202 protein-coding genes (2 of these 202 only partly in view) are annotated in these 230686 nt (G+C 58.9%); 88 read left to right on the top strand and 114 right to left on the bottom strand.

The window, feature by feature from the left end:
• The 3 genes from HGP17_RS16710 to uxuA form a co-directional block, all read right to left on the bottom strand.
• Positions 1-59, bottom strand: partial view of a glyoxalase/bleomycin resistance/extradiol dioxygenase family protein gene (locus HGP17_RS16710; protein ID WP_168810861.1) — the 5' portion only. It extends 373 nt beyond the left edge of the window; the window shows 59 of its 432 coding nt (coding positions 1-59); it begins with the start codon at positions 57-59; its stop codon lies off the left edge, out of view.
• Between the two features lie 127 nt (positions 60-186).
• On the bottom strand, positions 187-2283 hold the full coding sequence (locus HGP17_RS16705; protein ID WP_168810859.1) for a bifunctional diguanylate cyclase/phosphodiesterase: 2097 nt from the start codon (positions 2281-2283) through the stop codon (positions 187-189).
• A 185-nt stretch (positions 2284-2468) separates the two neighbouring features.
• Positions 2469-3647, bottom strand: a complete 1179-nt coding sequence (uxuA, locus tag HGP17_RS16700) for a mannonate dehydratase (protein WP_168810857.1) — start codon at positions 3645-3647, stop codon at positions 2469-2471.
• A gap of 125 nt (positions 3648-3772) precedes the next feature.
• Here uxuA and HGP17_RS16695 point away from each other — a divergent pair, with 125 nt between their 5' ends.
• The 3 genes from HGP17_RS16695 to HGP17_RS16685 all read left to right on the top strand — a co-directional run bounded on the left by HGP17_RS16695 (position 3773) and on the right by HGP17_RS16685 (position 10418).
• Positions 3773-4471, top strand: coding sequence for a FadR/GntR family transcriptional regulator (locus tag HGP17_RS16695; protein WP_168810855.1), 699 nt, complete (start codon positions 3773-3775; stop codon positions 4469-4471).
• Between the two features lie 28 nt (positions 4472-4499).
• Positions 4500-6971: a glycoside hydrolase family 2 protein gene (locus HGP17_RS16690; protein WP_168810853.1), complete on the top strand. Its 2472-nt coding sequence runs from the start codon at positions 4500-4502 to the stop codon at positions 6969-6971.
• A 186-nt stretch (positions 6972-7157) separates the two neighbouring features.
• Complete coding sequence (locus HGP17_RS16685; RefSeq protein ID WP_168810851.1) at positions 7158-10418, top strand: cellobiose phosphorylase; 3261 nt, start codon at positions 7158-7160, stop codon at positions 10416-10418.
• 62 nt (positions 10419-10480) lie between these two features.
• Here the strand turns inward: HGP17_RS16685 and HGP17_RS16680 are convergent, their stop codons facing one another.
• Both HGP17_RS16680 and HGP17_RS16675 read right to left on the bottom strand, forming a co-directional pair.
• Positions 10481-11311 carry an aldo/keto reductase gene (locus tag HGP17_RS16680; protein ID WP_168810849.1) on the bottom strand — a complete coding sequence of 277 codons (831 nt, stop codon included), beginning with the start codon at positions 11309-11311 and terminating at the stop codon, positions 10481-10483.
• Between the two features lie 29 nt (positions 11312-11340).
• Positions 11341-12531, bottom strand: coding sequence for an MFS transporter (locus HGP17_RS16675; RefSeq protein ID WP_168810847.1), 1191 nt, complete (start codon positions 12529-12531; stop codon positions 11341-11343).
• Between the two features lie 141 nt (positions 12532-12672).
• On the opposite strand from HGP17_RS16675, the gene HGP17_RS16670 reads away from it, so the two are divergent.
• The 3 genes from HGP17_RS16670 to HGP17_RS16660 all read left to right on the top strand — a co-directional run bounded on the left by HGP17_RS16670 (position 12673) and on the right by HGP17_RS16660 (position 16018).
• The gene (locus tag HGP17_RS16670) at positions 12673-13569 is read left to right on the top strand and encodes a LysR family transcriptional regulator (protein ID WP_168810845.1); all 897 of its coding nucleotides are present in this window, start codon (positions 12673-12675) and stop codon (positions 13567-13569) included.
• A 32-nt stretch (positions 13570-13601) separates the two neighbouring features.
• Entirely contained in the window at positions 13602-14258 is a 657-nt protein-coding gene (locus HGP17_RS16665) for a DUF2161 family putative PD-(D/E)XK-type phosphodiesterase (protein WP_168810843.1), read from the top strand.
• A 260-nt stretch (positions 14259-14518) separates the two neighbouring features.
• Entirely contained in the window at positions 14519-16018 is a 1500-nt protein-coding gene (locus HGP17_RS16660) for a DegQ family serine endoprotease (RefSeq protein ID WP_168810841.1), read from the top strand.
• A gap of 61 nt (positions 16019-16079) precedes the next feature.
• Here HGP17_RS16660 and HGP17_RS16655 read toward each other — a convergent pair whose 3' ends face one another.
• Together HGP17_RS16655 and HGP17_RS16650 are read right to left on the bottom strand one after the other, a co-directional pair.
• Entirely contained in the window at positions 16080-17018 is a 939-nt protein-coding gene (locus HGP17_RS16655) for a sugar kinase (protein ID WP_168810839.1), read from the bottom strand.
• A 3-nt stretch (positions 17019-17021) separates the two neighbouring features.
• On the bottom strand, positions 17022-18041 hold the full coding sequence (locus tag HGP17_RS16650; protein WP_168810837.1) for an SPFH domain-containing protein: 1020 nt from the start codon (positions 18039-18041) through the stop codon (positions 17022-17024).
• Positions 18042-18161: 120 nt separating this feature from the next.
• Here HGP17_RS16650 and HGP17_RS16645 point away from each other — a divergent pair, with 120 nt between their 5' ends.
• The 5 genes from HGP17_RS16645 to HGP17_RS16625 all read left to right on the top strand — a co-directional run bounded on the left by HGP17_RS16645 (position 18162) and on the right by HGP17_RS16625 (position 23503).
• Positions 18162-18857: an NUDIX domain-containing protein gene (locus tag HGP17_RS16645; protein ID WP_168810937.1), complete on the top strand. Its 696-nt coding sequence runs from the start codon at positions 18162-18164 to the stop codon at positions 18855-18857.
• 195 nt (positions 18858-19052) lie between these two features.
• Positions 19053-19685, top strand: coding sequence for a DnaJ domain-containing protein (locus tag HGP17_RS16640; protein ID WP_168810835.1), 633 nt, complete (start codon positions 19053-19055; stop codon positions 19683-19685).
• 301 nt (positions 19686-19986) lie between these two features.
• A complete protein-coding gene (locus HGP17_RS16635) occupies positions 19987-21483 on the top strand; it encodes a lipopolysaccharide biosynthesis protein (protein ID WP_168810833.1) in 1497 nt (498 codons plus the stop codon).
• A gap of 91 nt (positions 21484-21574) precedes the next feature.
• Positions 21575-22390, top strand: a complete 816-nt coding sequence (locus HGP17_RS16630; RefSeq protein WP_168810832.1) for a galactosyl transferase — start codon at positions 21575-21577, stop codon at positions 22388-22390.
• Between the two features lie 36 nt (positions 22391-22426).
• Positions 22427-23503, top strand: a complete 1077-nt coding sequence (locus HGP17_RS16625) for an acyltransferase (RefSeq protein ID WP_168810830.1) — start codon at positions 22427-22429, stop codon at positions 23501-23503.
• A gap of 5 nt (positions 23504-23508) precedes the next feature.
• Here HGP17_RS16625 and HGP17_RS16620 read toward each other — a convergent pair whose 3' ends face one another.
• A complete protein-coding gene (locus tag HGP17_RS16620; protein WP_168810828.1) occupies positions 23509-24837 on the bottom strand; it encodes a PLP-dependent aminotransferase family protein in 1329 nt (442 codons plus the stop codon).
• 101 nt (positions 24838-24938) lie between these two features.
• Between HGP17_RS16620 and HGP17_RS16615 the strand changes: the two genes are divergently transcribed.
• From HGP17_RS16615 to HGP17_RS16595, 5 genes are all read left to right on the top strand, one after another.
• A complete protein-coding gene (locus HGP17_RS16615) occupies positions 24939-25922 on the top strand; it encodes a nitrate ABC transporter substrate-binding protein (protein ID WP_168810826.1) in 984 nt (327 codons plus the stop codon).
• Between the two features lie 37 nt (positions 25923-25959).
• Entirely contained in the window at positions 25960-26853 is an 894-nt protein-coding gene (locus HGP17_RS16610) for an ABC transporter substrate-binding protein (RefSeq protein WP_168810824.1), read from the top strand.
• Complete coding sequence (locus tag HGP17_RS16605; RefSeq protein WP_168810822.1) at positions 26850-27803, top strand: amino acid ABC transporter permease; 954 nt, start codon at positions 26850-26852, stop codon at positions 27801-27803. The genes HGP17_RS16610 and HGP17_RS16605 overlap by 4 nt, the downstream gene beginning before the upstream one ends.
• A complete protein-coding gene (locus tag HGP17_RS16600; protein ID WP_168810820.1) occupies positions 27800-28579 on the top strand; it encodes an amino acid ABC transporter ATP-binding protein in 780 nt (259 codons plus the stop codon). Before HGP17_RS16605 ends, HGP17_RS16600 begins: the two co-directional genes overlap by 4 nt.
• 73 nt (positions 28580-28652) lie before the next feature.
• Positions 28653-29834: a M20 aminoacylase family protein gene (locus tag HGP17_RS16595; RefSeq protein ID WP_168810818.1), complete on the top strand. Its 1182-nt coding sequence runs from the start codon at positions 28653-28655 to the stop codon at positions 29832-29834.
• Between the two features lie 251 nt (positions 29835-30085).
• Here HGP17_RS16595 and HGP17_RS16590 read toward each other — a convergent pair whose 3' ends face one another.
• Positions 30086-30262, bottom strand: coding sequence for a hypothetical protein (locus HGP17_RS16590; protein WP_168810816.1), 177 nt, complete (start codon positions 30260-30262; stop codon positions 30086-30088).
• Positions 30263-30445: 183 nt separating this feature from the next.
• Entirely contained in the window at positions 30446-31441 is a 996-nt protein-coding gene (locus tag HGP17_RS16585) for a hydrogen peroxide-inducible genes activator (protein WP_168810814.1), read from the bottom strand.
• Positions 31442-31771: 330 nt separating this feature from the next.
• Between HGP17_RS16585 and katG the strand changes: the two genes are divergently transcribed.
• On the top strand, positions 31772-33970 hold the full coding sequence (gene katG, locus HGP17_RS16580; protein WP_168810812.1) for a catalase/peroxidase HPI: 2199 nt from the start codon (positions 31772-31774) through the stop codon (positions 33968-33970).
• 158 nt (positions 33971-34128) lie between these two features.
• Here katG and HGP17_RS16575 read toward each other — a convergent pair whose 3' ends face one another.
• The 8 genes from HGP17_RS16575 to HGP17_RS16540 form a co-directional block, all read right to left on the bottom strand.
• Positions 34129-35154 (bottom strand): acyltransferase, encoded by a 1026-nt coding sequence (locus HGP17_RS16575; RefSeq protein ID WP_168810810.1) that lies wholly within the window; start codon positions 35152-35154, stop codon positions 34129-34131.
• A 176-nt stretch (positions 35155-35330) separates the two neighbouring features.
• The gene (locus HGP17_RS16570; protein ID WP_168810808.1) at positions 35331-36197 is read right to left on the bottom strand and encodes a PhnA-like protein; all 867 of its coding nucleotides are present in this window, start codon (positions 36195-36197) and stop codon (positions 35331-35333) included.
• A 133-nt stretch (positions 36198-36330) separates the two neighbouring features.
• On the bottom strand, positions 36331-36849 hold the full coding sequence (locus HGP17_RS16565; protein WP_168810806.1) for a DUF992 domain-containing protein: 519 nt from the start codon (positions 36847-36849) through the stop codon (positions 36331-36333).
• A 55-nt stretch (positions 36850-36904) separates the two neighbouring features.
• Positions 36905-37189 carry a BON domain-containing protein gene (locus HGP17_RS16560; protein WP_168810804.1) on the bottom strand — a complete coding sequence of 95 codons (285 nt, stop codon included), beginning with the start codon at positions 37187-37189 and terminating at the stop codon, positions 36905-36907.
• Positions 37190-37239: 50 nt separating this feature from the next.
• On the bottom strand, positions 37240-37419 hold the full coding sequence (locus HGP17_RS16555; protein ID WP_168810802.1) for a CsbD family protein: 180 nt from the start codon (positions 37417-37419) through the stop codon (positions 37240-37242).
• Positions 37420-37610: 191 nt separating this feature from the next.
• Positions 37611-39110 carry a helix-turn-helix transcriptional regulator gene (locus HGP17_RS16550; RefSeq protein WP_168810800.1) on the bottom strand — a complete coding sequence of 500 codons (1500 nt, stop codon included), beginning with the start codon at positions 39108-39110 and terminating at the stop codon, positions 37611-37613.
• 94 nt (positions 39111-39204) lie between these two features.
• Positions 39205-40239, bottom strand: a complete 1035-nt coding sequence (locus HGP17_RS16545; protein ID WP_168810798.1) for an aldo/keto reductase — start codon at positions 40237-40239, stop codon at positions 39205-39207.
• A 216-nt stretch (positions 40240-40455) separates the two neighbouring features.
• Positions 40456-41349: a LysR family transcriptional regulator gene (locus HGP17_RS16540; RefSeq protein ID WP_168810796.1), complete on the bottom strand. Its 894-nt coding sequence runs from the start codon at positions 41347-41349 to the stop codon at positions 40456-40458.
• Positions 41350-41523: 174 nt separating this feature from the next.
• On the opposite strand from HGP17_RS16540, the gene HGP17_RS16535 reads away from it, so the two are divergent.
• A complete protein-coding gene (locus HGP17_RS16535; RefSeq protein ID WP_168810794.1) occupies positions 41524-42222 on the top strand; it encodes a RibD family protein in 699 nt (232 codons plus the stop codon).
• A 174-nt stretch (positions 42223-42396) separates the two neighbouring features.
• Here HGP17_RS16535 and HGP17_RS16530 read toward each other — a convergent pair whose 3' ends face one another.
• Positions 42397-43386 carry an aldo/keto reductase gene (locus HGP17_RS16530; RefSeq protein ID WP_168810792.1) on the bottom strand — a complete coding sequence of 330 codons (990 nt, stop codon included), beginning with the start codon at positions 43384-43386 and terminating at the stop codon, positions 42397-42399.
• A 107-nt stretch (positions 43387-43493) separates the two neighbouring features.
• Positions 43494-44462: an alpha/beta fold hydrolase gene (locus HGP17_RS16525; RefSeq protein ID WP_168810790.1), complete on the bottom strand. Its 969-nt coding sequence runs from the start codon at positions 44460-44462 to the stop codon at positions 43494-43496.
• A 60-nt stretch (positions 44463-44522) separates the two neighbouring features.
• Between HGP17_RS16525 and HGP17_RS16520 the strand changes: the two genes are divergently transcribed.
• On the top strand, positions 44523-45143 hold the full coding sequence (locus HGP17_RS16520) for a TetR/AcrR family transcriptional regulator (protein ID WP_168810788.1): 621 nt from the start codon (positions 44523-44525) through the stop codon (positions 45141-45143).
• Here HGP17_RS16520 and HGP17_RS16515 read toward each other — a convergent pair.
• The 6 genes from HGP17_RS16515 to HGP17_RS16490 form a co-directional block, all read right to left on the bottom strand.
• Positions 45124-45702: a hypothetical protein gene (locus HGP17_RS16515; protein WP_168810786.1), complete on the bottom strand. Its 579-nt coding sequence runs from the start codon at positions 45700-45702 to the stop codon at positions 45124-45126. The genes HGP17_RS16520 and HGP17_RS16515 overlap by 20 nt on opposite strands.
• Positions 45703-45922: 220 nt before the next feature.
• Positions 45923-46273, bottom strand: coding sequence for a ribbon-helix-helix domain-containing protein (locus HGP17_RS16510; protein WP_168810784.1), 351 nt, complete (start codon positions 46271-46273; stop codon positions 45923-45925).
• Between the two features lie 20 nt (positions 46274-46293).
• Positions 46294-46890: a DJ-1/PfpI family protein gene (locus HGP17_RS16505; RefSeq protein WP_168810782.1), complete on the bottom strand. Its 597-nt coding sequence runs from the start codon at positions 46888-46890 to the stop codon at positions 46294-46296.
• An 83-nt stretch (positions 46891-46973) separates the two neighbouring features.
• Complete coding sequence (locus HGP17_RS16500; protein WP_168810780.1) at positions 46974-47369, bottom strand: DUF779 domain-containing protein; 396 nt, start codon at positions 47367-47369, stop codon at positions 46974-46976.
• 79 nt (positions 47370-47448) lie between these two features.
• Positions 47449-48957 (bottom strand): aldehyde dehydrogenase, encoded by a 1509-nt coding sequence (gene adh / locus HGP17_RS16495; RefSeq protein WP_168810778.1) that lies wholly within the window; start codon positions 48955-48957, stop codon positions 47449-47451.
• Positions 48958-49113: 156 nt separating this feature from the next.
• Entirely contained in the window at positions 49114-50067 is a 954-nt protein-coding gene (locus tag HGP17_RS16490; RefSeq protein ID WP_168810776.1) for a helix-turn-helix domain-containing protein, read from the bottom strand.
• A gap of 409 nt (positions 50068-50476) precedes the next feature.
• Here HGP17_RS16490 and HGP17_RS16485 point away from each other — a divergent pair, with 409 nt between their 5' ends.
• The 4 genes from HGP17_RS16485 (at position 50477) to HGP17_RS16470 (ending at position 54050) form a co-directional block, all read left to right on the top strand.
• Complete coding sequence (locus HGP17_RS16485) at positions 50477-51322, top strand: phosphatase PAP2 family protein (RefSeq protein ID WP_246704122.1); 846 nt, start codon at positions 50477-50479, stop codon at positions 51320-51322.
• 182 nt (positions 51323-51504) lie between these two features.
• Positions 51505-51759 carry a hypothetical protein gene (locus HGP17_RS16480; RefSeq protein WP_168810774.1) on the top strand — a complete coding sequence of 85 codons (255 nt, stop codon included), beginning with the start codon at positions 51505-51507 and terminating at the stop codon, positions 51757-51759.
• A gap of 183 nt (positions 51760-51942) precedes the next feature.
• Entirely contained in the window at positions 51943-52368 is a 426-nt protein-coding gene (locus HGP17_RS16475) for a DCC1-like thiol-disulfide oxidoreductase family protein (RefSeq protein WP_168810773.1), read from the top strand.
• A 5-nt stretch (positions 52369-52373) separates the two neighbouring features.
• The gene (locus HGP17_RS16470; protein WP_348648955.1) at positions 52374-54050 is read left to right on the top strand and encodes a DUF4166 domain-containing protein; all 1677 of its coding nucleotides are present in this window, start codon (positions 52374-52376) and stop codon (positions 54048-54050) included.
• A gap of 6 nt (positions 54051-54056) precedes the next feature.
• Here HGP17_RS16470 and leuA read toward each other — a convergent pair whose 3' ends face one another.
• On the bottom strand, positions 54057-55730 hold the full coding sequence (gene leuA / locus HGP17_RS16465) for a 2-isopropylmalate synthase (RefSeq protein WP_168810771.1): 1674 nt from the start codon (positions 55728-55730) through the stop codon (positions 54057-54059).
• Between the two features lie 319 nt (positions 55731-56049).
• On the opposite strand from leuA, the gene HGP17_RS16460 reads away from it, so the two are divergent.
• Complete coding sequence (locus tag HGP17_RS16460; RefSeq protein ID WP_168810770.1) at positions 56050-56859, top strand: helix-turn-helix transcriptional regulator; 810 nt, start codon at positions 56050-56052, stop codon at positions 56857-56859.
• Here the strand turns inward: HGP17_RS16460 and HGP17_RS16455 are convergent.
• From HGP17_RS16455 to HGP17_RS16445, 3 genes are all read right to left on the bottom strand, one after another.
• Complete coding sequence (locus tag HGP17_RS16455) at positions 56842-57393, bottom strand: GNAT family protein (protein ID WP_168810769.1); 552 nt, start codon at positions 57391-57393, stop codon at positions 56842-56844. The genes HGP17_RS16460 and HGP17_RS16455 overlap by 18 nt on opposite strands.
• Before the next feature lie 7 nt (positions 57394-57400).
• Entirely contained in the window at positions 57401-58471 is a 1071-nt protein-coding gene (locus tag HGP17_RS16450; RefSeq protein ID WP_168810768.1) for a serine hydrolase, read from the bottom strand.
• A 231-nt stretch (positions 58472-58702) separates the two neighbouring features.
• A complete protein-coding gene (locus HGP17_RS16445) occupies positions 58703-60505 on the bottom strand; it encodes a diguanylate cyclase (RefSeq protein WP_168810767.1) in 1803 nt (600 codons plus the stop codon).
• A 581-nt stretch (positions 60506-61086) separates the two neighbouring features.
• Here HGP17_RS16445 and HGP17_RS16440 point away from each other — a divergent pair.
• Genes HGP17_RS16440 through HGP17_RS16430 form a run of 3 tightly spaced genes read left to right on the top strand, consistent with a single transcriptional unit; the run spans position 61087 to position 64060 of the window.
• Positions 61087-62580, top strand: a complete 1494-nt coding sequence (locus HGP17_RS16440; RefSeq protein ID WP_168810766.1) for a CHASE3 domain-containing protein — start codon at positions 61087-61089, stop codon at positions 62578-62580.
• Positions 62577-63023 carry a response regulator gene (locus tag HGP17_RS16435; RefSeq protein WP_168810765.1) on the top strand — a complete coding sequence of 149 codons (447 nt, stop codon included), beginning with the start codon at positions 62577-62579 and terminating at the stop codon, positions 63021-63023. The genes HGP17_RS16440 and HGP17_RS16435 overlap by 4 nt, the downstream gene beginning before the upstream one ends.
• Positions 63023-64060, top strand: a complete 1038-nt coding sequence (locus HGP17_RS16430) for a histidine kinase dimerization/phosphoacceptor domain -containing protein (RefSeq protein ID WP_168810764.1) — start codon at positions 63023-63025, stop codon at positions 64058-64060. The genes HGP17_RS16435 and HGP17_RS16430 overlap by 1 nt, the downstream gene beginning before the upstream one ends.
• A gap of 99 nt (positions 64061-64159) precedes the next feature.
• Here HGP17_RS16430 and HGP17_RS16425 read toward each other — a convergent pair whose 3' ends face one another.
• Positions 64160-64615 carry a PRC-barrel domain-containing protein gene (locus tag HGP17_RS16425; RefSeq protein ID WP_168810763.1) on the bottom strand — a complete coding sequence of 152 codons (456 nt, stop codon included), beginning with the start codon at positions 64613-64615 and terminating at the stop codon, positions 64160-64162.
• Between the two features lie 404 nt (positions 64616-65019).
• Between HGP17_RS16425 and HGP17_RS16420 the strand changes: the two genes are divergently transcribed.
• From HGP17_RS16420 to HGP17_RS16410, 3 genes are read left to right on the top strand one after another with little or no spacing between them, the layout of a single operon-like run.
• Positions 65020-66516, top strand: coding sequence for a DUF4173 domain-containing protein (locus HGP17_RS16420; protein WP_168810762.1), 1497 nt, complete (start codon positions 65020-65022; stop codon positions 66514-66516).
• 46 nt (positions 66517-66562) lie between these two features.
• The gene (locus HGP17_RS16415; protein WP_168810761.1) at positions 66563-67267 is read left to right on the top strand and encodes a response regulator; all 705 of its coding nucleotides are present in this window, start codon (positions 66563-66565) and stop codon (positions 67265-67267) included.
• Entirely contained in the window at positions 67267-68280 is a 1014-nt protein-coding gene (locus HGP17_RS16410) for a HAMP domain-containing sensor histidine kinase (RefSeq protein WP_168810760.1), read from the top strand. The genes HGP17_RS16415 and HGP17_RS16410 overlap by 1 nt, the downstream gene beginning before the upstream one ends.
• A 185-nt stretch (positions 68281-68465) precedes the next feature.
• Here HGP17_RS16410 and HGP17_RS16405 read toward each other — a convergent pair whose 3' ends face one another.
• The 3 genes from HGP17_RS16405 to HGP17_RS16395 all read right to left on the bottom strand — a co-directional run bounded on the left by HGP17_RS16405 (position 68466) and on the right by HGP17_RS16395 (position 72957).
• A complete protein-coding gene (locus HGP17_RS16405) occupies positions 68466-71861 on the bottom strand; it encodes an acyl-[ACP]--phospholipid O-acyltransferase (RefSeq protein ID WP_168810759.1) in 3396 nt (1131 codons plus the stop codon).
• A gap of 90 nt (positions 71862-71951) precedes the next feature.
• Positions 71952-72233, bottom strand: coding sequence for a YiaA/YiaB family inner membrane protein (locus HGP17_RS16400; protein WP_168810757.1), 282 nt, complete (start codon positions 72231-72233; stop codon positions 71952-71954).
• Between the two features lie 34 nt (positions 72234-72267).
• Entirely contained in the window at positions 72268-72957 is a 690-nt protein-coding gene (locus HGP17_RS16395) for a PspA/IM30 family protein (protein WP_168810755.1), read from the bottom strand.
• Between the two features lie 111 nt (positions 72958-73068).
• Between HGP17_RS16395 and HGP17_RS16390 the strand changes: the two genes are divergently transcribed.
• Positions 73069-73671, top strand: coding sequence for a TetR-like C-terminal domain-containing protein (locus tag HGP17_RS16390; protein WP_168810753.1), 603 nt, complete (start codon positions 73069-73071; stop codon positions 73669-73671).
• Between the two features lie 18 nt (positions 73672-73689).
• Here the strand turns inward: HGP17_RS16390 and HGP17_RS16385 are convergent, their stop codons facing one another.
• From HGP17_RS16385 to HGP17_RS16350, 8 genes are all read right to left on the bottom strand, one after another.
• Complete coding sequence (locus HGP17_RS16385; protein ID WP_168810935.1) at positions 73690-74412, bottom strand: polysaccharide deacetylase family protein; 723 nt, start codon at positions 74410-74412, stop codon at positions 73690-73692.
• 361 nt (positions 74413-74773) lie between these two features.
• Entirely contained in the window at positions 74774-75034 is a 261-nt protein-coding gene (minE, locus tag HGP17_RS16380) for a cell division topological specificity factor MinE (RefSeq protein WP_069610364.1), read from the bottom strand.
• Entirely contained in the window at positions 75031-75846 is an 816-nt protein-coding gene (minD, locus tag HGP17_RS16375) for a septum site-determining protein MinD (protein WP_168810751.1), read from the bottom strand. The genes minE and minD overlap by 4 nt, the downstream gene beginning before the upstream one ends.
• A gap of 29 nt (positions 75847-75875) precedes the next feature.
• Positions 75876-76607, bottom strand: a complete 732-nt coding sequence (gene minC, locus HGP17_RS16370; RefSeq protein ID WP_168810749.1) for a septum site-determining protein MinC — start codon at positions 76605-76607, stop codon at positions 75876-75878.
• Between the two features lie 313 nt (positions 76608-76920).
• On the bottom strand, positions 76921-77337 hold the full coding sequence (locus HGP17_RS16365) for an organic hydroperoxide resistance protein (RefSeq protein WP_168810747.1): 417 nt from the start codon (positions 77335-77337) through the stop codon (positions 76921-76923).
• A gap of 188 nt (positions 77338-77525) precedes the next feature.
• A complete protein-coding gene (locus HGP17_RS16360) occupies positions 77526-78848 on the bottom strand; it encodes a HAMP domain-containing sensor histidine kinase (protein WP_168810745.1) in 1323 nt (440 codons plus the stop codon).
• Positions 78845-79585: a response regulator gene (locus HGP17_RS16355; RefSeq protein ID WP_168810743.1), complete on the bottom strand. Its 741-nt coding sequence runs from the start codon at positions 79583-79585 to the stop codon at positions 78845-78847. Before HGP17_RS16355 ends, HGP17_RS16360 begins: the two co-directional genes overlap by 4 nt.
• A gap of 113 nt (positions 79586-79698) precedes the next feature.
• The gene (locus HGP17_RS16350) at positions 79699-80751 is read right to left on the bottom strand and encodes an alpha/beta hydrolase (RefSeq protein ID WP_168810741.1); all 1053 of its coding nucleotides are present in this window, start codon (positions 80749-80751) and stop codon (positions 79699-79701) included.
• 359 nt (positions 80752-81110) lie between these two features.
• Here HGP17_RS16350 and HGP17_RS16345 point away from each other — a divergent pair, with 359 nt between their 5' ends.
• Both HGP17_RS16345 and HGP17_RS16340 read left to right on the top strand, forming a co-directional pair.
• Positions 81111-82883 (top strand): cytochrome c biogenesis protein DipZ, encoded by a 1773-nt coding sequence (locus HGP17_RS16345; protein WP_168810739.1) that lies wholly within the window; start codon positions 81111-81113, stop codon positions 82881-82883.
• A gap of 50 nt (positions 82884-82933) precedes the next feature.
• The gene (locus HGP17_RS16340) at positions 82934-83692 is read left to right on the top strand and encodes an alpha/beta hydrolase (RefSeq protein ID WP_168810737.1); all 759 of its coding nucleotides are present in this window, start codon (positions 82934-82936) and stop codon (positions 83690-83692) included.
• 42 nt (positions 83693-83734) lie between these two features.
• On the opposite strand, the gene HGP17_RS16335 is transcribed toward HGP17_RS16340, so the two are convergent.
• Together HGP17_RS16335 and HGP17_RS16330 are read right to left on the bottom strand one after the other, a co-directional pair.
• The gene (locus HGP17_RS16335; RefSeq protein ID WP_168810735.1) at positions 83735-84352 is read right to left on the bottom strand and encodes a class I SAM-dependent methyltransferase; all 618 of its coding nucleotides are present in this window, start codon (positions 84350-84352) and stop codon (positions 83735-83737) included.
• Between the two features lie 104 nt (positions 84353-84456).
• A complete protein-coding gene (locus HGP17_RS16330; protein ID WP_168810733.1) occupies positions 84457-85371 on the bottom strand; it encodes a LysR family transcriptional regulator in 915 nt (304 codons plus the stop codon).
• 94 nt (positions 85372-85465) lie between these two features.
• Here HGP17_RS16330 and HGP17_RS16325 point away from each other — a divergent pair, with 94 nt between their 5' ends.
• Entirely contained in the window at positions 85466-86881 is a 1416-nt protein-coding gene (locus tag HGP17_RS16325; protein ID WP_168810731.1) for an aldehyde dehydrogenase family protein, read from the top strand.
• A 181-nt stretch (positions 86882-87062) separates the two neighbouring features.
• Positions 87063-87557 carry a cytochrome b/b6 domain-containing protein gene (locus HGP17_RS16320; protein WP_168810729.1) on the top strand — a complete coding sequence of 165 codons (495 nt, stop codon included), beginning with the start codon at positions 87063-87065 and terminating at the stop codon, positions 87555-87557.
• A gap of 6 nt (positions 87558-87563) precedes the next feature.
• Here HGP17_RS16320 and solA read toward each other — a convergent pair whose 3' ends face one another.
• The 6 genes from solA to HGP17_RS16290 all read right to left on the bottom strand — a co-directional run bounded on the left by solA (position 87564) and on the right by HGP17_RS16290 (position 93396).
• Entirely contained in the window at positions 87564-88712 is a 1149-nt protein-coding gene (gene solA / locus HGP17_RS16315; protein WP_168810727.1) for an N-methyl-L-tryptophan oxidase, read from the bottom strand.
• 1 nt (position 88713) lies between these two features.
• Positions 88714-90219: a histidine ammonia-lyase gene (gene hutH, locus HGP17_RS16310; RefSeq protein ID WP_168810725.1), complete on the bottom strand. Its 1506-nt coding sequence runs from the start codon at positions 90217-90219 to the stop codon at positions 88714-88716.
• A complete protein-coding gene (locus HGP17_RS16305) occupies positions 90216-90992 on the bottom strand; it encodes an ATP-binding cassette domain-containing protein (RefSeq protein WP_168810723.1) in 777 nt (258 codons plus the stop codon). The genes hutH and HGP17_RS16305 overlap by 4 nt, the downstream gene beginning before the upstream one ends.
• Positions 90993-91014: 22 nt before the next feature.
• On the bottom strand, positions 91015-91719 hold the full coding sequence (locus HGP17_RS16300; protein ID WP_168810721.1) for an ABC transporter permease subunit: 705 nt from the start codon (positions 91717-91719) through the stop codon (positions 91015-91017).
• 10 nt (positions 91720-91729) lie between these two features.
• Positions 91730-92455, bottom strand: a complete 726-nt coding sequence (locus HGP17_RS16295) for an ABC transporter permease subunit (protein WP_168810719.1) — start codon at positions 92453-92455, stop codon at positions 91730-91732.
• 101 nt (positions 92456-92556) lie between these two features.
• Positions 92557-93396, bottom strand: a complete 840-nt coding sequence (locus tag HGP17_RS16290; RefSeq protein WP_168810717.1) for a transporter substrate-binding domain-containing protein — start codon at positions 93394-93396, stop codon at positions 92557-92559.
• A gap of 193 nt (positions 93397-93589) precedes the next feature.
• On the opposite strand from HGP17_RS16290, the gene hutC reads away from it, so the two are divergent.
• Entirely contained in the window at positions 93590-94345 is a 756-nt protein-coding gene (gene hutC, locus HGP17_RS16285; protein WP_168810715.1) for a histidine utilization repressor, read from the top strand.
• A gap of 82 nt (positions 94346-94427) precedes the next feature.
• Here hutC and HGP17_RS16280 read toward each other — a convergent pair whose 3' ends face one another.
• A complete protein-coding gene (locus tag HGP17_RS16280) occupies positions 94428-94763 on the bottom strand; it encodes a hypothetical protein (protein ID WP_168810714.1) in 336 nt (111 codons plus the stop codon).
• Positions 94764-95036: 273 nt separating this feature from the next.
• Here HGP17_RS16280 and HGP17_RS16275 point away from each other — a divergent pair, with 273 nt between their 5' ends.
• Complete coding sequence (locus HGP17_RS16275; RefSeq protein WP_168810713.1) at positions 95037-95294, top strand: hypothetical protein; 258 nt, start codon at positions 95037-95039, stop codon at positions 95292-95294.
• Between the two features lie 53 nt (positions 95295-95347).
• Here the strand turns inward: HGP17_RS16275 and HGP17_RS16270 are convergent, their stop codons facing one another.
• Positions 95348-95785: an Lrp/AsnC family transcriptional regulator gene (locus HGP17_RS16270; RefSeq protein ID WP_168810712.1), complete on the bottom strand. Its 438-nt coding sequence runs from the start codon at positions 95783-95785 to the stop codon at positions 95348-95350.
• Positions 95786-95926: 141 nt separating this feature from the next.
• On the opposite strand from HGP17_RS16270, the gene HGP17_RS16265 reads away from it, so the two are divergent.
• Complete coding sequence (locus tag HGP17_RS16265; RefSeq protein ID WP_168810711.1) at positions 95927-96976, top strand: ornithine cyclodeaminase; 1050 nt, start codon at positions 95927-95929, stop codon at positions 96974-96976.
• Between the two features lie 140 nt (positions 96977-97116).
• Here the strand turns inward: HGP17_RS16265 and HGP17_RS16260 are convergent, their stop codons facing one another.
• Positions 97117-98457: an MFS transporter gene (locus tag HGP17_RS16260; RefSeq protein WP_246704120.1), complete on the bottom strand. Its 1341-nt coding sequence runs from the start codon at positions 98455-98457 to the stop codon at positions 97117-97119.
• 214 nt (positions 98458-98671) lie between these two features.
• Between HGP17_RS16260 and HGP17_RS16255 the strand changes: the two genes are divergently transcribed.
• Positions 98672-99556 (top strand): LysR substrate-binding domain-containing protein, encoded by an 885-nt coding sequence (locus HGP17_RS16255; RefSeq protein ID WP_168810709.1) that lies wholly within the window; start codon positions 98672-98674, stop codon positions 99554-99556.
• Positions 99557-99781: 225 nt separating this feature from the next.
• Positions 99782-101593, top strand: a complete 1812-nt coding sequence (locus HGP17_RS16250) for a PAS domain S-box protein (protein ID WP_246704119.1) — start codon at positions 99782-99784, stop codon at positions 101591-101593.
• 138 nt (positions 101594-101731) lie between these two features.
• Here HGP17_RS16250 and HGP17_RS16245 read toward each other — a convergent pair whose 3' ends face one another.
• Complete coding sequence (locus tag HGP17_RS16245; RefSeq protein ID WP_168810708.1) at positions 101732-102196, bottom strand: Lrp/AsnC family transcriptional regulator; 465 nt, start codon at positions 102194-102196, stop codon at positions 101732-101734.
• Between the two features lie 125 nt (positions 102197-102321).
• Here HGP17_RS16245 and alr point away from each other — a divergent pair, with 125 nt between their 5' ends.
• From alr to HGP17_RS16210, 7 genes are all read left to right on the top strand, one after another.
• Positions 102322-103455, top strand: coding sequence for an alanine racemase (alr, locus tag HGP17_RS16240; protein ID WP_168810707.1), 1134 nt, complete (start codon positions 102322-102324; stop codon positions 103453-103455).
• Between the two features lie 31 nt (positions 103456-103486).
• Positions 103487-104737, top strand: coding sequence for a D-amino acid dehydrogenase (locus tag HGP17_RS16235; protein ID WP_168810705.1), 1251 nt, complete (start codon positions 103487-103489; stop codon positions 104735-104737).
• 127 nt (positions 104738-104864) lie between these two features.
• Complete coding sequence (gene cobF / locus HGP17_RS16230; protein ID WP_168810703.1) at positions 104865-105638, top strand: precorrin-6A synthase (deacetylating); 774 nt, start codon at positions 104865-104867, stop codon at positions 105636-105638.
• A gap of 57 nt (positions 105639-105695) precedes the next feature.
• Positions 105696-107120: a precorrin-3B synthase gene (cobG, locus tag HGP17_RS16225; RefSeq protein WP_168810701.1), complete on the top strand. Its 1425-nt coding sequence runs from the start codon at positions 105696-105698 to the stop codon at positions 107118-107120.
• A 2-nt stretch (positions 107121-107122) separates the two neighbouring features.
• Positions 107123-107755 carry a precorrin-8X methylmutase gene (locus HGP17_RS16220; protein WP_168810699.1) on the top strand — a complete coding sequence of 211 codons (633 nt, stop codon included), beginning with the start codon at positions 107123-107125 and terminating at the stop codon, positions 107753-107755.
• Positions 107752-108489 carry a precorrin-2 C(20)-methyltransferase gene (locus tag HGP17_RS16215; protein WP_168810697.1) on the top strand — a complete coding sequence of 246 codons (738 nt, stop codon included), beginning with the start codon at positions 107752-107754 and terminating at the stop codon, positions 108487-108489. Before HGP17_RS16220 ends, HGP17_RS16215 begins: the two co-directional genes overlap by 4 nt.
• Entirely contained in the window at positions 108486-109250 is a 765-nt protein-coding gene (locus tag HGP17_RS16210) for a precorrin-3B C(17)-methyltransferase (RefSeq protein WP_168810695.1), read from the top strand. The genes HGP17_RS16215 and HGP17_RS16210 overlap by 4 nt, the downstream gene beginning before the upstream one ends.
• Here the strand turns inward: HGP17_RS16210 and HGP17_RS16205 are convergent.
• Positions 109214-109984, bottom strand: a complete 771-nt coding sequence (locus HGP17_RS16205; protein WP_168810693.1) for a cobalt-precorrin-6A reductase — start codon at positions 109982-109984, stop codon at positions 109214-109216. The genes HGP17_RS16210 and HGP17_RS16205 overlap by 37 nt on opposite strands.
• On the opposite strand from HGP17_RS16205, the gene cbiE reads away from it, so the two are divergent.
• The 3 genes from cbiE to nikR all read left to right on the top strand — a co-directional run bounded on the left by cbiE (position 109968) and on the right by nikR (position 112503).
• Positions 109968-111209, top strand: a complete 1242-nt coding sequence (gene cbiE / locus HGP17_RS16200) for a precorrin-6y C5,15-methyltransferase (decarboxylating) subunit CbiE (protein WP_168810931.1) — start codon at positions 109968-109970, stop codon at positions 111207-111209. The two genes, HGP17_RS16205 and cbiE, sit on opposite strands and share 17 nt — an antisense overlap.
• Positions 111210-111228: 19 nt before the next feature.
• The gene (gene cobM, locus HGP17_RS16195; protein WP_168810691.1) at positions 111229-111987 is read left to right on the top strand and encodes a precorrin-4 C(11)-methyltransferase; all 759 of its coding nucleotides are present in this window, start codon (positions 111229-111231) and stop codon (positions 111985-111987) included.
• Between the two features lie 78 nt (positions 111988-112065).
• On the top strand, positions 112066-112503 hold the full coding sequence (gene nikR / locus HGP17_RS16190) for a nickel-responsive transcriptional regulator NikR (protein WP_168810689.1): 438 nt from the start codon (positions 112066-112068) through the stop codon (positions 112501-112503).
• Positions 112504-112554: 51 nt separating this feature from the next.
• On the opposite strand, the gene HGP17_RS16185 is transcribed toward nikR, so the two are convergent.
• Both HGP17_RS16185 and HGP17_RS16180 read right to left on the bottom strand, forming a co-directional pair.
• Positions 112555-113367, bottom strand: a complete 813-nt coding sequence (locus HGP17_RS16185; protein WP_168810687.1) for a TIM barrel protein — start codon at positions 113365-113367, stop codon at positions 112555-112557.
• Between the two features lie 159 nt (positions 113368-113526).
• Positions 113527-114555 (bottom strand): LacI family DNA-binding transcriptional regulator, encoded by a 1029-nt coding sequence (locus HGP17_RS16180; protein ID WP_168810685.1) that lies wholly within the window; start codon positions 114553-114555, stop codon positions 113527-113529.
• A gap of 150 nt (positions 114556-114705) precedes the next feature.
• Here HGP17_RS16180 and HGP17_RS16175 point away from each other — a divergent pair, with 150 nt between their 5' ends.
• The 5 genes from HGP17_RS16175 to HGP17_RS16155 all read left to right on the top strand — a co-directional run bounded on the left by HGP17_RS16175 (position 114706) and on the right by HGP17_RS16155 (position 119014).
• Positions 114706-115794, top strand: a complete 1089-nt coding sequence (locus HGP17_RS16175; protein ID WP_168810683.1) for a fatty acid desaturase family protein — start codon at positions 114706-114708, stop codon at positions 115792-115794.
• A gap of 23 nt (positions 115795-115817) precedes the next feature.
• Positions 115818-116132 carry a MocE family 2Fe-2S type ferredoxin gene (locus HGP17_RS16170; RefSeq protein ID WP_168810929.1) on the top strand — a complete coding sequence of 105 codons (315 nt, stop codon included), beginning with the start codon at positions 115818-115820 and terminating at the stop codon, positions 116130-116132.
• 10 nt (positions 116133-116142) lie between these two features.
• Positions 116143-117369: an FAD-dependent oxidoreductase gene (locus tag HGP17_RS16165; RefSeq protein ID WP_168810681.1), complete on the top strand. Its 1227-nt coding sequence runs from the start codon at positions 116143-116145 to the stop codon at positions 117367-117369.
• A 70-nt stretch (positions 117370-117439) separates the two neighbouring features.
• The gene (locus HGP17_RS16160) at positions 117440-118000 is read left to right on the top strand and encodes an NADPH-dependent FMN reductase (protein ID WP_168810679.1); all 561 of its coding nucleotides are present in this window, start codon (positions 117440-117442) and stop codon (positions 117998-118000) included.
• 126 nt (positions 118001-118126) lie between these two features.
• Positions 118127-119014: a DMT family transporter gene (locus HGP17_RS16155; RefSeq protein WP_168810677.1), complete on the top strand. Its 888-nt coding sequence runs from the start codon at positions 118127-118129 to the stop codon at positions 119012-119014.
• 5 nt (positions 119015-119019) lie between these two features.
• Here the strand turns inward: HGP17_RS16155 and HGP17_RS16150 are convergent, their stop codons facing one another.
• The 8 genes from HGP17_RS16150 to HGP17_RS16115 form a co-directional block, all read right to left on the bottom strand.
• Entirely contained in the window at positions 119020-121362 is a 2343-nt protein-coding gene (locus HGP17_RS16150) for a polysaccharide biosynthesis tyrosine autokinase (RefSeq protein WP_168810675.1), read from the bottom strand.
• A gap of 85 nt (positions 121363-121447) precedes the next feature.
• A complete protein-coding gene (locus HGP17_RS16145; protein ID WP_168810673.1) occupies positions 121448-122353 on the bottom strand; it encodes a UTP--glucose-1-phosphate uridylyltransferase in 906 nt (301 codons plus the stop codon).
• A 4-nt stretch (positions 122354-122357) separates the two neighbouring features.
• Positions 122358-123383 carry a glycosyltransferase family 2 protein gene (locus tag HGP17_RS16140; protein WP_168810671.1) on the bottom strand — a complete coding sequence of 342 codons (1026 nt, stop codon included), beginning with the start codon at positions 123381-123383 and terminating at the stop codon, positions 122358-122360.
• The gene (locus HGP17_RS16135) at positions 123380-124318 is read right to left on the bottom strand and encodes a glycosyltransferase family 2 protein (protein ID WP_168810669.1); all 939 of its coding nucleotides are present in this window, start codon (positions 124316-124318) and stop codon (positions 123380-123382) included. The genes HGP17_RS16140 and HGP17_RS16135 overlap by 4 nt, the downstream gene beginning before the upstream one ends.
• Entirely contained in the window at positions 124315-125289 is a 975-nt protein-coding gene (locus tag HGP17_RS16130) for a glycosyltransferase family 2 protein (protein ID WP_281412767.1), read from the bottom strand. The genes HGP17_RS16135 and HGP17_RS16130 overlap by 4 nt, the downstream gene beginning before the upstream one ends.
• 20 nt (positions 125290-125309) lie before the next feature.
• The gene (locus HGP17_RS16125) at positions 125310-126518 is read right to left on the bottom strand and encodes a glycosyl transferase family 1 (protein WP_168810665.1); all 1209 of its coding nucleotides are present in this window, start codon (positions 126516-126518) and stop codon (positions 125310-125312) included.
• A gap of 105 nt (positions 126519-126623) precedes the next feature.
• Positions 126624-127427 (bottom strand): glycoside hydrolase family 16 protein, encoded by an 804-nt coding sequence (locus tag HGP17_RS16120; RefSeq protein WP_168810663.1) that lies wholly within the window; start codon positions 127425-127427, stop codon positions 126624-126626.
• A gap of 4 nt (positions 127428-127431) precedes the next feature.
• The gene (locus HGP17_RS16115) at positions 127432-128502 is read right to left on the bottom strand and encodes an acyltransferase (protein WP_205926002.1); all 1071 of its coding nucleotides are present in this window, start codon (positions 128500-128502) and stop codon (positions 127432-127434) included.
• 715 nt (positions 128503-129217) lie between these two features.
• Between HGP17_RS16115 and HGP17_RS16110 the strand changes: the two genes are divergently transcribed.
• Complete coding sequence (locus tag HGP17_RS16110) at positions 129218-130177, top strand: glycosyltransferase family 2 protein (protein WP_168810661.1); 960 nt, start codon at positions 129218-129220, stop codon at positions 130175-130177.
• Positions 130178-130263: 86 nt separating this feature from the next.
• On the top strand, positions 130264-131208 hold the full coding sequence (locus HGP17_RS16105) for a polysaccharide pyruvyl transferase family protein (RefSeq protein ID WP_168810659.1): 945 nt from the start codon (positions 130264-130266) through the stop codon (positions 131206-131208).
• A 20-nt stretch (positions 131209-131228) separates the two neighbouring features.
• Here HGP17_RS16105 and HGP17_RS16100 read toward each other — a convergent pair whose 3' ends face one another.
• Positions 131229-132236, bottom strand: coding sequence for a glycosyltransferase family 2 protein (locus HGP17_RS16100; RefSeq protein WP_168810657.1), 1008 nt, complete (start codon positions 132234-132236; stop codon positions 131229-131231).
• A 90-nt stretch (positions 132237-132326) separates the two neighbouring features.
• Entirely contained in the window at positions 132327-132617 is a 291-nt protein-coding gene (locus HGP17_RS16095; protein ID WP_168810655.1) for an exopolysaccharide production repressor protein, read from the bottom strand.
• Positions 132618-133345: 728 nt separating this feature from the next.
• On the opposite strand from HGP17_RS16095, the gene HGP17_RS16090 reads away from it, so the two are divergent.
• The 4 genes from HGP17_RS16090 to HGP17_RS16075 all read left to right on the top strand — a co-directional run bounded on the left by HGP17_RS16090 (position 133346) and on the right by HGP17_RS16075 (position 137693).
• Positions 133346-134026, top strand: a complete 681-nt coding sequence (locus HGP17_RS16090; protein ID WP_168810653.1) for a sugar transferase — start codon at positions 133346-133348, stop codon at positions 134024-134026.
• 86 nt (positions 134027-134112) lie between these two features.
• Positions 134113-135387: a polysaccharide biosynthesis/export family protein gene (locus HGP17_RS16085; RefSeq protein WP_168810651.1), complete on the top strand. Its 1275-nt coding sequence runs from the start codon at positions 134113-134115 to the stop codon at positions 135385-135387.
• Positions 135388-135396: 9 nt separating this feature from the next.
• On the top strand, positions 135397-136689 hold the full coding sequence (locus HGP17_RS16080) for an O-antigen ligase (RefSeq protein ID WP_168810649.1): 1293 nt from the start codon (positions 135397-135399) through the stop codon (positions 136687-136689).
• A complete protein-coding gene (locus tag HGP17_RS16075; RefSeq protein WP_168810647.1) occupies positions 136686-137693 on the top strand; it encodes an acyltransferase in 1008 nt (335 codons plus the stop codon). The genes HGP17_RS16080 and HGP17_RS16075 overlap by 4 nt, the downstream gene beginning before the upstream one ends.
• Positions 137694-137919: 226 nt before the next feature.
• Here the strand turns inward: HGP17_RS16075 and HGP17_RS16070 are convergent, their stop codons facing one another.
• From HGP17_RS16070 to HGP17_RS16055, 4 genes are all read right to left on the bottom strand, one after another.
• Positions 137920-138891, bottom strand: coding sequence for an ABC transporter permease (locus HGP17_RS16070; RefSeq protein ID WP_168810645.1), 972 nt, complete (start codon positions 138889-138891; stop codon positions 137920-137922).
• 29 nt (positions 138892-138920) lie between these two features.
• The gene (locus HGP17_RS16065) at positions 138921-140471 is read right to left on the bottom strand and encodes a sugar ABC transporter ATP-binding protein (RefSeq protein ID WP_168810643.1); all 1551 of its coding nucleotides are present in this window, start codon (positions 140469-140471) and stop codon (positions 138921-138923) included.
• 138 nt (positions 140472-140609) lie between these two features.
• Positions 140610-141599, bottom strand: a complete 990-nt coding sequence (locus tag HGP17_RS16060; protein WP_168810641.1) for an ABC transporter substrate-binding protein — start codon at positions 141597-141599, stop codon at positions 140610-140612.
• 177 nt (positions 141600-141776) lie between these two features.
• Positions 141777-142796, bottom strand: a complete 1020-nt coding sequence (locus tag HGP17_RS16055) for an aldo/keto reductase (protein WP_168810639.1) — start codon at positions 142794-142796, stop codon at positions 141777-141779.
• 297 nt (positions 142797-143093) lie between these two features.
• Here HGP17_RS16055 and HGP17_RS16050 point away from each other — a divergent pair, with 297 nt between their 5' ends.
• Positions 143094-144005 carry a GntR family transcriptional regulator gene (locus HGP17_RS16050; protein WP_168810637.1) on the top strand — a complete coding sequence of 304 codons (912 nt, stop codon included), beginning with the start codon at positions 143094-143096 and terminating at the stop codon, positions 144003-144005.
• Between the two features lie 21 nt (positions 144006-144026).
• On the opposite strand, the gene HGP17_RS16045 is transcribed toward HGP17_RS16050, so the two are convergent.
• Both HGP17_RS16045 and HGP17_RS16040 read right to left on the bottom strand, forming a co-directional pair.
• Entirely contained in the window at positions 144027-146270 is a 2244-nt protein-coding gene (locus tag HGP17_RS16045; protein ID WP_168810635.1) for a glycoside hydrolase family 2 protein, read from the bottom strand.
• Positions 146271-146452: 182 nt separating this feature from the next.
• On the bottom strand, positions 146453-147310 hold the full coding sequence (locus tag HGP17_RS16040; protein ID WP_205926016.1) for an AraC family transcriptional regulator: 858 nt from the start codon (positions 147308-147310) through the stop codon (positions 146453-146455).
• A gap of 245 nt (positions 147311-147555) precedes the next feature.
• On the opposite strand from HGP17_RS16040, the gene HGP17_RS16035 reads away from it, so the two are divergent.
• The 7 genes from HGP17_RS16035 to HGP17_RS16005 all read left to right on the top strand — a co-directional run bounded on the left by HGP17_RS16035 (position 147556) and on the right by HGP17_RS16005 (position 157934).
• On the top strand, positions 147556-149022 hold the full coding sequence (locus HGP17_RS16035) for an alpha-glucosidase/alpha-galactosidase (protein WP_168810632.1): 1467 nt from the start codon (positions 147556-147558) through the stop codon (positions 149020-149022).
• 134 nt (positions 149023-149156) lie between these two features.
• Positions 149157-151244 carry an ABC transporter substrate-binding protein gene (locus HGP17_RS16030; protein WP_168810630.1) on the top strand — a complete coding sequence of 696 codons (2088 nt, stop codon included), beginning with the start codon at positions 149157-149159 and terminating at the stop codon, positions 151242-151244.
• Between the two features lie 157 nt (positions 151245-151401).
• A complete protein-coding gene (locus HGP17_RS16025; protein ID WP_168810628.1) occupies positions 151402-152412 on the top strand; it encodes an ABC transporter permease in 1011 nt (336 codons plus the stop codon).
• On the top strand, positions 152412-153539 hold the full coding sequence (locus HGP17_RS16020; protein WP_168810626.1) for an ABC transporter permease: 1128 nt from the start codon (positions 152412-152414) through the stop codon (positions 153537-153539). The genes HGP17_RS16025 and HGP17_RS16020 overlap by 1 nt, the downstream gene beginning before the upstream one ends.
• Before the next feature lie 13 nt (positions 153540-153552).
• Positions 153553-155223 (top strand): ABC transporter ATP-binding protein, encoded by a 1671-nt coding sequence (locus HGP17_RS16015; protein WP_168810624.1) that lies wholly within the window; start codon positions 153553-153555, stop codon positions 155221-155223.
• Positions 155224-155242: 19 nt separating this feature from the next.
• Entirely contained in the window at positions 155243-156613 is a 1371-nt protein-coding gene (locus tag HGP17_RS16010; protein ID WP_168810622.1) for an alpha-glucosidase/alpha-galactosidase, read from the top strand.
• Between the two features lie 178 nt (positions 156614-156791).
• Complete coding sequence (locus HGP17_RS16005; protein ID WP_168810620.1) at positions 156792-157934, top strand: fumarylacetoacetate hydrolase family protein; 1143 nt, start codon at positions 156792-156794, stop codon at positions 157932-157934.
• A gap of 94 nt (positions 157935-158028) precedes the next feature.
• On the opposite strand, the gene HGP17_RS16000 is transcribed toward HGP17_RS16005, so the two are convergent.
• The 11 genes from HGP17_RS16000 to HGP17_RS15950 all read right to left on the bottom strand — a co-directional run bounded on the left by HGP17_RS16000 (position 158029) and on the right by HGP17_RS15950 (position 174273).
• Positions 158029-158505: a Crp/Fnr family transcriptional regulator gene (locus HGP17_RS16000; protein ID WP_168810618.1), complete on the bottom strand. Its 477-nt coding sequence runs from the start codon at positions 158503-158505 to the stop codon at positions 158029-158031.
• 53 nt (positions 158506-158558) lie between these two features.
• Positions 158559-161273: an ABC transporter ATP-binding protein gene (locus HGP17_RS15995; protein ID WP_168810616.1), complete on the bottom strand. Its 2715-nt coding sequence runs from the start codon at positions 161271-161273 to the stop codon at positions 158559-158561.
• Positions 161274-161508: 235 nt separating this feature from the next.
• Positions 161509-162654: a glycosyltransferase gene (locus HGP17_RS15990; RefSeq protein WP_168810614.1), complete on the bottom strand. Its 1146-nt coding sequence runs from the start codon at positions 162652-162654 to the stop codon at positions 161509-161511.
• Positions 162651-163910, bottom strand: coding sequence for a glycosyltransferase family 4 protein (locus HGP17_RS15985; protein WP_168810612.1), 1260 nt, complete (start codon positions 163908-163910; stop codon positions 162651-162653). The genes HGP17_RS15990 and HGP17_RS15985 overlap by 4 nt, the downstream gene beginning before the upstream one ends.
• Positions 163911-163927: 17 nt before the next feature.
• On the bottom strand, positions 163928-165142 hold the full coding sequence (locus tag HGP17_RS15980; protein ID WP_168810610.1) for a glycosyltransferase family protein: 1215 nt from the start codon (positions 165140-165142) through the stop codon (positions 163928-163930).
• A gap of 102 nt (positions 165143-165244) precedes the next feature.
• Positions 165245-166423 (bottom strand): ABC transporter permease, encoded by a 1179-nt coding sequence (locus HGP17_RS15975; protein WP_168810608.1) that lies wholly within the window; start codon positions 166421-166423, stop codon positions 165245-165247.
• Positions 166420-167418, bottom strand: a complete 999-nt coding sequence (locus tag HGP17_RS15970; RefSeq protein WP_168810606.1) for an ABC transporter permease — start codon at positions 167416-167418, stop codon at positions 166420-166422. The genes HGP17_RS15975 and HGP17_RS15970 overlap by 4 nt, the downstream gene beginning before the upstream one ends.
• Positions 167411-169327, bottom strand: coding sequence for an ABC transporter substrate-binding protein (locus HGP17_RS15965; RefSeq protein ID WP_168810604.1), 1917 nt, complete (start codon positions 169325-169327; stop codon positions 167411-167413). Before HGP17_RS15965 ends, HGP17_RS15970 begins: the two co-directional genes overlap by 8 nt.
• On the bottom strand, positions 169324-171231 hold the full coding sequence (locus HGP17_RS15960; RefSeq protein WP_168810602.1) for an ABC transporter ATP-binding protein: 1908 nt from the start codon (positions 171229-171231) through the stop codon (positions 169324-169326). The genes HGP17_RS15965 and HGP17_RS15960 overlap by 4 nt, the downstream gene beginning before the upstream one ends.
• Before the next feature lie 160 nt (positions 171232-171391).
• On the bottom strand, positions 171392-172729 hold the full coding sequence (locus HGP17_RS15955; protein ID WP_168810600.1) for an adenylate/guanylate cyclase domain-containing protein: 1338 nt from the start codon (positions 172727-172729) through the stop codon (positions 171392-171394).
• 368 nt (positions 172730-173097) lie between these two features.
• The gene (locus HGP17_RS15950; RefSeq protein ID WP_168810599.1) at positions 173098-174273 is read right to left on the bottom strand and encodes a DUF3095 domain-containing protein; all 1176 of its coding nucleotides are present in this window, start codon (positions 174271-174273) and stop codon (positions 173098-173100) included.
• 145 nt (positions 174274-174418) lie between these two features.
• Between HGP17_RS15950 and HGP17_RS15945 the strand changes: the two genes are divergently transcribed.
• The gene (locus tag HGP17_RS15945) at positions 174419-174898 is read left to right on the top strand and encodes a class I SAM-dependent methyltransferase (protein WP_168810597.1); all 480 of its coding nucleotides are present in this window, start codon (positions 174419-174421) and stop codon (positions 174896-174898) included.
• Between the two features lie 2 nt (positions 174899-174900).
• On the opposite strand, the gene HGP17_RS15940 is transcribed toward HGP17_RS15945, so the two are convergent.
• Both HGP17_RS15940 and HGP17_RS15935 read right to left on the bottom strand, forming a co-directional pair.
• The gene (locus HGP17_RS15940) at positions 174901-175779 is read right to left on the bottom strand and encodes an FkbM family methyltransferase (protein ID WP_168810595.1); all 879 of its coding nucleotides are present in this window, start codon (positions 175777-175779) and stop codon (positions 174901-174903) included.
• 77 nt (positions 175780-175856) lie between these two features.
• Positions 175857-177581, bottom strand: coding sequence for an adenylate/guanylate cyclase domain-containing protein (locus HGP17_RS15935; protein WP_168810925.1), 1725 nt, complete (start codon positions 177579-177581; stop codon positions 175857-175859).
• Positions 177582-177781: 200 nt separating this feature from the next.
• Between HGP17_RS15935 and HGP17_RS15930 the strand changes: the two genes are divergently transcribed.
• Together HGP17_RS15930 and HGP17_RS15925 are read left to right on the top strand one after the other, a co-directional pair.
• Positions 177782-178879, top strand: a complete 1098-nt coding sequence (locus HGP17_RS15930) for a glycosyltransferase family 4 protein (RefSeq protein WP_168810593.1) — start codon at positions 177782-177784, stop codon at positions 178877-178879.
• Entirely contained in the window at positions 178869-179615 is a 747-nt protein-coding gene (locus HGP17_RS15925; RefSeq protein ID WP_168810591.1) for a polysaccharide deacetylase family protein, read from the top strand. Before HGP17_RS15930 ends, HGP17_RS15925 begins: the two co-directional genes overlap by 11 nt.
• Before the next feature lie 28 nt (positions 179616-179643).
• On the opposite strand, the gene HGP17_RS15920 is transcribed toward HGP17_RS15925, so the two are convergent.
• The 14 genes from HGP17_RS15920 to pcaD all read right to left on the bottom strand — a co-directional run bounded on the left by HGP17_RS15920 (position 179644) and on the right by pcaD (position 194049).
• Positions 179644-180474 (bottom strand): MBL fold metallo-hydrolase, encoded by an 831-nt coding sequence (locus HGP17_RS15920; protein ID WP_168810589.1) that lies wholly within the window; start codon positions 180472-180474, stop codon positions 179644-179646.
• 297 nt (positions 180475-180771) lie between these two features.
• On the bottom strand, positions 180772-181299 hold the full coding sequence (locus tag HGP17_RS15915; protein ID WP_168810586.1) for a winged helix DNA-binding protein: 528 nt from the start codon (positions 181297-181299) through the stop codon (positions 180772-180774).
• 85 nt (positions 181300-181384) lie between these two features.
• Positions 181385-185011, bottom strand: coding sequence for a hydantoinase B/oxoprolinase family protein (locus HGP17_RS15910; RefSeq protein WP_168810584.1), 3627 nt, complete (start codon positions 185009-185011; stop codon positions 181385-181387).
• A 138-nt stretch (positions 185012-185149) separates the two neighbouring features.
• Positions 185150-185542 carry a GFA family protein gene (locus tag HGP17_RS15905; RefSeq protein ID WP_168810582.1) on the bottom strand — a complete coding sequence of 131 codons (393 nt, stop codon included), beginning with the start codon at positions 185540-185542 and terminating at the stop codon, positions 185150-185152.
• Between the two features lie 134 nt (positions 185543-185676).
• On the bottom strand, positions 185677-186393 hold the full coding sequence (locus tag HGP17_RS15900) for an ABC transporter ATP-binding protein (RefSeq protein ID WP_168810580.1): 717 nt from the start codon (positions 186391-186393) through the stop codon (positions 185677-185679).
• Positions 186374-187138, bottom strand: coding sequence for an ABC transporter ATP-binding protein (locus tag HGP17_RS15895; RefSeq protein ID WP_168810578.1), 765 nt, complete (start codon positions 187136-187138; stop codon positions 186374-186376). The genes HGP17_RS15900 and HGP17_RS15895 overlap by 20 nt, the downstream gene beginning before the upstream one ends.
• Positions 187135-188136, bottom strand: a complete 1002-nt coding sequence (locus HGP17_RS15890; protein WP_168810576.1) for a branched-chain amino acid ABC transporter permease — start codon at positions 188134-188136, stop codon at positions 187135-187137. The genes HGP17_RS15895 and HGP17_RS15890 overlap by 4 nt, the downstream gene beginning before the upstream one ends.
• Before the next feature lies 1 nt (position 188137).
• Positions 188138-189001 (bottom strand): branched-chain amino acid ABC transporter permease, encoded by an 864-nt coding sequence (locus HGP17_RS15885; RefSeq protein WP_168810574.1) that lies wholly within the window; start codon positions 188999-189001, stop codon positions 188138-188140.
• Positions 189002-189091: 90 nt separating this feature from the next.
• Positions 189092-190264 (bottom strand): ABC transporter substrate-binding protein, encoded by a 1173-nt coding sequence (locus HGP17_RS15880; protein WP_168810572.1) that lies wholly within the window; start codon positions 190262-190264, stop codon positions 189092-189094.
• 142 nt (positions 190265-190406) lie between these two features.
• Positions 190407-191459, bottom strand: a complete 1053-nt coding sequence (locus HGP17_RS15875) for a 3-carboxy-cis,cis-muconate cycloisomerase (RefSeq protein WP_168810570.1) — start codon at positions 191457-191459, stop codon at positions 190407-190409.
• Positions 191460-191462: 3 nt separating this feature from the next.
• The gene (pcaG, locus tag HGP17_RS15870) at positions 191463-192077 is read right to left on the bottom strand and encodes a protocatechuate 3,4-dioxygenase subunit alpha (protein ID WP_168810568.1); all 615 of its coding nucleotides are present in this window, start codon (positions 192075-192077) and stop codon (positions 191463-191465) included.
• Positions 192077-192826 (bottom strand): protocatechuate 3,4-dioxygenase subunit beta, encoded by a 750-nt coding sequence (pcaH, locus tag HGP17_RS15865; protein WP_168810566.1) that lies wholly within the window; start codon positions 192824-192826, stop codon positions 192077-192079. Before pcaH ends, pcaG begins: the two co-directional genes overlap by 1 nt.
• Before the next feature lie 12 nt (positions 192827-192838).
• On the bottom strand, positions 192839-193243 hold the full coding sequence (pcaC, locus tag HGP17_RS15860) for a 4-carboxymuconolactone decarboxylase (RefSeq protein ID WP_168810564.1): 405 nt from the start codon (positions 193241-193243) through the stop codon (positions 192839-192841).
• A complete protein-coding gene (gene pcaD, locus HGP17_RS15855) occupies positions 193243-194049 on the bottom strand; it encodes a 3-oxoadipate enol-lactonase (protein WP_168810562.1) in 807 nt (268 codons plus the stop codon). Before pcaD ends, pcaC begins: the two co-directional genes overlap by 1 nt.
• 93 nt (positions 194050-194142) lie before the next feature.
• Here pcaD and pcaQ point away from each other — a divergent pair, with 93 nt between their 5' ends.
• Positions 194143-195069 carry a pca operon transcription factor PcaQ gene (pcaQ, locus tag HGP17_RS15850; RefSeq protein WP_168810560.1) on the top strand — a complete coding sequence of 309 codons (927 nt, stop codon included), beginning with the start codon at positions 194143-194145 and terminating at the stop codon, positions 195067-195069.
• A gap of 7 nt (positions 195070-195076) precedes the next feature.
• Here the strand turns inward: pcaQ and pobA are convergent, their stop codons facing one another.
• Entirely contained in the window at positions 195077-196249 is a 1173-nt protein-coding gene (gene pobA / locus HGP17_RS15845; RefSeq protein WP_168810558.1) for a 4-hydroxybenzoate 3-monooxygenase, read from the bottom strand.
• A gap of 113 nt (positions 196250-196362) precedes the next feature.
• Here pobA and HGP17_RS15840 point away from each other — a divergent pair, with 113 nt between their 5' ends.
• Positions 196363-197250: a helix-turn-helix domain-containing protein gene (locus HGP17_RS15840; protein WP_168810556.1), complete on the top strand. Its 888-nt coding sequence runs from the start codon at positions 196363-196365 to the stop codon at positions 197248-197250.
• 3 nt (positions 197251-197253) lie between these two features.
• Here the strand turns inward: HGP17_RS15840 and HGP17_RS15835 are convergent, their stop codons facing one another.
• Complete coding sequence (locus HGP17_RS15835; RefSeq protein WP_168810554.1) at positions 197254-198009, bottom strand: IclR family transcriptional regulator; 756 nt, start codon at positions 198007-198009, stop codon at positions 197254-197256.
• Between the two features lie 132 nt (positions 198010-198141).
• On the opposite strand from HGP17_RS15835, the gene HGP17_RS15830 reads away from it, so the two are divergent.
• The 4 genes from HGP17_RS15830 to HGP17_RS15815 all read left to right on the top strand — a co-directional run bounded on the left by HGP17_RS15830 (position 198142) and on the right by HGP17_RS15815 (position 203459).
• On the top strand, positions 198142-198990 hold the full coding sequence (locus HGP17_RS15830; protein WP_168810552.1) for a CoA transferase subunit A: 849 nt from the start codon (positions 198142-198144) through the stop codon (positions 198988-198990).
• Between the two features lie 10 nt (positions 198991-199000).
• Complete coding sequence (locus tag HGP17_RS15825) at positions 199001-199771, top strand: CoA-transferase subunit beta (protein ID WP_168810550.1); 771 nt, start codon at positions 199001-199003, stop codon at positions 199769-199771.
• Entirely contained in the window at positions 199771-200976 is a 1206-nt protein-coding gene (pcaF, locus tag HGP17_RS15820; RefSeq protein WP_168810549.1) for a 3-oxoadipyl-CoA thiolase, read from the top strand. Before HGP17_RS15825 ends, pcaF begins: the two co-directional genes overlap by 1 nt.
• Positions 200977-201131: 155 nt before the next feature.
• The gene (locus HGP17_RS15815) at positions 201132-203459 is read left to right on the top strand and encodes a cation:proton antiporter (protein WP_168810546.1); all 2328 of its coding nucleotides are present in this window, start codon (positions 201132-201134) and stop codon (positions 203457-203459) included.
• A gap of 269 nt (positions 203460-203728) precedes the next feature.
• On the opposite strand, the gene HGP17_RS15810 is transcribed toward HGP17_RS15815, so the two are convergent.
• Entirely contained in the window at positions 203729-204115 is a 387-nt protein-coding gene (locus HGP17_RS15810) for an ester cyclase (RefSeq protein WP_168810544.1), read from the bottom strand.
• Between the two features lie 38 nt (positions 204116-204153).
• The gene (locus HGP17_RS15805; protein WP_246704118.1) at positions 204154-206154 is read right to left on the bottom strand and encodes an EAL domain-containing protein; all 2001 of its coding nucleotides are present in this window, start codon (positions 206152-206154) and stop codon (positions 204154-204156) included.
• Positions 206155-206345: 191 nt separating this feature from the next.
• Here HGP17_RS15805 and HGP17_RS15800 point away from each other — a divergent pair, with 191 nt between their 5' ends.
• The gene (locus tag HGP17_RS15800; RefSeq protein ID WP_168810540.1) at positions 206346-207377 is read left to right on the top strand and encodes a class I SAM-dependent methyltransferase; all 1032 of its coding nucleotides are present in this window, start codon (positions 206346-206348) and stop codon (positions 207375-207377) included.
• Positions 207378-207822: 445 nt separating this feature from the next.
• On the opposite strand, the gene HGP17_RS15795 is transcribed toward HGP17_RS15800, so the two are convergent.
• Together HGP17_RS15795 and HGP17_RS15790 are read right to left on the bottom strand one after the other, a co-directional pair.
• Positions 207823-208065, bottom strand: a complete 243-nt coding sequence (locus HGP17_RS15795) for a DUF1127 domain-containing protein (RefSeq protein WP_168810538.1) — start codon at positions 208063-208065, stop codon at positions 207823-207825.
• A gap of 382 nt (positions 208066-208447) precedes the next feature.
• Positions 208448-210007 carry a DUF4070 domain-containing protein gene (locus HGP17_RS15790; RefSeq protein ID WP_168810536.1) on the bottom strand — a complete coding sequence of 520 codons (1560 nt, stop codon included), beginning with the start codon at positions 210005-210007 and terminating at the stop codon, positions 208448-208450.
• 338 nt (positions 210008-210345) lie between these two features.
• On the opposite strand from HGP17_RS15790, the gene HGP17_RS15785 reads away from it, so the two are divergent.
• From HGP17_RS15785 to HGP17_RS15770, 4 genes are all read left to right on the top strand, one after another.
• The gene (locus HGP17_RS15785; RefSeq protein ID WP_168810534.1) at positions 210346-211545 is read left to right on the top strand and encodes an MFS transporter; all 1200 of its coding nucleotides are present in this window, start codon (positions 210346-210348) and stop codon (positions 211543-211545) included.
• 363 nt (positions 211546-211908) lie between these two features.
• On the top strand, positions 211909-213792 hold the full coding sequence (locus HGP17_RS15780; RefSeq protein ID WP_168810532.1) for an MFS transporter: 1884 nt from the start codon (positions 211909-211911) through the stop codon (positions 213790-213792).
• Positions 213793-214116: 324 nt separating this feature from the next.
• Positions 214117-215598, top strand: coding sequence for a sugar ABC transporter ATP-binding protein (locus HGP17_RS15775; protein WP_168810530.1), 1482 nt, complete (start codon positions 214117-214119; stop codon positions 215596-215598).
• Positions 215598-216632 carry an ABC transporter permease gene (locus tag HGP17_RS15770; RefSeq protein ID WP_168810528.1) on the top strand — a complete coding sequence of 345 codons (1035 nt, stop codon included), beginning with the start codon at positions 215598-215600 and terminating at the stop codon, positions 216630-216632. Before HGP17_RS15775 ends, HGP17_RS15770 begins: the two co-directional genes overlap by 1 nt.
• Positions 216633-216647: 15 nt before the next feature.
• Here the strand turns inward: HGP17_RS15770 and HGP17_RS15765 are convergent, their stop codons facing one another.
• Complete coding sequence (locus HGP17_RS15765; RefSeq protein ID WP_348648948.1) at positions 216648-217634, bottom strand: helix-turn-helix domain-containing protein; 987 nt, start codon at positions 217632-217634, stop codon at positions 216648-216650.
• A gap of 100 nt (positions 217635-217734) precedes the next feature.
• Between HGP17_RS15765 and HGP17_RS15760 the strand changes: the two genes are divergently transcribed.
• A complete protein-coding gene (locus HGP17_RS15760; protein WP_168810526.1) occupies positions 217735-218820 on the top strand; it encodes a DJ-1/PfpI family protein in 1086 nt (361 codons plus the stop codon).
• 70 nt (positions 218821-218890) lie between these two features.
• Here HGP17_RS15760 and HGP17_RS15755 read toward each other — a convergent pair whose 3' ends face one another.
• The 5 genes from HGP17_RS15755 to HGP17_RS33760 form a co-directional block, all read right to left on the bottom strand.
• Positions 218891-221179, bottom strand: coding sequence for a xanthine dehydrogenase family protein molybdopterin-binding subunit (locus HGP17_RS15755; protein ID WP_168810523.1), 2289 nt, complete (start codon positions 221177-221179; stop codon positions 218891-218893).
• Entirely contained in the window at positions 221176-222159 is a 984-nt protein-coding gene (locus tag HGP17_RS15750; RefSeq protein ID WP_168810521.1) for a xanthine dehydrogenase family protein subunit M, read from the bottom strand. Before HGP17_RS15750 ends, HGP17_RS15755 begins: the two co-directional genes overlap by 4 nt.
• Complete coding sequence (locus tag HGP17_RS15745) at positions 222159-222632, bottom strand: (2Fe-2S)-binding protein (RefSeq protein ID WP_168810519.1); 474 nt, start codon at positions 222630-222632, stop codon at positions 222159-222161. Before HGP17_RS15745 ends, HGP17_RS15750 begins: the two co-directional genes overlap by 1 nt.
• Before the next feature lie 308 nt (positions 222633-222940).
• Positions 222941-223201, bottom strand: a complete 261-nt coding sequence (locus HGP17_RS15740) for a PsiF family protein (protein WP_168810517.1) — start codon at positions 223199-223201, stop codon at positions 222941-222943.
• A 105-nt stretch (positions 223202-223306) separates the two neighbouring features.
• The gene (locus HGP17_RS33760) at positions 223307-223720 is read right to left on the bottom strand and encodes a hypothetical protein (protein WP_246704117.1); all 414 of its coding nucleotides are present in this window, start codon (positions 223718-223720) and stop codon (positions 223307-223309) included.
• A gap of 118 nt (positions 223721-223838) precedes the next feature.
• On the opposite strand from HGP17_RS33760, the gene HGP17_RS15730 reads away from it, so the two are divergent.
• The 4 genes from HGP17_RS15730 (at position 223839) to HGP17_RS15715 (ending at position 228991) form a co-directional block, all read left to right on the top strand.
• On the top strand, positions 223839-224558 hold the full coding sequence (locus HGP17_RS15730; RefSeq protein ID WP_168810515.1) for a CDP-diacylglycerol diphosphatase: 720 nt from the start codon (positions 223839-223841) through the stop codon (positions 224556-224558).
• A 266-nt stretch (positions 224559-224824) separates the two neighbouring features.
• Complete coding sequence (locus tag HGP17_RS15725) at positions 224825-225286, top strand: (2Fe-2S)-binding protein (protein WP_168810513.1); 462 nt, start codon at positions 224825-224827, stop codon at positions 225284-225286.
• Positions 225283-227547, top strand: a complete 2265-nt coding sequence (locus HGP17_RS15720) for a xanthine dehydrogenase family protein molybdopterin-binding subunit (RefSeq protein ID WP_168810511.1) — start codon at positions 225283-225285, stop codon at positions 227545-227547. The genes HGP17_RS15725 and HGP17_RS15720 overlap by 4 nt, the downstream gene beginning before the upstream one ends.
• 94 nt (positions 227548-227641) lie before the next feature.
• Positions 227642-228991, top strand: a complete 1350-nt coding sequence (locus HGP17_RS15715) for a cytochrome c (RefSeq protein ID WP_168810509.1) — start codon at positions 227642-227644, stop codon at positions 228989-228991.
• 153 nt (positions 228992-229144) lie between these two features.
• Here the strand turns inward: HGP17_RS15715 and HGP17_RS15710 are convergent, their stop codons facing one another.
• A complete protein-coding gene (locus tag HGP17_RS15710) occupies positions 229145-230632 on the bottom strand; it encodes a HAMP domain-containing sensor histidine kinase (RefSeq protein WP_168810507.1) in 1488 nt (495 codons plus the stop codon).
• Positions 230629-230686 carry the final stretch of a response regulator gene (locus tag HGP17_RS15705; RefSeq protein ID WP_168810505.1) on the bottom strand. 668 nt of this gene lie beyond the right edge of the window, so the window shows 58 of its 726 coding nt (coding positions 669-726); the start codon falls outside the window, past its right edge; it ends in the stop codon at positions 230629-230631. Before HGP17_RS15705 ends, HGP17_RS15710 begins: the two co-directional genes overlap by 4 nt.

Raw genomic sequence — 230686 nt, 5'->3', positions numbered from 1 at the left:
CCGCCACGCACCGGGACACGCGGCTGCTGGGACTGCGTCTGATCTGCTGCATCGCTCATGTTCGTCTCCTTGAGAACGGTTTTGAAATCATGCCCTTCTCTATGGGCTATCTCAAGGACGTTGCAGTCGCGCGACTTCCGACAGCGGCGACCAAAAATTTGCGGTTATTTTTGAAAGCCGATCGGCTCAACCATTGATACGCCGGCGGTGTAACGATTTTGGAGAGGAGGCCGAGTGTCTTTCGCCAAGAATTCTCGCCATGGCGTCTTTCCGCGGCATGGGGCGCCCGAGCAGGAAACCCTGCACCTCGTGATATCCTTCTGCGCGCAACTTGGCGAGTTGTGCTTCCGTTTCGATGCCTTCGGCGAGTGTGACCGCGTTGAAACCCGAGGCGATACCGACAACGGCGCGCACGATCGCGAGATTGCCGGGATCTGAATCCATGCCGGCGACAAAACTGCGGTCGAGCTTGATCTTGTCGAAGGAAAAGGAACGCAGATAACTGAGCGACGAATAGCCGGTGCCGAAGTCATCAATGGCAATACGGATGCCAAGCTCCTTGAGACCGCGCAAAAGTGAAAGGCTTTGCTCGACCTCGGACAGGAGGATGGATTCCGTGACCTCGATTTCGAGCCGCCCCGGACAAAGCCCGGTCTCGTCCAGTGCCGAGACGACGCTTGCCAGCAGGTTCGCATGTCGGAATTGATACACCGACAGATTGATCGCGACTTTCAAATGTTCGGGCCACTCCCGGGCAGTCCGGCAAGCCTCCCGCAACACCCAATCGCCGATTGGCAGGATCATGCCCGTCTCTTCCGCAACAGGGATGAACTCGGCGGGAGAAATCAGGCCGCGATCGGGATGACGCCAACGGATCAGCGCTTCGAAGCCGGCGAGCGCGTCCTCGTTCAGTCGGATAATCGGCTGATAATGGAGCTCGAATTCGCCGTTCTGTAGCGCCTCGCGAAGTTCGAGCGTCAGCTGATGACGCCGCTCCGCCTCAAGCCTCATATCGGTTTGATAGAAGCGGTAGGTCGACCGGCCGCTGCCCTTGGCCGCATAAAGGGCAAGGTCCGCATCCCGCATGAGGACATCCGCATCGTCGCCATGCTGCGGAGCCACGGCAATGCCGATGCTGCAGGTGACATGCTCGCGCACGCCATCGAGATCGAAAGGTGCGGAAAGAGAGAGCAGCAGCAGATCGGCAAAGCGCTGCGCCCGGCCTGTATCCGTCATCTTCAGGACCAGCGCAAACTCATCGCCACCCAGGCGAGCGACGAGATCATCCTTTTCTGCCAGCCGCTGGAGGCGCTCGGCCACCTGCCGCAAGAGCATATCGCCAGCAGCATGACCCTTGCTGTCGTTGATGTTCTTGAAATGATCGACATCGATGTAAAGCAGTGCAATCGGCTTCTCGGACGTTGCCGCCGCCACCTGCCTCACGATGCTTTCGGAAAAGAAGGCCCGGTTGGGCAGGCCGGTCAGGGAATCGTGCATGGCAAGATGCGCAAGCCTCGCCTCGACATTGCGCTCCTCCGTCACATCCTGGGAAATGCCGAGAACGTAGCGCGGCACCTGCCCTGTCGGTGCCGGAAGCGCACGTTTTGCGGTCTTCAAGACCCGCAACGCACCATCCACTGTGTGAATGGTTTCCTCGAAATAGACCGTTTCAGCCGTCTCGAAGGCAAGCTTGTCCTGTTCGCGGAAACTCGCTGTCTGCTCTGCGGAGAAGATGGTCTTGTCCGACTTGCCGATCACCTCGCCGGCAGACTGCCCGACGATGCTGCCGCAGGCCTCGTTGAAGAGAATGTAACGACCATCCTTCTCCATGTCCTTGACGAAGACACCGACGGGTAGATTGTCGACAATGCTGTCGAGCAGCGACTGCGTGGCATCGACCTGACGCTGTGCGGCGTTGACCTCGGTCCGGTCCTGCACAATCGCAAGGATCGCCACCTTGCCGTCAAAACGAATCTCGCGGCCGTAGGTCAAAACCTCGAATGTCTCGCCATCGGCCTTCAGATGCGTCCAACGTTGCGCCATCTCCATGTCCGTGCGGTGTTGTATAGCGGCCAGCATGCGCTTGCGCTCGTCGGATGGCCGGATATCGAGCACGGTCATCGCCGCAAAGGCGGCGTGACTGTAGCCGTAAAGATCACGCGCTGCATCGTTGACGATCAAAAACCGCAGCGTCTGCGGATCATAGACCCACATCGGCGAGGGATGCGTTTTGAACAGCGACCGAAAATCGTCGCTCGGGGTGTCGAGCCAAACGGAATCCATAACCAGGTCGACCTTGCCAACTCGAGTTTAAAAGGTTCGAATTGGAGATATTTAGACAAAAAAGCTAAATAAAATCAAAATTATAGGGAGATTAAACTTTAGGCAAAAGCCTAGCGAATATGCAACGGCAGGCTTTATCCCGGCGTCAGCGCACCATCTAAATGGGCGGACGAGGCCGGCGAGGCTCAAAGCCCCGCCTTGCCGATGGCGTGAATGACACCGTGCAACTCGCCAAGCCCTTTCAGGCGGCCGATCAGCGAGTAGCCGGGGTTGGTCGGCTTATCGATATCATCGGCGATAAGATGCCCATGATCCGGGCGCATGGGAATTTGGTGATCTTCGCGGCCCGCTCCTCGACGGCGCGCCTCCTCACCCAGAAGCAGGCTTAAAATCGCATGCATGTCGCTGCGCCCCTCCAGATGAGACGCCTCGACAAACGAGCCGTCCGCTTCTATCGCGACATCCCTCAAATGAGCAAAATTGATGCGCGCAGCAAATTCACGTGCAATGGCAAGCACATCATTGTCAGCACGAGAACCCAGCGAACCCACGCACAAGGTAAGACCGTTCGCGGGATGGTCGACGCTGCCGAGGATACGGCGCAGATCGGAAGCCTGCGAAACGACGCGAGGCAGCCCAAACAGCGATATAGGTGGATCATCCGGATGGATCGCAAGCCTTGCGCCGAGCTCGGCCGCAACCGGCACGACCTCTTTCAGGAACGCATCGAGATTGGCCTGTAGATCGCCAGCGGTCATACCGTCAAAGAGCGAGATCGCCGAGCGGATCGCATCACGACCATAGCTGTCTTCGCCGCCTGGGAGTCCTGCGATGATATTGTTTTCAAGCCGCAAAATTGCCTCGTCGTCAAGACCCTTCAACCGCTGCTCCGCACGCTGCACCAGCTCCGGTGCGTAATCCAATTCCGCGCCCTTGCGACTGAGAACGAAGACGTCATACGCAATGAATTCCACCATGTCGAAACGCAGTGCCAGGGCGGTGGTGGGCATCTCAAAGCGAAGGTCGGTGCGTGTCCAATCGACGACAGGCATGAAATTATAGCAGACGGTCTTGATGCCCGAGCGCGCAAGGTTTGCCAGACTGTCTTTCCAGACATCGATGGCCGCTCTGGCCCCGGCACCTCCGAGTTTGATGGCACTCGGCACGGGGATCGATTCACAAACGCTCCAGCGCAGACCGGAAGCTTCGACCAAAGCCTTTCGCGCCTCGATTTCAGCCGGCGTCCAGGAGCGCTTGTAGGAGATCTCATGAAGAGCCGTGACGATGCCAATTGCCCCGGCCTGTCGCGCATGTTGCAATGGCACGAGATCTTTCGGCCCAAACCAGCGCCAGCAGCTTTCCATGTCACACCCTCCATTTGTCGGTCAAAATATCGTCGAAACAACAAATGTCCATGCCGATATTGCCAGTTTGCGACGCTTGACAGATGTTATTGACCAACAATATGGTTTTGGCGGGTGGAGAGTGGATGGCAGAAAGTCCTGACAGCGAGAATAGAGGCTCGGCGGTCGATCAGGTAGTCGATGCGTTGCGGCGGCTGATGCGTGAACGCAACCTCAGCCTTGGAGACGCGCTGCCTTCAGAGGCGGATCTTGCCTCGATGTTCAATGCCAGCCGTAATACCGTGCGCGAGGCAATCCGCATCCTCAAGGCCTATGGTATCGTGGAAAGCCGACAAAAGGTCGGTGCGGTCATTACGGATCGACGCCAACAGGCGCTGATGGAGCTGTTTTCCTTCGCCATCGATATTTCGGCAGAAAGCTTTCTCGATATTCAGGGCTTTCGCCGTTTGATCGAAGTCAACCTTTCGGACCTTCTCTTTACAAGAATTGGCGAAACCGATCTCGAGGCGCTGCGCTCACTCAACGAAGCCATGAAGGCGGCGCAGGACCTGACTGATGCGGCGGCGCTCGACTACAAATTTCATGCGATGCTCATCGAGCTTTCCGGCAATCAGACATTGTCACAGGTCTATGGCATTCTGCGGCCATTGTTGCAGAAGCTTATGGAGGCCGGCAAGCGCTCGCGCGCGGCTGTCGACAGCGCCTATGAGGATCACCGCGACATCATGGAAGCATTGGAACAAAGGGATCGAATCGCTTACGCCTATCACATGAACCGCCACCTGCAGGCCGGGCTGCAATACATCGCGCCGAAGGCTGTTTGAGATATTCATTTCATCACGGATCCAAGACATGAAAAGACAGACGCTCGACACCGGCTGGACCATCTCGCGCCTTCGCGCACCCTCCACCGCACCGGCCCTGCCGAACACGATCCCTGCAACGGTTCCCGGCAACGTGCATCTCGACCTGATGGCGGCACAGCTGATCACCGATCCGTATTTGGACGTCAACGAGATTTCTCAAGACTGGATCGGCCGCTCCACCTGGCGCTATCGTCTCGCTTTCGATTGGGACAGCGACGATAACGAGCGTGTCGACCTATCCTGCCTCGGCCTTGATACCGCTGCGCGCCTGGAAATGAACGGAACCCTTCTCGGGGAAACCCGCAACATGCACCGGAGCTACCGTTTCGACATCGGTGCCCATCTCAAGGATGGCCGCAACGAGCTGATAGTCGACTTCCAGTCGGCCTACGAACATGGCGAGGAGGTGCGAAAGCAACTCGGGAGCGCCGCCGATATTCCTCAAAACTATCCCGGCCCGAGCAATCTCATCCGCAAGATGGCCTGCAATTTCGGCTGGGACTGGGGTCCAACCGTCGTCACCGCAGGCATTTGGCAACCGATCGCCATAGAGAGCTGGTCGAAGGCACGCCTTGGCGACATCCGACCCGAAATCACGCTGCAAGGCGGTCAGGGCGTGGCCCGACTGCATGTCGAAATCGAGTGGGCCGAAAAGGGCACGGACAGCATCGCATTGGTCCTTTCGATCGGCGGCAAGCGATCGGAAGTCCGCGTTGCGCAGGGCGAGACCCACGCCCAGATCGAGTGCCGTATCGACAATCCGCAGGTCTGGTGGCCGCACGGGCTTGGCGATCAACCGCTCTACGATCTCGAGCTGCAACTGCTTGGCTCTGACAGCACGGCACTGGATGGCTGGAAGCGCCGCATCGGCTTCCGATCGATCCGACTGGATACGACACCCGACGAGGTCGGTTCGGCTTTTACGCTTGTCGTCAACGACGTGCCGGTTTTCGCCCGCGGCGCGAACTGGATCCCGGACGACTGCTTCCTGCCGCGCGTAACGCGACAGCGCTATCGCGAGCGGATCAATCAGGCTCGCGATGCCAACATGAATATGCTGCGCGTCTGGGGCGGCGGCATTTACGAGACCGATACGTTCTACGAAGAGTGCGATGCGGCCGGCATCATGGTCTGGCAAGACTTTCTGTTTGCCTGTGCCAGCTATCCGGAAGAAGAGCCGGTCTATAGCGAAGTCGAGGCGGAGGCACGCGAAGCCATCACACGGCTGATGCCCTATGCCTCGCTCGTTATCTGGAATGGCAATAACGAAAACATCTGGGGCTATTTCGACTGGGGCTGGCAGGATGTCCTCGGCAACCGTCCCTGGGGAGCCGGCTATTATCTCGACCTGCTGCCGAAACTGGTGGCGGAAATCGACCCGACACGGCCCTATTGGGCGGGAAGCCCTTATTCCGGCTCGATGGAGATCGCGCCGAACGCAGACGAACACGGCTGCAAGCACATTTGGGATGTCTGGAACGAAGTCGGATATGAAACCTATCGCAACTACATCCCACGCTTCTGCTCCGAATTCGGATGGCAGGCGCCATCGACCTTCGCGACATTGACGCAGTCCGTGCGCGAGAAGGATCGCGCGCCAGCCTCCCCTGGCGTACTGCACCACCAGAAGGCAACCCTGGGCAACGATAAACTGCTACAAGGCCTGGAAGGCTGGTTCCCGCACCCGCAGAATTTTGACGACTGGCTTTTCGTCACCCAGCTCAACCAGGCACGCGCCATCAGCTTCGGCATCGACCATATGCGCTCGCATCGGCCAAATTGCATGGGCACCATCGTCTGGCAGCTCAATGATTGCTGGCCGGTGACGTCCTGGGCCGCAGTCGACGGGTCGGGACGCAAAAAGCCGCTGTGGTACGCGTTGAAACACAGCTATGCGCCGCATCTTCTGACCATCCAGCCGCGTGGCGATAACCTTGCTGCTGTCGCCGCAAACGATGCGACGCTATTCTGGCGCGTTCCATTCACCGTCGAGCGGTTCGATTTCAACGGCAAGCTGCTCGCACATCATTCCGTCTGGCGCGTTCTGTGCGACCGCTTCGAAAATACCGACATCGCGATCCCCAAAGATGTGGCGACGCCGGGCGATCCCGAGCGCGAATTCCTGCGTGCCCGCCTGGGCGACGCCGAGGCCTGGTGGTTCTTTGAGAAAGACATGAAGCTGCACTATCCGCAGCCGCGCTACGACATCGAGATCGAAGAGACGACCGGCGGGATCACGGTCACGATTACCGCACAAACCTTGCTGCGGGATCTCTGCCTGTTTGTCGATCGCATCAACCCGAATGCCGAAATCGACGACATGCTTGTCAATCTCATCCCTGGGGAAAGCAGGACATTCCGCATCAGCGGCATGTCGAAAGAAGCCTTTGAGGATGCGGATCTGTCGAGCGTCATCCGTACGGCCAATCAGGTTGCCGAGCTCCCAGCACATCGATAGGCGCATGCCGTCGACACCGAAAGAACCCGGCGATCCGCGTCGGGTTTTTCTTCGTGCTTTCACCGGCTTGCCGACCATGTGTCACAAAAGAATGCGATCGCGAATGGCAAAATGCCTCCTATGATCGGCGCCTGCCTTGTGATCTAGTGGCCCCATTCGATCCAATGAATCAGCGAGACCCAGCTTATGCCCTCGGACCTCAATCGTAGCTTTCAGACACCCCGTCGCGAAGAACTCGGTCTGATCACCCTCACCAATCCAGGCGGTCTGTCGATCGCGGCGCTGCCAAACGGGACGCTGTTTTCCATTGACTTCGCCGATGAAAAGGGCGGCGTCATGATCAACCAGGTGCTCGGATCACCTGTTTATGGCGGGATCGGCCGGCTCTATCTACGTGTCGGCGGAGCAAAGCCCGCTACCGCGGAAATCGTTGGCCCGAAAGCAGCCGTGCAGTTCGGTCATGGCACAAGCGGCTTTTCGTGGAGCGGGGAAACGGCTGGCATAAGGCATACGGTCAGCCTGCGCCTGCATCCGAGCCAAACGGCTTGGTTCTGGCAGGTGTCGCTGCAAAACACCAACAGTTCAACGGTTTCAGCCGACCTCGTCCTGCTTCAGGATGTGGGTCTCGGCGATCGCGGCTTCCTGATGAACAGCGAGGCGTATGCGTCGCAATACATCGATCATCACATTGCCGACCACGCTACCTTCGGTCCGGTTGTCCTGAACAGGCAGAATCTTAAGCAGGGCGGCGGGCGCAATCCTTGGGTGGCGCAGGGTTGCCTTGAGGGAACCGCAGCCTACGCGACCGATGCCATCCAGCTCGTCGTACCCTCTAGAAGTGGCGACGGCATCATGGTGCCGGATTTCGGCAAGGATCTGCCAAGCACCCGCCGCCAGCACGAGGTCGCCTGCCCGGCGATCCAGTCAAAGCCGCTCTCGCTCGCTGCAGGAGACGCAAGCACCACGACGTTCTTCGGACTGTTCATCGCAGATCACCCGACCGCTTCCAGCGATGCCGATCTTTCTCACCTCGATGCCCTGCCGAAGCTGCAGGGCGAGTTGGCGATGGACACTATATCGGCTGCGCAATCGGTCCGCAGCCATGTTCAGAACGCGCCTCTCGCCGAGAGCGAAGGCCTCGATCAGGCGGCGATCGATGCGCTCTACCCTAACCGCCTGCTTGAAGAACATGCTGACGGAAAGCTGCTTTCCTTCTTTGTACCGGATGGGCCGCACAACAGGCATATCGTACTTCGCGAGAAGGAACATGTGGTCGCGCGTCGTCACGGGTCCATTGTCCGCAGCGGCCAGAATATGCTGCTCGACGACAAGACGCTCGCCGCCACGTGCTGGATGCAAGGCATCTTCGCGGCCCAACTCACGATCGGCAACACCTCCTTTCACAAGCTTTTCTCCGTTTCGCGCGATCCCTACAATCTGACGCGGTCGAGCGGCCTTCGAATTCTTGTCGATCTCGGTGACGGATGGTGCCTGCTTGGCGTTCCGGCAGCCTTCGAGATGGGCCTCAGCGATATCAGATGGATCTACCGCCTGCCCGGCCGGACCATCACCGTCTCGGCGATCGCGGATGGCAAGGATCCAGCGATGCAATGGAAGGTTTCCGTCGAGGGAGAAGCCTGCCGCTTTCTCATATTCGGCCATATCGTGCTCGGTGAGCGCGACTATGAAGCCGTCGCCAACATTTCGATCGATCAGGCTGCCAAGCGCATCTCTTTCCGCCCGCAACCGTCCTGGCTTTGGGACCGCTATCCGAATGCGGCCTACCATCTCGTCACTTCGACGCCGGATGCATTTGAGGCCGTCGGCGGCGACGAGCTGCTGTATGAAGACGGCAATTCGCGAAACGGCCCGTTCATCGCGCTGAAATCTCACGCCACGCAGGAATTGCGCTTCGCCGTCACCGGGTCGATGGCGGACACCGGTGCCGGCGAGGCCTTCGCGATGCGCTATGCGGCCGGCGTGGAAAGCGGGGAAATGCTGGCGCCCGCGCGCAGCTTCTGGAGCCATGTGACGCGCGGCGCACGGGTCGAAGGCGATGGCCGTGATGTACTGGCGCAATCCGTCATGGTTCCGTGGATCGCACATGACGCAATCGTTCATTTGAGCGTGCCGCATGGGCTGGAGCAATATACGGGCGCAGCCTGGGGAACGCGTGACGTCTGCCAGGGACCGATCGAATTTCTGCTGGCCTATGAGCATGACGACGAAGTTCGCCAGATCCTCAGCACGCTCTTTTCCGAGCAATATCGGGATCGCGGCGACTGGCCGCAATGGTTCATGCTGGAGCCCTATGCCAACATCCGCGCCGGCGAGGCACACGGCGATATCGTCGTCTGGCCGCTGAAGGCGCTTTGCGATTATATCGAGGCGACGGGAGACATTACTTTCCTTGCCGAAACGGTGCCTTGGCGCGCCGACGACACGATGCAGCTGACGTCGGAACAGGCGACGATCTCAGACCACGTCGAGAAGCTGCTGGCGACCGTACGCAGCCGGTTCGTACCGGGCACAAGTCTGATCCGCTATGGTGAGGGCGACTGGAACGACAGCCTGCAACCGGCCGATCCGCATTTGCGCGACTGGATGGTCAGCAGCTGGACAGTGTCCCTGCTCTACGAACAACTGGTGCGCTACGCCAATATTCTGACGCTCGCCAGCCGCACCGAAGAAGCGCAGTCGCTTCAGGCAACGGCTGTTGCCATGCGCGCCGATTTCAACCGTCTGTTGATGCGCGATGGCATCGTTGCCGGTTATGGCGTCTTCGACCCAAGCCATGACGGCGTCGAACTGCTGCTGCATCCCGAGGACACGCGCACCGGATTGCATTACTCGCTGATCGCGATGACACAGCCGATGATCGGCGGATTGTTCACGCCCGATCAGCGTCATGCCCACATGAAGATCATCCGCGAGAACCTGCTCTTCCCCGATGGCGTTCGACTGATGGAGAAGCCGGCGACCTATTCTGGCGGCCCGGAAAAACTGTTCCGTCGCGCTGAGTCGTCATCCTTCTTCGGTCGCGAGATCGGGCTGATGTATGTGCATGCGCATCTGCGCTACTGCGAGGCACTTGCTCTTGATCATGATGCGGAGGCCGTTTGGCAGGCACTGGCGCTGGCAAACCCGATCGCCGTCAGTGGTCATGTCGAGCACGCCTCGCTGCGCCAGCGCAACACCTACTTCAGCAGCAGCGACGCGGCCTTCGATGATCGCTACCACGCCTCATCCGATTGGAGCCGCGTGAAGGCCGGCGATATTGCGGTCGATGGCGGCTGGCGCACGTATTCGAGCGGGCCCGGCCTCTATACCAAGAGCCTGATCGGCAACGTCTTCGGCTTCCAGCGCCAATTTGGCCAGCGTATCCGCCAGCCGCTGCTGCCAAGCTCAATCGGCGCCTGCGACGTTAAGCTGGACTTCAAGGCCTGAGCTGCCGAACTAAAAAGGGAGCCGCTATTGCGGCTCCCTTATTTTTGGCAATCACAACGGAATCAGGCCGCGTCGTCCCAGGCCGGCGCCAGACCATCAGGGCTGACGATACGGCCGGCCGACACCGCGAGTGCATGGATGGCAGCCATTTCGTCCGGCGAAAGCGCAAAGTCGAATATGGCAGCATTTTCCGCGGCACGGACTTCCGACACGGTCTTGGAAAGAACGATCAGACCCTGCTGCACAATCCATCGCAGGACGATCTGCGCGACCGACTTTCCATGCCGACCGGCAATGTCCTTCAACACCGCATCGGAGAGAACCTTGCCGTCGGCCATGGCGTAATAGGCCGTCACCGACATGCCGAGAGAATTTGCCGTCTCGATCACGGCGGACTGGTCCAGATATGGGTGATACTCGACCTGATTGGTGACCAGCGGCAGGTCGCTCAAGGCGACAGCCTCGCGCATCAACATCCGGTTGAAGTTGGAGACGCCGATGTGGCGCACCTTACCCGCCTTGGCAACCTCATTGAGCGCGCCGATCTGCTCTGCCAGCGGCACGGCATCGTTTGGCCAATGCAGCAGCAGGAGGTCGACATAATCGGTTTTCAGCTTTTTCAGGCTTTCATCCACGGAGGCAATAAAGGCATCGCGGCGATAGTTTTCGACCCAAACCTTCGTTGTCAGGAACAGATCGCCACGAGCTATGCCGGCCTGCTGGATGCCATCGCCGACATCGGCTTCATTGCCGTAAATCTGGGCGGTATCGATATGGCGATAGCCATTGCGGAGCACATGCGCCACCATCCGCTTGCTATCGGGACCCGGCACACGGAAAGTGCCGAAACCGAGTGCGGGAATGGATGCGCCGTTGGCATTGACGAATTGCATGGGATTATCCTTTCGTTTGCAAAATGAAATCAGACAGCGCAGACGAGCTGCGTTGCCGAAGAAGAGCGGCGATCGAGCGCACCGCTCCAGAGTGTGAGAACAAGGGCCGCAACGACGAGGATCGCGCCGACCCAAGGCGTGGCACCCAGGCCAAGCGAGGATTCGACCACCAGCCCGCCAATCCAGGCGCCGGCGGCAATACCGAGATTGAAAGCGGCAATGTTGAGCGCCGAGGCAACATCGACGGCAGCGGGCCGCACCTGCCGGGCAAGCTGAACGACATAAAGCTGCAGGCCGGGCACGTTGGCGAAGGACAGGAACCCGAGTGCCGCAAGTGTAGGGATAGCAAGCCACGGCGAGACGGCGGTAAAGCTGAACAGGACGAGCACTAGCGCCTGGGCGATAAAGAGCCATGTCAACGCACGCACGGGATTGCCGTTGGCGAGGCGGCCGCCGATGACATTGCCGATAGCAATGGCAATGCCATACAGCACGAGGATGAGGCTGACCGCAGAAGCCGCAAAGCCGGTTATCTCTTGCAGGATCGAGGCAAGGAAGGTGAAGGCGACGAAGGTGCCGCCATAGCCAAGCGCCGTCATGGCAAAGACGATCAACAGCCGGCCGCTTGCCAACACGCGGACCTGGTCACCGATACCTGCCGGCGGCGCCTTCTGAAGATTTGACGGCAGCAGCAACGCAATAGCGGCAAGAGCTACGATCCCGAGAGCGGCGACAGCGGCAAAGGTGGCGCGCCAACCGAAAGTCTGGCCGATGAAGGTGCCGAGCGGAACGCCGGTCACGATGGCAACTGTCAGGCCCATGAACATCATGGCGATGGCCGAGGCGCGGCGGTTTTCCGGCACGAGATCGGCAGCGATGGTCGAACCGACGGAAAAGAATACACCGTGGGCAAAGGCGGAAAGCACGCGAGCAACCAGCAGCGGCGTATAGTCTGGGCTCAAGGCGGCCATGCCGTTGCCGACGACAAACAGCGCCATGAGACCGAGGAGCAGCGGCTTGCGCTCGATGCGGCCAGTCAATGCCGTCAGGATCGGCGCACCAAAGGTAACACCGAGCGCATAGACGCTGACAATGAGACCGGCGAGCGGAAGATTGATGTGAAGGTCGTTTGCGACCGTCGGCAGAAGGCCGACAATGACGAATTCGGTTGTTCCGATCGCATAAGCAGCAATCGTCAACGCAAAGAGAGCGAGAGGCATGAGATCACCCGATCAAATCGCATCCGGCCCGCGCCGGCTGCATCAGTTCTTGTTCGGGTGGGAATATGGGACCAAGACATTCAATCGATAATCGGCTATATAAACGCAACACTTGTGAATTGAATTCAAAATAGGCTGACAATGGACAATCGCGCAGGCGAGATGGATGTTTTCGTGCAGGTGGCGACGCTCAAGAGCTTTTCTGCTGCCGGCAGGAAGCTGCGCCTTTCCCCCTCCGCCGTCAGCAAGCTCATCACCCGACTGGAGGAGCGGCTGAGCACACGTCTTCTGGTGCGGACGACCCGCTCCCTGCAATTGACGCCGGAGGGCGAAATCTATCTGGACAAGGCCCGGACGATCCTCGCCGATATCCAGGAGGCGGAGCGTATCGTCGCATCCGGTGGCGCCACGATCCCGCGTGGTCTCTTGCGCGTCAGCGCATCGGTCGCATTCGGCGTCCGTTGCCTGGTGCCCATCATTCCTGATTTTCTGAAGCGGTACCCCGAGATCGAGCTGGACATTTCGCTCACCGACAGCGTGATCGATATCGTCGGCGAGCGCGCAGATGTCGCGATCCGCGCGGGTGCTTTGCGCGACAGCTCGCTGAAGGCGCGAAAGCTTATGGACAGCCGACGAGTCATCGTCGCTTCGCCATCTTACCTCAGTCAACATGGCCTGCCGGCAACGCCGGACGCCCTGGATGATCACAATTGCCTGACCTTCAATTTTCGACCGACGGCCGAAGGCTGGCCGTTTCGCGACCCGCAGAGCGGCACCCATTTCGTGAAAACGGTGCAAGGCAACCTTCAGGCCAATAACGGGCCGACCGTTCGCAGCCTATGCATTGCAGGTATGGGGCTCGCCCGCATCGGGCAATTTCACGTCCAGCCAGACATTGATGCCGGCAGGCTCGTCACGGTTCTCGAAGACTTCAATCCGGAAGATATCGAGCATGTCCATGCCGTTTATGCCGGTCACGAACATCTGGCCGCACGCATCCGGGCCTTTATCGACTTCCTGGTTAACCGAATCGGATAAACTCCACCGCGATATTCTAAGCGGAGCTGGATTTGGAAACCGACCTCTATCTACCGATCAAGTCATTTCTTGAGACAGCGGGCTATCTCGTCAAGGGTGAGATCGGTGGCTGCGACCTGGTTGGGCTAAATGATGGTGAGCCGCCTCTTGTGGTCATCTGTGAGCTCAAGATGACGTTCAATCTCGAGCTGATCCTGCAGGCCGTCGATCGCGCCGCGGCAAGCGACGAGGTCTGGATCGCCGCCCGCGTCTCGGCAAAAGGCAAAGGACGAGAAAGTGACCGACGCTTCCGCGACCTGTGCCGCCGGCTTGGCTTCGGCATGCTTTCGGTGTCCGATAGCGGCAATGTCGATATCGTTGTGAGCCCGGTGGCGCCGATGCCACGCAAGAATGCGCGACGCAGATCGCGCCTCGTCGAAGAACATCGTCGACGCAAGGGCGATCCGGCACTTGGCGGCAGCACCCGAAAGCCGATCATGACCGCCTATAGACAGCAGGCCCTCGTTTGCGCGGCGGCCATAGAGAACGGCGCCCAACGCCCCAAGGATATGCGCGAAGCAGCGCCGAAAGCCCCGCAAATTCTACGCGATAACGTCTACGGCTGGTTCGAGCGCATCGACCGCGGGATCTATGCGCTGACGGAGCTTGGAACGGAGGCTCTCAAGAGGTGGCCGGCACAGCAAATCTAAATATGGAAAAATTTCGGCCAACCGACATTAAATTCATGTAATATCTAAATTTTTTGCAATATAAACATGATCGATATTTAATTTGTAAAACTGAATTGGCGGATCATATTACTCATCAGCGCCAATTCAGTTTTATACTTTGGTTCTCCGAGTAACGAGGAACAGAGGCTTCCGGAACGAATTGACGCGAATCCATTCGACGCCTGTCCCGACATGGACAAGACGCCATATCGCCAACAATCTCGTAAGGGACTTTTGCCATGTCATCTCTTCTTCGCAAGCACCGCACCGCCGCCATCGTGGGCGCAGCCATCATCGTTGGTGCCGGCGCATTGCCCTTTGCCTTCAGCACATCCGCAACCGTTGCCGCAGCCGCCGAACCTGCAGGCATCGTGGCACCCGGCGGCTCCTTCGCTCCGATCGTCGACGCAGACAAACCCGCCGTCGTTACCGTCACGACGACGATGAAGGCGACCGATGCAAGCGCCGACAGCAACTCTCCGATGGACGAACAGTTCCGTCAGTTCTTCGAAAACCAGGGCATCCCATTTCCGAAGCAGGCCCCGCACCAGCAGCAAAGCCAGCGCGCCATGGCACTGGGCTCCGGTTTCGTCATCAGCCCTGACGGCATCATCGTTACCAACAACCACGTCATCCAGAATGCCATCGACATCAAGGTGACGCTGGACGACGGGACGGAAGTTCCCGCCAAGCTCTTGGGTGCCGATGCGAAGTCCGATCTCGCCGTTCTGAAGATCAAGGCGCCGAAGCCGCTCGCCACCATTGCCTGGGGTGATTCCGACAAGCTGAAGCTCGGCGACCAGATCCTCGCGATCGGCAACCCCTTCGGCATCGGCACGACTGTCACCGCCGGCATCGTTTCGGCCCGTGGCCGTGATCTGCACAGCGGCCCGTATGACGACTTCATCCAGATCGATGCCCCGATCAATCACGGCAACTCCGGCGGCCCGCTTGTCGACCGAGAGGGTAATGTCGTCGGTATCAACACCGCCATCTACTCTCCGAACGGCGGCAGCGTCGGCGTCGGCTTTGCCATCCCATCCGACGAAGCCAAGTCCATCGTCGCCAAGCTCGAAAAGAACGGCTCGATCGACCATGGCTATCTCGGTGTCGCCATCCAGCCGGTGACACCAGACATCGCCAACGCCATGGGCCTTTCGCAGACCCAGGGTGCGCTGGTCGCAAGCGTCAACAATGATACCCCAGCCGCGCGCGCCGGCATCAAGAGCGGCGATATCGTGACCGCAGTCGGCAACGAAACCGTCAAGACGCCGAAGGATCTGTCGCGGCTCGTGGCCGATCTTTCGCCCGGCGATCACCGTTCGCTCACCGTGTGGCGCGACGGCAAGAGCATGGATGTCAATGTCACCATCGGCGGCAATGACGACAGCAAGCAGGCCGCCAACGACGATGGCGACGGCAAGGTACAGCCGTCCAACCAGCCAAGCATCGGGGTAGGCCTTGCCAACCTGACGCCGGATGTTCGCGAACAGCTGAACCTGCCGCACACTCTGCAGGGCGCCGTCGTTGCCAGTGTCAATCCGGACAAACCGGCAGCGGCTGCTGGCATTCAGACGGGCGACATTATCGTCTCCGTCAACGATCAGCCGGTAAAAAATGCTCATGACGTCCAGGCGGACGTCGCCCAGGCCGGCAAGGATGGACGCAAGTCCGTCTTGCTGCTGATCCAGCGCGATGGCGACAAGACCTTCGTGGCCGTGCCGTTCTCGGCCGCCTGAAACCTGAGCGATCGCTGAAGAGCCGGCCTGTCTCCATGTTTTGGAGGCAGGCCGATTGTTTTCAGGTCACCAGCAGCCCCTGGCGATCAGCAAGCCCGATGGTTGCCAGCGTGCCGGCATTGAACGGCAGAAAATCAATTTCTATCCCATCGCTGAAAATGACACCGTGCTCGGCCATTTCCGACATTACGATCATCGGCGTCTCCGCGTCGATCTGCCCCGAAACCAGCGAGACGCCTGTCGTATGGCTGGGAAACGGTTCCCGCACGAAATAATGCAGAGACTGTGCGTCCCAGGGAAAAGACGCGTCGGCAATCCCGGCCGGCACGTCGACGCCAAAACTCGCCGCCGCCCCTGCCCAACCCGCATAAAGGCTTTTCAGCCAACCGGTGGACCCCATTCCCGTGGAAACGATAATGCCGCTCGACGATTGTTTTTCGTGGCTTTGGCCGATGGTAAGATTGTAGCGGGCCGATACATGACTGCGGGGGCCGATGAAGAGATCGTTGACCGCATAGAGAACCTCGCCGGTATTCAGCGATGCCTTTGCCATGCTGACCCGCTTCAGGGACCTGCGCTGTGTCATCGCCTCCGGTATGATCTTGCGCACATCCCTCACTTGAAATGGCAGAAGGACGCCGTCCCAGCGCTTTGGATCGGGATTGACGCCGAGCAAATGCTGGCCATCCAGATACTTCAGGGTATTGGCGACGAGGCCGTCCTGACCGAGGACGACAACAATGTCATCGGCGGCAAAGATGAAATTGCCGAGATAGCGCCGATTGAGGGTTTGGACCCGGGCGACGGCGCGCAGGCTGGCCTCCACCTCCTGCACCGCCGCGCGGTAATGCTGTTGCTCTTCCAGATAATCGCCGAAATCCGCGCCAAGATGCTCGACATAGAACTGCGCCTGCTGAACCGTGTTGAACCGGGCGATCAGCTCATCGAGGCGTGTGTCGCGCACGATCAGGACGATCTTTCTGTCTTCAGCGCCCGCCATGGCTTAGGCCCTTGCCTGCGGCTGCAGCATTTCGCGCAATAGATCCGGGGTCACGTTCAGCTGACCAATCTTGGTGGCATTGTCGGCAAGATCGCGGAAAGCGAGTGCCATCAGCTGGCCGGGCTCCATCCCGACCGAGGCCAGTGCCTGCAGCATCTTCGGATCGGCATCGCCGAATGCCTTCATCATGGCGGCCAGGCCATAGGCCTTCGCATCCGCTTCCTCACGCGCATTACCCGACGCGAGAGCGACAAGCGCCTTGTTTTGCTCTTCCAGCGCAATCTTGCCGGTCATCTCCTCCTGACGGATCTGCAATTGCCGCTCCTGGACCGAGCGCTCGGCATCCATCTGAGCTTCGCGCACCTGGCGCTTCTTGTTTTCGACGGCAATTTCGGTCGCAAGCTCGTTTTCTTTGATCGTGCGCTCCTGCTCGACGGCGGCATTGCGGCGGGCATAAATCGCCTCGTCAGCGCTTCGCAGCAACGCCTCGCGAGCGCTCGCTTCGAGCGCCTTGGCAGTTTCGGGCTTCGGCTTCACCGCCAGGATCGACAGGCTCAATAGCTGGAGGCCCAGAGCCTGCAACGCCGGATGATCATGGAGCGTGGCCGCCACACGCCCGACCAGCAATTCGCTGGCACCTAAAACTTCCTTCAACGGCAAGGCATGCACCTCGGCGCGCATTGCCACCTGCACCTGATCGATCAAGCGCTGCGACAGTTTTTGCGGATCCTCCGAACCGTATTGGCCCCTCGCATTGAGCGAGAAGTCGAGCAGTTCGCCGGTGCGCTTTGGATCGGCGACCCGATAGGTGATCTGACCCTGGATCGTCACTTCCTGAAAGTCGGCAGTCACTTCCGGGAAGATGAACGGCTCATTGACGCTGGCTGTCGGCACGACGACAAGCGATGTCGACGGGGCATAGTACCAGAACGAAAGCCCAGCACCCTCCCGCTGCGGACGGCCGTTGCGATACTGGATCACATACTGCGTTGGCTGCGCCTTGATAAAACGAAATCCAAACATGTTTGCCTCCTGGAAGCGTGCTTCAAATCGTGATGAGGCGAATAAACACAGCTTAGTGTGTTTTGTCAACTAAGTTAGTTGAAACTTTACACTAAGGCGAAGCGGCGCTATATCTACGGTATGGAAAACTCCGAGAATTCATATCCGCGGCCGATCGTCTCGGTCGATCTCGCCATTTTTGCGTTGACCGCAGCAGGCCTTGAGGTCCTTCTGGCGCAGCGCGGCGCGCGCCCTTTTGAAGGCGACTGGGCACTGCCCGGCGGATGGATCCATGTCGACGAGGATGATGACCTCGAAGCAGCCGCACGCCGCGTCCTCAACTTAAAGACGGGCATCGTTGCCCCCTATCTCGAGCAGGTTGGCGTGTCCGGCGACGCGAAACGCGATCCTCGCGGCTGGAGCCTCAGTGTCACTTACATGGCATTGATTTCACCGGATGACGTGACGCTTAGGCACGGTGGCAACATGACGGAGGCCGCCTGGCGTCCGATCATTGCAGACGGGGTGGATGGTCCCCTCGCTTTTGACCATGCCGCCATTTTGAAGACGGCCATCACGAGACTGCGCAGCAAAGTCGAATATTCGACTTTGCCGGTCCACCTGTTGCCGCATGCGTTCACATTGAGCGAGCTGCAAATGGTTTATGAGCGTCTTCTGGGCCGTAGCCTCGACAAGTCCGCATTCCGCAAGCGGATAGCGGAGGTCGATTTTATTGAGCCGATAGAGGGCGAAATGCGGCGTGCCAGCAACCGCCCCGCTCAGCTCTATCGGCTCAAGCAGGTGCATGCGACGGTCTTTTTCGACCGTACGATCTAGCCGTTCACAGTTTCAAAAAAGAGATAGTTGGGCTTTGACACGCGGCCGTTTTTGTCCAAACTCTGCCGTTGTGATGGTGCAAAAGTGTCGCAAGACAGATAGGAAGAGCCCGAAGGTAGGCGATTTTCCGTCTGTTGAGCCACCGCCAAGGCGCCTTGGCATCTTGAACAGGAATATGCAGCCGCAGGAGCTGGAGTGACTGATCCATACGAAATTCTTGGCGTTGCGCGCGATGCGAACGATGAGCAGATCAAGGCGGCCTATCGCAAGCGGGCGAAGGCGGCACATCCGGATTCTGGCGGCGACACGGATGCCTTCGCGCGGCTGCAGAAAGCCTATGAACTGCTTCTGGATCCGACTCGCCGGAAAGTCTTCGATGACACCGGTTACGATGTCGAGCTGACCGATGCCAAGGACCTGCAGGCGCTTGTTGCCATCGAGAAGCTCATTACGGAAATGGTGCTGGACGAGCGCGAGCCGGGAACGTTCGATCCGGTCGCCAAAATGCGGGCGGCTCTTCTTGAGGACATCCGCAAGGCGAATTTCAGCAAGAGCGAACTGGAGCGGCACTCCAACCGTATTAGCCTCCATCTTGACCGGTTGGGCAAACGCCCCGGCAAGGATGTCGTCGGGCATATGCTACGCGCCCGCATCAAGGCGATCGCCACCGCGATTTCCGAAACGGAAGCGAAGATCGGCGCAAGCGAACGGGCCTGCGATATGCTGGAGGGTTATCTCTACGTCATGGACGAGACGGATGATCCGACGGAACTGGCATCCGATCTCGAATGGGACGACGCTCCAAAGGTGCGTTCGGCAGCGCAATAGCCAGTGCTGTCGATGCCCAACAGTTTCGACCGCCGGATGCTATTGCTTTACCGTGCGGAGCTGACTTCGGCCTATGTGCCGACAAATTTCGCCTCGGAATAGCCCAGCTTCGCGTTTATCTCGATCTCGAAATCTTTTTCGGCAACGTAATGTTGCAATGCAACAATCGTCCCTAGACAAATCGAGGACGTGGCCTAGATCAAGGCTCCAAGACGCCATTGGTTCCATCAAAAGATGACCAGCCGGCGACCAATCGGCGCAGACCAGGGGCTGCATCGATTTCAAATCTAAAGCGCGAGGTATGCGGTTGCTGGCTTCCGAAGCGGATGAAATCGTCTTTGAACATCTGAGCGAAAACCGATCGCGGGCCGCATTGAGAGGCGCATTCTGGTCGGCACTCGACACGTTGATCCCAACGGCGCTGAACAGTCTCGTTTTCGTGGTCACGTCGCGATATCTCCTGCCTCAGGATTTCGGTCTCGTCGCACTTGCCTTCGCTATCGTCAGTTTCGCCGCCGGCTTCGGGCCGACGGCTTTCGGCGAGGCGCTGATTCAGCAGAAGTCGATCCGCCGCAGCCATCTCGATACGGTGTTCTGGCTGTCTTTCCTTTCGGCTGCCATTCTCTATGCCGCGCTGTTTGCGCTATCGCCAATCCTTGCCCATTGGGTCGGCCATGACGAGATCGTCAGCCTTCTGATGATCATCGGCCTGAAGATCTTCTTCGACATGATGATCATCGTGCCCAATGCCTTGATCGGCAGGACGATGTCCTTCCATCTCGCGGCCGTACGCACGGCGATCGCGACCTCTGTTTCAGCCATCATCTGCCTGTCGCTGATCCTGGCTGGCTTTGGCCTCTGGGCACTTGCCATCGCACAGATTGCCGCGCCGGCCGCAGCCTGCATAGCCGCATTCTGGGGCGCGAAATGGCTGCCGGGGGTGCGGATCAAGCTTTCCAGTCTGCGCGAGCTGCTGCATTACGGTGTCTTCGCATCCGGCAATCGCTTTCTGCAGACCATGAACCTCGATCAGCTGATCATCGGCACGCTGGTGAGCCCGGCAGCGCTCGGTATTTATAATTTCGCCCGCCGGCTCTACGAGATGCTCAACAATGTGCTCGCCGGCGGTCTGACCTCTGTGAGCCATGTGCTGCTCTCCTCCCTGCAGCACGATCAGAACAAGGTGCGCGAAGCTTTCCTGATGGCAACCTTCGGCTGCTCGCTGGTCTCTTTTCCGGCCTTCATGGGCCTGGCAGCAGTTGCAGACGATGCCATTCCCCTGATTTTCGGCCAGCACTGGGTTGCAGCGATCTGGCCGGTGCGCTTCTTCTGCGTGATCGGCCTGATGGGCGGCATTGGCGTGATCCAGGCATCGCTGATTACGAGCCAGGGCAAATCTGACTGGTGGTTTTATTACCAGCTGGTGCGCAACATCGTCACGATCGTGACCGTGTTTGCCCTCTACCAGTTTGGCGTCTCGACGATCGTCTTCGCGCTGATGGCCGAGGTCCTGCTGCTCTGGCCAGCGACATTGTGGATGGTTTCCCGCCTCATCGGTCTGAGCATCGCTGAATATTTCGGGCAGTTTCTGAGACCCATCGCTGCCTATCTGGGCATGCTGGTCGTGGTGCTCGCGCTGTCGTCCGCCTTGAGCGAATGGTCGCCGGCTGCTCGCCTCGTCTGCGAGATCCTTGCCGGAGGTCTGACCTATTCGGCGCTCATTTTCCTGCTGTGCCGGGACAGAATTCTCTTCCTTGTGCGGACGACCCTGCAGGGACGCCGTGCAAAACCTCAATAACGGCGTTGCAGACGGTGGCGCGAGAAATGCAACTCTCCCCGAGCAACGTCGATCCGATGCAACAGCCAACCAAATGTCAAAAGGGCGCGACATGACACTGGTGACTTTCATTATCCCTGTTCGCCATCAGGCAAACTCCAATGACTGGCCTGCGCTCAAGAGCCGGCTGTCGCAAACGATCGCCTCGATCTGCGGGCAATCGAATGGTGACTGGCGCGGCATCATCGTGGCCAATGAGGGCGCCGATCTCCCCGCCTTGCCGCCGAAATTCTCGGTCGAGCGCGTCACCTTTCCGCCAAACCAGTTGCACGATATCAACGGCGCCGATCGCGAGAAGGTCTATGATGCCTTCCGGTTGGACAAGGGTCGTCGCGTGTTGAGTGGCATGCTTGCCGCCCGCGATTCTCGGTTCTTCATGATCGTCGACGATGATGATTTCGTCAGCGCCAACATCGTGGAGTTTGCCGCGAAGAACCAGGACGCGAACGGCTGGAAGATTGACAAGGGCTACCTCTGGAACGAGGGCGGCCGGCTGCTGATGCATCACAACGACTTCGCCAATTATTGCGGGACGTCGCTGATCATTCGATCCGATCTCTATCGGCTGCCGTCCAGCTTCGAGGACGCGGAGATCGATTACATCAAGTCGATGCTCGGCAGCCACGTGCGCATCGGCAGGACGCTTGCCGAGGCCGGCTTTCCGCTCGGATCGCTGCCTTTTCGCGGCGCGATCTATCGCGTCGGTCACAGCGGCGCCCATAGCAAGTCTTCCAATCTTATCAGAACGCACTTTCTCAATCCCTCGGTGCTGCGTCACCCCCGCCAGTTTCTCGGCAATCTCTCGCGTGTCCGCCCGCTCGACCGCAACCTGAGAAACGAATTCTTCGGCAACCGCGCGGCCGGATAGCCACGGATATCGCTTTCGCTCAACAAGGGCTCGACCATGACGGCTGATGCAGCAAGACACAGATACGCCGCTCTCGACGCCATGCGCGGCCTCGCCGCCTATGCCGTCGTCGTCTATCACCTCGACAGGCCCTACGCGCCATCAGCTTATATCGCGGTCGACTTCTTCTTCGTGCTCAGCGGCTTCGTGATCGCCAGAGCCTATGGCGACAAGCTTGCCAGCGGCATGACCACGCTGGCCTTCATGAAGGCGCGCTATGCGCGCCTCTATCCCCTGTTCATTATCGGCAGCATCTTCGGGCTCGTGCAACTGTTGCTGCATTGGCAGGCAGCGGGTGTCGGCCGGGCCGATCTTGGCGCCAGCATTCTGACGACAGCCCTCATGCTGCCCTCACCAAGCTTTCTAACCCGATCCGCCGGAGATATCTGGGCGCTTTATCCGCTGAACGGCCCAGCCTGGTCGCTATTCTGGGAACTGCTTGCCAATCTTGTCTTTGCTCTCGTCCTCTTTCGACTGAGAACGCGGAGCCTCATCATCATTGCCGGCCTGTCGCTGGCCATGCTCATCGGCTCGGTATTTTTCCACAAATCGCTTGATCTGGGCTGGGAGTGGCGCTCGGTGGATGGCGGCTTCGCCCGCGTGTTTTTCTCGTTCACGCTCGGCATGATCATTTACCGGCTGCGGAGCAATTCGACGCTCGGGCAGACGTTCAACAGCTATGCTGCAATTCTCCCCATCGCTGCCATCTGCATTCTTCTGTTCCTTCCCACCTATTCGCTGAAATATGCGTTGGTCTTTTGCGTGCTGATTTCGCCGCTGATCGTGGTTGCCGGCACGATGCTGGAACTGCCGGAGAAGCTACAGCGCGCCGGCATCTTCCTTGGCTACCTCTCCTATCCGATCTACATGTGCCATCGCGGGTTTACGGAGATCTACGGCCATGTCCTGCGTAGGATGCAGTCGTCGCAGCCGCTGGTCTATATCATCCTCTATCTCGTCCTTGTATCGGTCATTGCCTACATCGCGGCAAAGTTGGCGAGCCTGCTCGTCAAACATGCGACGCCCTTGAAACAGACTGGCCATAGCGTCCGCGCAGGTACACCCGGCGAGTAATCCGTTCAGGTGTGGACGGCAGCGAGTGCGATCGCATCGGCAACCTCCTCTCGGCGATCCGAGAGAGTCGCTGTCACGACACGCAGGTGACTGCTCGGCAAAATCGAGAACTTGGCTCCCGGGTTGACCGCGATGCCACGGGCAGCAAGCGTCACCATCGCGAATGGCTCGGAGGAAATCGGGATCCAGGCGCATAGGCCCGCGCCGTGAAGCGCCGGCACTCCACGCTCGGCAAGGGCATCGATCAGGGCCGCCCGACGGTGATCGTAGATGGTTCGCGCGTGATCAAGACAAGCCGCCGTCGCAGGATCGCACAGCAACCACGCAGCCGCCGACTGCAGGATACGGCTGGTCCAGCCAGAACTGAAACTGCGATAGGATTGGATCTGATCGATGATGGCGCGTGAGCTCGAGAGCACTGCAAGCCGAAGGTCGGGCCCATGCGTCTTTGAGAATGAGAGAATATGAATGACGCGATCCGGATAGAGCTGTCCCATCGACTGACGCGGTGCTGCAGAAATATCCGCAACCCCATCGTCCTCCACGATCAGGGTGTCCTTGCCGCGAAGGATTTCCGCCAGGCTCTGCATACGCGAGGAGCTCACGGTCTGGCCTGTGACGGAATGCATGCGGGGTTGAAAGACGAAGGCGACCGGTCGGTATTTCATGGCGTCCTCCAACGAGGATGGCAGAGGGCCGTGTTCATCACAGGTCACGGGGATGATCCGGGCTCCGCGATCTTCGAGAATGTCAAGAAGCCGCATGCCGGTGGGATCCTCGATCGCGACCGAGGCACCGGGCATGACCAGCGCATTGATCAAGGTATAGACAGCATTATAGCCGCCGTTGGTTGCGAGGAACGCTTCCGGCTCGTAGGGCCAGCTCGCTCGCACCGCCGCTTCCAGCTCCGGCAGGATACGGCTGCGCTCGTAGCTGTTCAGCTTTTCCGCCGATGCCCCATAGGCCATCGCCTGCTCGAGCTTCGGGAGCAGTTCGACATCCGGACCGGCAGAGGTGAGGTCAAGAACATGCTCGCCATAGTGGCCCGCACTGGCAAGTCGAGCCGGCTGTGCGACAAAGCGATCGCCGCTGACCCATGTGCCGTTGCGCCCTCGCCCGCTGATGATCTTTTGACGTCGAAGCTCGCTCCATGCCTCGGACAACGTGGCCGGGCTAATTCCAAGCGCAAACGCCAGATCCCTGATGGGCGGCAACTTGGTGCCAACCGGTAAAGCACCGGCGCGGATCAAGGCGCTGGTTTCAATCGCGATTCCGCGAATTGTCCGGTCGGTCAATTTTTCGGCAAACCAGCTTGCATCTCTAATATCGCTCATTTCCGCGCCAATTTTTAATGTTCAATAACGTAATAACATTTGATCGCCTCATATTGAACATTTAACCATTGAGAAAACAAGTTCTCTTGCGGGTGAATTCCATGCCTCTTACCCTTCGTCTTGCCCTTCGCGACTGGGACTACGTGACGCCACTGATTTTGGGCGATGTTTCCTCTCCCAAACTCGATATCAAAGTCGATCGCGTCGGCACGCTGGATTCGAATTTCAGCAAGGGCGATACCTATGATGCCGCTGAAACTTCCTTCAGCCGCTATACGCAGATGCGCATAGAAGGTGACGAGAGCATTGTCGGCATGCCAAACTTCATCATGCGCGGCTTTCGCCATCGTTGCGTCATCACCACCAAAAGCAGTCCGATCACCAGCTTTGCGCAACTGGCCGGCAAGCGCATCGGAGTCACCGGCTGGCGCGACTCCGGCAACACCTGGACGCGGGCAGCGCTCCGGCGCGAAGGCGTCGGTGTCGAAGATGCGATGTGGTACGCAGGTCGCCTGACAGAGGCGCATCCGATCACCGATCGCCTCGATGGCTTTGGTCGTCCCGGCCGCATCGAGGCCGCCCCTGGCGAGCGGCCCATGGTGGATTTGTTGCGAGAAGGCGAACTCGATGCAGTCTTCACGCCCTTCATGCCGGATGGCTATTTTGCCGGCAATTCCGGCTTTCGCCAGCTGCTGCCCGATTTCCGCGCCGCCGAACATCGCTATTTCGCCGATGTGGGCTATGTACCGGGTATGCATCTTATCGGGTTCAAGGCGGCATTCGTCGCCGAGCACCCCTGGGTCATGGCGGAACTGAATGCGCTGCTCGATGAATCGCAGCGTGTCTGGCTGAACAAGCGGCGCAAATATGCTGACACCACACCCTTCATGCTCGACGAGCTGCTGAAATCGGCGGCAGAGCTACCCGAAGGCTGGGACGCGAGCGGTTTTGCCGCCAACCGCAAGATGATCGCCGATTTCGCTGAAGAGTTGCACGTACAAGGGATTCTGCCGCGGTTGATGACGCCCGAGGAGCTTTTCCCGCTCGACGTCGATGGCAGCGAGACAAGCAGCTCTAAAAACTAAGTAAATTCAAAGACGCAAAGCAAAAAGGGGAATAACTATGATCTTGAAGAAACTCACCTACATCGCAGCCGCAAGCCTGATGATGTCGGCATCTGCCTTCGCGGAGGACGCAGCATTGCCGAAACTTTCGGTCAACGCCGAACTGCATGCCAAGCTACCGGAAAGCATCCGCACGTCAGGCAAGATGGTATCTGTCAACAGCGGCTCCTTTCCTCCCTATGAAATCGTCAACGGCGCTTCCGATGTCACCGGCGCGGCTGCGGAGCTGACCAAGGCGATGGGTCAGATCCTCGGCATCCAGATCAGCCATGCGACGGTCGGCGGCTTTCCGGCCTTGCTCAGCGGCATCAATTCCGGCCGCTTCCAGTTTGCAGAAGGCCCGATTGGCGACTTTGCATCGCGCGAGGATGCCAACGACTTCGTCGACTACGTTCAGGAATTCGTCGTTTTTGCCGTCGAAAAGGGAAACCCCAAGGGCATCACCACACTTGATACGGCTTGCGGTCATCGCATCGCCGTGATGGCGGGCGGATCTGCTGAAAAGGTCATCAAGACCCAGGCCGAGAAATGCACGAAGGACGGCAAGCCGGCGCTTGAAGTGCAATCCTTCACGGACCAGCCGACATCGATCCTTTCCGTTCGTTCCAAGCGCTCGGACGCATTTTTCTCCTCGCAGGCACCGCTGACCTACTACGTTTCGCAAGCGAACGGGCAGCTTGAGCTTGCCGCCGTTGGCCAGAAGAACGGTTTCGACAACCTTTTCCAGGGCATCGTGTTGCCGAAGAATTCGCCGCTCAGCCCCATCATGCGTGATGCGATCAAGGAATTGATGGATAACGGCACCTATGCCGCCATCATGAAAAAATGGGGACTTGAGAACAACATGATCAAGGAACCTGGCATCAACCTGGCTGCGCAGGCGAGCAAATGACGGACGTAAAAAGAGACGATGCACCGCCGGCCACCGGCGGTGCAGATGCCGCGCAGCGTGATGTGGCGAATGCCCATACGCCGTTCCCGAAGGGTCGTGTCGCGGCCTGGATCGTGACTCTGTTGATCGCCGCCTATTTCGCTTGGTCGATCGCACATAATGAGAATTTTGGCTGGCACGTCGTCGCGCAATATTTCTTCGACCCTGTCGTCATCGATGGCCTCTATGTCTCGCTTGGCCTGACTGTCGTCGCCATGATCCTTGGCAGCGTGCTGGGCCTCCTCCTAGCGATCGCGCGACTGTCCAAGGATACGTTATCGAGTTCGCTCGCCTCGTTGTACATCTGGTTCTTCCGCGGGACGCCGCTGCTGGTGCAGCTGATCTTCTGGTATAATCTTTCGACGCTCTTTCCGACGCTATCGATCGGCATTCCCTTCGGACCAACCTTTGCGAGCTGGGATACGAATTCGGTGATCAGCCCGATGACGGCGGCAATTGCCGGGCTGGCGCTGAACGAGGCTGCCTATATGGCCGAGATTATTCGCGGCGGCCTGCTGTCGGTCGACAGAGGACAGTTCGAAACAGCCGAAGCCTTCGGCATGACACGGATCCGTGCATTGCGGCGCATTATCATCCCTCAGGCCATGCGCTCCATCGTGCCACCGACGGGCAATCAGCTTATCAGCATGATCAAGGCCACTTCGCTGGTCAGCGTCATTGCCATGGCCGACCTGCTCTATTCCGTCCAGTCGATCTACAACCGCACCTTCGAAGTCATCCCGATGCTGCTCGTGGCGGTTATCTGGTATCTGCTGATTACCTCGGTGCTGAACGTCGGCCAGGGTTACATCGAGCGTCACTATAGTCGCGCCGAGCGCCGTTCTGGTGCAACCAAGCCTGCAAAGGACACCGAGCAAGTCCTCGTTCCGGCACAGGAGGCGGGTCAATGAACGCAAATGTAAATCTGTCGCCGCTGGTCAGGGCTCGCAACGTCCATAAATCCTTCGAGAATCTCGAGGTGCTGAAAGGCATCGATCTTGATGTGACGCCCGGCGAAGTCGTGGTCATTCTGGGGCCATCCGGTTCCGGTAAGTCGACGTTCCTGCGCTGCATCAATCATCTGGAAGCCATCAATCGCGGCTCGATCGAAGTCGATGGCGAGCAGATCGGCTACCAGCTGACCAAAGGCCGGCTCGTCAGGCTTTCCAATCATGCGATCGCCCTGCAGCGGCGCAAGATCGGGATGGTGTTTCAGCAATTCAATCTTTATCCGCATATGACGGCACTTCAGAATGTCATCGAGGCACCGATCGGTATCCACGGCGAAAGCCGCAAGCAGGCGACCGAGTATGCGCGGGCGTTGCTCGACCGCGTCGGGCTTTCCGCCAAGGCCGATAATTATCCGCGGCAACTTTCCGGCGGCCAGCAGCAGCGCGTGGCAATCGCCAGAGCGCTGGCGATCAAGCCGAAGCTGATGCTCTTCGATGAACCAACGTCAGCGCTCGATCCCGAACTGGTCGGCGAAGTCCTGGCGACCATGCGCGATCTTGCCGAGCAGGGCCTGACGATGATCGTCGTCACCCACGAGATCGGCTTTGCCCGCGAGGCCGCGGATCGCGTGGTTTTCATGGATGGCGGCAAGATCGTTGAACAGGGCAAACCGGAGGATGTGATCGGCAATCCGCAGCATCCACGCACCCGCAGCTTCCTGTCGCGCTTCATCTAGGGCGACAGTTCCACCATTACCAAGGCCAGCAACGCTCTTGCCTGCGCGGCCCAAGCGAAGCATTGGAATAGTCATGACCCAAGATAACGATTTCGCCCGTCTCTCGGACTTTGAACCGATGAAAGCCGAGCTGACCGGTATCCGCCAGCATCTTCACGCCAATCCGGAGCTGTCTTTCGAAGAGACGGAAACCGCACGTTTCGTCGCTGAAAAGCTGGAATCCTGGGGTTACGAAGTGACCCGCAATGTCGGCGGCCATGGTGTCGTTGCCCGGTTGACGACCGGAGCCGGCAAGAAGAGCATCGCGATCCGCGCCGACATGGATGCATTGCCGATCCTCGAGCAGACCGGCCGCCCTTACGCCAGCAAAGTGCCAGGCAAAATGCATGCCTGTGGTCACGATGGTCACACCACGATGTTGCTCGGAGCTGCCGAATATCTGGCCCGTACGCGACGCTTCAGCGGCACCGTCAACCTTATCTTCCAGCCGGCGGAAGAGGCTGGCGCGGTGAGTGGCGCTCAGGCCATGATCAAGGACGGCCTGTTCGAGCGCTTTCCCTTCGACGCCATTTTCGGGCTGCACAATCATCCAGGCGCACCGGAGGGCAGCTGGCTGATGCGCTCAGGCCCAATGATGGCGGCAGCCGATACGGTCGAAATCACCATCACCGGCAAGGGCGGCCACGCCTCGCGGCCGCATCTGGCCATCGATCCCGTTGTCATCGCGTGTAATCTGGTCGTGAGCTTGCAGACGATCGTTTCGCGCAGCATCGATCCGACGCAAACAGCCGTCATCACCGTCGGCTCGATCCATGCTGGCGAGGCTTCAAACGTCATTCCCGAATACGCAAAGATGGCGCTTAGTGTCCGCTCTTTCGATCCGAAGATCCGCGAGCTTCTAGAAAAGCGGATCCGCAAGCTCACTGAATCCATCGCCGAAGGCTATGACGCCAGTGTCGAGATCGACTACATTCACGGCTATCCGGTCGTCGTCAACTCGCAGAAAGAGACCGAGTTCGCGCGCGCGGTGGCAGAAGAACTCGTCGGTCCTGAAAAGGTTGGCCTTTGTAATCTCATTCCTGGCAGTGAGGATTTCTCCTACTTCCTGGAGCGCAAGCCCGGAAGCTTCCTGCGTCTCGGCAACGGTCTGAACTCCGCAATGCTGCACAACGACAAGTATGACTTTGCCGATGAGAGCCTCACCGTCGGTGCCGCCATGTGGGCCCGATTGACCGAACGTTATCTCGACGCCTAGAGCAATTCCAGGCAAAGTGCGCAGCGGTTTTCCGTCCGGAATTGCGCGAAAACAAAGAGATAGAGCGGTTCGGGGATTCCGTGAAAAGCTGAACCGCTCTAGACACGACCTCCGACTTAAACCTTCAACGGCAAACATATTGCCCTGACCGATAGTGGTCGGGGCAATGCCAGTTCCGATGCAAGGTGAAGGGTAGAAGCCGTATCTCAGGCCCTGCTGCTCATGCGAGCACAAGGCGCCTCTTTAACAGGTCATTGGTCCGAAGTGCCGAGAGCGTCCGCTGCCGTCAACGTAGCGTTTTGGGGAGCTGCCGTCTTCAGGCTTGTCTGCATCTGCGTGTCCTGCGGCTGCATCAGCCGCCATTCGCTTTCCAGACGATCAACTACATACGTAGGAATCTCATTTCTTACGTTTTCAAACTCTGGCATCACGACCTCCATTATCATGCGATACTGGCATGACATGGAAGAGTTTTCTTGTAAATCAAGGCATTAAAAATTTTAAACGATTAAAATTACTTTAATCGTTTAAAATTTCGCCGGCTGTGGACAAGTTCCTTATTTGCGATGAATTTCGCCCAACCTGATCGACATCATCGCCTTTTGAGCAACTCAATTTCCAGTCCGATCAAAACCAATTGGCGGCTTCGCGGGGTGCGATCGCAGGGCTTCAAACTCGAAATCCTGGCTTCGCCAGCTTGAATCGTGCTGCTCCCGCATGGCGTCGGCCGATTGGCGCACGACTTCGGAAATCTGCGCAAGCTGCTTGGCAAGCGGACTGGTCTTGCGCCAGATCATACCGATAGTTCTCGAAGGCTGCGGACTTTGGAAGCGAACAGCGGAGACCGAGGCCGAACGCGTTTCAACTGCAACCGCCATTTCCGGTATCAACGTCACGCCGATTCCGGCGCTCACCATCTGCACGAGTGTCGACAGGGAACTTCCGTCCATCAGTTCTCTTGGCAAGGCAGATTGTATGTTGCAAAAAGATAGCGCCTGATCACGGAAACAATGGCCCTCCTCCAGAAGCAAAAGCCGCATTTCGCGCAATGCTTCGCGATTGGGCACGGGCTTGCCCGAATCTTCGCTCGGCCGCACGAGCACGAAGTTCTCGGTAAACAAGGCCACCTCGGTCAGCGATGGCTCGGAGACGGGCAAGGCGACGATCGCGGTATCAAGGCGCCCCTCAGCCAGTTCCTCGACAAGCTTCGACGTCAACGTCTCACGCACATGGATGTCCAGACCATCATACATGCTGGTCAAATTACCGATGATGGTCGGCAGCAAATAAGGCGCAACGGTTGGAATCACGCCGATCCGTAATCGTCCGACGGGCTGATTGCGAGACGTCCGCGCGAGGTCCGCCAATTCGTCGACAGAACGTAGAATCTCACGCACACGGGTAGCGAATGCTTCTCCGAAATTGGTCAATCGAACCTGCCTTGCGCCACGCTCGAAAAGATCGGTTCCGAGCTGCTCCTCCAACTCCTTGATCTGCATCGACAATGCTGGCTGCGAAATCGCACACACGTCTGCCGCACGCCCAAAATGGCCGTGTTTTGCCAAGGCTTCAAAATAACGCAACTGCTTCAGGGTGAGATTTGCCATAACTTCACCTTATCGCATCGATCAGGAAATCCAACTTAAATTAATCGAACAGCTTAGCTATAGTGCCGCCGCGGAGATGAGATATCCTCGCCGGTCATACAAAACCCGGATCGGGAGTGTTAACTGAAGCCGTTACCTGGTGCCCTGGATCGATCGAAAACTCAGGCGCCTCGATTTGATTTTGCTTCCGGCTGATCCGCGTCGTCGGAAGTCGGAAGACCACGAGATTGCATGTGTGTGACGCGCCGTCACCGCACCAGATGAAACCGAGCATCTTCCCGGGCGGGGTACCCCCGGTTGGATGATTCAGCCGCCATAAGGGAGAAAATTATGGACAATAAAGTTGAAACCGCGGGCAAGTGTCCGTTTCCGCATGGGGGCACCACTGCCTCCGTCCGGTCGAATCGTGACTGGTGGCCAAATCAGCTGAATCTCAAGATTCTTCATCAGGGCTCCTCCTTGTCCACGCCGATGGACACGGCATTCAACTATGCCGAAGAGTTCAAGAAGCTCGACCTGAATGCGCTCAAGCAGGATCTGTTCGCCCTGATGACGGATTCGCAGGAGTGGTGGCCGGCCGACTTCGGCCATTACGGCCCGCTCTTCATCCGCATGGCCTGGCACAGCGCCGGCACTTACCGCACCGGCGATGGCCGTGGCGGCGCATCTTCCGGCACGCAGCGCTTCGCACCGCTCAACAGCTGGCCGGATAACGTCAACCTCGACAAGGCTCGCCGCCTGCTCTGGCCGATCAAGCAGAAGTACGGAAACAGCATTTCCTGGGCCGACCTGTTGATCCTGACCGGCAATTGCGCGCTGGAATCCATGGGCTTCAAGACGTTCGGCTTTGGCGGCGGTCGCGAAGACGTATGGGAACCGGAAGAGGATATCTACTGGGGTGCGGAAGACACCTGGCTTGGCGACAAGCGTTACACCGGCGAACGCAATCTCGAAAACCCGCTCGCTGCCGTTCAGATGGGTCTGATCTACGTCAATCCGGAGGGCCCTAACGGCAATCCCGATCCTCTCGCCTCCGCTCGCGACATTCGCGAGACCTTTGCTCGCATGGCGATGAACGATGAAGAAACCGTCGCGCTGATCGCCGGCGGCCACACCTTCGGCAAGACCCACGGCGCCGGCGATGCGGCCCATGTTGGTCCGGAACCGGAAGGTGCCGACATCGAAGAGCAGGGCCTTGGCTGGAAGAACAGCTTCCGCAGCGGCAAGGGTGGCGACACCATCGGCAGCGGCCTGGAAGTCACCTGGACGTCGACGCCGACGAAGTGGAGCAACAACTTCTTCTGGAACCTGTTCGGTTACGACTGGGAACTGACGAAGAGCCCGGCGGGTGCTCACCAGTGGACCCCGAAGCATGGCGCAGGCGCCAACTCCGTTCCGGACGCGCATGATGCATCCAAGCGTCACGCGCCGGCAATGCTGACGTCCGATATCGCTCTGCGTGCCGATCCGGACTATGAGAAGATTTCGCGCCGCTTCTTCGAAAACCCGGATCAGTTCGCCGACGCGTTCGCCCGCGCTTGGTTCAAGCTGACGCACCGCGACATGGGTCCGCGCGTTCGCTATCTCGGCCCGGAAGTTCCCACCGAAGAACTCATCTGGCAGGATCCGATTCCGGATGCGGATTACGCAAAGATCGATGCCAATGATATCGACGCCCTTAAGCGCGAGATCGCAGCATCAGGCCTCACGATCCCGCAGCTGGTCTCGACAGCTTGGGCATCTGCATCGACTTACCGCGGCTCGGACAAGCGCGGCGGAGCCAATGGTGCTCGCATTCGCCTCGCTCCGCAGAAGGATTGGGAAGCCAATCAGCCGGCTCAGCTTGCTTCCGTGCTGAACACGCTGGAAGGCATCCAGAAGAAGTTCAACGATGCCCAGACCGGCGGCAAGAAGGTATCGCTGGCCGATCTGATCGTCCTCGGCGGTTCCTCGGCCATCGAGCAGGCTGCAAAGAAGGCCGGCCATGATGTGGTCGTCCCCTTCGTCGCGGGTCGTACCGATGCATCGCAGGAGCAGACGGATGTCGAGGCCTTCGCGGTTCTCGAGCCGATCGCTGACGGCTTCCGCAACTATCAGAAGGGAGCGTACACCGTTTCCACGGAAGAACTGCTGGTCGACAAGGCTCAGCTGCTCACGCTGACGGCGCCTGAATTGACTGTTCTGGTGGGTGGCCTGCGTGCGCTCAACGCCAACGTCAACCAGTCGCAGCATGGCGTCTTCACCAAGCGCCCGGAAGCACTGACCAACGACTTCTTCGTAAACCTGCTCGACATGAGCACGGAATGGAAGGCCGTTTCCGACGCCAAGGATGTCTTCGAAGGCCGCGATCGCGCAACCGGCGAAGTCAAGTGGACGGCCACGCGTGCCGATCTTGTCTTCGGCTCCAACTCTCAGTTGCGCGCACTCGCTGAACTTTATGGCCAGGCGGATGCCGGACAGAAGTTCGTTCGCGACTTCGTGGCGGCCTGGACGAAGGTCATGAACGCTGATCGGTTCGATATCGCTTGATGTCGAAATAGTAGACATATACTCGGACGCGACCTGCCTCAGGTCGCGTCCGGGCATCGATGATGATGCGCTTTTCGGGCCGATCGATGTGAGTGAATTAGACAGCTGGAGACGTTGAACAGCAAAGCGGCATTACCTTCGTTTTTACATACGATCGATTAGCCATGCACCGAAATCGCGCTCTGAACCTTGTCTCTTTCGAACCAGGCATTCAATCTTTCGCGCGCGGGTTGCTCAACTAGGTAAAAGCTGATCGACGCACAGCAAATAGCAAGGGCTAATGCGATCGGTTGTGCGATAACTCCCCCAAGCGCCGCGACATGGAATGGTTGCTGCCATATGTAAAGCGAGAAGGACATCCGTCCGATCTGCCGGATAAGAGGGCCTTCAAACAACGCCTTCGAAAATCGTGTCGATTGCCCGAGCGCGCAAACAGCGACCGACATCAGCAAGGCTTTCGCACCGAAGAAAGCCCAGGCTGAATCGCCAAAAACACGTAGTATCACCCCGCCAAAGAATCCGAGAGGTACGATCCAGGTCAACCTCGGCTGATTGAGAAGCTCGCCAAACAGAAGGAAGATTGCCGCAGAGATCAATATGGGCGCTGTGGCCACATCCGTCGGCCAGAATACGACAAACGGATTCCGGCCATAGATATCGTATTGAACGATGCCATTCGCAAGCGCTGCAATACCCAATGCGAGAACGCTCAGTCCGATAACGCGGATGCTTGCTCCACGCAACAGCACGGCCATAATTACGAGCAGCACATAGCTTTGCTCTTCAACGCATAGCGACCATATATGGTCGAACGTCGGTACGAAGGTACCGCTTTCGATTATCAGATAGTTCAACGTGAAGGTCAGCGCGCCGAAGATACCGATAGCACCCGGGCTTATGGAAGTTGGTGCGAGCAAGATTCCACTGACGAAAACGAAGACAAATAAGGCGGGATAGACGCGAGTAAAGCGCCGGAAAAAGAAGCGTCGAAGCGGCATTTTCCGCAAAAAGAGTATCTCTGCCATAAGGCGACCAGAGAGAACGAAGAACAGATCAACACCCGACGAACCAAGATTGGGAAAATAGCCATCGCCGCCGAAATGGCCTATCAAGACGAGCATGACCGCGAACCCGCGCCAGCCGTCGAGTGCAGGAATATGGGAATTCTTTTCAACATTAGACATGGATGGCTGCCGGATTACTGATCTCCAGACAACATCGTAGGCTGCTTCAATTAATAGTTTCGATAAACTTGGTCGTCCAACGCTGAGATCGAGTTAAGGACGGGTGCGGCAAACTTAGGTGAAGCGGCGCTCTGCCGGGCGCCGCCGGACGTCAAATTTTCTGCCGGAAGGTCAGACTAATACTGGTTGCGATTGGCTGCCGCGGCCAGGGCCGCGCCGATCCAGGATGCCACGACGGCTAGAGCGAGAGCGATGCAGGCGGTGAATGCACCGGCCGATACGATTTTTGCTGTTGCCGAGGCCGCTTCTGCGGCGTGTGCTTTCGCCGCATCAACGGACTGGTGGTATTGCTGCTCGTATTGCGTAACCTCGTTCCTTGCCTGATCGGTCGGTATGTTCTGTGCACGTGCCAACGCATCAACGGCACGGCTACGTGCATCATCGGCCTTTGCGGGATCACCGGTGAGGACAGCTTGAACCGCAACGATTGCCGCTTGACGTAACGCCTGAGGATCGTTGCCGCTATCGCGAATTTGCTGCGTGATCGCATCCATCGGGTTGGACATATTACCGATGGCTGGCGCAGCGCTGACGATTGCAGTCTGCACCGTTTTGCCAGTCCCCGACAGGAGTTCCGCGACACCATGAAACGCTCCGCCGACAATTGCGCCGACCGATGTAGTCAGCAAATAGACGACAATCAGCATGGAAACCGCCCAAGCGGCCAATCCGTGCAAGGCAGCGATGGTGGTCGAGATCGCCCCGGAAAGACGGCTGGCGACATAACCACCGGCAAAGGATGCGACCAGACCGGAGCCGATGAACCATGCAGCTCCAGACAGCGAGGCCGTTAAGCCGCTTGCAGTTCGCACACTCCCGGGATCGATAACCGCTGCCCCGATGCCGACACCCAGCAGATTGAGCGCAATCTGCAATGCTAGGGTAATCGCGCATGCCGCAAGGATCGCGCCCCAGGAGGTTCGTCTCAGAAACGGAGTATCTGCTGATGAGAGGAAGCTGGTGTTGTAGCTGGATTCACTCACGGGACTAACCTCGCGACACGTTTCAGGGAGCCGGCCATCGACTGTTGACCTGCTGATGTTCGGGTTGGGACTGGATGCGAAAGGAATGGCAACGGCGCGCGATTGCGGATTGCGTCGCCGTTGCCGGTCGCCGTCAGCTGGCTGGACTCAGCTGCAGGCGAGAGACGCCGGCTGCGACGTTGAGGCCGGTTCCGGCCTCCGCACTCAGCGGCTGTAGGGCAAAATTCTTGGAATTCCCGCCGACCAAGGCGTTCGCACCGAGGCCGAGACCGACGGAGGCGCCGACCGAAGCACCAACATATGTGCCGGCAAGAGCACCATCGCCGACGCGCGTCGGTGCGGTATTGACGACGATCCAGCTGAGATACGACTTGCCGGTTATTCCGACATCGATACCGAGCTTACCGATCGTCCCGGTGTAGCGCTCGACTTTGCCGGATCTCTGCTTGAACGTGCAGCTGACTTTCTTGCTGGAGCCGATAATCATCCCCACACCGCCGGCAACTTCGCAGGACAGCGTGCCCAGGCGTTCCTTTGGCTCGGCTGCGACTTCCGCCGGCCGCTTCTTGGGATGGTGATGCGTGCTGGCGGCGGAAGCAGCAGACGTCAAGGCAACAGACATCATCACTGCCGCAATAAGGATCTTTTTCATGGTTTTCTCTCTCAAAAGAGCACAGTAAGGCCCTCGATCTTCTCAGACCGTGTGCTCAGGCGCCGATTTTCGATTGGCCTGACGACCCTCGATCAGCACGAATGGCAATATTGTTGACAATACGCATTCCGGCATATTCGCCGGCAATCGCGAGCGCCCGCTCACGAGCTGTGTCGGAGGATGCGACGCCCGAAAGGACGACGGCGCCGTCGATCGCAGCAACGTCGATCTCAGAGTCTTCGAGTCCATCGGCATAGGCAATCAGGCACCGAATAGCTGCACAGTTTGCGCAGCTATCAGACGATGTCGTCGGCGATGAAAGCTTGGCCAGAAAAAGCATCGTAGAGCCTCGGCGAGATCGCAGGAGCGGTTACCCTCGTGTCCGTCAATTTAACGGAGCGCGTTCTTGACGGCGTCCGTGACCTTGCCGATCTTGGTCTGGATCTTACCCTCGACCTTTTCGGCGGCACCCTCCGCCCTTAGGCGATCATTGCCGGTCAGCTTGCCCGCGACTTCCTTGATGGAGCCGCTTGCTTCCTTGACTGCGCCTTTGACACGATTCTTATCCATTGTCGTTTCTCCTTTGGTCTATTCAAAAGAAGAGGTAGCGGCATCAAACCGAAACCATGAACAAGGAAATAGGGCTGCCACGCGTGCACTTGGAGAGCAGGAACTACTATTCATATTAGTAGAAAATAGCCTTTTTAAGACCTTCGGCGCATATTTCTCGCGATAACGTCGCCACCAGTCCGCGTGGGCATTCATGGTTTTTGCGCCTTTGGCGATGCCGACACACCATTAAAACCGCGCTCTCTCGCCCATATGACGACTGAGGAGCGCCTGTTGACTCCGATTTTTGCATAGAGCGACGCAACATGGTTGCGAATGGTATTCTTGGAAAGATGCAGCGTCTCGCTCATCTCGGCATCGCTTTGACCCCGACAGATCAGTGCAAGGATTTCTCGCTCGCGATCGCTAAGGTCGAGAAGCTGCGCGGACGGCACTTTGCCGTTGGATGCCTGGCGCAAAGTCGCAAGCCGGTCGACGATCGAGCGGCTAAACCATGAGGTGTCCGCCATCACGCTTTCAATGGCTTCAACCAGCTCCGATTCACTGCGGCGGCGTTCCGTAACATCCTGCAGTGACCAGATGATGCATTGCTGATCATTGATTTCGACACGCTCGGCCGAAACGAGACACTCCGCCGTTCCGCCATCCCTCAGCTTCATCCGCATCGCTTCGTCGCGAAGCGGCATATTGTCCGCCAGTTTCTTTTCCATGGCCCGCCGTGCCGAAATGTCTTCCCACAAGCGCAGCTCGCTGGCAGTCTTCCCGATAATCTCCTCAAGCTTATAGCCCGACAGCTGCACAAAGGCGTCGTTGACCTCGGTGAACACCAGATCGTCCAGGCGGGAAATCGCCGTGGGCGCAGGAGACAGGCGGAATGATTTCGAAAATCGCTCCTCGCTCTGGCGAAGCGCATTCTGGGCCTTTCGCCGCGCATCCAGATCGGCGAATGTGAACAGCATGCAGGGCTCCTCACCCACAGCGATCGGCTCACCGGCGACGATCACGAGCCGGTCACCACCCTTCGGCAGCGGGATCAGCGCCTCTCGCTGGCGGATCAAGCGCCCGTCTGCAAGTTTGGAAAGAGCGTCCTCGCCCGTATCGCAATTGCTAAAAAGGCCGATTTCGTCGACGGTTTTCCCGATTACGTCCTCCTTGGCATAATCGGTCATCTCGACGAAGCCCTGATTGGCACGGATGAAGCGAAAGTCGTCCAGTCGACAGATCAGACCGGGCGCGGGGTTGGCATTAAAGGCGCGCTCGAAGCGCTCCTCCGCCTCGAACAATGGCGTCTCGTCTCGAATGACAAGCGCAAGCACATCCGGCCGGGCACCGGCATCAGCGATGATCAGGCTGCGCACCGTGTGAACCCAGACGAGATCCAGATCCGCAGCCGGCGATATCTCCACGGTGACTTCATCCACCGTTTCGCCGTTCAACAGCCGCTCGATCGGATACTGCCCTTCATCCAGAAGGTGATTGTTGCGGTAGCGCAGCGTGAAAGCCTGTCGATAGCCGATGGCGTCTCCGCCCAGTTCATCCACAGCGGAAATCCGATGCATCTGCAGCGCAGCGCTGTTCGCCCAGGAAATAGTCCCCTCGGGATCGAGGAGAATGATACCGTCGCTTAATCCTGCAACGAGTTCGCGCAGGACGTTCCTATTGACGTTCGGCGGCTGCAATCCGTCGCTCATGCTGTTCCCCTTCGTGGCGTCGGCCAATTACATAGGAGAAAGTGCAGTTAAGAAAAGCGACGAGGACCCGACAGTCAACGCAGACGTACGCCAATCAGGAAATCTTTCTGTTCGTCACTGGGTAATCCACACAAGCGGCCGGCACCGCATTTTGCAGGAACAGCGGCAAAGGAACTGAATGGACCGGCATTGTCAAAGCATCCAACGTTGCCGTCTGTTCCGGTGATAGCTGAACGTTGAGCGCTCCGAGGTCGTCCTGGAGCTGTTCCAGAGTATGCACGCCGATGATGGCAGACGAAATGCTGGGACGCGCCAAGACCCACGCCAAGGCGACACGGGCAGTGGTTGTCTCCAGTTCGCCCGCAATGCGGATCAGCGCATCAACGATCTCAAGATGCTGCTCCTCGGGATGCTGGGCAAACCAGGGCGCAGGCTTGGATTTCACGCTCGCGATGTTGTCGCGGGTATATTTGCCGCTGATCAAGCCGCCACTCAGCGGAGAGTGCGAGACCACACCAAGGCCCATGCCACGCGCCATCGGGATAAGCTCGGACTCAAACAGTCGTGCTGCCAGTGAGTATTCGATCTGAAGCCCGATGAACGACGCCCACTCATGGAGTTGCGCAAGCACGTGCGCGTGGGCGACCTTCCATGCCGGCGCATCCGAGATGCCGAAGTAGCGCAGTTTTCCGGATTGAATGAGGCTATTCAGTGCCGCCAATATTTCATCCAGCGGCGTTTGCATGTCCCAGTTGTCGAGCCAATAGAGATCAAGATAATCCGTTCGCAAGCGGCGCAGAGTTTGCTCGCATGCCGCGATTATGGCGTCGCGCCCGAGCCTGACACCAGGCTCGTCGACGCAAAACTTTGCAGCGATGACCAGCCGTTGTCGATCGATTGCTTTCTGCAAGAGGCAATCACCGACAACCGTCTGCGAACCCGGTTTGGCCTCTTCTCTGCCTGAGTCAAGGTAGTTGCCGCCAAGGCCAAGATAGTGTTCCAGGATCGCCGCTGGCTCGTTGACGCGCGACTGCCACTCAAACCCCTCCCCGAACGTCATGGTGCCCAAAGCAAGCGGACTGACGCGCAAGCTCGACCGGCCGAGCACGGCGTAATCATCAAGTTGCATTCACTGTCCCCCAGTGCGCCTGGAATATATATACATAAAATCTGATATATATGTAATGGTCTCCGATAAAAGGAATTAGACGTCAATTCATGATTTTACTATTCCGGATTCCGGACAATGGGTCGCACCCGACACAAGGTCGCTTGACGGCGGATCAGCGATCGTCCCGATGGCTTCCTTTATGCTTTTCAGGCAGGCAAGAGCGCAACATGTGAGTCAAGGGCGATAGCGCAACGCATCGACGAGAAGGGAAAATGCCGCCGAAGGTTGCCGCCTGCTCGGATAATAAAGATGATAGCCGGGGAATGGCGGGCACCAGTCATCGAGAACCCGGATCAGCCGGCCGCTGGCCACATCTTCTGCGACATGATCTTCCGTGACGTAACCAAGTCCCAACCCCGCTTTGGCTGCTCGCACGATCATGCCGATATTGTTTGAAACAAGCTGGCCATCCACTCGGACACGCAGCTCGCGACCTTCCTTCTCCAGCTCCCATGCATAGAGGCCACCAGCGGTCAGCAAGCGCAGATTGATGCAATTATGGTCCGCCAGATCACCCGGCGCTTTCGGCTGAGGATGCCTGGCGAGATAATCGGGAGAGCCGACAATCACCATTCGAACGTCGGGGCCGATTTTGACAGCGATCATATCCTTGGCCAGCGCCTCGCCGAGGCGCACGCCTGCATCGAACCGTTCGGCCACGATATCGCGAAATCCGGAATCAATGCTCAGTTCGATATTGATGTCGGGATATTGCGGCAAAAGGCGTTCGATCGCAGGCCAGAGAACGGTCGTGGCAGCATGTTCCGAAGTCGTGATACGGATCGTGCCGGCTGGTTTCTCACGCAATTCGCTCAAGGATGCGAGTTCCGCTCCAATGCTGTCCAGTGCCGGACGAAGCGTGCCGAGCAGTCGCTCTCCCGCCTCGGTAGGCGCAACGTTGCGGGTCGTACGCGTCAACAAGCGCACGCCAAACCGCGCCTCCAGACGCCGGATCGTGTGGCTAAGAGAGGACTGAGATGTGCCAAGTTTGGCGGCCGCCCGCGTGAAGCTCATTTCTTCGGCGACGACGGCAAACGCATTCAGATCGACAAGTTCCTCGCGCTGCATTCATGAACTCCGAATATGATTGCATGCGGTTCATATCGTATGGTTCCATCAATCCAACAAGTCTAAACTCCACCGGGAGGCAGCCTTGATTGCAATTCCCCGGAAGAAAGGCATCTCGCTTATCACGCGAGCGGATCAAGAAATGCCGGGCGGCACTATTTGGAAAGATAGACTATGAGACCTTATGTTATCTGCCACATGATCTCATCCATCGACGGTGGGCTGCATCCGAGCCGGTGGACGGAAAGTCCCGATGGACAGCGCAGCGATTGGTCAGCGCTTTATCAATCGTGCCATGAAAAGCTCGAGGGCGATGCCTGGATGGTCGGCCGCATCACGATGGCCGAAATGAGCAAGGGTAATCCACATCCGCCCCATAGCTACGACAAAGTCCACCGGCCCTCTCACTTCGCCGATCGCGAGGCTGCGCAGTATGCTGTCGCTGTCGACATGTCGGGCAAATTGCACTTCACGGGCAATGAGATCGATGGAGATCACATTGTCGTTCTGCTTGGTGCGGATGTGCCGGATAGCCACCTTGCCGAATTGGCAAGCGATGGCATTTCATACATCGTTTCGCAGCAGTCGCAGCCGGATCTTGAGATGATGTTCGACACGCTCAATCAGGAACTCGGCATTGAGCGCCTCTTGCTGGAAGGGGGTGCGGGTATCAACGGCTCCTTATTAGCCCAAGGTCTTGTGGACGAGATCAGCGTGCTTGTTGCACCCGCACTAGACGGTCGTTCTGCAAGCCAAAGCATCGTTGAATTCGGCGAGGAAGGACTGGCGGACAAAGTACAGCTTTCCCTGAAAAGCTGTGACGTCTTGGATTATGGCGTGATCTATCTTCGTTACGCGGTCTCGGTCGCCTAAAGCAGGACCGAGACCCATGTCACGATCATATGACCGGGCTGGAAGGCCGCTATTGCAGGCGACTTCCACCCTGGTTTAACGTCAAAGTGTATCGCGATCTGCAAGATTCGCGTCCAGCGCCGCCAGCTTCGACTTTACTAAAGTCCTTGTCGCCCAGCGCTTTCGCGTGACATATTAGCGGCCGGTCGTCTTCATCAAATGCTCGGGATAGCGCTCCCCTTCGACCTTGATAGCGGCGGCCGCGCCATGGATTTCATTGAGATCGGACACGCTCAGCTCGACATCTGCTGCCGCCAGGTTTTCCTCGAGGCGATGAAGCTTCGTCGTTCCTGGGATGGGGACGATAAAGGGCTTTTGCGCCAGCAACCATGCCAACGCGATCTGCGCAGGCGTCGCGTTTTTCCGGTCTGCGATCTGTTGCAACAGATCGACCAGCGCCTGGTTCTTCTCCAGGGCTTCAGGCGTGAAGCGCGGCAGGATTTTTCGGAAATCATTGTCCCCGATCTGCGTGTCCTTGCCGATCGCTCCTGTCAGGAAACCCTTGCCGAGGGGGCTATAGGCAACGAGACCAATGCCCAGTTCCTCGCAGGCCTGCAGGATTCCGTTGGTTTCGGGTCCGCGTGTCCAAAGCGAATATTCGTTCTGAAGTGCTGTGACCGGCTGCACTGCGTGGGCGCGGCGCACGGTCTGCGCACCCGGTTCGGACAGGCCAAAATGCTTCACCTTGCCCGCGGCGATCAGATCCTTGACCGTACCGGCAACATCCTCGATGGGCACCTCGGGGTCGACCCGGTGTTGATAGAGCAAATCGATAACCTCGATGCCCAGCCGCTTCAGCGACGCATCCACCACGTCGCGAATATGCGAGGGACGGCTATTGAAGCCGTTCATCTTGCCATTCTCGATATGAAAACCGAATTTCGTCGCGATCACGACCTCATCGCGGACAGGCCTCAAGGCCTCGCCGACGATTTCCTCGTTTGTGTAGGGGCCGTAGACTTCTGCCGTGTCGAAAAAAGTAACACCGCGATCAACCGCATCACGAACGAGCTTGATGCTTTCCGTTCTGCCAAGCGCATGGCCGTAGCTGAAATTAAGGCCCATGCAGCCAAAACCGAGGGCGGAAACCTCAAGGCCACTATTTCCAAGGACACGCTTCTTCATCGCATTTCTCCTGCTCCGGCGAGCATTTCAGGTTCGATGCGGATACCATATGCGAAGCGCCACTTAACGATTAGGCGACATAATCGGCATGCGGTCATATTCATCTTTCATGAATACCGAAGACCAGCACCCTTTGCGCGCATAGCGGACGATTGGACGTCCAGCACGGATTTTGGCCAGGGGTTGTTGCCCTCTCGCAGCCAGGAGAGGGTATCCATCCAGAAGCTGGTCGCATAGCTGTCGTGAAAAAGAGCGAAGTGACCGATCGAATCCCGGCCGAGATCCGACGGCTCGAGCAAGACGGCCAAACGTTCCGCGCCGCTATAATAGTTTAGGGATCGGAGAACAGCGGGCACGGTGCCGAGCTCGTCATCGGAGACGGCAACCGCCAGGATCGGAGCCGTCACCGCCGCCATCCGCCGCAACACCTCCGCCCTCTCTCCCTTCGGATGGCTGCGCTCGAAACAAGGGCCGCGAAAACTCCACTCGTTTGCGACGGCTTTTGGCAAATCCTCTAACCAGCCCAGTCTCTTCCCTGGGAAATACCCATAAAGCGCCGTCATCGCCGGCATGGCGATATGCCATTTGGCAAACAGACGAAGGCGCCGGCGAGGCGCATAGTCTCCCCACCACGCATATTGCGCCCCGACGGTCAGAATCCGGTCGACCATTGGCGCGCTCTTGGCCAGCCCGGGCAGAAAGCCGCCGATACTATGGCCGACGACCATCAGCGGCCCGCGGCGATGACGATCGGCCATCAATCGAAGCGTCGCCTCAAAATCCTGCTCACCCCACTCGCGCCAAAGATAGCGAACGCCCTGCAGACGCTGCGGGCGCGACTGGCCAATGCCACGATAATCGAAGGTCAGCACATCAAACCCGTGCCGTGCCAGAAATTGCGCGTAGCGATGATAGTAGCGGGCGAGGACGCCTGTCGCCGGATTGATAATGACGCTGCCGCTCGGAGTGTCGCTCGGCGTGCGCCAGAGATGCCCGCCAAGCATCACGCCATCCTGGCAACGAATGGATACGGACTGACCGTTTGCGGCTGGCGCTTGAACTGCTTTGTCGCTCATGCTTGTCAGCATGGGGTGAATGCGTTAGCGTGTATATTCACTACCCGGTATACTTGGACCATGAAAGACAATAGCCTGCCGACACGCGACCGTATCCTACAGGCGGCCGGAAAACTGTTCCATCGCGACGGCATCCGCGCCGTCAGCGTCGATGCGATTGCCGAGAAAGCCGGCGTCACGAAACGCACGCTCTATTATCATTTCCGTAGCAAGGATGATCTGATCGCGGCGCATCTGCAAACGCGGGACGAGCCGAACCTTGCCCTTTTCAAGCGCTGGTTCGACGAAGCGGAGGGCGATGTCTCCGGAAAGGTTGCCGGCATTTTTCGCCAGCTGGCGCACTCCGCGCGCAGTGCAAAGTGGAAGGGGTGCGGCTTCCTGCGCACATCCGTAGAACTGATCAATCTTCCCGGCCATCCGGCGCTCGTCGTCGCGCGCGCTCATAAAAAACGCGTGGAGGATTGGCTCGCATCGACCTTCACAAAAGCCGGAGCTAGCAGCGAGGCAGCATCACTCGCCCGCCAGGTCATGCTGCTTCTGGATGGCGCATTCTCCGTCGTTTTGCTGCATCGCGACCCAAGCTACATGGAAACGGCGGCAGAGGCCGCGGCCGATCTGGTCAGGCACGGGATCAGCAATTCAAACTTATCTGCCGTGCCACCTACCGGCCGAACGACGTGATCAGATAGGGCTGATAGACGTCAGCATCGTCAGGTGCACCGATCAGCGGCTGGTTTGCCTGATCATCACTGCCCTTGTCGTTCGTCTTATCCAACTGCTGCTTGAGAGCGCGCGTCACTTTATCGTTGCGTTCGGGATTCTTCGCACTCTCGATGACATCCAAAAGCGACAGACCCAGCTTATCCAGCCCGAGATCGTGTTCGATGGCGTTGACTTCGCTCGGCTCCAGCTGCCGATAGGCTTTCAGCATGGCCTTGGCGAAATCGTCCATCGAAGGATAGTCTTCATGCTCGACGCCCAAAGCTTTGCCCGTGCGATAGATGAGATCGAGTTTCATCTTCGTTACATCGGTCTTGCCGTTGACGCTAAAAATTGCCTCGGAGATTTTGGACTGTTCTGATGTCGGTTGTTTGGAAACGCTCACCATCTTCGTTTGGCCGGTCGCCACTGCAATCAGACCGTCCGATACAGATTGAGAGCGCTGCGGCGTGACAGCGCCGGCATTCATCTGTTTCAAAATCGCGAGGGCCGCAGACGGTGTGGGCGGAATTAAGGTCATCGCAAATCCTCAATTGCCTCGGCTTCTCCCTCATGGAAGCTTGGCAGCAACCCTATCCCTTCATGCGATAGTCGACATCGATATTACTATCAAGGGTTGGTTAAGACTTGAATAATTGGGTGTATCTATCGCCGAATAATACTCTCAGGGTTGTATTTCTCGTAAAGTCACGGGGAGAATTCGGCGTTGCATGCCGACCGAAACGTGTCCGGCCATGCTATCAATGATATTTGGAGCGTTCCCGATCGAGAATTGCCGGGGCGTCGAGTCCGGCAATCGGTCGTGAAAGATCGCGCGAGATCTCACCGGCAAGCTGCAAATCGAGATAGCGGGCACAACAGACCCGCAGGAACGAAGTGAAATTGCCGAGATCATGACCGGCGTCTATCGATTCGTGGTGCAGCTTTGTGATCAACTGCACCACATTCATACCGTCACGCCGCGCGATTTCCTCCAGCTTGGACCAGAAGAAATTCTCCAGCCTGACGCTCGTTACCATGCCATCGATGCGCAAGGAGCGCGTCGTGCTTTCCCAGAGCTTGTTATCTGCCTTGATGAACAATTCGCACATCGATGCCTCCCCGCTACGACTCAGGCTGCGTCAGCTTCCGACAACGCGGCAGCATCGAGGACCGCCATAAATTGCCTCAGCCATGATGGATGCGCTGGCCACGCCGGCGCGGTAACGAGGTTACCGTCCGCCACCGCATCATTGATGGCGATGTCGGCATAGCGACCCCCGGCAAGCTCGACTTCGGGCCGACAGGCCGGATAGGCCGAGCAGGTGCGTCCCTTGAGTACGCCGGCAGCCGCCAGCAATTGTGCGCCATGGCAAATGGCTGCAACGGGTTTATTGGCCTCGAAGAAATGATGAACCGCCTTGATGACTTCCGGATTCAGGCGGAGATATTCCGGCGCCCGGCCACCCGGGATGACGAGCGCATCATAATCTTCGGCGCGAATGCTGGCAAAAGTCGCATTCAATGCGAAATTATGACCCCGCTTTTCGGAATAAGTCTGATCGCCTTCGAAATCGTGAATGGCAGTCGCCACCGTCTCACCGGCATTCTTGCCAGGGCAGACGGCATGGACCGTATAGCCGCAGGCAAGCAGCGTCTGGAACGGAACCATGGTCTCATAGTCTTCGGTGAAATCACCTGTTATCATCAGGATCTTTGCTGCTGGCATCGTTTGCTCCTCCCTCAAAACCAACAGGCCTATCCTAACAAAGAAATCTCCCCCACGGGTATTAGACGAATACTACACCGAGTTTATCGGGCAGCCGGCTTGCCGCCGATATCGGGGATCGCACAGGCCTCGCCGCCGCCAAAGAGGCGCGAGCGGGTGAGAAATCTCTTCTCCCGCCCATTGTCGAGCGAGAACATGCCACCGCGTCCCGGCACGACATCGATAATGAGCTGCGTGTGCTTCCAGGCCTCGAACTGGCTGCCGCTGATGTAGACAGGCACTCCGCCAATCTCGCCGAGTTTGACGTCGTTGTCGCCGACCATGAATTCGTTCGCCGGATAACACATCGGCGACGAGCCGTCACAGCAGCCCCCGGACTGATGAAAGAGGATATCGGGGTGGTCTTCCTGTATCTCGCGAATGAGATCGAGCGCCTTTTCTGTCGCCAGAACCCTTGGCTCGGTGCCTATGTCGTCCATAACCGTCCTCCTTGATCGATTGTCATGCGCGAAGGCTCCCGGCCGCGACCGGGAGCCTCGTTGGCTTCATTGGGAGGTCTCAGAAGAAGCCGAGTGCCTTGGGGCTGTAGCTGACCAGCATGTTTTTGGTCTGCTGGTAATGATCGAGCATCATCTTGTGCGTCTCGCGACCGATGCCCGATTGCTTGTACCCGCCAAAGGCGGCGTGCGCCGGATAGGCATGGTAGCAATTCGTCCAGACACGGCCGGCCTGGATTTCACGGCCGAAGCGATAGGCGCGGTTGCCGTCGCGAGTCCACACGCCGGCACCGAGGCCATAGAGCGTGTCGTTGGCGATTTCGAGCGCGTCCTTCTCGTCCTTGAAGGTCGTGACCGATACGACAGGACCGAAGATCTCCTCCTGGAACACACGCATCTTGTTGTGGCCCTTGAAGATGGTCGGCTTGATGTAATAGCCGCTCGACAGCTCGCCGCCGAGATCGGCGCGCGCGCCGCCCGTCAGCACTTCAGCGCCTTCCTGCCTGCCGATATCGAGATAGGAGAGGATCTTCTCCATCTGCTCGCTCGAAGCCTGCGCACCGATCATGGTTGCGGCATCCAGCGGATTGCCTTGCTTGATGGCTTCCACGCGCTTGACGGCCCGCTCCATGAAGCGGTCGTAGACCGATTCCTGGATCAGCGCGCGACTGGGGCATGTGCAGACCTCGCCCTGGTTGAGGGCGAACATTGCAAAGCCTTCGAGCGCCTTGTCGAAGAAGTCGTCATCTTCAGCCGCGACGTCAGCAAAGAAGATGTTCGGCGACTTGCCGCCGAGTTCGAGCGTGACGGGGATGAGGTTCTGGCTGGCATATTGCATGATGAGCCGGCCTGTCGTCGTCTCACCGGTAAAGGCGATCTTGGCGATGCGCGGGCTAGTCGCCAGCGGCTTGCCGGCCTCAAGGCCGAAACCGTTGACGATGTTGAGCACGCCGGGCGGCAGAAGGTCGCCGATGAGCTCGGCCCAGACGAGCAGCGAGGCTGGCGTCTGTTCCGCGGGCTTGATGACGACGCAATTGCCGGCGGCAAGTGCCGGCGCAAGCTTCCAAGCGGCCATCAGGATCGGGAAGTTCCAGGGAATGATCTGGCCAACGACGCCGAGCGGCTCATGGAAGTGATAGGCGACGGTGTCATGGTCGATTTCGCCGATCGAACCTTCCTGGGCACGAATGCAGGACGCAAAGTAGCGGAAATGATCGATGGCGAGCGGAATATCGGCCGCCATGGTTTCACGGATCGGCTTACCGTTGTCCCAGCTTTCGGCCTGCGCCAGCACTTCCAGCTTGTCTTCCATGCGCTGGGCGATTTTCATCAGGATATTGGAACGTTCGGTGGTGGACGTCCGGCCCCACTTGTCCTTTGCCGCATGTGCGGCATCGATGGCGGCGTTGATATCCTTTTCGTCAGAGCGCGGTATCTCGCAGATCTTGCCACCGGTGATCGGCGTGAGGTTGTCGAAATATTTTCCACCAATCGGCTCGCGCCATTCGCCGCCGATATAGTTGCCGTATTTCAGCTTGAACGGAGATTCGACGATCTTCTGATGCAGCATGCCATCCTCCCTTGGTTGGCAGGTTCGGTGAGCGAACCCAATGGGAAGAAATTTGCGTCGATATGCCTTTGGGGGATAGCCTGACCATGTCGTGCCGCAGCGCACAGTGTCGCAACTCTGCGACAGCTCCTTCGCACAATTGGCATTGCAGGCACTTCAGTGAAGATTAAGCCGCTTCATTTTCCTATGCAGCGTCGAGCGGCTCATGCCGAGCGCCCCTGCCGCTTGCGATACATTGCCGTTGGCACGAGAAAGGGCGCGCAGCAACGCGGCGCGTTCCGCCTCCATGAGGTCCGCACCCGCCTCACCCTGCTGTTCCCGCAGGACGTCGGAGGCCGGAATTCCGGCTTCGATACGAAGATCATCCAATTTCAACGCAACGCGCGCGGCCTTCGTCGCGCCAAGCACGAGATCATTGCGGTCAACGGCAAGAAGCGCCGAGGTGGAAGCCGTATCCGTCGGGACCATGATGAAACGGGCACCGGCGAATGCGCTCCTGAAAAGGTTCAGCTCGATGCGTAAAGCCGCATCCCGAACGGTCTGCGACAGGATCGCCACAGTCGCATCGTTGACGTCATCTCGGCAGGTCGAAATATCCAGCGCGCCCACCAGCTGGCCCCGATGATCGCGGATCGGCGCGGTCGTGCAGCTCAAGTCGATATTGGAGCAGAAGAAATGCTGATCCCGGAAGATGGTGACGGCCCGCTCGTCGGCAAGAGCCGTACCGATACCGTTCGTCCCAATGCTTGCTTCCGTCCAGATCGAACCGGTCCACAGACCAAGCGCGTGGAACTCCTTGTCATCGCCGGCAGCGCCACGACGCTCAAGCGCTATACCATCCTTGTCCGTCAGCAACAGGCAGCATCCCGCCTTGCCGACTGCGAGGAAGAGACGATCCAACTCGAGGGTCGCCTCGGCGACCAGGCGCTGGGAGCGCTCAGCGGCAATCGCGAACTCCTGCTGCGTCAGCCGCATGGGCAAGCGCGTCTCTTCCGGCGCGAGGCGATGCATCAACATGCATCGTCGCCAGGAAGCGGCAACGGACGAACTGGCCGACGCGGATTGCGCCGACGCGTAAACCTGATCCGCATGCGCGGAATATTCGTGCATCTGGCTCCTCCCACCGAACGCAATAGTAATTGTCGCTAAAAAAGCGGTTTTACGCAATCCTCCGCCGGTTCTTTCACCACGGTCGGCTCACTGGCACCGTATCCGGCTGATTTAAAATCCTTTTCGACTGGGACCGATACTCAAGGCCGGTAAATCCACAGCGTCGTGGCGGATCCCAGACCCTTTAAGTCGCCATGGCCTCCCCGAACCCAAGAATGCTCTTTCAGGCGACTGTCAGCGTACGTCTATAGCGATGCCCCCGGTGAACAGTCGGAGCTCGAGGCCCAATTTTCATGAATTACCGCATCAACGGTCAATCGCGGCCTCCCTCTCATGAAAAACGCGCAAGGAGTTGCGCTCTATGAAGAAGGGCCTGTCCAACACCGCGAATTCGTGTCGGACGCGGGCGATGAGCGGCATCAAGCGTCTCTTCATCAAGCCGACACGCGAGGTGCCTGCAAATCGGGCTTTTCTCGAACGGCCGATGCTGATCATCGGCATCTTCCTCTTGCTGTCCATATTGATCCTGACGGTAGCCGATTATCCGCTTGCGATCTGGATGAAATCCTTTCCTGGACAACTGCGCGGCATGGCCAAGTGGATCAGCGGCCTCGGCACTGGGCTTCTGGTGCTTTCGCTGAGCGGCGGCCTTTTGATGTCGGCCGCTCTCGTGCCAGCTGAGAAGTTGAGGAAAACTGCCCGGATAAGCTCGAAGCTCGTCGCGACATCGTCCGCATTCATCTTCATATCTGTCGCCGGGGGTGGTCTTGTTGCTTCTCTTCTGAAGAATATCATTGGCCGGGCCCGACCAAAATTCATCCAGGTGGACGGCGTCTTCTATTTCCGGCCCTTTTCGTTTCACGCAGACTTCGCCTCCTTTCCGTCGGGGCATTCCGCGACAGCGGGCGCGATGGCGATATCCCTGGCATTGGTCTTCCCACGGCTTCGCCCGATTGTCGTGCCGACAGGCATCTTAATCTGCTTGTCGCGCCAGTGGGTTGGTGCCCATTGGGCGAGCGATACGTTTATGGGTTGGGGTGTCGGCGTCGCCTTCACCTTATGGCTCGCGCATGCTTTTGCACGCCGGGAGCTGCTTTTTACCTACAGCTCGGATGGGTATCTTTGCCTCGATAAATGCTACAAAACCATGCTCCCAAACCTGGGTGCGCTGTTCAACGCGAGCCTCTTTAAAACAATGCAGCGTAGCGTCCGAGCCGACAGAGCACGCACGGCGAAACCTGAACTTCTACCGTAACGGACCGGAAGACGGGACAGATAACGGCAACCTAAATTATTGAATAAAAACAATTTTATGAAAAAATTAACGATCCCGGCAAACTTACACGAAGAAAAAATAAAAAAATCTCATTTTGGAACGACAGATTTGCCGGTCCCGGGCGTTTAAGAACCGAAGGGAAAAAACGTGAAGAGGTTATCATGAAGAAGTTTATCTTTCTGGCCCTTGCAGCTACCGCCTGTTTTGCGACGATGTCGCCGGCTGAAGCCCGCGAAGGATGCGGCGTCGGCTTCCACCGTGGCCCCTATGGCTATTGCCATCCGAACCGTCGACCCGTTGTTGTGGTCCCGGGCGGCCCGGCAGTCGGCATCTTTTATCCAGGCCGCGGCTACTGGGATGGTCATCGCTATTGGATGCACCGCGAACGTTGGCACGACGGCTGGCGCTATCGCTGATTAATCTCTCAACATCCACTTGGCCCGACCTTCAAGTCGGGCCAAGTTGTTTTTTACGCCGGACTTGTCGGGCAGACATCACAAGCTTTTGTCAATGTCTGATGCATGCAAGCACGTCATGCGATTGACCTGCCGGCGACAAGCAGGCAAAGCTGCTTGCAGTTAACGCCAGCAGACACAGACATGCTCAAGAGCGACATCAACGCCATCGATCATCAAGGCCCGATCATCGTCTTCGATGCCATGTGCGTATTATGCTCGGCAAATGCGCAATTCGTTCTGCGTCACGACCGCATAGGCCGCTTCCGCCTCGCATCCATGCAAAATGAAGTTGGAGCGCAGCTTTATCGACGCTGCGGCATTGATCCCGCCAATCCAGATAGCCTGATCATCGTCGACGGGGCGAGTGTGCTGCGCGACAGCGACGCCGTGCTTTCGATTTATGCCGGCCTCGGCTGGCCCTGGAGAGCGCTATCGTTGCTGCTTTTGGTGCCCAGAGCCCTGCGAAATCCTGCCTATCGCTGGCTTGCCCGCAATCGCTATCGATTTTTCGGCAAGCGCGAAACATGCTGGTTGCCAACGCCCGAACAAGCGGATCGGATCCTTTGAAGAAGGTGCTTGTTCTCGGCGGCTATGGCGGCTTCGGGTCACGGCTGTCGCGACGCCTTTCCGGCGATGGTTTCCATGTGCTGGTTGCCGGACGAAACGGCGAAGCGGCGGAAGCACTGGCGCGAAAACTGCCAAACGCGATCGGCTTGCGCGTCGACCGGCACGGCGACATGGCGGACGTTCTTGCCAATCACCAGCCCTTTGTCGTGATCGATGCCGCAGGCCCGTTCCAGAATGGAGATCACCGTGTCGCGCGCGCCTGCATTGCGGCTGGAATTCACTATATTGATCTTGCCGATGCTCGCGATTTTGTCGGCACAATCGGCGCACTTGACGACGCAGCCAAGATGGCCGGCGTTTGTATCCTCTCTGGCGCATCGAGCGTGCCAGCCCTCTCCAGTGCGGCGGTTGCAGATCTTGCCGACGGCATGTCCGAGGTTCGCTCCATCGAGATGGCGATCGGCGCCTCCAATCGCGCCACCGCGGGCGCGTCCGTCGCTTCGGCGATCCTAAGCTATGTCGGCAAACCCGTACGGCTCTGGCGAGGCAAGCGCTGGCAGGATGGAACCGGCTGGCACATGCTGAAGCGCGAAAGCTTCATGATCGCTGGCAAGCCGCGCCTGCGCAGGCTGGTCGCGCTGGCCGACGTTCCGGATCACGATCTCCTGGTCGAGGGCATACCGGGTAAGCCGGCCGTCGTCTTTCGGGCAGGGCCGGAATTTGCCTTCCAGACTCTCGCTCTCTGGCTGATGTCGTGGGCGGTGGTCTTCGGTTGGGTTTCATCGCTGCAGAAATTCAATCGCTTTCTGTTGCCCTTGCAAGGCCTGACTGCACGGCTGGGCACTGCGCGTTCAGCCATGGTTATCGAGGTTAAAGGTATTTGCCGAGGTGCGATGCTGGCCCGGCGCTGGACCCTCATCGCCGAAAACGGCGACGGCGTGGAGATCCCCACGCTTCCGGCGCAATTGCTGACGCGCGCCCTTTGTGACGATCGCCTCTGCGCAGGTGCGCGCGCCGCCAATGAGCTTCTAGATCTTACCGAGTTCCGCGCTCTCTTTCGCGATCTTGCCATCAACGACGCCGTCGTGGAGAAATCCTACATGCCGCTTTATCAACGCGTGATGGGAGCCGACTTCGCTGAGCTATCCGCACCGGTACGGACGATGCATGAGGTTTTTGGCGACGGCGGCGCGGCGGGAGAGGCGCTAGTCAGCCGCGGGATTTCGTTGCCGGCTCGGCTCGTCGCCGGACTATTCCGGTTTCCGACGGCAGGCCACCATCCATTGCACGTCTCTTTCGAGGAAAATAACGGCATCGAACGATGGACGCGCGATTTTTCCGGTCAGCTCTTCTCCAGCCATCTGAGCAAGGAGAGGGGTCATCTTGTCGAGCGCTTCGGGCCGTTTCGCTTCTCCTTCGACCTTACGCCGCGCGGCAATGGGCTGAGCATGGAGATACGCAAATGGTCGCTTTTCGGTCTTCGTCTGCCCCTCCCTCTCGCACCACGCAGCACGGCCTATGAATGGTCGGAGGACGGCCGCTTTCACTTCGATGTCTCGATCGGGCTGCTATTTGTGGGCTTGATCGTGCATTATCGAGGATGGCTGGGGCAGACCGCCTCATGCGATGCTACCCCAGCCCCTCGCCATCAACCGGTCCCGGCCGATAGCGCGGAGTCATAGGAACGATCAGTCGCCGGCGCTTGCTGCGCTGAGCACGGCCTTTACCGTTGCGGTAGCAACATCGTCATCGATGCCAACGCCGAAGACCTCGCTACCGTCCGGCCGGACGCATTGCAGATAAGCCGCCGCCTTCGCATCAGCTCCACGACGAAGCGCATGTTCCTGGTAATCGACAACGTTCAAATCCACACCGAAGGCATCCGCCATCGCGGCAAGGACCGACGACACGAGGCCATTGCCCCGACCGGTCACGGCGATGTCCCGATCCCGATGGCGAATGCGACCCGTAAAGATGCGCTCGGCACCACCGCCATTGCGCAGACCCCCCTCATAGTCGAGAAGCGCAAAAATGCTGATGTCGTCGACATGATAGGAGCGCACGAACTCGCTCCAGATGTCTTCGGCCGTCAGCTCGCGCTTGGTCTCGTCGGCGAGCAGCTGTATGCATCGGCTGAAATCCACCTGCATGGCGCGCGGCAGTTTCAGGCCTTTGTCCTGCTCGATCACCCATGCGACCCCGCCCTTGCCTGACTGGCTGTTGACACGGATGACCGCTTCGTAGCTTTCGCCGATATCGGCTGGATCGACAGGCAGATATGGCATTTCCCAAATGCCGTCGTTGCGGCGCTCATGAGCGGCGAAGCCCTTGCGAATGGCATCCTGGTGCGAACCGGAAAAAGCCGTGTGGACCAGTTCGCCTGCATAGGGATGGCGCGGATGGAGCGTGATCCCGTTGCAGTATTCGACCGTGCTGACCACCTCGCGGATCGATGGAAAATAGAGTTCCGGATCGATTCCCTGCGTATAGAGGTTCATGGCTAGCGTTACCAGATCGACGTTGCCGGTACGCTCGCCGTTGCCGAAGAGGCAGCCCTCGACACGCTCAGCGCCTGCCAGCAGCGCTTGCTCGGCGGAAGCGACGGCCGTGCCCCTGTCGTTGTGCGGATGCACGCTGATGATGACGGCATCCCGGCGCGAGATATTGCGGCAGAACCATTCGATCTGGTCGGCATAGACGTTCGGCATCGCCACCTCGACCGTCGCCGGCAAGTTGAGGATAGCCGGGCGATCCGCCGTCGGCTGCCAGACATCCAGGACGCGTTCGCAAATCTCGAGCGCGAAATCCGGTTCGGTGAAGCAGAAGGTTTCCGGCGAATATTCGAAAGTCCAATCGGTGTCGGGCCGTTTGAGACTCTCCTTCAGCATCGCCGTAACGCCAGTGATCGCCAGATCGACGATCTCATGCCGCTCCATGCCAAAGACGACACGGCGGAAAAGGGGCGCCGTTGCATTGTAGAGATGGACGATGGCCTTGCGGGCGCCTTGCAGGGATTCGAACGTGCGCGCGATCAGATCGGCACGTGACTGTGTCAGCACCTGTATTGCCACATCTTCGGGAATGCGGTCGCCCTCGATCAGCGCTCGAACGAAATCGAATTCGATCTGCGAGGCCGAGGGAAAAGCAACCTCGATCTCCTTGAAGCCAGAGGCGATCAGCATGTCGTAGAAACGGAGCTTGCGCTCCACGTCCATCGGATTGGCGAGCGCCTGGTTTCCGTCACGCAGGTCCGTCGACAGCCAGCGCGGCGCCTTGGTCAGCCTTTTGTTCGGCCATTGCCGATCCGGCAATTCAATCGGAGAAATAAAGGGGCGATACTTCGTTTCAGGGTTCTTCAACATCGATGATTTCCGTTGCGTGTCTATACGTCGGGAGAAAAGCGGACAGCAGCGTACGGTCGCCGGGATGCCGTCAGGCCCGACGACCGCCGGTAAGTCGCAGTGCAACGGAAGCAGACAGATGTTTAACCGCTTCAGCAGCGCCAACCTCGACATGCACGGATATGAGGCCTGCAGACAGCAGCCTTTGGCATCCGCGCAAATTTTGGAAAGAGGTCGACACTGACGATATGATCCTGCTTGGGAAGCTCTAGGTTATAGCCAGCGATCGTGATAATCCTGCGAGCATGGATCAAATATCGTCGCAAAAGGATCAAACGACTTGCGATCTGGCATCCGCATCACGGAAGGCGTCGCTGTCATCGCGCATGACCAACATCGCTTCTCCAGCCCGAGACATAGCCACCGCGAGGCTCAGTTGCTGTATGCCGTCAATGGCGTGGTGTCGCTGACCACGGATAGCGGTACATGGGTCGTGCCGCCAAGCCGCGCGGTCTGGCTGCCGCCCAATCTGGAACACGCGACAGCAAGCCATACGAACGTTCAGTTCCGTTCGCTTCTGATCGATACCCACGGTATTCCTGCTTTGCCGAACGAGTGCATGGTGGTGGAGGTTACTCCGCTTCTTCGCGAACTCATTTTGAGACTTGCCAGCCTCGTCGGAATGCCCGAGCGGCGCGAAATAGCCGAGGCTGTTGTCCGCCTGCTGCTGTTGGAGCTGACTTTCCTGCCGGCTCAGCCGCTGAACCTGCCGTTGCCGAAACATGCGGCGCTCGCCGAATTCTGCGATCGAATTCGCAACGATCTTGGCAGTGATATTTCCATCGAGCAGGCCGCCCATGAGCTCCACATGAGCCGGGCTACCTTCATGCGGCTGTTTCAACGCGAGACGGGCTTGAGTTTCGGCCGATGGCGGCAGCAGGCGCGGATGCTCAGGGCGCTCATGTTGCTGGCGGAAGGCAAGACCATTCTCGATGTTGCGCTGGAGTGCGGCTATGAAAGCCCAAGCGCCTTCTCCGCCATGTTCAAACGATCATTGGGCCGATCACCGCGAGACTATTTTCAGCCGGCCGAACCATCCGACACCGCTCGAAATGCTTCCGAAGAACGGGGCCTATCGCTCGCCGGCTAGGCAGCCAAACATCCGGAAGTCATGAAATGCGTCTTTGAAACGGGCTTTCTGCCGCAGCGTGCCTTCATATCGGAAACCGGACTTCTCCAGAACCCGATCCGATGCGGGATTGCCCGGCAACGTCCAGGCCTCGATGCGGTTAAGCGACAAATCGCCGAAACCGCACTGCAGCACTGCGTCCACGGCTTCGCTCATCAAGCCTCTTCCCCAGGCAGACGGATTGAGCTCATAACCAAGCTGCGCACATTTGGAGTATTGATCGATAACATGAAGGCGAACACCTCCAAGCAGCTGCCCGGAGATCCGATCCTCAATCCCCCATCCGCAGCCGTTTCCCTTATGGAACATGCTACCGATCCATTTAAGCGAGCGCTCCATCTGCGTCTTTTTCGGTGCGTCGGGCCAGTTGGAAAATCGCGTGACCTCGGGAATGGACATCAACTCATGAAACGCATCCAAATCTTCAGGGGTCAGCGCGCGCAAACGCAGGCGCTCGCTCGACAATTCGGGAAAGTCTGCCTTTGGCGCGGCCATAACGAGCTCAAGCCTTCAGGAAGTTGGCAAGAATGATCTCAAACCAAATGCGAGCCGGCGTGATCCAGGCGCTCCATACATTGTACTTGCCTGAATATGTGACGGCGGCGATGCCCGCGTCCGGCAGCAGCCACAGGCGTTGTCCACCATTGCCAAAGCCTGCACACCATGGACGCGGATCGGGAAACGCTGGCGTCGGGGTATGGCCGCAAAACCAAAGCATGCCGTAACTCAAATCATCGCCGGTCGAGACGGCCGGCGTCAGCGATCGATTAATCCAATCTTCGGAGACAATCCGTCGCTCGCCCCACACGCCTTTCTGCAGAACGAGCGTGCCGATCTTCAACAGGTCGGGTGCCGTCAAACGCAATCCCGAGGCCGCCGAAGCCACACCATCCGGGCCGGTAGACCAGTGAAATTGAGTGATATTCAAAGGCTCGAACAAAACCTCTTTCGCGAAATCGGGAAGGGTTTTGCCGGTACCCCTCTCGATGATCGCGCCCACGAGGGCGACGCTGCCGCCAGAATAGATCCAAGTGCTTCCGGGCTCCGCAACGATCGGACGCTCAAGAACAAAGCGGTAGCGGTCCTCAGCGTTCTCCATGGCAATTTCGCTGTTCAAAAGATCGGTATAAGGACGGTCTTCGTCCCATTCCATGCCGAGCGTCATCGCGAGAGCATGCTCAATTTTGATCTTCAGGCGTTCTTTGTCTGCCGCCAGATCCTCATACTCAGGAAATTGGGTAAGGAGCGGGACATCCAGCGCTGGCACGAGCCCTTTCTCAAGCGCGATACCATATAGGAGTCCGACGATGCTCTTTGTGATGGAGCGAAGATCGTGAAGCGTGTCCGCGGTAAAGGTCACCTCGCCGAGAGGTTCGCCCCAATTTTCATCCTGACCGACAGAATAATGCTGAAGAAACATCTGCCCGGCGCGGGCAGCTAGAACCACATGACTATCTCTCAACAAGCCGGCTTCGATGCCAGCCAGAAACTTGCGGCCAATCGCGGAATCAAATCCTAGCGCTTCCGGCTGCTGCAGCCCTGGGAACTTCATTTCATGACTGGTTGCGACCATATGAAATTGCTGCCTCCACATTTCACGGACGATCGGGCATCAGACAGTGTTCAATAATCCAGGTTGATCGGACGTGGCAGCACACGGAACGCCCATAAGCGATCCGACAGGAACATGCGCGACATCCACCTGGATCAAATCCAGCTGACACACAATGGATGAAACCCAGGGTTTTTCCAAGAGCCTCAGGCGCAGAAATTCAACTATTGCGGGCATCGACTGATCCGAGAGTTATCCTCTCTTCAGTTCCTCCTCGTGTTCCCTCGCAAAAGCCGCCACGGTTTTGTTGCGGCCGGTCAACTTCGCCTTGAGCAGCGCGCCATCGGCACGATTGATGAGCGTCGTCGTCGGGCCTGACGCAGGCGAGGAGGCAATGCCCACAGAGATCGACAATGGCCCGACAATCCGTCCGCGATAGGAGAAGGGCGTAGTAAAGACGCTGCTGCGGATCTTGTCGGCAAGATCGAAGCCGTCGCCATCGGCCATATCGGTCGCGATCACAGTCAGTTCCTCGCCACCGAAACGATAGGCCGTGCCGGCGCCACCCACCGTGTCGGACACGATCTGCGCGACATGACGCAACACCTCGTCGCCAGCATCGTGACCGAACTCGTCGTTGAAGCGCTTGAAGTGATCGATATCGATCATCATGCAAACAACCGTGCGGGCCGATTGATCCCTGTGCAGATTGTTCAGCGCTTCATCCAGGGAGCGGCGGTTGAACAGCCCCGTCAACGCATCGCGGATCGCCAGATTGACAAGCTTGTCCCGCAGCTGAAGATTGGCGATGGCAAGGCCAATATTTTCGGCGATCAGCTCGAGATAAAGCTGTGGCGCATGAACCGCAGTCGCATCCTTGGTCTTGTCCTCGAAATAGAGGAGGCCGATCGCCTCGCCCAGCGCCGTCAACGGCACGCACAGCCCGGGCACGCCTGACTCATCGAGATGCTGGCAGGAAATATCATTGTCTTCCACGTGGCTGACGTGCGGTCGGCCGCGCCGCAATCCCCAGCAGGATGCGGCAGAGAAGGATCGCTCGGAATGAACGGGGTCCAGCCAGCGGCTGACTTCGCTCAGCGCCGTCCGGCTCTCGTTCATGGTGTAGAGGCTCCCGGCAATCCCCGGAAAGATCTGCGGCACGAATAGCGCAACGACTTCGGCCAGTTCCTCCTGCGCGTAGCAGGCCTGCAGGCGATGCATCATCTGCAGAATGACGTCCTTGGTTTGCAGGTCGCGCTTGCGTTCCGCGTCGAGCCGGTTCCGCTCAAGGCCATTCTCCCGGAAAATCTGTATCGCATCGTTCATCTCGCCGATCTCATCGCCGCGACGATCCGTCGGAAGTTCGACGCTGTAATCCTGGTTTGCCAGCCGATTGACGATGCCGGTCATGCGGATCAACGGCAGGGCGACCCTGCGCCGCAGAATGAAATAAAGCACCGCAATAAAGATTGCCGCCGTCAGACCCAGCATCGTCTTGGCGATATTCGCCCACAGGTCGCTTCGTGCCTGCGCGTTGCGCATCGCCGCCTCGGTCCGGGCACTGGCCAAGGCGCGGAATTGATTGACATCATTGAGAAGCGCCGTCTGGGTGCGCTCATGCTCCGGGCCGAACAAAGCCGTTCGGGCTCCCGCCTGATCGCCACCGCGATAGGTTGCGACGGCCGCCTCCTCTACCGTATCCAGCGCGTCCGAGTCGGTTGCCACCTGCTCGATGATCTGGCGCTCGGCATCCGGTATGCCGACAGCACGCAACGCGTTGACGGCGGTGTCGCGCCTGCGCTCCTCGCCGTCGTCGATCGTGAAGGCATCTAGGTGCCTCTGCTCGCCGCGCATCACATAGAGGCGCGCTTCATCCGTCGTCTCTTCCGCACCAAGCGCAAGCTCCTCGCCCATGCTGTTCAGCAACAGATGTTGCTCCACCGCTTGTCTTTCCTGCAGGGCGCTTCGGGCAGACAGGATAAAGGCTAAAGCAGACAGCACGGTCAGGACCACGGTGATGCCGTAGGCCCAGTTCGTTATTGTCGTAATTCTCATATGCCGCCTTCCTGCGCCCGTTCACGCCCGATCGCCGGGATGTTTCGATCCCCATTTGCAGCGAGGCCTCGCGAACCGCCGCGAGTATAACACTCCAAACGTCTTTCAAGCGTTACTGACCCTATATGAAACTTTACTTATATCATACAGAGTGAAGCGGCATAGGCGACGATTTCCACTGACGGGAATTCCAGCCCCGGCTGAGGGGCCAGCGCCAGAACTCCCGGCTGTCGTCAGGGGTGAATACGACAGCATCGCCAACAAATCGATTTTCAGATCTACAATCCATAAATCCACTGGAAGCTGGGAAATACATGCTTAAGTTCCACAAGTGATTGCCTCAATGCGGGACATTCGCTTCAAGAGTGAAATATTATGATATTCTTATTCGGCAATATCTGCTTTCGCTCGCCTGCGGTCACCGGCCAGTTCGCCGAGCAAATATGAGACAGCTCCGATCGCCGCGTAAACCAAAAACGACCTCAGCAAAAAATCCCTGACGTCGGCGGCTAATGTTGTGCTTTCCTTTAACAAACTGTCGCGATACAAGACAGCGCGTGCCAACGCGCGGATGGATATACATGAAATCAAATGCGTATTTCTTTCGGTCAACGCTGCTGGCCCTCATTGTCGGCATTGCTGTCCTTGTCGTTATCGTCGGCTCGTCCCTATGGCTGGTGCAGCTCAATAGTGAATACTCGTCCCGCACGACCGAACTGCGCAGACTGCGCAGCTTCGCGGCCGATCTGCTGAGCACCATTCAGGATGCCGAGACCGGGCAGCGCGGCTATCTGCTGACCGGCGACGCCTCCTATCTCTCGCCCTACAACAAGGCGGTTGCGGAACTTCCGGCCCGCCGCTCCAGACTGACGGAACTCGTTGCCGCCGATTCGGAATATGCCGGTCAGCTCAAGGGTCTGGACACGGCCATCGATCTCAAGATGGCGGAATTGAAAACCGCGCTCGATTACGCCCAGCAATCGAGAATGCCGGATGCGATCGCGCTGGTAAAAACCAATACGGGCGAAAAATATATGCACGACATCAGGAGCCTGCTCGGCACGTTCCTGGCAACGATCGACAGGCGCTTGGTCGGCATGGTCTCCGATCAGCTGTCGGCAGCTCAAAATCTGCGTTGGGTCATGATCTGCGCCGCATTTGCGATCGGTCTGGTGCTTGCCGGCGCAGTCACGATCATCTTCCAGCATATCCGTGATCTTTCCAGGGCGCGCGAAGCGGTTCAGATTCTCAATACCGGCCTGGAAGAGCGCGTCAACGAACGCACCCAGGACCTCATGCAGGCCAATCAGGAAATTCAGCGCTTCGCCTATATCGTGACGCACGACCTGCGCGCGCCGCTGGTCAATATCATGGGCTTCCTGAGCGAACTTGAGAATTCACTCAAATCGCTGCGTGCCTATGTTCTTGCAGACGAAAACAGGCCGAATGAAACCGAAATCCGCGAAGCCCGTCTTGCGGTCGAGGAAGATTTGCCCGAAGCCGTCGGTTTCATCCGCTCGTCGACCCAGAAGATGGACTCGCTGATCAACGCGATCCTGAAGATTTCCCGCGACGGTCGGCGCAAATTGCAGCCGGAGCAGATCGATTTGAAGGGCCTGCTCGAAGCCACCGCCGCAAGCGTTCATCATCAGATCGCCGATACGGATGGCAAGGCGGAAATCTCGGTCACGGTCGGGAATTTCATCGCAGACCGCTTCTCGCTCGATCAGATCTTCGGCAATCTGTTCGACAATGCCGTCAAGTATCAGGTGAAGGGCCGCCCTCTGCATTTGCGCGTGAATGCCTATCGGGAGGGACGAGACAGGATCAGGGTCGATGTCCGTGACAACGGTCGCGGCATTGCCAAGCAGGATCTGGACCGCGTCTTCGAGCTATTCCGGCGCGCCGGTGATCAGGACCAGCCGGGCGAAGGCATCGGGCTTGCCTATGTTCGTTCGCTAATCAGAAACCTCGGCGGTGATATCACGGTTGAATCGGAGTTGGGGACAGGCAGCATCTTCAGACTGGTGCTTCCGTCGGATCTCACAAAAATTGTAAGGAGTATGCCAGCATGAGAACGACAGGCCAGGAAGTCACCATCGTCATGATCGAAGACGACGAGGGCCATGCGCGCCTCATCGAGAAGAACGTCCGCCGTGCGGGCGTGAACAACGAGATCATCCCATTCACCTATGGCAAGAAGGCGCTCGACTTCCTGCTCGGCGAAAAGCGCGACGGCCTGATCAATCAGGATCGCCATCTGCTCATCCTTCTCGACCTCAATCTTCCGGACATGTCGGGCATCGACATCCTCGAGCAGATCAAGAGCAATGAGCATTCCAAGCGCCTTCCGGTCGTCGTTCTGACGACGACGGACGATGAGCGGGAAATTCAGAAATGCTACGATCTCGGCGCTAACGTCTACATCACCAAGCCGGTCGACTATGAAGGATTTGCCAACGCTATTCGAAACCTTGGCCTGTTCTTCTCCGTCATTCAAGTGCCTTCGGCATCCTGATGGCAAACGCGAAAATCCTCTATATCGACGATGACCCGGCCCTATCCCGGCTGGCGGAGCGTATTCTGTCGCGGCACGGTTATCTTGTGCAGCATGCGCCATCCGTTGCTGCGGGCCTGGTATCGTTCGAGGCAGGAGGGTTCGACGCGGTCGTGCTGGATCACTATCTGCAGGATAGCACCGGCCTTCATTTCCTCGAAACGATCGGCGAAAAAGCACGCACGGTTCCGATTCTCTATGTGACGGGCTCCAGTGACGCTCAGGTTGCGATAACGGCTCTGCGAAGCGGAGCAGCCGATTATGTCATGAAATCGCCGAACGAAGATTTCTTTCCGCTTCTCGTCAGCACGCTAGATCAGGCGGTCGAAAACCATCGTCTTCGCCTGGCAAAGGAACTGGCAGACCGGCAATTGCTGATCGCCAAGGAGCGGGCCGAACTTCTGCTTGCGGAAATGAACCACCGTATCGCCAATAGTCTGGCGCTCGTGTCGGCCATGATCCGCATGCAGATTCAAACCGTCAGCACCGAAGAATCGAAAGCGGTGCTCATGGAAACCCAGAGCCGAATTACGGCCATCGCGGGTGTCCATCGCAGCCTTTACACGTCCGAAAGTGACGGTGAGGTCGAGCTCGACGTCTATCTGCGTTCGCTGATCAACGAGCTCCTGACGACGACGCGCACGAAGGAACAGCAGATCGAAATGGTCATGGAGCTCGACCGGATGTTCGTGACGCCGGACAAGGCCGTGTCGCTTGGCGTTATCGCCACCGAACTGGTGACGAACGCCATCAAGTATGCATTTCCGAACAGGGCCGGTCGTATCTGGGTGACGCTCAAAGCGGAACCGCAGCAGGCAACGCTTGTCATTCGCGACAACGGCATTGGCTTCAGCCCCTCCGATCGTGCCCAAGGAACCGGCCTCGGCAGCAAGCTCATCAATGCGATGGCAACGCGGCTGGAAGGAAAGGTTGCATACGACGCTTCCGAAGGGACGCTCGTTACTACGGCCTGGAGCCTGCAAGGCGCCTCTACATAAGGCACTTCACCTCTTCACCAGCCAATCGGGCATGCTGTTCGCCGCCCAATTGGCTTGCGCTATTCGCGGCTACGCCGAATGCTCTTTCGCGCGGGCGGCCTACTTCTTCATTTTGGAATAGTCGAATTTCGGCGCCTTCGACAGATCGTCCTTCGTCGTGTCGACATAGGCCTTCCAAGAACCATTGTCGTTGGCAAGGGCGATCGACGCAGGGTCGATGACAACATAGCTGTCGCCTATGCCCAGGAAACCTCCGACGCTTGCGACAACCCCGATCACGGATTTGCCGTCGCCGATCACAACGTCAGAAATCGAGCCGATCGATTCATCCTGCTTGTTGTAGATCGTGGTGCCAATGAGCTTCGACGTCACGAGATCGGTATCTTTGATCTCGACATATTTCAAAGGCATGGTTGCCGTCGTTCCCATCGTGATCCCCGGTCCCGCAATGATGGCATCAGCGCCGGATGCTGCGCTTTGTTGCGCCTGTGCGGCACCTGAAATACCGGCGGCAACGATTAACGCGGCAGTTGCGGAAGCAAATGAAAACTTCATGAAGGCACTCCTGATTGGAACTTTCGACAGCAGGTTCGTATTTGACCTACATTTCGAAAACGACTGATACTTCAAATAGTTCCATCATTAGTTCTTGCGGGCAGGCACGTGCGGCAGCGCCGTTTGATGCAACCATAGGCCTCATCGGCGCATCACTCAGAACGACAATTTTCCTGATTAGCTCCTCGCGCCCTGCACAGATTCTGCAAAGCCGCATGGGACTGTCACGTCATGAACAACGCACCTGAAAATACCGCCGCTCAGCCCGTCCACCTGCCGCACAGTCTTCTCAAGGAAAGTTGGTGGCTGGTGGATGAGCATCCTCCTCGCAACGACGTTCCGCGTCGGCAGGCCGCGCTTAGACTCCTGCCGACTAGCCAACCCATGACGCAAGGCCAGTGCTCATGAGCATCTCAGACCTGCCAATCATACCGCTTAGCCCCGCAAGCAACTCAAACCGCAAATCCCTTACAGTCATCGCTTTGGTCATCCTTGCCGATTTTCTCCTCTTCGACAGAGAGCTGGGGCTCAACCTCTTTCTCATGGTGAACGCGAGCGCCATTGGCATCCTTGTTTGCGCGAGGCGAAGCCGATCGCTGTGGTCCACGGCAACGCTTCTTCTCCTTTGCACGCTCCTGTCACTTCCGCTTCTGGAAACGCCATCGTGGATGGGTGTGAGCGTCAGCATGCTTGGCCTCATATCCGTTTCGCTCGGCGGCAGTGGGCTGTTACCTCGCCGTTGGCAACGCTTGCCCGTCATCGTGCTGCGCTTTCTTCTTGATTTACCCTTGCGACCGTTCCGCAAAACGACTTACAGCCGCTTTCGACACTCCCGTCGGGCAACGCCGCAAGCGATCTGGAGCTATCTTCGCGGATGGATTATGCCGCTTGGCTTTGCTGCCGGCTTCGTTGCCCTCTTTGCCAATGCCAACCCGCTTATCGAGAAGGCGCTGCGCAGCGTCGATTTTTACTATCTGCTTCAATTCCTGGACATCTGGCGTATTGGCTTCTGGCTTGTCATCGCGCTGGGCTTGTTCATCCTGCTGCATCCTCGCCTCAAGCGCCTGCCTTCACGCGGCCATCAGGCCATAATCGATAGATCCAGACGTCCGAGCGAATTCTTCGGGCACACGGCGCTGCTGCGCTCGCTTGTCCTGTTCAATGCACTGTTTACCATACAGACCTTACTCGATCTCACCTACCTCTGGGGCGGGGCAAGCCTGCCTGACGGCATGAGCCATGCCGAATATGCCCATCGCGGTGCCTATCCCCTCATGGCCACTGCCCTTCTGGCTGCCGTGTTCGTGCTTGCCGCCATGCGGCGCGGCGGTCCGGGAGACCATAGCAGGCTCATTCGCGCCCTTGTGCACCTCTGGATCGCGCAAAATATCCTGCTCTGCGTCTCGTCCATTCTCCGATTGGATCTCTACGTCGAATCCTACTCGCTCACGGAATTACGGGTGGCGGCAGGCATATGGATGGGCCTTGTTGCCGTTGGCCTATTCCTCATCCTCCTGCGGATCCTGTTGCATCGCTCCAACGAATGGCTTGTTGCTCTCAGCATGGCGGCACTTGTCGCGACACTTTATGGAACGGCCCTTGCAGACATTCCGGCTTTCATTGCGCGGTTCAACGTTGCGCACAGCCAGGAGATATCAGGCGATGGCGTACCGCTCGACATCGAGTACCTCTCCACGCTAGGCCCGTCCGTGCTCCCGGCACTTGATGCATATCTGGCGAACTTGCCCACGGGATGGACGGAGAAGGCAGCCGTCGCCACCAACCTGCGCAATGCGTTTGTCTGGAGCAATCCGCACAATCCGGACGACTGGAGAAGCTGGACGTTTCGTACCGTCCGCCTCGATCACTATCTTCGCGATCATCCCACCCTTGCCAGATGATGCATAAACGAACAAAAACAGGCGAGAGAACCTCTATAGGCACCCTATGGCCCAACGCATCCTTGTCGCCGACGACGAACCCAATATTCGTGACGTGATCTGCTTCGCTCTCGATCGCGCGGGCATGAGGACAACGACCGCGCGCAGCGGCACGGAAGCCATGATGGCTTTCCACAAGGGTGGGCTCGATCTCATCGTGCTCGATGTCGGCATGCCTGACATGGACGGGCTGGAGGTCTGTCGGCGCATCCGCAAGACTTCGAACCTTCCGATCCTCTTCCTGTCGGCGCGCGATGAGGAAATCGACCGGATCCTTGGCCTGGAGATCGGTGGCGACGATTATGTCACCAAGCCGTTCAGTCCGCGCGAACTGGTCGCCCGCGTCAAAACTATCCTGAAGCGGACGGGAGCCGGCTCAGACTTGAATGCTGCAAATATTTCGGTGTCCGCAGGACTGCTGCGTCTCAATCGTGGCGGTCGCACAGCAAGTTTCGCCGATACACCGCTCAGCCTTACGGCGCTCGAATTTTCAATTCTTGATACCCTGCTCTCACGCCCTGAAATCGTCTTCAGCCGCGATCAGCTGATGGATGCGGCTTATGGCGCCGACATGCAGGTGGCCGATCGCACCATTGACAGCCATATCCGCAATCTGCGCGCCAAGCTGTCGGCGGCCGGCGGCAAGGGCATCATCGCGACAGTCCACGGTATCGGCTTCAAGCTGACATCGGGCATGGAAGGAAGCGCCTGATGCTTAAGCCCCGGGTGAGGCCGAAATGGCGGCCGCCGCTCGCTCTCATCGTCTATGCCGTTCTCCTGACCGTGATGCTGCTTCCAATGCTCACGATCATCTGGTTTCGTGTCGTGCGTGCCGCATCCGGCGCCATGGCGCCGGCAGAGATTGCGACGCTTTCCGCCGTTCTGGTCCTGACCTTGGTTGTTGCCTACGTTCTGACGCGGACACTCACCGTGCCGATCAATGCATTGATCACCCGCACCGACGAGATCGCGCGCGGCGGGCGCTCCGCCATCCGGCCGCTTGAAATCTACGGTACGCGGGAGGTAGCCACCCTTTCGCAAAGCTTTCTTGATCTCGCCGGCAAGCTGGTCGACCACTCCGATTACGTCCGCTCCTTTGCGACCCATGTGTCTCACGAGCTGAAATCGCCGCTAACCTCGATCAGGGGCGCGGCCGAGTTGTTGCGCGACGATGACGAGGAAAATCCGATGGGCGTAGAACAGCGCAACCGCTTCCTCGCAAACATCATTGCCGATACCGAACGGCTGGACAGGCTGTTGTCGCGCCTGCGGGAGCTGGCAAAAGCCGAGCTGCCGTCCGAGCAGGGAGCGAGCAGCATTCAGGATATTGCCGCCCAGCTCAAAATGCAGTTTCGCCAATTAGCCGTTGTCGATGAAGGCAGCACCGACGAAATGGTGACTCTGCCGGTTGAAGCCGCCGGGATCATCTTCTCGAATCTGGCAGAGAATGCCTTTCAGAACGGTGCAACGATGCTTGCAATAAGGGCAAGCGCGGAAGGACGGCGAATGTCGATCCAGGTTCGCGACAACGGGTACGGCATTGCAGACGGGAATCGGGATCGCATCTTCGAGCCATTCTTTTCGACCAGGCGAGAGAATGGCGGCACCGGCATGGGGCTCGGCATTGTCCGGGCAATGCTCACCTCGCATGGCGGCAGCATCGAACTGCTGGAGAGCAGCGAGCAAGGCACCGTCTTTCAAGTGGCTTTGCCCCGCAGCTCCTAGAGCAATTCCAGGAAAAGTGCGCAGCGGTTTTCCGTCCGGAATTGCGCGAAAACAAAGAGATAGAGCGGCTCGGGGATTCCGTGAAAAGCTGAACCGCTCTAAGACGATCGGCAATCTCAGGCGCTGATCAAACAAAACGGCCGATGGTTCGAACCATCGGCCGTTTTGTATTTATGGCGCAAGGTTTATGCTGCTTCGACCTGCGACTGAGCTTCCAGAGCCATGGCGCGCGCCGTCACAAAATCGATCTTGCCGGAGCCGAGAACCGGCACCTTCCCGACAGTCACCTCGGCGGGGACCATCATTTCCGTGGCGCCCTTCGATTTGGCGAAGGCCAGGAAATCGCTTCGTGTCGCGTTCGGCGCATCCGTCAGGAGAACGAGGCGTTCGCCCTTCTTGGCATCCGGTATGGACGAGACAACGCTGAGAGCACCGGGCCAAAGCTGTGCGGCAAGGGTTTCCACGGCAGCCAGCGAGATCATTTCGCCGCCGATCTTGGCAAAGCGCTTGGCCCGGCCACGGATCTTAACGAAACCGTCCTCATCGATGGTGACGATATCGCCGGTATCGTGCCAGCCGTCCGGCAATGGCTCGAGGACACCCGGATTGTCGGCGCGCAGGTAGCCGGCCATGACATTGGCGCCGCGGATCAGAAGGCGGCCACCTTCATCGATGCCGGGAACCGGCTCCAGCTTCCATTCCATGCCCGGCATGATCTTACCGACCGTTCCAGAACGATTGTACATCGGTGTGTTCAGCGAGATCACAGGAGCGGCTTCTGTAACACCGTAGCCCTCCAGGATGCGCAGGCCGAATTTTTCCATATAGACTTCGCGAGTCGAGGCCTTCACCGGCTCGGCGCCGGAGAAGATGTAGCGGATCGATCGCAAATCGTAGGGATGGGCGCTGCGGGCATACCCGTTCAGGAACGTATCCGTGCCGAAAACAATGGTCGCATTCGAGACATAGATCAATTCCGGCACGATGCGATAGTGCAGCGGCGACGGATAAAGGAAGGTCGGCACGCCCGAGACCAGCGGCAGGATAGTGCCTGCCGTCAGGCCGAAGGAGTGGAACATCGGCAAGATGTTGAACACCTTGTCGCCGGGATGGAAGTCGATACGCGAAGCTGCCTGAGCTGCATTCGACAGAATGTTGCGGTGGGTCAAAACCACACCTTTCGGTGCGCCCTCCGAACCCGAGGTAAAGAGGATGACGGCCGTATCATCCGGGCCGCGTTTGACCAGCGGTCTGTATTTGCGCATGAGGCCGAAGATCTTGTCAAAGAAGGTGATCTGCGTGCGCAACTCGTCGAGCCAGACAAATTTGACCTGCTTTTCGAGCTCTTCGACGACGGGACCTAGCTTGGCCTGGGTGACGAAAGCGCGCGAGCAAAGGACATGCTTGACCTCGGCTGTCCGGCATGCCGAGAGAATATTGGCGGCGCCAGCCGTGAAGTTCAACATGGCCGGGACTTTGCCGGAAGACATGACGCCGAGCACTGTCGCAGCCGTACCATTGGCGTTCGGCAACATGACGCCGAGCGTCTTTTCACCGGGGAACATCGTCTTGAATTTCGCCCCAAGCACGGCAGCACCCGTCAGGAGTTTCGCGTAGGAGAGCTTGCCGGCAATCGGGTCCTCGACTGCAAGTTTCTTGCCACCAAACTCGTGGGCACTTTCGATGACTCGACCAATGACGGTATTGTTCGTATCGGCCGTGCGGAACATCAGCGACGACATGATCCTATAAAGAGCGGCACCAGCAGCAATACGGCGCTTGCGGCCCTTAAGCTCCGCCGGAACCTCAAGCTTCACCGGCTCGAGGATCGTCACCTTGACCTTGGGGAAGAGGCGACGACGAACATGGGCCGAAGTCAAATAGGATGCGTAGCTCTTTTCCAGACCGTCGATGCGAACGGGCACGATCATCGCGCCGGTCTTGTCGGCAACCATAGCGGCGCCGTCATAGACCTTCATCAGCGTACCGGTAACAGTCAGGCGTCCTTCGGGGAAGATGCCGACCGGGCTACCATCCTGGATAACCTTGATCAGTGAACGGGTCGCCATCGGCTTTGTGGGATCAAGGGGCAGGAACTTGCATTTCGTCAGAAGCGGCCGCACCCACCACTTTTTCGCGAAGGCATAGTCGATGGCGAAAACCGGTTCTTCCTCGGTAATCGCAAGCGCGAGCGCACCGTCGAGCAGGCTCACATGGTTGAGCGCGATAATTGGTGCCGGACCCGCCTTGCGGATGTTCTCCAGTCCTTCGACTTCCAGCCGCATAAAGGCGCGGAAGATGATGGAGATGAGATCGCGGAAGGCGTTTGTCGGCAGTGTCTTCAGCATCAGCCAGGCGACTGCGATGTTCAATACCGAAATGCTGAGGATAATCATTGGGATCGACAGGCCGATCGCCTGCAGCACGGCGACCAGCGCCAGCCCGACAGCGATGAAGAGAGCCGATAGGACGTTTGCCGCACCGATGACACGGGCGCGGCGATCTTCATTCGCCCAGCTCTGCATCGCCGCAAAAGTCGGCACGGCAAGGAAAGCCCCGCCGATGGCCATGCCGGCCAGATCGATTGCAACGCGGATCGTTTTCGGACCCTCGAAGAAGGCAAGAATGGACTCTGCGTGCGTTGTGGACTGAAGGCCCCAGAGGTTCCAGGCGAGATCGAGACCGAAGAGCGCGACGATCAGCATGCCGATCGGTGCCGGCAAGAGAACGATGCGGCCGGCTGCCATCCATCCGGCGATAGCCGAGCCGATGGCAACGGAGATCGCGAAGATCGCCAGATAGGCGGGCACGACGATTTCTGAACCACCGAGAATATCCGGCACCATGATCGGCAGCATCGACATGATGAAAGCGCCGACAAACCAGAACCAGCAATTCATCAGGGATGCTCGCCAGATGCGGCTATCCGTACGAAGCTCGTTGACCAGCCGATAGCTGGAACGCACCACATTGGTATCGACCACCAGATCGGGAGCTCTGGATCCCGTTGCTGGGATCATGCGCGCCGAGAACCAGCAGAGAATGGAGAGCCCCATCATCATCGGGCCGAATATCCAGACATTCTCGCCTTCGCGAAAGGCAATGGCGGCGATCATGGTACCGGTGAGAATGGCGATGAAGGTGCCGCCCTCAATCCAGGCATTCGCCTTCGGCAGGTCCCTGTTCTCGAGATGATCAGGCAGGATGCCGTATTTGATCGGACCGAACAAAGAAGAGATGACCCCAAAGCCAAAGAGAGCCAGCATCAGGATCCATATCGAGGAAAATCCAATGCCCACAACCGATATGGCTGCAACCACCAGCTCGCAGCGCTTCAGAAGCTCGGCCATCTTGGCCTTGTCGTATTTATCGGCAAGTTCGCCGGCGATTGCCGAAAGAAGCAGGAACGGCACGATGAAGATACCGCCAGCCAACGTCACCAGCGCGGCGCCTTGGGCTGCCATTTGCGCCAGAATGACGAAAACCAGAGTCTGCTTGAGGAAATTATCGTTAAAAGCGGTGAGGAACTGCGTCCAGAAGAGCGGCGCGAATTTCCTCGATCTCATCAAATGGGTTTGCATGACGTTGCCCTCGTTCAGTGCATAAGACGCCACAGAGTGGTTACGCAAAGGTTGAACACGATTACAACTCTGCGGCGTCGTTAATAAAGATTAGTCCTGACCGTCACGATTGAACTTAACGAGAAGCTTTTCAGTGCGGGCATCCTCGACCTTGCGGATCAGCTTGTCCGCTTCGCTGTTGTCGCGCACGGTCTTCGTGACGTTGATCGCGGTCTGAACGAGCATCAATATGCCCATAGCGAGATAGCCTTTTCCCCAAAGGTCGATGGGCATCATATAGAGCCCGACAAAGAGCATGAAAGCCGCTGCGGCACAGGAAAAATAGGAAAAGCTGACCCAAGCCTGCGAATGTTTCTGGAAGCTGTCGTTCATGATCGTATCCTCTCTCGTATCTCTATATCTGGTTTCAGGCGGCTGAATTCACGCGGTTGCGCAGGCGGGCAAGAACATCATCGGCAGATGGCCCGATCGGTGCGCCGAAGCCGGCATTGGCAAGCTTTTCGATAACATTGGCCTGGCGGCTAGCGGCATCCATGGCCTTCATGGTCGAGCTGACGATCTCGCAGCGATCCTGATAGGCGCGAAGGCGGGCGAGCGTCTCCTCAGCTTCGTCCAGGGTCGCGAGGCCGGAATTGTCATCGCAAGCGGCAGTCAGCTTCTGTGTCTGCTCCGTTGCGCGGACCAAGCGCTCGCCACGCTGCAGCTCATGCAACCGTGCATCGGCGGCACGGACCGTTGCCTTGAGCTTGCCGATCGTTGCGTTGAATTGCGCCTGAGCCTTCTCGGAAGCATCGCGCTCGGCTTCAAGCTGGGCAATCGCTTCAGCAGCTTCCCGGGCGAGATCCTCGCTCCCCTTTTGCAATGCAGCGACTGCCCGGATTTCAAGATCCACGATCCGATCGACGATCGAGGCGTATCGGTCGCTTTCCTGCTCGTTCTGAGCAACCGCCACCGCGACCCCGCGCCGCGCCGACTGGATGCCGGCCGCTGCCTCGCGGATCTGCTGGGCCAGGAGCGGCACAGCATTGCGATCGATGAACGCCTGCTCGGCATCATGGGCGCGGCCTCGGATGAGCGTCAGAATTACATTGAACATTTGTCGTCTCCCGTTTATGAACGATGTTCACGAAACGAGATATGCCAGAATCATGAACGTTGTTCAAGAAATATTTTGAACAACGTTCAAAAAATCGGATTGGAATGGTTAATGGCGAAGAAAACGCAGGAAAAACGCGAGGATCTGAAGCTGCGGCTGATCGAGGCGGCGCGCAATCGGATCGAGGCAGACGGTCTTTCGAACCTTCGAGCGCGTGATGTCACGCAGGATGTGGGCTGTGCGCTCGGCGGCCTTTACACCGTCTTTGCCGATCTCGACGACCTTATCATTCACGTCAATTCCGCCACGCTGAAGGAACTCGAGAGGTCATTGACCCTCGCGGAGGTCAAGGATCGCTCGCCGACGGACCGCTTGCGCAACCTCGGTCGAGGCTATCTCCGCTTCGCAGCCACCAAGCGCAATCTGTGGAAAGCACTGTTCGACCATCGCCCGCCCGAGGGGCGTCCAACGCCCGAGTGGCATTTGCAGGAACATATGTTCCTGATGGGCGTCATCGCCGAACCGCTTGCCGAGCTTCAACCCGACATGTCGGAAACGGCCCGTGCCATCCGCGCGCGAACACTGTTCGGCGCTGTGCATGGCGTCGTCAGCATCAGCCTGGAAGGACGCTTCGTCGGCCTGCCGATCGAGAGTCTGGAACAAGAACTTGACGATTTCATTCTGACGGTCGCATCCGGCGCTGCCACGCGATAAATAAGCGCCTTGCAGCGCTTAAGGATTCGACGGCGCATAATTCCTGATGTCACCAAAAGCGTAGCCACGCTGACGCAGCATGGTGATCAGGCTTCGCAGGTTCCCCTGCCCGTTGAACTGATCCTGAAACATCTCGTCATGCATGAGGAGGACCATCTTGCCGCGCTGGGTGAAGCGACCATACTGGAAAAGGTGATCGATTTCGCTGACCAGATGATCGACCGACTGCACGGGCTTGCCGTCATTGCTGTGCACCCATTCGAAATCCCAGCCGTACAGATAGAAACCGGCTTCAGCCACGAGTTCGTAATCCAGCCACTCGCGCTCCCATTGGGCCACATTGATGGAGAGATCCTCCCGCGAGACCGTCGGAAGCCGGAATACATCCCTGCCCGGCAGACGAGCGTAGACGACCGGGGAAAGACCTAGCACCTGATTGGCATGCAACATGTCGGCAACGACCGCCTGCGTGTTGGAATAGTAACGCCGGTAGCGGTTGTTGGCGTGGCTGTAACTATGATTGCCAACCGTTATCAGCGGCATGCCCTTCGCCTGCGCCAGCAGATCGCGCCCGTTGGGTATGGTCTCCACATGCAGGCCGACCATGAATAGCGCCGCCGGCACATTCTCCTCGGCAAGCACCGAAAGAATATTGGCCGTGCCCGGCAAAGGGCCATCGTCAAACGTCAGAAAGATGGTCTTGTCCGCGGCGAATACGGCGAAACTGCCCACCAACAGCATGGCGGTCGCAGGCAACAGCCTGAACGCAACACTCCGTAAAAAAGCCATCCCGCCCAAGCTCGATATCCCCGCAACAATGCCGCAAACTGGCATATCGCCTTGGACAAGAAAAGCGCCGCGATTGCGACAAAAGCAAAGGGCGCTCTACCCATTTCTGGGGAGCGCCCTTGCTTTTTTACCCGGACAGCGAACACCGGCTCGACACATAGATGTCAGCGGCAGGCCATCGATACAGGTGATGGCGTGGAAATAAGCGCGAATCGTCCCCTTTGCAAGGGCCGTCCGCGAAATTTTTAGCAATTCTGTCACACGGGAATTCTATGTGACAGAATTCGCACATTTGACTTGTGTCGATCTCTCGTCAGGCAGCCTGCAAGGCGGCATCGCGCGGGATTTCGACATCGATCTCCAGCATGGAGACGTCCTTGTCGCGATCCATCTTCACCTGCACCTTGTCACGATCGACCTGAACATGCTTCGCGATGACAGCGAGAATCTCCTCTCGGAGCACGGATACCAGATCCGAGCCGATGGAGGCGCGTTCGTGGGCAAGGAGGATCTGCAGACGCTCGCGCGCCATCGGTGCAGATCTCTGCTTGCGGAATAGTCCGAAAATGCTCATGCAGCCCTCCTTGCGAAGATCTTGCCGAAGATGCTCTTCTTCTCGCCGGGAATGGTGATCGGCAGCTGCTCGCCGGCAAGGCGGCGGGCGGCGTCGAAATAGGCAAGCGACGGCGCGCAGCGCGCATCGGCCAGCGTGACCGGCGAACCGAGGTTGGACGCGCGAAGAACGTCGGTGCTTTCAGGGATGATGCCGAGCAGCGGGATAGACAGGATCTCCAGCACATCATCGACCTTCAGCATGTCGCCGCGCTCAGCGCGGGCGGCATCGAAACGGGTCAGCAGCAGGTGCTTTTCCATGCGCTCACCGCGCTCGGCCTTGAGCGTCTTGGAGTCCAGCAGGCCGATGATTCGGTCGGAATCGCGTACCGAGGAGACTTCCGGGTTGGTCACGACAACGGCAACGTCAGCATGGCGCATGGCAAGCGTCGCGCCGCGCTCGATGCCGGCCGGGCTGTCGCAGATGACCCAGTCGAAATAGTTCTTGAGTTCGTTGATGACGCGCTCGACACCCTCGGGGGTCAGATTGTCCTTATCGCGGGTCTGCGAAGCCGGCAGCAGGAAGAGCGTCTCCAGCCGCTTGTCGCGGATCAGCGCCTGCGGCAGCTTCGCGTCACCATGAATGACGTTGACGAGGTCGTAGACAACGCGGCGTTCTGCGCCCATGACCAGGTCGAGATTGCGCAGACCGACGTCGAAATCGACGACGACAACCTTTTCGTTTCTCTGCGCCAGAGCCGCCCCCAATGCGGCCGTCGAAGTTGTCTTCCCAACTCCGCCCTTGCCCGATGTGACGACGATTACCTTGCCCATCTCGCTCTCCTGTTTTGGCCCGCTTCGGCTCAGATTAGTTTTTCAGCCATGATCGTTTCACCATCCAGCCAAAGCTGGACTGGCTGTCCCCTGAGGTTGGGTGATACGTCTTCCGCCATTTTGTAGATTCCATCGATCGCCAGAAGCTCAGCCTCGAGCTTGCGGCAAAAAATTCGCGCAGAGGCATTGCCGATCGAGCCCGCCATGGCGCGGCCGCGAAGGGCGCCGTAGATATGGACCGATCCACCGGCGATGACCTCAGCACCGGATGCCACCGAGCCGATGACGGTGACGTCACCCTCGGGGAAGATCACCGACTGGCCAGAACGCACCGGCTCGCGAATGATCAGCGACTGCGTGACGGCACGAACCTCCGGAGGCGGCGCCTTGGGCTCGCTGTTGCGACGCTCGACGACCGGCTCGGCCTCGGTGACTTCGAAATCGGCTGCCGGGCGCCCACCTTTCAGGATCGGCGGCATGCCGGGTCCCGCGATCGAAGGGCGACCACCCTCGATGCCCATGATGCTGACGTTTCGCGCCGAAAGCTCTGCAATCAGCTCTTTGAGCTGCGCCTTGTCGATCGGCAGATCGGTGATATCGAGCACAACCGGCCGCCCGAGAAAGAAGCCCGCCGAACGGGCTGCTAGGTCGTCAAGCCTGATCAACCACTGATCCAGCGGAAGATCCGGCGAAAGCATGACCGCAAGAAAGGAGCGGCCCTTGATACGGATCGAGCGAGCGTCTGTTAGCACTTTGGTCATCTATGTAAATAAATCGTTGACCTTGTGTAGCGCTAATATGGTTAACAACTGGTTAACGCGGCGTTCCGAGCGAGCCAGAACCGGGCCATAAAACGGCAATAGTTTTCAGCGCGGAAGGCTCGTTGGAGCCAGGGTCGTACACGCATGGCGCGGCGAAAATCGCAGCACCTGCAAGGAGAAGAATGATTGGTCGCATGGGATCCTCCGGGCGCAAAGCATGAATGGCCTTGCGACATATGCAATCGGAAAAAATTAACGATTCTGCACGCCACACCTTCCGGAGCGGCGCGCAATACCCGCCGGCCGGCGATTCTCAGGCGAGTCTCAGCTCGACATTGATGTTGCCGCGAGTCGCCTTCGAATAAGGGCAGGTCTGATGGGCTTCCTCGACCAGGGTGCGGGCAACCTCGGGCTCGATGCCCGGCATGCTGATGGTGAGCCGCGCCTGTAGGAAGTACGCACCCTCCGTGGTGCCCAGATCCACTTCGGCATCAACAGCGAGATCGGCGGGAAGCTTGATCTTGCGCTTGCCTGCGGCAAGACCCATCGCTCCGATGAAGCAGGCCGACCAGCCGGCTGCAAAGAGCTGCTCGGGATTGGTGCCGGCATGAGCGCTGCCGGGAGGCGAAAGCTTGACATCCAGCTGGTTGTCGTCGCTGCGCGAAAAGCCGTCGCGGCCACCGATGGTGTGGGTCTTGCCGGTGTAGAGAACCTTGTCGATCTTGGTCATGGAACACTCCTTTGTTGCGTTGCCCGCTCTTTGGTTTCGTGAGCGGCAACGTCTGTTGACGGAGTTGTTTTTGACGGGTCGACGTATCCGGCATGTTTCCGGAATGGCCGGAAATGTCACAAAACGTAGAGCCTAACAGGCCGGATACAATGGCTTACAAAGCCCCCGAAAATCTTCTGAAGGGTCAATCAGGAAATGACGACTTCGGCGGCCAGTCCACCGCCTTCCCGATTGTAGAGCCTGACGGAACCACCGAGCGTCTGGGCAAGCTGCTGGGCGATCGCCAGCCCAAGCCCGGTCCCGCCGGTATTGCGATTGCGCGACTGCTCCAGCCGGAAAAACGGCTGCATGGCCGCCTCTATCTGGTCCTGCGGAATGCCTGGACCACGATCGAGAACTGTGATCGCGACCTGACCCGTGTCCCGCCGTTCCACTGCGATTTCGGCAGCGCCCGCAAACTTGATGGCATTGTCGATGAAGTTGGTGAGGATGCGACGCAAAGCATGCGGCTTTGTTGCGACCGTTCCCTGAATGAGGCCGAGAATTTCGACCGACTTGCCGGTGTCCTGATAATCGTAGCTGATGCTTTCAATGAAGGACGCAAGGTCGATTCGCGAACTTTTCTCGCCATTGCCGTGGGCGCTGCGCGCATAGGCGATGCCGTCCTGTACCAGACGCTCGATCTCCCCGAGATCCTGCAGCAGCTTGGTCTTCTCGGGAGAATCGTCCGCAATGTCGGCGCGCAGGCGCATGCGCGTGATCGGCGTTTGCAGATCGTGCGAGATCGCGGCCAGGATTTGTACGCGCTCCTCGAGGTAATGCGCGATCCGATCACGCATTGCGTTGAAGGCCCTGGCGGTGTGTGCCACCTCACTCGGCCCGCGATCGCTCAAGGCCGGCCCCTTCTTGTTGGGATCAAGCGCATCAGCGGCGGCAGCAAACTCGGCAAGCGGCCGGATCGCCTGTCGCACGGCAAACCAGGTACACAGCACGATCAGCAGCATCTGAACGACGAAAACATAAGGCAGCCACGCCGCGATCGGCATGATTCCCTTCGGTGTCACATCGATCGTCAGCGGACTGCCGTCGCTCAGATCGAGATGTGCCTGCAGGCGTGCGATCGGGCCGGGTATCGATTCCATGCGGATTGGGAAACGGTGGCCGACGGCATCCTCTATCTTGGAAGCAATCTCGCCGCCGCGAACCGACGTATCGGGCACTCCAGGTAAGCCATTGCCCAGCTCGAAGTTATAATTGCCGCGGCTCAGCCAATCCACGAAATTCGCTCGCTCATCTGCCGGCAGGCGGTCGAGTACCGCGATCGAGGTCGCCACGTCGCTCTCCAGGGTGCCGAGCATGACGGCTTTCGCCGACATATAGCGCTCGATGTAGAGCACGCTGAAGGAAAGTCCGTAGGCAATAGCCAGCCCGGCGAGCAAGATCAGCGAAATGCGTGCACGCAGGGTGCCCGGCCACCAAGGCCGGTGACCTTGAAGCTCAATCATCGTCATGGGCGAAGCTCCGCTATTTCCACCGGTACGGAGAAGACATAGCCTTCACTGCGAACCGTCTTGATATACATCGGTTCACGGGCATCGTCGCCCAGTCGCTGGCGAAGGCGGCTGACGAGCAGGTCGATCGACCGATCGAATATATCGGCGTCGCGGCCCTGGGTGAGGTTCAGTAGCTGATCACGATTGAGCACGCGTTGCGGGTGGTCGATGAAGACGCGCAGCAGGCGGTATTCGGCGCCGCTGAGCATGATCTCCGTACCATCCTTGTCGAGAAGATGGCGCCCCACGGTATCCAGTCGCCAATCCCCAAACACCAGCATCTGGCCTGCTTCGCTGATCTGTAGGTTGGGCGGCAGCATGCGTGTGCGCCGGAGAACAGCCTTGATTCGAGCGAGCAACTCACGGGCGGCGAACGGCTTTGCCAGATAATCGTCAGCCCCCATCTCGAGGCCCAGAATCCGGTCCATTTCATCATCGCGTGCCGTGAGCATGAGAACCGGCGTCGCCTTGTGCTTTCCGGCGCGAAGCTCGCGACACAGCACCAGACCGTCGTCGCCCGGCATCATCACGTCGAGCACAATCAGATCGACCGAATTGGCTTCGAGAAAGCTGCGCATCTGCCGGCCGTCGGCGGCTGTCGTTGTCCGCAGGCCGTTCTTTTTCAGATAGCTGGACACCAGCTCGCGAATTTCCCGATCGTCATCCACGATCAGGATATGGTCGACATGCTCCATTTTGATTTCCCACTCAACATCGTAAGCATCAGCCTACCAATACCAAACTTTCATCGTGCCAACGGCAGAGGGCGCCAGCTTACGCCGACGCCCTCCTGCACGCTACCGCCGAACTAGAAGCGGTCAACATCTATCACAGCCTGCGCGAAAGCCTGCGGTGCTTCCTGGGGCAGATTATGCCCGATGCCGCCGGTGATGGTGCGATGCTCGTACTTGCCCGAAAACTTGCCGCGATAGGCTGACGGTTCCGGGTGAGGCGCGCCGTTGGCGTCACCTTCCATGGTGATAGTCGGGATCGAAATGACCGGTCCTGCGGCGAGCTTCTGTTCATAGGCGTCGAACTTCACCTCGCCTTCGACGAGACCAAGGCGCCAGCGATAATTATGGATGACGATATCGACATGGTCGGAATTATCGAACGCCGCTGCCGAGCGATCATAGGTGGCGTCATCGAAAGCCCATTGCGGCGAAGCGGTGTGCCAGATCAGCTTTGCGAAATCGTGCCGGTTTTCCTGATAGCCGAGGCGGCCGCGCTCGGTGGCAAAATAGAACTGATACCACCAGGCAAGCTCGGCCTTGGGCGGCAGCGGCTTGCGGTTGATTTCCTGGCTGCCGATGAGATAGCCGCTGACCGAGACCAGCGCCTTGCAACGCTCCGGCCAGAGTGCCGCCATGATATCGGCGGTGCGGCCGCCCCAATCGTAGCCTGCAATGACAGCCTTTTCGATCTTGAGCGCATCGAGAAGCGCGATCATGTCCGCGGCAAGGGCTGCCTGCTGGCCGTTACGCGGTGTGTCCTTCGAGAGGAAAGTGGTCGATCCGTAGCCGCGAAGATAGGGAATGATGACCCGGTAGCCGGCGCCGGCCAAAAGCGGTGCGACATCGACAAAACTATAGATGTCGTAAGGCCAGCCATGCAGCAGCAAGACAACAGGGCCATTGGCCGGGCCGGCTTCTGCGTAACCAACGTTGAGGACGCCCGCATTGATCTGCTTCAGCGTTTCGAAGGCGGTATGGCTGCCGGCCTTGACGGTTGGCAGGGTGGAGGCAGACGACTTCTGCTCGGCGGCACCAGCGATGGCGGGCAGGCCGAATTCGGCGGCGGCAACGGCGATGGCGGCCATGCCGAAGAAGCGGCGGCGGGTGTGGTTGATTTCCTCAGACATCTGTCTCTCCTGTGGATTGGATCGTGGGCTTAAGAAAGCCAGCCGCATGTATCGCCGATGTGTCGTCGATGGCCTCGTTTTGAATGCCTGTGTAGCTTTCGGCCGCCAAGATACAATCTGATACAATCCACGTCCTTCGATAGACGAGAGCCTGCCGGTGGCTGAGAGATCGGCAAAATCGCTGCCACACAGACCAGTTTGTATCGCAATGTATCGAAGCCGGAGACATCGACGTTTCGGTACATTCTCGCAGTCAACCAGACACATTCGAGATACGTCGCCAACGGCAGATGGCGTCACTGCTAAGCACGGCTCGCCGCTGTTCGCAGCCGGTCAATCGCTTCTAAAGGAACAAGACGATGACGCTTCTCATCATTGCCTATCTCGGCGGTGCGCTGACGATCTTAAGTCCATGCATCCTGCCCATCCTCCCCTTCGTCTTTGCCCGCGCCGGACAGCCCTTCGTGCGAAGCACGCTGCCCATGCTTGCGGGCATGGCGCTCACCTTTGCTTTGGTTGCAACGCTGGCCGCAGTCGGAGGCGCCTGGGCGATCCGCGCCAATGAATACGGTCGTCTGGCAGCGATCGTCCTGCTTGGCCTTTTCGGCTTGAGCCTGCTTTCGCCCCGCATCGCAAGCGCCCTCTCCCGCCCAGCCGTCGATCTCGGCAACAACCTGCTGAACGCGGCAGGCGCACATCGAGCAACGGCGAGTGTCAAAAGCTCCTTCGTTCTCGGCATTGCGACCGGCCTGCTCTGGGCGCCCTGTGCCGGCCCGATCCTTGGCCTTGTCCTCACAGGCGCTGCCTTGAAGGGTGCCAATCTGCAAACGACATTCCTGCTGCTGGCCTATGGCGCCGGTGCTGCAACCTCGCTTGCCGTTGCATTGCTCGCCGGCGGCAGGATCTTTGCCCGCATGAAGCAGTCCCTCGGCGTCAGCGAACGGATACGCCAGATCGCAGGTGTTGCGGTTCTTGCAGGTGTGGTAGCTATCGCGCTCGGCCTTGATACCGGATTGTTGGCTCGTCTCTCCTATACCAGCACTGGCTCTTTCGAGCAGGCTCTCCTGGAGCGGCTGCATAGCAAGACTGAAACGCCCACCACTGAAGTTGCCAGCAACACCGCCATGAAGGTGGCCACCGATGCGGCACGGCCGTTCCACAGCGATCTTCCCATCGAGGGCGCCGCACCTTCGCTGGATGGCGCCGTCACCTGGCTGAACTCGCAGCCGCTGACAACGGCACAGCTTCGCGGCAAGGTCGTGCTTGTCGACTTCTGGACCTATTCCTGCATCAACTGCATCCGTACCGTTCCCTATGTTCGTGCCTGGGCGGAAAAATATAAGGATCAGGGCCTCGTCGTCATTGGCGTCCATGCTCCGGAATTCGCCTTCGAGAAGAATGTCGATAACGTGAAGAAGGCGATTGCCGACTTCAAGATTGGCTATCCCGTTGCGATCGACAACGATTATCGCATCTGGCGCGCTTTCGAGAACAACTACTGGCCCGCTCATTATCTGATCGATGCCAACGGACAGATCCGCTACCAGCACTTCGGCGAAGGCAATTATCGGCAGACGGAACAGGCAATCCAGGATCTGCTGCGCGAAGCCGGCAGCAACATGGCTCAAAGCGGCACGGTGGCTCCCGATGCAAAGGGGGCGGAAGCAAGCCCCGACCTCGGTCACATCCGTTCCGGCGAAACCTATGTCGGCTACAATCAGGCGACCGGTTTCGTCTCCCCCGAGGGTGTGAAGGCTGATATCGCCGCCAACTATTCCGTGGCCAATCCCGGCCTCAACCAATGGGGATTGGCCGGCACCTGGACCGTCGGTTCGGAGCAGGCATCACTCAACAAGGCAGGCGGCGGCATCAGCTATCGCTTCAGCGCACGCGACCTGCACCTCGTCCTTGGTCCCGCTGCCGACGGAAAGCCGATCCGCTTCCAGGTGACTGTCGACGGCAAGCCGCCCGGCGCCGATCACGGCTCCGATACCGACGCTGACGGCAACGGCACCGTGACTGCTACCAAGCTCTATCAGCTCGTCCGCCAATCGGGTGACGTCTCGGCACGCAACTTCGAGATTCGTTTCCTCGATCCCGGGGTGCAGGCCTACGCCTTCACATTCGGCTGAAATTTTTATCCCACCTCAAGCATCAATCACACCTGACAGGAGTTACTCCCATGAATACCCGCTTTCTTTCCGTCGTCGCGTTTGGCCTTGCCGCAAGCGCCGTCGCATTCGCAGCCGAGGCAGCCGAGGTCAAGAATATCGTCATCGTCCACGGCGCTCTGGCCGATGGCTCGGGATGGCGCAAGACGGCCGATATCCTGGAGAAGGACGGATTCAACGTTACAGTCGTGCAGGAACCTATCACTTCTCTTGCCGACGATGTTGCCGCTACCAATCGCGTGCTCGATCTTCAAAACGGGCCAAGCCTGCTCGTCGGACATAGCTATGGCGGCATGGTCATCACTGAAGCAGGCAATCGTCCCGATGTTGCCGGCCTCGTCTATGTTGCGGCGTTTCAGCCGGACAAGGGCGAAAGCCTGATCAGCCTCGCAAGCTCGAAGCCAGCCGGCAGCATGAACATCCGCGAAACCAAGGATGGCCAGTATCTCTATCTGGATCCGGCGACATTTGCAGCCGACTTTGCCGGCGATCTCCCGAAGGACGAAGCCAATTTTCTGGCGAAATCGCAAGTCTTTGCGTCGAAGGCCGCTTTCACCGCCAAAGTCGGCGATCCCGCCTGGAAGGCGAAGAAGAGCTGGGCCGTCGTTGCGACCAACGACCGCTCCATCAATCCCGAACTTGAGCGCGACATGGCCAAGCGCGCCGGCAGCGACGTGACCGAAATCAAGTCAAGCCATGCAGTCTTCGCCTCCCAGCCGGAAAAGGTGGCTGCCGTCATCGAGAAGGCAGCCAAGGGCGCTGGCAAATAACTCTGTCGGGCGGCGATCTCAGCGATGAGCGCCGCCCGCTTCTCACACGGAGTCGTATCGGCTGACCTCGATTCCCGAACCAACGGGCAACAGGATAGACGTGATACCGGGTTTTGCGCGAACGGCCTCCCCATAGCGCTTCACATCTTCATTGCCGGGCATAAACATGTTGTCGGCCACAATGATCGCACCAGGATTGAGCTTCGGATAGAAGGCTTCGAGACAGGGAATGTACAAATCCTTCCAGAGGTCCACGAGCACGAAATCGACGCCGGAAGGAAGCGCCTTAATCATCTCGACGGCATCGCCGACCTGGAAATCGATCTGCTCTGCCAAACCGGCCTTTTCAGCCATTTCCCGGGCAAATTCGGTCTTATAGGCGTGCAACTCCATTGAGATAAGCTTCCCGCCGCTGGCGCGCGCAGCCTCCGCCAGCCAGATGCCGGAATATCCGAACGAGGTACCGAGCTCCAAAATGGTAGGTGCTTTCAAACTTTTCGCCAGGATATTGAGCAAACGCCCGGTCTCCGGTCCGACGGCTCTCAACCGCCGGTCCTGGCCACCGTCGCGACCGCCCGCGGGCATTTCCCTGGGTTTGCTCTGTTCTTCTCGAATGAGCTCGTGATAGGCTTCAAGAACGGCGTCGATCTTCTGGTCCATGGCAACCTCACCTTCGAAATAGTCGTCATCGGGATATACGATCTCGTATGACTAACTCTCGATCTGCCGCGCTGCCAGACACATTCAAGATGCAAGGATGAAAGTTAATCTCTCATCTGCTTGTCGCGCGCTGCATTCTGCTCGCGGATGAGATCGATCAGCGCTCGCAATCTCGCAGGCATTTGCCGCCTCTGTGCGAAGTAGAGGCTAAGGCCTGGATAAGGCGGGCTCCAATCTTCAAGGACAGTGACCAATCTGCCGGCAGCGACATGATCGGCAATAGAGCTCTCGCTGATATAGGCAAGCCCTGCGCCCTCAAGCGCGGCGCTGAGCATGAGATCGGAAGCGTCAAGGGTGAGGGTGCCGGGCGCATCGATCAGCATTGTCTGTCCATGACGTTCGAATTCCCAGCGATAGAGCCGGCCACTTGCCATGCGCGCCCGGATGCAACGGTGTTGGAGAAGGTCGGCGGGAACCAGCGGTCGAGGCCGATCGCTGAAATAGCCGGGCGAGCCGACGACCAGCGAACGTAGCGTTGAAACGATCGGGATAGCGACCATGTCCGTCGGTACCGCCTCTGCAAGGCGAATGCCTGCATCGAAGCCCTTCCCGATGACATCGACCAAGGCATTGTCGGTGACAATCTCGATCTCGACATCGGGATAGCGACGCCGATACTCGAGAATAAGAGATACCAGAAGTATCCGCGCGGCACCGGGTGCCATGTTGAGGCGCAGCACACCGGATACGGAGCCAGACTTCATGCCCGCATCTTCGATCGCTCTATCGATGGCAGCCAGTGCAGGACCGATATCGGCGACGAAACGCTCGCCGGCCTCCGACAGGGTCACGCTGCGTGTCGTCCTGTTGAAAATCCGCACCGAGAGCCGCTCCTCCAGCGCCGCGACCGCATGACTGAGCGCTGATGACGACATGCCCAGTTCGCGGGCGGCGGCACGAAAGCCGCCATGGCGAGCGACAGACGCGATTGCTTCAAGCTCGGCGAGACTGGCCTTCATTGCGCGATTTTCCTTATCAGGCTGTCAATCTTTGTCCTGCTAGACCGATCAAATAGCGCATCCTACTTCTGTCGTGAAGATCAAGGAGATCACCATGCGCACCATAGACACCATCTACATCAACGGCCGCTTCGTTCAGCCGCACGGGACCGAAGTCGCTCCGCTATTCAACCCGGCGACAGAAGAACAGATCGGGACGGTTCGCCTTGGCGACGAACAGGACGTCGATAACGCAGTACGTGCCGCGAAGGCCGCTTTTCAGAGCCTGTCGCGAAGCTCTAAAGCCGATCGCATCGCCATGCTGCACAGCTTGAACAAGGCCGTCTCAGCGCGCGCATCCGATCTGGCAGATGCGATGCGCGAGGAGTATGGCGCGCCCGCATCCTTCATCGGCTTTTCCGTGCCGCACGCCGGTACGGCATTTCTGCATATGGCCGATACACTCAAGGACTACGAGTTTCGTCGCCGGATCGGTCGCGCCGAGGTGGAGATGAAACCTGCAGGTGTTGCAGCGGCGATTACCCCATGGAACAGCAATTATGGCTTCATCTGCAGCAAGCTCGCCACCGCGATCGCAGCGGGCACCACGATGGTCATCAAACCCTCGGAAATGAGCGCGATCCAGACGCAGCTCATCACCGAGTGCCTGCACGATGCGGGCCTGCCGAACGGTGTTTTCAATATCGTCAATGGTTATGGTCACGTCGTCGGAGCAGCCCTCAGCGCCCATCGTGACATCGCCAAGGTCAGCTTCACCGGTTCGACTGCGACTGGGCGAGCCATTCTTCAGGCGGCATCCAAGAGTATGAAGCGTGTAACGCTCGAACTTGGTGGCAAGAGCCCCAACATCATCCTCGATGATGCGGACCTCGATGTCGTTATTCCGCAGGTGCTGGCAGCCGGCTTTGCCAATAGCGGCCAGGCCTGCATTGCCGGCACGCGTATTCTCGCTCCGCAAAGCCGGCTGGAAGAAATTCACGATCGGCTGGCGAACGCCGTATCGATGGTAAAGGTGGGTAACGGAAAAGACCCCGCCGTGACAATCGGCCCGATGGTCAGCCAGAAGCAATGGGATCGCGTGCAATCCTATATCCGTCTTGGCCAGGAAGAAGGCGCCCATCTGATTGCCGGAGGTGAAGGCCGGCCCGAAGGGCTCGACCATGGCTGGTTCATTCGGCCAACGATCTTTTCCAACGTTAATAATGATATGAGGATAGCGCGTGAGGAGATCTTCGGGCCTGTGCTCTGCGTCATCCCGTATCGCGATGAAACCCATGCCATCGAGATCGCCAACGACACGGATTATGGCTTGCAGGCCTATGTTTTTTCGGGCGACACCGAACATGCAAAACAAGTCGCAAATCGGATCGAGGCAGGTCGTGTCGTCATCAACGGCGCTCCGCACGAACCACTCGCACCTTTCGGTGGCTTCAAGCAATCCGGCATCGGCCGCGAATTTGGCGCTTTCGGGCTGGACTCGTTTCTTGAACCGCGCGCGGTGCTAAGCTGACAGGCAAAGCCTTTCCAAGAACCAGATATTGATCTGGCAGGCCGTTGTGAAGCCGAATTTCTAAGAACGCCGATCGGCAAACTTGCCGGTCGCGCAGTCGCAATCAATATCTCCAGGCGTGTTCAGGTTCCCGTTAGAATAACGGTTTACGTTTAGAACAATTCCAATCTGGAGATATTTGATGCCCGCCAAACGCAGATATTCGGTATCCCAACGCCTGTTGCATTGGCTCGTGGCAGCGCTCGTTTTCTTTAATCTTTTATATCCCGACGGCATGAACGCCTGGAAGCATTTGGTCCGGCGCGGCCAGACACCATCACCATCAGACATTGCCGGTGCCAATATTCATGCCTATGTCGGCATCGCAATCCTGTCGCTGACCCTTATCCGCCTCGCCCTGCGCTTCTCGACGTCTGCTCCCGGCAAGCCCAACAATCAGCCGCCATTGTTGCACTTTGTCGCCCAATCGACCCATGTGATGCTGTACGCGCTGATCCTTGCGATGCCGTTATCCGGTATCGCGGCCTATTACCTTGGCGCGGACACGGCCGGCTTTGTTCATGGCGGTCCGATCAAGATGTTGCTTTGGATCGTCATCGTCTTGCACATTGCCGGTGCGTTTGTTCAGCACTTCTATTTTCGGTCCGACGTCCTGCGACGCATGACAATCGGTTAGAGCAGCCTAGGCCGGCGTGCTGCCGAAATGTCTCTCAAAGGAAAACAAGGCTGTCGGCAAAGCGCTGGCACCATCCAGCGCCAGATCCGCAAGGATCTCGCCGACGACGCTCGTAAACTTGAAGCCATGGCCCGAGCAAGCGGAAGCAACGACGATATCCGATTGTCCGGGCACGCGATCGATGAGGAAATCCTCGCTCGGCAGCATGGTGTAGCGGCAGGTCGTCGCCCGGACGCGATATGACGCCGCATTCGGCAAACGCTTGGCGGCGAAGCTGTCGAGCAGATCTGTATCGCCGGCGTTGACCGGCGGGTTCGGTTTTGTCGGGTCGATTGGTTCGCGGAAATGGGCATGACGACCGATCTTCACGCCGTCGATACCGATCGCCGGGAAACCGAAATAGGAACCCTCGGCACCTTCATCACGCAGGAAGCAAGGCATGCGCTGCGGCTCGGCGACGAAACCGTCCTTCGGTTGATACCAGGCGACGACCTGTCTAATCGGCTGCGCGTGCGCCTTCAGCTGCGGCACAAGCTCGGCAATCCATGCGCCGGTTGCGACGATCACCTTGCGGGCGCGATATCGTCCCGTTGAGGAAACGACCGTCACGCCCTTATCGTCGGGCTCGATCGAGACAACGCGTTCGCCGAAATGCAGTACCGCACCATCCTCCGCCGCAAGCTTCAGGTAGCCCATGATCGCCGCTTCCGGGCGCACATAGCCGCCCTGCGGATCGAGCAAGCCGACCTCGTCTTCCTCCAGCGCAAACGCTGGAAAGCGGCGCTTCATGGCATCGCGGTCAAGTATCTCATGCGGCAGGCCATGCATGTTGCAAGAAGCGCGCGTACCGCTGACGATCTTGCTATCCGGCGCTCCGATCTGTAGGACGCCGGTGACTGTCAGGATCTCGGCGCGCAACCGCGCCTCCAGCGAGCGCCAATTGTGGTACGCGCGCTGCAGCAAAGGAACGTAGGACGGATCTTCGAAATACCCGAGGCGGATGAGGCGGCTATCGCCATGCGAAGAGCTCAGCGCGTGCGCGGGGAAATGTGCCTCGATCCCGATCGCTTTTGCGCCGCGTGCCGCGGCAAAAGACAATGCCGCGCTTCCCATCGCGCCGAGGCCTATGACGGCTACGTCGAATTCCGCAGACATGTTACGCTCCAGTTTCGTGTTCGGCGGGCGGCGCGACGGTGGCGATCACCGCCCGGAGTGTCTCTATATCCATATTCAGCGGCCGATCGTCGCCGTAAATCGGAACACACGAACGAACTGCGGCATAGACACGCTCGGTTCCAGACGCCCGCGCACCCTGCGAGACGAGAAAGTCATGCGCTTGCGCGGCCGCCATCAGCTCGATCGCCAGGATGTATTCGGCATTGTCGAGTATCGCCAGAAGCTTCGTGGCTGCAGCCGTCGGATGGGCGAGGAAGTCCTCCTGCAGCCCGGAGGTCAGGCCGCCGTCGAGTGATGCCGGAGCGGCAAGGCGCCTGTTGTCGTTGCTCAATGCGGCAGCGGTATACTGAGCGATCATGAAGCCGGAGCGACTGCCCGCGTCGCTTGCGAGGAAGGGGGGCAGACCGCTGACCAGCGGATTGACGAGGCGATCGGCGCGACGCTCGCTCATGGCGGAAATCTGGGCGATCGCGATCGCCAGGCTGTCGGCCGCCTGACCGAGGGCCGGCGCCACGGCATGCGCTTCGGAGGAGACGATCGGCTGTTCCGGCGTACCCGAAACCGCCGGATTATCCGTCACTGACGCAAGTTCCTGATCGACGATGCGGGCCGTCTGGTCGAAGACGTCCCAGGCCGCGCCATGCGCATGCGGCACGGAGCGAAGGCTTAGCGCGTCTTGGGTGCGCCGACCAAGGGCCGCGGCAACGAGAGCACTGCCCTGCAGACGGCTGCGCAATCTGCGGCCGACCTTGGCTATGCCGGCCGATGGGCGCAGCGACAGCACGGTCTCATCGAATGCCGCCATCTGGCAGCCAACGGCCTCCAGCGTGAGGGCCGCGATGGCATCAGCCCAATCCATCAGACGTTCGGCGCGAGAGAGGGCGAGCGCAGACAATCCGGTGGCGCAGGCCGTACCATTCACAAGGCTCAGACCTTCCTTGGCACCCAGCACCAGGGGGCTCAAGCCGATCGAGGCAAGTGCCTCTGCGCCGCCCATGGATTTACCCTTCACGACAGCCCTGCCTTCACCGATCAGGACGAGCGCGGTGTGGGCGTTATGCGTGAGATAGCCGGCGGAACCTTTGGACGGGACCTCGGGAATGCAGTCATGCTCGAGAAACGCGGCCAGGTGCCGGATGATTTCAGGCCGCACGCCGGAATAACCGTGCGAGAAATTGGCGATCTGCGCCGCAATGATGGAGCGCACCTCGCGAGACGGCAACAAGGGGCCGACGCCGCAAGCATGGCTGAGAATGATGTTGCGTGACAACCGGCTCTGAGAATCGCGATCGACAACCGTATCGGAGAGGGCGCCAACACCGGTGTTGATGCCATAGGCCCGCACACCGGTTTCAACGATACGCTCAACGATGCGGCTTGCCTTGGCAACTCGTTCCCAGGCAGCGTCCGAGAGAGACAAAGCTTCGCCGCCACCGACGCGCGCGACATCGCGCCAGGAGAGAGCCTGATCGATAGTAATGGTCATTGCCCGCTTCCGAAATGACCGATGAACTGACGGAAGGCCGGCGATGCGCCGCCGCCAAACATCTCATCCGGCGTGCCGGTGCTTTCGACGAGACCTTCCTTCATGAAGACGACGCGGTTTGAGACGTTGCGGGCAAAGCTCATCTCGTGGGTGACGACGAGCATCGTCATGCCTTCCTCGGCAAGGGCGCGCATGACGCGCAGCACTTCGCCGACAAGTTCAGGATCGAGCGCCGAGGTCGGTTCGTCAAACAGCATCACCTTCGGCTTCATGGCGAGCGCACGGGCGATTGCCGCACGCTGCTGCTGACCGCCGGAAAGATGGGCGGGATAGGCATGACGCTTATCGGCAATGCCGACCTTTTCAAGCAGCGCTTCGGCCTCGGCAATGCATTCCGAGCGCGGGCGCTTCAGGACATGCACGGGGCCCTCGATGACGTTCTGCAGGATCGTCATGTGGGACCAGAGATTGAAGCTCTGGAACACCATGCCGAGCTCGGAGCGGATATGGTCCACCTGCTTGTGGCTTGCCGGGCGGCTTTTGCCGTTTTTGTGGATCATGCGGATCTGCTCGCCATCGACCCATATCTCGCCATCGCTAGCGATTTCGAGCAGATTGATACAGCGAAGGAAGGTCGATTTGCCCGAGCCGGAAGCACCGAGAAGCGAAATTACATCACCATCGTGAGCGTCAAGGGAAATGCCGCGCAAGACCTCATGGGTGCCGAAGCTTTTGCGGATGTTGCGGACGGAAAGTCGGTTTACATCTGGCATGATTTGCCTGCTCCAGTAAGCTCTAGGCCTTCAGCGCCGGCGGAATGGCGCGGCGATGTCGGGACAAGGAATATTCCAGCAGGGTCATGGCCTGCAGAATGACGAAATTCAGCACGAGGTAAATGATCGCGGCACAAAGGAAGACTTCCATAGTGCGGTAGGTCTGTGAGATCAGACGCTGCGCGACCCCGGTCACTTCCCAGACGGTGACGAGGCTCGCAAGCGCCGTCGACTTCATCATCAACACGATCTCTGTCGAATAGGCGGGCAAAGCGTGCCGGAAGGCGATCGGGGCAATGATGCGCCGAACGAGCAGGAAGCGAGACATGCCGATGGAGCGCGCAGCCTCGATCTCCTTAGGCGAAACGGCACGAATGCCGCCGCGGAAGATTTCGGCCGAGTAACCCGCGGTGCAGAGCGCCAGCGACAGGATCGCACAGACGACCGGCTCGCGCAGAAACGGCCAGAGGAACGAATAACGGATGATGGAGAACTGCGCCAATCCGTAAAAGACCAGGAACATCTGGATCAGCAGCGGCGAGCCGCGGAAGACGAAAATATAGCCTTTTGCAAATCCGGACAGGATCGGATTGCCGCTGACGCGCATCGCGACAATGACCAGCGCGAGAAGCCCGCCAAAGAAGATCGACAGGAAGAACAGCAGAAGCGTGGTCGGCACGGCCTTCAGAAGCGTGACCATCGTGCTCGAAAGGAAATCGAAATCCATATCGCCCTCCTCAAGCCTGGCCGATCGTCGAGGCCGGCATGCTTCGATTGGCGCGGCGTTCCGCCCGATTGAAGATGCGATCCGACAGGCTTGTCAGGATCAGGTACAGCAAGCCACCGACGATGAAGAAAAGGAAGTATTGACGGGTAGAGCCTGCGGCCACCTGGCTGGTCCGCATCAGTTCGGCAAGGCCCGTTACCGAGATCAAGGCCGAATCCTTGAGACTGAGCTGCCAGACATTGCCGAGACCGGGAATAGCGTAGCGGACGACCTGCGGCATGATGATCCGTCGCAGGCGAAGGCCACGATTCATGCCAATCGCGGAGGCAGCCTCCAACTCACCCTTGGAGATTGCAAGATAGGCGCCGCGGAACACTTCCGCCTGATAGGCGCCGGAAATAATGCCCACGGCAAGCGCACCGGCGGCAAAAGATGGCAGACCGAGGAAACCCTCGTAGCCGAACCATTTGCCGATGGACGTCACGGCCGACGAGCCACCGAAATAGATCAGATAGATGATCAGGAGTTCGGGGATGCCACGAAAGACGGTCGTGTAGATGTTGCCGATCGTCTTCAGCACGAGGCTTCCGGAAAGCTTGGCGAAAGCGATGATCGCGCCGAGAACGGCGCCGATGGCCAAAGCCGTCGCGGTGACGGCAAGCGTCATCAGGGCGGCGACAAGCAGCAGCGCGCCCCACCCGTTCGAGCCGAAGCCCAGCAATTGCAAGGTTGCCATAGATCCAATCCCCGTCCGTGGCAGTTTCAGGCGTCAGGATATCATACGGCCTCCGGCAGCAAAGCCGGAGACCGAATTGAACGGCCCGAAGGCCGACCCGATCATTGCGGGCTGACGTCGACCTTGAACCACTTCATCGACAGAGTCTTGACGGTGCCGTCGGCCAGCGCGGACTTGATCGCCTCGTTGAGCTTGTCGCGCAGATCCGTGTCCGCCTTGCGGATGCCGAGACCTTCGCCTTCACCCCAGATGGAGCCGACGATTTCCGGGCCGGTGAAGGCAAGCGAGTCGTTGGCGCTGGCAAAGGCGTTCATGAAATAGACGGCATCATCGAAGCCGAGATCGATACGGCCGTTCTGCAGGTCGAGATCGCGATCGGCGCCGGTCTTGTATTCGCGGATCGTGGCAACCGAGCCGAAATTGTCATAGATGAACTTGGCATAGACCGTTGCGGCCTGAATGCCGATCGTCTTGCCCTTGAATGCTTCCTTGAGCGTGTCGATCTCCTTCACGCCGGTCTGGCCAGGCGTCATCTTGATCGTGGCGCCGGTGCCTGCAGCGTTGGCAAGCGGGCTATCCTTGGCGGTTGCGAAAGCAGCCGGGGTCGCAGCGTAAGGAATGGTGAAGCCGATGACCTGCTTGCGCTCGTCGGTGATCGACAGGGCGTCCATGATGACATCGAACTTGCCGGCGTTCAGCGCCGGAATCATGCCATCCCAATCGGACGCAACGAGCTTGCAGTCGATCTTGGCGCGTTCGCACAGAACCTTGGCAAGTTCCGGCTCGAAACCGCCGAGCGAACCGTCGGCATTCGTCATGTTCCAGGGGGCGTAGGCACCTTCCAGGGTGATGGTCGCCGTCTTCCAGTCCTTGGCAACAGCCGGAGCCGCAAACGCGGCGGCAGCCATGACGCCTGACAAGAGAATTGCACTGAATTTCATCGTGTAGAGCTCCTCTGAGGTTGAAACAGGCCTTGCAGCACTTCCTACCGATCTTCGCCGGCTTGCCCGCTTTCCCAATTTATTTTTAGGATTGATTGCGAGGTTGTATAGGGTACCATATGAGATAATTTATGATATGCAAGTGGGAAAGTTGTTTTCGAGGCAGATTCACCTCGTGCAAAGGGAATAGGCAATGAAGCGCTCCGGCGAGATGAAACGCGAACTGGCGGAAAACGACGGCTCGCCTCTCTATGCCGGAGTAAAGCAGATGATACTCGATCGCATCCATAGCGGCGAGTGGCCTCCGAAATATCGCGTCCCCTCCGAAAACGAACTCGTCACCGAACTTGGCGTCAGCAAGATGACGGCCAATCGCGCGCTACGTGAACTGGCCAACGAAGGCGAACTCGTCCGCATTCAGGGCGTTGGCTCCTTTGTCGCCGAACGCAAGGGTGCCTCCGCGCTGTTCGAAGTGCGCAATATCGCCGAAGAAATAGCGGAACGCGGCCATTCTCATCAGGCAACCGTGATCGTTCTGGCCCAAGAGGCGGCCTCTCCGGATGTGGCCGACGCCCTTGGACTGGACATCGGATCACCGGCATTTCACTCGCTGATCGTGCACAGCGAGAACGGGGTCCCGGTCCAAATCGAAGACCGCCACGTCCATCCTGACGCCGCCCCGGACTATCTGGCTCAGGACTTTTCCCGCATGACGCCCAACGCCTATCTTTCCGAAGTCGCCCCGCTGAGCGGCTCCGAACATGTCGTTGAGGCCGTTATGCCACAAGCCTGGGAATGCAAGCTTTTAACGATCCTGAAGACGGAACCTTGCCTGACGATCCGGCGGCGTACATGGTCCGCGCGCGGCGTCGTTTCGACCGCGCGGCTTATTTATCCCGGCCATCGGTACCGGCTTGAGAGCCATAACGGTGAGCCGTCTGATCGATAGTTGTATATGGAAGATAGGGAACTGCGCCCTTGGCTGAGGCGCAGTGACGAGATACGGTCTTGTCTTTCGCCCGCAAAGGCTATTACCAAGCCTGCAGCGTGCACTCCATGAACAGCGCGCCTAAAAGCAGGCCTCCGACCGTCGCCAGCACTTTCAAGATAGCCCTTTCTATCCGCAGACATTTCTCCGGCAGGATCAGGGCAAGGGACTCGCTCGCGGCGGCAGCGACGATGCACACCAATGCGGTAATACGTCGATCTTCCGGATAGGCCATAACGAAGAGAAAGCCCAAAAGCCCGAACGGCACCACGCTGTCGATGTTCGCCATCGCCATCAACGGATATTTCGCCCTGACCGGCACGACGGTGGTCAGCACGATCAGACCGAGCACGGTCCAGGCAAGGGCGTGGGCGAGCAAAGTAAATTCCATGCGAAATCATAGCAACAAGCCATCAGTTTTCAAGCGACGCCGTGGCCCACGGATTCGATCGTCATTGAAGCACGCCAAAGCGCCGATCGCGCCGAAGCGCCCAATAATGGTTGGCAGCAATCCTCACCTATTCAGTCAGGATGGTTGCCAGCGGAATTGACAAATGGCGCAGGTACACGAGTATCGGTCGCTCCATCTGCCGGCTAAAGGTCGCGCATACCAGCCGATATATTCCACAGTTCACTGACGATTGGACCAGCAATGCCCGATACGAATATCCAAAATCAGCCAGCGACATGGCGCATCATCCTCGCCGCGATTTTTGACTTCCTGACCGCGTTTTTTGTTCTCGGCTACATCATCGCATCGATTTTCGGCGGCAAGACGGACGATGGATTCCAGCTCAACGGACCGCCTGCCCTACTGCTCTTTGCCCTCATCGTTGCATATTTCATCGTGTTCAATCGATATCTCGGCGGCACCATCTGGAAGCGTATCTTGCGCGCGCAACGCCGCTAACCACCAGCGCCAGTCGCAGTTTTCGATTTGAGGCCACATCACCGACGCGGTCGTTACAGGCTGCTGAGCAACAAGCTTGTTTCGCTGTTGGCGACCCCGTCGATCATGCGGACCTCGCGCAAGACACGATCGAAGTCCGAAAGGCTGGCGGCGCGGATATTCGCGACAAGATCCCAATTGCCGTTCGTCGTGTGAAGGGAATAAATCTCCGGCAAACCACGCAGCTTGCGAATAACCTGCGTGGTCGATTTTCCGATAACCTCGATCATCATGACGGCGTGCACTGTCTGCTCGTCGTAATCTTCCCGCACCCGCACGGTGAACCCGAGAAGCGTGCCGGTTTCGATCAGACGATCCAGCCGGTTCTGCACGGTGCCGCGCGCCACACCCAGCGCGTCCGACAGTTTCGAGAGAGACGCTCGGCCATCGGCGCGCAGATGGCCGATGATACGTCGATCAAGGTCATCGGGAATATATTTCGCAAGCGTCATCACCAACTCCGGCTTTGCCTTTTCGGCCAAAAATACTGAGCAATTTGCACAAACACATACCGGAACTGGCACAGTTTTGCGATTTCAGTCAATCGATCCGCTTGGTACCCTATTGGAAGCAAACTTATCAAGGACATGACAATGCCCGCACCGCTTCCATCGGAAAAAGCCTTCATCCCTTTCGTCAGCGTCGAGAACATGATGCGACTTGTGCATCACGTCGGCATCGAAACCATGCTGGTCGAACTGACGGATGCCGTTGAAGCCGATTTTCGTCGCTGGGATCTTTTCGACAAGACACCGCGCGTTGCATCGCATTCCCATGACGGCGTAATCGAGCTGATGCCGACCTCCGATGGCGCGGTCTATAGCTTCAAATATGTCAACGGCCACCCGAAGAATATGTCGCAGGGGCTGCAGACGGTGACCGCTTTCGGCCTGCTTGCGGAAGTCTCGACAGGGTATCCGGTCCTGCTCACGGAGATGACGCTGTTGACGGCGTTGCGTACCGCGGCAACCTCCGCCATGGCCGCGCGTCATCTGGCGCCGGCAAACGCCCGCTGTCTGGCGCTGATCGGCAATGGTGCACAGGCGGAATTCCAGGCCTTGGCGATGAAAGCGGTGCTCGGGATCGAAGAAGTGCGTCTTTACGATCTCGACCCGAAGGCGACGGAAAAGACCGTGCGAAACCTGACGGGATCCGGGCTGCGCCTGGTTCCCTGCACGTCGGCACAGGCCGCGATCGAGAGCGCCGATATCATCACCACGTGCACGGCGGACAAACAGCTTGCCACGATCCTGACCGACAACATGGTTGGCGCCGGCGTCCACATCAACGCCATCGGCGGCGATTGCCCGGGCAAGACGGAGCTTCATCGAGATATCCTGCTACGTTCAGACACCTTCGTCGAATATCCGCCGCAGACACGCATCGAGGGTGAAATCCAGCAGATGGATGCTGACTACCCCGTTACGGAACTGTGGCAGGTGGTCAGCGGTCGCACGCAGGGCAGACGCAGCGAAGGGCAGATCACGCTGTTCGATAGCGTCGGCTTCGCGATCGAGGATTTTTCCGCCTTGCGGTACGTTCGTGAAAAACTTGCCGGCACCGACTACTATCAGAAACTCGACATCATCGCCGATCCCGACGATCCCCGCGATCTCTTCGGTATGCTGCAGCGCGCAGGATGAGAGAAAGTTAAGTCGGGGAGACTTCCGGGCATACCCTGGAAATAGTCACGCCGACCCTGCGTGGCCGATCGAGGTATCAAACAATGAATTGCGGCGACGATCATTCGATCGTCGCCGCCACGTTCGTTTGGCAGGCTCTGCTAGCTTCTGCTGGCGGAAGCGGCCAGCTCAGGCTCCTGGACCTTGCCGTTCAGGGAAAAGGCCAGAAGTGCCGATAACAGCATCAACGCTCCGACGATGAACATCGGCAACTCGTAAAGGCCGGTGGCATCCTTGACGACGCCGGTAATGTAAGGCGCGGCGAAACCCGCAATATTGCCGATGGTGTTGATCAAAGCGATGCCGGCCGCTGCAGCCGGCCCCGTCAGAAACCGCGACGGGATCGCCCAGAAGTTTGGCAAGGCGGCAAAGATTGCGCAGGACGTCAGCGTAATCATGATGATCGTCGCCTCGGGCGAGCCCATATAGAGTGCCGCCGGGATGCTGAATGCGCCGATCAAAGCCGGGATGCCGATGTGCCACGGCCGAACGCCGCGCCGGGACGCATCGCGGCTCCAGAAGAAAAGCGCGACTGCCGCAGGCAGATAGGGGATGGCCGTGATCAGCCCCTTGTCGAAGACATCAAACTTGGTACCGAATTTCGTTTCGAAGCCGGCAATGATCGTCGGAAGGAAGAAGGCCAGTGCATAAAGGCCGTAGATCAGGCCGAAATAAATGATCGAGAGCAGCCAGACGCGCCCATCGGTCAATGCGAGCCCCGTCATTTTGCCATGCGCCGCAGTCTTGGCTTTTTCCTCGCTGGCAAGCGCGCGGTTCAACCAGTCCTTCTCTGGCTTCGTCAGCCATTTCGCGTCATCTGGACGATCGGCAAGATAAAACCACGTGACAATGCCGATCGCGATGGCGGGAATAGCGACACCAAAGAACATCACGCGCCAACCTTCCAGGCCAAACAGACCGTGCATCTGGATCAGCATGGCGGCAAAGGGCGCCCCGATAACCGTTGTCAAAGGCTGGGCGAGATAGAAGAGCGCCAGGATCTTGTTACGATGCCTGGCCGGCACCCACATGCTCAGAAACAGAATTGCACCGGGGAAGAAGCCTGCCTCTGCCACACCGAGCAGGAAGCGCAGGACATAAAGCTCGGTCGCGCTCGATACCCAGGTGAACAACAGCGCCACGATACCCCATGACACCATGATACGGGCAAGCCAGCGGCGGGCGCCGAATTTATGAAGCGCAAGATTGCTTGGGATTTCCAGCACGATGTAGCCGAAGAAGAAAATGCCGGCGGCAAATCCGAACTGCGCCGCCGTCAGCGCCAGATCGGTCGTCATGCCGTTGGGACCTGCAAAGGAAATCGCGGTTCGATCCAGGAAGTTGATGAAGAACATCAGGGCAATGAACGGCACGAGCCGTTTCGACACCTTGGCAATGGCCGACCGCTCGACCTGTGATATTTCCTGACTATTGGCTTGCAATGAGAGTCCTCCCCCGTCTTCAAATTGTGCGGCGCAATTGTCGACCCGCGCCGCTGACAGAATGGAAACTCCTACGTCCCTCCCAACTCTCGCCTTTGGCCGCATCCGCCTGTGAATGGCTTGATCTGTAGCGGTATGGACAGGCCACAAGCAAACGATTTAAACTCCCCATCATGTGAAGAAAAATCACATCACGAGATTACCGAGGCGAGATATGAGCGGCCCTCTTCCATCGTTGAATGCATTGAAAGCCTTCGAGGCGGTTGCGCGCCACAAGTCGATGACGCTGGCCGCCGATGAGCTCTGCGTGACGCATGGCGCAATCAGCCGTCACATCCGCGGCCTTGAGGAAGCTCTCGGCGTGATCCTTGTGACCCGAAGGGCCCACTCGACAGAACCGACGCCGGAAGGCTTGCGTCTGGCGGAGGGGCTCGCCAGCGCCTTTGGCCTCATGCAGGCAAGCGTCGAGCGCGTACGCCCGAGCCCGCTGACGCTTTCCTGCTCCTCATCGATCATGATGGGCTGGATCATTCCGCGCATCGGTCAATTCCACGAACGTCATCCGCAGGTCGCCCTGCAGTTCAACATGAACTATGATCAGATCGACTTCGTGCGGGACAAGATCGGCCTTGCGATCCGTTCGAGCGTTATCGAGCCGCCGAAAGACGCGATCATTCGCGAACTTGGCGGTGAGGCGATCGGTCCGGTCTGCTCGCCGGAATATTTGAGCCGTGCCCGCATCCGTGCCCCCCAGGATCTCGAAAGCGGCGCCATTTTATCGACGCGCACTCGGCCGGAGGCCTGGAATGATTGGCGGGCCGCCGCGCGCCAGCCTGATCTTCGTCTTTCGAGCAACTCGGCCTTCGACCATTTCTATCTGCTTATCCAGGCCGCAACCTGTGGGCTCGGTGTCGCCGTGGTCCCGCAAATGCTGGTGCTCGATCAACTGGCGTCTGGACGATTGGTGGCGCCTTTCGGCTTCCTGCCCGGGCCACGGCGCATGGTGCTTTGGATCGCACCGCACGTCGCCGGCCGTCCGGATGCGCTGGCGCTCGAACGATGGCTGACCGCCGAAATGCATGCGCGGCCCGATACCTGACGCATGACAGGATCACGGCCTCTGGGGAGAAGCAGATTTCGACTGCTGCGCAAGCCCGACGCACTCATATGAATTGCTGCTTATGTTCCTTAAAACGCATGGAAATTTCCCAAGTTTAGGCCTGCACCTCCGCGCGAAATGTGTGTTATGAGTCCTCGCGAATAGGGGGGTGATGAGACGATCCTCGGTTGCTCTCATCGAAGAGAGGATGTTGTCCTGAACGTCATGCCCGAACTGGCAGGCCACACTGGCGAAATGGCAGCGCTGATATCAGGCTTCGATTGGGAAAAGACCCGTCTTGGCCCGAGATCGGCTTGGCCACAATGTCTTACCTCCGCTGTGGATATCATGCTCTCCGCTCACGTGCAGATCGTCATGTTCTGGGGCGACGACTTTATTGCGCTTTACAACGACGCATACGCGCCGAGCATAGGTGCCAAGCATCCGCAGGCACTGGGCCGGCCGGCGCGCGAAAACTGGGCCGAACTTTGGGATGACCTGGAGCCGCTTCTCCGCTCCGTGCTTCGCGACGGCAAGGCGGTCGTTGCAAAGGATCGACCGTTTTACATCGAGCGCCATGGCTATCCGGAAACTGTCTATTTCGACATCTCCTACTCTCCCGTTCGGGACCCTGCCGGCACGGTGCTGGGTGTGTTCTGCATCGTCAACGAAACGACGGAACGTGTCCACGCGGATCAGGCTTTGCGGGAGAGCGAGGCGAGACTGCGCGCCGTTATCTCTCAATCGGCGACGGGTATGGCCCAGTGCGAATTGAATGGCCGTTTCGTCCTGGTGAACAGCCGCTTTTGCGAGATCGTCGGTTACACCGAAGATGAACTTCTCGGCATGCGAATGCATGACATCACCTATTCGGACGACCTGCCTTTGAACACGCAGCTGTTCGAAACGATGATGACGACCGGCGAAAATTTCGAGATCGAGAAACGCTTCGTCCGCAAGGATGGGAACCTCGTCTGGGTCACGAATTCGGTGTCCGGGTTGCGGGGAAGCTCGGGGCGCATAGAGCGCGTCGCTGGCGTTATCATCGACATCAGCGAACGCAAGCGGGCACAGGAAGTCGAGCGACGCCTTGCAGCCATTATCGCGTCGTCCGACGACGCGATCCTCAGCACCGATCTCAACATGATCATCAGGAGCTGGAATTCCGGCGCGGAACGGCTTTATGGCTATTCCGCGAAGGAGGCCCTGGGCGTTTCAGTCATGATGCTGGTGCCGACGGAGCGAAGCGACGAGGAACCGGCGATCTTTGCGCAGATTCGCGCGGGCCATAAGGTCGAGCCCTATGAAACCCAGCGACGATGCAAGACCGGACAGCTCGTCGATGTCCTGCTCAGTGTGTCGCCGGTTTACGACACCTACGGCAGGATCATCGGAGCATCGAAGATCGCCCATGACATCAGCGCCAAGAAGGAAGCCGAGCGTCTTCAGGATGTCCTCGTCGGCGAACTCAATCACCGCGTCAAGAATGTGCTGGCAACCGTCATGGCCATCTCGCGCCAGACATTGGGGCGCGGCGAGGTTAACAAGACATCCGTCGAGACGTTCGAGGCGAGACTTGCCTCGATGGCGCGCGCCCATGATCTGCTCATTCACGGCAGATGGGAGGAGGCTGACCTCAAGGCCGTGATCGGCCAGGCGCTCTCTCCCCACGCCAGGGAGCGGTTCGAAATTTCCGGCCCTGCGATCAAGCTTGCGCCGCGAACGGTTGTGTCCATTTCGCTTGCATTGCACGAACTTGCAACAAACGCCGCCAAGTATGGCGCGTTGTCCACGCCCGACGGCCGGGTGTCGATCCTCTGGTCTCTGGAAACAGGCGAAACCCTTCGGCTTAAACTGCGTTGGCAGGAAAAGGGCGGCCCGGCCGTCCAGCCGCCCACGCACAAGGGCTTCGGCTCCAGGCTGATCGAAAGCCTGCTTGCGGCTGAACTGAACGGCCAGGTTCACATCGCTTACGAAGAAAGCGGGCTTATCTGCGAGGTCCAGGCAACCGCCGGCATCGGCTGGGAGGAAGCCTGACGCCGGATCATCACAAAAGCAGGCACCCGCCCGTCAGCCAATGATCCCTCTAAAACGCCTCCGCACTTTCGGAATTGCCGCCCCATTTTTGTTTCTTCGCAAGGCCGTCAAAACCATTGTGCGCTTGTCCAAGAGGCCCTAACGCGAACTTTTTGGCCGTGTTGCCAGCACATTCCGGATCGAGAAACTGGAGTGAATTCGCAACACGCCTGGTAAGGTCGACAGAATCTCCTTGTGAATCCGCTCGAAATCCCCCGGATTGGCGACCTCGACACGCAATAGATAGTCCGATCCACCGGTCATGAGAAAACATTCGCGGATCTCCGGATGCTTGCGCACGGCCGCCTCGAAACGATCCAGATGATCCTCGGTCTGCCGTTCAAGCGTGATGTTGATGATGACGGCGATCGCCGTTTCGGCCTGAGAGGTATCGACCAGCGCTGTGTAACCCCGGATGACACCAGCCTGCTCCATCAATTTGATGCGTCGCAAACAGGCCGACGGTGACAATCCGACTTCACTTGCCAGGCTCGCATTGCTGACGCGCGCATCAAGCCGAAGCAGACGCAGAATATTGCGATCGATCGCATCCAGAGCTGCCATGTGGATTCTTTCAAAAAATCGTCGATAATTTCAATAACATGGCGATAACACAATTATCAATCACTCTTTGGCGAGTAATTTCACGATCATTTCAATAATCTCGATGCGAAGAAATGAGGGCGAACATGGACGGCGGTGTAGTGAATTCGCGAGCGTCACAATTGGCGATCGAAGGCGGCGCCTGCGGTTGTCTGACCGTCGATCTGTCGGCCCTGTGCCGCAACTACGAAAAGCTGTCCCGGATGGTTGCCCCGGCGCGAACGGCTGCCGTGGTCAAAGCAGATTCATACGGACTTGGGGCGAAGCAGGTTTCCAATGCGCTCTATGGGCAGGGGTGTCGGCATTTCTTCGTCGCGCACTTCATCGAAGCACTGCGGCTAAAGCCGCATCTGCCGCGCGACGCTTCCATTTTCGTTCTGAACGGCCTGCTGCCCGGCAATGAGAGCGCCTGCGTCGAAGCCGGTATCATTCCCGTCATCAATTCGCTCGATCAGATGAAGCAATGGTCGGAGACGGCACGCTCGTTGCAGCGCAGGCTCCCGGCGGTCCTCCAATTCGATACCGGCATGTCGCGGCTCGGAATCGCGCCGGAAGACAGAAGAGAGGTCTCCGCCTTTCTCGAGACGCCGAGCCATCTCGACGTGCTATTCATCATGAGCCATCTGGCCTCGGCCGATGAGACCGACAACATCCAAAATCGTGATCAGCTTGCGGAAATGCGCCGCGTCGCGGATGAATTCCCGAACTACGATTTTTCCTTTGCCAATTCCGGCGGCATTTTCCTTGGCGAAGGCTTTCACGGTGTGTTGGCCCGGCCGGGTATTGCGCTTTACGGCGGGGCTCCGACGAGTGGCATTGCCAATCCGATGGAGCCTGTGGTCCGTCTCGAGGCGGCTGTCGTGCAAACTCGAACGGTTCCGGCCGGCACGCGGGTCGGATATGGCGGCGTGCATGTGACGAAAGCCCGGATACGGTTGGCGACGATTGCCGCCGGCTATGCCGACGGTCTTCCACGTAGCCTCAGCGACAAAGGTTCGGTCTACTACAAAGGCGTGCGGCTACCGATCGTGGGGCGCGTGTCGATGGATAGTTCGACAATCGATATCAGCGCCTTGCCCGAAGGCACGCTCTCATGCGGCAGCCTGGTGGAAATTCTCGGAGATCACCAGACGCTCGAGGATCTTGCAAGGGATGCCGGCTTGATTTCCTATGAGATCCTGACCAGTCTCGGCCACCGCTTCCACCGGCAATATCGCTGACCTTCCTACTGCTCAATTCACTGAGGACATCATGAAAGTCGTCGTTCTGGGTGCCGGCATCGTCGGCGTGACATCCGCCTATCAACTCGCCAAGGCGGGCCACGAAGTCACCGTCATCGACCGGCAGCAAGGGCCGGCGCTGGAGACGAGTTTCGCCAATGCCGGCGAAGTCTCCTTCGGCTATTGCTCGCCCTGGGCAGCGCCCGGCATTCCCATGAAGGCGATCAAGTGGCTGTTCATGCATCACGCGCCGCTCATCCTGCGTCCAAAGGTCGATGGCGCCATGCTGTCCTGGCTCGCCAAGATGTTGTCAAACTGCACGTCGCAACGCTATGCCATCAACAAGAGCCGGATGCTGCGTCTTGCCGATTACAGCCGCATCTCGCTGGCACAGGTTCGCGAAGAGACCGGCATTGCGTATGACGAACGCATGCAAGGCACGCTGCAGCTGTTCCGCACGCATCATCAGCTCGAAGCATCCGCCAAGGATGTGAAAGCTCTGGCCGCTGACGGCATTCCCTACGAGGTGCTCGATCCCGAGGGTTGCATCCGCGTAGAGCCCGCGCTGAGGCATGTGCGCGAAAAGATCGTCGGCGGGTTGCTGACGCCCAAGGACGAAACCGGCGACTGCTTCAAATTCACCAATGCGCTTGCCGCAAAGGCGGTAGAGCTCGGCGTCAGCTTCCAGTATGGCACCACCATCAAGGGGCTCGATGTTCAGGGTGGGCAGGCGCGCGCTGTCGTGACCGACCGCGGACGCATCGATGCCGAAGCCATCGTGGTCGCGCTCGGCAGCTATTCGCCACTGCTCCTGAAGCCCCTCGGTATCAAGTTGCCGGTCTATCCGGTCAAGGGTTACTCGCTGACGATCCCGATCACAGATGCCTCGCGCGCGCCGGAATCGACCGTCATGGACGAAACCTACAAGATCGCCATTACCCGACTTGGCGACCGTATCCGCGTCGGCGGCATGGCCGAGATTTCCGGCTACACCAACGATCTCGGCATTGCCCGGCGCCAAACGCTTGAACATTCCGTCACCGACCTCTTCCCCGGCGGCGACGTGGCCAAAGCCTCCTTCTGGTCGGGCCTTCGGCCAATGACCCCGGATGGCACGCCAGTGATCGGACCGACGAAAATCAAGGGCCTCTACCTCAACACCGGTCACGGCACGCTCGGATGGACCATGAGCTCAGGCTCGGCGCGCGTCATCAGCGATCTCGTCAGCGGCCGCAAGCCCGATATCGACGCAACCGACCTCGCCATCGCCCGATACGCCTGACCGAAAAGACTTGCGCGACAGCCGCTTTGGCGGCTGAAAGCCTGCTGAAAGATACCTCAAGACATGCCTCCTCTTGAAATGCTCAGGCGCTTCCGGCAAACAGCGCCTAAGAGCGAGGACAAGTCACATGCGGCATATTCATATCGTCGGTATCGGTGCGGGAAATCCCGAGCATCTCACCGTACAGGCGATCAACGCGTTGAATGCGGTCGATGTCATCTTCATCCCCAGCAAAGGCGCGGCAAAAAGCGAGCTCGCGGATGTCAGACGCGAGATATGCCAGCGCTATGTCGCCAATCCAGCCACGCGCTATGTGGAGTATGAAGTTCCCTCACGTCAGACGGCGGATCGCAGTTACATGCAGAGCGTCGATGAATGGCATGATGCGATTTCCGCGACCTATGAACGGCTGTTTCTGGATCACCTGACCGAAAGCCAGAGCGCTGGCTTCCTGGTATGGGGCGATCCTGGACTTTATGACAGCACGCTGCGCATTCTCGAGCGCGTCGCTCGCGGTAAGGTCGCTCTTGATTACAGCGTTGTTCCCGGCATCACCAGCATCCAGGCGTTGACGGCAAGCCATCGCATTCCCCTTAATCTCGTCGGCAAACCAGTGCAGATCACGACTGGCCGACGGTTGGCAGAGAGCTTTCCGGGCATTGCCGAGACCGCGGTTGTCATGCTGGACGGCGAACAGGCCTTCAGCAAGATCGACGATCCCGATGCCTATATCTACTGGGGGGCCTATCTCGGCACCAAGGACGAGATCATCATTGCCGGCCGGCTGGCCGACGTTTCCGAGCGTATCGTCGAAACACGGGCGGAGGCCCGCACCCGGCATGGATGGATCATGGATATCTATCTCATGCGCAAGGGGCAGGATTTCGACGATCTCGCATGAGAGCCAAACGCCAAAACGTTTGCCCGTCGATCCGGATTGTGCAAGGAAATGTTCCTCATGAAGGGCGGTCTTATGGTTGCGGCCGATGCTGAGACAATAACGGGGCAAGCATGCTTCTCGCCGGAGGAGAGCGTCGGGAGTGATATCTCGTCACCGACGTCCTTGGTTCGCGGCGCCTGCCCTTCCCTCAGCGCGCCGATGCAGACAGGCGATGGCCTCCTTATTCGCTTGAGACCGTCGACGCCAGGTTTGACCGTTGCACAATTGCGCGCCTTGGCGGAAACCGCAGAAAGACACGGCAACGGCCTGATCGAGATCACCGCCCGCGGGAACATTCAGCTACGGGGCATGACGCGCGATAGCATGCCGGGACTGGCCGTCGATATCGATCGCGCCGGTATCGTGCCGGAGAGCGGCGTTGTCATCGAAGTTCCGCCACTGAGCGGTTGCGATCCATCGGAGATCGCCGATGCCCGCTCGCTAGCCGAGTATCTGCGAAACGCCATAGGGGCGCTTCGCCCCAGACCATTATTGGCCGCCAAGCTCGCCATTATCGTCGATGGCGGAGGTCAGCTTCCTCTCGATCAGCTTTCGGCCGATATCAGGTTGAAAGCCGTCCACGCGGCTGATGGAGCGCAGCGGTGGATGCTTGCCATTGCAGGGACCGATGCGACGGCCACGCCGCTCGCCGCTTTTTCCAAAGAGCAAGCTGTTGCAGCCGTCACCCGGCTCATCGAAACTCTGGCCGTCATGGGGCCTCGCGCGCGCGGCCGGGACCTGAATGTCCCAGCCCTGAGGGCACAGTTTTCCTTCTCTGCCGACCTCGTTCGTGATGGAACCGTTGCACCGTCCGCTGCGGTCGGCATCATTCCGCTCGACAAGGAATACACGGCACTCGGCGTGCGCCCGGCCTTCGGCCAGATCCATGCCCGCGATCTCATTCGCTTTCTCGGCCTTGCCGAAGCGTGCGGCCTGCGGGAAATTCGTACCGGACCGGATCATAGCTTGCTGCTTATCGGACTTCCCCACGATCGCATTGAAGATGTCCGCGCCGCAGCGAGCGATTGCGGCTTCCAGACCCGAGCCGATGACCCGGCAAATTACGCCATCCCCTGCTCCGGTGCCGGCGCCTGCGCATCGGCCCACTATGCCACGAAACAGGCAGCCGCCGATCTGGTCGACGTCGGGCTGGAGCTTTTGGATGGCTCCATGGAGGTCCATCTGTCCGGCTGTGCGAAGGGTTGCGCCCATCCGTCCCCGGCGATGCTGACCATTGTAGGCGCTGCAACGGGCTATGCTATTGTCGTAAATGGGTCAGCATCCGATGAGCCGGTGGCGTACATCCACAAGGAACACCTGAAATCGGCGCTGGCAACGCTCGGAGAACTGGTACGAAACAACAAAGCTGCTGGCGAATCGGCACAGCAGTGTCTTAAACGGCTTGGCCGGGACGCAATCGCGACGGCTTTACGACAGGGATAGAAATGCCTGACTATGACTATATACGGGAGGGGGACGCGATCTATGAACGCTCCTTCGCGATCATCCGCAGCGAAGCTGATCTTCAGCGTTTTCCCGAAGCCGAGGCCGATATTGCAGTTCGCATGATCCATGCCTGCGGGCTGGTAGAAGCTGCAGAACATTTCCTGTTCTCACCCGATTTCGTCGCATCTGCCCGCAGGGCGTTGGCGGATGGTGCTCCGATCTTCTGCGATGCGGAGATGGTTGCCCGTGGCGTCACCCGCGCCCGTCTGCCGGCTGCCAACGAGGTGATCTGCACCTTGCAGGACCCACGCACGGCTGAAATCGCCAAAACCATCGGTAATACCCGCTCGGCCGCCGCCATGCAGCTTTGGACCGATCGGCTTGCCGGCTCGGTCGTTGCTATCGGCAATGCGCCGACGGCGCTTTTCCATCTTCTTGAAATGCTGCGCGATGGTGCGCCGAAACCAGCTGCCATCATCGGCATGCCCGTCGGCTTTGTCGGCGCGGCGGAATCGAAGGATGCGCTCGCAGAACACTCTTACGGCGTTCCCTTTGCCATCGTGCGAGGCAGGCTTGGCGGCAGCGCCATGACGGCCGCCGCCCTAAATGCCTTGGCGAGGCCGGGCCTATGAGCGCGCTCTCCAATGGACAGTTGATCGGCCTCGGCACAGGCCCTGGCGATCCCGAACTGCTGACGGTCAAGGCTGTCAAGGCTCTGGAACGCGCCGATGTAGTCGCCTACTTCGCCAAACAGGGCAGAGGCGGAAACGGCAAGGCCATCGTCGGCGATTTTTTGAAAGCCAACGTAAAACTGCTGCCGCTTTATTACCCGGTCACGACTGAGATTGATAAGGATGCACCGGAATATCTCCGTCAGATCACCGCCTTCTACGACGCTTCGGCGGAGATGGTGGCCGCACACCTTCGGGACGGAAATACGGTTGCCGTGCTCAGCGAGGGCGATCCGTTGTTTTACGGCTCCTATATGCATCTGCATGTGCGCCTTGCCGATCGCTTCCCGACCGAAGTCATTCCGGGCGTGACGGCGATGTCCGGCTGCTGGTCGCTGGTTGGTTTACCAATGGTCCAGGGAGACGACGTTCTCTCCGTGCTGCCGGGAACGATGACGGAAGCCGAGCTTACCCGCCGTCTGGGCGACACACAGGCCGCCGTCATCATGAAGGTCGGCCGCAATCTGCCAAAAATCCGCCGCGCGCTTGATGCCGCCGGACGACTGGAGCAAGCCATCTATGTGGAGCGTGGCACGATGGCGAACGGCGCCATGACGCCGCTTTCGAGCCGCGACGATGCGGAAGCACCCTATTTCTCGTTGGTGCTGGTTCCCGGGTGGGAAAGCAGACCATGAGCGGGCGTCTTTATGTGATCGGCACTGGCCCCGGCAAGCCTGAGCAAACGACGCCGGAGGCGCTGGCTGCTGTCGCGGATTCCCATGAATTCTATGGGTACGGTCCATATCTCGACCGACTGACATTGCGCGACGACCAGATCCGCCAGACATCCGATAATCGCGAGGAACTGGACCGCGCCAAGGTCGCGCTGCAGCGGGCAGGCACAGGTGTCAATGTCTGCGTCGTCTCGGGCGGCGATCCCGGTGTCTTTGCGATGGCGGCTGCAGTGTGCGAGGCGATCGACGACGGCCCAGCGGAATGGCGCGCTGTAGACCTGGTCGTTGTGCCCGGCATTACGGCCATGCTTGCGGTGGCGGCACGCATCGGCGCTCCATTGGGGCACGATTTCTGTGCGATCTCGCTGTCGGACAATCTGAAGCCGTGGCCGCTGATCGAAAGCCGGCTGCGCGCCGCTGCCCAAGCGGGTTTCGTGATCGCGCTTTACAATCCGATCAGCAAGGCCCGGCCTTGGCAGCTTGGCAAAGCCTTTGAAATCCTTCGCGATATACTCCCTGCTGACACACCCGTGATTTTCGGCCGAGCCGCAGGTCGCCCGGACGAACGCATGGCGGTGGCACGGATTGCCGAGGCAGACGCAACACAAGCCGACATGGCGACCTGCGTCATCATAGGCTCCGCCGAAACACGCGTGATCGTCCGCGAAGGACGTTCGGATCTGGTCTATACGCCGCGCTTTATCCGAGAAGAGACGAAATGATCGATCTGAGCGAGCGCAGCGTCCACCGTTTCGACCACCGGCAAGCCGGCGGTCTCGCCGCGCTCGACCATGATCACCTTGATCCCGAGCTGCCTTGCCGCCTCGATCTTGCCGTAAGTTGCATCACCGCCGCTGTTCTTGGCGACAACGACATCGATCTGATGCCGTTGCAGCATGTCGAGTTCGTCGGCCAATCGAAACGGCCCCCGGCTGTGAATATAGCTGACATGAGGCACCGTCAGCGGCGGTTCGACGGGATCGACACTGCGAACCCAGTAAAGGTGCTGCGGCGCGGAATTCGCCTGATGGGCCTCTTGCCGGCCGGTTGCCAGGAAAACGCGCAAGGCTGCGGTGCCGAGCGCAGCGATGGCCTGCGAAAAGCTATGCACCGAGAGCCAGTTATCGCCTTCGACCGGCGCCCAGGCCGCCCGATGCAAGACAAAAGCGGTCACAGCGCAGTCAGCGGCCGCCTGCGACGCATTGGCGGAAATGCGCGCTGCGAAGGGATGAGTGGCGTCGACCACCAGATCGATCGCTTCATCACGGACATAGCGAGCCAGTCCCTCGGCGCCGCCGAAACCGCCGCTACGAACCGGAACAGGTTGCGGCGCGGGATCGGCGGTTCTGCCCGCCAGCGACAGAACGACGTACAGATCACTCCGGGAGGCAAGGGCCGTCGCCAGCGCGCGGGCTTCCGTGGTACCGCCCAGGATCAGAATACGGGCCTTGCCCATGGCTGAGACACCTTCAATTCAACGCTGGCTCACTCTTATCGGCATCGGCGAGGACGGTCCAGCCGGCCTTGGCGATGAGGCCAAGCAGCTGATCGCCGAAGCGCCTATGGTTTTTGGCGGAGCGCGGCATCTCGACCTCATGAGCCCCGTCATTACAGGGCACACGCAGGTTTGGCTCTCCCCTTTCGAGAGATCGGTGGACGCTGTCCTTGCCCGGCAGGGGAAGCCGACCGTCGTTCTCGCCTCCGGCGATCCCTTCTTTTACGGGGTTGGGGTAACGCTTTCACGACGCATCCCCGCTTCTGAGATGATCGTCATTCCCGCACCGTCTTCCTTCAGCCTTGCCGCATCGCGTCTCGGTTGGGCTTTGCAGGATACCACGGTTCTCTCGCTGCATGGTCGACCTATCGACTTGATCCGGCCACATCTGCATCCCGGCCGTAGAATTCTGGCGTTGACCTCCGATGGCAAAGGTCCCGCCGAATTGGCGTCTCTGCTGCAAAACTCAGGCTTCGGGACGTCCGAGCTGACGGTTCTGGAAGCCCTTGGCGGTCCGCACGAGAAGGTCTCCCGGCAAACTGCGGCGGACTTCGCTCTTTCTGAAATCAACGAGCTGAACATCTGTGGCGTCGAGGTCAAAGCCAAAACCGACGCACGTATTTTATCGCTGAGCGCGGGCCTGGCGGACGAGCTGTTCGAACATGATGGCCAGATTACCAAGCGCGAGGTCCGCGCAATGACGCTGTCGGCGCTCGCGCCACGCCATGGCGAGCTGCTTTGGGATATTGGCGCCGGCTCCGGCTCGATCGGCATCGAATGGATGCTGGCCGATCCGTCGCTGCGGACGATCGCCATCGAAGCATCGCCGGAGCGCGCGGCGCGAATCCGCCGCAACGCTGCAAACTTTGGCGTGCCAAACCTGGCAGTCGTCGAGGGAGAGGCACCTGCGGCTCTTTCCGGCCTGCAGGCACCGGACGCGATCTTCGTCGGCGGCGGCGGTAGCGATGCCGGCGTGCTGGATGCCGCTTTCAACCAATTGAGAAGTGGCGGCAGATTGGTCGCCAACGCCGTGACGACGGAGATGGAAGCGCTTTTGCTGGCCGAACACACCCGCCGTGGCGGCTCGCTGATCCGCATCGACATTGCTCGCGCAGCGCCCGTTGGCCGCATGACTGGCTGGCGGCCGGCCATGCCGGTAACGCAATGGTCGTGGACCAAGCCGTAATTCAGAATGAGGTAGAGCGATGACAGTGCATTTCATTGGTGCAGGCCCTGGAGCCGCCGACCTGATCACGGTGCGTGGCCGGGATCTGATCGGCAAATGCCCGGTCTGCCTCTATGCCGGATCGATCGTTTCGCCGGATTTATTGCAATATTGCCCGCCCGGGGCCCGCATCATCGATACGGCTCCGATGTCGCTCGATGAAATCGAGGCGGAATATCTGAAGGCCGCAGCAGCCGGCGAGGATGTCGCGCGCCTGCATTCCGGCGACCTGTCTGTCTGGAGCGCGGTCGCCGAACAGATCCGCCGGCTCGAGCAGCATGGCATCGACTATACGCTGACCCCAGGCGTCCCATCATTCGCAGCCGCCGCCTCCGCGCTCGGTCGCGAACTGACCATTCCGGCCGTCGCCCAGAGCCTTGTTCTCACGCGCGTTTCCGGCCGAGCCTCACCGATGCCGAACAACGAGACCCTGGAGAGATTTGGCGCGACCGGGGCTACACTCGCCATTCATCTGGCGATCCACGCGCTTAAGGAAGTCGTCGAGGATCTGACGCCGCTTTACGGCGCGGATTGCCCGGTTGCGATCGTCGTCAAGGCCTCCTGGCCCGATGAGCGGATCATTCGTGGCACGCTGGCGACGATCGAGAAGCAGGTGGCCGCCGAGCCGATTGAGCGCACCGCCCTGATCTTCGTCGGGCCGTCCCTCACCGCCAGCGACTTTCGCGAAAGTTCGCTCTACGACCCGACCTATCAACGCCGCTTTCGCGGCCGGGAATAAGCCTTTCACCGTTGCAAATCACCATAAAATTTCCTCTAGTCGGCCATCTCCAGCTGCGAGTCGAAAGAGGATCCGGAAATGCAACGCATTACCATCACCATCGATGACGATCTCCTGGAGACGATCGACAAAATCAGCGAGCAGCGCGGTTATGCCAGTCGCTCGGAGACATTGCGCGATCTTGTTCGTGACGCGGTTACGCGCGCGCAGCCGAGTGTCGATGGAGAGGCCAGATGCTATGCGGCGCTGACCTATGTCTATGAACACGAGACGCGAGATCTGTCACGCCGTTTGACCACGGCACAGCATGACCATCACGATCTTTCGGTGTCGACGCTTCATGTCCATATCGATGGCCATGATTGCCTCGAAGTTTCCGTGCTGAAAGGTAAAGCCGACGAGATCAAGAGGTTCGCCGATAGCGTGGTGACGCAGCGTGGCGTGCGTTTCGGAAACCTGCACATCATCCCGTCGGACCATGACACAGCGCATCCCGAAACGCATTCACATAACTGACCTTGCGGAAAATGTCCGCGGGCTGGAGTTGCCCGCGGACTACCGCATCGCTCAGAGCTGGCCTACAATATAGGCCATGCTTTCCCTGAGCGCGGCGACCGGCTCCTTCAAGGCATGCACGGTGGGCGCGAAAGGTTCGAACGACGCGGGGCCGACATAGCCTGCAGCGGTCAGCGCGCGCAATTGGCCGACATTGTCGAGACGGTCCTCGGCATCGACGAGCACACGATGTGGATCACGCATATCGGCGACCGAAACGTTGGTATCGCTGACGCCGGAAATATGCACGAGACCCGTCAGTTCCGGGAAAATCGAAGTCTCTCCGGCGAGATGATGATGGAACGTGTCGTGGACCAGGCAGAAGGTGGATTTTGCCCCCAGTTCCTCGATCGCGGCGGCGGCTTCGCTCTTCAGGCGCAATGAGCAGATTTCGAAACCGAGCGGCTCCACAAGCCCGATGATCCCCGCTGCTTCCAGCATCGGTTTCAGGGCTGACAGGGCCTTTCGCAGGTTGGCACGACGTGCCTCCGGCTCACGGCCGCTACCGTCGTTGACGGGAACCAGCACGAGCGCCCTTGCACCACAGTCACGCGCATAAGCGATCAGTTCGCCAGCCTCACGGGCACGATCGTCGTTCCATTCGTTGAAGCGCTGCAACGCGTTGATGGAGATGATCGTCAGACCGTGGCGAGCCGCAAGCTCCTTGACCGTGGCAGGCGGTGTGCCGTCCAGAATGGCACTGCCGGCGAGATCATTGCGAATTTCTACGTTGTCGATGCCAAGCTCCTTTGCTGCTGCAAAGAAGTCATCAAGCGTCAGGGACGGCGCGCACATATGATTGAGCGCAAAGCGAATGGAACTCATGATAGACACTCCTCCTCAAGGCGTCCGGCCGCAAGAGACATTCCAAATCGCCGCGCCTGCTTTGCGCAGGACTAGCGACATTCATGAATTTCTTCCATCGGTCGACCCTATCATTCTTGATAGAATTCTCATAAAAATGATGGAATTCCATCACGCGCGTTAGATGTTCTCCGACACGAATATGTCAAAGGGCAGGAAGGTTTGTCCGGGCACGGCGGAGTCACCATTTTCGACGGCGGTGGTCATCAGGCTCATCAATTCCTTGCAAAGCGCCGGCAACGGCGTGCCAATCGCCATAGCGACCACATCATCAGCAAGCGCCGCCTTCGATTCAGGCGTTAACTCATTGACAACAGCAATCAGCTTGCCGGACAAGCGCTCCTCTCGAATAGCGGAAATCGCGCCCTCCATACCACCGCCGCAGACATAAAACCCGATCAGGTCAGGATGTTTCTGCAGGAGATCGAGCGTCGCCTCGTGGGTGATCTCCGGTGTATCGAGATTGATCAGCGTGTCGAGCACCTCGAACTCCGGCGCGTTCTCGCGGAAGTAGGATCGAAAGCCGATTTCGCGCAGTTCATGGCCGAGAAAGCGATGGCTGCCGACGAAGCAGGCAACCTTGCCGGGACGGCGCGCCGAGCGCGCGATCACCCAGGCGGCCGTGCGCCCGACCTTGCGATTATCGACGCCGATATAGCCTTGGCGCGCCGTGGTGGAGAAATCCGACAGCAAGGAGAAAACGGGAATGCCCTTTTCCCTGAGCTCTTCTATTGCCGCCGTGACGGCGGGATAATCCGGTGCGACAAGAGCGACGGCCTGACTGCGCGCGGCCATCGCCTTCAGCTTCTCCACAATCGCGGTCGGCGTCGATGCGGTGACGAAATCGACCTGCGCGTTAATGCGCGCGGTCGTGACCGCCTGGGCGGCCACGACGACCTCCTTGGCGAAGGCCTGATAGAAAGCCTGTACCGGCTTCTGAAGGACGAAACCTAGCCGAAATTGCGGAAGGTCCTCAAAGACGCGTTGCCGCAACAGACCGACGGCATGATAGCCGATCTCCTGAGCGGCCTCATAGACGCGCCGCGCCGTTTCTTCGCGAACACGATGGCGGCCGTTCAAGACACGATCAATCGTCGCAACGCTGACGCCGGATGCCCTGGCAAGATCCGATATGGTGGGACGACGCATTGCGGCTCCTGAGATATATCATCATTGATGACGACAATATTTGATAGGTTTTGATAGATTCCATCATTCACGCATTGAGGCAAGAGAAAAGTCGAACTATCGTTTCAGGCATTGAGGGCGAGACGCTGTTGCGCATCGCGGGAGGCAGGGATGACGACGACAATCAAGCGGGACTACGATCTGCTCGGCGAAAGCGGCAGACGAGCGGTTGAAACGGGGCTTGCGGCCGCGGAATGGTATCACACGGATGTGCCGCGCAAGGATATGAAGGCCCTGATGCAACGCTCGGACGCGCCGGCGATCCGCGACACCATCCTATGGCTCGGCAGCATGGTAGTTTTCGCCGCGCTCGGCATCTACTTCTGGGGATCGTGGATCTGCGTGCCGTTCTTCCTGGCCTATGGCGTGCTTTACGGTTCCGCATCGGACAGTCGCTGGCATGAATGCGGTCACGGCACCGCGTTCAAGACACGCTGGATGAACGACGCGGTCTACCAGATTGCCTGCTTCATGATCATGCGCAACCCGGTGACTTGGCGCTGGAGCCATGCGCGCCACCACACGGATACCGTCATTGTCGGTCGTGACCCCGAGATTGCCGTCATGCGGCCGCCGGATCTCTTCCGCCTCGTTCTGAACTTCTTTGGTATCCTCGATGCCTGGTACGCCGTGGTCGACATGCTGCGCAATGCCTGCGGCGTCGTCAGCGCGGCAGAAAAGACGTTCATTCCCGACATGGAGCAGCCGAAGGCAATCCGTATCGCCCGCATCTGGCTGGCGATCTATATCGTCACGATCGCAGCCGCGATCGTCATGGGCTCGATCCTGCCGCTGATGCTGATCGGCCTTCCCCGCCTCTATGGTGCCTGGCACCACGTTCTGACCGGGCTGCTGCAGCATGGCGGCCTTGCCGACAATGTCATCGACCACCGGCTGAACAGCCGCACCGTGATGATGAACCCGATCAGCCGCTTCATCTACTGGAACATGAACTACCACGTTGAGCATCACATGTTTCCGATGGTGCCCTATCATGCTCTTCCGAAGCTGCATGCGATGATCAAGCACGATCTGCCGGCGCCGAACCCGTCCATGTGGTCGGGCTATCGCGAGATGTTGCCGGCGTTCCTGCGCCAGTTGCGCAATGAGGACTATTTCCTGAAGCGCGAACTGCCGTCGAGCGCGCGACCCTATCGCGAGGAATTCCACGGCGAGTTACCGGCCGCCGCCGCTCAGTAAAGCCGGATATGTGAAGGGAGGAAATTATGAGCAACTGGATCGAAGTCTGTGCCGCGGACGCAATCGACGAAGAAGATGTCATCCGCTTCGATCATGAGGGGCGCACCTTCGCCGTCTATCGCAGTCCGGAGGATGATTATTTCGCAACCGACGGCCTGTGCACGCATGAGAAAATCCATCTCGCGGACGGCCTTGTGATGGACAACATCATCGAATGTCCCAAGCACAATGGACGCTTCGACTATCGCACCGGCGAAGCCAAAGGCGCACCCGTCTGCGTCAACCTGCAGACCTATCCGGTGAAGGTCGAGAACGGCACCGTTTTCATCGGGCTCTAAGGAGGCAAGCATGGCGCATTTCGTCATTGTTGGAGCCGGAGAGTGCGGTGCCCGCGCCGCCTTCGCGCTTCGCGAAAGAGGATTTGACGGCGATATTACGTTGATCGGCACAGAGCCGCTCGCGCCATACGAGCGCCCACCGCTTTCAAAGGGCGGATCGAACGAACCGCCAGAACCAAAATTCGTCGCCGCATCGGAGCGCTATCGGGAGCAATCGATCGACTTAAAACTCGATACGACGGTGACGTCGATCAATCCCGCCACGAAGACGATCGCGTTGTCGGACGGGAGCACACTCGGTTACGACAAGCTACTGCTTGCGACAGGCGCTGCCCCGCGCAGCTTTCCCGGCGCCGATGGCGCCCTCCACCGCATCCGCATGCTGCGGACCCACGCGGATGCGGTGGCTTTGCATGCGGCCCTCCAACCCGGGCGGCATATCGCCATCATCGGCGGCGGTTTTATCGGGCTGGAGCTGGCTGCGACGGCACGCATGCGCGGTGCCGATGTCACGCTCATCGAAGGTCTGCCGCGTGTATTGAAGCGCGGCGTACCTGAAGAGATCGCGGAAGCGATCACCGAACGTCATCGTCTGGAAGGCGCCAGCATCCTTTGTGGCGAGAGCATCGAAGCCGTGGCTGAAGACGCCGACAAGGCGATCGTTCGTTTGGCCAACGGTGACGTCATTTCGGCCGATCTGCTGCTTATCGGCATTGGCGCTTTGCCGAATGTCGCTCTTGCCGCTGAAGCTGGGCTTACCGTCGACAACGGCATTGCCGTCAACGAGCGGCTGGAAACGTCCGTCGCCGATGTTTACGCAGCTGGCGATTGCTGCTCGTTTCCACTGGCGCTTTACGGCGGCCGACGCGTTCGCCTCGAATCCTGGCGCAACGCGCAGGAGCAAGCCAATCTCGCAGCCGCCAACATGATGGGGGACGACGCTTCCATATCGGCCGTGCCATGGTTCTGGTCAGATCAGTACGATCTGACATTGCAGATTGCCGGGCTGGCGGATGAGGCAACAATCCATGTTCGCCGCAATCTGGCGGAGGGAGCCTTCATCCTTTTCCATCTTGGCTCTGATGGACGCCTGCTTGCTGCAAGCGGCATCGGCCCTGGCAACGCCGTCGCGCGCGACATCCGTCTTGCCGAAATGCTGATCGCAGCCCGCGCCTACCCGGATCAAGCCGCTCTTGCAGCAAGCGCGGTCAAGCTGAAATCCCTGCTTGCGGCATGAGATCGCTCTCGAAGCTTGACGCAGCGCCGCGAAACATCAATGTCTGCTTGGAACGCAGATGAGGACAGCGATGAAAATTCTCGGCATATCGGGCAGCCTGCGCAAAGGCTCCTTCAACACGGCTCTGCTTCACGCGGCAGTCGGCATGGCTCCGGCTGGGATCGAGCTGATCGCCCGCACGATCCACGGCGTGCCGCTTTATGACGCCGATCTCGAGGCGGCGGACGGCATTCCGGAAAAGGTGCGGGAACTCAAGGACCTGGCCATTGCAGCCGACGGGATTATGCTTTTCACGCCGGAGTACAACAATTCGCTTCCGGGCGTATTCAAGAACGCTATCGACTGGATGAGCAGGCCCTCCACCGATATTGCCCAGGTTTTCGGCGGCAAGCCGATTGCCGTGCTTGGCGCCTCGCCTGGCAATTTCGGCACGATCCTCAGCCAGAATGCCTGGTTGACGGTGTTGCGCACGCTGGGTGCCGAAGCATGGTTCGGTGGCCGCCTCATGGTGTCGCGCGCCGGCAGCGTCTTCAATGAAGAAGGCCAACTCGTCGACGACAAGGTGAAACACAATCTGGCAGTCTTCATCGAAGGTTTCTGCGCGTTCGTCGGTGATCGAAAGACAGGCTGATATGTCGCGCAAACTGGACGCGAGCAGCAGATATGAACCCTATGATTGAAACGACGAACAATCTAATGTGACTGCAGCGCCGGGTTACGGCGATTTCGGGGCCAGCACACATTTCCTTTTAAAGCGATGAAATCTACTAAAGCCGGTTACATCTTTACCCTGTTGGCAATCAGCATATTCGCCATACAGGACGGCATCTCCAAACATCTGGTCGCCGCATACCCACCGCTTTTCGTGGCGATGATCCGCTATTGGGCTTTCATGCTCTTTGCCGTCACGCTCGCATCCCGCACGCCGGGCGGCTTGCGGCGCAACGTCCGCACCAAGAAGCTCGTTCTCCAGGTGGCGCGCGGCCTGCTGCTTGCGGCGCAGATCGTCGTCACGATCACATCCTTCGTGCTGGTCGGGCTAGCGCACTCGCAGGCAATTCTGTCTTCAGGACCACTCATGGTGGCCATATTGTCCATCCCGATCCTCGGCGAAAAGGTCGGCTGGCGGCGATGGCTCGCAATCTGCTTCGGGTTTGTCGGCGTCCTGTTGATCCTCAAGCCCGACAGCGGCACTTTCGATACGCGGTTCCTGCTGCCGCTCTTCGGCGCGCTGTTATTTTCGCTCTACGTCGTTCTCACGCGCTACGTCAGCCGCGAAGACGGTGCAATGACGAGCTTTTTCTATACAGGCGTCGTCGGTGCGATCACCATGAGCTGCATCGGCCCATTCTTTTGGACGGCACTTGCGCCTCATGATTGGATATTCATGGGCATCCTGTGCCTCACAGGCGTCTCGAGCCACTATTTCCTTATTCGCGCCTACGATATGCTCGATGCCGTGGTGATCCAGCCGCTGACCTATCTTCAGCTGGTTTTTTCGGCGTTTATCGGCGTCGTCATATTCGGCGAAACGCTGAGCGCCACGATGATCGCAGGCGCGGTCATCGTGGTCGCAGCAGGCATATTCACCATCTGGCGGGAGCATGCCCTGGCTCGAGCCAGGCTCAAGGCCGCCAAAGCCTGATTGGATCAGGCGTCCACCTCGGCGCGGGGCTGCTCCTCGGTGTAATAGCTCACATATTTCTGACGGTAGCGCTCGGTTCCGCCGAAGTCGCTGTATCTCGGCAGTTCCGACATATCCGTCTTGTTGAGGATAACGCCGAGAATGCGCGAGTTGATCTGCGGCTCCTGCTCGAGAACGTCGCGAACAAGATTGGTGGGCGTTGCGCCCCATTCCGTCACCAGCAGGAAGGCATCAACCTGTGGTGCGAAAGCCTTTGCGTCGATGACGGGTCCGAGCGGCGCAAGATCGACGACGATATAATCGAACATCTTGCGCGCATTCTCCATCAGATGCTGCATTCCCTGCGAGGAGAGCAGTTCGCTGGTGTGCAACAGCTGATCGCGAACCACGACCGGCAGGATCGCAAGTTTGGTGCGCGGATCGACCTTGACCGCATTCGTCCAAGGCACCTCGCCGAGCACGGCCTCGATGAGACCCGCCTGGGGTTGCGACCGCAGCGTGCGGCTGAGACCCGGATTGCGCAAGTCGGCGTCGATCAGCAAGGTCCGCTTCCCGCTGCTGGCGAGAAGGGCTGCGAAGTTGGCAGCCGTCGTTGACTTGCCTTCGCCGGGCAACGCCGACACAACGCCGATCACACGATCGGCACGGCCCTGCAACATGACATCGCTGGCGAGCTTGGCATTTCTCAAAGTCTCGGCAAAGATCGAGCGTGGCGCCTCGACAGAGATCCGCATCATCCGTTCGAAGGTAACGCCATTTTCGGCTTCCTCGGCGGTTGCAGGTTCCTGCCCGGAACCCGATCTGCGACGCTTTTTCTTGTTGGCGCTCTGCTGGCCCAGCAGCGGCAGATAACCGAGGAACTTCAATCCGAGGGCGGACCGCACGTCGGCTTCGACGCGGAAGAACCGATCACGGAACTCCTGGAACGCCGCCACACCACAACCGACCATCAGACCGAGGATGACCGAAAGCGCCATAACGAGCGTCTTCTTCGGGCTCGAGGGTGCCGACGGTACGCCAGCCACCGAGATCACGCGTGCCTTGGCGATCGGGAACGAACGCTGCTGCGTCGCTTCCTCGAAGCGGCCGAGATACGATTCATAGAGCGTCTTCAGCGCCGTCGCCTTCTGGTTCAACTCGTTCAGATGAACCAGCGACTTGTTGGCTTCGGAGTTCTTGCCGACCACATTGTCGATGCTTTCGTGCAGCGAGGCGGACCGCGACTGCGCAACGTCGAGCTCATTCTTATAGCTCGCCGTCAGCTGCTGCAGCTCCTGATAGATCTGCCGCGTAATGTCCTGACGCTCGGCGCGAAGTGCGACTGCCTGCGGATGATTGGCACCAAAATTCTGCGTCACATCCTGCTCGCGCTTTTCAACCGCAAGATACCGCGTTTTCAGGTCCTGCAAGACGGAGTTGTCCGTCTGGCTGGACGAAATCGTGGCATTCTTGACGGCGTTGTCAGGACCTTGGTCGATAATGGACTTATACTGATTATAACGTGCAGCCGCGCTCGCTGTATCCGCCTGGGCAATGATCAGCTGCTTGTTTAAATCGGAAATCTGCTGTTCAGACATCAACTCGCCGCCGGTCGACGTCAGGCCATTGTCGGCCTTGTACTTCTCGACTTCGAGCGAAGCCTCCTGCGAACGCTGGCGCAGATCGTTCAGACGCTCCTGCAACCAGACGGACGCACGCTCGGTCGCATCGAAATTCGCATTGAGCTGGTCAGTGAGATAGGCATCGGCGTAGGCGCGCGTCACCTTGGCGGCCAACAGCTTATCGGTCGAGCTGAAAGAGACGGCAACCACAGAGCTTCGCATGACGCGCTCTACCTTGAGGCCATCCTGCAAGACAGCCGCAACCTTCTGGCGCTGGGCTTCCCGCACTTCTTCCGGCGTCATGGGCGGACGACCCGGCGTAAAGACGCTGGCAATCAGGCCAACGCCCGACTTCAGCAAGGCTGTCGGCGACTGCGGGGGATTGAGCAGCTTGGCGTTATCAGCCAATCCAGCCTGATCGACCACGCGCAGCGCCATCTCATTCGATTTCAGGATTTCCACCGCGCTGGCGATCTCCATATCCGCTTGCTGGCTGCTGGCCGCAGGCGGTTGATCCTCAGCATATTTCGTCATGGTTTCATCGAGCAGGATCTGCGTCATCGACGTATAGCTCGACGTGGCCGTCAACAAATAAGCGACGGCCAGAACGACAAAGGCGACCACCGCGAAAATGATCGTGCGGATGCGCCGCGTCACGATTGCCATCAGCCGATCGAGATCGATGAAACCGTCATGCTGCTCAGCTTGCGGAAGAGCGCTTTGGAAAGTGAAATTCTTTTGATGCATGGCGACCACCTTGTCGGAGAAGCCCGAATGAATATTGCCGGTAGCCTGTGGCCCTTCGGGGCCACAGGCCGGAATGTTAGCAGGCTTAAGCGGCAGTCATCTGCGCTTCGTGCGAGACGACCAGGTTACGGATCGAGTCGTAGACCAGACCGCCGATGTCGGAGCGGGCCAAGGCAAAGGCGACATTCGCCTCGATGAAGCCATGCTTCGATCCGCAGTCGAAAGTCCGTCCGTTGTAGACCTGAGCATGGAAAGGCTGCGTTTCGGACAGATGCAGCATGCCGTCGGTCAGCTGGATTTCATTGCCGGCGCCGCGCTCCTGGCGGGCCAGAATATCGAAGATTTCAGGCTGCAAGATATAGCGGCCATTAAGGTAAAAGTTTGAAGGCGCCTCCGACGGATGCGGCTTCTCAACCATTTTGGTCACTGCAAATCCATGCCGTACGGCCGGACCGGTGCCGATAATGCCGTATTTGGACGTTTCCTCGGGCGCGCATTCTTCAACAGCAACGATATTACCGCCGACCTCGCCATAGAGGTCCATGAGCCCGGCCATGCAACCGCGCATACCATAGCAAAGCATGTCCGGCAGCAGGAGCGCGAAAGGCTCGTTGCCGATCAGATCGCGGGCGCACCAGACGGCATGGCCGAGGCCGAGCGGCGCCTGCTGGCGGGTGAAGCTGACCGAACCTGGACGCGGGAGAAGGCGTTCCAGCTCGCTGACCTGGTGGCTCTTGCCGGCCAGTCGCAGCGACGAGATCAGCTCCGGCGTATCGTCGAAGTGATCCTCGATCGCGGACTTGTTGCGGCTGGTGACGAAAACGATGTGCTCGATACCGGCCTCGATAGCCTCATCGACGGCGTACTGCACGACGGGACGATCGACGATCGTGAGCATCTCCTTTGGCATCGCCTTGGTAGCGGGCAGGAAGCGGGTTCCGTTGCCGGCAACCGGGATGACTGCTTTTCTCACGCGATTTTGGGGGTCCATGGCTCTATCCTTTGTTAGAGTGAGGGCCTGCGCCCATATTGGGCAAGGGCGAGGAGAGTGGAGAAGTGGATACCGGCTGGCGATCGCCCCTCAGGGCCGAGGCCAGACGACGAAAACGGGCAGCGACGGGCATGCTCAGATGACGCACCGCGCGGGGGTTGAGGCACGCGACCTTGAGGCTCAGGGCCAATTCGCGCTGCTTGATGCTGTTGACGAGTGTCAGGAAAGCCATGACTTCCTTGAGGTTTCGCGTCCGTCGCCTTTGTGCGGCAAGCGCTGCCGCGCCGAAGGGATGTTCGGCAAAGAAGCGGGTATCGGCGGCAAGCATCGCCTCGACATGCTCTTTTTTGAGAACACGCGAGATCGACCCCTCGCGAATATAATAGAGATAGCCAACCATCGGCTCCACGACGCAAATGCCGCCCTTGGCCAACGCCGAGGCAAGGAAAATATAATCCTCGCCGACCCTGAGTTCCTCATCGAACCGCAGGCGGTGCGTTTCCAGAAAAGCACGCTCGAACACGGGCTTCATGTAACCGAAATTGTGCTCCGACTGAAAAATCATGTTCGAAGCGATGAACTTCGCCAAGGTCATCGTCGGCAGGCGCGTAAGCATGGCTTCCGGGAACATCGGCGTAATCGCGCCGATGTCCTCGCGAATGACATCGAGATTGTCGACGGCGATCTGCGCCTCTGCTTTTTCAGCTCGCGCGATCAGGCGCGCCATGCGGTCAGGACGCAAGGCGTCGTCGGAGTCAAGCACGGCCACCCAGCGGCCGCGCGCTGCATCAAGACCGACATTGCGGGCAGCGCCCGGACCGCCATTGCGCGCCATGGCGACAAGGCGAACGCGTGGATCGGGGTGATTGCCAGCAATATCCCGCGTGCCGTCAGTCGAGCAATCATCGACAACGATGACCTCCATGCTGACAGCACCCTGCGCAAGCGCGCTATCGATGGCGCGAGCAAGCGTCTCCTCGGCATTATAGGCAGCGATGACGAAACTGACATCGGGGATGAAATCCGTCATTGCGCTGCTTTCTCCAGATTTCCGTACTGCTCGATTTCGCGAACCCCGAACAGACCGCTGACGACGCCGGCATGCATGATGCCGCGCAGGCCGTAGCGGTGGCGCTGGATGGGAGACGCGGCAAGCAATGCCGAGACGACAAAACAATAAGCCGATTTCGAGCCGGCAAGTATGACAGCGCGCAGATGCCTTGCACCGGCAGCACCTTCGAGCAACATGCGCCCATGCGTCTGCCCCATGCGGAAGCGGCGCTTGGCAAGCCAGGAAAACGTTGCCCGCTTGCCAGGCACAGGCTCTTCCACCAATGCGTCCGCGGCAAAGGCGATCCGGCCACCGGCCTCATGCATATGGGCGAAGAACTCGGTGTCCTCACCACCCGTCCGTCCGAGAGCGATGTTGAAGCGACGACCGACCAGCGACGGCGCGCTGCGACGCAACAACACATTACAGGTGTAGCCGGTGCGGATTTCGCCCGCGACCCAGACCGGCAAGGTCGAATGGAAATCGCCGTCGCGCATCCAGACGGGCGCGGTGTTGTCGTAAATCGCCTGAACCGGCCCGAGTACGGCGTCGGCACCCGTGGTGTCTGCCATGACGAGCAGTTCCGTCAGCCAATCCTCGCAGGCCGTCTCGTCATCATCGATAAAGGCGACGAAATCGCCGCTCGCGTGGTCGAGGCACGCATTGCGGGCGATCGAGATGTTCGATGCCGGGCAATGCACATAGGTAATCTCGAAGGGCACTGCCGAGCGCATGGCATCGACGCGGCCACGCGCACTGGGCGTGACATCGTTGTCGGCGACGATGATGCGAAGCTGCGCGCCGGCGGGAACCGTCAGCACTGCCAGCGACAACAGCGTCCGATCCAGCTCGGCGCGGCGATAGGTGCAGACTGCTATGTCGATCCTGATTGGGCGGCGAAGGGTTTGCGTCATGAGGCGACCCTTCGATTGCGGAAGCTCAGGACTTCCATCCAGAACCCCATGGACCAGGCGAAATGCATGACCATCGCGGAAATCGCCGCAAGGGGGCCGTAAGGATTTTTCTGCCCGAGGGCGATCCAGAAACCATAGGCAATGCAGGCCACAGCCCAAAGGCCAACGGGAATGACCGCGATCCAGCTGAGGATTGCCAGGAATGCGCCGACGAAGATCGGCACCACGGCAAGCGGCAGCATCTGACGCAGGCTCGGCATGCTGCGATGCTTGAGGATGTTGCGCGCGCGCCCGCGGCCATAACCGAGATATTGCCGGAACAGCGTCGGGATGCTGGAGCGCGGATAATAGGTCATGGCCGTCTTGTCGGTCAGCCAGATGCGGAAGCCGGCCTTGTGCAGCCGATAGTCCAACTCGGCATCTTCGTTATGGCTGAAGGTTTCATCATAACCACCGACGGCCTTGAATGCCTCGACACGCATCAAAGCGTGGTGTCCATGCTCTGCCCAATGACCCTTGGCGCCTTCGCGGTGTTTGGATCCGCCATTACCGAGCTTGGAATTCTGTGCGACGGCGGTTGCCTTCTGAAAGGCGCTGAAACCCATGGTCCGCATGGCCACGACCACGGAGTCCGCCCCGGTTTCACCCGCTTCCCGGACCAATGTCTGGCAATAGTCGTCCGGATAATCGCCATGGGCGTCGATGCGGATGAAATAATCATACCCGTCACCGAAGGCTTCGATTGCCAGATTAATCGCGGCACTTTGCAGTCGCTTCGGATTGTCGATCAACAAAACCCGTGGATCGACCGCTGCGATCCCCATGACGATCTCGCGCGTGCGGTCGTTGCTGCCGCCATCGGCAACGACGATGCGCGCATCGAGTTCGTTCAGCGCGCCCTCGAGCTTGCCGATCAACGGCTCGATGTGCTTTTCCTCGTTGAGGCAAGGAATGACGATCACACACCGCATATCTCTTGAACCTTCGGTCATCATTGCAATCCACCTCTATTGCGATGCAGTTGTGGGAGGGTCTGTCTTTCGGTGATCGGTTCATTGGCGCGCGTCAGAGCCGCCAGCCGCTGCACCAGCCCCTGGCAGTCGGCACGATCGATCTTCCATTGCTTGTTCTCCAGCGCTGCCACAGCATCGAATGCGGCGAGATAACGCTGTTCATTCATGTCGCCCAAAAGGACCACGAGATCGGCAGCAGTCGCTGTCTTCAATGTCAGGCCGATCTTGCGCGCGGCGAGGAAACGGCTGGTCTCGGTGCCATCCATTGCGATCGGTACGGCGCCATAGAGGCCACCCTCGTACAGGCGGTTTGGAAGGAGCCAGCTGGAATTCAGACCTTCCTCGAAGAAATCGATCGCCCAGGAAAACTGCACGTCATTGTAGATCGCGGAGAGATCCTCCGGATTCTTGTAGGCACCGGCGAAATGCATGAACGGCGCATCACGCACCGATCGATCGAAATCCTCGAATTCCGAACGGGCCGGTCGACCACGTAAAATGATCTCGAAGCGCCCTTCCATCCGTCGGGAGAACTCATCGAGCAAGGCCAGCGATTTGCGGCAACGCAGCGCACCGAACCATCCGATTTTCCAAGGAGTGCCAGCCGCCGGCGCGCGCGCGGCAGGCATGATATCAGCTGCAGCACCATCGAGCGCCAAAACCTTATTTTCCAGCAGCATGACCGGCAGCTGCAATCCCGAGCGCGGCCGGAAATACCGTTCGACGAAAGCCGGGGAGCTCGTAATGAGCAACGAGGCATCGGTGCCGAAATGTCGCTCTGCGCTGCGAAGCGCACCGCCAAGAATGTCGTCCCTGAGCAAAAGACGGTGAATATCCAGGCATTCATAGACCACCGGCATGTCGCCACCGAAAACCACTCTCGCCCGCTTGGCGAGCGCCAGCATTTCCAGATTGCGGCCGATGATGACATCCGGCCGTGCGACGGATCGCAACATACCGCGCAATTTCACTGCCGATTTGGCGACCGCTGCGATGCGCTGCGCGAATTGCGCATCCTTCGTCCGGCCAAGCTCGATCGGCTCGATGCCATTGATGGCGGCAAGCGCATTGTCGTCACGCCGAAAACCCGCCAGCGTCACCAGCGCGCCCCCTGCCTGCAACATCATCACCCGCCTGCGCACGGCAGGATCGGCGAGATCGTGGACGAAATAAAGAATATGCAGCATCAAGATTTCCGCTTTCACGACAGGTTGAAGCCGGGCGCCTGGTATGGTTGGTGTTGCATCAAGGCATAAGAACCGATCGCCCGGTCACCGGGCGGCCGGCATGGCTCAATTGATCTTGCAGGTGATCGATTCCGGAAACAGGCACTTTTCGCCTGGCGCGGTGAAGGCAACCCGCTTGATCTGCATGGTTGCGGGCGCACCGCCATAGGCAAATTTACCCATCCAGCCGCTCAGCGTGTCCGTGCCCCAAAGGCTGAAGAAGATCTTCTGCGCGTTGCTCGGTATTTTCGAGGGGTCGGTGACATCCTGCACCAGCTCTCCGTTCACGAAGTAGCGCAGCCGATCCTTTTCCCAGATAAAGGCATAGTCGTTGAAACCCTGGTCGGCACCGCCGGTCACAGGTGCCAGCTTTTCGTTTCCGCCTTTTGCCGAGATATACTGGTTGACCTGCACCTGGCCGACATTCTTGCCGAGGACCTCAAAATCGATCTCGTCATGCGGCTTCTTGTCGGTCGGGCCGATATAGGTGAAGAACGCCGAATTGAGCCCGGGGCCCGTCGCGGTTCGATAGCGGGCCTCGTAAGTGCCGTAGCCATAGCGCTTGGTCGTCTGGATTTCGGCACAGGCGTAATTGCGCTGCCCCAGCTTCTCCTGCGCAAATTGCAGCTGCAGCGCTCCATCCTTGATGCTGACCTGCTTCTTCGACCACGTGCAGTTCTGGTGCGGGCCGTTGTTCCAGCCGTCAGACACATACCAGCGGCTGGGGTCGATGCGCTCGAAATTATCGACGAATGATCCGCCCGCTTGCTGCGCATCCTGCGCCCAGGCGGCAAGTGGAGCGAGGCAGGCGCTTGCGAAAGCGATCGATGCAAGGCGAGGTCTGCGCATGGTCTGTTTCGGTGTCGTCATGGCATTACCTTTGCGTGGAACGCGTCTGCCGATCTTCGGCGGTGCGGGAACCGACCTGTGGTCGCGTCCGACTGCCGGTCAGCACGTTGTAAAGGGACGGCAGGGCGTTGCGCGCCATGCCATTGGTCAGAGGCAGCAGCAGCAATGCAAGGCCGGCCGCCAGCAGATAGAAAACCGGGTATATGTCGCTTCCCCCACGGTTCCAGAGAACCCAGAGACAAAACAGCAGCGGATAATGGGCGCAGAAGATCCAGAAGCTCAACCCGCCTGTCCCCGCCAAACCTTGGCCGACACGGCTGCGGATCAGGATCGCCGACAGCGCCCAAAACCCGGGAATGCCGACCAGTACCATCAGATTGCGGCAAATCTCGAGCCACAACGGCAGACCAGGCCCGGTGATATAGGCAGCCGTTGCCAGAAGCGCGGCAAGCCCGATGAACGCCGGCGCAATCAGCGGGGCATAGCGATCCATGATCGTAACGTCGACGCGATACAGGCTGAGGTAGATCCCAAAGCTGAAGCTGAACAGAATGGAATTGCGCAGCACGATGCCAATGGAGACCGGCCATGCAGCGAGCATGAGCAAAGATATCAGCGTGAGCAAAGGCACGCGGCGAATAAGAAATGCGAGAATTGGTGACAGCAATATGCAGACAAACAGATCTCGCAGGAAATAGAGAGGCAGATTAATCGGCGTCCCATCTATCGCAAACAGAAGTGTAGATAACGTGTGCGGGCTCGCCTCCGACAGATCAGGCATGTATCCATCGCCGATCCCGTAGGCCTGAAGAGCGAATACGAAGATAAAGAAAGCACAGTTCCACAACATAAACGGCAGTATGACCGTTCGCGTCTTTCTGCGAATAGTCTTTCCATACTCAATCGATGTCGTTCCGTTGCGAAACAGCAGATAACCTGAGATCGCGCTCAAGCAAGGAACTCCAACTCTAAACAAACTGTCACGCAGAAACACTCGCAGCCAGTCAAAAAGACCATAAGCTCCACTAAACGGGCTGCTATGCGGATTGAACGGAATATGGACAAAGACGATGCCCGAGATCAGAACGATACGCATGAGGTTTATCCGCGAAGACACGTTGGCAGTCACATTCACGATGTCTGTCACCCCTTCTTCGGGCCGCATCCCCCCAGCAGCCGTTTCAATGAGAGCAGCGTTAGCTCGCTGACGATAACCTAGGGCGCTGATGGGAAAGGGAATATGGCAGCGCAGCAAAAATCAGCGAAAAACTACGTCTTGCGAGGGGTTGCGAAAGGCATTTTCTACCACTTTTGAGGTATAACAATCGATTTAGAGGCGGAAAAATCCCTTCTGCCAAAAGAGTTTAAGGATTTCCTGATATTTTCCGGACGGCCTTTAAACAGCCGATCTGGCCCGCTTCATTTTTTCCACGGAAGGTGAAGAATTTTTGCGGTGCAGCAGAGATCGATGGGCAAAGCATGGCCAAAATGCGACAGGCTTGCAATCACTGTGGGAATATTGATCTCCAACGATCACCTCATAGGTGCAATAATGCGAGTTCAGCCGGGACGCTGCATCATAACGGCTCACCAGACGTCAACGGCAGGGCCATATTGGCGCATACGAAAGTTCTATAAATCGTCATCCGCGACATTGTTCCGCATCAAATGGGCGCTAACTGTTGGCCTCGCGGTGACGTAAGCCATTGGGCAGACGCCGACTGAGCGTCAGTGCTCACCGCCAAAAGCCGATGGTCACGTCCCCTGGGGCGCGCCGTAAACTCCTGGACTAAAACCGCAAAGGCGGGAATATGGCATCTATCACGATTGTTATTCCATTCTATCAGAAGCAGACGGGCGTCCTGCAGCGCGCTTTGAGATCGATATCTCAGCAGACGTTTCAGGACTTCGACATTCTCATCGTCGACGATCAGTCACCGCTTGCCGCAGAAGGCGAATTGCAATCGCTGAGCAGTGAAGAGCGTGCGCGTATTCAGCTTATCCGCCAACCCAATGCGGGACCGGGCGGCGCACGCAATACCGGCCTCGATCATGTCCCGGCAGAAAGCCGCTATGTCGCATTCCTCGATTCAGACGACGAATGGACGCCGGATCATCTCGCCAACGCATTTGAGGCGCTCACCCGACATAACGCCGACTGCTACTGGGATTCCATCGAGGGTGGAGATGAGTTTTCCTACCACTTCGGCATTTCGGAGCTGGCAAAGTCGGCCGGAACCGTGCGGCTCGAGGGCAAGCCTTCACTGATCGAGATTCCGGATATGGCCAGCGTGCTGCTGCAGGACTGGAGCTTTCTGCACATGTCTTGCATGGTGATCGGACGCCCTCTGTTCGAAAAGATCCGGTTCGAACCACGTTTGCGGCTGGCGGCGGAGGATATTCTTTTCTTCTGCGACTGCATCCTTGCCGCCAAGCGCGTGTTGCTGTGCGAAAATGCCGGTGCGCTGCGGGGTGAAGGCGTCAATATCTTTCACAGCATCGACAACGACTCTCCGCAATTCCTGCGCCAGCAGTTCAACACCTGGAGCGCGCTCAACACGCTCGAGCAGAGATTTTCCCGCCGGCCGCAGGATATCGCCGTAATTCGAAGCTACAAGAATCGCGCTCGTCGTCAGGCGCTCTGGAGCCAGGCACGGCAGGTAAAACGCCGGCAAATGCCGCAGTTTGCGCTGTTGGCCAAGTGGGCGCTGCGAGACCCGGCAATCTTACAAAGCGCCGTGCAGCTTGCCGTCGGTAAACTAGCGCCCTAGATTTTGCAGCGCAGCATAGTCTGCGCATGCCAGATCCAGGAGCCATGGCATGCCCCGCTACCATTTGGATCAGCAAGGAGTCCTGTATGAAGCCGTTCCACTGGGAATCGACCCATGGCAATTTCGGTGATGATCTCAATCTCTGGCTCTGGGACTTCCTACTTCCAGGCCTCCGCGACACGCATCAAGAGACATTGCTCGTCGGCGTCGGCACCGTTCTCAATACGGAGATCCTGCCTGCTGACGGCCGCAAGCTGGTGATCGGCAGCGGTTTCGGCTACGGCTCGCTGCCCGACATGAGCGACAAGTCGCAATGGGATGTTCGTTGCGTCCGCGGCCCGCTGACCGCAGGAAAAGTCGGCTTGCCGACCGAACTCGGCATCGTCGATCCCGCAGTTCTTGTGACGGAAATGCCCGAGTTCCAGAATCTGCCGAAATCGGGCAAGCGCACCTTCATACCGCATTGGGAGTCGGCGGCTGCCGGGCTTTGGCCGGAAATCTGCAAGACCGTCGGCCTCTCCTATCTCGACCCTCGCGGCGAGGCGAAGGCAGTCATCCGCGAGCTTGCCACCTCCGAGCTGATCGTCGCAGAGTCCATGCATGGTGCGATCCTTGCCGATGCCTTCCGCGTGCCGTGGATCGCCGTCAGCTCGTCACGTTCGATCAACAGCTTCAAATGGAATGATTGGGCGCGTTCGCTCGGCGTAACCTATCAGCCGAAGCACATTCCGGTCTCCACCCGCGCCGAGGCGATTGCCAAGGGCGCCCGCTTCTGGGGCGTCGGCTTCGAGCGCAGCAAGCAGGCCGCAGCAGAACTCGAGAAGCAACGCTATGGCGAAAACGTGATGCTGGCCGATCCCGAGCAGACAACGCTTCGGGTGATGGCAAAGCAGGCGCTGGCCATGCCTTCGGCACTCGCCCTCTGGCAGGCAAGTAAGGCCAAGCCACAGCTCAGCAAAGACGGCGCACTTGCCGCTTGCAAGGAACGCCTGATGCACGTCATCGACGGCGTACGCCGCGACTACCTATAATTCGTCGGTAAATTCATACCTTATTCGGGAGCGGCCTGCAGAAGATAACGCAGGCCGTTTGCCCCCGAATGCGCGATCGGCGCGCCACCTCCCCGGAACCGCTCGGTCTTGTCGGCAAAGATGCCGGCGGCGATGGCAGGTGCTGCCACGGGATGCAAAAGCGCATATCCGGCAGCAGCGACAAGGCCTGATTGCGACTTGATATCGAGAAAATGCCGCAGCTCGTATTTGTCACGGATATGCTGCTCGTGGCGACGCAGGACTGCGGCATCAGCCGGGGAAAGGCCGCCTTTTGCAAGGATTGCGCGGTCGGCCTCATAGAGCCGACGCAGATCTTCCGTTCTGTGCCGGCCACTTAAGGAATCTCCGCGAACGACGGCGCCATAGCCGCAACTGTGGATGACCTTGTAACGCGCCGCTTTGGCCAAGGCGCGTACATAGAGATCATAGTCTTCGCCGAGCCGCAGCGCTTCACTATAGCGCAATCCATGCGCATCAAGGAACGAGCGGCGCATGAGAGGCTTCAGGAAGCCGATCTCGCCACGGCGCACACCGCGTTTGGAGATGTTTCCTTCTACAAAAGACGCAAGATCGAGAAATCGTGGTTTCGCATCGAAGTGATCGAGCCGATTATAGGCCTCGGGCACCGTGTCGGCATTCACAAATGCAATATTGTCGGCGACGAAATCCCAATCATCATCCGCAAGAAGCGAGCTGAAGCGTCCAGGGAAGAAAAAATCATCCGCATCGAGTATGGCAATCAGCGGCGATTTCGATATCTCGATAGCATGATTGCGCGCCGCCGATGGGCCACGATTTTTCTTGAATTCGTGAATGATCAGCCTGCCGCTCTCGTCATCAGCCTTCGCGGCGATTGCGGCGGTCCCGTCAGTCGAGCCATCATCAATCACGACGACTTCGGCGACTTCCGGCTCCCGCAGAGCCGATGCTATGGCCAGCCCGATAGTGTCTCCGGCATTTTTTGCAGCGATGATTACGCAGACGCTATTTTCTGCAATGTCGGTCACGTCAGCCTCCAATGTTTCTCGCCGGAGACTTAGGACGTGGCTCAAATCCGACAACCTGTCGGCGGCCAAAAGATGTGGCGGGCCTTTACATCAGGGATTAAACGGCTCTGAACGCTTCAGACTGGTCGCAGGCAGACCACCAACGCTCTTCTCCTCCACGATGGGCGCTGCCGCTTTGGCCTCGTTCAAAAGCGCCTCACGCGCCTTGCGCTCTTTCCACACGAGATACAGAACGCCGATAAAATAGCCGATCTGCAAAAGCACGGCGCATATCGCCGTTTCGATCAAGGTCGTCCAGAAAGAGTTCGTCAAAAAATAGGTCGCGACCGCAAATACGACCAGCGTACCCAGCATACTAATGAAAACGCGCGGCGCATACATAATGTTACCTCGCCCGCTCAGCCATTGGAAAAAAAGATATCAAGGTCTTTCCTCCCTTATCAGACCTGCAGCTCAAATATATTTTATGATTCATTGAGATTCAACCAAGTCACGATGATCCGTTACGAATTGATACGACCCTAACGCCGCGCTCGTTAAAACTACGCGTCGATTATCATTACAATTGAATTTGTTGGTTTTCTTTCATGCTCGCATAGATCGCATTGCCAAATTTGCACAATCTTACGACTGTATCTGGGCGACCTTGATTCGCGATTTTTTCCTCAATTCAATCAACTTTTATTACAAAGTGCCGCGTATTGAGCCGCCAGTATGTGCGGCGCAATATGGTGCTGCAATGCAATATACCCGAACAAATGATCAAGTTTGCACACGCTCGATCAAAAGCGGCCAGAGGCTAAAGAAGCTGATGATAATGAATAGCTTCTACTGCACCGCCTATAATATCGCCGGAAAGCATCTGCCGCAATGCAGAAGAGCTATAGACATGGTCGATATACGCAGATTGATACAGTAAAGACACAATATGAGAGATTACTGATTTAAACCAATGCACCTTTGATGCGGTAATTATGTACCGTCATGCCATATCGCTACAAAAGTTTGGCTTAAAAAGTCAAAATCCCCGCCTACACTCCTCCCATCGTAGCTCTAGTTACGCGTCGAGAATTCCCGACCAATTCGCCAACATGAATGGAGTCATCTCTATGAAGTCTGCGACGAGATCGGCCACATCGGCTTTTTTCAGCGCCGTGGAAAGCGATGTCTTTCCGCCCACAGGTGGAGTACTCAAACGTCTGTTCGACGTCTCCGCCGCATTGACCGTACTTGTTCTCGTCAGCCCGATCTTTTTGATGCTGATGATACTGGTGAAAGCAACCGATCGCGGCCCGGCCTTCTACGGCCATCGCCGTGTAGGCCATAGCGGCAAAAGCTTTCGCTGCCTCAAGTTCCGAACCATGGTCGTCGATGGCGACAAGGTTCTCCAGGCGTACCTTCAGGCCAATCCCAAGGCCATGGACGAGTGGCGCGCCACGCGCAAGCTGCAGAATGACCCGCGCGTGACCCTTGTGGGCGCAGTGCTGCGCAAGCTCAGCCTCGATGAACTGCCGCAGCTCATCAACATCATCCGCGGCGAAATGAGCGTGGTGGGGCCACGTCCAGTCGTCGAAGACGAGCTGGAACTCTATGAAACCGCGGCAATCTACTATCTGCAGTCCCGTCCGGGTCTGACAGGCCTATGGCAGGTGAGTGGTCGAAACGACGTCTCTTATGCCAGCCGTGTCGCCTTCGACACCCACTACGTCAAGAACTGGTCGCTCGGCAGCGACATGAAAATCATCGCCAAAACAATCCCCGCAGTCTGCCTGTCACGCGGCAGCTACTGATGACGACCAGCAGCTACCGCAGGACGTTTCCTGCGGTCTCCCCGGACCCAAGCCGGGCTGCTATCCATTAACAGGGAACATCCTGCATGATTGAACTTCAGCCTTCCAAGAGGCTCGCTCGCGCATATACATCTGTCCGATACTCGGCGCTGCTTGTCTTCGGCGTCTGCGCCATATCCGGCGCGGCCTACGCCGAAAATCTTCCCGGATACCATCTGGGCGTGATGGACAAGCTGCATGTGCGCGTTGCCGAATGGCAGACTGCCGAGGGCACCATCCGCGACTGGGCGGTAATCTCGGGCGATTACACTGTAGGTCCATCCGGCTCGATTTCGGTTCCATTCATCGGCGACATGCCCGCCGTCGGTAAAACGACGGACGAGATTGCAGAGGCCATCGGCGTTGGACTGCAAAAGCAGTTCGGCCTGCGCGACCGTCCGTCAGCATCCGTGGAAATGTCACAGTTCCGGCCGATCTATCTGTCGGGCGAAGTCCAGAATCCCGGCGAATTTCCGTTCGCGCCGAACCTGACTGTACTTAAGGCCGTGAGCCTGGGCGGCGGCATGCGCCGGGCCGATGCCGGCCAGCGCTTTGCCCGCGATTTCATCACCGCCAAGGGCGACGCAGTTGTTTACATGGCGGAGCGCGGCCGCTTGCTGATGCGCAAGGCGCGTCTGATGGCCGAAATGACCGGCAAGGACGAAATCGATGTGCCTGCCGAACTGAAACAGCTGCCCCAATCCTCCGCACTGCTGGCCAGCGAAAAAGCGCTTATGGACACGCGCAGTCAGCGGATGAAGACCCAGCTGCAATCGCTGGACGATTTGAAGACGCTTCTGCAGAATGAAGTAGAGGCACTTTCGAAGAAGAACGATACCCAGAGCCGCCAGCTCGACCTCGCAAAAGCTGACCGCGACAAGGTCGAAAGCCTCGCGGAAAGAGGTCTCGAACTTGCTTCCCGCCGGATTTCAGCCGAGCAGCGCGCTTCGGATCTCGAGGCAACCCTCCTCGACACCGAAACGGCTTCGCTGAAAGCCAAGCAGGATATCAATAAAGCCAATCAGGACGAGATTACCCTGCATAACGACTGGCAGAGCTCGCTCGCACAGGACATGCAGGACACCGACACGCAGCTGGAAACGCTGCAGCTCAAACTTTCCACCAGCCAATCGCTGATGCAGGAAGCGGTCGCGCAATCGGCCGACGCCAGCAACCTCGACGCCAACGGGCAGGGCGTGAACATCGTCTACACGATCATTCGCGACGAGAACGGTCAGAGCAAGGAAATCCCCGCCCAGGAGAACACGCAGGTGCTGCCCGGCGACCTCATCAAGGTCAGCACTGGCCTTGCCATGCGATAAGGAAAATCGATGCGGATTGCCAAATCGATCTTCGTCCGTCCGGGCGCCAACATGACCTATGGCACGGTGGCCCTTGCGCTGTCGTTCTTCGTGTTCGCCTATTCGGGCCGTTTCGGACAGCCGTCCATCCTGCTCTATTACGCATTGTGGTTTCCGCTCGTCCTGATCGATTACCGCAGTTCGCTCGGCAGCTACCAGAAGCAGCTCTGGCTTTATGCGTTCGGCGTTCTCACATGCCTGTCGATCTTCTGGTCGGCGGTCCCATCGGTGACGGCGCGCGCATCGATCCAGTATATGACGCATATTTTCTGTGCGCTCGTCGCCATGCGCACGCTCGACATTCGCACGCTTGCACGCGGCGCCATCGCCGGCACCTGCATCGTGCTGATGTACTCGATCCTGTTTGGATATTATGCCTATGACCCGATCGACGGCACCTACAGCTTCGTCGGTGCGTTCGATTCCAAGAACCAGCTCGGATTCTATGCCTCGCTCGGCATCTATTTTGCCTTCGCCGCGGTCTTCGTGCTCGGTGAACGCCGGATTTGGCTGGTCGGCGGTGGGATCGCCGGCTTGTTATCGGCTTACTGTCTGTTTGCTTCGCAATCGGCGACCTCGGTGCTGACCACAGCCCTGGTCGTCATGCTCTGCGTCGGTTTGCGCGTCATCCTGTTTCTATCGCCGCGGCAGCGCAAAAGGCTTTTTGCCGCCGTCGCGATCTCGGGCGTCGTTTTGGTGGTTGCCGGTGTCTATCTCGGCGCGGTCGATGTCATTCTCGGCTTGTTCGGGAAGGATTCGACACTGACGGGCCGCACCTATCTGTGGCAGCAGGGCATTGCGACCGCATCGCAAAATCCCTTCTTTGGGGTCGGTTATCAGGCCTATTGGGTTCAGGGATTTTCAGAGCCGGAGCGCCTGTGGGAAGAGTTCTACATTGCATCCCGCGCCGGCTTCCATTTCCACAACACCTATATCGAAACCGCGGTCGAAACCGGTCTAGTCGGGGTTTTTCTGCTTGCATCGATATTGCTGACGGCCTTCACCGGTCATATCAGCCGTTTTCTCAGCGATAACAGAAACGACGAATCCTATGTTCTGCTCGGGATCGCGACGTTGCTCCTCATCAGGTCCTTCGTCGAGATCGATATTCTAAACCCCTATCACGTCGGCTCATTCCTGTTCTACTTCACGGCAGGCAAGCTCTCGATGCGAAAGCGGGCGCCAAAGCCCGATCCCCTTATGACCTACGACCGGATGGAATTTGCGCCACCCGTAAACTGGGAGCCGCGCACCGGACGATGAAGACGCTTTACGGCATCCAGTATCTTCGCGCGTTTGCCGCGCTCGCAGTGGTCTTGTTTCACGCAGCCGAACGCAGCGGCGGCCATTTTCGCATCGGCGCTGCCGGCGTTGACATATTTTTCGTCATCAGCGGCTTCATCATGTGGACCATGAGCGAGCGCCGCCCGGTGACGCCGCTGCAGTTCCTCGTCGATCGCATCCAACGCATTGCCCCGTCTTACTGGATCGTCACGGCGATCATGATCGGCGGCGCAATTGTCGGCCTATTTCCGAATATGAGGCTGACCGCCGCTCATATCGCCGGTTCGCTGCTGTTCGTTCCGGTTCGCTCACCCAGCAACGGCGAGATCTGGCCGGTGCTGGTGCAAGGATGGACATTGAATTTCGAGATGTTCTTCTATGCGATTTTCGCCATTTGCCTGCTTTTGCCGCGAAGACTGCGCCTTTTCGGGATGATTGCGATTTTCGCGGCTTTCGTCGTGATCGGCGGCATTGCCAACCCACAATCTGCAGTGCTTGCGACTTACACTCGAACGATCATTCTCGAATTCGTCGCGGGCGCCGTTCTCGGACAGCTTTGGCTGAAGGGTTATGTTCCAAGTGCAAGCATCGGTCTTGCCCTCGCGATCGCGTCGATCTGCGGCTTCGCCGCCATCGAAATCTTTTCGATTCAATTTGACGAGACGACCTGCGGTCCACTCGCCATTGCGCTGGTTTTGGGGATGGTTTCGATCGAGCGTAATGGCAAGCTGCCGCAAATGCCGCCGCTCACCTACCTCGGAAATGCCTCCTACTCGATCTATCTCTGGCATACGCTGGCCATTTCCGTTGTCGTAAAGCTCGTCGCCTCAACGCCTATCCCCGATGATGTCTCGGCTTTTATCGGAGCGATTGCCGGTACTTTGCTCGGCATATGCGCTTATGAGGCCGTGGAAAAACCCCTGCGCAATCTGCTGCGAAACGTCAGCTGGCGGAGGGCCCGCCCCGCGCCGTCACGTGCTTAGCCAAGGCCGATGTCGTTATTTCAAGGCAGCTGAACGCTTCTGCGCGAGATGCTTGAGATCCCGACCACCGGACTTCCCATGAGGCCTATGCAGACCGTATTTCTGCAGGCGCCACGTCCCGGGTGACCGTGCGATCCAATCGCCGGCTCCCGCAGGCGTCTCCTTCGAATAGCAATCAGGCGGGACAATCCCCGCCTGATCAAAGCCGAATATCTGACCCAGATGCCTAGGCGCGGCGGCGGCGCAGCTGATCGAAATAGACGATCACGATGATAAGAACGCCTGTGATGACGCGCTGCCAGAATGAGTTGAGGTTCAACAGATTGGCGCCGTTATTGATGGTCGCCAATATGAATGCGCCGATCAGCGGCCCATAAACGGAACCGATCGCACCAAACAGGCTGGTGCCGCCGATAACCGACGACGCAATCGCCTGCAATTCCCATCCGTCGCCCTGTGTTGCATTGCCGATGGCGATGCGCGAGGCAAGGAGAACACCGACGAGAGCGGCGCAGCTTCCAGACAGGATATAGGCGAGATAAATCATTCTATTGACGTTGACACCGGAGAGGCGTGCCGCCTCACGATTGGACCCGACTGCGAAGAGATAGCGCCCCCAGCGGCTCAAGTGCAGGAAGACGAAAGCCGGGATCGCCACCACGATCACCATCCAGAACAGGTTCGGAATGCCGAGGAAGTCGCCGACCGCGAAATTCGTGAAGGTGTCGTTGACGATGTTGATGCTCGAACCGTTGGTGATAAGCAGGCCGATACCACGCAAAGACGTCAGCGTTGCAAGGGTGATGATGAACGGCGGCAAGCCCATGCGCACGATGCCGAACCCGTGAAATGCCCCGATGAGCACCCCGAATAAGAGGGTGATGAGGATTGCGGCCCAGACGGGAACACCCGCCTGAAGCAGCCACGCGACCATGACGGTGCAGAAGCCGACAATCGCGCCGACGGAAAGATCGATACCGCCCGTGATGATGACGAAAGTTTGCCCGAGCGCCAGGATCGCCGTCATCGACCCTTGTCGCGCCAGGTTGGTGATATTGAGCTGCGTCCAGAACACGTCTGTCGAGAAACCAAGCACGATCCAAAGCGCGATCAGAAGCAGGATCAGCGTCAGGCTGAAGAGGATGTTCATCTTGCGCCGTGGTGCAACGGCGGGGCCTTCTGTCGTATTCGCGGCCATTCGTGTTCTCCTCCTTCTATTTTTATTGTTCAGACGCCGATAGCCTCGCCGAGGACTTCCTCGTGCGTGGCCGCGTGAAAATCATGGCTGGCGACCAACTGGCCGTGCCGGAATACATGCAGACGATCGGCAAGCTCGTAGACCTCGGGCAGGTAAGAGGAGATCACGATAATCCCCGCACCTTCCCGCAGGAGCTTGGCGAACAACCGGTAGATTTCGGCCTTGGTGCCGACGTCGACACCGACTGTCGGCTCGTCGAAGATGAAAAGCTTGGCGCCATGGCTAAGCCACTTGCCGATGACGACTTTTTGCTGGTTGCCGCCGGACATGGCAGAGACCAGAACTCTGCGGCTTGGCGTCTTGATGCTCAAATCACGGATTTGCCTGTCGGCGTTCGCAGCCTCGCTCTTGCTGTTGATGATCGGGCCGCGACTGAACCGCTCGAAGACAGGCAGATTGATATTGAGGCCGATCGGCAGATTGAGGCACAACCCCTGATCACGCCGGCTTTCCGGAGCAAGCGCGATGCCGAGTTCCATGGCGTCCCGCTCGTTGCGGATATTGACCTTGCGCCCCTGCCAATGAACTTCTCCCGCAGAGATCGGCTCGCGGCCGTAAAGGCCCAGGGCAAATTCACTGCGCCCGGCGCCGATCAGCCCGTAAAGACCGATGATCTCACCGCCACGGACACTCAGCGAGACATCCTGGAAACCCGGCCCGGAAAGCCCGCGCGTTTCAAGGATCGTTTCGCCGATCGGGATTTCTTCCTTGTGGTAGATCTGCTCGATCGAGCGATTAATCATCAGCTTGATCAGCTCGTCCTCATTCGTCTCGGCGATGGTGCGAGTTCCGACATGCGTGCCATCACGCAGCACCGAGATGCGGTCGGCAAGCTCGAAGACCTCCTCCATGCGATGGCTGATGTAAACGATCGTCACGCCTTCGCTCTGCAGGCGGCGGATCAGCTTGAACAGCTGCGCCGATTCCTGGCGCGTGAGGTAGGCGGTCGGCTCGTCGAAGATCAGGAACTGCGTTCCGCGCATGGCGGCGCGGGCCGTCGCGACCAATTGCTGCTGACCAATCGTCAGCGAACTCAACAGCTCGGCGGCCGGCAATCCGAAACCGAGATCATCCAGCACCGTCTGGGCCATGGCAACCATCTGCTTCTTGCGCATCAAGCCGAAGCGATTGACTTCATCGCCGAGAAAGAGATTGGCCGCGACTGTCAGATGCGGGCAAAGAACCACCTCCTGATGCACGGCGTTGATGCCGCGCGCGATCGCTTCATTCGGATTGGCGAGTGCGACAGGGTGTCCGCACCACAATATCTCGCCGGCCGTTCTGGTGATGACGCCGGTGAGAAGCTTGATAAGCGTCGATTTGCCCGCGCCGTTTTCGCCGACAATCGCGTGGATCTCACCAGCCAGAAACGTGATGTTCGCGGGTTTCAGCGCTTCGACATACCCGTAGCGCTTCTGCAAATTCTTCAATTCAAGGATAGGAGAACCGGCCGGAACGCGACTTGCTTCCGTCTTGGTGCTGTCATCGTGACGATGGCTGATTTCTTCGAGGCTCGTCATGGGTCTCCTCCCTCTGGCATCACCGCGCGGCCACTCAGCAAGCGGCTGTGGCGGATTGAGATTTCAGATCGAATAGACCCAAAATCGTCCGGCTCGAGACGAAGAGGCTGCGCCCACTGTCAGGCGCAGCCTCTATCCTTACTTGACCTTCGGGTTGATCAGAGCTTCGATCTTCGGATCGCTCATGTTGGCCTTGGTCACGAGGTTGGCGCCGGTGTCGACATTGGCTTCAACCTTTTCGCCCTTGGAGACGGCGAGAGCCGTCTTGATGCCGTCGTAACCCATGCGATACGGGTCCTGAACGACGAGGCCGGCAATGGCGCCGCTCTTGAGGAAGCCGAGGGTCTTGTCGTCGCTGTCGAAACCAATGACCTTGACCTTGTCGCCAAGCTTGTTTTCGGCAATCGCCTGGCCGACACCCTGTGCCATGATCAGATTGGACGCGAATACGCCCACGATCTTCGGATTTGACGTGATCAGATCGGTCATGATGTTGAGGCCGGTCGTCGCCTGACCGTCAGCATACTTGTCCGCAACGACCTTCAGACCCGGATACTTGGTCTTGACCTGATCGAGGAAACCCTCGCGGCGCTGTTCCAGAGAACCGGCACCGGGCGTGTTGGTGATGATGACGACATCGCCCTCGTCCTTGCCGGTCATCTGCTTGACCGCAGCGGCAAGACCGTCGGCAGCGATGCGTCCGCCCTGCACGTTGTCGGTCGTCAGAAACGACTTGAAGGCCTTGGAGTCGGCGCCGGAGTCGATACCGATGATCGGAACGGACTTGGCCGCTTCATCCACCGGCTTGCCGAGCGCCTTGAACTCGGTCGGCGAGATGACGATTGCGGCCGGCTTGCCGGCAACAGCGTTTTCAAGAATGCTGATCTGGCCATTGACATCCGTTTCAGCCTGCGCGCCGAGTTCCGGCACCTTCACGTTCAGATCCTTGCCTGCCTGGCGGGCACCGGCAAGAACGATCTGCCAGTAGAAGGATGTCGTGTCCTTGACGATGATCGGAATGGTCACGTCGGCCGCAAAGGACTGCATGGGCATCGCCATGGCGATAACGGCAGCACCGGCAAGACCGGCAAAGCTGCGGCGGGACAGAAGTGACTTGGCAATTTTCATCTGCTTCTCCTCTCAACGCGCTCTGTTCTCCCGCATACCGGCCGTTGAACGCTTACGGCTCGGTATCGCAACCCCTTGCGGTGTCGCGCATCGCGTGGCGGAAAGGCCGCCGACGCCAAAACAGGCTTTCCTCCTCCTCGAAGCCGTCTCTCCCGACAGCTCGATAGCTCCTATCTGCTAGACCCGAACCGCCTCGTCTCCCAACGGAGGCGCTACAATAGTCAATCCATCGAATTCCGCGTAAATGTTGTCGGAGAGTCTTGGCTCTACCAGCTGCATGTTGCGGACAAGACTTTCCGGCTTTGCCGTGCCGATCAGGACCGAGGCCACGCTGGGACTGCGCAGTGGAAACTGAAGGGCCGGCTTTGCGAGCGGCACGTCGTGCTTGCGCGCGATTTCTTCCATCGCTCCAACCTTGGCCAGAATATCCGGCGTCGCCGGAAGATAATCGAAATGCGCGCCGGGCACGGGGCCGGTTGCCAAAATGCCGGAGTTGAAGACGCCACCAACGACCAGCGACGTTCCCTTCTTTTCGCAAAGCGGCAAAAGCTCGGCAACAGCAGACCGGTCGAGCAGCGTGTAACGTCCAGCCATCAGAATGCAGTCGATATCGGCTTCGTGCATCACGTCCAGACAGACCGGCACTTCATTGACCCCTAGACCATAGGCTTTGATCGCCCCCGATGATTTCAGCTCCTCCAGAGCCTTTAGTCCGGAATTGAGCAGCTGGCCGAGATAACGATCGTTAAGCGCCTTGCCGTGCGTGTAGCCTCCGATGTCGTGGACATAGAGAATATCGATGCGGTTGAGGCCAAGGCGCGCGTAGCTGAACTCGACCGAGCGCATGATGCCGTCATAGGAGTAATCATAGTCGGCATCGAAGGGAAGCGGGTCGATATAACCGTAATTCGGCACCTTGTCGCTCGGCACCGGTCTCATGAGGCGACCAACCTTCGTGGACAGCACGTAACTGTTTTCAGGTTGATCGCGCAGGAAATCGCCGACACGACGCTCGCCAAGACCGAAACCATACCAGGGAGCGACGTCAAAGTAACGGATACCGCTATCCCATGCAGCTTGCAGGGTCGCCATGGCCTGATCCCGCGGGCAAGCACGATAGAGACCCCCCAACGCCGCAGCGCCGAAGCTGATCTCCGTGACCTCAAGGTCCGTCCTGCCTATTCTTCTTGTCTGCATCACCTCTCCCTTGTGATGGCTGTCATGGTATATTGACGGCGCCGCCTGGGGCGCGCTGTCTCACGGCCGCCGGATATCCTCCCTACCATCAGGTGTGACAGAAAACTCCCATTCCATCCACCAATTGATTTTGTTTTTTATCTACAATAAACATTTTGGTGTCAACGAGGAAATCGCCCGACGCCTTGGGGAGAGGCGGTTGGGAACACGCCGACAAGACTCCTGCAATTGACTGCCATTCGAACATGGTTCAGACAGCGCCGCCAACAAAGAGCGGTGACGACACGCGAGGGGGAAATGGCCAGACAAAACACGCTCTTCAAGGAGGCTTACAATCGCTACGCGGCACGCCTGAAAGCCGACACCGAGCTCCCGAGCGAGCCGGAAATCGCAGCCGAACTCGGCGTCAGCCGCAGCACGGCGCGGGCGATCCTGATGCGGCTCAGTGACGCGGGCATCATCCTCTGGAACAAGCGGCAAAAAACGGTGCTACGCATCCCGACAGAGGCCGATCTCTTCCCAAAGGAAGAGACTGACTCTTTGCACGACATCATCGAGCGCAGCTTCATGATGCGCATCATGTCGGACGAGGCTCAACCCGGCATGCAGATCAACGAACTGGAATTGGCGCGCGAGATCGGCACCGGCACGTCAGTTGTCCGCGAATTCCTCATTCGCTTCAGCCGCTTCGGCCTGATTGAAAAACGGCCGAACAGTCATTGGATTCTCAAGGGCTTCACCAGCGAATTCGCGCTTGAGCTTGCCGATGTGCGTGAGATGTTCGAATTGCATTCCGCCGCCGAATTCGGACGCCTGCCTGCCAACCATCGCGCCTGGGACGATCTCAGGGCAATCGAGCAGCAACACCACAGGCTGCTTGACGATTTCGATGCGCATTATCGCGACTTTTCAAGACTGGACGAGAAATTCCACCTCCTCATCCATCGCGCATCGAAGAACCGTTTCATCGCTGATTTTTACGACGTGATCGCCATCATTTTCCACTATCACTATCAATGGAACAAGGCTTTCGCCCGCGAACGAAACGCCCGCGCAGTTGCTGAGCACCTGGATTATATCGCGGCCCTGCAATCGCGCGATCAGCAAAGGATCGACGTCGCTTGCCGTCAACATCTTGCCTCGGCGCGGCAGACGCTGCTGCAATCGATCCCGCAGGCGACGAGCGAGATCGCCGGCTCTGCTGCCTGACAGCGAGAGACGGCCCATTATTCACTTCGCGGTCAGGCTTAAGCTCTGGCTGGCAAAGCGCGGAGACGCCACTTCAAGCTTGATTGAGCCGGTCTCTCCGGTTGCCTGCAGCCAGAAACCCGTGGTTCCGCCCTGGAAAGCAACCGTCTCGGGTCCGATAACCCTGGCCGGACCATCGACCTTGATCGAAATGGCTTCATTGAGGAACGCGAGACGCGAGCGGGCCTGATCGAGCGCGCGTACGATAATGCGCACCGTATCGCGTTCGCCAGCATGCAAACTGTCGGCGTCTGCCTCCACCTCGAGTGACGTCGGCAGCGGATTGGCGACCATGTACTGCTCAACCACCGGCTTGCCGCCGATATAGCCGGTGAAATGCACATCCTCCCACTCCATGCCCCATACGCCAAGTTCATCCGGCGTGAAGGAGCGATGATCGAAAACAACAGGTGGATGCGGCAAATGCGAGAAGTTCTCGCGATCAGGGCCAAGACGCTTGGTCAGAGACCCATAGCGCAGTTCGACCTCGTCGCAGTTGGTCAGCACGGTGAGTGGCAGCGCACCGCCAATGTTGCGCTCACCGCGCGCCCAGATCGTCACAGGCTTCATGACGATTTCTTCGGAAGGCTCGCACTGGCTGGCATAGACATAGGCGGCAAACTTCGGCTCTCGGAACATGTCCATGACGCCGTGGTAGCAGATGCGATCCCCTGAACCGAAATCGCTGTGCGTGTTATAATCGAACATGCACCAGCCGATAGCCCCAGAGATCGATGGATCGCCATAAGCGGCGTTCAAAACCTCCAGATGGCGGCGAACGTGTTCAGCCTGGCGCTGCTCCTGATCGTAGATCTTCGTCGGGTACATATGGCCGCCGAATTCGGTGATCAGATAGGGCACATCCCTTGAAAGACCAGTATTTTCCTGCTGTGGGCGCAGTGGCGTGCGTGGGCGATTGGCGCCGGGCAGCTCCTCGTTGCCGAGGATGAAATCGTTCATCGTGTAGACGTCTTCGAGAAGCTCGCTTTCGGTGATGTAACGAACGCCGCCGGTCTGCCGAGTCGGATCGAGCTCGCGCGCCAGCCGGTTGGTTTCGGCGTAGAAGTCATGCGAATCCTGGGATTCGTTGATGCGCACGCCCCAGATGACGATCGAGGGATGGTTCCAATCACGCTCGATCATGCGGCGGACGTTGCGGATCGATTCCTGCTGCCATTCCTCATCGCCGATATGCTGCCAGCCAGGGATTTCCTCGAAGACCAACAGACCGATGCGATCGCAGTGATCGAGGAACCACTTCGACTGCGGATAATGCGACGTGCGGACGATGTTGCACTTCAGCGTGTGCTTCATGATTTCCGCATCACGCTCTTGGGCGGAGCGACCCATTGCATAGCCGACATAGGGGAAGGCCTGATGACGGTTGAGCCCGCGTAACTTCAATGCCTTGCCATTCAGGACAAAACCTTCGGCGGTAAAGCTTGCGGTGCGAAATCCGAAGGTCGCGGCATGACGGTCCACCCCATGATCGGTCACAAGCTCGACGTCGACCGAATAGAGGACGGGATTTTCGAGCTGCCAAAACGAAATCTCCGTCAGGTCGTTGAAGCTCAGCGTCACGCTTTCGCCCGCGGTATCAGCTTCCGCCGACGCCAGCGCCGCGCCATCTTGGGAACGAAGCGTCACCTTGACTGTACCCTTGGCCGATAGCTTTTGCGGATTGGCTATATCGCAGCGTACCCTGACGGACTTGCGTTCAGCCAGAACCTCCGCGGTCTCGACCTTGATGTTGGCGATCGACACCGGAGCGGTCAGTTTCAGCCAGACGTCGCGATAAATGCCGGCATAGGTCAGATAATCGATGCGCCCGCCGAAAGGTGGGATCTGCGGATTTTCGCTGCCGTCGATCTTGACCGTGATCAGGTTTTCACCCTTTTTCAGGCGACCCGTCAGACGAGCTTCGAAAGGCGTGTAGCCGTCCTTGTGAGCGACAGTCTCCTCACCGTTCAGATAGACGACGGCATCGGCCATGGCTGCATCGAAAATCAGTGAAACCTCGCGCCCGGCAAATGCTTCATCCCAATTCAGAACCTTCTGGTAGGTGAAGGCGCGCTGATAGGCCTTTTCATCGAAGTAATTGAAGGGCAACTCGACGGCGGTGTGCGGCAGCGTCACGGGCTGCCCATCCTGCGCGCGACCTAAGTTCTCGGGCGAAAATCCCTCGCGAAACGTCCAGGATTCGTTGAAGGCGGCAACGGAACGCATATTCAATCCTATCATTAAGCCCGTCGTATCGGCTGACGAACACATGTTGCAGAGGAAATCAGGTGTGCGGCCGGCAGGGAGAATGCCGCGGGGCGATATCTATACAATCTCATCGCGCCGGCGCAATGCGACCCGTTGGCGAATTCGAACATCCGGCGGGGGAGTTCTTCTTTCCGGAGGCGTCAGCTTCTCGCCTGCTCGGCGGGACTGCGGACCGACGCGTACATGCCCGTCGTGCGAAACTCCGTCGGGTTGATGCCGTAGATCCGGCGAAACACTTTTGAAAAGTAGTTGGCATCGTCGAAACCCGACATGATCGCCACCTCCTTGACTGGAATGAAGGCCGCCTTCGTCAACAGTTTCGCTGCGCGCTGCATGCGCTGTTGCAGCACAAACTCTGCCGGCGGCACGCCCTCGCTCTCGGAAAAGACGCGCGAGAAATGCGCCCGGCTGAGGCCGCTCACCCTGGCAAGCTCGTCGACAGGCAGCGGCTTGTCGAGATTGTCGTTGATATGGTCGATCACAATCTGCATCGCTGAACGATCGGCAGCAAATGCGTGCGAACCGAAAACGTCATCATAGAGGACCATGGCTGCTTCGTAGGCGATCGCCGACGCCGAGGCGGGCGTCTTGGCGCCTCTCACCAGCCGTAGACTGCAATCGGCGAGATGATCGATCGTGACTTGTTGCAGTTTCAAAACCGGACCGGCGGCAGACAGGATCAGCCGGTGAATCCGCAACGCCTCCTCACCATTCATGGAGAGCCAGAAATATTCCCATCGCTCTCCTTTCTCCAACCAGTATCGATGATTATGCGGCACGAGAACCAGCAGGGTGTCGCCGGCATTAACGCGATAGCTGCGGTTCTCATAGCGAAGACGGCCGGTGCCGCTGATCGTGTGCTGGAGCACGGTAAACGGCGTCTGGCCGCGCCGACGCCCGTCCCAATCATAAGGTTCGTCGTGCCTGATTTCATAGCCGGCGCTCGTCGGCATGGCGTGCAGTCGGTGACGTCCACGCGGCAACGAAACCGTCCGCATCACCTGCCCGTTGTCGATCAGTTCCTGCAGCACAAAATTACCCTCAAAAGCATAATAGTTCTCTGTTCGCCTCTGTGATTATAGGCATAATCCCGCCAGAAAACAGCGCTTGACCGCCGAAGAGGATCGGCGATTGGAGGAAAACCCACGATTTTGGCCCCTTTTCGCAGTCGATGCGACCATGGGACGAAAATGCTGCTTTCTTCCCTACCGCTGCGCGTTCGATCGACTTGAAGGTGAGGATCATGAGTTTCAAAATCGCTATTATCGGCGCTGGCAGCGTCGGCTTCACGAAAAAACTGTTCACCGACATTCTTTGCGTTCCGGAATTCCGCGACGTCGAATTCGCGCTCACGGACATGAGTGAGCACAATCTGACGATGATCAAGGCGATCCTTGACCGGATCGTTGAATCGAACAACTTGCCGACGCGCGTCACCGCCACAACAAATCGCCGCCAAGCTTTGGAAGGCGCACGCTATATCATCAGCTGCGTGCGCGTCGGCGGTCTGGAAGCCTACGCCGAAGATATCCGCATTCCGCTGAAATACGGTATCGACCAATGCGTCGGCGATACGATCTGCGCCGGCGGCATTCTCTACGGCCAGCGCAACATCCCGGTCATTCTCGATTTCTGCAAGGATATCCGTGAAGTCGCCGAAGGCGGCGCCAAGTTCCTGAACTATGCCAACCCGATGGCGATGAACACCTGGGCGGCGATCGAATACGGCAAGGTTGAAACGATCGGCCTTTGCCACGGCGTGCAGCACGGTGCCGAACAGATCGCCGAAGTGCTCGGCGCCAAGGACAAGAGCGAACTCGACTATATCTGCTCGGGTATCAACCATCAGACCTGGTTCGTCGACCTGCGCCTCAACGGCCGCAAGATCGGCAAGGACGAGCTGATCGCAGCCTTCGAGGCGCATCCGGTGTTCTCGCAGCAGGAAAAGCTGCGCATCGATGTCTTGAAGCGCTTCGGCGTCTATTCGACGGAAAGCAACGGGCATCTGTCCGAATATCTGCCCTGGTATCGCAAGCGCCCCGACGAGATCAACAAATGGATCGACATGTCGGACTGGATCCACGGCGAGACCGGCGGCTATCTGCGCCACTCGACGGAGACTCGCAACTGGTTCGAGACGGAATTCCAGCAGATCCTCGATAGCGCTTCGCAGCCGATCGATCCAGCACGCCGCTCCAACGAGCACGCAAGCCATATTCTCGAAGCGCTGGAAACCAACCGTGTCTATCGCGGCCATTTCAACGTCAAGAACAACGGCGTCATCACCAATCTGCCCAATGACGCCATCATCGAGTCACCGGGCTTCGTCGACCGCTTCGGCATCAACATGGTCGCCGGCATCACGCTGCCAGAGGCTTGCGCCGCCACCTGCATGTCCTCGATCAATGTTCAGCGCATGTCCGTTCATGCTGCCATTAGCGGAGATATCGACCTCTTGAAGCTTGCCGTCCTGCATGATCCGCTGGTCGGCGCCGTCGCCACACCGGAGGAGGTCTGGCAGATGGTCGACGAGATGGTGGTCGCCGAGGCCCGCTGGTTGCCACAATACGCCCATGCCGTCGAAGGGGCGAAGGAGCGCCTGTCCCGCGGCAAGGTCAAGACGCGCGATTGGAAGGGTGCGGCAAGCCGCAACGTCCGTTCGATCGAGGAGTTGCGCGCAGAAAAAGCCGCCCTGAAACAGGCCGGTTGATCGGCATGCGGATCGGAAGATGAGGTGTTGGCGGGGTCCCTTGGGGATATCCCGCCGATACCGCCCTCTTCCGTTTCAATGGAGGAACGCGAGGCCTCGAACGGAACGCTCGCGATTTAGGGAGAGAGAACAAGATGAGACATTTCCGACCGATCGGCCTTATCGCCGCGTTGACGATTGCCACATCCGCGATCGCCATGAGCGCCTATGCCGCCGAGCCGACAGTACCGCCCGTTCAGCCCGCCTTCCCGGCAGAAGGCAAGATCAAATACGTGGAGCGCAGCTCCATTCTCGAATTCAAGGCGCTGCCAGAGTATCACGAGCCCAACTGGGTCACCGACAACTTCGTGAAGGCCGGCAAGCTGCCACCGGTCAAGGATCGGCTGCCGAAGGAACCGCTCGTTTACAAGACCGGCAACATGCCTGACGGCATCGGTGTCTATGGCGACACCCTGCGCCATGTCATCGGCGGCAGGCCGGAGGGTTGGAACTACGGAGCCGGCCAGACGCAAGGTTGGGGCGGCATCGATATCGGGCTGTCCGAATGCCTGACGCGCACCGCACCGCTTTTCCAGGTCGAAGCCAAGGATATGGAGCCTCTGCCGAACCTCGCCAAGGGTTGGGAATGGTCGCCGGACGGTCATAAGCTCACCATGCATCTGATCGAAGGTGCGAAATGGTCCGATGGCGTACCGTTCAACGCTGACGACATCATGTTCTATTGGGAAGACGAGGTCATCGACCCGAACGTCTCACCGCTGGGCGGCGGCGCCTCGCCGGAAGCTTTCGGAGAGGGGACGACGCTCAAGAAGATCGACGACTATACGATCGAATGGACCTTCAAGGATGCCTTCCCGAAGCAGTATCTCTACACAATGGCCTACCCGAACTTCTGCCCGGGACCGTCGCACATCCTGAAGCCGCAGCATCCGAAGTATTCCAAGAACACCTACGACCAGTTCAAGAATGCCTTTCCGCCGGAATATATGAACATGCCGGTCATGGGCGCCTGGGTGCCGGTCGAATATCGCTCCGACGACATCATCGTCATGCGCCGCAATCCCTATTATTGGAAGGTCGACGAGAAGGGTAATCAGCTACCTTACCTCAACGAGCTGCACTATAAGCTTTCGACCTGGGCCGATCGCGACGTGCAGGCCGTTGCCGGCTCGGCTGACCTGTCGAACCTCGAGCAGCCGGAAAACTTCGTCGCCTCGCTGAAGCGCGCCGCACAGCCCGACGCCCCGGCGCGTCTGGCCTTTGGACCTCGCCTCATCGGCTATAATCTGCAGATGAACTTCTCCGCCAACGGCTGGGGCAGCCCCGATGCCCGCGGCAAGGCAATCCGCGACCTCAATCGCAACGAGGATTTCCGCAAGGCGGTCACCATGGCGCTTGATCGCAAGGCGCTGGGGGAATCGCTGGTGAAAGGGCCATTTACGGCGATCTATCCAGGCGGCTTGTCTTCCGGCAGCACCTATTACGACCGCACGTCCACCGTCTACTATCCGTTCGACCTGACAGCCGCGAAGGCTGAGCTTGCAAAAGCCGGGTTGAAGGACACGGATGGTGATGGCATCGTCAATTTCCCGGCCGACGTCAATGGCGGCAAGGACGTCGAAATCACGCTTCTGGTCAGCAACGACTACACCACCGACAAGAGCCTGGCCGAAGGCGTGGTTGCCCAGATGGAGAAACTGGGATTGCGCGTCATCATCAATGCGCTCGACGGCCCCAAGCGTGACGATGCAAATTATAGTGGTCGCTTCGACTGGATGGTCCGCCGCAACAGCACCGAGCTTGCCTCGGTCGTGCAGAACACCGAACAGCTCGCTCCTGTCGGCCCGCGCACCAGCTGGAACCACCGCGCTCCCGAAAGCGGACAGCTCGATCTGATGCCGTTCGAAAAGGATATGGTCGATATCGTCAACAAGTTCATCACCTCTAAGGACAATGACGAACGCGTCGCCTTGATGAAGCAATTCCAGAAGCTTTCGACCGGGCATCTCTACAATATCGGCCTGACCGAATATCCCGGCGCGCTGATCATCAACAAGCGCTTCTCCAACGTTCCTCCGGGTACGCCGATCTTCCTGTTCAACTGGGCCGAGGATTCGATCATCCGCGAACGTCTTTGGGTCGCCGCCGACAAACAGGGCAAATACGAACTGTTTCCGCAACAGCTTCCAGGCGCCCCGGGCAGCGCCGGCCCGATCAAGTAAGGTCGGACGAGCCAATTCCATGGCAACCGCATAGCCGGTTGCCATGGAACCCGACGCATTCCAGCGATCAGCTATCGCCGGGCAAATAGAAACCGCTGGCGCATGTCATTCTGAAGGAATGAGAGTGCAGACAGCATCAAGAGAAGCGAACCGTCCGATGTTACGATTCCTGCTCGTGCGCATAGCCTCGGCGATACCGGTGCTCTTCATCCTGAGCGTGGTGACGTTCGCCATAATCCAGGCACCCCCGGGCGACTATGCCGATTACATCCGCTCGCAGCTGATGAACCAGGGCGGCGCCTCTTTCGAACAGGCAGACGCCCAGGCGCAGGCCTATCGCAAGGAACACGGCCTCGATAAGCCGATGGTCGTCCAATACTTCAACTGGATCGGCGGCATCGTCACGAAGGGCGATTTCGGCTATAGCATGGTCTACAACAAGCCTGTTGCCGACGTCGTCGGCGAGCGGCTGCCACGAACGCTGGCCTTGGCGCTGGTCTGCCATATTCTGGCATCCATTCTCGGCATCGGCTTCGGCATATGGGCGGCGACGCGGCAATATAGCTGGATCGACAACCTGCTCGCCGGCATCTCCTTCCTCGGCATGACGGTGCCGCGCTTCCTGATGGCGCTGATCATCGTCTATATCCTTGTCTTTCAGCTCAACGTCTCGGAGATCGGCAGTTTCTTCTCGCCGCAATATGGCGGTGCACCATGGTCTTGGGCCAAATTTGTCGATCTCGTCAAACACATTTGGCCGGTCGTCGCCATCGCCACTTTCGGTGGCCTCGCCTACAACATGCGCATCATGCGCGGTAATCTGCTCGACACGCTGAACGCGCAATATGTCGAAACCGCACGCGCCAAGGGCCTTTCGGGGAGTGCCGTCGTCATGCGCCATGCCGTGCCCAACGCATTGCATCCGCTCGTCATGTATCAGGGCGTGGTCCTGCCCTATATGCTGACAGGCGAAATCGAGACCGCAATCATCTTCACATTGCCGACCGTAGGACCGGCGATCGTCGGTTCCATGGCTGTGGGCGACGTCTACGTCACCGCGACCTTCATGATGGTGCTGTCGGCAACCCTCATCATCGGCAACATCATTGCCGACATGCTGCTTGCCATGCTCGATCCCCGCGTGCGTCAACAGGGAGGGATCCACTAATGCTCGCCTTCAGCAACTCCCCGCCCCCGCCAGAAGAGACGATCAATCGAAAAAGCGGCAATGAGAGTTACATCGCCCTGGTTTGGCGACGCTTGAAGCGCTCCTGGACGGGCATGAGTGGTCTCACGCTTGTCATTCTGCTTCTTGTGATGGCGGTGTTTGCCGAGTTCATCGCGCCTCTCGATCCGAAGGCCACCGATACGGGCTTTGCGCCACCCCAAGTAATCAGCTTTCATGACAAGGATGGAAATTTCGTCTTCCAGCCTCGGGTCTATGCGCTCGTCGAGACATCCGATCTCGATCCCGTCACCTTCCAGCCGATCGTTGGCCCTGATTACGACAATCCGCGCCTGCTCGGTTTCTTCGTCAAGGGCGCTCCCTACAATCTGTTTGGCCTGATCCCGGGCAACCGGCATCTCTTCGGGACGACGGATGGCGGTCCCGTCCACTTCCTCGGTACAGACAAGTTCGGCCGCGACGTGCTTTCACGCGTTATTTACGGCTCCCGCATCTCGTTGATGATTGCCCTGACGGTCGTTGCCATCGTCACCATTGTCGGCACCACGGTTGGGATGATCTCTGGTTATTTCGGCGGCACGCTTGACGCCTGGATCCAGCGCTTCGTCGAAGTAGTTCTCGCTTTCCCGCAGCTGCCGCTTTATCTGGCGCTGACGTCACTGATCCCGGTGACGGCACCGACCAACGTCTTCCTCGCCTTCGTCATCATCGTCATGTCGGCGCTTGGCTGGGCGCAGATGTCGCGCGAGGTTCGCGGCAAGACGCTTGCGCTGGCGAGGATCGAGTATGTCCGTGCAGCCATGGCCGTCGGTGCAACCGACCGGCGCATCATCCTCCAGCATGTCTTCCCGAACGTCATGAGCCATGTCATCGTGGCGGTGACGCTGGCGATCCCGAGTGTCGTTCTGCTGGAATCCTTCCTCGGCTTCCTGGGCTTTGCGGTCAAACCGCCGCTGATCTCCTGGGGCCTGATGCTGCAGGATACGTCGACCTATTCGGTCATCGGCTCCTACCCGTGGATTCTCTCGCCCGTCGCCTTCGTTCTCGTCACAGTCTTCGCCTTCAATGCTCTGGGCGACGGGCTGCGTGACGCGATCGACCCTTATTGAGAGGAGAAGGACTATGGCCCTCGCACTCGTCAATCCTTTCGCTCCGGACATCAGGCATGATGTCGACGCAAAGACCACCGCGCCCGTCATCGACGCCCGCAATATCGCGGTCAAATTCAAGGTCGAGGACGGGATCGTCGACGCCGTCAAGGACATAACATTCCAGCTCTATCGCGGTGAAACCATCGCCATCGTTGGCGAGTCCGGTTCGGGCAAATCGGTGACGGCCCGGACTGTCATGGGGTTGCTGACCAAGCGCGCTGTGGTCTCGGAGAAATCTGAGGTCCATTACGACGGCAAGAATGTCCTGAAATTCTCGGAGCGAGCCCGCCGGCAGCTGCGCGGCGATCGCATCTCGATGATCTTCCAGGAGCCGATGAGCTCGCTCAATCCGATCTACACGATCGGCAGCCAGATCGTCGAAGCGATCCGGGTTCATCGCAAAGTCAGTCGCCGCGACGCCGAGAAGCGGGCGCTCGAGCTGCTGAAGCAGGTGCAGATTCCCGATCCCGAGGCACGTCTCAGGCAATATCCGCATCAGCTCTCCGGCGGCCAGCGCCAGCGCGTGATGATCGCCATGGCGCTCGCCAACGATCCGGACGTGCTGATTGCCGACGAACCGACGACAGCGCTCGACGTCACCGTGCAGGCGCAGATCCTCAATCTCATCCGCAATCTGCAGAAGCAGCTCGGCATGGCGGTGATCCTGATCACACATGACCTGACGGTCGTGCGCCAGTTCTCCGACTATGTCTATGTGATGCAACACGGCGAGATGCGGGAGCACAACACGACCGAGGCGCTGTTTGCCAATCCGCAACATCCATACACACAGCATCTGCTGTCGTCGGAGCCGCGTGGACAGGCAAAGCCCCTGCCGCCGAATTGCGACCTGGTGCTCGAAGGCAAGTCCGTGAAAGTGGCGTTCATGCTGCGCCATGGCAGCTTCTTCAAGCCCGACATGCGCGAGCTTGTCGCCGTCGACGGCCTCAATCTCGAGCTGCGGCGCCACGAAACGCTCGGTCTCGTGGGCGAATCCGGCTCCGGCAAGACCACCTTCGGCCAGGCGCTACTCCGCCTGATCGACGCCGATAGCGGCGAGATTTTCTTCGATGGCCAGCCGATCCATGGCCGGTCTCGTGCCGAGATGCGGCCGCTACGCTCACGCATGCAGATCGTCTTCCAGGACCCCTTCTCGTCATTGAACCCGCGCATGACCATCGGCCAGATCATCTCCGAGGGGTTGGTGGTCAACAATCTCGGCGCCAATCGGGCCGAACGGCTGGAGCGCGTCAAGGAAGCGCTCGACAGCGCCGGCATGCCGACAAATATCCTATCGCGCTTTCCCCATGAGTTTTCCGGCGGTCAGCGCCAGCGTATTGCGATCGCCCGTGCCATCGCGCTCGAGCCGGAGTTCATCCTGCTCGACGAGCCGACCTCCGCGCTCGACCTTTCCGTTCAGGCCCAGATCATAGACCTCCTGCGCAAGCTGCAGGACGAAAAGGGTTTGAGCTACCTCTTCATTTCACACGACCTCAAGGTCGTCCGCGCCCTTTGCCATCGCGTCATCGTCATGCAGCACGGCAAGATCATGGAAGAAGGGTCCGTCGACGAGGTTCTGTCGCATCCAAAGACCGCTTACACCGAACGCCTTGTCAGAGCGGCGTTCGAGGTGGCTTCCTAGCATTCAGGAGATTTAGAAAATGACTGGCACTCCCAAGATCACCTTCATTGGAGCCGGCTCGACCGTCTTCATGAAAAACATCATCGGCGACGTCTTGCAGCGCCCTGCCCTTGCCGGCGCCAGGATCGCGCTGATGGACATCAATCCGCAGCGGCTGGACGAGAGCGCCATCGTCGCCCGCAAGCTCGCTTCAACGCTCGGTGCGTCCGCAACGGTCGAAACCTTTACCGATCAGCGCAAGGCGCTTGATGGCGCACACTTCGTCGTCGTCGCTTTCCAGATCGGCGGCTACGAGCCCTGCACCGTCACCGATTTCGAGGTGCCGAAGAAATACGGCCTGCGCCAGACGATCGCCGACACGCTCGGCGTCGGCGGCATCATGCGCGGCCTGCGCACGGTCCCGCACCTCTGGAAGATCTGCGAGGACATGCTCGCCGTCTGCCCGAATGCGATCATGCTGCAATATGTAAATCCGATGGCGATCAACACCTGGGCGATCGGTGAGAAATATCCCACGATCAAGCAGGTCGGCCTTTGCCATTCCGTGCAGGGTACAGCGATGGAATTGGCGCACGATCTCGACATTCCCTATGACGAGATCCGCTACCGTTCGGCCGGGATCAATCACATGGCCTTCTATCTCGAATTCGAGCATCGTCAGCCTGATGGCTCCTATCGCAATCTTTATCCCGATCTCGTCCGTGGATATCGCGAGGGACGCGCGCCGAAGCCCGGCTGGAACCCGCGGTGCCCAAACAAGGTGCGCTACGAGATGCTGACCCGTCTCGGCTATTTCGTGACCGAAAGCTCTGAGCATTTCGCCGAATATACGCCCTACTTCATCAAGGAAGGCCGCGAGGATCTGATCGAGAAGTTCGGCATTCCGCTCGACGAATATCCGAAGCGCTGCATCGAGCAGGTCGCACGCTGGAAGAACCAGGCCGAGGAATATCGCACGGCCGAGACAATCGAGGTCAAGCAGTCGAAGGAGTATGCCTCGTCCATCATCAATTCGGTCTGGACCGGCGAACCCTCGGTCATCTACGGCAACGTCCGCAACAATGGCTGCATCACGTCTTTGCCAGCCAATTGCGCGGCCGAAGTTGCCTGCCTCGTCGACGCCTCAGGCATCCAGCCGACCTATGTCGGCGATCTGCCGCCGCAGCTGACAGCGTTGATCCGCACGAACATCAACGTGCAGGAATTGACGGTCAAAGCTTTGCTGACTGAGAACCGCGAACACATCTACCATGCGGCGATGATGGATCCGCATACGGCAGCCGAGCTCGATCTCGACCAGATATGGTCATTGGTCGATGAGCTCCTCGTTGCCCATGGCGATTGGCTGCCGGAATGGGCACGCAGCAATCGCAAGGTTCAGGCCGCGTAAAGCTACTCTCTCCCGGCTTGCGGCCCAAAGGCCTCGCGGCGACGCCGCGGGGCCTTACATTTTTTGCTGCATGGAAAAAATGTAAGTCCAAAAAGGTCGCGAATGATAGGACGATAACGGATGGCAAAGCAGCATCGACTGCGTTAAAACCGCTCGCAGTTTGGAGGAGACGAACGACATGGCCAACTCGGACACATTCACCACCGGAACATTTGTCGGCCGCATCTGGCGCCCGGAAGTGGAAGGCCCCGCTCTTGTCACTCTTCGCGACGGCATGCTTTACGACATCACGTCGAGAGAAGCGCCGACGATGCGCGATCTCCTGGAAAAAGACGATCCTGTTGCCTTCATCCGCACACAGAAAGGCGAGCCTGTCGCAAAGCTCGATGATCTGCTTGCCGGCAAGGCCGATGCTTCGTCCGTCCATCTTCTCGCCCCGATCGACCTGCAGGCAATCAAGGCCTGCGGCGTCACCTTCGCTCGCTCCATGCTCGAGCGCGTCATCGAAGAACGCGCGGCCGGCAATCCCGACCTTGCGGAATCGATCCGCGGCAAGGTGACTGCATTGATCGGCGATAGCCTGCGCAACCTCAAGGCCGGCTCGCCCGAGGCCGCCAAGGTCAAGGCGGCCCTGATCGAGGAGGGCGTCTGGTCGCAATATCTCGAAGTCGGCATCGGACCGGATGCCGAAGTCTTCTCCAAATCGCAGGTCATGTCCTCGGTTGGACTGGGTGCGGATGTCGGCTTGCACCCGATCTCCAAATGGAACAACCCCGAGCCTGAAATCGTGCTTGCGGTCGATAGCCGAGGCCGGGTCAAGGGCGCGACACTCGGCAACGACGTCAACCTGCGCGATGTCGAGGGCCGCTCCGCCTTGTTGCTCGGAAAGGCGAAAGACAACAATGCCTCGTGCTCGATCGGCCCGTTCATCCGCCTGTTCGACGGAACCTACGGCCTTGACGACGTGCGCAATGCCGACCTCGATTTGAAAGTCGAAGGTGAGGATGGCTATGTCCTGCACGGCCGTTCATCGATGAAAGAAATCAGCCGTGATCCGCTGGACCTTGTCTCCCAGACCATCGGTCGTCATCATCAATATCCGGATGGATTCGTGTTGTTTATGGGCACACTCTTCGCGCCGGTTGAAGATCGCGACACGCCCGGCCAGGGTTTCACCCACAAGGTCGGCGACATCGTCACCATTTCCAACGACAAGCTGGGCGCACTGAGAAATCGTGTGTTGCTGTCGACGGAATGCGCACCGTGGACGTTCGGAGCGTCACATCTGATGCGCAACCTTGCAAAGCGTGAATTGATTTAGGACGATAGGATCACGATTGGAGTCGCGCACAGGCGGCGATAGTCTTCACGGAATTCGAATAAGAGAAGGAGAGCTTATGTCTTCTTCTTACACCTTAGTGCGTGGACATTGGCTGGGGATGGCTCAGCCGGCTACGAACAGCCGTGAGTTCGGAGGTGGTGTGGTTCAGGCGATCCGCGAGAACACGCATAATCTCGACAGCCATCTCCGGAAAATCGCTCAAAAGCTTCAGGAAATGCTCCTTGCTGATCTTGAGAGCCTCAAGCCTGGAAGTAGCTTTTACCGTAGCGGTACGGGAGACATCGCAGAGAATAGCAATTTCACCGACGATCGAATTCAGGTCGACTTCGGCGACCTTGATCTCGCCGGCGGGGCTATCGACGAGAATATCAGCGGTCCCTGAAAGAACAACATACGCCGCATCACCCTGATCACCCTGATGAAACAGCGTTTGGCCAGCATTGTAGCTGACGCGATCCGACGTGAACGCCAGAAGTTTCAATTTCGCAGGCGCGATGCGCGAAAAAATCGGCACCCGCTTCAGCATTTCAACTTCATCCTTCAGAAGCATGAACTTAAAAACCCCCAGTGTTCAGCCCCAGTCGCCACTGTCGAGATAGGATATTACGATAACAGTTCTTTGAACATACCATTTTTTTCTAAAAGGTCAGTGCTCGAGCCACTTTCGACAAGGCTGCCGTGATCAAAGACCAGAACTCGGTCGAACAATTCAGCGAAACTTGGGTTGGACAGAACCCAGACGATAGCCGGTGCGTAGCCATCGGTTTCCAGATCGCCTAGAATGGCTCTTGCGATCTGATCCTGCACGCGATGATCGAGCGCCGGCAGCGGGCGGTTGCAGATAATGTAGTCCGCACGCTTCAAAAGCGCTCGCCCGACATTGAGCTTTTGGCGCTGCACGTTCGTCAGACGTTTGCCGCCGGAGCCGACATCGAAATCGAGACCGATAGAGAGCACGCTATCGTGCATGCCGAGGCGTCCGAAGACATCATACATGATCTGATGGATCTGCTCGGGCGCATTGGCCTGCTGGTGCGCGATGCGGCCGAAGAGGACATTGTCCATCAGCGTCGCGGATGCGGTAAATCGCTCGGGATCATAACGCTCGATGACGCTGGCGAGATCGGCGGGAATATTCTCATAGAATTTGGAGCGTGCCTGGACGATCTTTTCCATGAGCATCTGGGTGAGAAGACCAAAACGATGGCGTGGCTCGATATAGGAAAAGCTCAGGCGGATAATCGCCGAGCGCTCGTCATTCGTCGCTGCTTCATACCCCTTGCCGTTAAGTTTCTGCAGCAAAGCCTCATAGGTCGGAATATCTTCCGCCGTCATGAAGGTCAGCTGCTGGAAGAACGGATGATCCGGCGGCAGATCGGTAAACAGTTCGACGGCGTTTTCCGCAATCTCCAGGCCCATGTCGTAGAGATCGGCGATGAGGCCCGTTTCCGCGAAAAGCTGGCGGAAATAAGGGTGTGCGGCGAGTTTCCGGTTGGTCATTTGCGGCCGCTTCAGCGTGCCGAACAGCAGATTTTCACCGACAGTCGCCTGCAGATTATAGGTATCGAACTGGAAGGGAACGACGAGCTCTTCCAGCTTTTCTTCCTGCAGCCGCTGTCGCAATGCCTGTCGCAGTTCGACGATGCGAGACGTCAGATCCTCGTGCGCTACGGTATCGACGCTTGATCGCAGCGCCATGTCGAAAATGTCCTGCGACATGGCAACGGCATCCAGCACAGGTCGAATAACGGAATAAATATCGTCCGGGCCTGTCGCGCCTGCCGCGGCATAGTCGACCCAGTCGCCGTTGAGATCCAGTTCGGGATTGGCGGCACGGCGTGCCTCGGTCATTCGCCACTTTGCCTTGGTTGCCTCTTCCTCATCATAATCGGGGGCGATAAGCGGCGCGTGCTTCAGGCCATAGAGAAGGTTGCTGCGCAACGTGCCGTGAAAAAAGAAGGTCTCGGACGACGCGTAGGCGATGCGTCGGCCTGTCAAAGATTCCGGCAGCTCCAGCAGATCCCGACCGTCGATCGAAATACGTCCGGTATCGGGCCAGACAAGCCGCCCGAGCGCCTCGGCCAGATACTCACCACCCGCGCCGCTGTCACCGACGATCGCCACCCGTTCTCCCGGCTGGATTTCCACCGAGACATGATCGAGCACGCGGGCGCCGCTATCGTCGACAACGGTCAGATTGGTGGCGACCAACGCATGCGTGATACGACCGGCCGGCGCAGGCGAGACGATCTGAATTTTCGGATCGATGAGATTGTCGACGCTGAATTGCTCGACCACCTGATTATACTTGACCTGGACGTCCTGACGAGACTGATCCCAGTCGATCAGCTCCTTGAGCGGCCCGGGAAGATCCTTGTAGGCGTTGATGACCGCAACGAGCTGGCCGATATCCAGCCGACCCTGAAGGGCAAGAAAACCGCCGACCAGATAGAAGAGGAACGGCGTGACCTGGGCAAGGAAGTTATTGATGAACTTTACCAGGAACTTCCACTGGTAGAGGTCGTAGCGGATGGAAAAGATCAGCCCAAGTCGTTGAGCAATATCGGCCCGCTCCAGGTTCGTCGTATCGTTGGCATGGATTGTGCCGATACCGTCAACGATTTCCCCAACGCGGCCGGAAAGTTCGCGCGCCGTCAACTGGCGCTGGCGGCCGAGTTCAAGAAGCCGCTTTCGCATGCGCGGGATGACGATCGCCTGCACGGCGACGATGCCGGCGGCAATCATGCCCAGCCAGAAGTTCTGCATGATAATGAAGATAAGGGCGGTCACGGCCTGGCCGCCGAGAAGCGCCGGCTGCACGAAGGCATCGCCGGTAAAGCCGCCCATCGGCTCCACCTCATCCTTGATCATCGTGGCGATTTCTGCGGGCTTGACCCGCTTGAAATGCGCCGGCGGGAACCGCAGAACACGATCGATCAGCTCGAAGCGGATGCGTCGCAGCATACGCTCGCCAAGCCGCCCCTTATAGGTGTTGATATAAAGCTTGAAGAGGCCGTTGAGGACGACGAGAGCCAGAAACACAAGGCTCAGCGCAATGAGCATCCACATGCGCGTAAGCTGTATGCCATGAAACACCTCGACATGGCCGATCAACGGCATGTCGAAAGCGATATGCATGAAAGTCTGGGTATCGCCGGGATGCTCGAAACCCTTGCCCTGAATCGGCCCGTTGACGATCTGCTTTGGCAGGTCGAAGGACAGGAAGTACGGGATCATCGACGCCGCAACGACGAGCAGTATCCAGATCTGCTCCAGCCGGGTGTTCGACCAAATATAACGCGCTAGGCTTTTTTCCATTGCTTACTGCAGGCTTCCAAATTCAACGCCCAGCGCCAGCAAGGCGCCGACACCGATGTTGCAGAGATGCGGGAAGAGTTTGATGCGAATGCATGGCCCCATGTACGAATGGGCCGACGCCCCGTCTTTCGTTCACGCCCCCCGATTCATCGATTGCCTGATTTGTAACACAAGTTTGCAGAAATCAGGGAGCATAAAACGACAGGATATCCCGATCGCCACGTCATCTTGTCCGTTACTGTGCTTTGCGAACAATTGCGGAGGTTGCCACCGCTCCGCCGAGATCGATATCGCAGCTGCCCGGCTTGGGTTGTGCCAGCGATCGTTCGATGGCGGAAACAAGCATATCCGTCGTCAGACCCGCTTCCGGCAAACTGATCGCCAATCCCAATCTCTCCAGCCGCTCGGCCCTCACGGCCTGCTCGGTTTCACCGCCGGCGGTGAAGGGCACCAATATAGCACGGCACCCGGCCACCAGGAGATCGCCGACCGTATTGTAGCCGGCCTGGGAAATCGAAAGGTCTGCCGCCCTTAGCAGGGACGGAAAATCCTTGCGGAAACGGACCAGCTCGATGTTGGCGGGTGCATCCTTGGCAAGATCGATAAAGTCCTGTTCCGGCAAGTTTGGCCCGGTGACCAGCAGCCAGCGACGATCGCGCGCAATGCGGCCGGCCGCCCCGATCGAGGTGCGAATGAGATCACGCCCCACGGCACCGCCGCCAGCAGAAACGACAATATCGAAGACGTCTTGCGGCTCAGGCGGCAAGATCGGGGCAACGAGGCCGGTGTAGATGATTTTGTCGTTGATCGCTTCCGTCAGCGGAAACGTCTCTTCCAGCCGCACGAAATGCGGATCACCATGAACAAGGACACCGTCAAAATGATCGCGCAGCAGCGATACGGTTTCCTCGTCCCGCCCAGGCTTCTTTTGCTGCTGTAGAATATCACGGACAGATGTGTAGAGCCGCGGCTTGGGATCAGCCTTGGCAATCGCATCGAGCAAGGGCAGCAGCTCGAAGCGCATTTGTCTGCGCCCGAAGGGAAACGCCTCTATGATGACGACATCGGGAGCAGCTTGCCTGAAGGCCTCAAGCAGCAGATCACGGCGACGCATCAGAAACGCCTCATCCACAGCCATGCCGGATTGATCGGCAAGTCCCGCAAATCCGGCAGTGCTCGCCACAACCGGCGGCAACGCAACGGAGATGACGTCCGTCCCGGGAAAGCCGTTCACCGGCAGCCCGCCGGTCACGACGGTTACCTGGCAGCCATCGCTCGCAAGCGCGCTGGCAATGCGGCTTGCGCGCGCCAGATGGCCGATGCCGAGCAGATGTTGAACGTAGAAGAGGACGCGCAACGGGGCAACATTCGAGGCGGTCATGCGGATTTCCGCCATTCATTTTCCTTTTGCCATTGCTCCTCGAACAGTCGCGTTAGCTGCCGAATGCTGGCATGATGGTCGAAGTGTTCGCGCACGCGGCGCTCACCCGCGTCACCAAGCCTCTGGCGCAGCGCCGGATTGCGGATCGCGCGCTCCAGCGCCTGTGCCAGCGCCTGCGGATCCTCCGGCGGCACGACAAGACCATTGTCGCCGTCTTCCAGCAGCTCGGGAACGCCAGACACATTGGTCGAAACACACAGCAAGCGCTGGCTGGACGCTTCAACAAGCACATTCGGCAGGCCGTCGCGATCGCCGTCCGCGGCGACGCGGCAAGCAAGCGCGAATATGTCGGCCTGGCGGTAATGTGCAAGGACATCCTCCTGCGCCAATGCCCCTTTCCAGGTGATGCGATCGGCGATGCCGAGCGTATCGGCTAGCGCCCTCAATTTGCCGAGCCCATCGCCGCCACCGATATGCGTAAAGCGCCAATTGACATCGGCGGGCAGCAAGGCGAGCGCATTCAAAAGGACATCATAGCCCTTCTTTTCCACCGCGCGGCCGACACTTAAGATAAAGGCCGGGTCCGAAGACATGGATCCGTCGCGCGCCGAATGCTCGCCGGCGAATGGGCCGAAGCGATCAAGATCGAGACCGTGATAGCTCAGATGCACGTGGTCGGGCATGTCCGTCAAATCCCGCATGTGCTCATAACCGGCGCGTGTGCACGTCACCGTCCAGCGGGCACGGCCGAGCTTTTCGGAAAGCTCCCAGTCCGGCGACGTCCAGATGTCCTTGGCATGCGCAGAGCAGGTCCATGGAATGCCGGTCATGATGCTGGCATAAGCCGTAACGGAGGCCGGCGTGTGAATGAAATGCGCGTGTAGCCACTCCCCGCTATCGGGCCATTCATGCGCCAGCACCAGCGCCTGCCCGAAGCGACGCACGCGATTGCGCGTCACATCCCGCTTGAGGTCGGCCCAGAACTGCCTGAAGAGCGGCTTGAAACCCGGCTTGCCGATTCCGGCGAAGAAGGCGCGCAGCACCCTCAATGGTTCGTCATGCAGATATTCCGGCAAATAGACCACCCGCGCCCTGATCTCGTCATGCACCGGATGCCGCTTCTTGTCGGTCGGCCTGCGCATCGAAATCAGCGTCAGATCAAACCCGGCCTTTTCCAGGCCAAGCAATTCCTGTGCGATGAAGGTTTCCGACAGGCGAGGATAGCCCTTCAAAACCACCAGTATTTTCTTACGCATTCATGAGTTCCGATGATCTACTCGGCAACGATCGACAGCGGCGGATAACGCTCGCGATCATCAAACCACTCGCCGATGGTGTGCGAAATATGCACCAGGCCCTCGAGACGCATATTGCTGCTGCTTGCAGACGGCGGCGCGCGGTTCGGCAGACGCTTCAGGGCGGCGGCGAGCTGCTTCGGATCAGCGGATTCTTCCGGTAGCAGCATGTCAACAAGTCCAAGCTCGCTCGCTCGCTGCGCACGGATCAGCTGCTCCTCGCGCGGACGTGTCCGCGGGATGATGAGCGCCGGCTTATCGAAGGACAGGATCTCGCAATAGGTGTTGTATCCGCCCATGGCGACGACGGCCTTGGCTCCGGCGATCAGCTCTTCCATCTTGTTGTCGAATTCGATCACCTGCAGACAGTCGATCTTGCTGCCGCGCTCCAGCAACTGGCTGCGCTCCTTGGCCGGCATATAAGGACCAAGCACGATCAGTGTTCTGTGCGTCAGCGTCTTGTCCTGCTCGAAAGCACTGATGACATCATCGACGAGATCGGCGCCGTCGCCACCGCCGCCGGTCGTCACCAGAATATAGTCCTCGTCGGGCACATGTTCCGACTTCGTGCCAAGCGTGGAAACGCTCCGCTGCAGAAAGCCGACGAACTCCATCTTCCGGCGCACACCTGCCGGCACGTCGATACCCGTGAGCGGATCATGGAAGTCTGGTGGACCATAGACCCACACACGATCGTAGAACTGATCGATCTTCTGCAGAACGTTGTTCTTCTTCCACTCCGCTTCGAGCAGGTGCGGCGCATCCATGACATCGCGCATGCCAAGGACAAGCGTCGTTCCACGCGCCTTGAGATAGGTCAGCGTTTCCTCGACCTCGCCCTTGAGCCCCATCGGCTCCTTGTCGACGATGAAAACGTCGGGCTGGAAGGTCTCCGCCGTGTGACGGATGATCGACTGCCGCATCTTCAGCGTTTCCTGCAGCGCGACATGGCTTGCCATCGACGTATATTCGCCGTCACGCAGCTTGATAACGCTCGGCACTTTGACGAAATCGACGCGCGCCCGATAGTCGAAAGCGCCGGCTATCGTCGCGCCGGAAATGATCAATACGTTTAGCCCGCGATAGTCCTCTACAAGCGAATGCGCAATCGTTCGGCACCGGCGCAAATGGCCGAGCCCGAACGTATCGTGGCTGTACATGAGGATTCGAGCATCTTCTAAGCGCCGCTTCATGGGCAAAACCTCTGGGGGATGAAAGTCATGTACGCGGTCTGCCGGTCAATGACATCCGCGTCCGCTCCTCGAATTGCAATCCTGTCTTCGCCATTTACCCTGCTATTTGTAGGGATCGGCGGCATCGCGCAAGCCGTCTCCTAAAAAGTTGAACGCCAGAATGACCAAAATGACCGGGATCATGGGAAAAAGAAGCCATGGATAGAAGGCAATCACGCTGACGCTCTTAGCCTCCGTCAGCAGGATGCCCCAGCTCGTAATCGGCGGGCGCAGGCCCAATCCGAGAAAGCTTAACGCTGTTTCGCCAAGAATCATACTCGGCACCGAAATCGTCGCTGTCGCAATCAGGTGCGACATGAAACCCGGCACGAGATGGCGCCCGATGATGCGACGCGGACTTGCCCCCATCAACTGCGCGGCGAGCACATAGTCCTCCTCGCGCAGTGATAGAAGCTTGGAGCGCACAGCGCGCGCAAGTCCGGTCCAGTCAAGAATGCCGAGAATGATGGTGATGCCGAAATAAATGATGATCGGGCTCCAGCTGACCGGCATGATCGCGGCCAGCGCCATCCACAAGGGCAAGCTCGGCAGCGACTGCAGCACCTCGATGACGCGCTGGACAAGAAGGTCGAACAGGCCGCCGTGATAGCCGGCAAGCCCCCCGATAACGATGCCCAGGACGAAGCTGATGGAGATGCCGATCAGGCCGATCGTCAGGGATATGCGCGCACCATAGATGATACGCGACAGTACATCGCGACCCAGTCGGTCGGTTCCGAGCAGATACATCTGACCACCGACGGCCGGGCAGACGAGATGGAGGTTCGAATTTACCAATCCCCAGAAACGATAGTCATCGCCGCGACACAGGAAACGGATCGGCTGAACGTCGGCCGGATTTTCGGTATAGACCCTGCGCAGCGTGTCGATATCCAGCGTCATCTTGCGGCCGTAGACGAACGGCCCGACGAAATTTCCATCCTTGTCGAAGAGATGAATGGCTTGCGGCGGGGAGTGAATATATTCGACATTACGGCTATGCAGCCCGTAAGGCGCCAGAAACTCCACGATCAGGATCATGCCGTAAAGCAGGATCAAAAAGATGCCGGAGGCAAGCGCAAGCCTGTGGCGCTTGAATTTCCACCACATCAGCTTCTTTTGCGAGGCCATGTAATAACGTTGCTGGCCAGCGGACATGGCTTCGAACTGATCGGGATCGAAATCCGCGCTCGAGACATAATGCTCCAGGGGTGCGCCGGGGCTTGGCAGAGGTGAGTTCACTTTGTGCTCCTGCCTTGCAAGCGGATGCGGGGATCGAGAAAGCCGAGCGCGATATCCGAGATCAGCACGCCGATAACGTTCAGGAAGGCGAGGAACATCAGGAACGAGCCGGCGAGATACATGTCCTGGCTCTGCAGTGCCCTGATCAGCATCGGACCAGTGGTTTCAAGCGATAGCACGATCGCGGTGATTTCGGCGCCCGAGATGATCGACGGCAGGATCGAGCCGATATCGGCGACAAAGAAGTTCAACGCCATGCGCAGCGGATATTTCACCAGCGCTCTCAAGGGATGAAGCCCTTTGGCGCGTGCCGTCACCACATATTGCTTCTGCATCTCGTCGAGCAGATTGGCGCGCAACCGGCGGATCATGCCCGCCGTCCCCGCCGTCCCCACGATGATGACCGGAATCCACAGGTGCGAGAGAATTGAGCGCGCCTTTTCCCAGCTCATCGGCTGCGACAGATATTTCTGGTCCATCAGATGCCCGATGGACACGCCGAACCAGACATTGGCAAAATACATCAGGATCAGCGCCAGCATGAAATTCGGAATGGCGATACCGAGCAACCCGAGGAAGGTCAGGCCATAGTCGCCCCAGCTATATTGGTGCGTCGCGGAATAGATGCCGATCGGAAAGGCGATCAGCCACGTCAGCAGGATCGTCGTCATCGAGACCAGAATGGTCAGCCACAGGCGATCGCCGACGACGTCCGAAACCGGCAGCTGATACTCGAAGGAATAGCCGAAATCGCCGTGCAGCATGCCGCCGACCCAGCGAATATACTGGATGGGCAGTGGCCGATCGAGCCCGTATTCATGACGGAGATTTTCAATCTCCTGGAGATTTGCAGTTTCGCCCTGGGCGCGCAGCTCCGCGATCTGGCTCTCGAAGAAATCGCCCGGAGGGAGCTGGATGATGGTGAAGACCAGCATTGAAATGACGATCAGCGTCGGGACCATCACCGCGATACGCCAGATGATATATCTAAGCATTGGGGTGATCCTCCTTCATCCAGAAGGTGTCCGGCATGTAAACGCCCAGATAGCAGGTCGGGTCGAAGCCAAAAAGCGCCTTATCCGGCACGTTCTGCATGTGTGAGGAATGCACGATCGGCTGCAGCGTGGCATTGATCAAGCCGATGGAAAAAACCTGCTCGGTATACGTCGCCAACATATCGTGCCAGATCTCGGCGCGCTCGAACGAGGAAGCTGCCGTACCCCATTCACCCAGAAGCTTGACGAGTTTCGCCGCTTCCGGAAGGTCGGGCGCCACGCCCTGCGTTTCGCGCGACAGGTAATACATGCCCCAAAGCGGCCATTGCATCTGGTCGTCGGCCGTCGGCGCCAGCTCCGCCGGGCTCATATCGGCTGTCGGTACGCCGTTGTCGAGGCCATACCAAAGCGACATCATGGTCCGGCCGCCCATCACGCGGCTGCGGAAAATATCGCGCTGCGACACGCGGATGAACAGCGCGATGCCCACCTTGCGCCAGTGATCGGTGACAAGCTCCAGCACATCGGCGTCGAGCGGGCTTTCGCCGGGGGTCTCGACGGTGATCTCCATCCGCCGTCCGTCCGACAACAGGCGGATGCCGTCGTCGTCGCGCTTCGAAAGGCCGGCAGCGTCGAGCAGGGCGTTCGCCTGATCCGGATCGTGGGCAATCCAGGCGGAGGCATATTCCGGCTTGTAAAGTGGACTGTCCGGCAGAACGGTGTTGGCGCTTTCCGTGCCGAGGCCGTAAAAGACGGCCATATTGATCTCGTGCCGGTCGATCGCCAGCGACATCGCTCTGCGCACCCGGACATCACGCAGAACATCGCGCCAGACGGGATCGGCGCTGTTCAGGTTCGGGAAGAGCGCCACGCGCGAACCGCGAACTGCCTTCCAGAGGTTGACCTTGATCGGATAGCGCTTCTCGGCATCCTTGAAGAAGGTGTAATCGTTGAAATCGATGCCGGTTGCCTGCAAATCGCTCTCGCCGGCACCGGTCTTTGCCGGAATGATCGATGAGGAGCTGATGTTCAGGATCATCCGGTCGATATAGGGCAACTGCCGGCCATTCTCATCGACACGGTGAAAATAGGGATTGCGCTCGAAGACGAACTGTTCAGCCGGAGGCGCCGTGGTATTTCGCCAGGGGTCGAGGACCGGCAAATTCGGATTTTCCGGCCGGTAGGAGCGGGCCATCTTGATGTGAAGGTCCTGCCACTTCTTCGCCCGGTTTTCCTGCATGAGGGAAGAAAGCCGAATGCTATCCTGATACTTCTTGTGAAACTGCTTGAGATAATGGCCCGGCCCGAGAATGACGAGCGGCTGCGGAGCTGCAAGAATGGGCAGGAAATCCGGATTGGGATCATCCCAGGAATAGCGCACGGTCAGCTCGTCGAGCACCTCGAAACGCGGCAGACTGCCGTGTGGGCGCAATTCCAAAGCGCCGCCGCCTGGCGTCAGCTGCTTGTTGAGGATGACATCTTCCCACCAATAGCGAAAATCATTCGATGTCAGAGGATGGCCGTCAGACCATTTGTGGCCTTCGCGCAGCTTGAACGTGAAGACGGTGTCGTTGACCGAGGTGAAGGATTCGAGAATGTCGGGCTGCAACGTCAGCGTCCGATCGTAACCCACGAGCCGCGCATAGCCATAAATCGTCATGAAGCGGATATCGTTCTGGCTACCGATGATGGTACGCACCGATCCGCCATAATTGCCTGGCGTGCGGCCCATGGCCGCGACGTTGACGATGCGGGGAAATTTCGGCAGGCGCCTGGCGAGATGCGGCAATTGGCCGGCTCGGAGCCAATCGGCAAGATATTCAGGTTCATTGTCGACATCCGCGGCAATGGCGGGCGCCGGAAGCATTGCGGAGGCCATCAGGCCGAGAAGCGTACGGCGCTTTATCATGGGCGCAACTCCTCGACATTGACACCTCGGCGAGCGCGAACCAAATGGCCGCCACCCAGATCGGCATAGACGAGGTCCCCGTCTCCGCCCTCAGAGAATTGTGGCCCCCATTTCTGTTTGGCCGCAGGACCCTCGCTGTTCAGTGCCGAAAAATTCAGAGGGCGGTCTAGGTCGGGGAACGGCACCGCTGCAAGGAGCGAACGCGTATAGGGATGGACGGGGTCGCGCAGAATGATCTCGCGCGGTGCGATTTCCACGATACGGCCCCGCGCCATGACGGCGATCCGATCGGCCATGTAATCGACGACAGCCAGATTGTGCGAAATGAACAGATAGGTGAGGCCAAGTTCCTTCTGCAGATCCTTGAGAAGATTGAGGATCTGTGCCTGTACCGAGACGTCGAGTGCCGAGACCGGCTCATCCAGGATGAGCAACTTCGGCCCCAGCGCCAGGGCGCGTGCAATGCCGATACGCTGGCGTTGGCCGCCGGAGAAGCTGTGGGGATAGCGGCTGAGAAAATGCTTGTCGAGGCCGATGGCCTGCATCAGCGCCTTGACCTTTTCCTTGCGCTCGGCGCTATCGCCATGCCCGTGGATCTCCAGGGGTTCGCTCAGGATATTGCGAATAGTCATGCGCGGCGACAGTGACGACACCGGATCCTGGAAGACCATCTGGATCTTCGTGCGCAGATCCATCAGTTCGTCGCCCTTGACGGCAAGCACATCGATGGCGCCGTTGCCATCGTCGAAGCTGACGGAGCCGCTATCTGCGGTCACGGCTCGCATGAGAATCTTGCTCAGCGTCGTCTTCCCGCAGCCGCTTTCCCCAACCAGCCCAAGACATTCGCCGCGGCGAATATCAAAGCTGACATCGTCAACCGCGCGCAGTTTGGCACTCTCGCGCCGGCCGAACATGCCGCCGACCTTGGATGTGTACGTCTTGGCCAGATTGCGCACGCTGAGCATCACCTCAGGCCCGGTCGCAGGGGCGGCGGCGGCATTGCCAAGCAGTTTTTTCTTTCCGGAGAACGTGCCAAGGTTGACTGGAACATCGCGCAGCGATTTCAACCGCTCACCCGCCTTCATGTCGAAATGCGGCACCGCAGCCATCAGAGCCTTCAAATAGCGATGCTGCGGCTGTCGGAAGATGGTTTCGACCGGACCGGCTTCCATGATCTCGCCGTGATAGATGACGACGACCTCATCGGCCATGTTGGCGACCACGCCAAGGTCGTGGGTGATCAGCAGCATCGCCATGTTGAACGTCTGCTGCAGATTGCGCAGCAGACCGAGAATCTGCGCCTGAATGGTGACGTCCAAGGCTGTCGTCGGCTCGTCGGCGATGAGCAGTGCCGGATTGCAGATCAGCGCCATTGCGATCATCGCGCGCTGACGCATCCCACCGGAAAGCTCGAACGGATATCTGTCGAAGGTATGATTGGGGTCCTGGAAGCCGACGAGATGCAGCATTTCCTCGGTCTTCTCGCGCTGCTCCGCCCTGCTGATGCCGGGCTTATGGATGCGCAGCGCCTCGCTGATCTGGTTGCCGATCGTATGCAGCGGCGACAGCGATGTCATCGGCTCCTGGAAAATCTTGGCCATACGGGCGCCGCGCAACCGGCGCATTTCCGCACCATCTCTTGGAAGCTGCAGCAGATCGGTCGTGCGGCCATCGAGCGGGTCGGTGAAAAGAATACGACCATTTGCCCGAGCGGCTGCCGGGAGAATTCCCATGATCGACTGGCTTATGATGGACTTTCCTGAGCCGGACTCGCCGACGAGTGCCGTCACCTTGCCGGGAAGCACGCGCAGATTGGCCTTCTTCACGACGTCCAGCTTGTCCCCATAGAGCGAGAACGAAACGTCAAGGTTCTCAATACGCAGTAGATCAGTCCCTGACGCCATACATATTACTTCCCGCTCACATGACCTTTGTGCACTTATACGGCACACTAACGTAGGGCATAACGGGTGTCTAGCGCGTCAAAGCATTGGCGAGACTGTTAAAAAACTGTCGTCTTTCCAGTGATATATCGGCTTATGCTGAGCTAGCCGTTCATGGGGATCACGAAGCCAGGTTTTCGACTTGAAGACGGCCTTCGAACTTCTTGGCATCCCTGTGCAGGAGGATGACCTGCTCGGCCTCCGACAAACCATCCGGTGCCGTGTCGTTGAAAATCTCCGACGTAGCGTTGGCGGCAGTGGTGATCTTGGGAGAGACGACCGTGAAGCGCTGGCGCACGCCCCTGAGCTTTTCCTCGCCGAGCGTTCCCCATTCGCAGTCCGTGTAGCTGGAGAAAGCCTGGCTCGCAACAACTTCCGTCGCATATTTCTTCGTGAGGGATTGCAGACGCTCGACCTCGTTCACGGCAGCGCCAAAGGCCGAAAATGTAAGGCGATCCTTCAGGCCGACATTGCCGAACATGACGTTGCCGACATGCAGGCCGATGCCGTAGCGCACTTCGCTCAGGCTGCGCGACTGGCGATCCTTGTTGAGCGCGGTCACACGGCGCTGGGCTTCGAACACCGCCGATAACGCGGCCTCGCACGCCACCTTGGACGGATCCTTGTGGCGGCCGCAAGGATAAACCGCCAGAAATCCGTCGCCGAGGAAACTCATGATTTCGCCGCCATTTCGATTGAAGGGCGCGGCGATCGCATCGAAAAATTCGTTGAGCGTATCGATGTAGGCCTGGCGTCCTTCCTTCTCGGCATAAACCGTCGATTGACGCATATCGCCCATCACGAGCGCGGCACGGATCGTCTCGCCGTCGCCTCGGCGGATCTGGCCGTTCAGCACGCGCTTGCCCGCATCGCCACCGAGATAGGTGGTGAGCATGTTGTTAGCGAGCTTGCCGAGAACGGCCATCTTGGCGGCCATGGCAAGGTGGTTTTGCATGCGCATGAGCGCACCGATCATCTCTTCACTGAAGCCGCCAATGCTGTCGGTGGACCAGGACCCCATCATGCCCTGCACCGAACCGGCGCCAAACGTCTGCACGAAAGCAAGATAGTCGGTCACCTTCTCCTTGCGCAAATCCTCGAAGATCGGAAATTCGGCCGCGCCTTCCACATCGATGCGCCGGCGAAGATGCTGAAGATTGTTGGACAGAAGATAGTAATAGGGGCTCTGCATGAAGCGTTCCGGCTTCTCGTTCACATGCCGGTAGCCCTCGATCATCAAGCCGCCTGCGCGCCGCCATGTGAAGCCCAGCGCGTCATAGAGGGGATGCAGCATGGAAAACGTCAGATGCACGCGCGAAATCGGCAGCCCGGACGCGGCCATGCGTTCGCAGAAACCGCGAACGATGCTCTCCAGGTTTTCGCCCGTCAGCGCCGCCTGCGTCAGCCACTCCGCCACCTTGTCGAGAAGAATATCGGAAACAGTCGAATGAACAGTCATTTTCCCCACGGCCTATTCTCGCAATCTCAAAGCGCCACCACGGTCATCCGAATTTCTTCTATAGCCGCATGACGCCCTCACGCCGATCGGCTCAACTCGAATGAAACAATCATGCGATGTGGAGGCGCCGTTTTAACAAGCCCGGATCGCACCGACACCATTCAATAATTGGCCGTGCCTTTCAGGCACGTAACACCATGGAATACCGCAGAAATCGGCCATAAAAATTGCCGACTCTCGTTTTGTTCTCCTTGAGATAAGGCGAAGATACCCCTGAAACAATGGCGAGGAGTTCAGTTTGATCGATAAAATCGCTATTGCGACAAAAATATCCTAAAAGGCGGATGGAAACGACAAAACAGCCAAATTCATTCGCCGGCTGCCAATTCGGCAGGGTGCTTGCCACGCAGCGCCATAGCAGCCATCGCGTAGCCTCCGCTGGCACCGTCGATGAAATGCATGTGGTCGCGCATCAGCGGCGTCGGAACGAAGCATGTCATCAACGCACTCTCCTGACGGTGAAGCCCATAGCGACAAACCCCTTCCGCCTCTGCTTGACGCAAACGCCCCTCAATCCGCGCGAGGCGCTGCGCGTCGACATCGATCGTCATTTTCAAACCGTCGTCGAACTTGCGAAAATCGGAATTTGCGGCGAGATCGCTTCGATAGATCTTGGCGTCGAATGTCCCCATACGCAGTCCAAGCTTGTCGATGACGTTCATCAGGCCAATCTGCACGCCGATTAAAAACTTTTGTCGCCAGCGCCTGGCCGGCGAGACCAAGGCACGTGCCTCCAGGTCTGCCCCTTCAAAGATCAGCGCGGGAGTAGGACCTTCAACCGGCACCGGATGGCTGTCGCGGCTCTGCTCACGAGTAATGGCGATGATATCGGTCACGAGCGTCTGGAACCTGGTGATGTCAGCACCATCGGTCGGAACTGCGATGATGGAGACGATCTCGCCATTGTGCGCCTTGATCGGGTTCCAGCGACAGGACAGGCCGGTGAGGTCGGGGCGGGCCTCTGGCTCGGCCGCCTCGATGATGAATTTTCCGGCCTTCATCTGCCTTTCCGCCCAACTCGTGCCGCCACCGAAAAACATGGCGTACGAAACATATTCGCTTGGGCTGAAGCGGGCGACCATGACGTCGAGCCCTTCTTTCCGGATGGCAGACATCGGCACGAGCGCCGTGCGCAGATCGAGTTGTAATTCCTCCATGACCCAGGTTCGCACGGCCGCAAGTGCCTGCCGAACCCGTGTCTCGCCTGACTGCGGGATGGCCACCAGCGCACCATCGCCGCCGAAAACGAAAGGATAATCCCCTTTGTCGACCGCATTGAGCACGGCCGAAATTACGCTTGCACCGGCCATATTGACGGATTTGTATCGACCGGCAGCAATCGCTTCGGTAGAGCTGACGATATCCGCGATCGCGATCAGCCAGTCATCCGGAAGCGGCTTGTAATTGGCGCTGTCGGTCACGCCTTCAAAGCGGGTAAAAGCCGTCATATTGTGGAAGAAATCATCGTTGGATGGCTCGGCCATGATATTTCCCCCTGTTGTGAGCGCCGCGACAATCTATCCCTACAGCAAATGCGTCGAAAAACCAGCGGGCGGTCGACGCCGAGATGCAGGGCGTGCTACCTCCAGATTGGGAGAGGCACAAGACGCCAAGGATATTTGAAATACGATGAGCCGCCTGGATAGTTTCATTCGCCGCCTGAGCGCACAGCGCGATATCCTCAATTCTGTTGCTGATGATGTCAGAAGGCTTGACGGCCCCGTTTTGGAGCTGGGTCTCGGCAACGGTCGTACCTTCGACCATCTGCGCGAGTTGTTTCAGGATCGCCGCATCATCGCCTTCGACAGGGCTGCCAATGCCTATGGTCCTTCGATGCCCTCGACCGACAATCTGATCCTCGGCGAGATCAAGGATACCGCCAGACAATATATCGGCGCCGGCGCATCGCTCGCACACGCCGACATCGGCACCGGCTATGAAGAGAAGGATGCGATAACGCTGACCTGGCTGCCAGAGATCATGGCCGGCGTGCTGGCATCCGGTGGTATCGCCGTAAGCGGCCTTCCCCTTGAGCACGCCAATCTGCAGGAATTGCCCCGGCCCTCGAGCGTCAAGGAAGGGCGCTATTTCATCTATCGCCGCAGATAGTCTCAGGGCAGAAAAAGAACATCGAACTGATCGCCATCAACAGGCAGATCGATCACCCTCATCGGCTGCCGTCGATCTTCGAAAAACGCAAGGCACTCGCTGTAGTGACCTGCAAGCTCGGCGACGAAGATTCTGGCCTGCTCCTTGCCGTAGAAGGCAGGGGTGAATTCCATGTAGAGCGGTACCTTGGCCGCCATCAGATCGATCATCGAGCGGCAGGCAACCGGCTCGTAACCCTCGATGTCCATCCAGATCAGCCCGATATCGGCCGGGTCGGTCCCGGCCTGCGCGAGGATGTCGGGAACCGTTCTCACCGGCACCGAGATCTTTTCATCGCTTGCGCTTTGGCGCAGCGCGCTGCTTTTGCCGTGGTTCTTGTGGTTGAGATAGAAATCGAGCTCCCCGCCGCGATCACCGGCGGCACAGTTGACCGCAGTCACCATTGCGTCAAAACCATTGTCGGCGATGTTGGCGGAAAGCAGACGGAAATTACGAGGATCCGGCTCGACCGTGATAATGCGGTCATACGCCTTGCTGAGTGCAAAATAGCAGGTCTGCGTACCGATATTGCCACCGAGCTCCAAAAGGGTTACTCCGGTGCGCAACAGACCGCGCTCCTGCAGCACGCTCAGCAGCCGATCGACGTGATCCCGCTCGAAATGCCCTTTTCGAAAGACCTTCCGACCGATGTAATCAGCCGGCGAAAAACTCAGGACGTGATCGCCGCAGTCCACCGTCATCGTCTTGACGCGCGGACCGAGCGCGCTGACGAGGATATCGCGGCCGAGCCGCGTATCGAAAAGGCGGGTCGCAATCGCATCCCGCTTTTTACGAAAGGCGCGGCGCCAGTATTTTCTTGTCAACATCTTACCATCGAGCATGGCGCCATTCCCTACATCACCGCGTCTCCGTTGCAAACGGCGAAGATCGGCACGCCCGGACGGTCAAACCTCCGGCATCAGGAAAAACGGCTGCTCGCTTCCTTCGAGACGATATAGACCCGCAAAGCTTCACCGCGGCCGCGCACCGCGATCTCACGGCTTTCGATGCCGTCAATATCGACTTCCGAAAGCCGAGCGACCGGCTCGGAAAACACCAGCGCCGTGTTATATTCCTTGGCGACGCTTTCGAGGCGGCTGGCAACGTTAACGGTGTCGCCGATGGCGGTCACGTTCTTGACGCTGCCATATCCCATGGAGCCGACAACGGCTGAGCCTGTGTGCAGTCCGATGGCAATCTCGAGGGGGGCCGAGAGCTCCTCCGCCAACTCCGCACTCAATTTGTCGATTTCCCGCACGATCGCCGCCGCAGCCTTCAGCGCTTGTCGGTTCGCCTCTTTCGGGGTGGTGCGCAGCCCGAACAGCGCCATCGCGCCGTCACCGATGAACTTGTCCAACCTGCCGCCGTTCTCTTCGATGATACGGCCAACGATCGCGAAATAGCGATTGAGCAGGAAAACGATATCGAACGGCAGCCGGGCTTCCGTCAGCGACGTGAAGTGACGCAGATCGCAGAAGAAGACGACGATCTCGCGCTCGCGCCCTGGGCTGGCCGCTTGCGTGTATACGGGGATTGTCGCCTCGGCCATTGGTGTCAACAGGGGTACGACGCTGACATTTGCCGTCGGCCGCAACTGACACGCCAACCTGATATCCGGCGTGGCACCGATCCGGTTCAGCGTCTTCTGTTCCATCGCCTCCGGCGGCGGCAGGTTTTCCCCGCCTTCGATGACCTGAACGCGGCAGGTGGAACATTGTCCCTTGCCGCCGCAGACGGAATAATGCGGTATGCCGCCGAGGCGACTTGCCTCAAGGACGCTGAAACCTTGTGGCGCATAGACAACCTCGCCGCCTCCATAGCGGACCGCGACCTGATGTTGCCGCTCGCGTATCCGCCGATGAGCTCGGAAACCGAAGAGCGCGGCGATCGACAGGCTGAACGCGCCATAGAAGCCGGCTCGATACGGTAAAAGCGCGTCAGCCATCTGCGTACCGGGCACCGATCCGCCTTCGCCATAACTGCTGATATCGCTATAATAGCCGCCACTGTAGCCACGTTCATCCGCCTGGGCCGCCTCATGCGTCACGACCCTTCCCATGGCGGCAAAACCGAGCAACCCGAGAACCGGCAGCACGATGGCAAAGGAAAGTACGACCGGAGCGATCATCGTATACCAGGGGCGGTAACGCAGCCAGAAATGGACTCCGATGCAGCCATGAAGCCAGACGATGAGCAGGACCAGCGACTGACGCACACCGTTGATGGGTGACGTGACCCACAGGCTGTGAACGATCGCCTTATAGGTATCATGATAGCCGTAGACTTCATGGACGACGCGTGTCGAGACGATATGGTCGATCAAGAGCAGCGGCACCAGCAGGCCGGTGACGATCTGGAATGCCTCGCTTGCGGGCATGACCAAGGTCCGGCGGCGATAAAGCATCCGAAGCACCAGCGTGATATGAACGACAAGGGCTCCATAGAGGAGGACGGTTCCGACCGGATTGCGCCATACCGCCTTGAACCACAGTTGCCCGTGCTCGGCCGCGCTGAGCGAAATCAGCCCGAGAGCATGATTGGCTAGATGCATGATGACGAACGTGAATACCACCAAGCCCGAACCGAGGCGGAACTTGCGCACAAGGCGATCGGACAGGATTGGCTTTCTTGCCTGGCTGGTCATCAAACCCAATATAAATTGTCCGTTCACAATAAGCCGGAAAACGGCTATCGCCTATTCATCTAGCCGCAACGCCGCGCACTGTCGAGAATGCGGCTTTTTGAAGCAGGGATTTTATCGTCACGCAACCGGCCGGAATTCGGGCAATCCTCTCACAATCCGCGCTCGTACCATCACTTAATTGTCAACCATCCATCGGCACCATGAAGATTGCCTTCTATGCTCCGCTGAAATCCCCCAATCATCCGGTGCCGTCGGGCGATCGGCTGATGGCGCGTCAGATGATTGCGGCCTTCGAAATGGCAGGACATCAGGTCGACATCGCGTCGGAACTTCGAAGCTTCACGCCGACGCCGGAAGACGCACCACGCGCCGAAATCGCGCTGCAAGCGGGCCGCGAGATAAATAGTCTTCTTGACCGTGGGCATGATGAGCCGGCGCCGGAACTCTGGTTTACCTATCACCCTTATTACAAAACACCCGATCTGATCGGGCCGTCCATCGCTCGAAAACTCGGCATTCCCTATATCACCGCCGAAGCCTCCTATTCCCGTCGCCACGATGCGAACGGCTGGGGAGAAAACCAACGCCTGATCGCCGATGCGGTTCGGTTGGCAAGCGTCAATCTGTGCTTTACCGAACGGGATCGGATCGGTTTGCGCGATGCCATTCCGGAAGGGCGCTACGAGCGGTTCCTTCCGTTCATCGATACTACGCCGTTTACCCGCGGCCACGCGGATCCGCAGCGATTGGCGGTCGTGGCGATGTTGCGAAAAGGCGATAAATTCGACAGCTACACCATGCTTGCCGCCGCCCTCGATCGTATTCGCGATCAGGACTGGACCTTGACCATCATTGGCGACGGTCCGATGCGAGCCGAGGTCAGATCGTTGTTTTCCGCGATGGGAGAGAGGCGGATCACCTGGCGCGGGGAGCTCCCCACGACGGAGATCGCGCATGAGCTGGCAACGGCCGGGCTTTATGTCTGGCCGGGGTGCAACGAGGCCTATGGCCTTGCCTATCTTGAAGCGCAGGCGGCAGGCCTGCCGGTCGTTGCCCAGGCCACGGCTGGAGTGCCTGAGGTGGTCATGGCGAATAAGACCGGCCTCCTCACACCCGAAGGCGACATTGCAGCCTACGCAGATGCCATCGTCCAGCTATTGCAGGATCGCAAGCAGCGACAGACGATGGCGAATGCGGCCTATGACTTCGTCCATCACGAGCGGTCCCTCGTCGCCGCATCGAAACGACTTCGAACCATTCTTCGAAACCATCTGGGAGAAACCTATCATGAGCGATAAAGCCGAGTGGCAGCCGCTGCGCGACGAGCTGCGGCGATGGAGCGAGGCCGGCAAGACGGCCAAATTCTGGTTCCGCGACGACGACGCCATCGAACCGACCCCGGCGCTCGATCGGCTTCTGTCTCTTGCCAATCGTTTCGATGTGCCGATGGCGCTTGCGATCATTCCCGGGCCGACCGGCGAGGCGCTGGCCGAGCGACTGTCGCGCGAAAACCTCGTTACCGCCACCGTGCACGGCTGGACGCATCAGAACTATGCGCCCGACGACACCAAGAAGCAGGAGCTTGGCCTGCACCGGCCACAGGAAATCGTGCTCGAAGAGCTTCATCGCGGCTTTGACAAGATCAAAGCCCTCTATCCATCGCAATTCATTCCGCTGCTCGTGCCGCCTTGGAACCGGATCGACGACGCGTTCTTGCCGCATCTGGCCCCCTTCGGTTACCGTGCCGTTTCGGTGTTTGGCCTGGCGAAACAATCGCCGATCGGGCTGATCAACACGCATATCGACATCATGAGATGGCATGGCGCGCGCGGCGGGTTGCCCCATGCCGAAATCCTTGGACATCTCGTAGAGGAACTGCAGAACCGCTTCGCCGGGAATGATGAGCCGATCGGCATCATGACGCACCATCTCGTGCATGATGATCTCGCCTGGGATTTTGTCGAGACGTTATTTGAGGAAACTGCGAGCCATGCCGCCATAGAATGGCGGCCGGTTGGCGATTTCGTACATTGAGTTTGACCAGGTCTGTCGCTGCCGGCTTTCAGAGCTGCAGCGACTGGCCATCAAACGCGAAGAAGGCTTGCGGAAAACGCTTCTGCGCATCGCGCTGCATCTCGTCCAGTTCGCGGTCGGTGCGTCCCGGAGCATGATGGAAAAGCGCCAATCGTTTGGCGCCGGCCTTCTCGGCAAGCTTAATGCCTTCCTCCCACGTGGAGTGGCCAAAGCCCAGGTATTTCTGCATTTCCGATTCGAGATAGGTCGCGTCATAGATGGCAAGATCCGCACCGGCCATCAGCTCCAGAGCCGTCTCATCGATTTTGCCGGCCACATGTTCCGTATCGTAGACCATGGCGATGATCCGGCCGGACCACTCGATGCGATAACCGATGCAGCCGCCCGGATGATTCAGCCTGGCGGTATGAATGACGATACCTGGATGCGGCTTCAGCGTATCGCTGGCGGCGAAATCGCGGAAATTCATCGTGGCGCGACAGATATCGGGTTCGACAGGAAACCAGGGCGGTCGCATGAATTGACCGATCAGCTGCCGCGTGGTCGTCTTGCCGGCAAGATGCCCGGACCACAGATCTACGCTGACGCGCGGATCATAGATCGCGTTGAAGAAAGGCAAGCCGATAATGTGATCATAATGCGAGTGGGTGAAGAAGAGATCGATATTCCGGACCCCTTCCTTCGCAAGAGACGCGGCCGCTTCGCGCAAACCGGTCCCGGCGTCGAACAAGATATGCCTGCCTTCATGCCTTAACTCAATGCACGACGTATTGCCGCCGTACCGCTCAAATTCCGGTCCCGATACAGGGATGCTACCCCGCACGCCCCAGAACTTCAGCTCGAAACTATCGTTGTTCATGGAAGTTTTTACACCATTCCCCTTTCGGTCAACAGAAGCACACTTTTGCTATCGTGCGAAGCCAGCAATTTTTAAAAGTCGTGCCTTGGTAAAAACTGGATCCCATCGTTTCATCGATCGGGACCGCTTGGCGGATGACCGCCAGCGGATCGCACAAGCCTAATATAGGTATAAAATGACATAATAGATAAGGCCCGGGGAACATCCGCTCGCGCACGGACCTTCAAGCGGGCTTGCGCCAGGGAAAGTGATGGCCTACACAACTTTGTGATGAAGTCGAACTCTCAACCGTAATCGTTAAAGAGTTGCAGCCGAGCGCGCGGCCTGCTCGTAATAACCCGACAGGGCGCGAAGATGTGAGGCGATATCGGAAAGGCCGTCCTGGGAAAGACCGGACACTTTCGTCGCCTCGACAAGCAGCCGCTCACGGATTTCCGTATAGCGCTGCAGCGCGTCCAGGCCCCTGTCGGTCACCCGGATGGTCTTTTCCTTGCCGGCCTTGCCGCTTTTGACCAGCCCGGCCGCTTCGAGCTTCTTGATGGCGTAGTTCGCCACATGGGTATCTTCGATGTCGAGGACGAGGCAGAGATCGGCAAGTGTTTTCGGCCGGTCGCGATGCCGCACCGAATGAATAATCAGGATTTCGACCGGCGAAAGGCCAGGCACACCGGCGGCCGCCATGCAACGGACCAGCCAGCGGTTGAACGCATGGGAAAAGAGGATTGATCCGTATTCGAGCTCGGACAAGGCCGGCGAACTGCCATCCGCCAGATGGGCCGACGAGACGATCAAATCGCGCGGTCTACTCTTTTCCTCGGACGTCACCTGAAAACTCCTTCGAACGGATCAAGGCACCTGCAAGATTGCCAAAACCGGGCATAGACTGGCGCCCAGCTTTGGTATGATGTTCCTAGCCGCCCCTCTTCCCGTAGCCGCCGCCTGTTGGGGTGACCACCGTAAACGCTTCGCCAGGCTCGAGGACGGTGTGGGCCGAGCCGATCAACTCATCGATCTTGCCATCGTTGCGGCGGACGTAGTTGCGGCCGGTCTGACCCGCTTCACCGCCCTTGACGCCGAAAGGCGCCACGCGCCGATGGCCGGAGAGGATGGCGAATTCCAGCTTTTCGCGCGTGCGGATCGTGCGCTGCGTACCGTTACCGGAATTCCACTTACCGCGTCCGCCCGAATTCGGCCGGATGTGGAAATCCTCCAGAACGACGGGGAAACGCGTCTCGAGAATTTCGGGGTCGGTCAGGCGCGAATTGGTCATATGCGTGTGAACGGCATCGGCGCCATTGAAACCCGGGCCCGCCGGCGCACCGGAGCAGATCGTCTCGTAGTACTGATAGGTCTCGTTGCCGAAGGTCAGGTTGTTCATGGTTCCCTGAGCAGCGGCAAGTGCCTCGACCGCGCCGAACAGGCAGTTCGTCACGGCCTGGCTAACCTCGACATTGCCGGCAACGACGGCCGCCGGATATTTCGGCGTCAACATCGTGCCTTCGGGGATGATGATCCGGATCGGCCTCAGGCAGCCGGCATTCATCGGAATATCCGCCTCGACGAGCACGCGGAAGACGTAAAGCACGGCCGCGCGTGTGACCGGCTGCGGCGCATTGAAATTATCCGGGCGCTGCGCCGACGTGCCGGTGAAATCCACCGTTGCCTCGCGCTTGTCCTTGTCGATCGAAATCTTGACGACGATCTTGCAGCCCTGATCCATCTCATAGCTGAATTCGCCATCCGACAGACGGTCGAGAACGCGACGCACGCTTTCGGCCGCATTGTCCTGAACGTGACCCATGTAAGCATCGACGACATCTTCACCGAAGAGCGCGATCATCTTCTTCAGCTCGGCCACGCCCTTTTCGTTGGCGGCGACCTGGGCCTTCAAATCATTGATGTTCTGCGCGAGCGTGCGCACCGGATAGCGCGCGCCAGTCAAAAGCTTCGTAAGTTCCGCCTCACAGAAGCGGCCGCGATCGAGCAGCTTGAAATTGTCGATATAGACGCCTTCTTCCTCGATATGGGTGGCAAGCGGCGACATCGATCCCGGCGAAATTCCGCCGATATCGGCATGATGGCCGCGGCTGGCGACCCAGAAGCGAATGCTCTTGCCGACATCGTCGAAAACCGGCGTGCAGACGGTGAGGTCAGGCAGATGCGTACCGCCGTTATAGGGCGCGTTGATCAGGAAGACGTCGCCCGGATGGATGACGGCATTTTCGCGGATCGCGGTTGCCACGGACGCATCCATCGAGCCCAGATGAACCGGCATGTGCGGCGCATTGGCGACCAGATTGCCTTCGGCGTCAAAGACGGCGCACGAGAAATCCAACCGTTCCTTGATGTTGACCGAATAGGCGGTGTTCTGCAGCGTCATGCCCATCTGCTCGGCGATCGACATGAAGAGATTGTTGAAGATCTCCAACATGACGGGATCGGCCTTGGTGCCGATGGCATTGCGCTCCGGCAGCGCCTTGATGCGCTTGAGGACGATGTGATCCTTGAGCGTCAGCCGCGCCTGCCAGCCGTCCTCGATAACGATCGTCTGGTTCGGCTCGATGATGATGGCCGGGCCGGTCACAGTCTGGCCTGGCTTGATCGCCTGACGCAGGACAACGGCTGCGCCGTGGCTTTCGCCGTTCGAATAGAAGGACGTCTGCCTGGTCGCTTGCGCTTCACCTTCAGCAGCAGCCTCCAGCTCGACTGCAATATCGGCAGCCGCGCCGCCGATGGTTTCGATCTCGACAGCTTCGACGACGAGAGGCTTGTCTTCGGCCACGAAGCCGAAGCGACGCTTGTGCAGCGTCTCGAACTGGCTGCGCAATCGCGCGGGGTCATCGATCTCGGGGAAAGTCGTTTCGACGGCCAGCAGCGTATCGGTGCCGGCGTAGCGGATATGGGCGCGCTGGACCGTCTTGATCTCGACCGTTGCGACGCCCTGCGTTTCCAGTTCGGGCACGCATTCGCCGCGCAATTCGCCGCCGAGTGCCGCGATCGCTTTTGGCGCGGCATCATCGAGGGGAACCCCGAGCGCCTTCTGGCGCGTTGCCCGGATATCGGCAAGCCCCATGCCATAGGCGGAAAGAAGGCCGGACATCGGATGCAGAAGAATGCTCTTCATCCCGAGTGCATCCGCAACCAGGCAGGCATGCTGCCCGCCGGCGCCGCCGAAGCAGTTCAGCGCATAGCGCGTCACGTCATAGCCGCGCTGAACGGAAATCTTCTTGATCGCCTCGACCATGTTGGCAACGGCGATGCGGATGAAGCCGTCCGCGACATCTTCCGGGCTGCGGCCATCGCCGATTTCGGCTGCAAGCGCCGCGAACTTGACGCGCACCGTCTCGACATCCAGCGGCTGATCCTGGTCGGGGCCGAAGATGGAGGGGAAGAATTCCGGCAGGAGCTTGCCGGCCATGACGTTGGCGTCGGTGACGGCAAGCGGGCCGCCATTGCGGTAACAGGCAGGTCCCGGAAAGGCACCGGCCGAATCCGGACCGACGCGGAAACGATCGCCATCGAAATGCAGGATCGAACCACCGCCTGCGGCCACGGTATGGATCAGCATCATCGGCGCGCGCACGCGTACACCGGCGACTTCCGTCTCGAAGGCTCGCTCATATTCGCCGTCGAAATGCGCCACGTCCGTGGAAGTGCCGCCCATGTCGAAGCCGATGACATTGGCAAAGCCTGCCTGTTCGCCGGTTTTGGCAAGACCGACGACGCCGCCCGCAGGGCCAGAGAGAATGGCGTCCTTGCCCTGGAACATGTCGGCAGCGGTCAAACCGCCCGATGACATCATGAACATGACCCGCGCACCGGTGCGCTCGACATCGAGCTCATCGCAGACTTGGCGGATATAGCGCCCGAGTACCGGCGAGAGATAGGCATCGATGACGGCCGTATCGCCACGTCCCACAAGCTTGATGAGCGGCGAAACCTCATGGCTGACGGAGACCTGCTCGAAGCCGAGGGATCGTGCGATCCGGGCGACCGCAGCCTCGTGCGCCGGAAACTTGTAGGCATGCATGAAGACGATGGCGACCGAGCGATAGCCCTTTGCAAGGAGATCGCGCAGCGCCCCTTCTGCAGCCTTTTCGTCCAGAGCAAGCTCCACGGTCCCGTCGGCAAGCACGCGCTCCTCGATCTCGGCGACATCTTCGTAAAGCGCTTCCGGCTTGACGATTTCGGTCGCGAAGATCTTCTTGCGTTCCTGATAGCCGATGCGCAAAGCGTCCCTGAAACCCTTTGTCGTCACCAGGCCAAGACGTTCGCCCTTGCGCTCGAGCAGCGCATTGGTGGCAACCGTTGTGCCCATGCGGACCTCGCCGATCGCACCTTCTGGAACCGGTTCGCCTTTACCGAGACCGAGGTGGAGACGGATACCATGGACGGCCGCATCGCGGTACGCCTCGGGGTTTTCCGAGAGGACTTTACGGGCGTGGAGAGCACCGGACGGATCGCGCCCGACCACGTCGGTAAACGTACCGCCGCGATCGATCCAGAAATCCCAACGACCCGAAATCTTCTCCGACAAACCGGCCTCCCACAGAACGACGCCACTAACAATGATAATATATCGATAAATCGTCGACGTTTTATCGTCAACATGAATTGCTGGGAGCTGATGCGATCAACAGTTTTTGTCCCGCGTGGCGTGCGCGACGGATATCAACTAGTCTTCAAACCGGCCCGTTCCCCTGCGATCCCCCTCGTATTGTCTGGCAAATGGAAATGGCGGCAGCCAGCCTTCACGTCGTGCGGTCCAGAGTTCGTAGGTTGGCAAAAACTGATCCGGAGCATCGAGAGACCCCAGGTTCACCTCGATTTCGTCTTCGCTTTTCGAGAAGACGGACGAACCGCAATGCGGACAGAAAAAGCGGCCAGCATAATCGCGCGTCTCACCTTCGACCGCCACCGCGCCCTCAGGAAAAATCGCGGAAGCGTGAAAAAGGGCACCATGATGCCTGCGGCAATCGAAACAGTGACAAATGCCGACCCGATATGGCCGTCCCGACGCGACAATCCGCACCTTGCCGCACAGGCAGCCTCCCGTAACACGGTCCATCCTGCACCTCCTCCAAGAATAGGCAGGCAGCATGTTACGACAGACCGAACATGCGCTGCAATCACACGCATCTCGACGCGTGCGGCTCGCTCTTTAGACCTCTTGTGATTGGGTTTCGGCCGACAGCGGCGCTTCTAATGCAATCCGCCGACGCCGAGCAAACGCTCGACCGTGTCATGATCCGCGGCCAGAGCCTCGGGCGTCCCCTTCCAGGCAAGCCGCCCGCGCTCCAGGATAATGACGTCGCTAGCGAAATCGAGCGCGCTCTGGATCCTCTGCTCAACAAGCAGGATCGTCATGTCGCCCGCCTTGGCGAGCGTGGCAAAGGCCGCCATCAGTTCCTCGCAAATGACGGGCGCAAGCCCTTCCAACGGCTCGTCCAGAAGCAGGACGGAAGGGCGACCGAGGATCGTGCGTGCGGTCGACAGCATCTGCTGCTCGCCGCCGGACAGCTGTCCGCCAAGGTTGCGACGTCGCTCTTTCAAGCGCGGGAACATGTCATAGGCTTCCTGCAGGGCGCTCTTCGGCCGCCCTTTGAGCCCGACGGACAGATTTTCCTCGACGGTCAGTGTCGGAAAGACGTCGCGCGTCTGCGGTACATAGCCGAGGCCCTGATGGGCGCGGCGGGCGCTGGGCAACCCGGCAATATCGGCCGAACCCAGCCGGATGCGGCCTTCATAGCGCCGGGTCTGGCCGGCGAGTGTGGCAAGCAGCGTGCTCTTGCCCATGCCGTTGCGGCCAAGCACGGCCAGCCGGCCACCGGCCGGGACCGAAAAGGAAACCCCCTCCAGCACGCGCGTCGGACCATAGCCGGCCGACAGATTTTCGACTTCAAGCGGCGTGGCCGGCATTGGCGTAGCTCCCCAGATAGGCTTCGCGCACCCGCGCATCCTCAGTGACGTCTTTCGGCGACCCGTCGAATATGATCGTGCCGGCGGCGAGCACCACCACGCGCTTGGCAAAGCGGAAGACAAGATCCATGTCATGCTCGATCATCAGCACGGCGAGGTCGGCAGGCAGATCGGCAAGCGCCTGCTCGATGCGCCCCGTCTCGCTCTGCGGCACGCCTGCCGCCGGCTCGTCGAGCAATAGAATTTTCGGTTTCAGGGCCATGGCAACGGCGATTTCCAGAAGCCTCTGCTGGCCATAGGCGATCTCGCTGACCTTACGGTGCGCAAGTGCCGTAAGACCGAGCGTGCCGAGCAGCTCGCCCGCCTCGGTCATCACGTCACGCATGGAGAGGAAATTACCGAACATTCGGCCGGAACGGCCGGTCCGCTGCAGGATTGCAAGACCAATATGCTCGGCTGGCGTCATATCCTGAAACAGCCGCGTCACCTGGAAAGAGCGCACCAGCCCGCGCCTGACGCGCCCGATGGCATCAACCTTGTTGACGTTCTGACCGGCGATGCGAACCTCGCCTGAATCCGCGGGCAGATTGCCTGTGACGAGGTTGACGAAACTCGTCTTGCCGGCACCGTTCGGGCCGATCAGGGCAACGCGATCGCCGGGCGCCATCGACAGGCTCACATTGTTTGTCACCGTCAGGCCGCCAAACGCCTTCTTCAGGTTGACGACCTCGAAAATGGCACTCATGTCCGGGCCTCCCGACGACGGGCGAGATAGGCAGCGGCTGTGCCATAGATCCCCTTGGGTGCAAAGAGAACCACCAGTATCAAAAGTGCCCCGACGATGGTCAACCAGTGAAACGGGTTAGCGGCAGAGACATAGTCCTCGAACAGCATGAAGATCACCGTGCCGGCAAGTGCGCCGAACAGAGACCCCGTACCGCCGAGTACAAGCATCACGAGCGCCTCTGCCGATTGCGTGAAAGAGAGACTGTCAAGGCCGACCACCTGGGTGGAGATGGCGTTCAGGGCACCCCCGATACCGGCAACGGCGCCGGAAATCATATACATCTTGATCAGCGCCATCTTCGGCGAAGCTCCCATGGCGCGAATGCGCAAGGGATCCTGCCGAATACCACGACACAACATTCCGAAGGGCGAACGCACGAGAAAGCGCAATAGCACCAGCGCAATCAGCAAGAGCGCGACGCCATAGATGTAGGCCGTGTGTCCGTAGAGATCGAATTCGAAAACGCCGAACAACGGATCCGGCGAGATGCCTGACAAGCCGTCGCTGCCGCCAGTCCAGCTCGAGGCCTTGTTGGCGAATTCATGGAAGAGATAGATGAGAGCGATGGACAGAACGAGTTGCGGCAGACCGTGCGCTCTGAGGATGACGACGCCGCATATAAGGCCGGCGATGGCTCCAGCGACGATGCCGGCAAGTGTCATCAAAAGCGGATCGTTGATGCCGTAATGGGCCGACGCGATGCCGGCGGCATAGGCACCCGCACCGAACAGCGCGGCATGACCGAGCGTTGCCACGCCGCAATATCCCGTGACGAGATCCAGCGAGAGCACGAGAAGCGCAATCGCGATCAATCGAGTCAGGAGAGCAAGATTTTCGGGAAATAGCAGATAGCCGGCGGCAGCCACGACGACGATGACGGCAACTGCAATCAAATCCCGCCCAAATGTGCGATGTCCAATCATCGGCGCGGCCTCTCTTTCAAGGGTCATAGCCATGTTACTTCAGTCTCCCGGCAAAGCCGCGCGGAAATACGCAGACGATGGCGATGACGGCCAGATAGAAGAAAAACTCCCCATATTCCGGCATGAGATAACGGCCTGTCGTATCGACGCAGCCGAGAATGAGACAGGCCAGCAGTGCGCCCGAAATGGAGCCGGCGCCGCCCACGGAAACGACCACGAGGAAAGTGACCATGTAGCGAAGTGCGTAGTAGGGTTCGACGGGCAGCAACTCCGCTCCGACGACCCCGCCGAAGGCAGCAAGGCCGACGGCAACGGCAAAACTGACGGCGTAGACGATTTCCGTCCGCACGCCGAGCGCGGCCGCCATCGAGGCATTATCGACGGAGGCGCGCAGTTTCACGCCGAAAGAGGTCTTCTCGATCAGATACCAGAGCGCCAGCGCGACTACGAGACCGCAGACGATCGCGAAGATACGGTGGGTTCCGATCGTGCGAAAGCCGAGGTCGACCGAGCCCTGCAGGGCACCCGGTAAGGGAATGGTCTTCAAGGTTGGGCCGAAGACGTAGTTTGCGATGCCGATGATGCAAAAAGTGATGCCGATCGTCATCAGCACCTGCGTCAGCTCAGGCGCACCATAAATGCGCCGGTAAAGCAGTCGCTCGATCGGGATCGAGATGATGACGGTACCGACCACCGCCAGCAAGACGGCAACGGCGTAACCAAGACCAAGATCGTGCGCGGCATAAGACGCAATGTAGCCACCGATCATGGCAAAGGCGCCATGGGCCAGATTGACGACGCGCATCAGGCCCATGGTGACGGAAAGGCCGATGGAGATCACGAACAGCACCATGCCGTAAGCCAGGGCATCGACTGCTATGCTGAGCACGGTTTGCATTGAAATCGCTCGTCTGATTGTTGTTGCGCGATGGCTGTCGTCACGCCCCTGAGCGGAGAGTTCCGATCGGGGGCGTGGGTCCAGGCGCGTTTACTTCGCAGCGGCAAGGCCAGGATCGCCCTGCTTTTCGAAGGTTTGGATTTCCTTGTTGTAGTATTTGCCGTCGTCGCCTTTGGCGACTTCGCGCAGATAGATGTTCTGCGTGATATGCCGGCTCTCCGGCTCGATGGTCACGGGGCCGCGCGGGCTAACCCAGGACAGACCCTTCACTGCATCGACTGCTTTCTGCGCATTCTGCTTGCCGCCGGTTGCCTCGATCATCTTGTAGATGACATGCATGCCGTCGAACGCACCAACGGCCGGGAAGGTCAGCTCGGCGGGATTGCCGATCGCCTTGTCGGCGGCGGCGACAAAGGCCTTGTTCTCGGGAGAGTCGTGGGAAACCGCGTAGTGGAAGGTCGTCTGCATGCCGAGCGCGGCGTCGCCGAGCGCCGGGAGGTCGGACTCCTGTGTCAGGTCGCCAGGCGCGAACAACTTGATACCTGCCGTCTTCAAGCCATTCTCGTTAAAGGCTTTGACGAAGCCAAGCGTCGTCGGGCCGGATGGCAGGAAGGCAAACACGCCCTGTGCACCGGAATCCTTGATGCGCTGCATGATCGGACTGAAGTCGTTGGCCGAAAGCGGCATGCGGATCGCTTGAACGACCTCACCGCCCTGTTTCTCAAAACCCGCTTTGAAAGCATTTTCGGCATCGACACCCGGACCATAATCGCTGACGACGGAGATGACCTTCTTCACACCCGCGTCAGAGGCGACCTTGGCGATCGGCGTCGACGTCTGCCAGGTCGTGAAGGATGTGCGCACGACAAGCGGGCTCTTCGTGACGATCGCCGAAGTCGCGGCATTGAAGATCACCATTGGCACGTTCGCCTGCTTGAGGATCGGCGTTACGGCCATCGCGTCCGGCGTAAAGTAGAAGCCGGCAAGATACTGCACATGCTCCTTGACGACGAGCTCCTGGGCAAGCGACTTTGATTGAGCCGGATCAGCGGCCGGCAAGTCGCGGTAAACCACCTCCACCTCGTCATTGCCAACCGTCTTGCCGTTCATTGCCATATAGGCGTCGATACCGGCCTTGAAGTTCTTGCCCTGCAAGGCGAACGGACCGGAAAATGGACCGATGACACCGACCTTGATGGTATCGGCGTAGGCAGCACCACCCAGAGCGACTGCCGCGATGGCGGCCAAGACAAAGCGTTTCATTTTTCTCCTCCCGGCAGTCGTTCCCGCACCGCCCTTGATCGTTCAAAATCTGATCACCACCAATTTCCCATAGGAAATGGTAATGTAAAATGAAATAAAGGTCACCATCCATACCCATACGGTTATGAATTATACCATCAGCCTATCCCGCTGACGTCCCCAAGCGTTTGATCGACCCGATTAAATGCTCGGCATGGCGCAGCGAGGCCGCCGTCGCTACGACCATAGGCGGCAGCAGCAGCCATTCCAACGTCCAGGCGGCGCCGGAGCGTTCCTGTTCATGGATGAGCGATTGATGAATGCCCGAAAGCTGCACGGCATTGAAACGGGCAAGCGTGACAAGCGTTTCTGCAGCAACCGGATTTTGCTTGTGCGGCATGGCTGAGGAACCACCGCCGCCCGAAAGCTCGATCTCGTCGCCGGCTTGCGCCAAAAGCGCAATGTCCTGACCGATCTTCCCGAGGCTGCCTGAAATCATCGATAGCAATCCGGCCAGTTCGGCAATACGCGCCCGCTGGCTTTGCCACTGTGGTTCATCCGTCAAGCCGAGCGCCTGCGCCAGCGAGTTTCTGATTTCCGACGCCTTGGGCCCGAGCTTTTCCAGCGTCCCGGCAGCACCGCCGAACTGCAGCGGAAAGCTCTCCTGTGTCAGTCGATCCCGATATTGATCAAGCGGGTGCCGCCATGCGCTCAGACGGTCGGAAACCGTGATTGGAATGGCCGCCTGCATTCGAGTATGCGCCATCAATCCATGCGAACCGAACCGCTCATCCAATTTGGAAAGCGCCGACGATGTGGCGAAGAGACGTCCGGCAAGGATGAAAGCAGCGGCCTTCAACCGCAGCATCAAGCTGGTGTCGATGACGTCCTGGCTGGTCGCGCCAAAATGGACATGCTGCGCAAAATCCCCGCCGACCGCCTTGCGCAATTGCCTGATAAGTTCGGGCACGACGACACCATCGGAAGCCGTTGCTGTCTTCAGGCTCTGCGGATCCGGCTCGAAACTGCTGCAGACCTCGGCAATATGGACTGCGGCATCCTGCGGCACGATGCCGTGCCCGGCCTCCGCTTTGGCAAGCGCGGCTTCGAAGGCGAGCATGGCGCGAATATCAGCCTTGGCGGAAAAGTAACCGGCAATCTCCTCGTCGCCGAGGAGACCTGACAGAAATGGATGATCGAAAGGTGAAACACTCATAGGTTATATATCGAAGAAAACCGTTTCCTTGTCGCCCTGCAAGTGGACATCGAAGGTGTAGATGGAGCCTTCCTTGCTGGCAATCAGGGTCGCAACGCGATCGCGATGCTCGATACGCTGAAGCAAAGGATCTTCTGCATTGGCAGCGGTCTCTTCGGGAAAATACAGGCGCGTGTGAAGGCCGATATTGATGCCGCGCGCCACGATCCAGATTGTGATGTGCGGCGCCATCTTGCGGCCATCCTTGAAAGGCACGCGACCGGGTTTGATGGTCTCGAAACGGAATGTGCCGTCGGTGGAATTGGTCGGGCAGCGCCCCCAGCCTGTGAAATTCGGATCGGCCGAGCCGCGCAGTTCCGACGGGCTATTGTAAAGCCCGGCGCTGTCGGCCTGCCAGATTTCGAGAACGGCGTCCTTGACCAGGCCGCCGGCACCATCGAAAATGCGGCCGCTCACAGTAATGCGCTCGCCAAGCGTCTTGTCGTTGACCATGACGGAACCGAGGTCGGTTTCGTAGACGCCACCAATCTCGCTGTGGTTCGGCGTCAGGCCGATGTGGACATAAGGGCCTGCCGTCTGCGATGGCGTTTCCTTGAGATAGCCGAGTTCCTGTACCATCAATTGCCCTCCAGCCGGTTTTCGAACAGGGTCGAACGGCGACCGCGCAGCACGATATCGAATTTATAGGCACGGGCATCCATCGGGATGGTATTGCCCCAGTCGAGCGGCGCAATCAGCTGCTCGATAGCCTGTTTGTCGGGGATCGTCCCGACGATCGGACATTTCCAGATCATCGGATCGCCCTCGAAATACATTTGGGTGATCAGACGCTGCGCGAATCCATGACCGAAGACGGAGAAGTGGATGTGTGCCGGCCGCCAGTCGTTGACGCCGTTTGGCCAGGGATAGGCACCGGGACGGATGGTGCGGAAGGCATATCGTCCTTCATCATCGGTGATGGCCCGACCGCAGCCGCCGAAATTCGGATCGATGGCAGCGAGATAGGTTTCCTTTTTGTGGCGATAGCGGCCGCCTGCATTGGCCTGCCAGAACTCGAGCAACACGCCCGGCACCGGCCGACCACGCTCATCGAGCACGCGGCCATGCACGATGATCCGCTCGCCGATGGCGCTTTCGCCGGGCTTCGCAAAGTTATGGATCAAATCGTTATCGAGCTCGCTGAGTATCGAATGGCCAAAGACCGGGCCGGTGATCTCGGAGACCGTGCCGTCGAGCGACAGCAGCGCGCGCTGCGGCGACCGTAATACCGAAGTCTTGTATCCCGGTGCGAAGGCCGGCGGATGCCAGGCGCGGTCTCTCGCGAAAAAGGCGCCCGTCTCGGGCTTGCTATTGCTTCTATCGGACATGTCTGCCTCGCTTCATGCCGCCTGTTCGGCGTCTATCTGTTCGAAAACCTGCTTGGCGATCTTGATCGCGTGATTGGCCGCGGGCACGCCCGCATAGATCGCCACATGCAAGAGCGCCTCGCAGATATCGTCGCGCGTCGCGCCAGTGTTGCGCGTTGCGCGCACATGCATGGCCACTTCATCGTCCTGGCCGAGCGCCGCCAGAAGAGCGATCGTCACGATGGAGCGCTCACGCCGACTAAGCGTCGGGCGGGACCAGACATGTCCCCAGGCGGCCTCCGTGATCAGCTCCTGAAATGGCTGATCGAATTCCGTCACGCTCTGTTGGGCACGATCGACATGGCTGTCGCCGAGCACGGAGCGGCGTGTGGCCATACCCTGCAAATAACGCTCGGACGGCACGGTAGGGTCGTTCATCAGGCTTGTTCTCCATGCAGGACGACGTCGATGAAGGCACGGATCACTTCGGTCAACGCCTCGGGTTGTTCGACGCACGGGATATGACCGGCGTCCTTGATCACTTCATAGCGCGCATTCGGAATGAGCTTGGCCGTCGAAAGCACCAGATCCGGCGGCGTCGAACCATCCTGATCGCCGACGACGCAGATCGTCGGCACGGCGATCCTGGCGGCTGCTTCAGTCAGATCAGCATCGCGAAGGGCAGCACATGTGGCAGCGTATCCCGCAGCCGGCTGGCGGGTCAGCATGTTGCAGTATCCGGCGAAGGCGACGTTCTCGGGACGTCTGAACGCAGGCGTGAACCAGCGCTCCATGACCGCGTCGACGATGGATTCGATGCCTTCAGCCTCGACCTGCGCGATACGGGCATTCCAGCTTTCGGCCGTACCGATCTTATGGGCGGTATCGCAGAGGATCAGGGCACGCACCAGATCCGGGCGACGCTGATACAGCGACTGCGCGACCAACCCGCCGACAGACAAGCCGCAGATGATGGCGCTCTTCACCGAAAGGAAATCGAGCAGCCCGGCAAGATCGGTTGCGTGATCCTCGATGGCATAAGGCATCTGCCCGAGATCGGAAAGGCCATGGCCGCGCTTGTCGTAGAGCACAATGGCAAAATCGCCCGCCAGCCGCACGATTACATCGCGCCAGATCCGAAAATCCGTGCCGAGCGAATTGGCAAAGACAAGCACCGGCTTGTCGGCGGGGCCACCGATAATCTGGTAGTGAATGCTGACGTCGTTGATGCGGGCAAACTGCACTGGAAATCTCCTCGAGGCGAGATTGTATCTATAATCCGGTTAGGTAAAATGATATTTCTTGGCTCTACGATAACTCTAGGGTTATGATTGAGCATGCTCGACGCACGCATCAAGTTCCGCCATCTGCAAACCTTTGTCGAGGTTGCACGCCAGAAAAGCGTGATCAAGGCGGCAGGACTGCTGAACATCAGCCAGCCGGCAGTCACCAAGACGATCCGCGAGCTCGAAGAGGCGCTTGGCGTCACCGTTTTCGAACGCGACGGGCGCGGCATCCGAATTACCCGATACGGCGAGGTCTTTCTCCGCCACGCGGGCGCGGCTCTGACCGCCCTCAGACAAGGTCTTGATTCCGTATCGCAGGAGCGTTCCGGCGAGGCGCCGCCGATCCGCGTCGGCGCGCTGCCCACGGTTTCGACACGGATCATGCCGCGGGCGATGGACCTGTTTCTCAAGGAAGAGACCTGGAGCCGCATCAAGATCGTCACTGGCGAAAACGCGGTCCTTCTCGAGCAGTTGCGTATTGGCGATCTCGATCTCGTCGTTGGCCGACTTGCGAGCCCCGAAAACATGACGGGTTTTTCCTTCGAACATCTTTACTCCGAACAAGTGGTTTTTGCCGTGAGGGCAGGCCACCCTTTGCTATCCGACCAGCAATCACTGTTTTCCGACCTCAACCGCTACACAATCCTGATGCCGACGCGCGGGTCGATCATCCGTCCCTTTGTCGAAAGCTTTCTGATCGCCAACGGCGCCGGCGGATTGCCCAACCAGATCGAGACGGTTTCCGACTCGTTCGGCCGCGCCTTCGTACGATCGAGCGACGCCATCTGGATCATCTCGGCCGGTGTTGTGGCCACCGACGTCAACGACGGGTTGCTAGCGCTCCTGCCGATCGACACCAGCGAGACGAAGGGGCCGGTCGGATTGACGGTGCGCACAGATGCCATCCCCACCCTTCCCTTGTCGATCCTGATGCAGACGATCCGCGAAGCGGCCCGCGAGATCTCCGAGAAGCTCTAACGCAGGCTCAGAACGGCAAACCGACATAATTCTCGGCAAGTGCTGTCGATGCGGCACGGGAATGGGTGAGATAATCGAGCTCGGCTTCCTGGATCTTCTGGTCGAAATCGTTGGTGTCGGGAAAGCGATGCATCATGGTCGTCATCCACCAGGAAAAGCGTACGGCCTTCCAGACCCGAGCAAGCGCCTGCGCGGAGTATGCTTCCAATCCAGCATCGGAACGATCTCGATAATGCTCGGCAAGGCCCGAAAACAGGTAATGCACGTCGCTGGCTGCCAGATTAAGTCCCTTGGCGCCGGTCGGCGGGACGATATGAGCGGCATCTCCAACGAGGAAGAGACGGCCGAAGCGCATGGGTTCCGCCACGAAAGAGCGCAGCGGCGCGATCGATTTTTCGAAAGACGGCGCCGTGACCAACGCCTCTGCATGATGAGCCGGCAGGCGTCGGCGCAGCTCGTCCCAGAAGCGGTCATCGCTCCAGTCCTCGACCTTCTCGTCCAGCGGACACTGAATATAATAGCGGCTTCGCGTCATCGACCGCATGGAGCATAAGGCAAAGCCGCGGGGATGATTGGCATAGATCAGCTCGTGGTTGACGGGCGCCACTTCCGCCAGCACACCGAGCCAGCCGAAGGGATAGACCTTCTCGAAGCTGCGAACCGCCTTTTCCGGAATCGATTTCCGACTGACGCCGTGAAAGCCATCGCAACCGGCAATGAAATCGCAATCAATTCGGCGGGAAACGCCGTCCGTCTCGTAGGTCAGATAGGGCGTATCGCCCTCGAAGTCGTGCGGCTGGACGTTGGCAGCGTGATAGATGGTCGTCGCGCCGCTTTCCTCGCGTCGCGCCATCAGGTCGCGCGTCATTTCCGTCTGACCGTAGATGACGACCCGCTTGCCGCCTGTCAGCCCATGAAGGTCGATGCGATGATCGCGCCCGTCGAAGGCGAGCGAGAAGCCGTCATGCGGCAAGCCCTCTTCATGCAGCCGGACGCTGGACTTCGCCTGATCCAGCAGCCGGACGGTGCCTTCCTCGAGAACGCCGGCACGCACGCGGCCGAGGATATAGTCCTTGCCGACGCGATCCAGAATGACATTGTCGATGCCGGCCTCCGTCAATAGCTGCCCGAGCAGCAGCCCGGACGGCCCAGACCCGATAATGGCGACTTGAGTGCGCATCGTCTCCTCCCATGCGTCTGACTTGCTTCAAGTCTCTCCGGCGCCTTGTCGATCCGCAATGGACATTTCGGTCAAGAAATTGCACAAATCGGACATGGCGAGGGAGGGCAGCCATGAGCAAGATCGTGCCGACCTACGAGCTTTATGGGGAAAATACCGGCAGAAAGCCGGATTTCTGGCTGCATTGCGAGACCATTCCTTCCCGTAGCAGCCTTCATCACTGGGAGATCCGGCCCCATAGACACGAGAGTTTCTTTCAGATCTTGTACATAGACGCCGGATCCGGAGATGCCGTCTTTGATGGTTTTGCCAACGCGATTGTCCCGCCCGCCATCATTACCGTGCCACCCAAACTCAATCACGGCTTCCGATTTTCGCGTGACATAGACGGTTTCGTCATCACGGTGTTGGTCTCTCATCTGAAAGCTTCTCCGGGCGACCGCAGCAGGCTGGGAACATGGCTTGCCGATCCGCGCCTGACTTTGCTCGACGTCCGCAACGACGATGCCGCATATGTCGCAAGTACGCTGAAACGCCTTGGCGAAGAGTTTGCCAGCAACCGCAATGGCCGCAACGACCTGCTCGACGCGTATTTGACCTCGGCCCTGCTAGTGACTGCACGCATCGCTCAAAAAGCCGACGAAGACTTACATTCCGGCGATGAGACGGAACGTCGGATGGAGCTGTTGCAGGGCTTGATCCAGCGTCACTTTCGCTCGCACAAATCGGCCGCATTCTATGCCGAAAGCCTGGGCATATCGCTGGCGCATCTCAGCCGCATCGTGCGCAGCCGCACCGGCCATGGGGCACACGAGCTGATCGCGCGCAAGCTGCTGGATGAGGCCAAGCGCGAACTCGTCTTCACCTTCGCGACCGTCCAGGAAATCAGCTATCGCCTCGGCTTTGCCGATCCGGCCTATTTCTCGCGCTTCTTCGTCAAGCAGACAGGCCGGACGCCGCGTGCCTGGCGCATCGAGGAAAGGGAAAGGCTGGGAATGTGATGGTTACGGCAACACCAGTCGAAGCGCCTTCTGTGTCTCCCTCAGCAACGGCAGGAACCGCTCTGCCATATCCGAGGCGGCGACATAGGCGGCGGGAGCGCCGATGTTAATCGCCGCCACTGTCTGGCCGCGATCGTTTTCCACTGGCACGGCAATCGAACAAAGGCCTATTTCCAGCTCCTGATCGATGACGGCGTATCCCTGCTCTCTCACCCGGCGAAACTCCGCCATCAGTTCCTCGGGATCGGTTTTGGTGTTCGGGGTGTTGGCTTTGAGGTCGGTCCTTTCCAGCACTGCGCGCGCCTCGCTTTCCGGCAATGCGGACAACAGAACACGCCCCATGGAGGCGCAGAAGGCAGGAAGGCGGCTTCCGGGTGTCAGATTGATGGACATCACCCGGCGCTGCGACGCGCGGGCAATATAGACGACGGCTGTCCCATCGAGCACCGAGGCCGAAGCGTTTTGCCCCGCACGTTCGGAAAGCTGATCGAGGTGCGGCTGGATGACCATCGGCAGCGGGGTAGCGGCAAGATAGGCATGGCCAAGTCGAAGGATCTTCGGCGTCAGCGTGAAGAATTTCCCGTCAAAAACAGCATAGCCAAGCTCGGAGAGCGTCAACAGCGACCGGCGAACCGTGGCGCGGTCAAGCTCTGTCAGCTTCGAGGCCTCGGCAATGGTCAGGCGCTGCCGCGTTTCACCGAAGGCTTCGATGACTTTCAACCCTCTGGCAAAGCCGCTGACGAAGTCTGTTTCACGCATCGTATATCTCCAGCTTCAGATCATTTTGTGCGATATATGAACAAATGTCAAATATCGCACAAATTTATTGACGATTTCGGGCTGAAGGCGCTTATTGGCGCTCACCAAGACAGCATTTGACGAGGAGGTCCTATGGCGAAGATCCAGTCGCTTTCGCAGGCTGTGGCAGAGAATGTGCGGGACGGCGATACGGTCGCCATGGAGGGGTTCACCCACCTCATTCCTTACGCCGCCGGCCATGAAGTCATCCGCCAGGGCAAGAAAGATCTCTTTCTGATCCGTATGACGCCGGATATTCTCTACGATCAGCTGATCGGTGTCGGCGCGGCCAGAGGCATGAAATTCTCCTGGGGCGGCAACCCCGGCGTCGGCTCGCTGCATCGTTTCCGCGACGCCGTCGAGAACCAGTGGCCGCGGCCACTTGCGATCGAGGAGCATTCGCACGCCGCCATGGCCAACGCCTATGAGGCCGGCGCCGCGAACCTGCCCTTCGCGATGCTGCGCGGCTATATCGGTGCCGACCTGCCCAAGGTCAACCCGAACATCAAGAGCATCACCTGCCCGTTCACCGGTGAAGTTCTTGCCGCCGTTCCGGCCATTCGGCCTGATGTCACCATCATCCATGCGCTACGCGCTGACCGGAAGGGCAACGTACTGCTGGAAGGCATCGTCGGCGTTCAGAAGGAGGCAGTGCTTGCCGCCAAGCGCTCGATCGTCACCGTCGAAGAAATTGTCGACGAGCTGAAGCCGTCTTCACCCAATTCCGTCGTCCTGCCGACCTGGGCGGTGACGGCGGTTGCAGCCGTGCCCGGAGGCGCCTTCCCCTCCTACGCTCAGGGCTATTACAAGCGCTCCAACGCCTTCTATATAGCCTGGGACGAAATCGCCCGCGATCGCGACAGTTTCCAGGCCTGGATCGATGAACATGTGATGAAGGCCGGTCCGGAGGACTTTGCCAAGAACACCGGCAAGGCGGCTTGAGGAGATCAAGATGAGCGATTTTACGCCCACAGAAATGATGACGATTGCGGCCGCTCGCGCGCTGACCAATGACGATGTCTGCTTCGTCGGCATCGGCGCACCGTCTGCCGCCTGCAACGTGGCGCGGCTCACCCATGCGCCCGATATTACCCTGATCTACGAGAGCGGCACGGTTGGAACCAAGCCCGACGTGCTACCCCTTTCGATCGGCGACGGCGAGCTTTGCGATACGGCTCTCTTCACCGTCTCCGTGCCAGAGATGTTCCGCTATTGGCTGCAGGGCGGCCGTATCACCACAGGCTTCCTCGGCGGCGCGCAGATCGACAGATTTGCCAATCTGAACACGACCGTCGTCGGCCCCTACGATCACCCCAAGGTTCGCCTGCCGGGCGGCGGCGGCGCACCGGAAATCGCCAGCAACTGCGGCCAGATCTTCATCACCATGGCGCTGTCCAAGCGCGGCTTCGTCGAGAAATTGCCCTTCATAACCTCGATGGGTCATGGCGAAGGTGGCAATCATCGCGAACGCCTGGGCATGAAGACGAAAGGGCCGACTCGCATTATTACCGATCTCTGCGTTCTCGAACCTGATCCGGTCACCAAGGAATTGACTGTCATGTCGATCCATAAGGGTGTAAGCCGCGAGCAGATTTCGGAGAATTGCGGTTGGGCGATCAAGTTTGCCGAAGAGGTGATCGAAACCCCGCCACCGGCCGAGACCGAACTATCCGTCCTGCGCGACATCAACGCGCGCACCAAGAAAGCCCATGAGGCAGCCTGATGACCGAAGCCTTTATCTGTGACTACATCCGTACCCCGATCGGCCGTTTCGGCGGATCGCTTTCCTCCGTGCGCGCCGACGATCTCGGCGCGGTGCCGCTGAAGGCGCTGATCGAGCGCAACGGCTCGGTCGATTGGGACGCCGTCGAAGACGTGATCTATGGATGCGCCAACCAGGCGGGCGAAGACAATCGCAACGTCGCGCGCATGGCAGGCCTCTTGGCCGGACTGCCAATTTCAGTACCCGGCACAACGATCAATCGCCTCTGCGGCTCTGGCATGGATGCGGTCATCTCCGCTGCTCGGGCAATTCGCGCCGGTGAAGCCGAGTTGATGATCGCAGGCGGCGTCGAGAGCATGTCGCGGGCACCCTTCGTTATACCGAAGGCGGAGAGCGCCTTTTCGCGCAACGCCGAAATCTACGACACCACCATCGGCTGGCGCTTCATCAACCCCTTGATGAAAAAGCAGTATGGCGTCGACTCCATGCCGGAAACCGGTGAAAACGTTGCCGAGGACTACAAGGTTACTCGCGAAGATCAGGACGCATTTGCCGTTCGCTCGCAGGCGAAGGCAGCAGCTGCACAGGAAAGCGGCAGGCTTTCCAAGGAAATCACCTCGGTCACGATCCCGCAGCGCAAGGGCGACCCGATCGTCGTCGGCAAGGATGAGCATCCGCGCGCAACGACGATGGAAGCGCTTGCCAAACTCGGCACGCCCTTCAAGAAGGAAGGCGGCACAGTGACGGCCGGCAATGCTTCCGGCGTCAACGATGGCGCTGCAGCACTCATCATCGCCTCCGAAGCCGCCGCAAAGAAATACGGCCTGACGCCCATTGCCCGCATTCTCGGTGGCGCTGCGGCCGGCGTGCCGCCGCGCATCATGGGTATCGGCCCCGTCCCCGCCTCGCGCAAGCTTATGGCCCGGCTCGGCATGCGCCAGGAACAATTCGACGTCGTCGAACTCAACGAGGCCTTCGCATCGCAGGGGCTTGCCGTGCTGCGCGAGCTTGGCATCGCCGATGATGACGCGCGCGTCAATCGAAACGGCGGCGCGATCGCACTCGGCCATCCCCTTGGCATGTCCGGCGCTCGCATCGCCGGCACCGCCGCTCTTGAACTGCAAGAAACCGGTGGACGTTATTCGCTGTCGACCATGTGCATCGGCGTCGGTCAGGGCATTGCCATCGCGCTCGAACGCGTCTGATTTTCCGATAATCTTTGGCCCGTCGCTCGAGCGGCAATGGGCCATTATCGCTACAGGGCCTCAAAAGCCTGATCGATCAAAGCGATAATTAGCGACGTCATCGGGAACGGCAGAGGCTTTGGCGCGTTTTCCTGCTTGCTCAGTGGGATTGATCCATGCCGTCACGCCAGAATTTTTTTAAGTCTTTTCCGTTCGCTAGCCCTATCCTCCTCATTGCCTTCACCCTTTCGCTCTCGTTCGCGCAAGTTGCTTTCGCTGCCGAAGGGCAAAAGGCAAGCCATCCCTCCGAAGGCCTGTTCCTGATACAGATCGTGCTGCTTGTCGTATCGGGCAGACTGCTGGGCGAACTGATGGTGCGCATCGGCCAGCCCTCGATCATGGGCCAAATCATCGCCGGCATCATTCTCGGCCCGTCTCTTTTCGGCCTGATCTTCCCGCATGCACAAGCAAGCCTCTTCCCGTCCAACGAAGGTCAAAAGAGCATGGCCGATGCAGTCGGTCAGCTGGGCATTCTGTTTCTCTTGCTGCTCGCCGGCATGGAAACCGATCTGGGCCTGGCAAAACGCCTGCGCAAGTCGGCGGCGGGAGTCTCGCTCACCGGTATCGTCATTCCCTTTGCGGCCGGCTTCGCTCTGGGCGAACTCATTCCCGACTGGCTGCTTCCTGACCCCGAAAAGCGCTTGGTCACCTCTCTTTTTCTCGGCACCGCGCTTTCCATCTCTTCCGTGAAGATCGTAGCTTCCGTCGTGCGCGAGATGGATTTCATGCGGCGCAACATCGGCCAGCTGATCGTCGCGTCCGCTATTATTGACGATACCGTCGGATGGGTCATCATTGCGGTCACCTTCGGGTTGGCGGAAAAAGGTACGGTCGATCTGACGACGCTTGCCACCAGCGTGCTTGGCACGCTCGCTTTCATGGCCGTCAGTTTTACGGTCGGACGACGGATCGTTTTCGAGATCATCCGCTGGACCAACGACAATTTCCGCAGCGACCTGCCGGTGCTCAGCGCCATAATTGCCATCATGGGCGCGATGGCAATCATCACCAATCTCATCGGCGTCCATACCGTGCTGGGCGCCTTCGTTGCCGGCATCCTCGTCGGTGAATCACCGATCCTCACGCGTCAGATCGATGTACAGCTTCGCGCCCTGACCACGGCGCTATTCATGCCCGTCTTCTTCGGGCTGACCGGCCTGCAAACCGACCTGACCGTGCTTGCCGACCCTTCGATCCTGCTCTTGACGGCCGCCGTCGTTATCATCGCCAGCATCGGCAAGTTCGGCGGCGCCTTTGCCGCCGCCAAACTCAGCGGCTATTCGATGTCGGAAGCCCTTGCGCTCGGCTGCGGCATGAATGCGCGAGGTTCGACGGAAGTGATTGTCGCAACGATCGGCCTTTCCGTTGGCGTTCTCGATGAAAAACTCTTCTCCGTCATTGTGGCCATGGCCGTCATCACGACAATGGCCATGCCACCGACGTTGCGCTGGGCGCTGGCGCGACTGCCGTTGCGCGAGGAGGAGCGCGATCGCCTTGAGCGAGAACAGTTCGAAAGCGAAAGTTTCCTCGTCAATTTCGAGCGCATCCTGCTGACCGTGGATGGTTCGCAGAGCAGTCGCCTAGCAACCTGGCTCGCCGCCTTCTTTGCGGTGACGCGCAAAATGCCCGTCACCGTGCTGGATGTGCGTGAAGCCGACGGTACTGAACCTGCGCCGGAAACGGCAGCGCCACAAGCCAAGGCGTCGAATGGCCGTATTGCCGCCGACGAGCTGCGCCAATGCGCGACCGATCTGCTGACATCGACGGCGTCCGAGACGGACATGGCGACAGAAGGCGATATCCATGTCACGGTTCGCGAGAAAAACGATAAACTCGAGACCATGCTCGGCGACATGTCGGGCACTGGTCACGATCTTCTTTTCACCGGTGTCGAACCGTCGATGGGAGACGACGGACGTTTCAGCGACGCGCTGCAGGAGATGACATCGGCGTTCAAGGGAACGTCTGCGATCGTCACGGCGCGAGGAGCCCTTCCCGATCGACCACATGATCTGCGTATCCTGTTGCCCGTCAGCGGCACGGAGCGCTCCGTCAGGGCAGCCGAATTCGGCCTGGCGATTGCCAAGGCAACGAACGCCCATTGCGCGCTGCTGCTCATCGTCGAGCCAAGACAGGCCAGAGCCATTCCACGCATCAGCGATCGCGGCAGCGACGATTTCGATGTCTTCAAGACGGTAGGCGCGATCGCCGATTATTATGGCGTGGAGATCGAAAAGGTCGTTCAGCAGGGGCCGTCTCCCGAGCTTTCGATCCTGCGGCATGCGCGCAGCGGCAAATACAATCTGATTGTGCTCGGTGTGAGCAAACGCGCGAGCGGCAGCCTTTCCTATGGCAGTGTCGCGGACACACTCCTTCAGACCGCCGACAGATCCTGCATCTTCATCGAGACCGATCTGGCAAATGGCACCATAGTCCCCGGCTAGGCGGAAGTGTTTGCACTGGCTTGCCAGCTACGGTCACGGAGGAAGAAGCCTTTTCAAAATCAAGGATGTTACACCAACCCTGACGGGTCGGCTCACATCCGAAACCGGCCATCATCACGAGCCGCTGGTTGCCTGGGTGAAAATTCTCGCTGCCGCTTCGAAGCCGATGGCAAAGCGACGATCACCACGGTCCAGCGCGATGGGAATAACTTCATACAAGCAATAAAAGCCCTGAATGGCTGCTAGCTCCTGGAGCAGGCGCCCAGCAACTACAGCTGGGCGGCGATTGCCGCCTTGTCTATGATCGACCAGACGTTCCTGATCCGGCCGTCCTGAAATTCGTAGAAGACATTTTCCGTAAACTGCACCCTCTTGCCATTAACCGGCAGGTCAAACAGCGCGGCCTTCGGCGTGCAATCGAAATGCAGTCGGCTGGCGATCCGCGGCGGTTCGCAAACCAGCAGGCGGATATCAAAGTGGAGATCGGGGATGGCGCGAAAATCGCCCTCGAGCATCTCCCGATAGCCCGACAGACCGATATGGCTGCCATTGTATTGCACATCGTCATGGACGAACTTGGCCAGATTCGACCAGTCTTGTCCGTTCAGGCAGGCAATATAACCTCTATAGGTGTCCGAAAGATCCACGCTTGGCATGGGGGCTCTCCTTCAACCGCGGGACGGCGCAGCAGCGTTCAGGCCGACGCCTGTAAACGATGGCGTCCTGTCTGCCTGACGGCGATCGGATGCTTGAGCGGCGGCGCCGGCCGGCCGATATGGTAGCCTTGAACGGCATCGATGCCAAAGGATTTTACGAGATCGAGCTGCTCTTCGTTTTCCACACCCTCGACGAGAATGCGATGACCGCGGTTGCGAACCAGACCGATAATATCCTCGAGCAAAACCTTGGCACCGGCGCTGTTGGCGGCGTCATGAAGGAAGGACTTGTCTATCTTGACGGTCTCGAACTCCATCAGGCGCAGCCAGGAAAGACCCGCAAAACCGGTCCCGAAGTCGTCGAGCCAGAATTTGATACCCAGCTGTTTGAGATCCTGAATGCTGCCGAGGACATCCGGGCGGATTTCCATATCGACGCCTTCCGTGATCTCGAACGCCACTCGATGCCCTGAGACGCCCGTCTCGGCAAGAATGGAAGCAACCTGCGCGGCAAAACCGGGAGCGCGCAGCTGGATCGGGGAAACATTGATGGTTACCGTATCGACGATATCGCGGATCAGCAATTCGCAACAGGCTCTTCTGATGGCCCAGTATCCGAGCTCGATGATGGCGCCAGTCCGCTCCGCAATCGGAATGAAGACGCCGGGGGACGAACTCGATCCATCAAGCAACTGCAGGCGCATCAGAGCCTCGTAAGCCCCGATCTCTCCAGTCTGCAGATATTGAATGGGTTGATAGACCAGCGAGACAAGGTTCTGCTGGATGGCGATCTTCAAGATGGCTGCGATGTTCTCGCTCGCATCGCCACCCGGCAGCTCGTTCGGGTCGAACACTCGCGTGCAATTGCGGCCGCTCGCCTTTGCGGAATACAGCGCCCGATCCGCCTCGTTGATCACATTCTCCAGCTTGCCGCCGGGGACGTCCCTGGTGACCGTCGCGCCGACGCTGACGGTCACATGTCCGAAGCCGTCAAGCCGCTGGGCATGCATGATGTCGAGAGCCTCGATGCCACGGCAGATAGATTCGGCCAGCGCCAGCGCCTCGGAGCTTTTCTCCACTTCGAGGATGACGATAAACTCCTCGCCACCGTAGCGACCGACAGTCGCGCCCAGCGGGGCAACAATATCTGCCAACGCGTTGGCAACCGTGACCAGGCAGTGGTCCCCTTCCTGATGGCCGTAATAATCGTTGTACTTCTTGAAGAAATCGACATCGACAAGCAGAACGGCAAACGTGACGCCGTCCTGGCGCCAACGCTCCCAAAACTGCTTCAGCCTGATATCGGCTGCTCTTCGATTTTCCATGCCGGTGAGCGAATCCGTAATCGACAGACGCAGCAGCGCCTCGCCGCGTTCCGCGGCCTGGCGTTGTTGCAGCTCCGCCTCCCGGGCATTGAGGAAGACGCTGAAACGTTCCTTGTTCAGCTTCCAGTTCACATAGGAGGTGAAGACGAAACAGCAGAGATAGAAGGTCGTGAAGGCGAGGCTGTAGGGCGCGCTATAATGGAATTCCAAAAGCGAGAGCAGGAAGGTGACGAAAATCAGACCCGAAGAGACGATTGCCAAACCGAATTCGAGGCTGAAGAACAGATTGACGCCCATCATGAAGATGGCCCCGAAGGCCGCATAATAGGAAAAAGCCTCGGCATTCGAGGTCTGCAGCGCCGGCACAAGCCACACGACGTAGCCCAAGACGACGGCCGCGGCGCAGGTGGCTTCGAGCTCGCCGGCACGACGGTTGCGCGCGAACTGGAGTTCCAAAACGAGGAGTGCGGTACCGCCGATCAGAAACCGCGCCGGGATCGTTATGTCCGAGACGTCCGGAATAAAGACCAGGTCAGTGAACAGGAAGAGCACATAAACAGGCACGGCAAGCCACAGGCCGCTGCGCGCAAGCGTGCGGCGAGCTTCGTTTCCATAGTCTTTATAAAGAGTACGAAGTCCGGCAGCGCCGCTCGTCGAGCGCGCTTTCTCTCGGCCGGGTTCGCTTCCTCTCCATAGTCGACGCATATTCACCATTACCCGAGTTAGCCAAGACTTCATGTCTACCGCACTTGCGTCGCTCGACTGGACAAAATCCCGCGCTTCACCAGGCCGCCAATTTGGTCCGTTTGATACCGACAGCGTTGCAATAGTGACGTTAACAAAACCATAGCGCTCACATTTTATGTGCGATATGGTTTTCATAGTCTTCACGGAATCATTTAAAATTGAAACAATTTCAAACTGCTCTCGATGGCTATAGCCTTGTCACGTCCCAATCTATCTCGGACCACACGAGATCGACGGTCGGTGACCTTGCAACCGATCAGATTAAGGAGGGCGAGGCCGAACTCGCCCTCATTCTATCGCTGACACAGCAGGCGTTTGACGCAAACGCGCCGGTTCCGGGCCTTATGAAAGCCCTGACGGAGCGTTTGCAGATACTGAAGAGCAAGTCGACACCGCTCACCTGGGCGCATCTTGCCTCTCTGGCGCAAGCTCATCCCGTTGCATCCTTCCTGCTTCAGGATCCGCTGACCCGTTGGTCTTTCGAAAAGCCCCGCGGCTATAGTGGCGACGCCCAACTGCTTGATTTCATTTATGAACATCCAGCGGTCGCCGCGCAGGTGAAAGAAGCCTCTCCGCTTGGTACCGAGGTCTACAATTTCACCAAGCAGTCTCCATCGGCGGTCGCCGTCAGGGAAAGGCGTGCTCTTCTGGCCGCCCATGTCGACACCGTTGCTGCGGACACTGAGAATGCGGAGATACTGGCAATCGCCGCCGGCCATCTTCGCGAGGCCGAGCGCTCCGAGGCTCTGAAGGGTGACCGGCTCAAGCGATGGGTCGCGCTGGACCAGGATCCGATCAGCGTGGGCACCGTGAGTTCCAATTTCCACGGCAGCTGCATCGAGGCGGTGAACGGCTCCGTTCGCACCATTCTGGGACGGGCGCAGAAGCTTGGGACGTTCGATTTTATCTATGCAGCTGGTCTTTACGACTATCTTGCCGAAAGCGTCGCCGTGAAATTGACGGAGCGCTGCCTGCAGATGCTAAAGCCGGGCGGCAAATTCCTGCTGGCAAATTTCGCGCAGGATATCGGCGTCGAAGGTTACATGGAGACCTTCATGAACTGGCCGTTGATCTGGCGAACGGACAAGGAAGTCTGGTCGATCATCGACAAGGTCCAGCATCCGATCGCAGAAAAATCGGTGACACGCGGCGAAAATGGCGGCGTAATCTACGCGATGCTGACTGTCTGATATGGCAGATTACCCTGATCGGCCGGAGTGCTTAGCGGCACGGTCGGTCGGGGCTTGAACGTGCTACGCGGCAATACTTGAGATCGAGGCAATTGCGCGCCGCGCTGTGTTTTTTGTGCCCTGCTGGATCAGGCAAGGTGTGACGCCAAGCAGCGCGGTAGCATTGCATCCGCCCTGTTGGATGGTCCTGAAATTGATCGGCAACGGGTACGTCTGTCGGTGACGGGCGATCAACAGCAGAAATGACGCCTAAGCGCTGGACGGCAGGGAAGAGCGTATGCCCTCCCCTGCTCCCAGCTTTTCCGGGCCGGCCTTGTTTTTATGAAGCTCCGCGCCGGATCGATCTTTTCTGCCGCTTACAGCTTCCACCCATTCAAACCGATGGGTGGACGTTATCGTCAAACTATTGCGCATCAGCGCCATGATCGTTCGCATCCGCGCCGGCTCAATTGAACTGGCGCAGATGCGGCGGCAGGAAACGCGGAGAACCAAGGCTTCCTTCGCGCTCCGGAAGACCGATATCCCGAAGCTGATGGTTCGATAGCTCGTATAGCTGATTGCGAGTCTGACGCTGCCGCCAGACAACGAACAGAAGGGCGCGCGCGGTCCTCCACGCACCGAATTTTTGGTACAGGTCATCGATCGTCGCCGTTAGGGTATCGGCAACCAGTAATTGTGATTGAGTCATTGCGTTTCCTGGCGTGCTCTCGCAGCCAAGTCCTCTTGAAGCTCGACCGGCTTCAGGAGCGGGCACGTTCCGGACGCGCCAAATCATCCCGTTAGCAAGTCAATATAGGTTTGAAAGAAATGCGCCTGAACGGCTGCAAATAAGGCTTTTTGGCCTTAAATGAATGCTCGTCGTGCGTTCGGTGCGTCACACACCTGCGCAGGAGAGATCATTCCGCCGGAGACGTAGATAAACATTCGTAGATGCTGCATTTTACGCCTCCTGTGTTTGATTTGCGGATGAGCGTATAATACGCAAGATCCGTGGATCGGCAACCCCCACAATTTCGAATTGTAGGAAAGCCACCCAAACTGTTGCGCCAGCGCAACAGTCGATGTCATCATCAAAACGAATTGACGATGCCGCCGCCGGTGCGCATCTGCTGGACCATGATGTGGGCATGATAGTGCATGGCGCATTTGATCGCATAGATCTGCAACACCACTGGGGAACGCCGATGAAGGAGGAGCTTGAGAAAGCGCTGACGATAGACGGCGCGCAGTTCGACCTCCTTTACGCGCCGCATCAGCCTGACAAAAATGCCAACTGCCTCCAATGCCCAGGTAGCGTTGAGTGCAATCAAGCGTAACGGATGACGACGCAGATGACGCAAGCGGGTACTTTCGGGTTCGATCCGCGCATCGATGTAGAGCGCATCAAGGCGGTCAAAATAGGCAGCCGGCTGGTGCAGGTCGCTGAGGACCGAAAGATATCCATCCCGTAGCGTTTCGCGAGAGAGGTTCAGAGGAATGACATTGGTTCCGAAAGCGGGAGGGTCGTCATTGTCCAGGCGCCCTTCCTTGGCAAGGCGCGTATAGAGTGGTGTCTTCGGGATCGCCGCGAGCATGCCGATCATGGCGTTGACGATGCGCGCATCCTTGATGAAGACACGCTGCGCATCGAAGATCGTCGCATCGTCACTGTCGAAGCCCAGAATCATGCCACACCAGACCTCCATGCCAGTCTCCTGGATGGTGTGGATCTTATCCAGCATCGTGCCGCCCTTGCGCAGGTTCTGCAGCTTCTTGGTTTCGCGCAGCGCCTCCTCGTTCGGCGTTTCGATGCCAATGAAGACGACACGGATATTGGCGTCGACCATCAACTGCATCAATTCGGCGTCGTCTGCGAGGTCGATCGAAGCTTCCGTCAAGAATGTCATCGGATAATGATGGCGCTCTTGCCAGGCGACGACATCACGCAGCACGTCCTTGATCGCCTTCTTGTTGCCGATGAGATTATCGTCGACGATGAAGGCCGTATCCATCCCCGCTTTCAGCAGCGCCTCTATTTCGGCAATAACCTGCGCGCTAGCCTTGATGCGCGGCTTGCGCCCGAAGACGACGATGATGTCGCAGAAATCGCAAGTGAAAGGACAGCCTCGTGAGAACTGGACGCTGCCAACAGCATATTCGTCCATTTTCAAAAGATCGAAGCGGGGAACCGGCACACGGCTCATATCCGTCTTGTCGGATTGTTCGTAACGGTCGGCATGGCAACCCTGTTGCCATTCAATCAGGAATTTCGGCCATGTCTCTTCAGCTTCGCCGATGAAGGAGACGTCGACCAGATCGCCGAAATAGTCCTCCTTGACCGTGACCCACGGTCCGCCGACTACGGTGAAGCAATTGCGACGTTTGAGCTCTGTCAGGATTTCCGTCATCCGGAACCGCTGGACGATCATTCCGGTCAATGCGACGATGTCGGCCCTCTCGCATAATTCGAAGTCGATCGGTTCGACATTTTCGTCCACGAGAGTGATTGAATGCTCCGCAGGCGTCAGCGCCGCAAGCAGCGGCAGGCAGGCGACGGGAAGATTGGCCTTTACATCGAATAGCGGCAGCGCATGTTCCATCCCCCAGTAGGAGGTTTCGAAACGCGGATTGATGATGACGATATGAGCCATTGAATATTCCGCTCCACGACTTTCGAGATCTGGTTCGGCCTACATCAACTGTCTGTCATTCACGTGTGCCTGCTCTTGCCGTCTCGCGGCAGAGCAAGCCTTTCAGCATCTAAGGGATGGTCTTAGCAGCCTTATATGAGCTCAGGATTAAATTAGCGAAGCAATGCGAATTCGGCGCGATTGGACGCATGGTGTGTCCTTTCAAATCCGGCGCTGATTTTTTGAAGCTCCATGTCGAAAAGCGCAGATCACGAGCGTCTTTATATAAGCGGGTCGAGACACCTGGCTCTCAGGTTCGTTTGCCAATGTTCGATCTGGTTCGGAGGAGGAGACAGAAAATGAGTTCGTCTTATCGTTGGGTCATCGTCGGTGCCGGAGCCTTGATGACCTGTGTCGCGCTTGGCACAATGTTCTCCCTTGCCATCTTTCAGGTGCCGATCGCCGCGGATACCGGCTGGTCGCATGCCGGCATCGCCGCCGCGATGACCTTGAACTTCCTTGTCATGGGGCTGGGCGCTTTTGGTTGGGGTGCCGCAACCGATCGCTTCGGTATACGCATCGTGGTGGTGATCGGCGCCCTCCTGCTCGGGCTGGCGCTGGTATTGGCCAGCAGAGCCAGCTCGCTTTTCGAATTTCAACTGACCTACGGCATCCTCGTCGGCCTTGCGGCCAGCGCCTTCTTCGCACCGATGATCGCCGCAACAACGGCATGGTTCGACGAAGGTCGGAGCCTTGCGGTATCCCTGGTCTCAGCTGGAATGGGCGTTGCGCCGATGACGATCTCGCCCTTCGCCCGCTATCTCATTTCCGCTTATGACTGGCGCTCCGCGATGCTGATCATCGGCCTTATGGCGTGGATTCTGCTTGTTCCGGCAGCCCTTCTGGTGAGACGGGCCCCGACGACCGATGAGACGATAGGCGCCGGAGGGAAGATCGAGGATAGGAACCTGCCATTGGGCCGGATCTTCCGGTCACCGCAATTTCTCGTTCTTGGCGCTACCTTCTTCGCCTGCTGTGCAGCACATTCAGGCCCAATCTTTCACATGGTCAGTTATGCCACGATCTGTGGCGTTGGTCCGATGGCCGCCGTCAGCATCTATAGCGTCGAGGGTCTGGCTGGCCTCGGCGGGCGCCTCCTCTACGGCACGCTTGCCGATCGATTGGGCGTGAAGCCGGTTCTGGTTGCCGGCCTTCTTGTACAAGCCGCAGCGCTTGCGACTTATCTGCTGGTCAGCGAACTCCATGAATTCTACATGCTGGCAATCGTTTTCGGCAGCGCCTATGGCGGGGTCATGCCACTCTACGCGGTCCTTGCGCGCGAATATTTCGGGCCGCGGGTGATTGGTACGGTGTTCGGCGCGGCCTCGATGCTGTCGAGCATCGGCATGGCGGCCGGCCCTCTCATTGGCGGTTGGATCTTCGATACGTTTGCCAATTACGCTTGGCTCTTTATTGGATCGTCGCTGGTAGGGCTGGGCGCTGCCGCTATTGCACTCGCCTTCCCGCCCATGCAAAGGCTGCAGATGCAGCCGGTTTAGGCCCTCACGGCGCCAACGACCTTGGCGAATCATGCCCGGGTGCAGTGCATTTGAAGCGCTGCACCATCGGGTTCGAACGCTCGAATTACCCAAGGCAAGCCCAAGGCCCAGCATATTCGTCGCTTACGAAGCTTACACACAGCTTTCCGGCAGCGACAAAGGTTGCAGCCATTGCAATTTTCAATTTTTAGCTAAAACTCACCAATGCATCAGGTGCGTGATCTCCTGGGGGAGGAAATCCGGAGAGCACCCACTGGCGCGACCTTCCGCGCCGTTCGGCGGGAAGGCCCTGCTTAATGTCATATGGGGGACATGACACCTGTCTTTGGACCATGTCCTTGGTGCAATTGGGAGGATTGAGCAATGGCAGCCACGTCCGTGGCCGAGACGACGAGTCGAGGCATGACCAGGGAAGAGAAGAAGGTCATCTTCGCCTCTTCGCTTGGAACAGTATTCGAATGGTACGATTTCTATCTGTACGGATCCCTGGCTGCCTTCATCGGCACGGCATTTTTCAGCGAGTATCCGGAAGCAACACGCAATATTTTCGCCTTGCTCGCCTTCGCCGCAGGTTTTCTCGTCCGGCCGTTCGGCGCATTGGTGTTCGGGCGGATCGGCGATCTCGTCGGCCGCAAATACACCTTCCTGGTGACCATTCTGATCATGGGTCTCTCGACCTTCCTGGTCGGCGTTCTCCCCGGCTCCGGTAGCTGGGGCTTTGCGGCACCCGTGATCCTCATCATCCTGCGCCTATTACAGGGGCTCGCGCTCGGCGGTGAATATGGCGGTGCGGCCACCTACGTGGCCGAGCATGCGCCTGACAACCGCCGCGGCTATTACACATCCTGGATCCAGACGACCGCGACGCTGGGTCTCTTCCTGTCACTCATCGTCATTCTGGTCGTTCAAAATGCGATGGGTAAGGATGCCTTTGCCGCGTGGGGCTGGCGCATCCCGTTCCTGCTCTCCTGCGTCCTTCTCGGCATCTCGGTCTGGATCCGTCTGTCACTGCGGGAATCGCCCGCCTTCAAGAAAATGAAGGAAGAGGGCAAAGGCTCAAAGGCGCCGCTGACGGAAGCCTTCGGTCAATGGAAAAACGCCCGGATCGCGCTTCTTGCGCTGTTCGGCCTTACCGCCGGCCAGGCAGTCGTCTGGTACGCCGGTCAGTTCTACTCGCTGTTTTTCCTGCAAAACGTGCTCAAAGTGGATGGCCAGTCCGTCAATATCATGATCGCAATTGCGCTGCTCATCGGTAGCGGGTTCTTTGTGTTCTTCGGCTGGCTCTCCGACAAGATCGGTCGCAAGCCGATCATCATGGCGGGCCTGGCCCTGGCGATCCTGACTTACTCCCCGTTGTTCAAGGCATTGACCAGCGCGGCTAATCCCGCACTTGCACAGGCGGAACAAACGGTCCGGGCGACAGTCACCGCGGCTCCCGGCGATTGCACCTTCCAATTCAATCCGGTAGGCACTGCCAAGTTTAACAATTCCTGCGATATCGCCACATCCTTCCTCTCGAAATCGTCGGTTCCCTATAAGGTTACCGACGGCCCAGCCGGGCAACCGGCCACCATCAAGGTGGGTGATGCGACGATTACCTCCTACGACGCGACGGCCGCCGGGGCCGGTGCCGCCGCAAAGAGCGCCGCTTTCGCCCATGACATGAACCTTGCATTGCAGAAGGCCGGCTTCCCGCTGGCACGCGATCCGGCCAAGGTTCCGGACGTCAAGCTCGATGCCTTCATCACTGCCAACCCTGAGCTTGGGCTGAACGCGGCGACGGTGAGAGCGGGCGACAAGACCGTGACCCCGGTTGCCGATCTCGTCAAGGCGAAGCTTCTGACCGCAGACCAGGCAGCCGGCGCCACCGACATGCCGGTCTACACCATCGCCAACGGCGGCACCTTCAAGATGGTCGCGGATCCAGCCGCGATCAACTGGCCACTGACGATCGCCATCCTGACGATTCTCGTGATCTACGTGACAATGGTCTACGGCCCGATCGCCGCGATCCTCGTCGAAATGTTTCCGACACGTATCCGCTATACCGGCATGTCTTTGCCCTATCACATCGGCAATGGCTGGTTCGGCGGCCTGCTGCCGGCAACAGTGTTTGCGATGAGTGCTGCCAAGGGTGATATCTATTACGGTCTTTGGTACCCCATCGCGATTGCTGCCATGACACTGGTCATTGGCATCGTCTTCGTTCGCGAGACGAAGGGCGTCGATCTGAACGCGATCAAATAGCGCAACGGAAGCCCGGCACCGCATGTGCCGGGCTTCATTTTAGAAGCAATTCCCGGACACGGGTCGACAGTCTTCAGCGATCGGCGCAGTGCCGTGATCGAGTTCCGTGCCTCTTGCGCGGCATCATCGTTTGCACGCTTTCGCTGCTCCAACTTTGTTCGCACGATGAATTACGCATCTCAGCCTGTCTCTTCGCAGACCGGAATTGCTCGATCCGGCTCCAAGAAAATATATTCTATAGAATAAGTCATCAAAGGAAGACCGCGCCTTGTGATTGGGCAGTGGAAGCCTAGGAGTGTGGGAACGATTAACGACGTATCCCCCATGACCTTGCTGGCTATTCAAAACCTGTCCCGCGCCTTCGGCTCGACGCAAGCCCTGGCGGATGCGTCCCTGACAATCGATCGCGGAGAGATCGTCGCCTTGATGGGCGCCAACGGCGCCGGCAAATCGACGCTGGTAAGCATCCTGTCCGGCATCCATCAGCCGGATTCGGGCGGCATCACCTGGAACGGAGAAGCCTATCGCGCCAATAGTCCGGCAGAGGCGACCGCTCAAGGCGTCGTTACCGTTCACCAGTCGACAGATGTCGTCGGCGCCGCAGGACTTTCAGTTGCCGATGCGCTGTTGCTCCATCAATTCGTCGACGGACGACAGCCTTTCTTCCTGTCGAAGCGCTCGGTGCGGCGCAAAGCTGCAGCCATACTGGATGAGATCGGTTTCGACTTGCCGCTTGAGCGCGATTTCGGCGAGCTTGGCGCCGCCGATCGTCAGATGGTCGCCATCGCCCGCGCGCTATCGAACAAGGCACAGTTGCTCATCCTCGATGAGCCGACGGCTAGTCTTTCCACGCGCGAAGCGCAGCGATTGTACGAAATCGTCCTGCGGCTGAAGGCGCGCGGCATGGGCATTCTTTACATCTCGCATCGCACGGCTGATCTCGATGCGCTTGCCGACCGCGTGGTCGTCCTGCGCGGAGGTCGCAATGTCGGTGCCTTCACCCGGCCGATCGACTTCGACGCAGCCATTGAAACCATGATCGGCCGATCACTGAATACGGCTCGCCCGCAACGTCGGGAACAGCTCGGCTCAAAGAGGCTGGAGCTGCGTGGCATGCAGCTCCTTGCCGGCAGTGTGCCTTTCGACCTCACCCTTCGTGCCGGCGAAGTGGTTGCGGTAACCGGTGTCCTCGGCGCCGGCAAGAGCCGGTTGCTTTCGACAATTTTCGGCATCGAACGGCCCGCCACAGGGGAGATGCTCCTGGACGACGCACCCTATAGGCCAGCCACACCGGCCGATGCGATCGCGCGCGGCGTGGTCATGGCGGCCGCCGATCGTCATCGTTCCTCACTCATGCCGGCCGACTGGCCGGGGGAAAGCATCGCCGCAACGATCAGCTTGCCACATCTCGGTCGATGGTATCCCTCCGGCCTCCTGCTCTCCGGTCGTGAGCGCCGGGAGGGCGAGAAGGCGATCAAGCGGCTCGGCATCAAAGCATCTGGAGCCGGGGCGTCGGTCTGGTCGCTCTCCGGCGGCAATCAGCAGAAGGTCGTCCTGGCACGCTGGGAGGCGGAACCGAGCCGGCTGCTGCTTCTCGATGAGCCCTTTCAGGGTGTCGATGTCGGCGCCCGGCAAGACATCATCGCCGCCATACGCGCCCATGGCGACCGCGCCACATTGATCGCGACATCCGACCCGGAAGAGGCACTCGAAGTCGCCGACCGCGTCCTGGTGATGGAGCATCACAGCCTGAAAGACGCCGCCTTCGCAGCCGCCGACCAAAACCGTAATGAGGAATATGCCTGATGAGCGACGGCACCATCCAGATGGAGAAACAACGCAAGTTAGCAGGCGAGCCGGTTTCCCTGAGAGAGTTCGTGCGTCGAAGTGCTGTGTTTCTGCTGCTGATCGTCCTTCTCATCGTCTTCAGCTATGCTCAACCCGCCTTCATCAACATCAACAATCTGATGAGCATTCTTCAAGCGGTCTCCGTCGTCGCCATCCTCGGCGCCGGTGTCACGATCACGCTTGCGATCGGCGGTTTCGATCTTTCCGTCGGCGCTGTCGCAGCTTCCAGCGTCATGGCCGCAAGCTATGCCATGATCGTGCTCGATCTCGACGTTTATCAGACGGTGCCGCTCGTGCTTGCTTTCGGCGCGCTCGTTGGGCTTGCGAACGCCGCACTCATCGTGCGGCTGAAAGTGCCGGATCTCCTGGCCACGCTCGCAACGATGTTCCTTCTCTCCGGCCTTCAGCTCATTCCAACTGCCGGACGTTCGATTTCGGTGGGGCTGATTTTGCCGAACGGCACGACCGCGACGGGCAAAGTCGATCCAGCCTTTCTCGGCATCGGCCGATCGAGCCTCTTCGGAACGGTTCCGTTCCCCGTCATTCTCATGCTTGTCGTCGCCTTCGTGCTCTATGTCCTGACGGAGCGCACCCGGCTTGGCCGCCTGCTCTATGCGACGGGCGGGAATGAAGCTGCGACGCGTTTGGCCGGCGCCAATATCGCCCGCCTGAAGATCTTGGCCTACGTGCTTTCCGGCATGCTTGCATCGCTGGGCGGCATCATCATTGCCGCACGTGTCGGCCGCGGTGACGTTTCGTCCGGCGGTTCGCTGCTAATGGATGCCGTGGCGGCCTCGTTGATCGGATACGCGGTCCTCGGCTTGCGTCGACCCAACGTGCTTGGAACGACCATTGGCGCGGTTTTTGTCGGCGTCCTCCTCAATGGCCTGACGATGTTGAACGCGCCGTATTACACTCAGGACTTCATCAAGGGTGCCGTTCTCGTCGGTGCGCTTGCCCTCACCTATGGCATCGCCCGCAATAAGGGATGATGCCAGCGACCTGGATCAGAGATCCACGCCGAAACGGGCACGGTAGAATCCGGGCGTCACGCGCAGATGCTTCAAAAACGCCCTGTGCAGTGTGTCGAGACTCCCAAATCCGGACCGTTCGGCAATGCGGGCAAGCGGCCAATCCGACGTCTCGAGAAGAGCCTTCGCCCGATCCAACCGTGCGGTTTCCACGAATTGCATCGGTGTCGTGCCGGCCTCCTTGCGGAAGCTGCGCGCGAAGGTTCGTTCGCTCATTCCTGCGCGAGCGGCCAGGATCGGACCGGTGAGATCCCCCGTCGGATCTTCGATGATCTCACGCATGAGCTTGCGAAGACGCGGCGTCGCATTTGCCTGAAGCGAAAGGCCAGTGCTGAATTGCGACTGTCCGCCTGGCCTGCGCATGAACAAAACCATCTGACGGGCAACCGCAAGGGCCGTCTGCGGACCACAATCGGCTTCGACCAAAGCCAGGCATAGATCGATGCCTGCTGTAATTCCTGCGGAGGTAAAAACCGGCGGGGCGGCGACAAAGATCGCATCGGGCTCAACCTCAATCTCGGGCCGAAGTTCCTTCAGAAGCGCACAGGAACTCCAATGCGTGGTAGCTCGACGGCCATCGAGAAAGCCGCCGGCCGCCAGTATGAACGCCCCGGTGCAAACGCTCGCCATTCGCCGCGTAACCGCTATTCGAGAGTGTAGCCAGTCAAGCAGACCAGAGCCAAATATGACCTGTCGTAACCCCTCCTCGCTTCCGCCCGCGAGAATGATCGTATCCAAATTGCCAGGCAAGTCCCGAAGGCTAACGGCCTCCCCAAACACCAAACCGCCGGCGGAGCTGCTCTTGATCGCTCCTCCGCCGGGCGAGGCAAGCACGACGTCGTAAGGCACCCCATCCGGCGGCAGATGAAAGTTCGCCATGGCGAACACCTCCATGGGGCCGACAATATCGAGGGCCTGGACGCCGTCATAGCCAATGACGGCAACATGCCGGACACTTTTCACGGAGTTTTTCATTGGCAGAAAATGCGATATCTTTGACATTTTCGCCAGCCTACTCCAGGAATATTTTGATGGCGCACCTATGCCAATAAGGGTCCTTCCCATGCATCGCGCTGATTTGAGATTTTTCCTTTTCGCATCGCTGGCGTTCATTCTCGCGATTTCGGCCGCCGGAGCCGCCTTCGCCACGGAAAGCGTCCTTCACCTACCACCGTTGAAGCCCGGGCATACGCGCCCACTGATTGCCATAGCGGCGGACAATGCCGGAACGGAAACGACCGATCTCGTCGTTCCCTATGGCGTCATCAGCGATGCAGGCATCGCAGACATTACCATCGTCTCGACCCATCAGGGTGCGATCGACCTGATGCCGGCATTGAAAATCATGCCCGACACCACAATGTCCGAATTCGATCGGGCGCATCCGGAAGGCGCTGACATCATTATCGTCCCTGCCATGCACGACAGCAGAAACAGCGATGTCGTCAGCTGGATTGGTGAACAATCCTCGAAGCGGGCAGTCGTCGTCTCGATTTGCGAAGGCGCTTGGCTTGCGGCTCGCGCCGGTGTTTTCGAAGGCAGGCGGGCGACGACGCATTGGTACGCCTTCGACAAGATACGCCACGCCTTTCCTCATACCCATTGGGTGCGCGACCAACGCTACGTCGTCGATGGGAGCGTTGTGAGCACGACCGGGGTCACGGCCTCTATTCCGGTATCGCTCGCCTTGGTCGACGCGATCGCCGGACCTGCGAAAGCGCGCTCCGTCGCCACCCACCTCGGCGTGAGCGACTGGGGCATCTCGCATGACACGTCGTCATTCCGAATGACGACAAGCCGCCTTTTTCGGTTCGCGCAGAACTCTCTTGCTTTCTGGCGCCACGAAACCGTTCGACTGCCAGTTCGGGATGGTTTCGATGAAATCGCACTTGCCCTGACCGCAGACGCCTGGTCCAGAACCTATCGTTCGCAGGCGATCGTTGCGGAAAAATCGTCGTTGATCCGCTCTCGCAACGGCCTTGTGCTGATCCCGGAAACGCCTTCGAATTCTGACGGGCCTGCCTTGGAAATTCCGGCCTTTCCCTCGGCTCAAACGCTTGACCATGCGCTCTCCGAGATTTCCAGCCGTTATGGCGAAAGCACTGCCGACATTGTCAGTCTACAGCTGGAATATCCAGCAAAGCCGTGACCGACGCCCGCCAGGCGAACAAAGGATCTGAGCCGCATCCGGATACGATACGGCTCAAAACCAATTGAGTTCAGATTAGCTTTTCCAGGGTAATCGGCAGATCGCGAATACGCTTGCCGGTCGCATGGAAAACGGCGTTGGCAATGGCCGGCGCAACGCCGACGATGCCGACTTCGCCCACACCCTTTCCACCAAGCGCAGACGCCTGGTGATCCGGTACGCCGACCGAGATCACCTGGATATCCGGAATGTCGGAATTCGTTGGGACGAGATAGTCACCGACATTGTTGTTGACCGTCCGTCCGTTACGCGGATCGATCAGGCCTTCTTCGAGAAGAGCTTGGCCGATACCCATGATGATGCCGCCCCGCCACTGGCTTTCGACCAGCCGCGGATTGTAGAGGCGACCACAATCGAAGGCGGAGACCATGCGGGAAACGCGCACTGTGCCAAAATCCTCGTCGACCCTGACCTCGGCGAAATGGGCGCACCAGCTATGCATGGAGAAATCGCCCATGGTTGGGCCCTGAACCTTCGCCATGGTGGTCCATGCCTGACGCTGCTCCTGTGCGTTTGCACCGTCCGGCAGAGTATTTCGGCGGACCTCGATCTCCTCGCGCTTGAGCGCTGTCATCAGCTCGGCCAGCGTAAGCGACGGTGTCTCGCCGCGCGGCGCCATGATGCGGCCTTCGGCGAAATTGAGCGTATTTGCGCCCGTCTCGCGGAACGGAGAATTGGCGTCGTTGAGCGCAAGACCGATAAGCTCGTCGCGGGCGGCAGTCGCTGCCTTGTGGACAGCGCCCATGATCGAGCCTGCGAGCATCGAACCGCCGGCGATGGCCGAACCCGGCAGACGTGAATCGCCGAGATGCACCTCGACCTGGTCCACGGGAATGCCGAACACCTCGGCGGCACTCTGTGCAAGGATCGTGTAGGTCCCCTGCCCCATGTCGATCGCACCACTGACGACCTCGACCTTGCCGTTGCCGAGAATACGGATCATCGCCTCGCTGGGCGCCCGGATCACGGGAAACGTGCCGCAGCCGATACCCCATCCGATCAAAGTCTTGCCCTCCCGCATGGAGCGCGGTTCGTGGCTGCGCCGCGACCAGCCGAAGGCTTCCGCACCTTCAGTCAGTGCCTCGCGCAGCCGGCGCGTCGACCACGGCTTTCCCGACTGATAGTCGTGATCGGCGTAGTTCTTCAGTCTGAGTTCGAGCGGGTCCATGCCAAGCTTGTAGGCAAGCTCTTCCATGGCACACTCGATGCCATAGGCGCTCGGGTTTTTGCCGGGGCCGCGCAGCGCGCCTGGCGTGACACTGTTGACCGGGACGATGCGGTGCTGTGAGGAAAAGTTCTCGACTTTGTAGAGAACAGCGGTAGCGGCTCCCGTCTGCTCGGGCCAGTCGGCATAAACAGAAGTTTCGCTTGCACCGCGATGAACGATCGCTTGCAGGATACCATCCTCGCTCGCGCCAAGCGCGATTTTCTGCCTGGTCCCTGCCCGGCCGCCATAGCTCGTGAAATTCTGCGGACGGGTGACCGCAAGCTTCACAGGGCGGCCAAGTTTTCTTGCGGCCGCGATTGCAACCGCACCATAGGCGAGCGGCTGCCCCTTCGACCCAAAACCGCCGCCGATGAAGGGCGAAATGATCCGGACATTCTCATAGGGCATGTCGAACCATTCGGAATACATGCGCGCCATCCCGTGCGACCATTGGCTCGGCTCCCAGATCGTCAGCTGGTCGCCATCCCATCTTGCGGTCAGCCCATGCGGCTCCATCGCAACGTGGTATTCGCGCGGCGTCGAATACTCCGCCTCAATCCGCACCGGTGAGGCGGCAAGTGCGGCTTCTGCATCGCCCCAGGCGGAGGACAAGGCATCGACAAGCTTCCCTTCGCCGCCATTCGGATCTTTGAGATCGGCGACATGCCTGCCTTTTTCGTAGGTGACCCTCACCAGTCTCGCTGCTTCCGTCGCCTGCTCGCGGCTCTCGGCCACAACCGCGGCAATCGACTGACCGTTAAACTGCACCTCGCGTGGAAGCGGATAGTAGGGGCCTTCAACAGGCCTGTTGCCGCCCCAATCGCCGCCGAGCTTCAAGCCGAGATCATCTTCCGGCGTCAGCACCATCAGCACGCCGGGCATAGCGAGCGCGGCCGATGCATCGATCCTGACGACACGTCCAGCCGGTATCGTACTTTGAACAAGAACAGCATAAGCGAGGTTTTCGACCGGATATTCCAACGCATAGGTGGCCGTTCCCGTCACCTTCATGTTGCCTTCGAAGCGCGATTGACGACCGCCGACGGTGCCGTCGGACGCATCGCCATGCTTGCGGGGTTCCATCATGGTCATACAAGGCCTCCCATTTTCAGAATGGCGCGGGCGATGACGCGCGGCGCAAGTTCGATCTTGTAGTGGTTGCCGCCATGCGAGACGGCACCCTCCATGGCGAGGCGACTGGCCTTTTTGACAAGTTCAACGTCGAGTGCCTTGCCGACAAGCGCTTGTTCGACCTCTCGAGCCCTCCAGGGCCTCGTCGCGACACCGCCGAGTGCGACGCGAATGTCGCGAACCGTCCTGCCGTCTGCCTCAAGCTCCAGGCCGACGGCGGCACTTGCCGCTGCAAACTCATAGGACTGCCGGTCGCGAATTTTGAGATAGGTTGAATTGCGAGCGGCTGCCGTAGCGGGAATGCCGACCGCGGTGATGATTTCGCCGCGCTGCAGGATCGTTTCCTTGTCCGGCGTATCGCCAGGACAGAGGAAGAAATCGTCGACGGTCGCTTTACGGCTGTCCGTGTCAATCGTGGCGTCGAACGCGACCAGAGCAACCGCCAGATCGCCAGGATAAGAGGCGATGCAGGCGTCACTCGTCCCGAGCACTGCATGATTGCGCGTGACGCCACCGATGGCGGAACAACCGGAACCGGGATTGCGCTTGTTGCAAGCCGAAAAGGCACCGGGATCGCGGAAATAGGAACAGCGCGTCCGCTGCAGCAGATTGCCGCCGATCGTCGCCATGTTGCGCAGCTGGGCGGAGGCGGCAAGCGACAGCGATTCCGAAACCGCCGGGAAGGCCGCACGAATGTCACGATGATCGGCAACGTCGCTCATTTTCGCGAGTGCGCCGATCCGCGCCCCGCCTGCATCGACGACAATAGCGTTCATGCCGGCGATATGGGTGATGTCAACGACCGTATCCGGCTCGGTTACGCCGCATTTGGCAAGATCGAGCAACGTCGTGCCGCCAGCCAGCAGCATGGCACCGGCCTGCTGCGCTGCCTTACCTGCTTCAGCTTGCGAATTGGCCCTGACATACGAAAAATCTCGCATCATGCCACCTCCGCAGCCTGGCGCACCGCCGCAACGATGCTGTTATAGGCTCCGCATCGACAGAGATTACCGGACATATATTCGCGAATTTCCGTATCCGAATTCGCATGCCCCTCGCGAATGCAGGCGACCGCCGACATGATTTGGCCGGGGGTGCAATAGCCGCATTGAAACGCGTCATGCTCGATGAAGGCGGCCTGCACCGGATGCAGATCGCCGGCTTCGCTGGTAATGCCTTCAATGGTGGTGATCTCACGGCCCTCGACCTGCGCGGCCAAGGTGAGACAGGAAAGCACGCGCCTGCCGTCGACGTGGCAGGTACAGGCGCCACATTGGCCTTGATCGCAGCCCTTCTTGGTGCCCGTCAGCGCCAGGTGCTCACGCAGCGCATCAAGCAGCGTCACGCGTGGCTCGATATCGAGTTCGTGTCGTTGCCCGTTGATATCGAGTGCGATGTGGATGGTTCGTGTCATGATAAGCTCCTGCTATCGTCACGAAGATAAGACCTACGAAACTAGGAGGGTCTGTTCGTGGGTCTACCGTTTGCTCTATGATTTCTGTTGAAGGATGAGGCCGATGGCATTTCGATATGGCTGCCGGCACTCATCTGGATCGTGATGTCAACGGCGTCGCCAATAAACGGAGGCGCCTCCGTTTAAATTAAGGCCTGCCGTATTTTCGTCAAGCCCTACCCCAACGCCACGATCGACGAAGGGGGATTGGAAAAGTAAAAGCCGGGACAAACCCGGCTTCCGAAATGATTGAAGATAGAGTGCGGCGATCAGCTCTTCTTGGCGGCCGCAATGCAATCGTCGCGGAACTTCTTGCGAGCTTTTCCGTGCAGGCTCTTTGCATTGGCATCAGCCGAGCACTTCTTGGACATTGCCTGCTTATCCTTGGCTGAAGGTGCGGCGGCCTTGGCAGTCGTTGCGGACGTGGTCGCAGCAGGCGTGGCCGTGGTCATCGCTGTTGGCGAGTTCGCAAAAGCCGATCCGGCGAAGGCCAGCATACCGGCAACGGCAAGTGTTCTGGAGAGTTTCATCGACGTGTTCCTATTGGGAAAGCCCGCCTGTTGCGGGCGCAGATTTGGACACAGAGATCACTGCTTGCTCTTGGAGAGCAGCAATCAACCTCGCGACTGAAGGCGTTAGTTGCTGCTGTTATCCGCGTTCGATGCCTGCTCTTTTTCCTGCAGCACATCTGTAAGCTTGTTGACGCCTTCAAAGCCCGCAACCGCGGCGGCCGCCTTTGTCAGGAATCCCGCCTTCGGGTCCACAGCCTCAACGGCGTCTTCCGCAGCGACGGCGCCTGCTACTTCTTCGATGAGTTTTCCGATACCCATTTTAGGCTCCAGAGAGTAAGTCGAACTGCCGATCAACGAAGGCAGTCGAGCGTTGCAAACGCCTCGTCGCAGGGTCTGGAAGCTGACGTCCGGTTTCACGGGGCGTTTTTCTACCCTTTGGCGAGGCATGATTTCCCCGGCTCTTGTCATGTAGGCGCGCAAACTGAAGGAACGCTGAAGTGAAAATGAAGCGAAACTGAAAATTTTTCCCGCTTTCATGGAGTAGCTCATATTTGATCGCATCACCATCAAGCCGTCATATCCGCCTAATAGGCCTATGCTAACGCTCCGACATTTCGGAAAATACAGGCACCGCACCAATCAGGGAATTTCGTGCATGACACCAAGGCGTCGCGTCACGGCTCTTGCCGTATCGTTTCTTCCTCTCCTGTTTGCCCCGGCCTTTGCAGACTCCGATGTGTTATGGAAGATCGTGCACGACAAATGCGTTGTACAGACCGCGCCGTGCCTTTCCGTCAACAAGACGGAGCATTACGCAATACTGAAGGATCTCAGGGGCATCGCCCAGGTTCTCCTCATCCCCACCGACAAAATCACCGGCATCGAGAGCCCGGCACTCCTTGATCCGGCGACACCGAACTTCTTTGCCGACGCGTGGTCCGAAAAGGGCGACGTCGATGCGCGTGTACCGCATGCGGTTCCGCGCGACGGCATGAGCCTCGCCGTCAACGCGCTTCAAGCCCGCTCACAGAATCAGCTGCACATTCACGTCGATTGTCTCAGCGCCGATTCCCGCGACGCTCTGAAGGCCGACGCCGACAAGATCGGCGCGGACTGGGCGCCCTTGCCCAACACGATTGCCGGGCATCAATTTTCAGCAATGCGCGTCAAGGGCGAGACTTTGCGCGATTTCAATCCGTTCTTGGCACTCGCCAAAACATTGAAGGACCCAGCCAAAGAAATGGGCGATCACAATCTCGTGGTAGTCGGCGCCGATTTCAGCGATGGCCCCGGCTTCATCGTGTTGACCGACGTTGCGCTGCCCACGAAAGGTGGCGAGGACGTGCAGGACCATAGCTGCGCAATCACGCATTAGAAACAAAGAGATATACGTGTAGCACAGGCGAGGCGGCGACAGCATCAGCACGCCTTTACGTTTTTCAGCGATAGCGCGGATGATTTATGAATCCGGCGTCTAAGAGCTATGACGATTTACGCACTAATCTTTTTGGCGAAACGAATTCAGTGTTATAGTCCCCGGTTGTGAGCCTGCGCTATGCGTCATTCGCCCGATGAGCATCCGGATCATCGCACGGCGCCCGGTATCGAAGGCTCCCGATCGAAAGCCGCAGGAGGCGCCTCATGAATCTTCAGATCAACAGCCAGACATATCAAGTGACGTCGGACGGTGACACGCCACTCCTCTGGACCATCCGCGACGAGTTGGGCCTGACCGGCACCAAATACGGCTGCGGGCTGGCGCAATGCGGCGCATGCTCTGTCCTCGTCGATGGAGAAGTGGTGCGCTCCTGCGTAACACCAGTCGATAGCGTTGCCGGACGCCAGATCACCACCATCGAGGCCATCGAGAACGATCCGGTCGGCAAGCGCGTAATCGCAGCCTGGGTCAAGCACCAGGTGCCACAATGCGGATACTGTCAATCGGGGCAGGTCGTGGCGGCGACCGCGCTCCTGAAGCAAACGCCCAATCCTTCGGACGACGAGATCGCGGCAGCGATGATCAATCTCTGTCGATGCGGAACCTACAATTCGATCAAGGCCGCGGTCAAAGATCTCTCCTCCAAAGAAGGAGAGACGCTATGACCGAAGCCAAGCCCCATCTCGTTCCCGAGGATGAGTTCCCGACCGGATCGCCGGTGAATATCTCGCGGAGAGGTTTCCTTCTTACATCGGCCGGCACGGCTGCGGGTGCTTTCGTCCTCGGCTTCGGCATTCCTGTCGGCAGCGCACGTGCACAGCAGGCTCCAGCCACGATGCCCCCCGGTACCCGGGTTCCGGCGTTTCTGGAAATCCGCCCCGACAACACGGTGCGTTTCCTGAGCCCGTTCGTCGAGGGCGGCCAGGGCGTTTTTACCGCAATGGCCCAGATCGTCGGCGAGGAGCTCGACGTCGATCCGAAGATGTTCGTCGTTGAAAACGCGCCGACAGGCAACGACTATCTGGTCGTTCACGGCAAAATGCGCATTACCGGCGGCAGCATGTCTGTGCGTACGAGCTACGCGACCATGCGCAAGCTGGGCGCCCTGGCGCGCAACATGATCCTGCAGGCTGCAGCAAAGCGCCTGGATGCGCCCGTCACCGACCTGACGACGGAGCCAGGTCGCGTGATCCACGCTGCTTCAGGACGCAGCCTTGCCTATGGCGATGTAGCCACCGATGCACTGGATCTTCCGGTACCCGATCCTGAGAGCGTGAAGCTCAGGGATCCAAGCCAATTCCGCTGGATCGGTAAGCCGGTGGAACGGCTGGATGTCCATGACAAATCCACGGGCAAGGCAATCTATGCGATCGACTGCAAGGTGGACGGCATGCTTCACGCCGCCATCCAGCATGCTCCGCGCCTTGGCTTGACGGTCGGACGGATCCGCAACGAGGATCAGCTTCGCGCCATGCGCGGCGTACATTCCGTTCACACCTTGCCAGGCGCTGTCGGCGTCGTCGCCGAGCGCTGGTGGAATGCCAAGCGCGCCGCCGAAGCCGCACAGGTTGATTGGAAAGAACCCGGAGCGGATGCCAATCCTGCCTTCCGTCTCATGCCGGCGGACTTCTCAACCTCCGCCTTCAGCGATCGGCTCGCAACAGAGCCCGGAAACGGCAAGGATGCAGAGAATGTCGGCGATACCGCCGCAACGCTGGCGGGTGCCAAGACCGTCGTCTCGGCTGTTTACAGGAGCCAATTCGTCCACCATGCGCAATTGGAGCCGCCATCGACGCTTGCGCGCTTCAATCCGGACGGCACGCTTGACATCTGGTTGCCCAACCAGGCACCTGAGCAATTTCAGGCCGATATTGCCAAACAGGCCGGGATCGACGCTGCGAAGGTCACGGTTCATAGCCCGCTGCTCGGCGGTTTTTTCGGACGCCATTTCCTCTACCCGTCCGCCAATCCCTATCCGCAGGCCATCCAGCTTGCCAAGGCCGTCGGACGGCCGGTCAAGGTCATCTGGAGCCGCGAGGAAGAATTCCTGCGCGATCCTTTGCGGCCGATGGCATCGGTGCGCTTCCGCGGCGCGCTCGATGCGAGCGGGATGCCGATCGCTCTTGAGGCCATCAGCGCCTGCGAAGGGCCGACGGAAGGTGTTTTCGGCCACAAGGAGGATTCGCTCGATCCGACGGCACTTGAGGGCCTGACGGGCAAATCCTATGCGATACCCAACTACCGCATCGCCCAGATCTACGTGAAGACCCCAACCATGCTCGCCTATTGGCGTTCGGTCGGCAACTCCATGAATGACTTCTTCTACGAAACCTTCCTGGACGAACTGGCCGACAAGGGTGGTCAGGACCCCTACGAACTGCGTGCCAAGCTGCTGCAGAAAAATCAGCGCCTGAGCAATCTGCTGAAAGCCGTCGGCGAACTCTCAGGCGGCTGGAAGCGTGGCCCCTTTACGGCGGGAGACGGGACGCGTCGCGCGCGCGGCGTCGCCATGGCCTCACCTTTCGGCAGCCACACGGCAGCGATCGCCGAAGTGTCGATCAACAGCGGCCAGGTCGCCGTCCACGACGTTTGGGAGGCGATCGACCCCGGCAGCATCGTCAATCCGGCCATCATCGAAGCACAGGTGAATTCGGCAACGGCGCTCGGCATGTCGCAGGTGCTTCTGGAGGAGGCCGTTTACAAGAACGGCGAACCCGTGGCGCGCAATTACGACCTATATCCGATCCTGCCGCCAGACCGGATGGCGCGCGTGCATGTGCGCATCGTCGAAAGCGGCGCTGAGATGGGTGGCATCGGCGAGCCGGGACTTCCCGCCATACCGCCGGCGGTCGCCAACGCAGTCTCCACGCTGACCGGCAAGCGAATACGCAGCATGCCGCTGTCAAATTACACGTTCGAAAGCTAGGGCGCAGCTCCCGCTGCGCAGCGCAAGTCTCCGGCTCCCAGCCTGTCGGCCAGGGGCCGGAGACGAAACCCTCTAGCAAAGATACGGTGCACCCTTGAGGAAATTTCTTCTCGTTGTTCTTCTGATCATCGTGCTTGTCGCAGGCGGCGTCGCATGGTTCGTCACACGCAAGCCGGCATCCGCCTTCGACAATGTCACCGAAACACAGGCTCCCTCGGAGCAGCTGCTTCAACGGGGCGAATACGTCGCGCGCTTAAGCGACTGCGTTGCCTGTCACAGCACCCCGAAAAGCGCTCCCTTTGCGGGTGGGCTGGAAATGGGCACGCCGCTCGGCTCCATCTTTACGACGAATATAACGCCCGACAAGGAGACCGGCATCGGCAACTATACACTGGCCGATTTCGACCGCGCGGTTCGGCACGGTGTGGCGCGCGATGGACATCGCCTTTATCCGGCCATGCCTTATCCTTCCTACGTGAAGATGAGCGATGACGATATTCAGGCGCTATACGCCTATTTCACGAAGCGTGTCGATCCGGTGCGCCAGGCTGACAGACCCTCGGATATAAAATGGCCGATGAACATGCGGTGGCCGCTGGCGCTTTGGAATGCGGTCTTCACCGAGCCAGGAAGATATCAACCCAAGACCGCAGGCGACGAGCTCTGGAACCGGGGAGCCTATCTCGTCCAAGGACCGGGCCATTGTGGCAGCTGCCATACCCCACGCTCGATCACCATGGCAGAAAAGGCGCTCGATGAAAGCAGCCCGCTCTATCTATCCGGCGCTCTTCTCGACGGCTGGTATGCGCCGAGCCTGCGCAGCGATCCCAACACCGGCCTTGGCCGATGGAGCGAGGAGGATATCTACACCTTCCTCAAGACGGGCAGAAACCAGCATGGCGTCGTCTTCGGCTCGATGGCCGATGCGTTCAACAATTCGACGCAGTTCATGACCGACGATGATCTGAAGGCCATCAGCCACTACCTGAAGGCCTTGCCGGGTGACCCGGCTCGCGACGGCACACCCTGGCAGTATGTCGAAGCAGCGTCCGACACCGGGTCTTCCGCCGCGCACCAGCAAAACCCGGGCGCGCAGACGTTCCTGGCGAAATGCAGCTTCTGTCACGGTGTCGATGGCCGCGGAAAAGCACCATGGATTTCACCGCTCGCCGGTGCAACCTCATCGCTTGCGGTGGAAAATGCGTCTCAGATCAATGTTACGCTGAACGGCTCCAGCCGCGTCGTCGCAAGCGGCATTCCGGACGCCTACCGCATGCCGCCGTTCAGACAGCAGCTTTCGGATCAGCAGATCGCCGATGTCCTCACACTCGTGCGATCTTCATGGGGAAATCACGGCGGAGCTGTCGCACCGGGCGACGTTAAGACGTTACGTGAACATACGGATCCGGCAAGCAGCCGCCCGATCGTACTCCAGATGCGATAGGGTTGCCGCAGCCCTTGGGAACGGCAGACCGAACGCTTTCGAGGGTTCGGCCTTGAGCGGTTCAGTTTTTCACGGAACCTCTGAACCGCTCTATCTCTTTGTTGTCTAGCAATTCCAGGCGGAAAATCGCTGCGCACTTTTCCTGGAATTGCTCTAGCCCTGTTGTTCCGCAAGCTTTGGTGAGCGTATCCGGCGTTTTCCTCTGACCGCTTTCGAGAATGGCTGCACATGACCCTCTTGTGGTAGGGAGATGATGGCTTTGAGGCCGGGGTTGTTGGGCTGAAGGAAAATATCGCCGCCGTGCTGTCGTGCGACGGCGCGGGCAATGGAGAGACCAAGTCCAACACCACCTGTCGCTCTGTTTCTGGATGCCTCCAGGCGGAAGAAGGGTGCGAACACCTTCTCCTTCATGTCATCGGGGATGCCCGGGCCGTTGTCTTCCACGACGATATCGATCGTGCCGGCGGAATGGCGGATCTGAACCTTGGCATGCCCACCATAGCGCGCGGCATTTTCCGCCAGATTACGCACCGCACGGCGCAAGCCGTCGGGACGACAACGGTAGGTCGTCTTTGGCCCTTCGATATATTCCACCGGCATGCCGAGATCGGCAAGGTCGTCGCAGATGCTGCCGACCAGCGCGTCAAGTTCGATGGCGCGCGTCTCTTCGGCCGTGGATTCGCCCCGCGCAAAGGAAATCGCAGCTTCGGTCATCTTCTGAAGCTCGTCGATGGTCGACAACATCTTTTGCTGGGTTTCGGCATCCTTGACAAACTCCGCACGCAAGCGAAGCGACGTCAACGGCGTGCGCAGATCATGACCGATGGCAGCCAGCATTCTGGTGCGATCGTCGACGAACCGGTGAAGACGTTCCTGCATCTTGTTGAATGCCTCGGCAGTGCGCCTGATATCGTCAGGCCCGGCCTCCGGCAACGGCGGAAGATTTTCACCCCGGCCCAAGGCTTCGGCGGATGATGCGAGCCGTCTCAACGGACGTGCGATACGGCTGGCGATAAAGACGCCGATGAGCGAGAGCACCAGCGCAGTCGTCACCAGGGATGTCAGCGATTTCAAATCCCACCATCCGTCGCCGATATCCTTGTAAAAGGCCGTGTTCAACCACACGCCGTTATCGAGCTTGATGGCAAGCCCGTATCCGTCGCGATCACCGAAGCCGACATATTTGGCGGGTTGCGGCAAGCTCCATAAAACGGAGGGCGGAGTAACCCAATTATTCGGTGTCCCGTCGTCATTCAAAGCCAGGCGTTGACCTACGGAACTTCGGTGCATGCCATATTTTCCCGCCAAGTCGATATAGTTCTCGATCGGTCGAGAAAGCTCCCTTGCCGCTTGCGCGCGCCATTCGCTGGCATCGATTGGCTCTTTGGTGGTAAGCCAGAAGCGAGAATAGCTGGTTTCGCTCGCAAGGAGAGCCTGGTTGCGCAGCGGCTCGGGCATGGATTCCATCAGCCGCGTCATCGATGCGCAACGGCTGAAGAATTCGCTCTTCATCGCTGCATGCAATGCCTTGGTGCGCTCGTCCCATGAGATCAGGAATGTCAGTCCCTGCGCGACGACCAACGCAAGCAGGGTAAAGCCGATGAACTGCGCCGCAAGGCTCCTCCTCCACCAATAGATCATTCGAACCCCACATCCACCGACAGGCTGTAACCGCCACCCCAATGCGTCTTGATG

Origin of the sequence: Rhizobium sp. P38BS-XIX, assembly GCF_012641435.1 — a bacterium.
In the GTDB taxonomy this organism is placed as follows: domain Bacteria; phylum Pseudomonadota; class Alphaproteobacteria; order Rhizobiales; family Rhizobiaceae; genus Rhizobium.
The sequence above is the reverse complement of the archived record's forward strand: the minus strand, read 5'-3'. Positions and strand labels throughout refer to the sequence as shown.

Excerpts from the sequence above, each read along its gene's own strand:
- HGP17_RS15895 (WP_168810578.1), bottom strand. The coding sequence starts at position 187,138 with ATGAGTGCCATTTTCGAGGTCGTCAACCTGAAGAAGGCGTTTGGCGGC.
- pcaG (WP_168810568.1), bottom strand. The coding sequence starts at position 192,077 with ATGGTACAGGAACTCGGCTATCTCAAGGAAACGCCATCGCAGACGGCA.
- HGP17_RS16095 (WP_168810655.1), bottom strand. The coding sequence starts at position 132,617 with ATGTATGCGCCGCGCGTTTTCATTAGTATGCTGGGTACGCTGGTCGTA.
- HGP17_RS16160 (WP_168810679.1), top strand. The coding sequence starts at position 117,440 with ATGAAAATTCTCGGCATATCGGGCAGCCTGCGCAAAGGCTCCTTCAAC.
- HGP17_RS15880 (WP_168810572.1), bottom strand. The coding sequence starts at position 190,264 with ATGAAACGCTTTGTCTTGGCCGCCATCGCGGCAGTCGCTCTGGGTGGT.
- HGP17_RS16215 (WP_168810697.1), top strand. The coding sequence starts at position 107,752 with ATGAGCGCGCTCTCCAATGGACAGTTGATCGGCCTCGGCACAGGCCCT.
- HGP17_RS15995 (WP_168810616.1), bottom strand. The coding sequence starts at position 161,273 with ATGGAAAAAAGCCTAGCGCGTTATATTTGGTCGAACACCCGGCTGGAG.
- HGP17_RS16205 (WP_168810693.1), bottom strand. The coding sequence starts at position 109,984 with ATGGGCAAGGCCCGTATTCTGATCCTGGGCGGTACCACGGAAGCCCGC.
- HGP17_RS16185 (WP_168810687.1), bottom strand. The coding sequence starts at position 113,367 with ATGAGTTCCATTCGCTTTGCGCTCAATCATATGTGCGCGCCGTCCCTG.
- cobF (WP_168810703.1), top strand. The coding sequence starts at position 104,865 with ATGCGGCATATTCATATCGTCGGTATCGGTGCGGGAAATCCCGAGCAT.
- HGP17_RS16055 (WP_168810639.1), bottom strand. The coding sequence starts at position 142,796 with ATGCAGACAAGAAGAATAGGCAGGACGGACCTTGAGGTCACGGAGATC.
- HGP17_RS16070 (WP_168810645.1), bottom strand. The coding sequence starts at position 138,891 with ATGGCCGCGAATACGACAGAAGGCCCCGCCGTTGCACCACGGCGCAAG.
- HGP17_RS16650 (WP_168810837.1), bottom strand. The coding sequence starts at position 18,041 with ATGTTTGGATTTCGTTTTATCAAGGCGCAGCCAACGCAGTATGTGATC.
- HGP17_RS33760 (WP_246704117.1), bottom strand. The coding sequence starts at position 223,720 with ATGAAAGCGGGAAAAATTTTCAGTTTCGCTTCATTTTCACTTCAGCGT.
- adh (WP_168810778.1), bottom strand. The coding sequence starts at position 48,957 with ATGCTGCATCAGAAGATCGTCGAATCTCCGTTCAAGCTGAAATACGGC.
- HGP17_RS16180 (WP_168810685.1), bottom strand. The coding sequence starts at position 114,555 with ATGCGTCGTCCCACCATATCGGATCTTGCCAGGGCATCCGGCGTCAGC.
- HGP17_RS16355 (WP_168810743.1), bottom strand. The coding sequence starts at position 79,585 with ATGGAGCATGTCGACCATATCCTGATCGTGGATGACGATCGGGAAATT.
- HGP17_RS16450 (WP_168810768.1), bottom strand. The coding sequence starts at position 58,471 with ATGGTCGCAACCAGTCATGAAATGAAGTTCCCAGGGCTGCAGCAGCCG.
- leuA (WP_168810771.1), bottom strand. The coding sequence starts at position 55,730 with ATGTTGAAGAACCCTGAAACGAAGTATCGCCCCTTTATTTCTCCGATT.
- HGP17_RS16155 (WP_168810677.1), top strand. The coding sequence starts at position 118,127 with ATGAAATCTACTAAAGCCGGTTACATCTTTACCCTGTTGGCAATCAGC.
- HGP17_RS16050 (WP_168810637.1), top strand. The coding sequence starts at position 143,094 with ATGGCCAGACAAAACACGCTCTTCAAGGAGGCTTACAATCGCTACGCG.
- HGP17_RS15890 (WP_168810576.1), bottom strand. The coding sequence starts at position 188,136 with ATGGCTATGACCCTTGAAAGAGAGGCCGCGCCGATGATTGGACATCGC.
- HGP17_RS16585 (WP_168810814.1), bottom strand. The coding sequence starts at position 31,441 with ATGGCAAATCTCACCCTGAAGCAGTTGCGTTATTTTGAAGCCTTGGCA.
- HGP17_RS16065 (WP_168810643.1), bottom strand. The coding sequence starts at position 140,471 with ATGACGAGCCTCGAAGAAATCAGCCATCGTCACGATGACAGCACCAAG.
- HGP17_RS16000 (WP_168810618.1), bottom strand. The coding sequence starts at position 158,505 with ATGCTTCTGAAGGATGAAGTTGAAATGCTGAAGCGGGTGCCGATTTTT.
- HGP17_RS16335 (WP_168810735.1), bottom strand. The coding sequence starts at position 84,352 with ATGGACCAGAAGATCGACGCCGTTCTTGAAGCCTATCACGAGCTCATT.
- hutH (WP_168810725.1), bottom strand. The coding sequence starts at position 90,219 with ATGACCATTACTATCGATCAGGCTCTCTCCTGGCGCGATGTCGCGCGC.
- HGP17_RS16425 (WP_168810763.1), bottom strand. The coding sequence starts at position 64,615 with ATGAAGTTTTCATTTGCTTCCGCAACTGCCGCGTTAATCGTTGCCGCC.
- HGP17_RS15755 (WP_168810523.1), bottom strand. The coding sequence starts at position 221,179 with ATGACCATGATGGAACCCCGCAAGCATGGCGATGCGTCCGACGGCACC.
- HGP17_RS16045 (WP_168810635.1), bottom strand. The coding sequence starts at position 146,270 with ATGCGTTCCGTTGCCGCCTTCAACGAATCCTGGACGTTTCGCGAGGGA.
- HGP17_RS16515 (WP_168810786.1), bottom strand. The coding sequence starts at position 45,702 with ATGACCTTAATTCCGCCCACACCGTCTGCGGCCCTCGCGATTTTGAAA.
- HGP17_RS16490 (WP_168810776.1), bottom strand. The coding sequence starts at position 50,067 with ATGCACGAATATTCCGCGCATGCGGATCAGGTTTACGCGTCGGCGCAA.
- HGP17_RS15985 (WP_168810612.1), bottom strand. The coding sequence starts at position 163,910 with ATGCGTAAGAAAATACTGGTGGTTTTGAAGGGCTATCCTCGCCTGTCG.
- HGP17_RS16485 (WP_246704122.1), top strand. The coding sequence starts at position 50,477 with ATGAGCGGCATCAAGCGTCTCTTCATCAAGCCGACACGCGAGGTGCCT.
- HGP17_RS15725 (WP_168810513.1), top strand. The coding sequence starts at position 224,825 with ATGAATCTTCAGATCAACAGCCAGACATATCAAGTGACGTCGGACGGT.
- HGP17_RS15925 (WP_168810591.1), top strand. The coding sequence starts at position 178,869 with ATGAGCGATAAAGCCGAGTGGCAGCCGCTGCGCGACGAGCTGCGGCGA.
- HGP17_RS16040 (WP_205926016.1), bottom strand. The coding sequence starts at position 147,310 with ATGCGGACGGTTTCGTTGCCGCGTGGACGTCACCGACTGCACGCCATG.
- HGP17_RS15885 (WP_168810574.1), bottom strand. The coding sequence starts at position 189,001 with ATGCAAACCGTGCTCAGCATAGCAGTCGATGCCCTGGCTTACGGCATG.
- HGP17_RS16685 (WP_168810851.1), top strand. The coding sequence starts at position 7,158 with ATGCCCTCGGACCTCAATCGTAGCTTTCAGACACCCCGTCGCGAAGAA.
- HGP17_RS16245 (WP_168810708.1), bottom strand. The coding sequence starts at position 102,196 with ATGGCAGCTCTGGATGCGATCGATCGCAATATTCTGCGTCTGCTTCGG.
- HGP17_RS16695 (WP_168810855.1), top strand. The coding sequence starts at position 3,773 with ATGGCAGAAAGTCCTGACAGCGAGAATAGAGGCTCGGCGGTCGATCAG.
- HGP17_RS16645 (WP_168810937.1), top strand. The coding sequence starts at position 18,162 with ATGGAAAACTCCGAGAATTCATATCCGCGGCCGATCGTCTCGGTCGAT.
- HGP17_RS15950 (WP_168810599.1), bottom strand. The coding sequence starts at position 174,273 with ATGGCCGAGCCATCCAACGATGATTTCTTCCACAATATGACGGCTTTT.
- HGP17_RS16530 (WP_168810792.1), bottom strand. The coding sequence starts at position 43,386 with ATGAAGAAGCGTGTCCTTGGAAATAGTGGCCTTGAGGTTTCCGCCCTC.
- HGP17_RS16445 (WP_168810767.1), bottom strand. The coding sequence starts at position 60,505 with ATGAGAATTACGACAATAACGAACTGGGCCTACGGCATCACCGTGGTC.
- HGP17_RS15805 (WP_246704118.1), bottom strand. The coding sequence starts at position 206,154 with ATGGTGAATATGCGTCGACTATGGAGAGGAAGCGAACCCGGCCGAGAG.
- HGP17_RS16125 (WP_168810665.1), bottom strand. The coding sequence starts at position 126,518 with ATGCTGCATATTCTTTATTTCGTCCACGATCTCGCCGATCCTGCCGTG.
- pcaC (WP_168810564.1), bottom strand. The coding sequence starts at position 193,243 with ATGAACGACCCTACCGTGCCGTCCGAGCGTTATTTGCAGGGTATGGCC.
- HGP17_RS15960 (WP_168810602.1), bottom strand. The coding sequence starts at position 171,231 with ATGGCGTCAGGGACTGATCTACTGCGTATTGAGAACCTTGACGTTTCG.
- minD (WP_168810751.1), bottom strand. The coding sequence starts at position 75,846 with ATGGGCAAGGTAATCGTCGTCACATCGGGCAAGGGCGGAGTTGGGAAG.
- HGP17_RS16020 (WP_168810626.1), top strand. The coding sequence starts at position 152,412 with ATGCTCGCCTTCAGCAACTCCCCGCCCCCGCCAGAAGAGACGATCAAT.
- HGP17_RS15990 (WP_168810614.1), bottom strand. The coding sequence starts at position 162,654 with ATGACCGCCTCGAATGTTGCCCCGTTGCGCGTCCTCTTCTACGTTCAA.
- pcaH (WP_168810566.1), bottom strand. The coding sequence starts at position 192,826 with ATGTCCGATAGAAGCAATAGCAAGCCCGAGACGGGCGCCTTTTTCGCG.
- HGP17_RS16295 (WP_168810719.1), bottom strand. The coding sequence starts at position 92,455 with ATGGCAACCTTGCAATTGCTGGGCTTCGGCTCGAACGGGTGGGGCGCG.
- HGP17_RS16675 (WP_168810847.1), bottom strand. The coding sequence starts at position 12,531 with ATGCCTCTCGCTCTCTTTGCGTTGACGATTGCTGCTTATGCGATCGGA.
- HGP17_RS15970 (WP_168810606.1), bottom strand. The coding sequence starts at position 167,418 with ATGCTTAGATATATCATCTGGCGTATCGCGGTGATGGTCCCGACGCTG.
- HGP17_RS16030 (WP_168810630.1), top strand. The coding sequence starts at position 149,157 with ATGAGACATTTCCGACCGATCGGCCTTATCGCCGCGTTGACGATTGCC.
- HGP17_RS16505 (WP_168810782.1), bottom strand. The coding sequence starts at position 46,890 with ATGCCAGCAGCAAAGATCCTGATGATAACAGGTGATTTCACCGAAGAC.
- alr (WP_168810707.1), top strand. The coding sequence starts at position 102,322 with ATGGACGGCGGTGTAGTGAATTCGCGAGCGTCACAATTGGCGATCGAA.
- HGP17_RS16385 (WP_168810935.1), bottom strand. The coding sequence starts at position 74,412 with ATGCTGTTGGTGGGCAGTTTCGCCGTATTCGCCGCGGACAAGACCATC.
- HGP17_RS16025 (WP_168810628.1), top strand. The coding sequence starts at position 151,402 with ATGTTACGATTCCTGCTCGTGCGCATAGCCTCGGCGATACCGGTGCTC.
- HGP17_RS16110 (WP_168810661.1), top strand. The coding sequence starts at position 129,218 with ATGGCATCTATCACGATTGTTATTCCATTCTATCAGAAGCAGACGGGC.
- HGP17_RS16360 (WP_168810745.1), bottom strand. The coding sequence starts at position 78,848 with ATGACGATGATTGAGCTTCAAGGTCACCGGCCTTGGTGGCCGGGCACC.
- HGP17_RS16615 (WP_168810826.1), top strand. The coding sequence starts at position 24,939 with ATGCCTCTTACCCTTCGTCTTGCCCTTCGCGACTGGGACTACGTGACG.
- HGP17_RS15905 (WP_168810582.1), bottom strand. The coding sequence starts at position 185,542 with ATGGACCGTGTTACGGGAGGCTGCCTGTGCGGCAAGGTGCGGATTGTC.
- HGP17_RS15795 (WP_168810538.1), bottom strand. The coding sequence starts at position 208,065 with ATGACTCAATCACAATTACTGGTTGCCGATACCCTAACGGCGACGATC.
- HGP17_RS16305 (WP_168810723.1), bottom strand. The coding sequence starts at position 90,992 with ATGCCAGATGTAAACCGACTTTCCGTCCGCAACATCCGCAAAAGCTTC.
- HGP17_RS16610 (WP_168810824.1), top strand. The coding sequence starts at position 25,960 with ATGATCTTGAAGAAACTCACCTACATCGCAGCCGCAAGCCTGATGATG.
- HGP17_RS16605 (WP_168810822.1), top strand. The coding sequence starts at position 26,850 with ATGACGGACGTAAAAAGAGACGATGCACCGCCGGCCACCGGCGGTGCA.
- HGP17_RS15745 (WP_168810519.1), bottom strand. The coding sequence starts at position 222,632 with ATGACACGAACCATCCACATCGCACTCGATATCAACGGGCAACGACAC.
- HGP17_RS15830 (WP_168810552.1), top strand. The coding sequence starts at position 198,142 with ATGGCGAAGATCCAGTCGCTTTCGCAGGCTGTGGCAGAGAATGTGCGG.
- HGP17_RS16565 (WP_168810806.1), bottom strand. The coding sequence starts at position 36,849 with ATGAAAAAGATCCTTATTGCGGCAGTGATGATGTCTGTTGCCTTGACG.
- HGP17_RS16525 (WP_168810790.1), bottom strand. The coding sequence starts at position 44,462 with ATGAGCGACAAAGCAGTTCAAGCGCCAGCCGCAAACGGTCAGTCCGTA.
- cobG (WP_168810701.1), top strand. The coding sequence starts at position 105,696 with ATGAAGGGCGGTCTTATGGTTGCGGCCGATGCTGAGACAATAACGGGG.
- HGP17_RS16455 (WP_168810769.1), bottom strand. The coding sequence starts at position 57,393 with ATGGCCGCGCCAAAGGCAGACTTTCCCGAATTGTCGAGCGAGCGCCTG.
- HGP17_RS16145 (WP_168810673.1), bottom strand. The coding sequence starts at position 122,353 with ATGGACCCCCAAAATCGCGTGAGAAAAGCAGTCATCCCGGTTGCCGGC.
- HGP17_RS16140 (WP_168810671.1), bottom strand. The coding sequence starts at position 123,383 with ATGACGGATTTCATCCCCGATGTCAGTTTCGTCATCGCTGCCTATAAT.
- HGP17_RS15750 (WP_168810521.1), bottom strand. The coding sequence starts at position 222,159 with ATGCGAGATTTTTCGTATGTCAGGGCCAATTCGCAAGCTGAAGCAGGT.
- HGP17_RS16300 (WP_168810721.1), bottom strand. The coding sequence starts at position 91,719 with ATGGATTTCGATTTCCTTTCGAGCACGATGGTCACGCTTCTGAAGGCC.
- HGP17_RS16350 (WP_168810741.1), bottom strand. The coding sequence starts at position 80,751 with ATGTCTGAGGAAATCAACCACACCCGCCGCCGCTTCTTCGGCATGGCC.
- minC (WP_168810749.1), bottom strand. The coding sequence starts at position 76,607 with ATGACCAAAGTGCTAACAGACGCTCGCTCGATCCGTATCAAGGGCCGC.
- HGP17_RS15815 (WP_168810546.1), top strand. The coding sequence starts at position 201,132 with ATGCCGTCACGCCAGAATTTTTTTAAGTCTTTTCCGTTCGCTAGCCCT.
- HGP17_RS15900 (WP_168810580.1), bottom strand. The coding sequence starts at position 186,393 with ATGCCGGCCACGCCGCTTGAAGTCGAAAATCTGTCGGCCGGCTATGGT.
- HGP17_RS16085 (WP_168810651.1), top strand. The coding sequence starts at position 134,113 with ATGATTGAACTTCAGCCTTCCAAGAGGCTCGCTCGCGCATATACATCT.
- HGP17_RS15790 (WP_168810536.1), bottom strand. The coding sequence starts at position 210,007 with ATGGCTCATATCGTCATCATCAATCCGCGTTTCGAAACCTCCTACTGG.
- HGP17_RS16325 (WP_168810731.1), top strand. The coding sequence starts at position 85,466 with ATGCGCACCATAGACACCATCTACATCAACGGCCGCTTCGTTCAGCCG.
- HGP17_RS15840 (WP_168810556.1), top strand. The coding sequence starts at position 196,363 with ATGAGCAAGATCGTGCCGACCTACGAGCTTTATGGGGAAAATACCGGC.
- HGP17_RS15930 (WP_168810593.1), top strand. The coding sequence starts at position 177,782 with ATGAAGATTGCCTTCTATGCTCCGCTGAAATCCCCCAATCATCCGGTG.
- HGP17_RS16420 (WP_168810762.1), top strand. The coding sequence starts at position 65,020 with ATGAGCATCTCAGACCTGCCAATCATACCGCTTAGCCCCGCAAGCAAC.
- HGP17_RS15955 (WP_168810600.1), bottom strand. The coding sequence starts at position 172,729 with ATGACTGTTCATTCGACTGTTTCCGATATTCTTCTCGACAAGGTGGCG.
- HGP17_RS16075 (WP_168810647.1), top strand. The coding sequence starts at position 136,686 with ATGAAGACGCTTTACGGCATCCAGTATCTTCGCGCGTTTGCCGCGCTC.
- HGP17_RS16660 (WP_168810841.1), top strand. The coding sequence starts at position 14,519 with ATGTCATCTCTTCTTCGCAAGCACCGCACCGCCGCCATCGTGGGCGCA.
- HGP17_RS16430 (WP_168810764.1), top strand. The coding sequence starts at position 63,023 with ATGGCAAACGCGAAAATCCTCTATATCGACGATGACCCGGCCCTATCC.
- HGP17_RS16705 (WP_168810859.1), bottom strand. The coding sequence starts at position 2,283 with ATGGATTCCGTTTGGCTCGACACCCCGAGCGACGATTTTCGGTCGCTG.
- pcaQ (WP_168810560.1), top strand. The coding sequence starts at position 194,143 with ATGCTCGACGCACGCATCAAGTTCCGCCATCTGCAAACCTTTGTCGAG.
- HGP17_RS16475 (WP_168810773.1), top strand. The coding sequence starts at position 51,943 with ATGCTCAAGAGCGACATCAACGCCATCGATCATCAAGGCCCGATCATC.
- minE (WP_069610364.1), bottom strand. The coding sequence starts at position 75,034 with ATGAGCATTTTCGGACTATTCCGCAAGCAGAGATCTGCACCGATGGCG.
- HGP17_RS16035 (WP_168810632.1), top strand. The coding sequence starts at position 147,556 with ATGAGTTTCAAAATCGCTATTATCGGCGCTGGCAGCGTCGGCTTCACG.
- HGP17_RS15785 (WP_168810534.1), top strand. The coding sequence starts at position 210,346 with ATGAGTTCGTCTTATCGTTGGGTCATCGTCGGTGCCGGAGCCTTGATG.
- HGP17_RS16600 (WP_168810820.1), top strand. The coding sequence starts at position 27,800 with ATGAACGCAAATGTAAATCTGTCGCCGCTGGTCAGGGCTCGCAACGTC.
- HGP17_RS15740 (WP_168810517.1), bottom strand. The coding sequence starts at position 223,201 with ATGAAACTCTCCAGAACACTTGCCGTTGCCGGTATGCTGGCCTTCGCC.
- HGP17_RS16255 (WP_168810709.1), top strand. The coding sequence starts at position 98,672 with ATGAGCGGCCCTCTTCCATCGTTGAATGCATTGAAAGCCTTCGAGGCG.
- HGP17_RS16440 (WP_168810766.1), top strand. The coding sequence starts at position 61,087 with ATGAAATCAAATGCGTATTTCTTTCGGTCAACGCTGCTGGCCCTCATT.
- HGP17_RS16520 (WP_168810788.1), top strand. The coding sequence starts at position 44,523 with ATGAAAGACAATAGCCTGCCGACACGCGACCGTATCCTACAGGCGGCC.
- nikR (WP_168810689.1), top strand. The coding sequence starts at position 112,066 with ATGCAACGCATTACCATCACCATCGATGACGATCTCCTGGAGACGATC.
- HGP17_RS15825 (WP_168810550.1), top strand. The coding sequence starts at position 199,001 with ATGAGCGATTTTACGCCCACAGAAATGATGACGATTGCGGCCGCTCGC.
- HGP17_RS16690 (WP_168810853.1), top strand. The coding sequence starts at position 4,500 with ATGAAAAGACAGACGCTCGACACCGGCTGGACCATCTCGCGCCTTCGC.
- HGP17_RS16090 (WP_168810653.1), top strand. The coding sequence starts at position 133,346 with ATGAAGTCTGCGACGAGATCGGCCACATCGGCTTTTTTCAGCGCCGTG.
- HGP17_RS16620 (WP_168810828.1), bottom strand. The coding sequence starts at position 24,837 with ATGAGCGATATTAGAGATGCAAGCTGGTTTGCCGAAAAATTGACCGAC.
- HGP17_RS16395 (WP_168810755.1), bottom strand. The coding sequence starts at position 72,957 with ATGTTCAATGTAATTCTGACGCTCATCCGAGGCCGCGCCCATGATGCC.
- hutC (WP_168810715.1), top strand. The coding sequence starts at position 93,590 with ATGAAGCGCTCCGGCGAGATGAAACGCGAACTGGCGGAAAACGACGGC.
- HGP17_RS16655 (WP_168810839.1), bottom strand. The coding sequence starts at position 17,018 with ATGGCGGGCGCTGAAGACAGAAAGATCGTCCTGATCGTGCGCGACACA.
- HGP17_RS16545 (WP_168810798.1), bottom strand. The coding sequence starts at position 40,239 with ATGCAACTTGATGATTACGCCGTGCTCGGCCGGTCGAGCTTGCGCGTC.
- HGP17_RS15945 (WP_168810597.1), top strand. The coding sequence starts at position 174,419 with ATGAGCCGCCTGGATAGTTTCATTCGCCGCCTGAGCGCACAGCGCGAT.
- HGP17_RS16400 (WP_168810757.1), bottom strand. The coding sequence starts at position 72,233 with ATGAACGACAGCTTCCAGAAACATTCGCAGGCTTGGGTCAGCTTTTCC.
- uxuA (WP_168810857.1), bottom strand. The coding sequence starts at position 3,647 with ATGGAAAGCTGCTGGCGCTGGTTTGGGCCGAAAGATCTCGTGCCATTG.
- HGP17_RS16555 (WP_168810802.1), bottom strand. The coding sequence starts at position 37,419 with ATGGATAAGAATCGTGTCAAAGGCGCAGTCAAGGAAGCAAGCGGCTCC.
- HGP17_RS16010 (WP_168810622.1), top strand. The coding sequence starts at position 155,243 with ATGACTGGCACTCCCAAGATCACCTTCATTGGAGCCGGCTCGACCGTC.
- HGP17_RS16390 (WP_168810753.1), top strand. The coding sequence starts at position 73,069 with ATGGCGAAGAAAACGCAGGAAAAACGCGAGGATCTGAAGCTGCGGCTG.
- HGP17_RS15965 (WP_168810604.1), bottom strand. The coding sequence starts at position 169,327 with ATGATAAAGCGCCGTACGCTTCTCGGCCTGATGGCCTCCGCAATGCTT.
- HGP17_RS15770 (WP_168810528.1), top strand. The coding sequence starts at position 215,598 with ATGAGCGACGGCACCATCCAGATGGAGAAACAACGCAAGTTAGCAGGC.
- HGP17_RS16220 (WP_168810699.1), top strand. The coding sequence starts at position 107,123 with ATGCCTGACTATGACTATATACGGGAGGGGGACGCGATCTATGAACGC.
- HGP17_RS16670 (WP_168810845.1), top strand. The coding sequence starts at position 12,673 with ATGGACAATCGCGCAGGCGAGATGGATGTTTTCGTGCAGGTGGCGACG.
- HGP17_RS16415 (WP_168810761.1), top strand. The coding sequence starts at position 66,563 with ATGGCCCAACGCATCCTTGTCGCCGACGACGAACCCAATATTCGTGAC.
- HGP17_RS16250 (WP_246704119.1), top strand. The coding sequence starts at position 99,782 with ATGCCCGAACTGGCAGGCCACACTGGCGAAATGGCAGCGCTGATATCA.
- HGP17_RS15810 (WP_168810544.1), bottom strand. The coding sequence starts at position 204,115 with ATGCCAAGCGTGGATCTTTCGGACACCTATAGAGGTTATATTGCCTGC.
- HGP17_RS15980 (WP_168810610.1), bottom strand. The coding sequence starts at position 165,142 with ATGAAGCGGCGCTTAGAAGATGCTCGAATCCTCATGTACAGCCACGAT.
- HGP17_RS16635 (WP_168810833.1), top strand. The coding sequence starts at position 19,987 with ATGCGGTTGCTGGCTTCCGAAGCGGATGAAATCGTCTTTGAACATCTG.
- HGP17_RS16500 (WP_168810780.1), bottom strand. The coding sequence starts at position 47,369 with ATGGACGACATAGGCACCGAGCCAAGGGTTCTGGCGACAGAAAAGGCG.
- HGP17_RS16235 (WP_168810705.1), top strand. The coding sequence starts at position 103,487 with ATGAAAGTCGTCGTTCTGGGTGCCGGCATCGTCGGCGTGACATCCGCC.
- HGP17_RS16270 (WP_168810712.1), bottom strand. The coding sequence starts at position 95,785 with ATGACGCTTGCGAAATATATTCCCGATGACCTTGATCGACGTATCATC.
- HGP17_RS15875 (WP_168810570.1), bottom strand. The coding sequence starts at position 191,459 with ATGAGTGTTTCACCTTTCGATCATCCATTTCTGTCAGGTCTCCTCGGC.
- HGP17_RS16550 (WP_168810800.1), bottom strand. The coding sequence starts at position 39,110 with ATGAGCGACGGATTGCAGCCGCCGAACGTCAATAGGAACGTCCTGCGC.
- HGP17_RS15720 (WP_168810511.1), top strand. The coding sequence starts at position 225,283 with ATGACCGAAGCCAAGCCCCATCTCGTTCCCGAGGATGAGTTCCCGACC.
- HGP17_RS16680 (WP_168810849.1), bottom strand. The coding sequence starts at position 11,311 with ATGCAATTCGTCAATGCCAACGGCGCATCCATTCCCGCACTCGGTTTC.
- HGP17_RS16345 (WP_168810739.1), top strand. The coding sequence starts at position 81,111 with ATGACGCTTCTCATCATTGCCTATCTCGGCGGTGCGCTGACGATCTTA.
- HGP17_RS15760 (WP_168810526.1), top strand. The coding sequence starts at position 217,735 with ATGCATCGCGCTGATTTGAGATTTTTCCTTTTCGCATCGCTGGCGTTC.
- HGP17_RS15730 (WP_168810515.1), top strand. The coding sequence starts at position 223,839 with ATGACACCAAGGCGTCGCGTCACGGCTCTTGCCGTATCGTTTCTTCCT.
- HGP17_RS16480 (WP_168810774.1), top strand. The coding sequence starts at position 51,505 with ATGAAGAAGTTTATCTTTCTGGCCCTTGCAGCTACCGCCTGTTTTGCG.
- katG (WP_168810812.1), top strand. The coding sequence starts at position 31,772 with ATGGACAATAAAGTTGAAACCGCGGGCAAGTGTCCGTTTCCGCATGGG.
- HGP17_RS16080 (WP_168810649.1), top strand. The coding sequence starts at position 135,397 with ATGCGGATTGCCAAATCGATCTTCGTCCGTCCGGGCGCCAACATGACC.
- HGP17_RS16435 (WP_168810765.1), top strand. The coding sequence starts at position 62,577 with ATGAGAACGACAGGCCAGGAAGTCACCATCGTCATGATCGAAGACGAC.
- HGP17_RS16405 (WP_168810759.1), bottom strand. The coding sequence starts at position 71,861 with ATGCAAACCCATTTGATGAGATCGAGGAAATTCGCGCCGCTCTTCTGG.
- HGP17_RS16510 (WP_168810784.1), bottom strand. The coding sequence starts at position 46,273 with ATGTGCGAATTGTTCATCAAGGCAGATAACAAGCTCTGGGAAAGCACG.
- HGP17_RS16575 (WP_168810810.1), bottom strand. The coding sequence starts at position 35,154 with ATGTCTAATGTTGAAAAGAATTCCCATATTCCTGCACTCGACGGCTGG.
- HGP17_RS15940 (WP_168810595.1), bottom strand. The coding sequence starts at position 175,779 with ATGCTCGATGGTAAGATGTTGACAAGAAAATACTGGCGCCGCGCCTTT.
- solA (WP_168810727.1), bottom strand. The coding sequence starts at position 88,712 with ATGTCTGCGGAATTCGACGTAGCCGTCATAGGCCTCGGCGCGATGGGA.
- HGP17_RS16175 (WP_168810683.1), top strand. The coding sequence starts at position 114,706 with ATGACGACGACAATCAAGCGGGACTACGATCTGCTCGGCGAAAGCGGC.
- HGP17_RS16115 (WP_205926002.1), bottom strand. The coding sequence starts at position 128,502 with ATGCGTATCGTTCTGATCTCGGGCATCGTCTTTGTCCATATTCCGTTC.
- HGP17_RS16150 (WP_168810675.1), bottom strand. The coding sequence starts at position 121,362 with ATGCATCAAAAGAATTTCACTTTCCAAAGCGCTCTTCCGCAAGCTGAG.
- HGP17_RS15935 (WP_168810925.1), bottom strand. The coding sequence starts at position 177,581 with ATGACCAGCCAGGCAAGAAAGCCAATCCTGTCCGATCGCCTTGTGCGC.
- HGP17_RS16410 (WP_168810760.1), top strand. The coding sequence starts at position 67,267 with ATGCTTAAGCCCCGGGTGAGGCCGAAATGGCGGCCGCCGCTCGCTCTC.
- HGP17_RS15920 (WP_168810589.1), bottom strand. The coding sequence starts at position 180,474 with ATGAACAACGATAGTTTCGAGCTGAAGTTCTGGGGCGTGCGGGGTAGC.
- HGP17_RS16590 (WP_168810816.1), bottom strand. The coding sequence starts at position 30,262 with ATGCCAGAGTTTGAAAACGTAAGAAATGAGATTCCTACGTATGTAGTT.
- HGP17_RS16210 (WP_168810695.1), top strand. The coding sequence starts at position 108,486 with ATGAGCGGGCGTCTTTATGTGATCGGCACTGGCCCCGGCAAGCCTGAG.
- HGP17_RS15780 (WP_168810532.1), top strand. The coding sequence starts at position 211,909 with ATGGCAGCCACGTCCGTGGCCGAGACGACGAGTCGAGGCATGACCAGG.
- HGP17_RS16135 (WP_168810669.1), bottom strand. The coding sequence starts at position 124,318 with ATGACGCAAACCCTTCGCCGCCCAATCAGGATCGACATAGCAGTCTGC.
- HGP17_RS16165 (WP_168810681.1), top strand. The coding sequence starts at position 116,143 with ATGGCGCATTTCGTCATTGTTGGAGCCGGAGAGTGCGGTGCCCGCGCC.
- HGP17_RS16130 (WP_281412767.1), bottom strand. The coding sequence starts at position 125,289 with ATGCGGTGTGTGATCGTCATTCCTTGCCTCAACGAGGAAAAGCACATC.
- HGP17_RS15710 (WP_168810507.1), bottom strand. The coding sequence starts at position 230,632 with ATGATCTATTGGTGGAGGAGGAGCCTTGCGGCGCAGTTCATCGGCTTT.
- HGP17_RS16365 (WP_168810747.1), bottom strand. The coding sequence starts at position 77,337 with ATGACCAAGATCGACAAGGTTCTCTACACCGGCAAGACCCACACCATC.
- HGP17_RS16290 (WP_168810717.1), bottom strand. The coding sequence starts at position 93,396 with ATGAAATTCAGTGCAATTCTCTTGTCAGGCGTCATGGCTGCCGCCGCG.
- HGP17_RS16320 (WP_168810729.1), top strand. The coding sequence starts at position 87,063 with ATGCCCGCCAAACGCAGATATTCGGTATCCCAACGCCTGTTGCATTGG.
- HGP17_RS16540 (WP_168810796.1), bottom strand. The coding sequence starts at position 41,349 with ATGCAGCGCGAGGAACTTGTCGATCTGAATGCGTTTGCCGTCGTCGCC.
- HGP17_RS16560 (WP_168810804.1), bottom strand. The coding sequence starts at position 37,189 with ATGCTTTTTCTGGCCAAGCTTTCATCGCCGACGACATCGTCTGATAGC.
- pobA (WP_168810558.1), bottom strand. The coding sequence starts at position 196,249 with ATGCGCACTCAAGTCGCCATTATCGGGTCTGGGCCGTCCGGGCTGCTG.
- pcaF (WP_168810549.1), top strand. The coding sequence starts at position 199,771 with ATGACCGAAGCCTTTATCTGTGACTACATCCGTACCCCGATCGGCCGT.
- HGP17_RS16340 (WP_168810737.1), top strand. The coding sequence starts at position 82,934 with ATGAATACCCGCTTTCTTTCCGTCGTCGCGTTTGGCCTTGCCGCAAGC.
- HGP17_RS16120 (WP_168810663.1), bottom strand. The coding sequence starts at position 127,427 with ATGACGACACCGAAACAGACCATGCGCAGACCTCGCCTTGCATCGATC.
- HGP17_RS16535 (WP_168810794.1), top strand. The coding sequence starts at position 41,524 with ATGAGACCTTATGTTATCTGCCACATGATCTCATCCATCGACGGTGGG.
- HGP17_RS16015 (WP_168810624.1), top strand. The coding sequence starts at position 153,553 with ATGGCCCTCGCACTCGTCAATCCTTTCGCTCCGGACATCAGGCATGAT.
- HGP17_RS16595 (WP_168810818.1), top strand. The coding sequence starts at position 28,653 with ATGACCCAAGATAACGATTTCGCCCGTCTCTCGGACTTTGAACCGATG.
- HGP17_RS16005 (WP_168810620.1), top strand. The coding sequence starts at position 156,792 with ATGGCCAACTCGGACACATTCACCACCGGAACATTTGTCGGCCGCATC.
- HGP17_RS16060 (WP_168810641.1), bottom strand. The coding sequence starts at position 141,599 with ATGAAAATTGCCAAGTCACTTCTGTCCCGCCGCAGCTTTGCCGGTCTT.
- HGP17_RS16265 (WP_168810711.1), top strand. The coding sequence starts at position 95,927 with ATGCCCGCACCGCTTCCATCGGAAAAAGCCTTCATCCCTTTCGTCAGC.
- HGP17_RS16625 (WP_168810830.1), top strand. The coding sequence starts at position 22,427 with ATGACGGCTGATGCAGCAAGACACAGATACGCCGCTCTCGACGCCATG.
- HGP17_RS16105 (WP_168810659.1), top strand. The coding sequence starts at position 130,264 with ATGAAGCCGTTCCACTGGGAATCGACCCATGGCAATTTCGGTGATGAT.
- HGP17_RS15775 (WP_168810530.1), top strand. The coding sequence starts at position 214,117 with ATGACCTTGCTGGCTATTCAAAACCTGTCCCGCGCCTTCGGCTCGACG.
- HGP17_RS16275 (WP_168810713.1), top strand. The coding sequence starts at position 95,037 with ATGCCCGATACGAATATCCAAAATCAGCCAGCGACATGGCGCATCATC.
- HGP17_RS16330 (WP_168810733.1), bottom strand. The coding sequence starts at position 85,371 with ATGAAGGCCAGTCTCGCCGAGCTTGAAGCAATCGCGTCTGTCGCTCGC.
- HGP17_RS16630 (WP_168810832.1), top strand. The coding sequence starts at position 21,575 with ATGACACTGGTGACTTTCATTATCCCTGTTCGCCATCAGGCAAACTCC.
- HGP17_RS15835 (WP_168810554.1), bottom strand. The coding sequence starts at position 198,009 with ATGCGTGAAACAGACTTCGTCAGCGGCTTTGCCAGAGGGTTGAAAGTC.
- cobM (WP_168810691.1), top strand. The coding sequence starts at position 111,229 with ATGACAGTGCATTTCATTGGTGCAGGCCCTGGAGCCGCCGACCTGATC.